This is a genomic window from Streptomyces sp. NPDC014991, assembly GCF_043080665.1.
Lineage (GTDB): Bacteria > Actinomycetota > Actinomycetes > Streptomycetales > Streptomycetaceae > Streptomyces.
This window is the reverse complement of the sequence record NZ_JBIBVY010000012.1, coordinates 1-184,046: the sequence shown is the minus strand read 5'-3', so window position 1 is coordinate 184,046 and position 184,046 is coordinate 1. Positions and strand designations below refer to the sequence as shown.

Here is a 184,046-nt window from a genome sequence, read left to right as displayed (position 1 = left end):
GTTGCGCCACCCCCCGCCTGCGCATCCCGCCTTGTGATCGGTGCGTGCTCCCCCCCGGCTTCTTAGCGCCGGGGGGGGGCCCCGGGCGCCCCCCGCCGGCGGGGCCCACCGCCGTCCCCGTCGGCGGGGGAGCCCCCGTCGTGCGGTCCGGTGGTTTCATGCTGCATGCTGGGCAGTTCAGCAGGACTGACGGTCTTTCGAGAACTACCGAAGGTTACGGAGCGGCGCATGACGAGCACCTTCCCCAACATCTCCATCAGCACGGAGCGGTTGGTGCTGCGCCCCTTCGACGAGGACGACGTCCCCGCCCTGGCCGAGATGATGAACGACGAGCAGGTCGTCGCCTGGACCTCCGTCCCGCACCCCTACACCGAGGCCCACGCCCACGAGTGGATCACCCGCTCGGCCCCCGACGAGCGCACCGTGGGCCGGGGCATCGTCCTCGCCGTCACCGAGTTCCTCACCCAGCGGCTCGTCGGCATCGTGCACCTGAAGAACACGGACCGGCGCATCCGCTCCAGTGAGATCGCCTACGTCATCGCCCCCTGGGCCCGCGGCGAGGGGTACGCCTCCGAAGCCGTGCTCGCCATCGCCGAGTGGCTCTTCCACGACCAGAAGTTCGAACGCCTCGAACTGCGCACCGCCGCCGGCAACACCGCCTCCCAGCAGGTGGCCCAGAGGATCGGCTGCATCAGCGAGGGCGTGCTCCGCAACGCCTGGATAGCACGCGCCAGGACCGGGAACGGTTCCTGGGCCGAGGTGCGCACGGACGTCATCCTCTGGAGCCTGCTGCCGGAGGACCTCGCCGGAGTCGGCGGGCAGCAGGCGGACCCGGGCGGGTTCACGTCGTACCCGGACTGGAACTGAGCCCGCCGGCGCCCGGCCCCCGCACCCCACCGGGTACCCTCACGGAGCCCGCCCCGGGCCCCTTCGGAAGAGCAGCACGACCCACTGGAGACTGACGACGATGGCCGACCGGGTCACGGTGATCGGCTGGGACGGCTCGCCGCTGACCGCCGCGGCACGCGCCGCCCTCGGCGCCGCCACACTGGTGGCCGGTGCCGCCCACCACCTGGAACTCCCCGAGCTGCCCCCCACCGCCGAACGCGTCCGCCTCGGCAGCCTCGCCCTGGCCGCCCGCCGCATCGCGGCCCACCGCGGCACCGCGGTCGTGCTCGCCGACGGCGACCCCGGCTTCTTCGGCGTCGTACGCAGCCTGCGCGCGCCGGAGTTCGGCCTCGAGGTCGAGGTCGTCCCCGCGGTCTCCGCCGTCGCGGCCGCCTTCGCCCGCGCCGGCATGCCCTGGGACGACGCGCAGGTCGTCGTCGCGCACCCGCGCACCCTGCGCCGGGCCGTGAACGTCTGCCGCGCCCACACCAAGGTCGCCGTCCTCACCGCGCCGGGCGCCGGCCCCGCCGAACTCGGGCTCCTGCTGGACGGCGTGCACCGCACCTTCGTCATCTGCGAGGAACTGGGCACCGCACGCGAACAGGTCAGCGTCGTCACCTCCGACAAGGCGGCCGACCACATCTGGCGCGACCCCAACGTCGTCATCGTCATCGGCGGACCGGCCGGCGCGGGGGAGGGCGGCGGCTGGATCGCCGGACGCGATCCGGGCGCCGGCCCGCGCGGCTGGGTGCAGCCCGACGAGACCTACGGCGGCGGACTCGGCGAGGGCGAGACCGAGCTGCTGCGCGCCGCCCAACTCGCCCGGCTCGGGCCCCGGACCGGCGACCTCGTCTGGGACATCGGCTGCGGCGGCGGCGCGTTCGCCACGGAGGCCGCGCTCGCCGGAGCGGCCGTCATCGCCGTCGACCACGACCCGGCGGCCTGTGCCCGCACCGAGGCCGCCGGCCACCGCGGCGGCATCCAGCTCCAGGTCGTCCACGGCAGCGCCCCGCACGTTCTCGAGGACCTGCCCGAACCGGACGTCGTGCGGGTCGGCGGCGGGGGACCGGCCGTCGTCTCCGCGGTCGCCGACCGGCGCCCGCAGCGCATCGTCACGCACGCCGCGACCCGCGACGCCGCCGAACGCGTCGGCCGCGACCTGACCGAGCACGGGTACCGGGTCGAGTGCGCCCTGCTCCAGTCCGTCGAACTCGACACCCGGGCCTGGACGGAGACCGAGCGGAGTGTCGCGTTCCTGCTCAGCGGGGTACTGCCGGATCGCGCCCCGTGATCGGGTTGTCGTACCGCGCGCGGTAGGCTGGCCGATCGTTGTACCGCACCGGTGGCCCGAACTTCGTTCGCCAATGTCCGGAACGCACGCCCGTTTTGGGGTGGGTGTGGTACGGCGGACCGGAGGACGCGCAACGTGGCGCAGTCCACAGCGGACTGTCGCGGATCATGCTGTCGCGACGGCGCGACGGCCGGGACAATGCCACTGAATGGCTTTGTCGCCTTTTCCGGCGGGTCGTTCGTGCCGCTGGGCACGGACGCTCGTTCTTCACTGCGGGGCGGGCGGTGCGCCGTTCCGGGTGAGCGGGTCGTAGGAGCATCAACCGATGGGCGAGGGGTACGCATGACGGACACCGGCCAGGTCCCGGGCGAGGGGCTGCCGGAGAGCGCAGGCATGGTGGAGCAGCCGGGCGTTCCCCCGCACGGTGCGTACACCTACCTCTCCGAGGCTCCCGCCGAGGACGAAGACCTGCTGCTGCCGGGTGCCCAGGGCGCGTGGGGCAACGAAGTGCCACCCCCCGCCCCGGAACCGGTGGTGGAGGCCGTCCACGAGCCGGGCCCGCACGAGACGGCCGGCCGCGACACCGGGTCGGTCGACCTCAACGGTGTCCGCCTGCCCAGCTCGGGTCCGGCGTCGGTGCCACCGTCGCCCATCCTCTCGGCGCCGCACGATCCCGCGTCCGCGCCGCAGCCGCCGCGCCGCCCGCTGCACCTCGGCCCGCCGATCCCGGACGCCTCGGCGAGCCCGGTCCGTTCCCTCGCCGACCGCGGCCCCGCGGGAGCGCCGGTACGGCAGCCCGGAACGGCCGCCGCCGGTCCCGAGTACCTCGACGCACAGCCGCTGCGGGACATGGTTCCCCAGACCGCGGCCCCCTGGGGCGCGGCCCCGGCCCAGGCGCCGGCTGCCGAAACGGTTGACCCGGCCGAGCCGGCCGACGCGGCCCAGGCCGCGATGGCCCGCCTCGCCGGCCAGGCGGCGGCCCAGGCACAGCCGGCCGACGGCCACCGGAGCCCGGGGCAGGCATCTGTCGTGCACGCCCATGACGGCGTGCAGCCGGCCCACGGCCACGACGGCGTGTACACCACGACGGCCGGACAGGACGGCGGGGACACGCAGGCGGTGGCTGGGGCCGAGGACGCGCAGGTGCCCCTGGCGGAGGCTGCCGGTGGTGTCCAGGTGCCGCCGGCGCAGGCCGCAGAGGCGGGCGCCGAAGGTCTTCACGCACCGGTGGCCGAGGCTGCCGAGGATGTCCAGGTCCTGGTGGCACCCGGTGCCCAGGCGCCGGGCGGGCAGGACGGCGCGGTCGCCGAGGCCGCACACCTCCCGGTGGCGCCGGGTGCCGACAGCGTGCAGGTGGCCGAGGACACACAGGCTTCCGTGGCCGGCGAACACCTGCCCGACGGCACCCTCCCGGACGAGGTGTCCCCGGCGGGGCAGGCTGTGCCGGCTGCCGACGATGCCGTGGCCGAGGGTCCGGGGTCCGCGCCGGCCGAGGTCGCCGAGGCGCCGGGCGGCGCACGCGAGCCGGTGCACGCTCAGGGCGCCGAGACGGTCGCCGGGCAGGAAGCCTCCGGCCAGATGCCCCCGGTCGCACAGGCGCCGGTGGCGGACCCGGCCGCGCAGGGCGTTCCGGCCGACGAGGTGCCGGGGCACGCCGTTCCGGCCGAGGGGCCGGCCGGCGCGCAGCCCGCGGAGGCCACCCCGGTTGTCGCGGATGTCTCGGAGGCCGGCCCGGTGACCGCGACGTCGCCGGCCGGGACCCCGGTCGAGGCTGCCGGGACGGTGGCTGCCGAGGCGGCTCGGCCCGTCGTACCGGCCGAGCCGCACGCGGGCACGCAGCCGGACGCCGGTACGGAGCGCACCGACGCCGCGCCCGCCGAGGCCACCGGACACACCGGCGATGCCGCGCGGCCCACCGGCGACGCTGAGCCGACGGACGCCGAGCCCGCCGACGCCGCGCACGGTGCTGACGCCGCGTGGCCCCAGCCTCCCGCCGGCGTCCAGGCGCAAGCCGAGACCCAGGCGCCGCCCGTCGCCGTCGAGGCCGTGGTGGAGCCCGCCGACGAGGCTGGTGCCCCACACGCGGCCCAGGTCCCCGACGCGGTGGCAGCCCCGGACATCGCCCAGGTCCCCGACACGGCTCCCGCACAGGAGGTCGTCGGGGCGGTCGCCCAGGCCGCCGAAGCCGTCGCCCCGCAGGGTGCGGCCGGGCACCCCGGCGAAGCCGCTCCGGCCCGGCCGGGCCCGGCCGGGCCCGGCGTCGCACCGGTGGCCGAGCCCGCCGCGGGTCAGGCACCGGAGTCCGCCGCCCCCGCGCCTGCCGCCGCCCCGGCCCAGGAGGCGCCCCTCGCCGACGCGGCGCAGCCCGCCGTACCTGCCGCCGTCCCGGCCCAGGACGCCGTACCCGCTCAGGCCGTCGGTGACAGCGCCCCCGAGGCCGAGGCCGTGGCCCCGGCCGAGCCGGTGGAGCCTGAGCCGGTGGAGCCCTCCGTGCTCCAGGCGCAGGGTCCGCAGCTCGTCGAGTACGCCCCGCACGGCACCGAGGCCCCGGCCGCCCCCGCCGCCGACCGGCCCGCCGGCCCGCAGCCGCTGCCGCTGCCGCAGGCGCCGGACACGGCCGTACCGGACACCGCCGTACCGGACACGGTCGTACCGGACGCCGCGCACCCCGAGGTGACGGACCCCGCGGTAGCCGCCGCGCACACCCGAAGCCCGGAGCAGCCGCTGCCCTCGGCCATCCCGGAGCAGCCGCTGCCCTCCGCCGCCCCGGAGCAGCCGCACCCGGAGCAGCCGCAGTCCTCCGCCGTCCCGGAGCAGCCGCTGCCGCCCGTCATCCCGGAGGACCCGCACCCGGAGCAGTCGTTCGGGCAGTTCGTGCCGGTGCAGGGACAGGTGCCCACCACCCCGCACCTGGCGCCCACCCCGCCCCATCCCGTCGTCCTGCCCAGGGACGAACAGGTGGGTCTCCAGGGACCGCAGGAGCAGCCGGAGGCGGTGGCCACCGTGCCCGCGCCCCGCGAGGGCGAGCCGGCCGCACCGGAGGGGGAGCCCGAGCCCGCCCCCGATGCCGTACAGCACGCGGAGGACCTGCCGACCAGGGCCGCCGACCAGGAAGAGAGCACGGCCGCAGTGGCGGAACCACGACAGTCCACCGGCCCGGCCGCCCCCGGCTACGCCGACGCCGAGCGCGAGGCCGTCCTGAAGGTGATGCGCGAGCGCCGCGACATCCGCAACGGCTTCCGCAGCGACCCGATCCCGCACGAGGTGCTGCTGCGCGTCCTGGAGGCCGCGCACACCGCGCCCTCCGTGGGGCACTCGCAGCCCTGGGACTTCGTGGTCATCCGGTCCGCCGAGACCCGGCGGACCATGCACGAACTGGCGATGCGCCAGCGCGAGGCGTACGCCAAGTCGCTGCCGAAGGGCCGGGCGAAGCAGTTCAAGGAACTGAAGATCGAGGCCATCCTCGACACCCCGGTCAACATCGTCGTCACCGCCGACCCCACCCGCGGCGGCCGGCACACCCTCGGCCGTCACACCCAGCCGCAGATGGCGCCCTACTCCTCGGCGCTCGCGGTGGAGAACCTCTGGCTCGCCGCCCGCGCCGAAGGCCTCGGCGTCGGCTGGGTCAGCTTCTTCGACGAGCGGGAGATGGTCCGCGCGCTCGGCCTGCCCGAGCACCTGGAGGTCGTCGCCTACCTGTGTGTCGGGTACGTCGACGAGTTCCCGGACGAGCCCGAGCTGATGCAGGCCGGCTGGTCCAAGAGGCGCCCCCTGTCCTGGGTGGTGCACGAGGAGACGTACGGCCGCCGCGCCCTGCCCGGAGAGGACCCCCACGACCTGCTTGCCGAGACCGTCGCACAGATCCGCCCGCTCGACGCCAAGGCGCTCGGCGAGGCGTGGGAGCGTCAGAAGCGCATGACCAAGCCGGCCGGCGCGCTCGGCATGCTGGAGATCATCTCCGCGCAGCTGTCCGGGCTGTCCCGCCAGTGCCCGCCCCCGCTCCCGGAGCCCGCCGCCGTAGCGATCTTCGCGGGCGACCACGGCGTGCACGCCCAGGGCGTCACCCCCTGGCCGCAGGAGGTCACGGCCCAGATGGTGGCCAACTTCCTGGGCGGGGGAGCCGTCTGCAACGCCTTCGCCGCCCAGGTCGGCGCCGAGGTGTGTGTGGTGGACGTGGGCGTCGTCGCCGACCTGCCCGCCACTCCCGGCCTGCTGCCCCGCAAGATCCGCGGTGGCACCTCCGACATGACCACCGGCCCCGCGATGAGCCGCGAGGAGGCCAGGGCGGCGATCGAGGTGGGCATCGAGACCGCCCGCGACCTTGTGGCGGCCGGCAACAAGGCGCTGCTCACCGGCGAGATGGGCATCGCCAACACCACCGCGTCGGCCGCGCTGATCTCCGTCTACACGGGCGCCGATCCGGCGGAGGTGACGGGCCGTGGCACGGGTATCAACGACGAGACCCTGGCCCGCAAGACCGAGGTGGTCCGCCGCGCGCTGGAACTGCACCAGCCGGACCCGGCCGACCCGGTCGGCGTCCTCGCCGCCATCGGCGGTTTCGAGCACGCGGCCATGGTCGGCCTGCTCCTCGGCGGCGCGTCCCTGCGGACGCCGGTGATCCTGGACGGTGTCAGCGCCGGTGCCGCCGCGCTCGTGGCCCGCGCCATCGCCCCCGAGGTGCTGGCGGCCTGCATCGCGGGCCACCGCAGCGCCGAGCCCGGCCACGTCGCCGCGCTGAACAAGCTGGGCCTGCGCCCGCTGGTCGACCTGGACCTCCGTCTCGGCGAGGGCACGGGCGCGCTGCTGGCCCTGCCGCTGGTGCAGAGCACGGCCCGGGCGATGCACGAGGTGGCCACGTTCGACTCGGCGGGAGTCACCGAGAAGTAGACGTCACGGACATCACGGGTGGCCCGGTGTTCCGACTGCCGGACCACCCGTGTCGTCGGCCCTGTCCACACCGTAAAATCCGCACGTCAGGACCGCTCCGCAGTCGCAGCGGGCCCACCGCACCGCCGCAGGAGGAGCCGCCCCTCATGGCTGAACACCCCGCTTACCCCGTAGGCCTGCGTCTCTCCGGCCGCCGCGTACTCGTCCTCGGCGGCGGCCAGGTCGCCCAGCGCCGTCTTCCGGCGCTCCTCGCGGCCGGCGCGGACGTCGTCCTCGTCTCCCCCGAGGCCACCCCGTCGGTGGAGGCGATGGCGGACGCGGGCGAGATCACCTGGCTCCGGCGCGCGTACGAGGACGGGGACCTCGCCGAGGCCTGGTACGCCCTCATCGCCACCAGTGACACCGAGGCCAACGCGCGGGCGTCCGCCGAGGCCGAGCGGCACCGCGTCTGGTGCGTGCGCTCCGACGACGCCGACCGGGCGACGGCGTGGACCCCGGCGACCGGCCACAGCGAGGGTGTCACCGTCGCCGTGCTCACCACCCACGCGCGCGGACGGGACCCCCGGCACACCGCCGCCATCCGGGACGCGGTCGTCGAGGGCCTGCGCGACGGCACCCTCGTCGCCCCGCACCACCGCACCCGCACCGCCGGCGTGGCCCTGGTCGGCGGCGGCCCCGGCGACCCCGACCTGATCACGGTCCGTGGTCGCCGGCTGCTCGCCGAGGCGGACGTCGTCATCGCCGACCGGCTGGGCCCGCGCGACCTGCTGGCCGAACTCCCGCCGCATGTCGAGGTGATCGACGCGGCGAAGATCCCGTACGGCAGGTACATGGCCCAGGAGGCCATCAACAACGCGCTCATCGAGCACGCCAAGCAGGGCAAGGCGGTCGTCCGGCTCAAGGGTGGCGACCCGTACGTCTTCGGCCGCGGCATGGAGGAGGTGCAGGCGCTCGCCGAGGCCGGGATCCCGTGCACGGTGGTCCCGGGTATCTCCAGCTCGATCTCGGTGCCGGGCGCGGCCGGCATTCCGGTCACCCACCGGGGCGTCGCCCACGAGTTCACCGTCGTCAGCGGCCATGTCGCCCCGGACGACGCACGCTCCCTGGTCGACTGGCCGGCGCTGGCCAGGCTCACGGGCACCCTGGTGGTCCTGATGGGCGTCGACAAGATCGGGAAGATCGCCGAGACCCTCGTCGCGCACGGCAAGTCCCCCGAGACGCCGGTCGCCCTGGTCCAGGAGGGGACGACGGCGGCGCAGCGGCGCGTGGACGCGACCCTGGCCACGGTCGCGGAGACGGTACGGACCGAGGACGTCAGGCCCCCGGCGGTCATCGTCATCGGCGAGGTCGTGCGCGCCGGCTCCGGGACCGTGGCATGACCGTGGCCCGATCACACCCATGACCCGCGGTGGTCCCACCCGTTCCCAGTCGTTCCCAGCACATCCAGGACAAGGCAGTATCACCCTGTGGCCGATCTCATCACCCTCGACGATCCCGACGACCCGCGCCTGGCCGACTACACGGGCCTGACCGACGTCGAGCTGCGCCGCAGGCGCGAACCCGCGGAGGGCCTGTTCATCGCCGAGGGCGAGAAGGTCATCCGCCGGGCCAGGGAAGCGGGTTACGAGACGCGCTCGATGCTGCTCTCTGCCAAGTGGGTCGACGTCATGCGCGACGTCATCGACGAACTCCCGGCCCCGGTGTACGCCGTGAGCCCCGACCTCGCCGAACGCGTCACCGGCTACCACGTGCACCGCGGCGCCCTCGCCTCCATGCAGCGCAAGCCGCTGCCGACGGCCGGTGAACTGCTCCGCACCGCCCGCCGGGTCGTCGTCATGGAGTCGGTCAACGACCACACCAACATCGGCGCGATCTTCCGCTCGGCGGCGGCCCTCGGCATGGACGCGGTACTGCTGTCGCCCGACTGCGCCGACCCGCTGTACCGGCGCAGCGTCAAGGTCTCCATGGGTGCGGTGTTCTCGGTGCCGTACGCCCGCCTGGAGACCTGGCCGAAGGGACTGGAGTCGGTCCGCGAGGCCGGCTTCACGCTCCTCGCCCTCACGCCGGACGAGAAGGCCCGCACCCTTGACGAGGCCGCGCCGCACACCAGGGACCGGGTCGCCCTGATGCTCGGCGCCGAGGGCGACGGGCTGTCCGCACGGGCGCTGGCCGCCGCCGACACATGGGTACGCATTCCTATGTCGCACGGCGTCGACTCGCTCAACGTGGGCGCGGCCGCCGCGGTCGCCTTCTACGCGGTGGCGACAGGCCGACCGCATCCCTGACCTCGCCCTGACCCGCCGGGGTCATGATGCGGGCGGACCCGGCCGTCACCCGTCGTACCCGGCCGACCACCTCGACGCCGCTCCCCGGCGGGCTGTCACACTCGGCCGGGCCGGCTGGAAGCCCCTCCCCGTCCGGCCCGTCATGCCTGGCCCGCCGCCTTGGAAGCCCGTGCCCGGGCGGTCCGTCGTGCCGGGCCGCCCGAGGCTTCTCCCCGGCGGTGTCTGCCGTCCGAATGGTCCCGCCCGCGGGGCCGGTGCTCACCTGCCGGCGTCGCGGCTCAACGTCGACACGTACCGGTCGGACATGAGCTTGCCGCTGTCCAGCGGCGGGTAGCTCGGCTGCGCGTCCCGCTGCCGCTGTACGCCCCCGTCACGGCCGTCGCCGCCCAGCCCGCGCGCCGGCCCCTGGCAGCCCTGGGCCACCGCGATCCCGAGCGCCACCAGCAGCGTCACCACCACGAACACGAACAACCGCTGCCGCAGCAGCCGCGGATTGGCCGGCCGCCGCACGCTACCCGACGGACGCTGCCCGGGCCGCCGGGAACCGCTGCGCGGAGCGGACCGGCCGCCGCTGCCGGAGCGCGGGGCACCACCGCGCGGCACCGGCGTGGAGCGTGCCGTACCCGGCCGGGCCGCGGCACCCGAGCCGCGCGCACCGCCGCCCCCGCGCGAGGCCGCCCCGCCGCGGAACGGCACGTCGCTCCGCGAGGACACCCCGCCGCGCGACGGCACACCGCCCCGGGAGGGGGCGCCCCCGCGCGGCAGCGGCGTACCGGAGGAGGTACGCCGCTGGACGCGCTGCTGTTCGGGATAGGTGTCGGCGAGCCGCCCGGTGGGCCGGTCCGCCTCGGCGGCGCGCGGCGCCGGCGGCCGGACGCCGTCCAGGCCCTGCGCCTCCCGCGCGGCGATCTCCTTGAGCCGCAGCGACAGCTGGAGCGTGCTGGGCCGGTCCTCGGGATCCTTGGCCAGGCAGGCCCGGATCAGCGGGGCCAGCGCGTCCGGTACGCCGTACAACTGCGCTTCCTCGTGCACCACCCGGTACAGCATCACCTCGGAACTGCCGTGTCCGAAGGGAGAGTCACCGGTCGAGGCGTACGCCAGGGTCGCGCCGAGGGAGAACACGTCCGTCGCCGGGGTGACCGCCGCGCCGCGGACCTGCTCGGGCGCGAGGAAGCCGGGGGAGCCGACCGCGGTGCCCACATGGGTGAGGGTGGAGGCACCGGTGGCCCAGGCGATGCCGAAGTCGATGATCCGCGGCCCCTTGGGGGACAGCAGAATGTTGGACGGCTTCAGATCCCGGTGGACGACACCCGCCTCGTGCACGGCGACCAGTCCCTCGGAGAGGGCCGCGCCGACCGCCGCGGTGTCCGCCGCGCAGAGCGGGCCCTCGTCGGCGACCTTGTCGTGCAGGGACGGGCCGGGCACGTACTGGGTGGCGAACCAGGGCCGCTCGGCCTCCAGGTCCGCGGCGACCAGCCGGGCCGTGCACCCGCCGCGGATGCGCCGGGCCGCCGACACCTCGCGCGCGAACCGCGACCGGAACTCCTGGTCCTCCGCGAGGTCGGGCCGGATCACCTTCAGCGCGACGCGCTGCCCCTTCTTGTCGGAGCCGAGATAGACCACGCCCATCCCGCCCGCGCCGAGCCGTCGGTGAAGCCTGAACGAGCCGACGACGCGCGGGTCCTCGCGCCTCAGGCGCATCATCGCCATGTTCATCCCCGCTGCCCGGTCCCTGTGACGTGGCACAGCTTACGTTTCCACGGCCGCCTGCGCGCAGAGGCCGCGCTCTCTCGGCCCGGCGGATTGGGTACGCCGTTCGGGGGAGGTGAAACCCGGTCAGGAAAGCCTGGGAGACGGCACCTTGACGGAACGTGTCACACCAACCCACGTGCACGGCAGGGAGGTTGGGTTCACGTGACGGTGCCGGGCGTGGCGCGGTACGGTCGTCGGCGAGGTGCCGCCGACAGCCCGCGCGCCTCACCGCGCACCGGATCACGCTCCACCTCCCGACCCCCTCACAGCCCGGTCGGGGGTGACCGATGTCACTCCGCCGGGCGTGCCGGACGCGTCGGACATGCCCGGACACAGCGGGCGCGCCCCTCCGGGAAGACCCTGAGAACCGGACCCGCGCCTCCACCCAGGGGAGTAGTCCGCAGGTCGTGGCTCATCCTCCGGGAGGCCCGGCAATCGGTACGAGGGCATGACGCCCGGCATCCGCCGCGCGCCTAGATTTGAGGTCAAGCGGCGGGTGCAGCACTCGTCCCCCGAGGTCAGACACCCGCCGCTGCGATGACAACCGAAACGGTCAGGAGAGGGACCATGGCCCACACGGCACCGCGACGCACCGCGTTCGCATCCCGCCGGACGGGTCGTCGCCACCCACTGGTGGCGACGCTCATGGCCCTTCCCCTGGCGGCCCTGATCCTGCTCGTCTTCGACGGCTGGGAGACAGTGGCCACACAGGCGTCGTCCGTGGGTGCGATGCTGGGGCGCTGAGCGGCGCCCCCAGGCCCGGAAGAGCGGTCCGGGCGGGGACATCTATCCATGAAACCCCGTGGGGACGGGGGTGCGGCGGACGGCACAGATGCCGGCGCAGCTGGGGAGCTGCGCCGGCATTAGCCGTGTCCCACGCCCGAACGAGCCGCGCCGGCACCGGCAGTCCCCCTCCGCGAACGACGTACGTCGGCCAAGGCGGACCCCCTCCACGTACGACCCACGCCGCCATGAGCCGACCCCTCCGCGAGCGAGCGGCGCCGGCATCTGCCGGTGCCCCTCCCGGGCACCGCCTCCGCCCAGGGACACTCGGCACCGCCCACCCACGCCCGCCCGGTGCCGGCCGCCACCCGGCCACCCCCGCCCGGTACCCTCGGCCCGAACAGCCCACCCCACCGAGGCAGCCTTGACCGCAGACGCGTCCGCCCCCTCCCTGATGACCGTGCTGACCGCGGAGGCGACAGCCGCGGCGCACCCGTCGTCCCGCGCCCTCACCACCCCCTGCGCCTGCGTCAGCACCCCCCTCGCCGACCGGCAGGACGCCACGGTCGTGCGGCATGCCGGTACCGTCGCCAAGGCTCACGCACCGGACACCGGGCGCACCGCGCTGATCAGGCGCCTCACCACGGCCGCCGATCACCCGGACGTGCTGCTTCCCCCGCTCACCCCCGCCCCGGCCACCCTGTGCGACCGCCTGGTGACCTTCTGGCCGTACGGAGTTCCGGTGGACCCGGACGACCCGGACGCGGCCCCCTGGGAGGCCGCCGCCACCCTCCTGGCGAACCTGCACCGCGCCCCCCTGCCCGCCGGCCTCCCCCCGATGAACGGTCCCGCCAAGGCCGCTCGCGCCCTCGCCCGGCTCCACACGGCCCTCCGTGCCACCACCGCCCCCACCGGTCACCCGGCCGCCCGTCCCGTCCTGGACGCCTGGGCCGGCCTGCCCGCCTGGGCCCGCGCGAAAGCGCCGATGCCCGGTCCGCCGGCCCTGTGCCACGGGGATCTCCACCTCGGCCAGCTGGTCCGGCATCCGGCACCGGACGGCCCCTGGAAGCTGATCGACGTCGACGACCTGGGGGCCGGCGTCCCGGCCTGGGACCTCGCCCGTCCCGCCGCCTGGTACGCCTGCGGACTCCTCCCGCCCGACGAGTGGACCCGCTTCCTGACCGCCTACCGGCACGCCGGCGGCCCGGCCGTACCCGCGGACGGCGACCCCTGGACCGCCCTGGACGTGCCGGCCCGTGCCCTCACCGTGCAGACGGCCGCGCTCGCGCTGACGAAGGCGCTCGCGGCGGACCGCCCGCTGGACGAGGTGGAGCAGGCCCTGATCGACGCGTGCGCGCGGATGCCCTCCGTACCCCCCCGGCCGGCACCCGGTCCGTCGGACTAGGCTGCAACCGCCCGGGGCCGGACGGAGTCTGTCCTGGGGAAACACGAAGCAGGACCGATTGGCGAGGAGTTGAGCCGACCATGCAGTGTCCGAAGTGCCATGCGCCGATGCACACCTACAACCGCAACGGCGTTCAGATCGAGCAGTGCAGCGGCTGCCGCGGCATCTTCCTCGACTACGGCGAGCTGGAGGCGCTGACCCGCCTGGAGACCCAGTGGTCCCAGCCCGCTCCGCCGCCCCCGCCGGCCCCGCAGTCGTACCCGGCCCCGCCCGCGCCCGCCTGGGGCGCCCCGCACGGCGGTCACCACGGTGGTGGCCACGGTCACTACGAGCACCACCGTCACAAGAGCTTCGGCCACATGCTCTTCTCCAGCTGAGCGCACGAAGAAGCCCCCGGCCGTACGAGACGGCCGGGGGCTTCTTGCTGTGTGGACGATACTGGGATTGAACCAGTGACCTCTTCCGTGTCAGGGAAGCGCTCTCCCGCTGAGCTAATCGTCCGCGGGCCGTGACCCATGAGTCACAGGCAGTGCGCGATACTGGGATTGAACCAGTGACCTCTTCCGTGTCAGGGAAGCGCTCTCCCGCTGAGCTAATCGCGCGGGACGGATCATGCCGTACAGACCGGCGGATCCAGTGGACGATACTGGGATTGAACCAGTGACCTCTTCCGTGTCAGGGAAGCGCTCTCCCGCTGAGCTAATCGTCCTTGGAGGTGGAGACGGGATTTGAACCCGTGTAGACGGCTTTGCAGGCCGTTGCCTCGCCTCTCGGCCACTCCACCAGGAGTGTAGGGGATCGGGACGACCCCTTCTTCCTTCGAGCGGACGACGAGGCTCGAACTCGCGACCTCAACCTTGGCAAGGTTGCGCTCTACCAACTGAGCTACGTCCGCCTGTCGTTTCGGTGCGCTTCCGCGCCCCGGCGACGTGTTGAACTCTAGCGGATTCCCGGTCCAGTACAAAAACGCGTTTGCGCAGCGTGCTGCCGTGTCCCCGCCGGAGCGGCCGGTCCCCGCCCCCTCCGGGACATCCCGAGGTCGACTTTCGGACACCCGCCCTAGACTCGACCACGTGCTCCACCACCCTCCTCTGGCCCGCTTCGGCGACCGCGTCGCCACCGGCCTCCTCGACGTCACCAGCGATCCGGCCGCCCTGGACTCCACCGGCTTCTGGGCCGTCTGCGCGGACTTCGAGGGCCGGCTGACCTGCGCCCGCTTCGCGGACGTACGCGAGGAGCCGGTGCCCGCCCCGGTGCCGGGCGCCTGGCGGGGCCCGGCACGGGGGGAGTGGGCCTCCTCCCTGGACCGGGCCGCGTACACGGCGGCCGTCCGCAGGATCCGCGAGCACATCGCGGCCGGCGACGTCTACCAGGCGAACCTCTGCCGGGTGCTCGGCGCGCCCGTCGCCCTCGATGCCGACGTCGACGCCCTGACCGCCCTGCTGGCCCGCGGCAACCCGGCGCCGTACGCGGGCACGGTCCGCCTGCCGGAGCACGGAGTGGAGATCGCCACAGCCTCGCCCGAGCTTTTCCTGCGCCGGGACGGCCGCGTCGTCGAGTCGGGGCCGATCAAGGGCACCGGGCGCACCGAGGCGGACCTCCTGGAGAAGGACTACGCCGAGAACGTGATGATCGTGGACCTCGTCCGCAACGACATCGGACGCGTCTGCGCGACCGGCAGCGTGACCGTTCCCGACCTGTGCGCCGTGGAGAAGCACCCGGGCCTCGTCCACCTCGTCTCCACCGTGCGCGGCGAGCTGCGCGAGGACGCCGGCTGGCCGGAGCTGCTGGCCGCCGCCTTCCCGCCCGGCTCGGTCACCGGCGCGCCGAAGCCGAGCGCCCTGGAGATCATCGCGGCACTGGAGACGGCCCCCCGCGGCCCGTACTGCGGCGGCATCGGCTGGGTCGACGCCGACCGGGGCACCGGCGAGCTGGCCGTGGGCATCCGCACCTTCTGGATCGACCGCGCCGACGGCACCCTGCGCTTCGGCACCGGTGCCGGCATCACCTGGGGCTCCGACCCCGAAGGGGAGTGGCGGGAGACCGAGCTGAAGGCGTCCCGGCTGCTCGCGGTAGCGTCGGGATCGTACGAGGACACGGAAAGGGCGCTCACATGAGGATCTGGCTGGACGGCGGGCTGCGGGACGCGGACGCCGCCAGGGTCTCCGTCTTCGACCACGGGCTGACCGTCGGTGACGGCGTCTTCGAGACCGTGAAGGCGGTCGACGGCAGGCCGTTCGCGCTCACCCGGCACCTCGACCGGCTGACCCGCTCGGCCCGCGGCCTCGGCCTGCCCGATCCCGGCCAGGACGAGATCCGCGAGGCCTGTACGGCCGTGCTCGCGGCCAACCCGATGCCGCTCGGCAGGCTGCGGATCACCTACACCGGCGGCCACGGCCCGCTCGGCTCCGACCGCGGTGCGCACGGCCCGACCCTCGTCGTCGCCGTCGGTGAGGTCATCCGCCGCCCGGACACCACCGCGGTGATCACCGTCCCGTGGACCCGCAACGAGCGCGGCGTCCTCACCGGCCTGAAGACCACCTCGTACGCGGAGAACGTCGTCGCCCTGGCCCGCGCCCACCGGCACGGCGCCTCCGAGGCGCTGTTCGGCAACACGGTCGGGCAGCTCTGCGAGGGCACCGGGTCCAACGTCTTCGTCGTCCTCGACGGCGAGATCCACACCCCACCGGTCGCCTCCGGCTGCCTGCCCGGCATCACCCGCGCCCTGACGGTCGAGTGGACGGGCGCCAGGGAGACGGACCTGCCGCTGGACGTCGTGCGGCGCGCCGACGAGGTGTTCCTGACCTCCACCCTGCGGGACGTGCAGGCCGTGCACCGGGTCGACGGCCGTGAACTGTCCTGCACACCCGGCCCGGTGACCGCGAAGGCCATGCGGATCTTCGACGAGCGGTCCGGGCAGGACCTGGATCCCTGACCCCGGTCGAACAGGCTGACCCGAGGGGGCCGTCGCGGGTAGAACAGCTGTGATGACCACGACCCTGCGGCCGGTCGAGCCGCTCCAGCAGCACCCCGACGGCACTCGTTCCCGCCGATACCAGGTGTGCGTCAACAGCCGTCCCGTCGGTGAGATCCGACTCTGCACCTCGCCGGACCTCGGCGACTCGGTGGCCCGCATCGTCGACCTGTGGATCGCCGAACCCGACCGGCGGCGCGGCCGGGGCACCGTGGCCGCGCTCGCCGCTGAGGAGGTGGCGCGCGGCTGGGGCTGCACCCAGATCGAGACCAGCGTGCCCGCCACGGCGGACGCCGGGCTGCGCCTGCTCGGGGCCCTCGGCTACACCGTGCGCAACCGCCGCATGGAGAAACGCCTCGGCACCAGCCCGCCCGGGCTGCCGCCGGCCGGCCGTGCGCGGCCCATGACCGAGGCCGAGTTCGACGCCTGGCGGGAGACGGAGAGCGAGCGGTACACGCGCACGTGGAGCGAGCGGGGCGTCCCCGAGGCCGCGGCCCGCGCCAAGGCCCGCAACGACCACGGACGGCTGCTGCCGCACGGGCTCGCGACCGACGGCATGCTCTTCAGCGTGCTGGAGCACGAGGGCAGCCGGGTGGGCATCCTGTGGGTGGCCATCCGGGAGAACGAGGCGTTCGTGTTCGACGTCGAGACCGACGCGGCCCACCGCGGCCGGGGACACGGCCGTACGCTCATGCTGCTGGCGGAACGCCAGGCGATCGAGGCCGGCCGGCCGGTCCTCGGCCTCAACGTGTTCACGGGCAACACCCCGGCCGAGCGGCTGTACGCGTCACTGGGCTACGAGCCCGTGGCCCACTCCCTGACCAAGCCCCTGCTGTAGGGGAACCGGCCGGCCCCGCCGGGGAGTCCGGTGAGCTTTCGGAAAAGGTCAGGAATGACCGGAAGGGTCCGGGCGGCCGCGGCGTGCCGGGAGGGGCCGGGGCGCCGGCGCGCCGCTCAGGCCGTCCCGTCGGCCAGCAGCCGGTCCACGATGTCCGCGATGCGTTCGCGCAGCCCCTCCTGGCTCTTGCCGCCGTCGAGGCGTTCACCGCCGACGACGTACGTGGGGGTGCCCGTCACGCCGATCGCCTTGCCCTCGGCCTGGTCGGCGTCGACGACCAGGATGTGCCGTCCGTCGATCAGCGCGGTGTCGAACTCCTCGGCGTCCAGTCCGAGTTCCCGGGCCACCTCGACCAGGAGGGGTTCGCCCCTGCGGTCCAGCTCCTCCACCCGCTCCAGCACGGCCTCCACGTACGCCCAGCCCTTGCCCTGCTCCAGCGCCTCCTCGGCGGCCTGGGCGGCGGCGAAGGCGTGCTGGTGCTTCTCCAGGGGGAAGTGCCGCAGACGCAGTTCCAGCCGGTCGCCGTAGCGTGCGCGCAGGGCGCGGACGTCGTCGAGGGCGCCGCGGCAGTCGGGGCACTGAAGCTCGCACCAGACGTCGAGGACGGGGGTGTCGGTGCGTACGGCTGAGGAGTCGCTCATGCGCCCCAGTCTTCCAGGCGGGACCCGGGCGACCCAATCGGGACACCGGAGCACCGGCCGGGACCGGCACGTGGCTCCGGGGGGGCACGGCCGGCACTCCAGGAGGAGCCGACCCGGAGATGTCCCTGATGTGTGCCCGGAGCATGGCATCGCGGGGACGCGGCGGTGCAGGATGGAAGGGACGAACGAGCCCTGCCAGGAGGACCGGATGATTGCCGAGACCGTCTGCTCCGCCGTGTCCGCGGCGGGCCTGGGCATTGCGGTGGTCACGGCCTACCGCAAGCGGTATCTGGCCGCGGTCCGCCTCGCGGCCTACTCCCTCGTGCCGGTCGCCCTGGTGATGACCGGGATCGTCGGCTGGCTCGCCGGCACCGCCCTGAGCCCCACCGCCTGGGCGGGCTTCGGCCTGCTGGGCGCGGCCTGGCTGCTGCTCGCCGGCACGCGTGCCGTGGAGCGCCGGCGCGCAGGTGCCGGTTCCGCGCGCAAGGCGGCCCGGAAGGCCGGACCGGAGGCGGTGGCCCCGGAGGCCTCGGCGCCCTCCCTCGGCCAGGGGCGGCCCGCGCGCCCGGCGTCCCGACCCGCCGCCGCGCCCCGTCCGGCCGGCCAGGGAGACGACTTCAGCGATATCGAGGCCATCCTCAAGAAGCACGGCATATGACAGTCACATGACTCGCTGAAACGACACAGTGGGTCCGGGGGCGTCCGGAAACGTTCACCACTCGAACGAGACCTCACGGCATTCGGCGAACTCCCGCAAGATCCCTGAGCGGTGATCGCGTAGGGGGTCCCGAGTACGCCATCATCTGCCGCGAGATGCTGGACACACCCCCACAGAGCGAGGCCGCGCCGCCGAAGGACGAGCCGCGCGGATGCCTCTTCGCCCTATCCCAGCCACCGTTGATGATCTTCCTAGCGGTGATCGGGTGTCTGCTCCTCATGGCTGCGCTGCACGACCTGCTGTTGCTGTGAGCCGTACACGTCCGTCCCGGCGCCACCCGCCGGGACCGACGTCGCACCGGACGCCGTACGTCTCCTCCGTCTCCTCCCCCTCAGCCCGTCGCCTCCTTGCGCCGGGCCCGGTAGGCGGCGACATGCAGCCGGTTTCCGCAGGTCCGGCTGTCGCAGTAGCGGCGTGAACGGTTGCGGGAGAGGTCGACGAAGGCGCGCCGGCAGTCCGGTGCCTCACAGCGCCGCAGCCGTTCCTGCTCCCCGGCCACCACGAAGAAGGCGAGCGCCATCCCGCAGTCGGCGGCGAGATGGTCGGCGATCGAGGCGCCCGGCGCGAAGTAGTGGACATGCCAGTCGTAGCCGTCGTGGTCCGTGAGACGGGGGGTGGTTCCCGCCGCGGCCACCAGCTCGTTGATCAGCGTGGCCGCCGACCGGGCATCGGGGGCCGCGAAGACCGACGCGAACCGTCCCCGGATGCGGCGCACCGCGGAGAGGTCGAACTCCGACAGCACGCCGACGTCGCTGATCTGGTGGTTCCGTACGAACTCCGCGAGAGCCCCGAGGTCGGGCAGCCCGTCCGTCGCCGCGTCCTCCTCCGGCGCGGAGTTCACCAGATCCACCACGGTGTCGAGGGCGCACCGGGTGTCGTGGGTGATCAGCACGTTTCGCTCCCTGGCCTGGGGGTCGGGCGGACGCCCGCCGATGCTGGCCGATGGTAGCGACAACCGCGCCCGGCGTACCGTCCACCGCCCGTCCCGGCCGCGGGCGACACCCCTCACCGCCGGCCGGGTGCCCTGCCGGCCGCCCCGCGACAGTCGGCCCGCACAGGCCGGCGCCGTCCCCCGCGATCGCTCACGGTGACGGCGCCGGCCCGTGCCGTATGCGGTTGTCCTGGCCCGAGCCGTCTCCCCGAGTGGACGGCACCGGGCTGCTTCGAGGGGCCGCGACCTAGCTCTCCGCCAGGATGTGCGACAGCTCCTGGTCAAGATCGAAGTGCCGGTGCTCCGTGCCGGGCGGCACGGCGGCGTCGGTTCGCTTCAGGAAGGACTCGAGGGCCCGCGCCGGGGCCTCGAGCAGGGCCTCCCCCTCCGGGGAGCTGAGGGCGATGCACACGACGCCCTGACCATGACTGCGCGATGGCCAGACGCGGACGTCTCCGGTGCCGGTGGGCCGGTGCAGCCCTTCGGCGAGGAGGTCGCGGGCGAACACCCACTCGACGGTCTCCTCGGCTCCGGTGTGGAAGGTGGCGTGCACGGCGTAGGGGTCGGCCGTGTCGTACCGCAGGCCTGCGGGGACAGGCAGGGAGGACTCGCTCGACACAACGAGGCGCAGGTGCAGCTCGCAGCTGACCGTGGTGTTCATAAGCGCCAGGGCCTTTCGCTCAGTGTGCGCTCGGGGATTCGCACGTCGGCGAAATCGACATGCCACCTACGGTGCCGTTGTAAACCCCTCTGAGGGTTTTGCGTGTGTTTACGTAACTCTTCCGGCCGAGAACTCGTACCGGATCCAGGACCATTCCGGTGACTGATTCACTACGGTAGGGTTTGTCTGTATGAATACGGGGAGTGACGATCTTGGCGAGGTCGCGGTGGCGGCGGACGATAAGAAGGCGGACGGGGACGTGGGCGAGGAAGGTGCCGAGCAGGGGCTCGGCTCCCGTGCGCCCGAATACGTCAGGGAGCGCCGGCTCCTGCACCTGAGCTGGCAGGTCGGTGTCTTCGTGATCGGGCTGGCGGTCGTCGCCGCCGGCATCGTCATGCTGCCTCTGCCGGGTCCCGGCTGGGTGGTGATCTTCGGGGGCATGGCGATCTGGGCGACCGAGTTCGTCTGGGCCCAGCTCGTGCTCCGCTGGACCAAACGCAAGGTCACCGAGGCGGCCCACCGGGCCCTCGACCCGAGGGTGCGGCGCCGCAACATCACCCTCACCGTCATCGGGCTCGTGATCATCGGTGTCCTCGCCGGGTTCTACCTGTGGAAGTTCGGCGCCGTCATGCCGTGGAAGATCAAGGACCAGTGACACGGGGGCGGCGCCGACGGTCCCGCCGCCCCGTCCCTGGTTCGGAAGCACCCCCTGACTTGGGGTAATGTTCTTCCTGCGCCCGGGCGATTAGCTCAGTGGGAGAGCGCTTCGTTCACACCGAAGAGGTCACTGGTTCGAACCCAGTATCGCCCACCCGGACCGACGGCCCGCCTGCGACAAGCAGGTGGGCCGTCGACGTGTTCGCCCCCTTCGGGGCAGTGCCGGAACGACCGACGGCAGGCCGGCACCCAGCCCCCGGCACGACCGACGGGCACGGCCGGTCCGGGGCCCCGGACGAGGGGAGCCCGGGGCGCGTACGGAGGGACCCCGGATCGCGCATGAGGGGACGGGTGGGGCGGTCTGCCGGGACGGCCGGGACGGCACGTCAGTGGCCCGAAGCGGTCAGCGGTCGCCCGAACACGCAGGCGTGGGGGAGTGTCCGGCGCCGGCGATCGGTGGCGCCTGAGGTGGTGTCTCGACGTAGGCGGTCGGCCGCGCTCGGACAGCGCTGAGAAGCGCCCGGCGTACGGTGGCCGGCAGAGCCGGGAGCGGCGCTTCGGTGTGGGCCGTCGGTGAGACTCCGAGGACGTTCGAGAGTGTCCGGCGTCCGGTTGGTCGGCCGGGGCCGGAACGGCGCCTCGATGCGGGGTGGCGGCCAGGGACGTGCGGGGTACCCCGGCGTCCGCGACGTCCCGGAGTGGCACGTCAGCGGCGTGAAGCCTGGCGAGCGGCGCAGCCCGGGGCACCGTCCCGCGGTGCCGGCGTCCCGGCGGTCGGCAAGGTCGGCAGCGGCTTCCCGGTGGCTGGGGGTGACGAGCGGTTGGCAGGTCGCCGAGTGATACCGCTGCGCCCTGGGGCGTCCCCGGGTGGCGGCCCAGCGCCACCGGGGCGCGGTGGGCGGCCGCCCGCCCACCGCCCGACTCCCGACCGCTCGACCACCCCCACCCGCCGGCCCCGCGGGCCTCCCGGTCCCTGCGGGCCTCCGGCCTCCCGGCTCCCCGGTCGCCCAGCCCCGGGCCTCCCCGCCTCCGGCTCCCCGCCTCCGGCTCCCCGCCTCCGGCTCCCCGCCTCCGGCTCCCCACCTCCGGTTCCGTGCCCCCGGCTCCCCGCACGCTCGCCCAGCCGGGGGACCGGGCGTGCGGCATGAGGATCGTGGTCGGACTGCCGTGCGTCGGCAGGAGGCCTCGCTTCCGCGCAGGCCGGCCGCCGTACAGCCCGCAGGGACACGCACCTTGCGGGCCTGGGATCGCTCTCCGCACCTGCTCCAGCCAGGGGGGGCACGAGGTCACGAGCCCGTTCGCCACGCGGCCGGCCGACCAGCCAGCCGCCGAGAGTGCCGGCCCCCCGGCTCCACCCCACACCCCGTCGACCCCCACCCCACCAGCGAGAACACCCAACAGACCCGCCGTCACCCCGGCGACCCCAAGGGCGCGCCCCTGCCGTTTCGCCAGAAGATCCTGTGTGAGTCATTGACGCACCCCGGATCCGTCCGTAGCTGTGCCAGCAAGCGCTTGCCCGAAACGATTCATGAACGCTTCCGGGAGGGCCGGCCGTGCGGACTTCCGGGAACGGGACGGTGACGATCCGTTACGCCAGGTGGGGTGCCGAGGAGCGGGCCAAGAAGATCAATCACAGCATCGCGCTGTTCGAGGAGAAGTCTCCGAGGGTCACGGTCAAGACCGATTTTCAGACGTATGAGTCCTTCTGGGAGAAGTTCCGCACCCAGGCCGCGGGCGGAAATCCCCCGGATGTTTTCCAAAGCGCCGTCACTTTCCTGCGGAAGTACGACAAACGCGGAATTCTCCTCGATCCACGGTCGCAGGCGCAGGCCGGAAATCTGAGCCTGGATCAGTTTCGGGAGAACGTCACGAAGGTGGGCGAGGTCGACGGTAAGCAGCTCGGAATTCCCGTCGGTTCGAACACCATGCCCTCGTCGTCGACAAGAAGGCCTTCGGGAAGGCCGGCGTCGCACCACGCCCCGGCTGGACCTGGGACGAGTACTTCAAGGCGCTGAAGACCGTCCACGACAGGACGGGTGTCCCCGGGGACACCGGCTACTTCACCGTCATGTACCTGTACGACCTCTACCTCCGCCGGAACGGCAGGGCGTTCCTCACCGACGGCGGACTCGGTCTCGACAAGGCGGACCTGACGGCGTGGTGGACGGACGGCTGCAACCGGGTCAGGGCCGGCATCGTCACCGACCCCAAGACCGTCGCCCAGGACAAGCCCAAGTCGTCCCTGTCCGCCGGTCACGGCGCCCTGCGAGTTCCCCTGGGGCAACTTCACCGTCCGCTACTCCGCGGGCGGTGCCGTCGCCGGTCCCGCCTGACCCGGACCGGGGAGCGCCGTCGCACGGGCTGCGGCGCTCGTGCCGGGCGTGACCGTCCTCCGATGCGGGCGGCCGCCGCGGGCACACTCACCCCATGGACTGGAACCACTACCGCTTCCGCAGCCTGTGGCCCCTGCCCGCCCCGCCGGCCGCGGTGTACGCGGCGCTGGAGCGCCCCGAGGACTATCCCCGCTGGTGGCCCCAGGTGCGGGAGGTGACCCGGCGGGACGGCCGCACCGGCGTGATCACCGTCCGGTCCGTGCTGCCGTACGGCATCACCCTCGCCGTGCGGGAAACCCGCCGGGACCCGTCCGCCGGCGTCCTGGAGGTCGCGCTCTCCGGCGACATGGAGGGCTGGGCGCGCTGGACGGTCACCGCCGGCGGCCCCGGCGCGCTCGCCCGCTACGACCAGGAGGTCGACGTGCGCAAACCCCTGCTCAGACTGCTCGCCGTACCCGGACGGCCCGTCTTCCGCGCCAACCACCGGCTGATGATGCGTGCCGGACGGCGGGGACTGCGGCGGCACCTGCGAGCGGTTTGAACGAACGGCGCCCGGACCTGTATGGTTCAGTGCGTTCCCGGGCGATTAGCTCAGTGGGAGAGCGCTTCGTTCACACCGAAGAGGTCACTGGTTCGAACCCAGTATCGCCCACCGGGAGAGAGCCGGTCCGCAACAGCGGACCGGCTCTTCGCGCATCCCGGCCCGTCCTGTCCCGCCCGGTGTCTACGCCGCCGCGGGAAGCTCCGGTCTGAGCGGCCAGTCCGTGCACACCGTCTCCTCCGAGCCGCTGCGCGCGAACCACGCCTGCAACCCCCGCGCCTGCGCCGCGTGCCAGTTCGCCTGGAGTGCGTGCAGCTCGGTGGGGGACAGCCGCTCCAGCCGGGCCGCGAAGCGGCGGCCCACCGCCCGTACGACGTCCAGCGCGGCCAGTGCGTCCGCCGCCGCGTCATGCGCGCCCTGAAGCGGCACGTCGTAGTGCGCGCACAGGTCGGTCAGCGTCCGGCGGCCCTTGCGGTACCGGTCCAGGTGCTTGTCCAGCACCCGCGGGTCCAGCACCCGGAGCGGCACCGACTCGAACCAGCGGTCCAGCGACGACGCCCGGTGCCGGCGCAGCTCCCGGTCCAGCAGCGTCAGGTCGAACGGCGCGTTCATCACCACCAGCGGCCGGCCCAGCGCCGCGTGCTCGGCCAGGTGCTCCGCTATCTCGTACATCACCGGCGCCGGCCACCGCCCGTTGCGATGCAGGTGATCCTCCGTCAGCCCGTGCACCGCCGTCGCCGCCTCCGGCACCGGCACACCCGGGTTCACCAGCCAGCGGGACACCCGGGGCCGGGTCCCCGGCGCGTCCTGGACGACGACGGCGGCCGACACGATCCGGTCGGTCTCGACGTCCACGCCCGTCGTCTCCGTGTCGAAGGCGGCCAGCGGCCCCTCGTACCAGGTCGTCATTCCCACCCAACTCCTCGCTCTCCCGCGACAGATGACGTTTCGTCCCCTGTCCGGTTCGGTGATACCCGGGCTGTTTGCGCCGTACGCCGGGAGGAGACAACAGGAGTACGGGTCTTTGCAGTTCAGCGGCCCACCGCAGGAGAACACCGGGCTGGGAGGGCTGTTGGTCATGGCCGTAGCGCAGCCCGAGCGGGGCGGGTTGCTGCCCGACCGTCCGGGCATCCTCCGCGGCACGCTCGCCACCACCGCCTGCATGGAGACGTTGCAGGTCGGCTATCTGCACGCGGTCGCCGCAGCGGCCGGCTGCTCGCTGTCCCAGCCCTTCCCCGACAACGGCATCGACTGGCACGTCAGCCACAGCGCACCCGGGCACACCGTCGACGACGAGGTCACCGTCAAGGTGCAGCTGAAGGCCACCTACCAGGTCGCGCCCGACCCCCCGGGCCCCTTCTTCTCCTTCACCCTCGACAACGCCCACCTGCGCAAACTCGCCCGCACCCCCGTGTCCGTCCACAAGATCCTGGTGGTCATGCTCGTCCCGCGCTCCCCGGACGACTGGCTGCGCGCCGGCCACGAGCGGCTCGAACTCAGACACTGCTGCTACTGGACGAACCTCGCCGGCCACCCCGTCACCGGCCGGCACCGGACCACCGTGCGGATACCGACCTCGCGCATCTTCGACGACCGGGCGCTCTGCGACATCATGGCGCGGGTCGGGACGGGAGGCAGGCCATGAGGAACCGTCCCTCCGACGAGCCGCCGGTACGGCAGGTCCGGCCGGAACCCGACGACATCCCCCGCGACCCCCCGCCGCGGCCCGCCGACGTCGACCCCGCCGTCCTCGGCGCCCTGCTGCACCGGCACGGCTGGCACCGGCGCGGGGGAGCGGCCGGCCGCTACGGCCGCTGGACCCCGCCCGGGCCGGGCGGCGCCACGACCAGCCTGCTCGTGCCGGAGAGCCGCGCCTTCCCGGACAGCGACGACCTGCTCGGCGAGGCCCTCGAAGCCCTCGCGCGCAGCGACACCCCCTCCGCCCGCGAGGTGCTGCTCTGTCTCGCCGTACCCAGCGACGAGATCCGCTGGTGGCGCGACACCCCGGCAGGGCCCGCCGGAGCCGCGCCCTGGACCGCCGACGCACACCTGCGCGGCGCCGCACGCCGGATGCTGCTCGCCGCCGCGCTCGCCACCCGCGCGCCCGCCGGCTACCACGGCGCCCGCCACCGCCGATCCGTCGCCGCCCTCGTCGGGGACGTCCTCGTCGGCCCCGCCGCCGAGGGTCACGCCCTCACCGCCTTCGTCCCCGTCCCCGCGGGACGCGCCCTCTCCGTCCGCCTCCACCAGGCCCTCCACGCCGCCCGCGAGGCGATCGACTACCAGCGGGCGACCGGCGGCATGGACGCCTTCGACGGCGCCGTCGAGGCCGGCGTCAGCCACGAGCTGACCGAGGCGCTCTCCGCGCTCGTGGCCGGTACCGAGGGCGCCCGCGTCGCCGTCGCCTGGGCGCCCGGCACCGGCGTCCCGGACGGCTGCGCCGCCTTCGCCGAACCCGTCGAGTTCTCGCCCGGCGACCTGCCCGTGCTGCGCGAGGCCGCCGCCCGCTACCTCCGCGCGGAGCCGTCCGTCCCGGTCAGCGTCACCGGTGCCGTCGTCCGCATGCGCCGCTCCGGGCCCGGCGGCCAGGGCACCGTACGGCTGCGCGTCCTCGCCGGCGCCGAGGTCCCGCACCTGCGCGTCACCCTGGACGAGGAGGACTACCGCATCGCCGGCCACGCCCACCTCGTCGGACTCCCGGTGCGCGTGCACGGCCGGCTGGAGCGGCGGGGCGGGTTCCGCCGGCTCACCGGCGCCCGCGGTGTCGTCCCCGTACAGGTCGACGACGCCGAGCGCGAGCGGCTGCTGAAGTCCCTCCACGAGAACCTCGACTACTTCGACGCGACCTGCGACGAGCCAGGTGGGGAGGCGTACGGGGAGGAGGACCGCGGATAACCGTTTCGCAGTCGGTGCCGTCGGGTCGGTACGATTCCCTGAGCGCGCGCTCCTCGTACGGCGCCGCACCCACCTTCAGTCAGGAGAGACCGGTGTCAGACGTCCGTGTGATCATCCAACGCGATTCCGAGCGGGAAGAACGCGTGGTGACGACGGGCACTACGGCCGCCGACCTCTTCGCCGGCGAACGCTCCGTCATCGCCGCGAGGGTGGGCGGCGAGCTGAGAGACCTCGCGTGGGAGCTGTCCGACGGTGACGAGGTCGAGGGCGTCGAGATCTCGTCCGAGGACGGCCTGAACATCCTGCGCCACTCCACCGCGCACGTCATGGCGCAGGCCGTGCAGGAGCTGTTCCCCGAGGCCAAGCTGGGCATCGGCCCGCCCGTGAAGGACGGCTTCTACTACGACTTCGACGTCGAGAAGCCGTTCACGCCCGAGGATCTCAAGGCCGTCGAGAAGAAGATGCAGGAGATCCAGAAGCGCGGGCAGAAGTTCGCCCGCCGTGTCGTCACCGACGAGGCGGCCCGCGAGGAGCTGGCCGCCGAGCCGTACAAGCTGGAGCTGATCGGCCTCAAGGGCTCGGCGTCGCACGACGACGGCGCGGACGTCGAGGTCGGCGCCGGCGAGCTGACGATCTACGACAACCTGGACGCCAAGACCGGCGAGCTGTGCTGGAAGGACCTCTGCCGCGGCCCGCACCTGCCCTCGACCCGGCTGATCCCGGCGTTCAAGCTGATGCGCAACGCCGCCGCCTACTGGCGCGGCAGCGAGAAGAACCCGATGCTCCAGCGCATCTACGGCACCGCCTGGCCGTCCAAGGACGAGCTGAAGGCGCACCTGGAGTTCCTCGCCGAGGCCGAGAAGCGCGACCACCGTAAGCTCGGCAGCGAGCTGGACCTCTTCTCCGTCCCCGAGCAGATCGGCTCCGGCCTCGCCGTCTTCCACCCCAGGGGCGGCATCATCCGCCGGGTCATGGAGGACTACTCGCGCCGCCGGCACGAGGAGGAGGGCTACGAGTTCGTCTACACCCCGCATGCGACGAAGGGGAAGCTCTTCGAGACCTCGGGCCACCTGGACTGGTACGCCGACGGCATGTACCCGCCCATGCAGCTCGACGAGGGCGTGGACTACTACCTCAAGCCCATGAACTGCCCGATGCACAACCTGATCTTCGACGCGCGCGGCCGGTCCTACCGTGAACTGCCCCTGCGCCTCTTCGAGTTCGGGACCGTGTACCGGTACGAGAAGTCCGGTGTCGTGCACGGCCTCACCCGGGCCCGCGGCTTCACCCAGGACGACGCGCACATCTACTGCACCCGTGAGCAGATGGCCGGGGAACTGGACGCCACGCTCACCTTCGTGCTGAACCTGCTGCGCGACTACGGCCTGACCGACTTCTACCTGGAGCTGTCCACCAAGGACCCGGAGAAGTTCGTCGGCTCCGACGAGGCCTGGGAGGAGGCGACCGAAACACTGCGTCAGGTCGCCGAGAAGCAGGGCCTGCCCCTCGTGCCCGACCCGGGCGGCGCCGCCTTCTACGGCCCGAAGATCTCCGTCCAGGCCAAGGACGCGATCGGCCGTACCTGGCAGATGTCGACCATCCAGCTCGACTTCAACCTGCCCGAGCGGTTCAACCTGGAGTACACCGGCCCGGACGGCTCCAAGCAGCGTCCGGTCATGATCCACCGGGCTCTGTTCGGCAGCATCGAGCGGTTCTTCGCGGTGCTCCTGGAGCACTACGCGGGCGCCTTCCCGGCCTGGCTGGCCCCCGTCCAGGCGATCGGCATCCCGGTCGGCGACGCGCACGTCGAGTACCTGGAGAAGTTCGCCGCCGCGGCCAGGAAGAAGGGTCTGCGGGTCGAGGTGGACTCCTCCTCCGACCGTATGCAGAAGAAGATCAGGACGGCCCAGAAGCAGAAGGTCCCGTTCATGGTCATCGTCGGTGACGAGGACATGAACGCCGGCACCGTGTCCTTCCGTTACCGGGACGGCTCGCAGGAGAACGGCATTCCGTTCGACGAGGCCATCGCCAAGATCGTGAAGGTCGTGGAGGAGCGGACCCAGGTCTGATCCCACCGCCCCGAAGCATCCCGGGGGATCCCGGGGGCGAGCGTGACCTCGGCCGTCACGACCCGTTGTGGTCGTGACGGCCGACGCCGTTCCGGGGGAGGGGCCCGGTGCCGCCGTACGCCGGCGGCCCCCGAGCGACCGGCCCCTGCGTTGCCGTGACGCACGGTCAGGCACTAGGGTTGCCCAGGTGACTGCCGGGTCGGCCATGGGCCATGCACGAGTGGGGCACCCGGCCTCGGCGTGAGCACGAGGCGGGCAAGAGCTCCGCCGTTTCTCCGCGTCTTCCTTCCCAGCGCCGCACGCGGCGCTCCACAGCGGATCCAGGACCCGGAGACACCCACGCATGACGCATGATCAGCAGCGCCGCCACGACCCCGCATCACCGACCGCCGTCCAGCTGAACCACACCGCCGTCTACGCCAGCGACCGACGCCTGTCGGCCGCGTTCGTGGCGGGGATCCTGGGGTTGGAGGTCGGCGCCCCCTTCGGGCCGTTCCTGCCCGTCGACCTGGGCAACGGCGTCACACTCGACTACTACGAGAAGCGTGACGAGCCCATCCAGTCGCAGCACTACGCGTTCCTCGTGCCCGACGACCGGTTCGACACCATGATCGCCCGCCTGGAGACGGCCGGGGTCACCTATTACGCCGACCCCAGCCACACCGAACCCGGTCGGATCAACCGTCTGTTCGGCGGGCGCGGTGCCTACTTCGACGACCCGGACGGCCACAACATGGAGATCATCACCCGCCCCTACGTACGGCCGTAGCAGCCGTCGAGCGGCGTCGGGTCCCCGACCGATGCCGGCTCTTCCCCAGCAGGCCCGGACGTGTCCCCGGAGATCACCTCCCCGGGGGCCGTTCGTCGCTCTCCCGGGAGAAGATCTGCATCAGCCAGGACGAGAACGAACCCGTCACCGCGCCCAGCAGGCCCAGCCCGCAGGCCATCATCCCGGTCGCGATCACCCGGCCGAGCGGGGTCACCGGGGTGATGTCGCCGTAGCCGACCGTGCTGAGGGTCGAGGCGGCCCACCACACCGCGTCCCCGAAGGTGTGCATGGTGCTGCCGGGCGCCCCGCGTTCCTGCTGGTAGACCGCGAGGGCACCGGAGAGGCCGAGCAGCAGCGTGGACAGGCTCGCGTACGCGATCACACGCGCGTACAGGGACAGCCGGGGCTCGCCCTGCCGGCGTTGGATGACGTCGTACAGCGGGACGATCCGCAGCGGGCGCAGCAACGGCAGCAGCACCACGGCCGTGTGCAGGAGGTGCGTGGTGGCGAAGCGCAGGAAGCGCTGCCCGCCGAGCCGCCAGCGCACCGCGTAGTCGGCGGCGAACACCATCCAGAGGGCGAGCATCGCGAACCCGCACAGATTGCGCCAGCCCCATGGCAGGTTCACGGCCAGGACCCGGGTGGCATAGGCGGCCATGAAGACCAGCGACGCCAGGAACAGGGGGATCTCGGTGCGCTGCTCCCAGCGAGCCACGGGGTTGTCGTCGTCCACCGGCCAAGCTTGGCCTCGGACCGCTGCCGGGGTCCCCCGGCGACACGCCGGGATCGGCCGAAGCCATATGCTGCCTAGCATGACGAGTGAGCCGGAACAGCAGATCGGAGTGGGGACGCAGGACGCGTTCCAGCGCCTGTGGACGCCCCACCGGATGGCCTACATCCAGGGCGAGAACAAGCCGAGCGGTCCGGGGGCCGACGACGGCTGTCCCTTCTGTTCCATCCCGGCGAAGTCGGACGAGGACGGGCTCGTCGTGAGGCGCGGAGAGCACGTGTACGCCGTCCTCAACCTGTATCCCTACACAGGCGGTCACCTCATGACCGTGCCCTACCGGCATGTGGCCGACTACACCGACCTGACCCCGGCGGAGACCGTCGAGCTGGCGGAGCTGACCAAGCAGGCGATGACGGCTCTGCGCACGGCGTCCGGCGCGCACGGGTTCAACATCGGCATGAACCAGGGCGCGGTGGCGGGCGCCGGTATCGCGGCCCATCTGCACCAGCACATCGTCCCGCGCTGGGGCGGCGACACCAACTTCATGCCGGTCGTGGGCCACACCAGGGTGCTGCCGCAGCTGCTGGCCGACACCCGCGGGATGCTGGCGGAGGCGTGGCCGGCCGGCTGACCCGCCGGCGCGGGCCTACGCGTCGTACAGGTCGGCCTTGCGGGGCGTCGGGTCCTGGACGTTGCCGCTGAGGAACGCCGAGCGGGCACCGAACTTCTCCGTGTCCACGCCGTTCTCCCGCAGGACCCTGATCGCGGCCGAGTGCACCACCCGCAGCACCGGTGTCGCCGCGCGCAGGGCGTCGTCGGCCATGAAGCGGTGGCGCCAGGGCTGGTCGGCCCAGGCGTGCCGCAGGCCGAACGGCTCGGGCAGGCCGAGGGAGCCGCCGAGCCAGTTGAGCAGCGGCGGATACCACGTCAGCGGGGCGCGCACGGCGAGACGTACGACCTCGTCGGTGCCGACCAGGGGCAGCTTGACCGTGCGGGTCTCCCAGGGCTTGAAGGACTTGCTGACCTCCTTGGCCGGCGCCTCCGGTTTGGTGGTGAACAGCGGGTTCACCGGTCCCAGCGCATGCCCCGTGACCTCGATGCGCAGGGTCTCGTGCAGCACGGTGACGGTGATCAGCATCGTGATGACCAGCTGTCCGTCCCACAGCGTCCACTGCACGCCCAGATAGTGCCGGTCACCGCTGCCGAACTGCTGCTTGTTGCAGATGTCCTGTATGGCGTGCGGTTTGATCTGGAAGGCCTCGACGTCGGTGCCTTCGGGCCGGGAGACGGCCGTGGCCTTCTCACCGATCGGGGTGACGATCCAGTGCCGTATCGACGGCTTCGGGAAGCCGCCGGTGTTCAGCGGGCCGCGCTCCAGGAGGGCCAGCTGGTCGTGGATCGCGCGTATCACGTCCCAGCTGCGGAACGGGTGGATCTCCCGGGTGGGGTCGGCGGGCACGAGGTCCTCGGCGAGCTGCCAGGAGCCCCAGCGGGTGCCCATGCCGAGTATGCCCTTGGGGCCGGCGTAGAAGACGGAGTTGGACCGCTGTTCCGCCCTGAGCCGGGCCAGGGACTGCCGCAGCTCCTCGGCGGCGGTCTGGCCGGGGGCGCGGGGCACGGCCTCCGGGACCTTGGCGCCGACGCTGCTGCCGGACAGCAGCCCCGCCCAGCGGCCCCGCAGGTCCTGGGCGGTGCGTTCGCAGATCTGCTTGGCCCAGAACCAGCCGAGCACGGGTACGACGACGGATGCGCGTGCGTACCACGCCCAGAAGCCGGAGAACGGCATCTTGATCAGGAACAGCGCGGCGAGTATGCCGACGCCCAGCAGCAGCACGGTGCCCAGCGCCCCGGCCCGCCGGTCGTCACGCCGGACGACGAGACCGCGCAGCTGGAAGACGAGCAGCCAGCAGAGCATCCCCGGCAGGAAGAGCAGGCCGCACACGACGGTGACGACGGTGAGCCGGTTGTCGCGCTCCCGGCGGATGTTGTTGGCGGCCAGGGCGTGTTCCACGACGAACTGGGGCTCGGAGCCGAAGGACTGGATGAGCGGCTTGCGGTCGGGGGCGAGCATCCGGTCGACGACGGCCCGCGAGAACGCCTCACCGAGATTCGGCCGGAACATCTTCATCCTGCCGGCCTTCACGGCCGACTGGTGCCACTCGTTGTCCGCCTTCTTGATCTCCTCCACCGGGCTGTCCCGGTACGCCGCGGACGCCAGCGCGGAGGTCGCCGCCTGCCCCTCGTCGCCCGAGACGGGCACCTGGGGCCCGTCCCACTCCGTTCCAAACGACATTCCCGCCCCCATCGCCGCCGGTGTCGCTCCTGCGGCCTTCCCGACTTCCCTGCCCCGCACACCTGTTGGACCGCTCGTCGTGCCGTGGCCCGACGAATGCCGGACGGCCGCGGCACGACGTGCTCCGGTGATCAGCGTATCCGCCGGCACCGACAGCCCGGGGGCGGACGGCCGAAGCCGCCCGCCCGCACACCGGCGCCGGGACCTCCCCGGTCACCCGGCTACCCGTCGTCCCCCGCCTGTTCACGGATGCGCTCGGCGATCTGCGCCGGCATCGGCTCGTGCCGGGCGTAGCTCCGCTCGAAGCGGGCCGTGCCGTGGGAGAGCGAGCGCAGGTCGACCGCGTACCGGCCGATCTCGAACTCCGGCGCCTCGGCGCGGATCAGCGTCCGCCCCGAACCGACCTGTTCGGTGCCCAGCAGCCGGCCGCGCCGGCCGGACAGGTCGCTCATCACGGCGCCCACGTAGTCGTCGCCGACCAGCACGGTGACCTCGGCGACCGGCTCCAGCAGATGGATCCGCGCCTCGGCCGCGGCCTCCCGCAGGGCCAGCGCGCCCGCCGTCTGGAAGGCGGCGTCGGAGGAGTCCACCGAGTGGGCCTTGCCGTCCACCAGCGTGACCCGCACGTCGACCAGCGGATAACCGGCGGCGACCCCCCTGGCGGCCTGCGCCCGCACGCCCTTCTCGACGGACGGGACGAACTGCCGGGGCACCGCGCCGCCGACGACCTTGTCCACGAACTCGATGCCCGAACCGCCCGGCAGCGGCTCCACCTCGATCTCGCAGATCGCGTACTGACCGTGTCCGCCGGACTGCTTGACGTGCCGGCCGCGCCCGGTGGCCCGGTCCGCGAACGTCTCGCGCAGGGACACCCGGTGCGGTACGACGTCGACCTGGACGCCGTAGCGGCTGCGCAGCCGTTCCAGGGCGACGTCGGCGTGGGCCTCGCCCAGGCACCACAGGACGATCTGACGGGTGTCCTGGTTGTGCTCCAGGCGCATGGTCGGATCCTCGGCGACCAGCCGGGCCAGCCCCTGGGAGAGCTTGTCCTCGTCGGCCTTGCTGTGCGCCTGGATGGCGAGCGGCAGCAGCGGGTCCGGCATCTGCCAGGGCTCCATCAGCAGCGGGTCGTCGTTGGCGGACAGCGTGTCGCCGGTCTCGGCGCGGCCGAGCCTGGCCACGCACACCAGGTCGCCGGCGACGGCATGGGTCACCGGGCGCTGCTGCCGGCCGAAGGGCATGGACAGGGCGCCGGCCTTCTCGTCGACGTCGTGGTCCTCGTGGCCGCGGTCGGCGAGGCCGTGCCCGGAGACGTGCACCGGCTGGTCGGGACGCAGGGTGCCGGAGAAGACGCGGACCAGCGAGATCCGGCCGACGTAGGGGTCGGCGGAGGTCTTGACGACCTCGGCGACCAGCGGGCCGTCCGTGTCGCACGGCTTCAGCTCGCGCGGCGCGCCGTCGACGGTGGTCACGCCGGGCAGGGGGTGTTCGAACGGGGTCGGGAAGCCGCCGGTGATCAGCTGGAACAGCTCGACCGTGCCGAGACCCTGCCGGGCGCCCTCCGTGGCGGGGGCGGCGGCCAGGACGGGGAAGAAGCTGCCGCGGGCGACGGCCCGCTCCAGATCCTCGATCAGTGTCTTGGTGTCGATCTGCTCGCCGCCCAGATAGCGGTCCATGAGGGTCTCGTCCTCGCTCTCCGAGATGATCCCCTCGATGAGCCGGTTGCGGGCCTCCTCGATGTCCGGCAGCTGGTCCTCGCCGGGCTCGGACTCCTTGCGCTCCCCGGACGCGTAGTCGAACAGCTTCTTCGACAGCAGTCCGACCAGCCCGGTCACGGACGCGTGCCCGTCGGGGCTCTCGGTGCCGCGCAGCGGCAGGTACAGGGGCAGCACGGCGTCGGGATCGTCGCCGCCGAACGCCTCCGCGCAGATCCGGGTCATCTCCTCGAAGTCCGCGCGCGCGGCCTCCAGGTGCGTGACCACGATCGCGCGGGGCATGCCGACGGCCGCGCACTCCTCCCACACCATCCGGGTCGTGCCGTCGACGCCGTCCGATGCCGAGACGACGAAGAGGGCCGCGTCCGCGGCGCGCAGACCGGCCCGCAGTTCCCCGACGAAGTCGGCGTATCCGGGGGTGTCCAGCAGGTTGATCTTGATGCCGTCCCAGGCGACCGGCACCAGGGAGAGCTGCACCGAGCGCTGCTGGCGGTGCTCGATGTCGTCGTAGTCGGAGACGGTGCCGCCGTCCTCCACGCGGCCCGCCCGGTTCACCGCCCCCGCGGTCAGCGCGAGGGCCTCCACCAGGGTCGTCTTGCCCGAGCCGGAGTGGCCGACCAGCACCACGTTCCGTACGGACGCGGGCCGGTCGGCCGCCAGAGCCCTGCCGGCGGCCCCGGGGTGGTGTGTCTGTGCCTTGTCGCCCATGATCCTGCCTCCCGTGCACGGTGAGGTCACTGTGGGCGCGGACATGCCGCATCCGCGTGCTGGGGCGGTTCCGGCGACGCCCGCGGTCATTCCGAGCTTTCCACTCCCCTCACGCCGCGTCCATACGAAGGACTACGAAGGGTGCGTACGGGACATCGAACGCGTCACGAACACCCCGCGCGCGGTGGCGTGCACCGCTTCCCGGCGCGGCTGCGGGTGCCCGCCCGCCACGCACCCGCGCGCGTGACTACGATGGGCCAGCCGGTGGTCACCAGGGGCCGCGGCGACACCGACCGTCGGGAAGGCCATGCTGAACAAGTACGCGCGTGCATTCTTCACGCGTGTCCTCACACCGTTCGCCGCGTTTCTCATCCGCCGGGGCGTGAGCCCCGACACGGTCACACTCCTCGGCACGGCCGGTGTGGTCGCGGGCGCGCTGGTCTTCTACCCCCGGGGCGAGTTCTTCTGGGGCACGATCGTCATCACCCTGTTCGTCTTCTCCGACCTGGTCGACGGCAACATGGCCCGCCAGCTGGGCCGTTCCAGCCGCTGGGGCGCCTTCCTGGACTCCACCCTGGACCGGGTCGCCGACGGGGCGATCTTCGGCGGGTTCGCGCTCTGGTACGCCGGACACGGCAATGACGACATGCTGTGCGCGGTGTCGATCTTCTGCCTGGCCAGCGGACAGGTCGTGTCGTACACCAAGGCGCGCGGCGAGTCGATCGGGCTGCCGGTCGCCGTCAACGGACTCGTCGAGCGCGCCGAGCGGCTGGTGATCTCGCTGGTCGCGGCCGGTCTCTCCGGCCTGCACGAGTTCGGTGTGCCGGGCGTCCAGTGGCTGCTGCCGATCGCCCTGTGGGTCGTCGCCGTCGGCAGCCTCGTCACGCTGGTCCAGCGGGTCGTCACCGTGCGCCGCGAGTCCGCCGAGGCGGAGGCGGCGGCTCGGCCGACCGCCGGCGAGGCGGCGCAGTGAGCGGCGCCGACCGGCTCACCGACGCGCTGTACGGCGCCGGCTGGAGCACCGTCAAGAAGCTCCCCGAGCCCGTCGCGGCGCGCCTGGGCCGGACCATCGCCGACCTCGCCTGGAAACGGCGTGGCAAGGGCGTACAGCGCCTGGAGTCCAACTACGCGCGTGTGGTGCCCGACGCGAGCCCCGAGCGGCTCGCCGAACTGTCCCGCGCGGGCATGCGTTCCTACCTGCGCTACTGGATGGAGTCCTTCCGCCTGCCGGCGTGGAGCGCGGAGCGGATCAGGTCGGGCTTCGACGCCAAGGACCTGCACCACCTGACCGACGGCCTGGCCGCCGGCCGGGGCGTGGTCCTCGCGCTGCCCCACCTGGCCAACTGGGACCTGGCCGGCGCCTGGGTCACCACCGCCCTGGAGACGCCGTTCACGACGGTCGCCGAACGACTCAGGCCCGAGTCGCTCTACGACCGCTTCGTCGCCTACCGCGAGGGCCTCGGCATGGAGGTCCTGCCGCACAGCGGCGGCTCCGCCTTCGGCACCCTGGCCCGCAGACTGCGCGACGGCGGCCTGGTCTGCCTGGTCGCCGACCGCGACCTGTCGGCCTCCGGTGTCGAGGTCGACTTCTTCGGCGAGAGGGCCCGCATGCCCGCGGGCCCCGCCCTGCTCGCCCAGCAGACGGGCGCGCTGCTGCTGCCCGTCACCCTCTGGTACGACGACTCGCCCGTCATGCGGGGCCGGGTGCATCCGCCCGTCGAGGTCCCCGCATCCGGCACGCGGACCGAGCGGACGGCCGTCATGACCCAGGCACTGGCCGACGCCTTCGCCGGCGGGATCGCCGACCATCCCGAGGACTGGCACATGCTCCAGCGACTGTGGCTCGCCGACCTCGGCCCCACGAAGGGACCCGCGTGAGAATCGGGATCGTCTGCCCGTACTCCTGGGACGTGCCCGGTGGCGTCCAGTTCCACGTCCGCGACCTCGCCGAGTACTTCCTCCGCCGCGGCCACGAGGTGTCCGTCCTCGCCCCGGCCGACGACGACACCCCGCTGCCGCCCTACGTCGTCTCGGCCGGCCGCGCCGTCCCGGTGCCGTACAACGGCTCGGTGGCCCGGCTGAACTTCGGGTTCCTGTCGGCCGCGCGGGTGCGGCGCTGGCTGCACGACGGCAAGTTCGACGTGGTCCACATCCACGAACCGACCTCGCCCTCGCTCGGCCTGCTGACCTGCTGGGCGGCGTCCGGCCCGATCGTGGCCACCTTCCACACCTCCAACCCGCGCTCGCGCGCGATGATCGCCGCCTACGCGATCCTCCAGGCCGCCCTGGAGAAGATCAGCGCGCGCATCGCGGTGAGCGAGTACGCCCGCCGCACCCTGGTCGAGCACCTGGGCGGGGACGCGGTGGTCATCCCCAACGGCGTCGACGTGGACTTCTTCGCCGAGGCCGAACCCGATCCGCGGTGGCAGGGCGACACCATCGGCTTCATCGGCCGCATCGACGAGCCCCGCAAGGGCCTGCCCGTGCTGATGAAGGCCCTGCCGGACATCGTGGCCGCCCGGCCGGGGACACGGCTGCTGGTGGCGGGCCGGGGCGACGAGGAGGCGGCCGTCGAGGACCTGCCGGAGGAACTGCGCTCGCGCGTGGAGTTCCTCGGCATGATCAGCGACGAGGACAAGGCGCGCCTCCTGCGCAGCGTCGACCTGTACGTCGCGCCCAACACCGGCGGCGAGAGCTTCGGCATCATCCTCGTCGAGGCGCTGTCCGCGGGCGCTCCCGTCCTCGCCTCCGACCTGGACGCCTTCGTACAGGTCCTCGACCGGGGCGAGGCCGGTGAGATCTTCGCGAACGAGAACGCGACCGCGCTGGCGGAGGCGGCCGTACGGCTGCTGGCGGACCCGGCGCGCCGGGCCCTGCTGAGCGAGCGCGGCAGCGCCCACGTACGACGGTTCGACTGGTCCACGGTCGGCGCGGACATCCTCTCGGTCTACGAGACGGTGACGGCCGGCGCGGCGGCGGTCGCCGCCGACGAGCGGACGACGGGCCTGCGGGCCCGCTTCGGCCTGACCCGCGACTGGAGCGGGAACACCCGCGAACAGCCGACGGCACCGGCCGTCCGGGACTGAGGCCGGGGGAGCTTGTAGGGGTGGCCGAACCGCCGCCGGGTCCCGGGTCTCGGGCGGCGCGGTCGTTAGGCGTCGGCAGCCCCCCCCGGGCACCGGAGGGGTGGCCCACGGGAGTGAGGCGGAGGCGTCCCGGGGCAGCCGATAGCCTTCCGCCGTGACCGTAACCCTCATCTGGATCGCCCTCGCGCTCGTCGCCGTCGGCGTGTACCTGAGCTGGACGGCGGGACGGCTCGACCGGCTGCACGTGCGGATGGACGCCACCCGGGCCGCCCTCGACGCCCAGCTGCTGCGGCGAGCCTCCGTGGCGCAGGAACTGGCCACCTCGGGTGTCCTGGACCCGGCCGCCTCGATCGTGCTGTACGAGGCCGCGCACGCCGCCCGGCAGGCCGAGGAGGAGCACCGCGAGGTCGCCGAGAGCGAGCTGAGCCAGGCACTGCGCGCGGTCTTCGCGCACCCGGCCCAGGTGGAGGCCGTACGGGAGGCGCCGGGCGGCGAGGAGGCGGCGCGGGAGCTGGCCGAGGCCGTCCGCCGGGTGCCGATGGCCCGCCGCTTCCACAACGACGCCGTGGGGGCGGCGCGCAGGCTGCGGGAGCACCGCAAGGTGCGCTGGTTCCGGCTGGCCGGCCACGCCCCGTTCCCGCTGGCCGTCGAGATGGACGACGAGCCGCCCGCGGCCCTGGTGGAACGGGTCTCCTGACCGCCGGCCGACGGCCCGGTGCGCCAAAAGGATCCACCGGCTTGTCATTGGCTCTTGCTGTGGACTGGTCGGCTCGCGTTTCCTCTGCGGTGCAGAAGCCTTCTTCCCACCAGTGAGGTCACCCGTGTCCACCATCGACAACCAGGCTCCCGAGACCGGCACCGCCCGCGTGAAGCGCGGCATGGCCGAGCAGCTCAAGGGCGGCGTGATCATGGACGTCGTCACGCCGGAGCAGGCGAAGATCGCCGAGGACGCGGGCGCCGTCGCCGTCATGGCCCTGGAGCGGGTCCCGGCCGACATCCGCAAGGACGGCGGCGTGGCCCGCATGTCCGACCCGGACATGATCGAGGGCATCATCGAGGCCGTCTCGATCCCGGTCATGGCCAAGTCCCGCATCGGCCACTTCGTCGAGGCCCAGGTGCTCCAGTCCCTCGGCGTGGACTACATCGACGAGTCCGAGGTGCTGACCCCGGCCGACGAGGTCAACCACTCCGACAAGTGGTCCTTCACCACCCCCTTCGTGTGCGGCGCGACCAACCTGGGCGAGGCCCTGCGCCGCATCGCCGAGGGCGCCGCGATGATCCGCTCCAAGGGCGAGGCCGGCACCGGCAACGTCGTCGAGGCCGTCCGCCACCTGCGCCAGATCAAGAACGAGATCGCCAGGCTGCGCGGCTACGACAACCACGAGCTGTACGCGGCGGCCAAGGAGCTGCGTGCCCCGTACGAGCTGGTCAAGGAGGTCGCCGAGCTGGGCAAGCTCCCGGTGGTCCTCTTCTCCGCCGGCGGCGTCGCCACCCCGGCCGACGCGGCCCTGATGCGCCAGCTCGGTGCCGAGGGCGTGTTCGTCGGCTCGGGCATCTTCAAGTCGGGCGACCCGGCCAAGCGCGCCGCCGCCATCGTGAAGGCCACCACCTTCTACGACGACCCCAAGATCATCGCGGACGCTTCCCGGAACCTCGGCGAGGCCATGGTCGGCATCAACTGCGACACCCTCCCCGAGACCGAGCGCTACGCGAACCGCGGCTGGTAAGGCACCGGAACACATGAACACCCCCGTCATAGGCGTCCTGGCCCTCCAGGGCGACGTACGGGAGCACCTCATCGCGCTGGCCGCGGCGGACGCCGTGGCCAGGCCGGTGCGGCGCCCCGAGGAACTCGCCGAGGTCGACGGCCTCGTCCTGCCCGGCGGCGAGTCCACCACCATCTCCAAGCTGGCCGTCCTCTTCGGAGTGATGGAGCCGCTGCGCGCACGCGTGCGCGCCGGCCTGCCCGTCTACGGCACCTGCGCCGGCATGATCCTGCTCGCCGACAAGATCCTCGACCCGCGCTCGGGCCAGGAGACCATCGGCGGCATCGACATGATCGTGCGCCGCAACGCCTTCGGGCGGCAGAACGAGTCGTTCGAGGCCGCGGTCGACGTGCGGGGTGTCCCGGGCGATCCCGTGGAGGGCGTCTTCATCCGCGCCCCCTGGGTGGAGTCCGTGGGCGCCGGTGCCGAGGTGCTCGCCGAGCACGAGGGCCACATCGTCGCGGTGCGCCAGGGCAACGTGCTCGCCACCTCCTTCCACCCGGAGCTGACCGGCGACCACCGTGTGCACTCCCTGTTCGTCGACATGGTGCGCACCAACCGGACACCGCAATCCTTGTAGGATCTCTGCCGTTCGTACAGAGATGGGTTACGCGAAGGAGACAGGCAGATGTCCGGCCACTCTAAATGGGCCACGACGAAGCACAAGAAGGCCGTGATCGACGCCAAGCGCGGCAAGCTCTTCGCGAAGCTGATCAAGAACATCGAGGTCGCCTCGCGGACGGGCGGCGCCGACCCGGACGGCAACCCGACGCTGTACGACGCCATCCAGAAGGCGAAGAAGTCGTCGGTCCCGAACAAGAACATCGACTCCGCGGTCAAGCGCGGCGCGGGTCTCGAGGCCGGTGGCGCCGACTACGAGACGATCATGTACGAGGGCTACGGCCCCAACGGTGTCGCGGTGCTCATCGAGTGCCTCACCGACAACCGCAACCGCGCCGCCTCCGAGGTCCGCGTCGCCATGACCCGCAACGGCGGCTCCATGGCGGACCCGGGTTCGGTGTCGTACCTGTTCAACCGCAAGGGCGTGGTGATCGTCCCCAAGGGTGAGCTGTCCGAGGACGACGTGCTCGGCGCCGTGCTCGACGCCGGTGCCGAGGAGGTCAACGACCTCGGCGAGACCTTCGAGGTCATCAGCGAGGCCACCGACATGGTCGCGGTCCGCACCGCCCTCCAGGACGCCGGCATCGACTACGACTCCGCCGAGGCCAACTTCGTCCCGACCATGCAGGTCGAGCTGGACGAGGACGGCGCGAGGAAGATCTTCAAGCTCATCGACGCGCTCGAGGACAGCGACGACGTGCAGAACGTCTTCGCCAACTTCGACGTGAGCGACGAGATCATGGAGAAGGTCGACGCGTAACGCGCACGGCTGCTCACGGGCCGACGGGACATCACCCGTCGGCCCGTCGCGTTGCCGGGCGCCGGCTGCCCGGGCGGTGGGTGCGGGGCGTTGTCGGTGGCACCCGATAGCCTGCACGAACAGGCCGTCGAATGGAGGGGGCGCGGTGCGCGTACTGGGGGTGGACCCCGGGCTGACCCGGTGCGGTGTCGGTGTCGTGGAGGGGGTCGCCGGCCGCCCGCTCACGATGCTCGGCGTCGGCGTCGTACGAACACCCGCGGACGCCGACCTCAGCCACCGGCTGCTCGGTGTCGAGCAGGGCATCGAGCAGTGGCTGGACGAGCACCGGCCCGAGTTCGTCGCCGTGGAACGCGTCTTCAGCCAGCACAACGTACGCACGGTCATGGGCACCGCCCAGGCCAGCGCCGTCGCCATGCTGTGCGCCGCCCGGCGCGGCATCCCCGTCGCCCTGCACACCCCCAGCGAGGTCAAGGCCGCCGTCACCGGCAGCGGACGCGCCGACAAGGCCCAGGTGGGCGCCATGGTCACCCGGCTGCTCCGGCTGTCGGCGCCGCCCAGGCCCGCCGACGCCGCCGACGCCCTCGCGCTCGCCATCTGCCACATCTGGCGCGCTCCCGCGCAGAACCGGCTCCAGCAGGCCGTCGCCCTGCACACCGCCCACGCAACGAAAGGCCGTACGGCATGATCGCCTTCGTCAGCGGCACGGTCGCCGCACTCGCCCCCGACACAGCGGTCGTCGAGGTCGGGGGCGTCGGCATGGCCGTCCAGTGCACGCCGAACACCCTCTCGACGCTCCGCATCGGCCAGCCGGCCAGACTGCACACCTCCCTCGTCGTCCGCGAGGACTCGCTCACCCTCTACGGCTTCGCCGACGACGACGAACGCCAGACCTTCGAGCTGCTCCAGACCGCGAGCGGGGTCGGCCCCCGCCTCGCGCAGGCGATGCTCGCCGTGCACACCCCGGACGCCCTGCGCCGCGCGGTCGCCACCGGCGACGAGAAAGCCCTCACGGCCGTCCCCGGCATCGGCAGGAAGGGCGCCCAGAAACTGCTGCTGGAGCTGAAGGACCGGCTCGGCGAGCCGGTCGGCGCCCCCGCCGTCGGCGCGCCCGCCGGCCAGGGCTGGCGCGACCAGCTGCACGCGGCCCTGCTCGGCCTCGGCTACGCCACCCGCGAGGCCGACGAGGCGGTCGCCGCCGTCGTGCCCCAGGCCGAGGCCGCCGAGGGCACCCCCGAGGTGGGCCGGCTGCTGAAGGCCGCCCTCCAGACGCTGAACCGAGCCCGCTGACCGAGACCGTCGTAAGGCACACACATGAACTGGGACGACCCGACCGGCACCTCCGCCCCCGACCGGCTGGTGGGCCCGGTCGCCGACCGGGAGGACCAGGCCGTCGAGGCCGCCCTGCGCCCCAAGGACCTCGGTGAGTTCATCGGCCAGGAGAAGGTCCGCGAACAGCTCGACCTGGTGCTGCGCGCCGCACGCGCGCGCGGGGCCACCGCCGACCACGTCCTGCTCTCGGGCGCGCCCGGCCTCGGCAAGACCACCCTGTCGATGATCATCGCTGCCGAGATGGGCGCCCCCATCCGCATCACGTCGGGCCCCGCCATCCAGCACGCCGGCGACCTCGCCGCGATCCTGTCCTCCCTCCAGGAGGGCGAGGTGCTCTTCCTCGACGAGATCCACCGCATGTCCCGGCCCGCCGAGGAGATGCTGTACATGGCCATGGAGGACTTCCGCGTCGACGTCATCGTCGGCAAGGGCCCCGGCGCCACCGCGATCCCGCTGGAACTGCCCCCCTTCACGCTGGTCGGCGCCACCACCCGCGCGGGCCTGCTGCCGCCCCCGCTGCGCGACCGCTTCGGCTTCACCGCGCACATGGAGTTCTACGAGCCGCACGAACTGGAGCGCGTCGTGCACCGCTCGGCGAACCTGCTGGAGGTCGAGATCGACCCGGCCGGCGCCGCGGAGATCGCCGGCCGCTCCCGCGGAACGCCCCGCATCGCCAACCGCCTGCTGCGCCGCGTCCGCGACTACGCGCAGGTCAAGGCCGACGGCGTCGTCACCCGCGACATCGCAGCCGCCGCCCTCGCGGTGTACGAGGTCGACGCGCGCGGTCTGGACCGGCTCGACCGCGCCGTCCTGCAGGCCCTGCTGAAGCTGTTCGGCGGCGGCCCGGTCGGTCTGTCGACGCTCGCGGTCGCGGTGGGGGAGGAGCGGGAGACGGTGGAGGAGGTGGCCGAACCGTTCCTGGTCCGGGAGGGCCTGCTCGCCCGGACCCCGCGCGGCCGGGTCGCCACCCCCGCCGCCTGGGCCCACCTCGGCCTCACCCCGCCCCGCTCGGCTCCCGGCGGGGCCGGGGGAAGCGCTCAGCAGAACCTGTTCGGGGCGTGACGGCGGCCTGACGCCCGGCCGGGAGGCGGCCCCTCCGTTGCCGGCCCGCCGGGCCGTCGCCCGCCCGGGGGCGGCCGGGCGCCCGCCCGATGACCACGTGATGCCTCGGTGACGGCAGGGACATTGGCCGCGGCAGGAACCCAGGTGCCATGCTGAGCGTTGTTCCATGCGCGCGGACTCGCTTAGACTCCGCCGATGCCGCCCTTGCGGGTGGCGCCGACCACACCCCCGTCCCAATGGCCGCTGTCCGTCGCGGTCGCGCGAAGGAAACCCCGTCCCGTGAATACCTTGACCCTTCTCCCCTTCATCGTGCTCATCGCGGCCATGTTCCTGATGACCCGCTCGGCCAAGAAGAAGCAGCAGCAGGCCGCCCAGATGCGGAACGAGATGCAGCCCGGCTCCGGTGTCCGCACGATTGGGGGAATCTACGCGACGGTCAAGGAAGTCAACGAGGAGACGGTCCTCCTCGACGCCGGCCCCGGCGTGGACCTGCTGTTCGCGAAGAACGCCATCGGCGCCGTCCTCTCCGACGACGAGTACAACCGCATCGTCCACGGCGTCGAGCACGACCTGAAGTCCGACGCCGCCGTCGTTCCGGACGACGCGTCCTCCCTCACCGAGACCGACGAGACCGACGGGCCCGCCGCTGCCGCCGCCTCCGACGACAAGATCGACCTCGGTAAGAAGGACGCCGCCGAGCGCGGGGACGACGCGATCCGGGCCGCGGAGGACGCGGCCCAGGCCGCCGAGGCCAGGACGGACGACGAGCCGAAGAAGACCGACGGCGACTCCGGCACGAAGTAGTCACGCCCCGGGACGCGCGGCGGGGGCACCACCAGCCCCGCCCCGCTCACCCCGGGCGCGGCTGTCTCGCACGGGAGCCCGACACCATGTCATGGCCGACCGCGCCGACCGGGCGCGGGGCGGCCCGAGAGGGAGTACGAGAAGGTGGCAGCACCTAAGAGGGGCCGGAGCGCGAGCGCCCAGAGCAAGCCAGGGCGCTCGCTGGTCCTCATCCTGATCGCCATCGTGGCGCTCACCGGAGGGATGTTCGCCTCCGGGCACACCACTCCGCGTCTCGGTATCGACCTCGCCGGTGGTACGAGCATCACGCTCAAGGCGAAGGCCGACCAGGGGTCCGCGATCAACAAGGCCAACATGGACACCGCGGTCGACATCATGAACCGCCGTGTCAACGGTCTCGGCGTCTCCGAGGCGGAGGTGCAGACCCAGGGGACCGACAACATCATCGTCAACATCCCCAAGGGCACCAACTCCGCGGAGGCCCAGAAGCAGGTCGGCACCACCGCCAAGCTGTACTTCCGCCCGGTCCTGGCCAGCGAGCCCAGCGGCGCGGCCGCGCAGAGCCCCTCGCCGAGCGCCTCCTCCGGCGGCAGCTCCTCGCCCAAGCCGGGCGCGAGCCCCTCGGGCAGTGCCTCCCCGCAGCAGGCGACGTCCGGCTCCGCGTCCCCCACGGGCACCGCGACCTCCCAGGGCCGCGCCGTCACCGACGCGCTCAAGGCCGGCTCCACCCCCTCGCCGAGCGGCTCCGCCTCCGGCAGCGCCACACCGTCCGCCACTCCCTCGGCCCCGTCGAGCGGCAAGCCCTCCGGCGACACCGCGCTCCAGGCCCGGTACGCCGCGCTGAACTGCGCCAAGCCCGCAGACCGCGCCAACGCCGGCAAGGACGCCAAGCCCGGCAAGCCCACCGTGGCCTGCGGCGAGAACGACGGCAGCTGGTTCAAGTACCTGCTCGGCCCGGCCGCCGTGGACGGCACCGAGGTGAAGAAGGCCCAGGCCGTCTTCGACACCCAGGGCGCCGCCGGCTGGCAGGTCCAGATGACCTTCACCTCCGGCGGGGGCAAGAAGTTCGCGGACATCACCGGTGAGCTGGCCAAGAACCAGTCCCCGCAGAACGAGTTCGGCATCGTCCTGGACGGCCAGGTCGTCTCCAGCCCGTTCGTGCAGCGGGCCATCACCGGCGGCCAGGCGGAGATCTCCGGCAGCTTCAAGCAGGAGGAGGCCCAGAACCTCGCCAACATGCTGTCGTACGGCGCCCTCCCGCTCTCCTTCCGGGAGGAGTCCGTCACCACCGTCACCGCCGCGCTCGGCGGTGAGCAGCTGCACGCCGGTCTGCTCGCCGGCGCCATCGGTCTGGCGCTGGTCGTGATCTACCTGGTGGTGTACTACCGCGGCCTGTCCCTCGTGGCCATGGCCTCCCTGGTGGTCTCCGCGATCCTCACCTACGTGATCATGTCGCTGCTCGGCCCGGCCATCGGCTTCGCGCTGAACCTGCCGGCGGTCTGCGGTGCCATCGTCGCGATCGGTATCACCGCGGACTCGTTCATCGTGTACTTCGAACGCATCCGTGACGAGATCCGCGAGGGCCGCTCGCTGCGCCCCGCCGTGGAGCGGGCCTGGCCGCGCGCCCGGCGCACCATCCTGGTCTCCGACTTCGTGTCCTTCCTCGCCGCCGCGGTGCTGTTCATCGTCACCGTCGGCAAGGTGCAGGGCTTCGCCTTCACGCTCGGCCTGACCACCCTGCTCGACGTGGTCGTCGTCTTCCTCTTCACCAAGCCGCTCATGACGCTGCTCGCCCGCCGCAAGTTCTTCGCGGACGGCCACAAGTGGTCCGGACTCGACCCGAAGGGCCTGGGCGCCAAGCCGCCGCTGCGCCGCACCCGCCGTCCCGCCGGTCCCGCCGGCCACCCTGTCGACCCGAAGGAGGCATGAGCGATGTCGAAACTCGGCAACCTCGGCGCTCGACTGCACCGCGGCGAGATCAGCTACGACTTCGTCGGCAAGCGCAAGATCTGGTACGGCGTCTCGATCCTCATCACCATCACGGCCATCGTCGGCCTGGCGGTGCGCGGCCTGAACATGGGCATCGAGTTCCAGGGCGGCGCGGTCTTCACCACGCCGACCAAGATGAGCACCTCGGTCGCCCAGGCCGAGGGATACGCCAGGGAGGCCTCCGGCCACGAGGCGATCGTGCAGAAGCTCGGCAACGGCAGCCTGCGCATCCAGATCGCCGGCATCGAGACCGACCAGTCCGACCGGATCAAGAAGGATCTGGCGAAGGACCTGAACCTGGACCCCGAGAAGCTCGCCGCCGACCTGGTCGGCCCGAGCTGGGGTGAGCAGATCGCCAACAAGGCCTGGGAGGGCCTGGCGATCTTCATGGTCCTCGTCGTGATCTACCTGGCGATCGCCTTCGAGTGGCGCATGGCCATCGCGGCGCTGGTCGCGCTGATCCACGACATCACCATCACGACCGGTATCTACGCCCTGGTCGGCTTCGAGGTCACGCCCGGCACCGTCATCGGCCTGCTGACCATCCTCGGTTACTCGCTCTACGACACGGTCGTCGTCTTCGACAGCCTCAAGGAGCAGACCAGGGACATCACCAAGCAGACCCGCTGGACCTACAGCGACATCGCCAACCGGTCGATCAACGGCACCCTGGTCCGCTCCATCAACACCACGGTCGTCGCCCTGCTGCCGGTCGCCGGTCTGCTCTTCATCGGCGGCGGCTTCCTCGGCGCGGGCACGCTCAACGACATCTCGCTGTCGCTGTTCGTCGGTCTCGCGGCCGGCGCCTACTCCTCGATCTTCATCGCCACCCCGCTCGTCGCCGACCTCAAGGAGCGCGAGCCGGCGATGAAGGCCCTCACCAAGCGGGTCCTGGCCAAGCGCGCCCAGGCCGCGGCCGGCGGGGACCTCGGGGAGACCCCCGCCACCCCGGGCGACGACGCCGACGACGCCACCCCGGCCGTCGTGGGCCCGCGCAACCAGCCCGCCTCCCGCGGCCGGGGCCGCGGCCGGACCCCGGGGAAGCGCCGATGACCGAGCTCGCGGGCATCTCGACGCTGCTGCTCAGCCGCATCCGTGACGTCGCCGACTACCCGGAGCCGGGTGTGATGTTCAAGGACATCACCCCGCTCCTGGCCGACCCGGCGGCCTTCGCGGCGCTCACCGACGCCCTCGCCGGGATCGCCACCGGCACCGGCGCGACCAAGGTGATCGGGCTGGAGGCCCGGGGCTTCATCCTCGGCGCCCCGGTCGCCGTCCGCGCGGGACTGGGCTTCATCCCGGTCCGCAAGGCCGGCAAGCTCCCTGGAGCCACTCTGCGCCAGGCGTACGACCTGGAGTACGGCTCGGCCGAGATCGAGGTGCACGCCGAGGACCTGGCCTCCGGAGACCGCGTCCTGATCGTGGACGACGTCCTGGCCACCGGCGGCACCGCCGAGGCAGCGGTCCAGCTCGTCCACCGCGCCGGCGCCGAGGTCTGCGGGGTCGCCGTACTGATGGAGCTGGGCTTCCTCGACGGCCGCGCCCGTCTGGAGACGGCCCTGGGCGGCGCGCCGGTGGAGGCGCTCCTGCGGATCTGACCGGCCCGCACGCCGAACGGCCGCCCCGGCGCCACCGGGGCGGCCGTCGCCGTACCGGGCGCCCGGCGTGACACCCCGGGGGCCGCCCGGGGGACGGCCGTGGAATCCACCGGCGGCTCCGTCCGTTGCACGGGTAGACGGTCCTCACAGCGGCCTGGAGGCGATGACCGGGCGCGGGATGGCTACCATGGGATGTCCGGAGCCTGACCGGGGGACCCGGATCGCGCACGAGGAGCCCTCTTGCCAGACGAGGCCCAGCCACTGACCGCTGCCAAGCCCGAGCCCGCCTCGGCACCCGGGGCGAAGCCCGCGCCGGACGCGTCGCAGGTGAAGAACGACGCCCGCGGGCCGGTCGAGCACGCCCAGTCCGCGCCCGTCGAGAAGAGCTCCGAGGCCTCGCGTCCCAAGCCCGCCCCCGCGGAGCGCCCGGCACAGCCGCCGGTGGTGCGCCAGCCCCCGACCCCGTCGGCCCGCACCGGCTCCTCCAATCGTGTCCGGGCCCGCCTGGCCCGCCTCGGCGTCCAGCGCGCGAACCCGTACAACCCGGTTCTCGAGCCGCTGCTGCGGATAGTGCGGAGCAACGACCCCAAGATCGAGAACTCCACGCTCCGCCAGATCGAGCGCGCCTACCAGGTCGCCGAGCGCTGGCACCGCGGCCAGAAGCGCAAGAGCGGCGACCCGTACATCACGCACCCGCTCGCCGTCACCACCATCCTGGCCGAGCTGGGCATGGACCCGGCCACGCTGATGGCCGGGCTGCTGCACGACACCGTCGAGGACACCGAGTACGGCCTCGACCAGCTGCGCCGCGACTTCGGCGACACCGTCGCCCTGCTCGTCGACGGCGTCACCAAGCTGGACAAGGTCAAGTTCGGTGAGGCCGCGCAGGCCGAGACCGTGCGCAAGATGGTCGTCGCCATGGCCAAGGACCCCCGCGTCCTGGTCATCAAGCTCGCCGACCGCCTGCACAACATGCGCACCATGCGTTACCTCAAGCGTGAGAAGCAGGAGAAGAAGGCGCGCGAGACGCTGGAGATCTACGCGCCGCTCGCCCACCGCCTCGGCATGAACACCATCAAGTGGGAGCTGGAGGACCTCGCGTTCGCGATCCTCTACCCCAAGATGTACGACGAGATCGTACGGCTGGTGGCCGAGCGGGCGCCGAAGCGTGACGAGTACCTCGCCATAGTGACCGACGAGGTCCAGGCCGACCTGCGCGCCGCCCGCATCAAGGCGACCGTCACCGGCCGCCCGAAGCACTACTACAGCGTCTACCAGAAGATGATCGTGCGGGGCCGCGACTTCGCCGAGATCTACGACCTGGTCGGCATCCGCGTCCTCGTCGACACGGTCCGCGACTGCTACGCCGCCCTCGGCACCGTCCACGCGCGATGGAACCCGGTCCCCGGCCGGTTCAAGGACTACATCGCGATGCCCAAGTTCAACATGTACCAGTCGCTGCACACGACGGTCATCGGGCCCAACGGCAAGCCGGTCGAACTCCAGATCCGCACGTTCGACATGCACCGCCGCGCCGAGTACGGCATCGCCGCGCACTGGAAGTACAAGCAGGAGGCCGTCGCCGGTGCCTCCAAGGTGCGTTCCGACGCGCCCCGCAGCACCGGCAAGGACGACCACCTCAACGACATGGCGTGGCTGCGACAGCTGCTGGACTGGCAGAAGGAGACCGAGGACCCGGGCGAGTTCCTGGAGTCCCTGCGCTTCGACCTGTCGCGCAACGAGGTCTTCGTCTTCACGCCGAAGGGCGACGTCATCGCCCTCCCGGCGGGCGCCACACCGGTCGACTTCTCCTACGCCGTCCACACCGAGGTCGGCCACCGCACCATAGGAGCGCGGGTCAACGGCCGCCTCGTACCGCTCGAGTCCACCCTGGACAACGGCGACCTGGTGGAGGTCTTCACCTCCAAGGCGGTCGGCGCCGGCCCGTCCCGTGACTGGCTCGGCTTCGTCAAGTCGCCACGGGCACGCAACAAGATCCGCGCCTGGTTCTCCAAGGAACGCCGCGACGAGGCCATCGAGCACGGCAAGGACGCCATCGTGCGGGCCATGCGCAAGCAGAACCTGCCGATCCAGCGCATCCTCACCGGCGACTCCCTCGTCACGCTCGCCCACGAGATGCGGTACTCGGACATCTCCGCGCTGTACGCGGCGATCGGCGAGGGCCATGTCTCCGCGCAGAACATCGTCCAGAAGCTGGTGCAGGCCCTGGGCGGCGAGGAGGCCGCCACCGAGGAGATCGACGAGTCGGTCCCGCCGGCGCGCGGACGCAGCCGCAAACGCCGCTCCAGCGCCGACCCGGGCGTCGTCGTCAAGGGCGTCGACGACGTGTGGGTCAAGCTGGCCCGCTGCTGCACGCCGGTCCCCGGCGACCCGATCATCGGGTTCGTCACGCGCGGCAGCGGTGTCTCGGTGCACCGCAGCGACTGTGTCAACATCGACTCGCTCTCCCGCGAGCCGGAGCGCATCCTCGACGTCGAGTGGGCCCCCACCCAGTCCTCGGTCTTCCTGGTCGCCATCCAGGTCGAGGCGCTGGACCGTTCACGCCTGCTGTCGGACGTCACCCGCGTCCTCTCCGACCAGCACGTCAACATCCTCTCCGCGGCCGTGCAGACCTCCCGTGACCGGGTCGCCACCTCCCGCTTCACCTTCGAGATGGGCGACCCCAAGCACCTCGGTCACGTCCTGAAGGCCGTCCGCGGCGTGGAGGGCGTGTACGACGTGTACCGCGTGACCTCAGGACGCAGCCGGTCGTAGCCACATGCGAAAGGGCCCCGTACGCGCGTACGGGGCCCTTTCGCGCAAGCGGCGGGGGATCAGCCGCCGAACTCCTGCAAGCCCTTCAGGGCCTGCTCCAGCAGGGCCTGGCGGCCTTCCAGCTCACGCTGCAGCTTGTCGGCCCTGGCGTTGTTGCCCTGGGCGCGCGCCTGCTCGATCTGCGCCCCCAGCTTGTCCACGGCGGCCTGGAGCTGACCCGTCAGACCCTCGGCGCGCGCGCGTGCCTCCGGGTTCGTCCGGCGCCACTCGGCCTCCTCGGCCTCCTGGATCGCCCGCTCGACGGCGTGCATCCGCCCCTCGACCTTCGGCCGCGCGTCCCGCGGGACGTGGCCGATGGCCTCCCAGCGTTCGTTGATCGAGCGGAACGCGGCCCGGGTGGCCTTCAGGTCCTGGATCGGCAGGAGCTTCTCGGCCTCCTCGGCCAGCTCCTCCTTCAGTTTCAGGTTCTCCGACTGCTCCGCGTCCCGCTCGGCGAACACCGAGCTGCGGGCCGCGAAGAAGACGTCCTGGGCGCCGCGGAAGCGGTTCCACAGGTCGTCCTCGTGCTCGCGCTGGGCGCGGCCCGCGGCCTTCCACTCCGCCATCAGCTCGCGGTAACGGGCCGCCGTCGGACCCCAGTCCGCCGAACCCGACAGCGCCTCCGCCTCGGCGACCAGCCGCTCCTTGACGCGGCGGGCCTCCTCGCGCTGCGCGTCCAGCTGCGCGAAGTGCGCCTTGCGGCGCTTGGAGAACGCCGACCGGGCGTGCGAGAAGCGGTGCCACAGCTCGTCGTCGGACTTGCGGTCCAGACGCGGCAGGCCCTTCCAGGTGTCCACCAGCGCCCGCAGCCGCTCACCGGCGGCCCGCCACTGGTCGGACTGCGCCAGCTCCTCCGCCTCGGCGACCAGCGCCTCCTTGGCATGGCGGGCCTCGTCGGACTGCTTGGCGCGCTGCGCCTTGCGCTCCTGGCGGCGCGCCTCGACGGTCTCCACCAGCTTGTCCAGCCGCGTGCGCAGTGCGTCCAGGTCGCCGACCGCGTGGTGCGCGTCCACCTGCTCGCGCAGGTGACCGATCGCGGTCTGGGCGTCCTTCGACGACAGGTCGGTGGTCCGCACCCGCTTCTCGAGGAGGCCGATCTCGACAACCAGGCCCTCGTACTTGCGCTCGAAGTAGGCAAGCGCCTCCTCGGGGGAGCCGGCCGCCCAGGAGCCGACGACCTGCTCGCCGTCGGCCGTACGCACGTACACGGTCCCCGTCTCGTCGACGCGTCCCCACGGGTCGCTGCTCACAGCGCCTCCTCCACATGATGCCTGCGGGGGGCCTCAGCACCCCCGGGCATCGTCCACAGTTTCGTCACGGCCAACATAGGCGACCGGCGGGTGACCTGTCCGCATCCAGCGCGACCGAAATTCCGCAGTCGGCCGTCCCGCGCCGCCCCGGCCGTCAGGACTTCGTCACCGTCGCCTTGTCGATCACCACGGTGGCGTTCGGGGCGGTGTTGCCGGTGCTCGGGTCGGCCGGCTGGCTGCCGGCCGCGGCGATCTTCGTGAGCACCTTCATGCCCGATGCGGACACCGTGCCGAACGGGGTGTAGCTGGGCGGCAGCGGGGTGTCCTTGTAGACGAGGAAGAACTGGCTGCCGCCGGTGTGCTTCTGTCCGGTGTTGGCCATCGCGACCGTGCCCGCCGGGTAGGTGCCGCCCTTGAGGACCTTGTCCTTCAGATTCTCGTCCGGGAGGGTGTAGCCCGGCCCGCCCATCCCCGAGCCCTGGGGGTCGCCGCACTGGAGGACGAAGATCTGCTCGGTGGTGAGCCGGTGGCACTTGGTGTGGTCGAAGTAGCCCTTGCCCGCCAGGAAGTCGAACGAGTTCACCGTGTGCGGGGCCGCCGCCGTCTTCAGCGCGATGTCGATGTCACCGCACGTCGTCGCGAGCTTCATCGAGTACTTCGCCGACGTGTCGATCGTCATCGCCGGCTCCTTCTTCCAGCTGAGCTTCTTCACCGAGCCGGCCGCCGGCTTCCCGCACGGGTCGGGCGCCTTGCTGGTGGGCGTCGCGCTCGGCGTGGTGCCGGCGTTCGCGTTCGTCTTCTTGCCGTCGTCCTTCAGGACCCCGGTCGTGTACAGCGCGACACTGCCGATCACGACCACGCCCAGGACCGACGCGATCACGGAGTTGCGCAGACGGGCCTTGCGCCGCGCCTGGGTGCGCCGCTGCTGCTGCCGCAAGAACTTCTCCCGGGCGAGCTGACGCCGCCGCTGCTCCTGGCTGACCACCGGGTTATCTCCTCATGCGTGTCGTGGCGGGCGGTACGCGTGCGTCCTCGTGAGCCGACCGCGGTGTGTAGCCCCGTACCGTATATGGGTTCGCTGAGGAAACGGCAGCGCCGGTAGGCTTCTGACCGCAGCCGAAGCACCCGTGACCGACACAACGAAGGACGATCGTGCTCATTGCCGGGTTCCCCGCCGGGGCCTGGGGGACGAACTGTTATCTCGTCGCCCCCGCCGCCGGTGCGGAGTGCGTGATCATCGACCCCGGCCACCAGGCCGCCGAAGGCGTCGCGGAAGCACTGCGCAAGCATCGGCTCAAGCCCGTCGCCGTCGTCCTCACCCACGGCCACATCGACCACGTGGCCTCCGTCGTCCCCGTCTGCGGGGCGCACGACGTACCGGCCTGGATCCACCCCGAGGACCGGTACATGATGAGCGACCCCGAGAAGGCGCTCGGCCGCTCCATCGGCATGCCGCTGATGGGAGAGCTGACCGTGGGGGAGCCGGACGACGTCAGGGAGCTGAGCGACGGCGCCACCCTCGAACTGGCGGGCCTGGAGTTCTCCGTCGCGCACGCGCCCGGCCATACCAAGGGGTCGGTGACCTTCCGGATGCCCGAGAGCGCCGACATCCCGTCGGTGTTCTTCTCCGGGGACCTGCTGTTCGCCGGCTCCATCGGACGCACCGACCTGCCGGGCGGATCCATGACGGACATGCTCGAGTCGCTGGCCCGCGTGTGCCTGCCGCTCGACGACTCCACCGTGGTGCTGTCCGGACACGGCCCCCAGACGACCATCGGCCAGGAGCGCGCCACCAATCCCCATCTGCGGCAGGTGGCGGCCGGCCAGGGAGCCTCCCCGGCCCCCCGACGAGGAATGTGACGAGAGACCCTCAGTGAGCACCTTCAAGGCCCCCAGGGGCACCTACGACCTGATCCCGCCGGACTCGGCCAGGTACCTGGCCGTCCGCGAGGCGATCGCCGCCCCGCTGCGCACCGCCGGCTACGGCTACATCGAGACGCCCGGGTTCGAGAACGTCGAGCTGTTCGCGCGCGGTGTCGGCGAGTCCACGGACATCGTGACCAAGGAGATGTACGCCTTCGAGACCAAGGGCGGCGACCGGCTCGCCCTGCGCCCCGAGGGCACCGCCTCCGTGCTGCGCGCGGCCCTGGAGGCCGGCCTGCACAAGGCGGGCAACCTCCCCGTCAAGCTCTGGTACTCCGGCTCGTACTACCGCTACGAGCGCCCCCAGAAGGGCCGTTACCGGCACTTCTCCCAGGTGGGTGCCGAGGCGCTCGGCGCGGAGGACCCGGCCGTCGACGCCGAGCTGATCATCCTGGCCGACCAGGCGTACCGCTCGCTGGGCCTGCGTGACTTCCGCATCCTGCTGAACAGCCTGGGCGACAAGGAGTGCCGCCCCGTCTACCGGACCGCGCTGCAGGAGTTCCTGTACGGCCTGGACCTGGACGAGGACACGCGCCGCCGCATCGAGATCAACCCCCTGCGGGTCCTCGACGACAAGCGCGAGTCGGTGCAGAAGCAGCTGACGGGCGCCCCGCTGCTGCGTGACTTCCTGTGCGACGCGTGCAAGGCGTACCACGAGGAGGTCCGCGAGCTGATCACCACCGCGGGCGTCTCCTTCGAGGACGACCCGAAGCTGGTGCGCGGCCTGGACTACTACACGCGCACCACCTTCGAGTTCGTGCATGACGGGCTCGGCTCGCAGTCCGCGGTGGGCGGCGGCGGCCGGTACGACGGCCTGTCCGAGATGATCGGCGGCCCCGCCCTGCCGTCCGTCGGCTGGGCCCTGGGCGTCGACCGCACGGTCCTCGCGCTGGAGGCCGAGGGAGTGCGGCTGGACCTGCCCTCCGCGACCAGCGTCTTCGCGGTCCCGCTCGGCGAGGAGGCCCGCCGGGTGCTGTTCGCCAAGGTCACCGAGTTGCGCAAGGTCGGCATCGCGGCGGACTTCGCGTACGGCGGCAAGGGCCTGAAGGGCGCCATGAAGAACGCCAACCGCTCGGGCGCCCGCTACGCCGTCGTCGCCGGCGAGCGCGACCTCGCCGAGGGCGTCGTCCAGCTGAAGGACATGGAGTCCGGTGAGCAGACGGCGATCGGCGTGAACGAGATCGTGGCCGAACTGGAGTCCCGGCTCGGTTAGGCCCTCTCGTTCGGATCATGCCGGGCTCGCGGGCCCTGGCACCGCGCCTCGCCGCGTTGTCGTCGGTTGCCATGGCTCCGCCATGGCGCCCTCCTCCGCCGTGCGATGCACGGCACCAGGACCCGCTCCCTGGTCCGGCCCGATCCGGACGAAAGACCCTAGCCGCACCCGCGCGCGTGGGCGCCGGACGCTCCTGGCAGGGGGCGTCCGGCGCCTTCGTCGTACCAGCATCCTTATGCGGAGCGAACGGTGCGCACCGCGCGCGTGCGGCACAATGGCCCCTGCCCGAAGCAGGTCCGACTCTCAAGTGACGGAATCGGCGTGATGAGCAAGACGACAGTCAACGACGTCTCCACGGCTCCCGGTCCCGGGCGCGCCGCCGACGCCCCACGCACCGTGGGCGGCAGCCGCGCCCTCGCCCTGCTGCTGGTGATCACCGGCGCGGCCGGACTGCTGGCCGCCTGGGTCATCACGATCGACAAGTTCAAGCTCCTGGAAGCCAAGGTCGAGGGCAAGACCTTTACCCCCGGGTGCAGCCTGAACCCGGTCGTCTCCTGCGGCAGCGTGATGGAGAGCAAGCAGGCCGCCGCGTTCGGCTTCCCCAACCCGATGCTCGGCCTGGTCTGCTACGGCATCGTCGTCTGCGTCGGCATGAGCCTGCTGGCCGGCGCCCGCTTCCCGCGCTGGTACTGGCTGACCCTGAACGCCGGCACGCTCTTCGGCGTGGCCTTCTGCACCTGGCTCCAGTTCCAGTCCCTGTACCGGATCAACGCCCTGTGCCTGTGGTGCTCGCTGGCCTGGGTCGCCACGATCGTCATGTTCTGGTACGTCACCTCGTTCAACGTCCGCAACGGCTTCCTGCCGGCCCCGCGCCCGCTGAAGTCCTTCTTCGGCGAGTTCACCTGGGTGCTGCCGGTCCTGCACGTCGGCATCATCGGCATGCTGGTGCTGACCCGCTGGTGGGACTTCTGGACCAGCTGACGGCGGTTCCCGCGTTGTCAGTGCCGTGTTCTAGGGTTTTGACGTGGAACCCGACCTTTTCACCGCCGCGGCGGAAGAACGCCAGGAGAAGGACCCGGCAGGCAGCCCCCTGGCCGTGCGCATGCGCCCGCGCACGCTGGACGAGGTCGTGGGCCAGCAGCATCTGCTGAAACCCGGCTCGCCGCTGCGCCGGCTGGTGGGCGAGGGCTCCGGCGGCCCCGCCGGGCCCTCCTCGGTGGTCCTGTGGGGCCCGCCCGGCACCGGCAAGACGACCCTGGCCTACGTCGTGTCGAAGGCGACCGACAAGCGGTTCGTGGAGCTGTCCGCGATCACCGCGGGTGTCAAGGAGGTCCGCGCGGTCATCGACGGTGCCCGCCGTGCCGTCGGTGGCTTCGGCAAGGAGACCGTCCTCTTCCTGGACGAGATCCACCGCTTCAGCAAGGCCCAGCAGGACTCGCTCCTGCCGGCCGTGGAGAACCGCTGGGTGACCCTGATCGCGGCCACGACGGAGAACCCGTACTTCTCGGTGATCTCCCCGCTGCTCTCCCGCTCCCTGCTCCTGACGCTGGAACCGCTCACCGACGACGACGTCCGCGGGCTGCTCCGCCGGGCCCTCGCCGACGAGCGCGGCCTGAAGAACGCCGTCGGCCTGCCCGCGGACACCGAGGAGCACCTGCTGCGGATCGCCGGCGGTGACGCCCGCCGCGCCCTGACCGCCCTGGAGGCCGCCGCCGGGGCCGCGCTGGCCCAGGGCGAGAGCGAGATCAGCCTGCGGACGCTGGAGCAGACCGTCGACCGCGCCGCGGTGAAGTACGACCGCGAAGGCGACCAGCACTACGACGTCGCCAGCGCCCTCATCAAGTCCATCCGCGGCTCCGACGTCGACGCGGCCCTGCACTACCTGGCCCGCATGATCGAGGCCGGCGAGGACCCCCGGTTCATCGCCCGCCGGCTGATGATCTCCGCCAGCGAGGACATCGGCCTCGCCGACCCGAACGCGCTGCCCGTCGCCGTCGCCGCCGCCCAGGCCGTCGCCATGATCGGTTTCCCCGAGGCCGCGCTCACCCTCAGCCACGCCACGATCGCCCTGGCCCTCGCCCCCAAGTCCAACAGCGCGACCACCGCGATCGCCGCCGCGAGGGAGGACGTACGCAAGGGTCTGGCCGGCCCGGTCCCGCCCCACCTGCGCGACGGGCACTACAAGGGCGCCGCCGACCTCGGCCACGCGCAGGGGTACGTGTACCCGCACGACCTGCCCGAGGGCATCGCCCGGCAGCAGTACGCCCCGGACGCCCTGCGGGACCGCGCGTACTACACGCCCAGCCGGCACGGCGCCGAGGCCCGGTACGCGGACGCGGTCGAGTGGACCCGCGAACACCTCGGTCGCAAGCGGCCCTGACCACCCTGTAGACTGCTCCGAAGTGCTGACTCCCGTGCCGTCAGAGCGGGAGAGCCAGCCGGAGATCCGGTCCCTCGCGGACCGGCTCCAGGAGCGTCGCGCACCGTCGAACGGTGTCGCGGGCAGCCCACCACCACCCGGAGTTCCGGGACGGTCGGTGGGCCACTCGCGTGCTGCACGTATGTGCCCAGACCAGGGAAGCGGCTGCCCGACAGGTCCCCTGCGGACCCGGCGGGTTCTCCCGGCTGCGGATGCGACCTCCCTAAACGCTGACAAGCCGGAATTTCACGAAAAGAGACACAGACAGTGGCGAACCAGTCCCGCCCCAAGGTCAAGAAGTCGCGTGCCCTCGGCATCGCTCTGACCCCGAAGGCCGTCAAGTACTTCGAGGCCCGCCCCTACCCGCCGGGTGAGCACGGCCGTGGCCGCAAGCAGAACTCGGACTACAAGGTCCGTCTGCTGGAGAAGCAGCGTCTGCGCGCGCAGTACGACGTGTCCGAGCGTCAGCTCGTCCGCGCCTACGAGCGTGCCTCCAAGGTCCAGGGCAAGACCGGTGAGGCCCTGATCATCGAGCTCGAGCGCCGTCTCGACGCGCTGGTCCTGCGTTCGGGCATCGCCCGCACGATCTACCAGGCCCGCCAGATGGTCGTCCACGGCCACATCCAGGTCAACGGCCAGAAGGTCGACAAGCCGTCCTTCCGTGTCCGCCCGGACGACGTCGTGCAGGTCCGCGACCGCTCCAAGGACAAGACGCTCTTCCAGGTCGCCCGTGAGGGTGGCTTCGCCCCCGACGGCGAGACCCCGCGCTACCTTCAGGTGAACCTCCGCGCCCTGGCCTTCCGCCTGGACCGCGAGCCGAACCGCAAGGAGATCCCGGTGATCTGCGACGAGCAGCTCGTCGTCGAGTACTACGCCCGCTGACCCCAGCCCCGGCGTAACTCTCAGCCCGCCGTCTCCCCGCCCTTCCGGGTGGGCGAGGCGGCGGGTTCGCGTTTCCCGGCCTCCCCGCGCCTCCCGTCCGTGCCACCGTCCGTGCCGCCGTCCCCGGGCACCGGCCCGCGCGGCCCCGGCAGGCCGCCCAGCGGCCGTGCCCCGCCGTGTGCCAGCGCCCGGGCCACCGCCGCCTCCCGGTCCAGCCCGGCCCCCTGCCGTACGTACGCCTCGTACCGCGTGTCGCCGAGCGCCTGCCGCGCGGACGCCTCGCACTGCTCGTGCGGGGCGTTGTAGTGCGCCGAGCCGAACAGCGGCAGCCCCACCGACGGCCACAGCCGGCCCGCCGCGCCCTGGAGCACGGCCGCCTCGGCCGCGTCGCCGCCGCTCACCGTCACCAGCGCCAGCAGCTCGATCACCAGGACACAGGCCAGCAGGTCGTGGAAGGCGTGCGCGTGGCCCAGGGAGTCCGCCAGCAGCTCCCGCGCACCGTCGCTGTCCCCGTCGCGCCAGGCGGCGTACGCCAGCACGTAGAGGGCGTACGACCGCGCCCACCGCTCCCCGTGGTCCTCGCACACCCGGCGCACGTCCTCGCACAGGCGCACCGCGTCCGGCAGGTCCCCCTGGAACGCCCGGGTCATCGCCAGTTCCACCTGACCCATCAGCACGTTGCTGTTCAGCTCGCCGATCTCCTCGTAGCGGGCCAGCGCCGACCGCAGCAGCGTCTCCGCGCGGGCCATGTCGTCCGTGACCAGGGCCAGACAGCCGGTGCGGTGCTCCGCGTACGCCAGAGCCGTCGGGTCGGCAGTCCGTTCCGCCTGCTCCCGGCACGTTCGGAGGGCCTTCAGCGCGGGCACGGCGTCGCCCTGGAGGACCGCCACGTAACCGAGCACCCACAGTGCCTTCAGCCGGGACCGCGCGTACCCCGACTCCAGTTCCACGCTGCGCTCCAGCCAGCGCCGCCCCTCCGCGAGCCGCCCGCAGCCCACCCAGCAGAACCACAGCGAGCCCGCCAGGTACTGGCCGAGATGCGCGTCCTGCGGGTCGGCCAGGGAGACGTCCAGCGCGGCCCGCAGATTGGGCAGCTCGACGTCCACCCGCGCGGCCACCTCCCGCTGCCGGGGCGAGAACCAGTCCAGCTCGCACATGGTGGCGAGACCGAGGTACCAGTCGCGGTGCCGCCGCCGCAGCCGCTCCGCGTCCCCGGTCGCCTCCAGCCAGTCGGCGCCGTAGGCGCGGACGGTGTCCAGCATCTCGTAGCGGGGCCCCGCCGGGGTCTCCTCGCGGGAGACGACCGACTGGGTGAGCAGTTCCGACAGCACGTCCAGGACGTCCTCGGCGGCCAGCCCGTCCCCGCTGCACACGTACTCGGCCGCCTCCAGGTCGAAGGTCCCGGCGAACACCGACAGCCGCGCCCACAGCAGCCGCTCGGCGGGCGTGCACAGCTCGTGACTCCAGCCGATCGCCGTGCGCAGCGTCTGGTGCCGGGGGAGCGCGTCGCGGCCGCCGCCGGTCAGCAACCGGAACCGGTCGTCCAGACGCTGGAGCAGCTGCGCGGGGGACAGCGCCCGCAGCCGTCCCGCCGCCAGCTCGAGCGCCAGCGGGATCCCGTCCAGCCGGCGGCACAGCTCCCGCACCTCCGTGCCGTCGGCCACCGTGAGGCCCTGCTCGCGTGCCCGGTCCGTGAACAGCTCCACCGCCTCGTCCTCGCTGAGCGGGGGCAGCGGGAACAGCCGCTCGCCCGTCAGGCCCAGCGGGCGCCGGCCCACGGCCAGCACCCCGAGCCGCGGCAGCTTCCGAAGCAGCTCCGCCACCAGCTCGGCGCTGGCCGGCGCCAGGTGCTCGAACCCGTCCAGCACCAGGAGCATCCGCCGGCCGGCCAGGTGTTCCAGCAGCGTCTCGCAGGGCAGGCGGCTGGTCCGGCCGGTGAGGCCCAGCGCCTCCATGACCGCGTACTCCACGAACTGCGGATCGCGGACGGCCGCCAGGTCCACCCGCGCCCAGCCCGCGCCCCCGGGCGCGGCACCGGCGGCCCAGCGCGCCGCCGCGCGCACAGCCAGCCGCGACTTGCCGATGCCGCCCGTGCCGGTCACGGTCACCAGCCGGGCCTGGCCGAGCGCCGACGTCAGTTCGGCCAGTTCGGCGGAGCGCCCGACGAAGGCGGTGAGTTCGAGGGGCGGATCGCCGTCCGCCCAGGGGACGGGGGCCTGAGCATCTCGCATGGGACACGGAGCGTACTGAAGTGTGTTCACTCCGTACAATCGCTTCCCGTGACTCCACCGTCGGCGCCCGCCGGATGCGGTGCGGAGCCCTGGCCCCGGCGCGATAGGCTCGGGGCACTGCTTTTTCATGGTTCCGATGTTCAGAGCACGTTTCAGGGAGCGGGTGCGCACAGTGTCCGGTGGAGAGGTGGCCGGGATTCTGGTGGCCGTCTTCTGGGCGATCCTGGTCTCCTTCCTCGCCGTGGCACTGGCGAGGCTGGCCCAGACGCTCAAGGCGACCACCAAGCTCGTGGCGGACGTGACCGACCAGGCGGTCCCGCTGCTGGCCGACGCCTCCCAGGCGGTGCGCTCCGCGCAGACGCAGATCGACCGGGTCGACGCGATCGCCTCGGACGTCCAGGAAGTCACGTCCAACGCCTCCGCGCTGTCCACCACCGTCGCCTCCACCTTCGGCGGCCCGCTGGTCAAGGTCGCGGCCTTCGGCTACGGCGTCCGCCGGGCGCTGGGCGGCCGCAAGGAGGACGCGCCCGCCGCGCCGCCCCGGAGTGCCGTCATCGTCGGCCGGACGGTGCCGGCCGCACGGCGGAGCAGGCGGAACCGCGGAAACACCGAAAAGTAGGAGAGCCGGTCAGATGTTCCGCCGTACGTTCTGGTTCACCACGGGTGCCGCCGCCGGTGTGTGGGCCACCACCAAGGTCAACCGCAAGCTCAGGCAGCTGACCCCGGAGAGCCTGGCCGTCACCGCGGCGAACAAGGCTCTGGAGACCGGTCAGCGGCTGAAGGACCGCGCGGTCGGTTTCGCGCTCGACGTGCGCGACAACATGGCGCGGCGCGAGGCCGAACTGGGGGAGGCGCTGGGCATCGACGCGGCCCCCGGACCGGCCGCCCCCCGGCGGTACGCCGCCATCGAGAACGACCGCAGCAACCCGAAGTACATCGAGAACCCGACGTACACGCACAACCGGAATGAGGACTACTGATGGAGTCGGCCGAGATTCGCCGCCGCTGGCTGAGCTTCTTCGAGGAGCGCGGGCACACCGTCGTCCCTTCGGCGTCGCTCATCGCGGACGACCCGACTCTGCTCCTCGTTCCCGCCGGCATGGTCCCCTTCAAGCCCTACTTCCTGGGTGAGGTCAAGCCTCCCTTCAGCCGCGCCACCAGCGTGCAGAAGTGCGTGCGCACGCCGGACATCGAAGAGGTCGGCAAGACCACGCGGCACGGCACGTTCTTCCAGATGTGCGGCAACTTCTCCTTCGGCGACTACTTCAAGGAAGGCGCCATCGAACTCGCCTGGGAGCTGCTCACCAGCTCCCAGGACAAGGGCGGTTACGGCCTCGACCCCGAGCGTCTGTGGATCACCGTCTACCAGGAGGACGACGAGGCCGAGCGCATCTGGCACGAGGTCGTCGGCGTGCCCAAGGAGCGCATCCAGCGCCTGGGCATGAAGGACAACTACTGGTCGATGGGCGTCCCCGGCCCCTGCGGCCCCTGCTCCGAGATCAACTACGACCGCGGCCCCGAGTTCGGCGCCGAGGGCGGCCCCGCCGTCAACGACGAGCGGTACGTGGAGATCTGGAACCTCGTCTTCATGCAGTACGAGCGGGGCGAGGGCATCGGCAAGGACAACTTCGAGATCCTCGGGGACCTGCCGAGCAAGAACATCGACACGGGCCTCGGCCTGGAGCGGCTCGCCATGATCCTCCAGGGCGTGCGGAACATGTACGAGATCGACACGTCGATGGCCGTCATCGAGAAGGCCACCGAGCTGACCGGTGTCCGCTACGGCGACACCCAGGCCTCCGACGTCTCCCTCCGTGTCGTCACCGACCACATGCGCACCGCCACCATGCTCATCGGCGACGGCGTCACGCCGGGCAACGAGGGCCGCGGTTACGTGCTGCGCCGCATCATGCGCCGCGCCATCCGCAACATGCGCCTGCTGGGCGCCACCGGCCCGGTCGTCCACGACCTGATCGACGTCGTGATCCGCATGATGGGTCAGCAGTACCCCGAACTGGTCACCGACCGCGAGCGCATCGAGAAGGTCGCCGTCGCCGAGGAGAACGCCTTCCTCAAGACGCTGAAGGCCGGCACCAACATCCTCGACACCGCCGTCACCGAGACCAGGCAGTCCGGCGGCACGGTCCTCTCCGGCGACAAGGCCTTCCTGCTCCACGACACCTGGGGCTTCCCCATCGACCTCACCCTGGAGATGGCCGCCGAGCAGGGCCTCTCGGTGGACGAGGACGGCTTCCGCCGCCTGATGAAGGAGCAGCGGGAGCGCGCCAAGGCCGACGCCCAGGCCAAGAAGACCGGCCACGCCGACATGGGCGCCTACCGTGAGATCGCCGACTCCGCCGGTGCCACCGACTTCATCGGCTACACCGACACCGAGAGCGAGACCACGATCGTGGGCCTCCTCGTCGACGGCGTCTCCTCGCCGGCCGCCACCGAGGGCGACGAGGTCGAGGTCGTCCTGGACCGCACCCCCTTCTACGCCGAGGGCGGCGGCCAGATCGGTGACACCGGCCGCATCAGGGTCGACTCCGGTGCCGTGATCGAGGTCCGCGACTGCCAGAAGCCGGTCCCCGGCGTGTACGTCCACAAGGGCGTCGTCCTGGTCGGGGAGGTCACCGTCGGCGCCAAGGCCCACGCCTCGATCGACTCGCGCCGCCGCAAGGCCATCGCCCGCGCCCACTCGGCCACCCACCTGACCCACCAGGCGCTGCGGGACGCCCTCGGCCCCACGGCCGCCCAGGCCGGTTCCGAGAACCAGCCCGGCCGTTTCCGCTTCGACTTCGGCTCCCCCTCCGCCGTCCCGACGGCCGTGATGACCGACGTCGAGCAGAAGATCAACGAGGTCCTCGCCCGCGACCTCGACGTGCACGCCGAGGTCATGGGCATCGACGAGGCCAAGAAGCAGGGCGCCATCGCCGAGTTCGGCGAGAAGTACGGCGAGCGGGTCCGCGTGGTGACCATCGGCGACTTCTCCAAGGAGCTGTGCGGCGGCACGCACGTGCACAACACCGCCCAGCTGGGCCTGGTGAAGCTGCTCGGCGAATCCTCCATCGGCTCGGGCGTCCGACGTATCGAGGCCCTCGTCGGTGTGGACGCCTACCACTTCCTCGCCCGCGAGCACACGGTCGTCGCCCAGCTCCAGGAGCTGGTCAAGGGCCGCCCGGAGGAGCTGCCGGAGAAGGTCTCCGCCATGCTCGGCAAGCTGAAGGACGCCGAGAAGGAGATCGAGCGGTTCCGCGCCGAGAAGGTGCTCCAGGCGGCCGCCGGTCTCGCCGAGTCCGCCACGGACGTGCGCGGCGTCGCGGTCGTCACCGGCCGGGTCCCGGACGGCACCACCCCGGACGACCTGCGCAGGCTCGTCCTGGACGTGCGCGGCCGGATCCAGGGCGGTCGGGCCGCCGTGGTCGCCCTGTTCACCGTCAGCAACGGCAAGCCGCTGACGGTCATCGCCACCAACGAGGCCGCCCGCGAGCGCGGCCTGAAGGCCGGTGACCTGGTCCGGACCGCCGCCAAGACCCTCGGCGGCGGCGGTGGCGGCAAGCCGGACGTCGCCCAGGGCGGCGGCCAGAACCCGGCCGCCGTCGGTGAGGCCGTCGAGGCCGTCGAGCGGCTCGTCGCCGAGACCGCCAAGTAGGGAACGGCCATCACGATGCGCAGAGGACGCCGGCTCGCGATCGACGTCGGGGATGCCCGGATCGGGGTCGCCTCGTGCGACCCCGACGGGATCCTCGCCACCCCGGTGGAGACCGTCCCCGGCCGGGACGTCCCCGCCGCCCACCGCCGGTTGCGTCAGCTGGTGGAGGAGTACGAACCGATCGAGGTCGTCGTCGGTCTCCCTCGCTCCCTCAAGGGGGGCGAGGGCCCGGCCGCGGTCAAGGTGCGCGCCTTCGCCCAGGAGCTGGCCGGCGGCATCAGGCCGGTGCCGGTGCGCCTGGTGGATGAGCGGATGACGACCGTGACGGCCAGTCAGGGGCTGCGCGCCTCGGGCGTGAGGTCGAAGAAGGGCCGCGCGGTCATCGACCAGGCGGCCGCGGTCATCATTCTGCAGCAGGCCCTGGAATCCGAACGGGTGTCAGGCAGCGCACCCGGCGAAGGCGTCGAAGTGGTCATCTGATCGCGATACGGTAACGTTCCGCGCGATGCGCCGGTGTTCGAACAGCCGGCGCACAGCAAGAGGCGGAGCGGACACCGGCCCACCAGCCGCGTGACCGCCGGCCTCGCGGCTCTAGGGGATCGATGACTGAGTATGGCCGGGGCCCAGGCTCCGAACCGTGGCATCCGCAGGACCCGTTGTACGGGGACGGCGGATGGGAAGGACAGCAGGCCGAGCAGGGTCAGCAGTCCCCCTACGGCGGCCGGCCGCAGCACCATCCGCAGGAGTCGCGGTACGGCGGCTGGAGCCAGGAACAGCAGCCCGGTCCCGCCGCACAGCAGCACCCGTACGACCAGGGACAGGGCGGCCCCGGCTACGACGAGGACTACGCCGGGCACGCCCAGCAGCCGTTCCAGCAGGGCGGATGGGATGCCGCCGGCACCCACGGCCAGGTGCCGTACGCCGCCGACCCGGGCGACCCGTACGGCCAGCAGCCCATGGCGTACGGCGGGGAACAGCCCGACTTCTACGGCACGGACGAGGCCTATCCGCCGCCGGTGCCGCCCAGCCGCAGACACCCCGAGCCGGAGCCGGAGGCGCCGGCCGAGGCGGAGCACGCCGTCCTCGCGGGCGGCGGCGGTGACGCGGACGACGACGGCGAGGAACACGAGCTGCGGACCCGCCGCGAGCGGCGCGGCAAGAAACCCGTCAAGAGCAAGAAGGGCCGTACCGGCTGCGCCTGCATGGTGGTCGTCCTGGTGTTCGGCGGCGGCCTCGGCGGGGTCGGCTACTTCGGCTACAAGTTCTACCAGAACCGTTTCGGCGCGGCCCCCGACTACGCGGGCAGCGGGAACGGTCACCAGGTCACGGTCGAGATCCCCAAGAACGCCGGCGGCTGGGAGATCGGCCAGAAGCTGAAAGAGGCGGACGTCGTCGAGAGCGCCGCCGCGTTCGTCTCCGCCCTCCAGGCCAACCCGCAGGGCAAGTCGATCCAGGACGGTGTCTACACGCTGCAGAAGCAGATGTCCGCCGCGAGCGCGGTGGAACTGATGCTCAGTCCCAAGAGCCGCAGCAACCTGATCATCGCCGAGGGTCTGCGCAACACGGCCGTCTACGCACTGGTCGACAAGCGTCTCGGAGTGGCGGCCGGCACCACGGCGCGGGTCGCGAAGAAGGAGTACAAGCACCTCGGGCTGCCTGGCTGGGCGCTGAACCACCCGTATCTGAAGGACCCGCTGGAAGGCTTCCTCTACCCCTCCAGCTACGCCGTCACCAAGGGCCAGAAACCCGAGGCCGTCCTGAAGAAGATGGTGTCGCAGGCCACCGCCAAGTTCCAGGAGCTGGGCGTGGAGAGCCGGGCCAGGTCGCTCGGCCTGGACAGCCCGTGGCAGCTGCTGACCGTGGCGAGCCTGGCGCAGGCCGAGGGCACGAGCCACGACGACTTCCGCAAGATGGCCGAGGTCGTCTACAACCGCCTCGAGCCGGACAACCCGCAGACCTACGGCCGGCTGGAGTTCGACTCCACCTACAACTATGTGAAGAACCAGTCGAAGATCGACCTCAGCATCGCCGAGCTGCGTAAGTACGACAACCCCTACAACACGTACTTCTCCAAGGGTCTGCCGCCGGGTCCCATCGACAACCCCGGCGAGGAAGCACTCAGAGGAGCGCTCGATCCGACCGACGACGGCTGGTACTACTTCATCTCGATGGACGGCAAGACCAGCAAGTTCACCAAGACACTCGAGGACCACGAGAAACTCGTCAACGAGTGGAACGCGTCGAGAAAGAAGAACTGACGGCGGGACGGATCTTCCGGGCTCACGCGACGGAGAACGCGGCCCGGGCGGGGGGTGCACACCCCCCACGCGAGGCTCAAGGACAGGTTTTCATGACATCAAGGGCAGTCGACGGCCGCCGGGCCGCCGTGCTCGGTTCGCCCATCGCCCACTCCCTCTCCCCGGTGCTGCACCGCGCCGCCTACGACGCGCTCGGACTCACCGGCTGGTCCTACGACAGCTTCGAGGTCGACGAGGCCGCCCTGCCCGGCTTCCTGGACCGGCTCGGACCGGAGTGGGCCGGGCTGTCGCTGACCATGCCGCTGAAACGGGCGGTCATCGCTCTGGCCGACGAGATCAGCGAGACCGCCGCCGCCGTCGACGCGGTCAACACCCTCGTCCTCACCGAGGACGGCCGCCGGATCGGCGACAACACCGACATCCCGGGCATGGTGGCCGCCCTGCGCGAGCACGGCATCGAGCAGGTCGACTCCGCCGCGATCCTCGGCGCCGGCGCCACCGCGTCCTCCGCGCTCGCCGCGCTGGCCCGCGTCTGCACCGGCGAGGTCGTCGCCTACGTCCGCAGCGCGGCCCGCGCCGCCGAGATGCGGCAGTGGGGCGAGCGGCTGGACGTGGAGGTCCGTACGGCCGACTGGGCGGATGCCGCCGAGGCGCTGCGCGCCCCGCTGGTGATCGCCACCACGCCCGCCGGTACGACCGACGCCCTCGCCGTCGCCGTACCCGAGCGCCCCGCCACCCTCTTCGACGTGCTGTACGAGCCCTGGCCCACCGAGCTGGCGGCCCGCTGGTCCATGTTCGGCGGCGCCGTGGTCAGCGGCCTCGATCTGCTGGTGCACCAGGCCGTCCTCCAGGTCGAGCAGATGACCGGGCGGGCGCCGGCCCCGGTGGGGGCCATGCGCCGCGCCGGCGAGCAGGCGCTCGCCGCCCGCTGAGGCCCCCGCGGACGTCCGTCCTGTGGACCGGAGGCCGCCGCGCCCCCCGGACGTGGGAGGATCGGGGGTGGCGTACCGGAATCGCGCACCCGGTCGCGCCGTCGCCGTACGCGCCTACTCGCGTACGCCGGGCAGTACCGGGCGCGAACACTGAGGAGCATCGTTGAGCAGGCTGCGTTGGCTGACCGCGGGCGAGTCGCACGGTCCCGCACTTGTCGCGACGCTGGAGGGCCTTCCCGCCGGCGTGCCGATCACCACGGAGATGGTGGCGGATCACCTTGCGCGGCGCCGGCTCGGCTATGGCCGCGGTGCGCGGATGAAGTTCGAGCGGGACGAGGTCACCTTCCTGGGCGGGGTCCGGCACGGCCTGACCCTCGGCTCCCCGGTCGCGGTCATGGTGGGCAACACCGAGTGGCCGAAGTGGGAGCAGGTCATGGCGGCCGACCCGGTCGACCCCGAGGTGCTGGGCGGCCTGGCCCGCAACGCACCGCTGACCCGCCCGCGCCCCGGCCACGCCGACCTCGCCGGCATGCAGAAGTACGGCTTCGACGAGGCCCGCCCGATCCTGGAGCGCGCCTCCGCCCGTGAGACCGCCGCCCGGGTGGCACTCGGCGCGGTCGCCCGGTCGTACCTGAAGGAGACGGCCGGCATCGAGATCGTCTCCCACGTCGTGGAACTCGCCGCGGCCAAGGCCCCGTACGGCGTGCACCCCACTCCGGCCGACGTCGAGAAGCTCGACGCCGACCCGGTGCGCTGCCTGGACGCCGACGCCTCGAAGGCGATGGTCGCGGAGATCGACCAGGCCCACAAGGACGGCGACACGCTCGGCGGCGTGGTGGAGGTACTGGCCTACGGCGTGCCGGTCGGCCTCGGCTCGCACGTGCACTGGGACCGGCGCCTGGACGCCCGCCTGGCCGCCGCACTCATGGGCATCCAGGCGATCAAGGGCGTCGAGGTCGGCGACGGCTTCGGGCTGGCCCGGGTGCCCGGCTCCCAGGCGCACGACGAGATCGTCACCACCCCCGAGGGCATCCGCCGCTCCACCGGCCGTTCCGGCGGCACCGAGGGCGGTCTCACCACCGGTGAGCTGCTGCGCGTCCGCGCGGCCATGAAGCCGATCGCGACCGTGCCCCGGGCACTGCGGACGGTGGACGTCGTCACCGGTGAGGCCACCCAGGCCCACCACCAGCGGTCCGACGTCTGCGCGGTCCCGGCCGCCGGCATCGTCGCCGAGGCCATGGTCGCGCTCGTCCTCGCCGACGCGGTCGCCGAGAAGTTCGGTGGCGACTCCGTCCCCGAGACCCGCCGCAACGTGCAGTCCTACCTCGACAACCTCGCGATCCGGTGAGTGCCGTGCCAGCGGTCGTCCTGATCGGACCGATGGGCGTCGGCAAGTCCACCGTCGGCCGTCTCCTCGCCGAGCGCCTCGGGGCCGGATACCGGGACACCGACGAGGACATCGTCGCCGCCGAGGGCCGCGCCATCGCCGAGATCTTCGTGGACGAGGGTGAGGACGCCTTCCGGACGATCGAGAAGCGGGCGGTGCGGACCGCGCTCGCCGAGCACGAGGGCGTCGTCGCGCTCGGCGGCGGTGCCGTCCTCGACCCGGACACCCGCGCGTTGCTCGCCGGGCACCGGGTGATCTACCTCTCGATGGAGGTCGAGGAGGCGGTCAGGCGCACCGGGCTCAACGTGGCCCGCCCGCTGCTCGCGGTCAACCCGCGCAAGCAGTGGCGCGAGCTGATGGAGGCGCGGCGGCACCTGTACGAGGAGGTCGCCACCGCCGTGGTGCCCACGGACGGCCGCACCCCCGAAGAGGTCACGCAAGCAGCGCTGGACGCACTGGAGTTGAAACAAGCATGAGCGAGGCAGTCACCCGGATCCAGGTCGCGGGCACCGCGGGCACCGACCCGTACGAGGTGCTCGTCGGCCGGCAACTGCTGGGCGAGCTGCCCGGGTTGATCGGTGAGCGGGCCAAGAGGGTCGCGGTGATCCACCCGGAGTCGCTGGCCGAGACCGGCGACACCCTCCGCGCCGACCTGGCCGGTCAGGGGTACGAGGCCGTCGCCATCCAGGTGCCCAACGCGGAGGAGGCCAAGACCGCCGAGGTCGCCGCCTACTGCTGGAAGGCGCTCGGCCAGTCCGGCTTCACCCGCACCGACGCCATCGTCGGCGTCGGCGGCGGCTCGACCACGGACCTGGCCGGCTTCGTCGCCGCGACCTGGCTGCGCGGGGTGCGCTGGATCGCCGTCCCGACCACCGTGCTGGCCATGGTGGACGCGGCGGTCGGCGGCAAGACCGGGATCAACACGGCCGAGGGCAAGAACCTGGTCGGCGCCTTCCACCCGCCGGCCGGTGTGCTCTGCGACCTGGCCGCGCTGGACTCCCTCCCGGTCCACGACTACGTCTCCGGACTGGCCGAGGTCATCAAGGCCGGGTTCATCGCCGACCCGGTGATCCTGGACCTGATCGAGGCCGACCCCGAGGCCGCCCGGACCCCGGAGGGCCCGCACACGGCCGAGCTGATCGAGCGGTCGATCCGGGTCAAGGCGGAGGTCGTCTCCTCGGACCTGAAGGAGTCCGGTCCGCGGGAGATCCTGAACTACGGTCACACGCTCGGCCACGCCATCGAGAAGAACGAGCGCTACAAGTGGCGGCACGGCGCCGCGGTCGCCGTCGGCATGCACTTCGCCGCCGAACTCGGCCGCCTGGCGGGCCGCCTGGACGACGCGACGGCCGACCGCCACCGCGCCATCCTGGAATCCGTCGGCCTGCCGCTGCACTACCGCTACGACCAGTGGCCCAAGCTGCTGGAGACGATGAAGGTGGACAAGAAGTCCCGCGGCGACCTGCTGCGCTTCGTCGTGCTGGACGGCCTGGCCCGGCCGACCCTGCTGGAGGGCCCGGACCCCGCCGTCCTGCTCGCCGCCTACGGCGAGGTCGGCCAGTAGGTCCCACACCGCTCCCGGCGCCCTGCGCACTGCGTTCCGGTGCCCGGGCCGGCACGCGCGTTCCGGCGGTGCCCGCTTCTTCCCCGCCGGACCGGGCACTCCGGGCCGCCCCCGGTCGTTTCACCGAACGGCCGGGGACGGTACCGTTCGGTGGCGAGCGGGGGCGCACCCTCGCTGCCGGCGCCGATCACCTGTAGCGAGTGCGCTTCGGGGGCGTGTCGACACCGACTCGGACGCCTCGGCGGCGAACGAGCCAAGACGACGAGACGGAGTGGCAACGGATGCAGCACGCAGTCGGGTCTCCGCTGCCGCCGCCCCACCGGCCGGGGCAGGGACCGCACGCCGGCTGGGCGTCGGCCGCACACCACCCGGGGCCGCCCCCGGGCGCCTCCCAGGGGCCCGCCCCCGTCCCCCCGCCGGGCTTCCCCGTCCCGCCCGGTCCGCCGCCGCAGGCGCCGCAGCCGCCCCCGGCCGGCTCCGCCCCGGTGCCGCCGGCGCCCCCGCCGCACGTGCCCCCTCAGCCCGCTCCCGGGCCGCCGCCGGCCCCCGATACCACCGGGCACGTGCCGCTGCCACCCGGCGGCCCGGTCGGCGTGCCGTCGGCGCCGCCCGCCACGGTCACGGTCCCCGACCCGGCGTCCACCACCCTCGCCGTCCTCCTCATCGGTCCGGCGGGCGCGGGCAAGACCAGCGTCGCCAAGTACTGGGCGGACCACCGCCGCGTCCCCACGGCCCACATCAGCCTGGACGACGTCCGCGAATGGGTCCGCTCCGGCTTCGCCGACCCCCAGTCCGGCTGGAACGACAACTCCGAGGCGCAGTACCGCCTGGCCCGCCGCACCTGCGGCTTCGCCGCCCGGAACTTCCTCGCCAACGGCATCTCCTGCATCCTGGACGACGCCGTGTTCCCGGACCGCCCGGTCGTGGGCCTCGGCGGCTGGAAGCGGCACGTGGGTCCCGGCCTGCTCCCGGTCGTTCTCCTGCCGGGTCTGGACATCGTCCTGGAGCGCAACGCCGAACGCAGCGGCAACCGCCGCCTCACCGACGAGGAGGTGGCCCGCATCCACGGCCGCATGGCCGGCTGGTACGGCTCGGGCCTGCCGATCATCGACAACTCCCAGCTGGACGTCCCCGCGACGGCCCGTGTCCTGGACGAGGTCCTGGCGAGAGCCGTAGCGAGCCCGCCGAGCTGGTGAACGGGGGTGGGGCACCCCCGAGGAGCGCGTAAACCCCGCACGAGCCCCCGGGCCCCCCGGGCACAGCGCCGCGCCGCGGAGGCGAGGGCACGGGACCCCGGGTTACCAGGGCACGGGCCCCCCGGGCACAGCGTCGCGCCGCGGAGGCGAGGGCACGGGACCCCGGGTCACCAGGGCACGGGCCCCCGGGCACAGCGCCGCGCCGCGGAGGCGAGGGCACGGGACCCCGGGTCACCAGGGCACGGGCCCCCCGGGCGCAGCGCCGCACCGCGGAGGCGAGGGCACGGGACCCCGGGTCACCAGGGCACGGGCCCCCCGGGCGCAGCGCCGCGCCGCGGAGGCGAGGGCACGGGACCCCGGGCACCCCGAATCGGGAACCCGGGCACCAGGGGACCGGGCCCCCGGCACCGTCCGCCGGGGCACCAAGGAGCCGCCGCCCCGGGCAACCACAGACCGTTCGTCCCGGGGCCCGACGAAGCCGCGTCGCGTCCCGGTGCCTCACGGAGCCGCACCCCGGGCACCTCGGCACCGCCTCAGGGACCGAACAAAATCGCACCCCGGGGCATCCGCAGCACCGCGTACCCGGCACCGCGGACCCCCGCCACCCACGGCCGCCGTCCCCACTCGGCCCTTGCCAACCGGCACAATCCGGGCAGAACTCCTACGCTCGTCTCATGTCAGAGGTGTACGCGAACCGCCGATCCCGGCTGAGGGACCGCTGTAACGCGGCCGGCGCCCCCGCCGCCCTGGTCAGCCGCCCCGCCAACGTGCGCTATCTGGCGGGGGCCGCCCCCCAGGGCGCCGTCCTCCTGCTGGGCAGGCGCGAGGACCTCCTGGTGTGCGCGGGTCCGCCCGACGAGCGCCCCACCGAAGGCCGGCCGGACGAGAGCCTGCGCCTGCACGTCCTCGCGTCACCCGGCGGCGACCCGGCGGTCGCCGCGGCCGACCTCGCCGTGGGCCAGGCCGCCGACGGCCTCGCCGTGGAGGAGCACCACCTCACCGTCAGCCGGCACAGGGCCATCACCTCCGTCGCCCCCGGGCTCCGCCTGGTCGACCTCGGTGGCGCCGTGGAACAGCTCAGGGTGGTCAAGGACGAGGAGGAGATCTCCTGCCTCCGCATCGGCGCCGAGATCGCCGACCAGGCGCTCGGCGAGCTGCTGGAGTCCATCCTGGTCGGCCGCACCGAACGGCACCTCGCGCTGGAGCTGGAGCGGCGCCTGGTGGACCACGGTGCCGACGGCCCGGCCTTCGCCACCTCCGTGGCCACCGGACCGCACGCCGGCCGCCGCGGCCACCGTCCCACCGACCGGCGTGTGGAGGAGGGTGACTTCCTCTCCGTGTGCCTCGGCGCCACCTATCGCGGCTACCGCTGCGAGATCGGCCGCACCTTCGTCATCGGGACCTCGCCCGCCGACTGGCAGATCGAGCTGTACGACCTCGTCTTCGCCGCTCAGCGGGCCGGGCGTGAGTCCCTGGCACCCGGCACCGCCTACCGTGACGTGGACCGCGCGGCACGGCAGGTACTGGATTCCGCAGGCTATGCGGAGTCCCTGCCACCGCTGACCGGACACGGGGTCGGACTCGAAATCGACGAGGACCCGCAGCTGGCCCCCGCGGCCATGGGTAAACTGGACGCTTGCGTGCCGGTCACCGTCGAACCGGGGGTCCACCTCCCGGGCCGGGGCGGCGTCCGGATCGATGACACGCTCGTCGTGCGCCCCGAGGCGGACGGCGGACCCGAGCTACTCACCATCACGACCAAGGAGCTGCTCGCGCTCTAAGCGACTTCGGGGAATTCCAGGCACACCTGCCCTTCCCGTAAGCCGCTGGGCGCGTGACCCGGGGTCGTACGTCAGTCCAGGAGATTCCGCAACCGTGGCTTCCACGAACGACCTCAAGAACGGCCTGGTGCTCAAGCTCGAAGGCGGCCAGCTCTGGTCCGTCGTCGAGTTCCAGCACGTCAAGCCCGGCAAGGGCCCGGCCTTCGTGCGCACCAAGCTCAAGAACGTGCTCTCCGGCAAGGTCGTCGACAAGACCTTCAACGCCGGTGTCAAGGTCGAGACGGCCACTGTCGACAAGCGCGACATGCAGTTCTCGTACATGGACGGCGAGTACTTCGTCTTCATGGACATGCAGACCTATGACCAGCTCATGGTCGACCGCAAGGCCGTCGGCGACGCCGCCAACTTCCTGATCGAGGGCTTCACGGCCACCGTCGCGCAGCACGAGGGCGAGGTGCTCTTCGTCGAGCTGCCGGCCGCCGTCGAGCTGACCGTCCAGGAGACCGAGCCGGGCGTCCAGGGCGACCGCTCCACCGGCGGTACCAAGCCCGCCGTCCTGGAGACCGGTCACCAGATCCAGGTCCCGCTCTTCATCACCACCGGTGAGAAGATCAAGGTCGACACCCGCACCAGCGACTACCTCGGCCGGGTGAACAGCTAACCGTGGCTGCCCGCAACACGGCCCGCAAACGCGCCTTCCAGATCCTCTTCGAGGGCGACCAGCGCGACGCCGACGTCCTGACGGTGCTCGCGGACTGGATCCGGCTCTCGCGGTCGGACACCCGGCAGCCCCCGGTCAGCGAGTACACGATGCAGCTGGTCGAGGGCTACGCGGAGCACGCGGCGCGGATCGACGAACTGATCTCCCAGTACGCGGTGGGCTGGACGCTCGACCGCATGCCGGTCGTCGACCGCAACGTCCTGCGGCTGGGCGCGTACGAGCTGATCTGGGTGGACGAGACCCCGGACGCCGTCGTCCTGGACGAGATGGTGCAGCTGGCGAAGGAGTTCTCCACCGACGAGTCGCCCTCGTTCGTCAACGGCCTGCTGGGCCGGCTGAAGGAGCTGAAGCCGACGCTGCGCCGCGCCTAGGCCCTCTCGTTCGGATCATGCCGGGCTCGCGGGCCCTGGCACCGCGCCTCGCCGCGTTGTCGTCGGTTGCCATGGCTCCGCCACGGCGCCCTCCTCCGCCTTGCGACGCACGGCACCAGGACCCGCTCCCTGATCCGGCCTGATCCGAACGAAAGACCCTAGCCGCGCTCAGCGGTTCGGCCACGCTCAGCGGCGGCTGCGGGTCGTCCGTGGCCGCTCGTGCCACGCCGCGGGGCCGCATTCCGATGCGGCCCCGCGCCCTTTCGGTGCCACGCGTGCCGCCTGGGCCCCCGCAGGGTGCCGGAACAGGCGTAGACGCCGCCGGGGCGGCCGGAACCGTGGGGTTCCGGCCGCCCCGGCGGCACGTTTCTGCTGAGGCGCGAGAGCGCGGGCTCAGGCCTCGTCGTGGGCGGCCACCGCGCGGCGCGCGTCCGCGTCCAGGACGCCCCAGCTGATCAGCTGCTCGGTGAGGACCGAGGGGGACTGGTCATAGATGACGGCGAGTGTGCGCAGGTCGTCCTGGCGGATCGAGAGCACCTTGCCGTTGTAGTCACCGCGCTGGGACTGGATCGTCGCCGCGTAGCGCTGGAGGGGGCCCGCCTTCTCGGCCGGCACGGTGGCCAGCCGCTCCAGGTCCAGGACGAGCTTCGGCGGCGGCTCGGCGGCGCCGCCCGGCGTGGTGCCCGGCAGCAGCTCCTGCACGGGGACGCCATAGAAATCGGCCAGCTCGGCAAGGCGCTGCACGGTCACGGCACGGTCGCCGCGCTCGTACGAACCGACGACCACGGCCTTCCAGCGCCCCTGTGACTTCTCCTCGACACCGTGGAGGGAAAGGCCCTGCTGGGTGCGGATGGCCCGGAGCTTGGCCCCGAGCTGTTTGGCGTATTCGCTGGACATATAGCTCCCCGGACACTGTGTCGACGCGGCCGGCTGTCTTCCCGCCGCGCCGCTGGTAACTCACTGTGAGGTTACGCAGCGTGACTCTTCTGCGTCAAGCCGAATGGTCCACACCGACTCTTCCGTGGTGGCGGCGGGCGGCTGGGCCGAGGGGGTGACGTCGGGGCCGCTCCGGGCACCTGCTACCGTGGATGGCGCAAATCCGACGTCCTTTAAGGTCCGTCCCGTGAGGCGGAGAAGGAGGTCCGTTTCTTATGGACTCACACGCGAACCCGTCCGCCGATGCGCGGCCCGTCCTCGAGGGCCCCGACATCGCGCGGGTGCTGACCCGCATCGCCCACGAGATCGTCGAGCGCGCCAAGGGCGCCGACGACGTGGTGCTCCTCGGCATTCCGACCCGGGGCGTCTTCCTCGCCCAGCGGCTCGCCGCCAAGCTGGAGCAGATCACCGACCGGACGGTCCCGGTCGGCTCGCTCGACATCACCATGTACCGCGACGACCTGCGGCTGCACCCGCCGCGCGCGCTGGCCCGCACCGAGATCCCCGGTGACGGCATCGACGGCAGGCTCGTCGTCCTCGTCGACGACGTGCTGTTCTCCGGCCGCACCATCCGCGCCGCCCTGGACGCCCTGAACGACATCGGGCGCCCGCGCGCGGTCCAGCTCGCGGTCCTGGTCGACCGCGGCCACCGCGAACTGCCCATCCGCGCCGACTACGTCGGCAAGAACCTCCCCACGTCGCTGCGGGAGACGGTCAAGGTCCAGCTCACCGAGGAGGACGGTCGCGACACCGTGCTGCTCGGTGCCAAGCCGGCCGGCCAGTAGCAAGTCAGGCCCGGCCGCTTCGGCGTGCCCGGGCACACACTGACCTGCCCTGCTTCTCCCCATTTGAACTGCCTTACGGAGCCTGACAGATGCAGCGTCATCTCATCTCGGCCGCCGACCTCACCCGCGACGACGCCGTCCTGATCCTCGACACCGCCGAGGAGATGGCCCGGGTCGCCGACCGGCCGATCAAGAAGCTGCCGACCCTGCGCGGCCGGACGATCGTCAACCTCTTCTTCGAGGACTCCACGCGCACGCGCATCTCCTTCGAAGCCGCCGAGAAGCGGCTGTCCGCGGACGTCATCAACTTCACCGCCAAGGGGTCGTCGGTGTCCAAGGGCGAGTCCCTGAAGGACACCGCCCAGACCCTGGAGGCCATGGGCGTCGACGCCGTGGTCATCCGGCACGGCGCCTCCGGAGCCCCGTACCGCCTGGCCAACTCCGGCTGGATCGACGCCGCCGTCATCAACGCCGGCGACGGCACCCACCAGCACCCCACCCAGGCCCTGCTGGACGCCTTCACCCTGCGCCGCCGGCTGACCGGCCGCGACACCGGGCTCGGCCAGGACCTGTCCGGCAAGCGCGTCACCCTCGTCGGTGACGTCCTGCACAGCCGGGTCGCCCGCTCCAACGTGGACCTGCTGCACACCCTCGGCGCCGAGGTCACCCTCGTCGCCCCGCCCACCCTGGTGCCGATCGGCGTGGAGTCCTGGCCGTGCGCGGTGTCGTACGACCTCGACAGCACGCTGCCCAAGTGCGACGCGGTGATGATGCTCCGCGTCCAGCGTGAGCGCATGAACGCGGCCTTCTTCCCGACCGAGCGGGAGTACGCCCGGCGCTACGGCCTCGACGGCGACCGCATGGCCAGGCTGCCCGGGCACGCCATCGTGATGCACCCCGGACCGATGGTCCGCGGCATGGAGATCACCGCCGAGGTCGCCGACTCCGACCGCTGCACCGCCGTCGAGCAGGTCGCCAACGGCGTCTCCATCCGCATGGCCGTCCTCTACCTGCTGCTCGGCGGCAACGAACCCGCCGTCACCCACGCCCGCCCGGCGGCCTCGCACCACCAGCCCGCCGAAGAGCGCTCCGCCCACACCCCCTTCACGGCCGAGGAGAAGTAAGACCATGAGCAAGATCCTGATCCGTGGCGCCAGGGTGCTCGGTGGTGAGCCGCAGGACGTGCTCATCGACGGCGAGAGCGTCGCCGAGGTCGGCACCGGGCTGTCCGCCGAGGGTGCCGAGGTGGTCGAGGCCGGCGGCAAGGTACTGCTGCCGGGCCTGGTCGATCTGCACACCCACCTGCGCGAGCCGGGCCGCGAGGACTCCGAGACGGTGCTCACCGGCACCCGCGCGGCGGCGAGCGGCGGCTACACGGCCGTGTTCGCCATGGCCAACACCTTCCCGGTCGCCGACACCGCCGGTGTCGTCGAGCAGGTCTGGCGGCTCGGCAGGGAGCACGGCTACTGCGACGTGCAGCCCATCGGCGCCGTCACCGTCGGGCTGGAGGGCAGGAAGCTGGCCGAGCTGGGCGCCATGCACGAGTCCGCCGCCGGCGTCACCGTCTTCTCCGACGACGGCAAGTGTGTGGACGACGCCGTGATCATGCGCCGCGCGCTGGAGTACGTGAAGGCCTTCGGCGGGGTCGTCGCCCAGCACGCGCAGGAGCCGCGCCTGACCGAGGGCGCCCAGATGAACGAGGGCGTCGTCTCCGCCGAGCTGGGCCTGGGCGGCTGGCCGGCCGTCGCCGAGGAATCGGTCATCGCGCGGGACGTGCTGCTCGCCGAGCACGTCGGCTCCCGCGTCCACATCTGCCACCTGTCGACCGCCGGCTCGGTCGAGATCGTCCGCTGGGCCAAGTCCCGCGGCATCCGGGTCACCGCCGAGGTCACCCCGCACCACCTCCTCCTCACCGACGAGCTGGTACGGACGTACAACCCCGTCTACAAGGTCAACCCGCCGCTGCGCACCGAGCGGGACGTCATGGCCCTGCGCGAGGCGCTCGCCGACGGCACGATCGACATCGTCGCCACCGACCACGCCCCGCACCCGCACGAGGACAAGGACTGCGAGTGGGCCGCCGCCGCCATGGGCATGGTCGGCCTGGAGACCGCGTTGTCAGTGGTGCAGGAGACCATGGTCGACACGGGCCTGCTGGACTGGGCCGGCGTCGCCGACCGCATGTCCTTCCGGCCCGCGCAGATCGGACAGGCCACCGGGCACGGCCGTCCCGTCTCGGCTGGTGAGCCCGCCAACCTCACCCTCGTCGACACGGCATACCGTGGCCAGGTGGACCCCGCGGGCTTCGCCTCGCGCAGCCGCAACACCCCCTACCAGGGGCGCGAGCTGCCGGGCCGGGTCACCCACACGTGGCTGCGGGGCAAGGCCACGCTCGTCGACGGGAAGCTCACGTGACACCTGTAATCCTCCTGGCGGAAGCCAGGAAGTCGGCCGACGTCACCGACTGGCCGGCCCGCATCGGCTGGCTCGTCGGGCTCGTCCTGTTCATCGCGCTCGTCTACTGGCTGATGCGCGAGGGCTGGAAGTGGCGCGGCACCCTCCAGGGCGACATCCCGGAGCTGCCCACCGCGCCGGACGAGCCCGGCGAGGCGAGACTGACGATGAGCGGCCGCTACCACGGCTCCACCACCGCCGGGCAGTGGCTGGACCGGATCGTGGCCCACGGCCTCGGCACCCGCAGCCGGGTCCGGCTCACCCTGACCGACGCGGGCCTGGAGGTCGAGCGCCCCGGGGCGGCCGACTTCTTCGTCCCCACCGCCGCGCTGCGGGAAGCGCGCCTGGACAAGGGCATCGCCGGCAAGGTCCTCACCGAGGGGGGACTGCTGGTGGTGACCTGGGCGCACGGCGACAAGCTGATCGACTCCGGGTTCCGCTCCGACCGCGCGGCCGAGCACACCGAATGGGTCGACACCCTGAACCAGATGACCGACAAGACGGAAGGCGCACGATGACGACCTCCACCAGGGGAAGCTCCTCCCAGAGGAACAAGGCGCTTCCCGCCGTACTCGTCCTGGAGGACGGCCGCCTCTTCCGCGGCCGCGCCTACGGGGCCGTGGGGGAGACCTTCGGCGAGGCCGTGTTCTCCACCGGCATGACCGGCTACCAGGAGACACTGACCGACCCGTCGTACGACCGCCAGATCGTCGTCGCGACCGCCCCGCAGATCGGCAACACCGGCTGGAACGACGAGGACGACGAGTCGGGCCGCATCTGGGTCTCCGGCTACGTCGTGCGCGACCCCGCGCGCGTGCCGTCCAACTGGCGGTCCACGCGCTCCCTGGACGACGAACTGGAGCGCCAGGGCGTCGTCGGCATCTCCGGCATCGACACCCGGGCCCTCACCCGCCATCTGCGCGAGCGCGGCTCGATGCGCGCCGGCATCTTCTCGGGCGAGGCGGTCGCCCCCGAGGCCGAGCTGCTGGAGCGCGTGCAGGCCCAGCCGCACATGAAGGGCGCGAGCCTGTACGAGGAGGTCGCGACGAAGCAGGCGTACGTCGTCCCGGCGGTCGGCGAGAAGCGGTTCACCGTCGCCGCCATCGACCTCGGCATCAAGGGCATGACCCCGCACCGCATGGCCGAGCGCGGCATCGAGGTGCACGTCCTGCCCGCGACCGCCACGGCCGACGACGTCTACGCCGTCGACCCGGACGGCGTGTTCTTCTCCAACGGCCCCGGCGACCCGGCCACGGCCGACGGCCCCGTCGCGCTGATGTCGGCCGTCCTGGAGCGCAGGACCCCGCTGTTCGGCATCTGCTTCGGCAACCAGATCCTCGGCCGCGCGCTCGGCTTCGGCACCTACAAGCTGAAGTACGGCCACCGGGGCATCAACCAGCCGGTGCAGGACCGTACGACCGGCAAGGTGGAGGTCACCGCGCACAACCACGGCTTCGCCGTGGACGCGCCGCTCGACAAGGTCAGCGAGACGAAGTTCGGCCGCGCCGAGGTCTCGCACGTCTGCCTCAACGACAACGTCGTGGAGGGACTCCAGCTGCTCGACCAGCCCGCCTTCTCCGTCCAGTACCACCCGGAAGCGGCGGCCGGACCGCACGACGCCGCCTACCTGTTCGACCGTTTCGTCTCCCTGATGGAGGGCCAGCGTGCCTAAGCGCACCGATATCCAGTCCGTCCTGGTCATCGGCTCCGGCCCGATCGTCATCGGCCAGGCCGCCGAGTTCGACTACTCCGGCACCCAGGCGTGCCGGGTGCTCAAGGCCGAGGGTCTGCGCGTCATCCTCGTCAACTCCAATCCGGCGACGATCATGACGGACCCGGAGATCGCCGACGCCACCTACGTCGAGCCGATCACCCCCGAGTTCGTCGAGAAGATCATCGCCAAGGAGCGTCCCGACGCCCTGCTGCCCACCCTGGGCGGCCAGACGGCCCTGAACACCGCCATCTCGCTGCACGAGAACGGCACGCTGGAGAAGTACGGCGTCGAGCTGATCGGCGCCAAGCCCGAGGCCATCCACAAGGGCGAGGACCGCGACCTGTTCAAGGGCGTCGTGGAGGAGGTCCGCCGCAAGATCGGGCACGGCGAGTCCGCCCGCTCGGTCATCTGCCACTCCATGGACGACGTCCTCGACGGTGTCGAGACGCTCGGCGGCTACCCGGTCGTCGTCCGCCCGTCCTTCACCATGGGCGGCGCCGGCTCCGGCTTCGCGCACGACGAGGAGGAGCTGCGCCGCATCGCCGGCCAGGGCCTCACCCTCTCCCCGACCACCGAGGTCCTCCTGGAGGAGTCCATCCTCGGCTGGAAGGAGTACGAGCTGGAGCTGATGCGCGACAAGCACGACAACGTCGTGGTCGTCTGCTCCATCGAGAACTTCGACCCGATGGGCGTGCACACCGGTGACTCCATCACCGTCGCGCCCGCGATGACGCTGACCGACCGCGAGTACCAGATCCTGCGGGACGTCGGCATCGCCGTCATCCGTGAGGTCGGCGTGGACACCGGCGGCTGCAACATCCAGTTCGCGGTGAACCCCGAGGACGGCCGCGTGATCGTCATCGAGATGAACCCGCGCGTGTCGCGTTCCTCCGCCCTCGCCTCCAAGGCGACCGGCTTCCCGATCGCCAAGATCGCCGCCAAGCTCGCCGTCGGCTACACGCTGGACGAGATCCCGAACGACATCACGCGCGAGACCCCGGCCTCCTTCGAGCCCACGCTCGACTACGTGGTCGTCAAGGCCCCGCGGTTCGCCTTCGAGAAGTTCCCGCAGGCCGACTCCACGCTGACCACCACCATGAAGTCGGTCGGCGAGGCCATGGCCATCGGCCGCAACTTCCCCGAGGCCTTCCAGAAGGCGCTGCGCTCGCTGGAGAAGAAGGGCAGCCAGTTCGCCTTCACCGGCGAGCCCGGCGACAAGGAAACCCTGCTGCGCGAGGCCGTACGGCCCACCGACGGCCGGATCAACACCGTCATGCAGGCCATCCGCGCGGGCGCCACACCTGAGGAGGTCTTCGCCTACACGAAGATCGACCCGTGGTTCGTGGACCAGCTCTTCCTGATCAAGGAGATCGCGGACGAGCTGGCGGGCGCGCCGGAGCTGACCGCCGACCTGCTCGCCGAGGCCAAGCGGCACGGCTTCTCCGACCAGCAGATCGGCGAGATCCGCGGCCTTCGCGAGGACGTCGTCCGGGAGGTCCGGCACGCCCTCGGCATCCGCCCGGTCTACAAGACGGTCGACACCTGCGCCGCCGAGTTCGCCGCGAAGACGCCGTACTTCTACTCCTCCTACGACGAGGAGACCGAGGTCGCGCGCCGCGAGAAGCCCGCGGTGATCATCCTCGGCTCGGGCCCCAACCGCATCGGCCAGGGCATCGAGTTCGACTACTCCTGCGTGCACGCCTCCTTCGCGCTGTCCGACGCCGGGTACGAGACCGTGATGGTCAACTGCAACCCGGAGACCGTCTCCACGGACTACGACACCTCCGACCGCCTGTACTTCGAGCCGCTGACGCTCGAGGACGTGCTGGAGATCGTCCACGCCGAGCAGCAGGCCGGCCCGCTCGCGGGCGTCATCGTCCAGCTGGGCGGCCAGACCCCGCTGGGTCTGTCCCAGGCCCTCAAGGACAACGGCGTGCCGGTCGTCGGCACGTCCCCCGAGGCCATCCACGCGGCCGAGGACCGCGGCGCCTTCGGCCGCGTCCTGGCGGAGGCGGGTCTGCCGGCGCCCAAGCACGGCACGGCCACCACCTTCGAGGAGGCCAAGGCCATCGCCGACGAGATCGGCTACCCGGTCCTGGTCCGGCCCTCCTACGTCCTCGGCGGGCGCGGCATGGAGATCGTCTACGACGAGACCCGCCTCGCCTCGTACATCGCCGAGTCGACCGAGATCAGCCCCTCCCGGCCGGTCCTCGTCGACCGTTTCCTCGACGACGCGATCGAGATCGACGTCGACGCCCTCTACGACGGCGAGGAGCTGTACCTCGGCGGTGTCATGGAGCACATCGAGGAGGCCGGTATCCACTCCGGCGACTCGGCGTGCGCCCTGCCCCCGATCACCCTCGGCGGCTTCGACATCAAGCGCCTGCGCGCCTCCACCGAGGCCATCGCCAAGGGTGTCGGCGTGCGCGGCCTGATCAACATCCAGTTCGCGATGGCGGGCGACATCCTCTACGTCCTGGAGGCCAACCCGCGCGCCTCCCGTACGGTCCCCTTCACCTCCAAGGCGACCGCGGTCCCGCTCGCCAAGGCCGCCGCCCGCATCTCGCTGGGCGCGACCATCGCCGAGCTGCGCGCCGAGGGCCTGCTGCCGAGGAACGGCGACGGCGGCGAGCTGCCCCTCGACGCGCCGATCTCCGTCAAGGAGGCCGTCCTGCCCTGGTCCCGCTTCCGGGACTTCCAGGGCCGCGGTGTCGACACCATCCTCGGCCCGGAGATGCGCTCCACCGGCGAGGTCATGGGCATCGACTCCGTCTTCGGCACGGCGTACGCCAAGTCGCAGGCGGGTGCCTACGGCCCGCTGCCCACCAAGGGCCGCGCGTTCATCTCGGTCGCCAACCGCGACAAGCGCTCGATGATCTTCCCGGCGCGCGAGCTGGTCGCCCACGGCTTCGAGCTGCTCGCCACCTCCGGCACCGCCGAGGTCCTCAAGCGCAACGGCATCAATGCCACGGTCGTCCGCAAGCAGTCCGAGGGCACCGGCCCGAACGGCGAGAAGACCATCGTCCAGCTGATCCACGACGGCGAGGTCGACCTCATCGTCAACACCCCGTACGGCACCGGTGGCCGCCTCGACGGCTACGACATCCGTACGGCCGCGGTGGCCCGCTCCGTGCCCTGCCTGACGACCGTCCAGGCGCTCGCGGCGGCCGTCCAGGGCATCGACGCCCTCAACCACGGCGACGTGGGCGTCCGCTCGCTCCAGGAACACGCCGAACACCTGACCGCGGCCCGCGACTAGCAGCCCCGAGGGGGACACCGGAAACGGTGTCCCCCTCTTCATGAGGACACCCACATGTACAAGATCTTCTTCCGCCTGGTCTTCCGGCGGATGGACCCCGAGCGCGCCCACCACCTGGCCTTCCGCTGGATCCGGCTGGCCGCCCGCGTCCCCGTGCTGCGCACCTTCGCCGCCGCCGCCCTCGCGCCCCGTCACAAGGAACTGCGCACCGAGGCCTTCGGGCTGCGGATGCACGGCCCCTTCGGACTCGCCGCCGGCTTCGACAAGAACGCCGTCGCCATCGACGGGATGTCGATGCTGGGCTTCGACCACGTCGAGATCGGCACGGTCACCGGCGAGCCGCAGCCCGGCAACCCGAAGAAGCGGCTGTTCCGGCTGGTCGAGGACCGCGCGCTGATCAACCGCATGGGCTTCAACAACGACGGCTCGCTGGCCGTCGCGGCCCGCCTGGCGACCCGCGAGCCGGTCTTCCGCACCGTCGTCGGCGTCAACATCGGCAAGACCAAGATCGTGCCGGAGGCGGAGGCCGTCGCCGACTACGTGAAGTCCGCCGAGCGCCTCGCGCCGTACGCCGACTACCTCGTCGTCAACGTCTCCTCGCCCAACACGCCCGGACTGCGCGACCTCCAGGCGGTGGACCACCTGCGTCCGCTGCTGACCGCCGTGCGCGAGGCCGCCGACCGCACGGTGGCGAACCGGCGCGTCCCGCTGCTGGTGAAGATCGCCCCGGACCTCGCCGACGAGGACGTCGACGCGGTCGCCGACCTGGCCGTCGAACTGGGCCTGGACGGCATCATCGCCACCAACACCACCATCGCGCGTGCGGGCCTCGGCCTGCGCTCCGCCCCCGGACAGGCCGAGGAGACCGGCGGCCTGTCCGGAGCCCCGCTCAAGGCACGCTCCCTGGAGGTGCTGCGCCGCCTGTACGCGCGCGTGGGCGACCGGATCACCCTGGTGGGCGTCGGCGGCATCGAGAGCGCCGAGGACGCCTGGCAGCGCATCCTGGCCGGTGCCACGCTGGTCCAGGGTTACAGCGCCTTCGTCTACGAGGGCCCCTTTTGGTGCCGCGCCGTCCACAAGGGCCTCGCCGCCCGCCTGCGCACCAGCCCCTACGCCACCCTCGCCGACGCGGTCGGCGCCGACGTGAGGAAGCCCGCATGACACCGTTGGAGCCCTTCGGCGCCCGGCTGCGCCGCGCCATGGACGAGCGCGGCCCGCTGTGCGTCGGCATCGACCCGCACGCCTCCCTGCTCGCCGAGTGGGGCCTGGACGACGACGTCGCCGGGCTGGAACGGTTCAGCCGCACGGTGGTGGAGGCCGTGGCCGACCGGGTGGCCGTCCTGAAGCCGCAGAGCGCCTTCTTCGAGCGGTTCGGCTCGCGGGGCCTCGCGGTCCTGGAGACGTCCGTCAGGGAGGCACGAGCGGCCGGTGCCCTGGTCGTGCTGGACGCCAAGCGCGGTGACATCGGCTCGACCATGGCCGCCTACGCCGAGGCGTTCCTGCGCGAGGGAGCCCCGCTGTTCTCCGACGCCCTGACCGTCTCGCCGTATCTGGGCTACGGCTCGCTCAGCCCGGCCGTCGCGCTGGCCCGGGAGAGCGGTGCCGGCCTCTTCGTGCTGGCGCTGACCTCGAACCCGGAGGGCGGCGAGGTGCAGCACGCGGTGCGTGCCGACGGCCGGACCATCGGGGCGACCATGCTGGCCCATCTGGCGGCCGAGAACGCCGGTGAGGAGCCGCTGGGCTCCTTCGGCGCGGTCGTCGGCGCCACGCTCGGCGACCTGTCCTCGTACGACCTCGACATCAACGGCCCGCTCCTCGCGCCCGGCATCGGCGCCCAGGGCGCGACCCCCGCCGACCTTCCCCGTGTCTTCGGAGCGGCCGCCCGCAACGTGGTGCCCAACGTCAGCCGGGGTGTTCTGCGTCACGGTCCCGACGTCAGCGCGCTGCGCGGGGCGGCCGAGCGGGTCGCGGAGGAGATCCGGGCGGCCGTCGACCGCGTCTGAACCGCCGGCCGCGTGCTCGGCTGAGCGCTGTCGCGTCGACGTGAGTGTGAATACATCTGCAAATCGCGGGCAATATGCCTGAAATGTCCGACCTGACGGAGGCTGACCAGGACTTTTCCGCTGTTCTCGCTGACTCTGGCGGACTTGCCCGCTAGTCTCCGAGCAGTGGGGGCACCTCCAAGGCCCTCAAGGCAGTGGGGGAGAACGGGCGACGCGTGTTGCTCGTAGCTCCCCAGGTGTGGGGCGACTAGGTTCCTCACCGGTCCGTATCCGACAGTTCGACATCCGAGGTGACGTAGGCGTGGCTCTTCCGCCCCTTACCCCTGAACAGCGCGCAGCCGCGCTCGAAAAGGCCGCCGCGGCTCGCCGGGAGCGGGCCGAGGTCAAGAATCGACTCAAGCACTCCGGCGCCTCCCTGCACGAGGTCATCAAGCAGGGCCAGGAGAACGACGTCATCGGCAAGATGAAGGTCTCCGCGCTGCTGGAGTCCCTGCCGGGCGTGGGCAAGGTCCGCGCCAAGCAGATCATGGAGCGTCTGGGAATCTCCGAGAGCCGCCGCGTGCGCGGTCTCGGTTCGAACCAGATCGCCTCCCTGGAGCGTGAGTTCGGCAGCACCGGCTCCTGAGTCCGCCTCCCGACGGACAGGGAGTCCCGGGCACTCCGGGATTGCTGGATAATCGCTGCATGGCAGTAACACTCCGGGGGACGTCCCCCGAACCCCCGGACGCACGTCCGCGGCTGACCGTGCTCTCCGGCCCCTCGGGGGTCGGCAAGAGCACGGTCGTCGCTCATATGCGCAAGGAACACCCCGACGTCTGGCTCTCCGTGTCGGCGACCACCCGCAAGCCGCGCCCCGGCGAGCAGCACGGAGTCCACTACTTCTTCGTCACCGACGACGAGATGGACAAGCTGATCGCCAACGGCGAGCTGCTGGAGTGGGCGGAGTTCGCCGGCAACCGCTACGGCACGCCCCGCGCGGCCGTGCTGGAGAGGCTGGAGAACGGCGAGCCCGTCCTGCTGGAGATCGACCTCCAGGGCGCCCGCCAGGTCCGGGAGTCGCTCTCCGACGCCCAGCTGGTGTTCCTGGCTCCGCCCTCCTGGGAGGAGCTGGTGCGCAGGCTCACCGGCCGGGGAACCGAGCCCCCCGAGGTCATCGAGCGCCGCCTGGAGGCCGCCAGGACCGAGCTGGCGGCCGAGCCGGAGTTCGACGTGACCCTGGTCAACACCTCCGTCGAGGACGTGGCGCGCGAGCTGCTAGCCTTGATGAACATTGTGTGATCGTGACTGTGATCACGATGACTGATTCTTTTCCATCCATCGGAAGGTAGAGCGTGTCCTCTTCCATCACCGCGCCCGAGGGCATCATCAACCCGCCGATCGACGAGCTTCTCGAGGCCACCGACTCGAAGTACAGCCTCGTGATCTACGCGGCGAAGCGTGCTCGCCAGATCAACGCGTACTACTCGCAGCTCGGCGAGGGCCTCCTCGAGTACGTCGGTCCGCTCGTCGACACCCACGTGCACGAGAAGCCGCTCTCGATCGCCCTGCGCGAGATCAACGCCGGTCTCCTGACCTCCGAGGCCATCGAGGGCCCGGCGCAGTAGTTTTTCCGTATTGCGATCGACTTATCCACAGGCCCGGCAGTCACGCTGCCGGGCCTGTGGTGTGTCATGGAGTCGGTCGTTCGTTACTCGAGTCCGGGAGACACGGTGGACAAGCCGAGGGTCGTGCTGGGGGTCAGCGGTGGCATCGCCGCCTACAAGGCCTGTGAGCTGCTGAGAAGGTTCACGGAGTCGGGCCATGACGTCCGCGTGGTGCCCACCGCCTCCGCGCTGCACTTCGTCGGCGCCGCCACCTGGTCGGCCCTGTCCGGCAACCCCGTCTCCCCCGAGGTCTGGGACGACGTGCACGAGGTCCCGCACGTCCGCATCGGCCAGCACGCCGACCTGGTGGTCGTCGCCCCGGCCACCGCGGACATGCTCGCCAAGGCGGCCCACGGCCTCGCCGACGACCTGCTGACCAACACGCTGCTCACCGCCCGCTGTCCGGTCGTCTTCGCCCCGGCCATGCACACCGAGATGTGGGAGCACCCGGCCACCCGGGAGAACGTGGCCACGCTCCGCCGCCGCGGCGCCGTCGTCATCGAACCCGCCGTCGGCCGCCTCACCGGCGTCGACACCGGCAAGGGCCGGCTCCCCGACCCCGCGGAGATCTTCGAGGTCTGCCGCCGGGTGCTGGCCCGGGGCGTCACCGAGCCCGACCTGCGGGGGCGGCACGTCGTCGTCTCCGCCGGCGGCACCCGCGAGCCCCTCGACCCGGTCCGCTTCCTCGGCAACCGCTCCTCCGGCAAGCAGGGCTACGCCCTCGCCCGTACGGCCGCCGCCCGCGGCGCCCGGGTGACACTCGTCGCGGCCAACACCGGGCTGCCCGACCCGGCGGGGGTGGACGTCGTCCCGGTGGGCACGGCCGTCCAGCTGCGCGAGGCCGTCCTCAAGGCCGCGGCGGACGCCGACGCCGTGGTCATGGCCGCCGCCGTCGCCGACTTCCGGCCGGCCGCCTACGCCGCCGGGAAGATCAAGAAGAGGGACGGCCAGGAACCCGATCCGGTCGTGCTGGTGCGAAATCCAGACATTCTCGCGGAGATCTCCGCCGACCGTGCCCGCCCCGCTCAGGTGATCGTCGGTTTCGCCGCCGAGACCGACGACGTCCTCGCCAACGGCCGGACCAAGCTCGCCCGCAAGGGCTGTGACCTGCTCGTGGTCAACGAGGTGGGGGAGCGCAAGACCTTCGGCTCCGAGGAGAACGAAGCCGTCGTCCTGGGTGCCGACGGCAGCGAGACCTCGGTGCCGCACGGACCGAAGGAGGCCCTGGCCGACATCGTCTGGGACCTGGTCGCCCAGCGGCTGGGCTGACCCGCCCGGCGGTCCCGGGGCCGGGCCGCCGCCCGGGTGAAGGGCGTGCGCCACGATGCCGCGGCCGGGTGTGGCGGCTCTGGTCACACCGGCCGTCATTGTGCAGAATGCCTGTGCCGCAGGTCACAACGCCTCCGAGAAGCGAGATGGTGGCCCGTCGGCCGAGTGCGACCGATAAACTGTTGACGGTCGACCGGGCGCAGCCCTGTGTCGACCGCAAATGATCAGCCAGCAGCCGCTGCAACCACAGGGAGCATTGTGTCCCGTCGCCTGTTCACCTCGGAGTCCGTGACCGAGGGTCACCCCGACAAGATCGCTGACCAGATCAGCGACACCATTCTCGACGCGCTTCTGCGCGAGGACCCGACCTCCCGGGTCGCCGTCGAGACGCTGATCACCACCGGCCTGGTCCACGTGGCCGGCGAGGTGACGACCAAGGCCTACGCGGACATCGCGACGCTCGTCCGCGGCAAGATCCTGGACATCGGCTACGACTCCTCCAAGAAGGGCTTCGACGGCGCCTCCTGCGGTGTCTCGGTGTCCATCGGCGCGCAGTCCCCGGACATCGCGCAGGGTGTCGACGCGGCGTACGAGGCACGGGTCGAGGGTGACGAGGACGAGCTGGACCGGCAGGGTGCGGGCGACCAGGGCCTGATGTTCGGCTACGCGTCCGACGAGACGCCGACGCTGATGCCGCTCCCGATCTTCCTGGCGCACCGCCTGTCCAAGCGCCTCTCGGACGTCCGCAAGAACGGCACCATCCCCTACCTCCGCCCCGACGGCAAGACGCAGGTCACCATCGAGTACGACGGCGACAAGGCCGTCCGCCTCGACACGGTGGTCGTCTCCTCCCAGCACGCCTCCGACATCGACCTGGAGTCGCTGCTCGCCCCCGACATCCGCGAGTTCGTCGTGGAGCCGGAGCTGAAGGCGCTCCTGGACGAGGGCATCAAGCTGGACACCGAGGGCTACCGCCTGCTGGTCAACCCGACCGGCCGCTTCGAGATCGGCGGTCCGATGGGCGACGCCGGCCTCACCGGCCGCAAGATCATCATCGACACCTACGGCGGCATGGCCCGCCACGGCGGCGGCGCCTTCTCCGGCAAGGACCCGTCCAAGGTCGACCGCTCGGCCGCCTACGCCATGCGCTGGGTCGCCAAGAACGTCGTGGCGGCCGGCCTGGCCTCCCGCTGCGAGGTCCAGGTCGCCTACGCGATCGGCAAGGCCGAGCCCGTCGGCCTCTTCGTCGAGACCTTCGGCACCAACACGATCGAGACCGAGAAGATCGAGAAGGCTATCGACGAGGTCTTCGACCTCCGCCCGGCCGCGATCATCCGCGACCTCGACCTGCTGCGCCCGATCTACTCCCAGACCGCGGCCTACGGCCACTTCGGCCGCGAGCTGCCCGACTTCACCTGGGAGCGCACGGACCGCGTGGACGCCCTGCGCACCGCCGCGGGCCTGTAACCCCGCAACACCGCTCACCGAGGCCCGGCTCCCCCGCGCGGGGGCCGGGCCTCGGCGTGTGCGCGGGCGGGCCGCGCCGCACGCGGCACTTCGCGCGATGCCGAGCGGCGTGACGGACGCGGGCGGACGTGGCGTGACGGCGGGGACGCCGGGCCCGGTGGCCCGCCCGGACGGCGTTGTCAGTGGCGTTTGGTAAGAATGCAAGCGTGAGCAGCGAGAACGGACCGGGGGACGGCGGGGCCGAGGGGGCGCCGCCGGAACAGCTCGCGCTCATCCGGGAGAGCGTGCGCAAGGCGAAGGTGCCACGGGCGAAGCCGCGGACCTGGCGGGGAGCCGCGCTCGCCGAGCACCTGCCCGTCGCCCGGGTGCTGGTCGACAAGGGCGTGCTGCACCTCGACCGGTACTTCGACTACGCCGTGCCCGCCGACCTGGACGCGCAGGCACAGCCCGGGGTGCGGGTGCGGGTGCGGTTCGGGGCCGGGCGGCACCGGGTGCGCGAGGGGCGCCGGGAGGGCGGTGGGCTCGTCGACGGCTTCCTCGTGGAGCGGCGGGCCGAGTCCGACTACGCCGGACCCCTGGCCGCCCTCGCCCAGGTCGTGTCGCCGGAGCCCGTGCTCGGCGAGGAGCTGCTGGGGCTCGCGCGGGCCGTCGCCGACCGCTACGCGGGCAGCCTCGCCGATGTGCTCCAGCTCGCCGTGCCGCCACGCAACGCACGCGCCGAGCAGCGGCCCTCCCCGGCACCGCTGCCGCCGCCGAAAGCCCCGGACGCCGGCTCCTGGGAGCGGTACGAGCACGGGAGCGCCTTCCTCGGCGCGCTGGCCTCGGGCGGGGCACCCCGGGCCGTGTGGAACGCGCTTCCCGGGCCGCGATGGAGCGAGGAACTGGCCCGGGCCGTCGCCGCCACGCTGGCCTCGGGGCGCGGCGCCCTCGTCGTCGTACCGGACGGGCGGGCCGCCGCCCGCGTGGACGCCGCGCTGACCGCGCTGCTCGGCGCCGGCCGGCACGCGCTGCTCACCGCCGACGCCGGACCGGAGAAGCGGTACGCGCAGTGGCTGGCGGTGCGGCGGGGATCCGTGCGCGCCGTCGTCGGCACCCGGGCGGCGATGTTCGCGCCCGTGCGGGACCTCGGCCTCGTCGCCGTCTGGGACGACGGGGACGACAGCCACAGCGAGCAGCACGCCCCGCAGCCGCACACCCGGGACGTCCTGCTGCTGCGCGCCGCGCTGGACCGGTGCGCGTTCCTGCTGGGGAGCTGGAGCTGCACCGTGGAGGCCGCGCAGCTCGTCGAGAGCGGCTGGGCCCGGCCGCTGGCCGCCGGGCGGGAGGAGGTGCGGCGCGCCGCCCCCCTGGTCCGGACGGTCGGTGACGGCGACCTCGCGCGAGACGAGGCCGCCCGCGCCGCCCGGCTGCCCACCCTCGCCTGGCAGGCGGCCCGCGAGGGGCTGCGGCACGGGCCGGTGCTCGTGCAGGTGCCCCGGCGGGGATACGCACCCCGCATGGCCTGCGACCGGTGCCGGGCGCCCGCCCGGTGCCGGCACTGCTCGGGACCGCTCGAGGGACAGGACGGGGGCGTCCTGCGATGCGGCTGGTGCGGGCGCGAGGAGGGCGCCTGGCACTGCCCCGAGTGCGGCGCCTTCCGGCTCCGCGCCCAGGTCGTGGGCGCGCGGCGCACCGCCGAGGAACTGGGGCGGGCCTTTCCCGCCGTACCGGTGCGCACCTCGGGACGCGAGCAGGTGCTGGACACCGTGCCCGGCACGCCCGCCCTGGTCGTCAGCACACCGGGCGCCGAACCCGTCGCCGAGGGCGGTTACGCGGCGGCTCTGCTGCTGGACGGCTGGACCATGCTCGTACGGCCCGATCTGCGGGCCGGTGAGGACGCGCTGCGCCGGTGGATCGCGGCCGGTGCGCTGGTGCGGCCGCAGGCCGAGGGGGGCACGGTGGTCGTGGTGGCCGAGCCGACCCTGCGCCCCGTACAGGCCCTTGTGCGCTGGGATCCCGTCGGGCATGCCGTGCGGGAGCTGGCCGAGCGGGCCGAGCTGGGGTTCCCGCCGGTGTCCCGGATGGCGGCCGTGTCCGGGTCGCCCGCGGCCGTCACCGAGTTCCTGGCAGCGGCCGGACTGCCGCCGGACGCCGAGGTGCTGGGGCCGGTGCCGCTGCCGCCCGCGCCGCCCGGCCGGCCCCGCAGGCCCGGCGGGCCGCCGCCCGGCGAGCACTGGGAGCGGGCACTCGTCCGCGTACCGCCGGGCAGCGGCGCCGCGCTGGCCACCGCCCTGAAGACCGCGCAGGCCGCCCGCACGGCCCGGGGGAGCGAGGAGCCGGTGCGGGTACGGATCGATCCGCCGGACATCGGGTGACGGGGGTGGACGCAGGCGTACGGGGGCGTCGGGCGGGATGCCTCGGGGGCGTGCCCGGGAGCGCCTGAGCCGGCGCTGCCGTGCCGGCCGCGCCGTGGCATGCGGGGCGACGTCCGGGACCGGGAACCGCGGACCGGGAACCGCGGACCGGGAGAACCGCGGACCGGGGACGGGCCGCGGGTCGGGGCATACCCTCCGCTGCGTCCGCCGCGTCCGCCGCGTCCGTGCGTGCCGTGGCCGGTCGGTGGCATCTGGCGGCCGGCCCGGAACGCGCCGGCCCGCAACGCGTCCGCCGGCAGGTCCGCCCTCCCGGGCGGACTTCCGGGAGGGCGGGGTGCGGGCCCTCGCCGTCAGCCGTTGCGCGGGCTGGGGAAGGCCGTCGCACGGGCGTCGTCGCGCAGCACCGCGCTGCCCGCGGTCGGCTGGGTCGGCATGGAGCGGGCCGCCGGGACCGTCGGCACCGTGGGCAGTCCCGGGTGCGCGTCGAGCGTGCGGGTGCCGGCCGGCTCCGTCGCCCGGTCCGACTCGGTGGCGGCCTGGGCCGCGGCGCGACGGGCGCCGTAGCGGCGGTGCACCGCCTGCTTGGTGACCCCGAGCGCGGAGCCCACCGCGTCCCAGGAGAAGCCCAGTGAGCGGTCGAAGTCCACGGCGGCGGTGACCAGGGTCTCGACGCTGTCCCGCAGTTCCTGGGCGAGGCGCACGGTCGGGGCGGGGGCCCGGCCGTAGACGACGAAGCCCGTGGAGGGGCCGGAGCGGCGCGGGCGGTAGACGTTGCCCAACTGGGCGGTGAGCGTGCGCAGCGCGTCCACCTGCCGGCGGACCCGCTCGATGTCCCGCACCAGCAAGTGCAGGCTGGCCCGGGCCTGGGCGTCGTGGGTTGCGTGGTCGGCCATGAACAAGCCTCTCGAACCGGCGTTGAAAGGAACCGGGCCGCGAACGGGGCCCGATGTGGTCAACTCTGTCTTGACCAACGCGCTGACGCTCCGCTGGTCACGGGCTGGGGGCGCGCGGGCACACGAGTACGCCGCCCGCCCGCCCGTGCGCCGCCCGTGGTCATAGACTGGTGCGCTGCCCGCCAGACCCCCGCCCGAGAGGCCCGATCCCGCCCATGAAGCTCGTCTTCGCCGGTACCCCCGAGGTCGCCGTACCCGCCCTGGACGCTCTGCTCGCCTCCGGGCGGCACGAGGTGGCCGCCGTCGTCACGCGGCCGGACGCGCCGGCCGGACGCGGACGCAGGCTGGTCGCGTCGCCCGTGGCCGAGCGGGCGGAGGAGGCCGGGATCGAGGTGCTCAAGCCGCTCAGGCCCCGGGACCCCGAGTTCCTGGAGCGGCTCAAGGAGATCGCGCCGGACTGCTGCCCGGTCGTCGCCTACGGAGCCCTGCTGCCGAGGGCCGCCCTGGACATCCCGGCCCACGGCTGGGTGAACCTGCACTTCTCGCTGCTGCCCGCCTGGCGCGGGGCGGCGCCGGTGCAGCACGCCGTCATGGCGGGTGACGAGATCACCGGGGCGTCCACCTTCCTCATCGAGGAGGGACTCGACTCCGGGCCCGTCTACGGCACCGTGACCGAGGAGATCCGCCCCACCGACACCAGCGGCGACCTGCTCACCCGGCTCGCCTTCGCGGGCGCCGGACTCCTGGCCGCGACGATGGACGGAGTCGAGGACGGCACCCTGAAGGCCGTACCGCAGCCCGCCGAGGGCATCACCGTCGCGCCGAAGATCACCGTCGAGGACGCCCAGGTGGACTGGGCGGCGCCGGCGCTGCGTGTCGACCGGGTCGTGCGCGGCTGCACCCCGGCGCCCGGCGCCTGGACCACCTTCCGCGGCGAGCGGCTCAAGCTCGTCCAGGTCACGCCCGTGCCCGAGCGGACGGACCTCGCGCCGGGGCGGCTCGCGGCGGGCAAGAACAGCGTGCACGTGGGCACCGGTTCCCACGCCGTCGAGCTGCTGTGGGTGCAGGCCCAGGGCAAGAAGCCCATGCGGGCGGCCGACTGGGCGCGCGGGACGCGCATCGCGGACGGCGAGACGCTCGGCGGCTGACGCCCCGCACGGCGGCGGGGACACGCCGACGTAGGCTGGGATCCGCATCCCCTTCATCACATCCGGAGCACCTTTTTCGTGAGCGAGCAGTCCCGGCGGCCCCGCGGGCCCGCCAAGCCCTATCGCCGTCCCCAGAAGGACCCCGTCCGCATCCTGGCCTTCGAGGCGCTGCGCGCGGTGGACGAGCGGGACGCGTACGCCAACCTCGTGCTGCCCCCGTTGCTGAGGAAGGCGCGCGACAAGGGCGACTTCGACGCCCGGGACGCCGCCCTCGCCACCGAGCTGGTGTACGGCACACTGCGCCGGCAGGGCACGTACGACGCCGTCATCGCCGCCTGCGTCGACCGGCCGCTGCGCGAGGTCGACCCGCCGGTGCTCGACGTCCTCAGTCTGGGCGCGCACCAGCTGCTGGGCACGCGGATCCCGACCCACGCCGCGGTCTCCGCCTCCGTGGAACTGGCCCGGGTCGTCCTCGGGGACGGGCGTGCCAAGTTCGTCAACGCCGTGCTCCGCAAGGTCGCGCAGGACGATCTGCAGGGGTGGATCGAGAAGGTCGCGCCGCCCTACGACGAGGATCCCGAGGACCACCTCGCCGTCGTGCACTCGCACCCCCGCTGGATCGTCTCCGCGCTGTGGGACTCCCTCGGCGGCGGCCGGGCCGGCATCGAGGAGCTTCTGGCGGCGGACAACGAGCGGCCGGAGGTGACGCTCGTCGCGCGGCCCGGGCGCGCGACCACCGGGGAACTGCTGCGGGAGGACGCCGCCGAACCCGGACACTGGTCGCCGTACGCCGTGCGGCTCGCCGAGGGCGGCGAGCCGGGCGCGGTCGAGGCCGTCCGCGAGGGGCGGGCCGGCGTGCAGGACGAGGGCAGCCAGCTGGTCGCCCTCGCGCTGGCGAACGCCCCGCTCGACGGACCCGACGCACGGTGGCTCGACGGATGTGCCGGGCCCGGCGGCAAGGCCGCGCTGCTCGCCGCGCTCGCCGCCGAGCGCGGTGCCACGCTGCTCGCCTCGGAGAAGCAGCCGCACCGGGCGGGGCTCGTGGCCCGGGCGCTGCACGGTAACCCCGGGCCGTACCAGGTCATCGCCGCCGACGGGACCCGGCCGCCGTGGCGGCTGGGCTCGTTCGACCGGGTGCTGGTGGACGTGCCGTGCACCGGGCTGGGCGCGCTGCGCCGGCGTCCGGAGGCGCGCTGGCGCCGGCGCCCCGAGGACCTGGAGAGCTTCGCGCCGCTCCAGCGCGGGCTGCTTCGTACGGCGCTCGACTCGGTCCGCGTCGGCGGGATCGTCGGCTACGCCACCTGTTCCCCGCACCTCGCGGAGACCCGGGCGGTCGTCGCCGACGTACTCAAGCAGCGGCCGGAGACCGAGCTGATCGACGCCCGCCCGCTGCTGCCGGCCCTCCCCGCGCTCGGCGAGGGGCCGGACGTCCAGCTGTGGCCGCATCTGCACGGCACCGACGCGATGTACCTGGCCCTGATCCGGCGTACCGGCTGATCCGGCGTGCCGGCCGACCGCCTCACCGGCCGCGGTGCGGTGCGGTGCGGTGCCGCTGTGTTCGCCGATGTCCACGCAGTCACATGTCGTCGTACCAGTGCGGTGAACGAACCGTCCTGTGGACGGTGGGGAACATCAGTGCCCCGGGCATGGCAGGCTTGGGTCATGGCCGTGCAGATCAATCCCAGCATCCTTTCCGCCGACTTCGCCCGCCTCGCGGAGGAGGCCAAGGCGGTGCAAGGCGCCGACTGGCTCCATGTCGACGTCATGGACAACCACTTCGTCCCGAACCTGACGCTCGGTGTGCCGGTCGTGGAGTCCCTTGCCCGTGCGACGGACACCCCGCTGGACTGCCATCTGATGATCGAGGACCCCGACCGCTGGGCGCCTCGGTACGTCGAGGCGGGCGCCTCCTCCGTCACCTTCCACGTGGAGGCCGCCGCCGCCCCCGTGCGGCTCGCCCGGGAGATCCGGGCCAAGGGCGCCCGGGCGTCCATGGCGCTCAAGCCCGCCACGCCGATCGAGCCGTACGAGGACCTGCTCCCGGAACTCGACATGCTCCTGATCATGACGGTCGAACCGGGCTTCGGCGGCCAGGCGTTCCTCGACATCATGCTGCCGAAGATCCGCCGCACCCGTGAACTGATCGGCAAGCACGGTCTGGAGCTGTGGCTCCAGGTCGACGGCGGGGTCTCGGCCTCCACGATCGAGCGGTGCGCGGACGCGGGAGCGGACGTGTTCGTCGCCGGCTCCGCCGTCTACGGGGCCGAGGACCCGGCAGCGGCCGTACGTGCCCTGCGCACGCAGGCGGAGACGGCCGCCGCCCAGGCGTCCTGGGCATGCGACCACTGAGCCACAGCGAAGTGAACGCTTGAATGAACGCCGCCCATCAGGGCGGATCAGCAGCGCCGGATCTGCAAGGATGAACGGCGAATCCAGAGTGTGAACAGCAGTGAGGAGATCGCCGTGTCGGGTATGTCGGCGGGCCGGTCAGCCATGCGGATGGGACCCGCTGAGCTGGTGCAGGCGGCGGCCATGGCCCGCCGCTTCTACCTCGAGGGCAAATCCAAGATCCAGATCGCGGAGGAGTTCGGCGTCAGCCGCTTCAAGGTGGCCCGGGTCCTGGAGACGGCTCTCGAACGGGATCTCGTGCGCATCGAGATCCGGGTGCCGGCCGAACTGGACGCCGAGCGCTCCGACGCGCTCCGCGCCCGCTACGGCCTCAGGCACGCCGTCGTGGTCGAGTCCCCGGCCGACGCCGACGAGACCCCCGACCCCGAGAACCTCGGGGAGGTCGCCGCCGACCTGCTCGGCGAACTCGTCAACGAGGGGGACGTGCTCGGGCTGGCGTGGGGCCGGTCCACGATCAACATGGCCGCGGCGCTCGACCGGCTGCCGCCGTGCACGGTGGTGCAGCTGACGGGCGTGTACGACGCCGGGACCGCCGAGCGCGGCTCGGTGGAGGCCGTCCGCCGGGCCGCCCAGGTGTCGGGCGGTGACGCGCACCCCATCTACGCGCCGATGCTGCTGCCCGACGCGGCCACCGCGGTCGCGCTGCGCCACCAGACGGGGATCGCCCGGGCGTTCGAGTACTTCGACAAGGTCACGGTCGCCTGCGTCTCCATCGGCTCCTGGGAGCCGGGCATCTCGACCGTGCACGACATGCTCAGCGACGAGGAGCGCGCGCACTACGCCTCGCTCGGAGTCGCCGCCGAGATGTCCGCCCACCTCTTCGATGCCGAGGGGCGCCGGATCGGACGGGATCTGGGGGAGCGGTGCATCACGGTCAAGGCCGACCAGCTGCGCCGCGTCCCGGAGGTCGTGGCGATCGCGGGCGGGCAGCGCAAGGCGGCGGCGATCGACGCGGTGCTCCGCTCCGGGCTGGTCACCAGCCTGGTGACCGACACGTCGGCCGCCGACTACCTGATGACCGCGGGACCCACGCCGAAGTCCGCGCTGAACCGTGCCGACCCCGACGGGCACTGACGGCGGCCGCCGGCAGGGGGTCGCCCCGTCACGGCGGGACGGCCGGGGCGGCTTCAGCGGCGTGCTGCCGCGGCTCGTCCCCCGCGCGCCGACGCGACTGCTCGTCGCGCTGACGGGACTGCTCGCCTGCCTCTCCGTCCTGTTGTCGGGCTGCGCGTCCCCCGAGGGCGCCCCGACGGCTCCCGGCGCGTCCGCCCCGGCCTGGGCCGGGAGCATGGCCACCGTCCGCGAGTCCCGGCTCCCCGCCGAGGCCCGCCGGACACTCGCCCTCATCGACCGGGGCGGCCCCTTCCCGTACGCCAGGGACGGAGCCGTCTTCGGGAACTTCGAGGGACGTCTGCCGCGGCAGCGGCGCGGTCACTACCACGAGTACACCGTGCGCACGCCCGGCTCGCGCGACCGCGGGGCCCGGCGCATCGTCACCGGGCGGGACGGGGAGACGTACTACACCGATGATCACTACGAGTCGTTCCGGGCGGTGCTGAGATGACGGAACACCTGGGCGGCCGGTACCCGGTCACCCTGGACCTGGACGGCGTCACGGACAAGGCGGGCCTGATGGACCGCGTCGCCCGGGCCCTGAGCCTGCCCGACTGGTTCGGGCGGAACTGGGACGCGCTGGCCGACTGCCTCGCCGACGACACCGTGTGGCCCGAGGCAGCCGTCGCACAGGGGCTGCTGATCGTCGTACGGGGCTGGCGGCCGTACGCCGAGACGGATCCGGAGGCGTGGCGGACCGCGCTGGACGTGTTCGCCGACGCGGCCGACGAGACCCCCGCGCTCTCCGTCGTGCTCGCCCTTGGAGGTTCCTCCTAGGCCGCCGCGGCGAGCCTGGACGTTCTGTGAGGGCGGGACGGCAGTGGCGTCATGGGAGAATGAAGTACGTGCTCTTTCCCCCTGGCACACCTGTCCGGGGGCCACCTCTGATCGACTGGGATGTGCAGCACGTGCGTTTCCTCAATGACATCCAGCCCGCGTACGACCTGACGTACGACGACGTGTTCATGGTGCCGAGCCGCTCCGCGGTGGGCTCGCGTCAGGGCGTGGACCTCGCTTCGCCGGACGGCACGGGCACCACCATCCCGCTCGTCGTCGCCAACATGACCGCGATAGCCGGCCGCCGCATGGCCGAGACGATGGCCCGCCGGGGCGGCCTGGTGGTCATCCCGCAGGACATCCCCATCGACGTCGTCACCGACGTCGTCTCCTGGGTGAAGAGCCGCCACCTGGTGCTCGACACCCCGATCGTGCTGGCCCCGCACCAGACCGTCGCCGACGCCCTGTCGCTGCTGCCCAAGCGGGCCCACAACGCCGGTGTCGTCGTGGACGAGAACCACCGGCCCGTCGGTGTCGTCACCGACACGGACCTGTCCGGCGTCGACCGCTTCACCCAGCTCGAAGTGGTCATGTCCAAGGACCTGCTGCTGCTCGACGCGGACATCGACCCGCGCGAGGCCTTCAACCGGCTGGACGCGGCCAACCGCCGCTATGCCCCGGCCGTGGACGCCGACGGCAGGCTCGCCGGCATCCTCACCCGCAAGGGCGCCCTGCGCGCCACCTTGTACACCCCCGCCGTGGACGCGAACGGCAGGCTGCGGATCGCCGCCGCCGTCGGCATCAACGGCGATGTGGCGGGCAAGGCCAAGCAGCTGCTCGACGCGGGCGTGGACACGCTCGTCATCGACACCGCGCACGGCCACCAGGAGTCGATGATCAGCGCCGTCCAGGTGGTGCGCGCGCTCGACCCGCAGGTGCCGATCGTCGCGGGCAACATCGTCTCCGCCGAGGGTGTCAAGGACCTGATCGACGCGGGCGCGGACATCATCAAGGTCGGTGTCGGCCCGGGCGCCATGTGCACCACGCGCATGATGACCGGCGTGGGCCGGCCACAGTTCTCCGCGGTCCTGGAGTGCGCCGCCGAAGCGAAGAAGTACGGCAAGCACGTGTGGGCCGACGGTGGTGTCCGCCACCCGCGCGACGTCGCGATGGCCCTCGCGGCGGGCGCGTCCAACGTGATGGTCGGCTCCTGGTTCGCGGGTACCTACGAGTCCCCGGGCGACCTCCAGCAGGACGCCGACGGCCGCCTGTACAAGGAGTCGTTCGGCATGGCCTCCGCGCGCGCCGTGCTCAACCGCACGTCCGAGGAGTCGGCGTACGACCGCGCCCGCAAGGCACTGTTCGAGGAGGGCATCTCCACCTCCCGCATGTTCCTCGACCCGGCCCGCCCGGGCGTCGAGGACCTGATCGACTCGATCATCGCGGGCGTCCGCTCCTCCTGCACCTACGCCGGCGCCGCCTCGCTGGAGGAGTTCGCCGAGAAGGCCATCGTCGGCATCCAGAGCGCGGCCGGTTACGCCGAGGGCAAGCCGCTGCACGCCAGCTGGAACTGACCCCGCCTCCGTCCCGACGGCCCCCGTTGTTCCCGCTCCCGGGAGGAACGGGGGCCGTCGGCGTTCCCGGCACGGACGACGGTGAGCGGGACGCGCCGGGCCCACGCGCCTCTTCCGGCAGCAGGAGGCCACCTGTTCCGACAAGCGGCCGCCGGTCGGCGGGCAGCGGCCGGCGAGGCGGGGAAGGCGGTCCGCGAGGGCGTTGTGCAACGCTCGGCAACGCGTGCGCAACGAATGGGCATTCCGGGCCGATAGACGCAATGATCATTCGTGGATGCGCAAGGTTGCTGCATTACGCCCGTGAAGGCCCGCCTCGTAGGGTGCTGCGCTAGACGTGGTGTGGCGGGGACCCCGCTCGGTCGGTTCCTGCCCGCGCAGGCTCCCACCGGTCCCCACCCACGAGGGCCGGTGATCATGCCGGCCCGCCTCGCAACCCCCGGCAGCGATAAGGAGCCAACCGCGTGCTCGATCAAGGCGCACCCCCGCAGAACCAGAAACCGGCCGCCCCCGCGTCCCCGGGCGTCGCCGCGCGCCTGATGCGTCGCAAGCCCGTGGAACGCCTGGTCGCGGAGGGCGGCCAGGGTGAGGGAGGGCAGCTGAGGCGCTCCCTCGGGCTGTGGCAGCTGACCATGATCAGCATTGGTGCCACCCTCGGCACCGGAATCTTCGTCGTCCTCGGCGAGGCCGTCCCCAAGGCGGGCCCGGCCGTCACCCTCTCCTTCGTGATCGCCGGCGTCACCGCGCTGTTCTCGGCCCTCTCCTATGCCGAACTGGCCGGCACGATCCCGGTCGCCGGCTCCTCGTACTCGTACGCATACGCAACGATGGGCGAGCTGATCGCCTGGGTGTGCGGCTGGTGTCTGCTCCTGGAGTACGGCGTCTCGGTGGCCGCCGTGGCCGTCGGCTGGGGCGAGTACCTGAACGAGCTGCTGGACGGCGCCTTCGGCGTCACCATCCCGGACGCCCTGGCCAACCCGCCCGGCGTCCACGGCGGTGTGTTCAACCTGCCCGCCCTGATCGTCGTGCTCCTCGCGATGACGTTCCTGCTCGGCGGCGCCAAGGAGTCCGCGCGCGCCAACACCATCATGGTGTGCGTGAAGATCGCCGCGCTGGTGATGTTCTGCGCGATCGGCTTCGTGGGCTTCAAGTCCGGCAACTACTCCCACTTCATGCCGCTCGGCATGGGAGGCGTCAGCGCCGCCGGTGCCACGCTGTTCTTCTCCTACATCGGCTTCGACGCCGCCTCCACCGCAGGCGAGGAGGCCAAGGACGCCCAGCGCGACCTGCCCCGCGCCATCATGCTCTCCCTGGTCATCGTCACGGCCCTGTACGTGCTGGTCGCCGCCGTCGCGGTCGGCGCGAAGCCCTGGCGGACGTTCGAGGACTCCGAGGCAGCGCTCGCCCAGATCATGACGGACGTCACCGGCCAGAGCTTCTGGGGCACCCTGCTGGCCTTCTGCGCGGTCATCGCCATCGCCAGCGTCGTCCTGACCGTGCTGTACGGCCAGACCCGCATCCTTTTCGCGATGTCCCGCGACGGCCTGGTGCCCAAGGTCTTCGCCCGGGTCCACCGCAAGACCGGCGTGCCGCGCGCCAACACGGTCATCGTGGCCCTCTTCTGCGGTGTCCTCGCCGCCGCCATCCCGCTGGGGCAGCTCGCCGACGCCACCAGCATCGGCACGCTGTTCGCCTTCGCTCTGGTCAACATCGCGGTCGTGGTGCTGCGCCGGACCCGTCCGGACATGAAGCGCACGTTCCGTGTCCCGCTGTCGTGGGTGCTGCCCGCGCTGGGCTTCGTCTGCTGCGTGTGGATGATGGGCAGCCTGTCCACCGTCACCTGGACCGTGTTCGGTGTCTGGATGGCTGTCGGGCTCGTGTTCTACTTCCTGTACGGCTACCGCCGTTCCCGTCTCGCGACCGACGAGGACCTCGCGGTGACGGCAGAGAAGTGACCGGACCGAAGAAGTGAACCACCCCCTGTGCTGAACGATCTCGACGAACGCATCGTGCACGCCCTCGCCGAGGACGCCCGCCGTTCCTATGCGGACATCGGGCAGATGGTCGGTCTGTCGGCCCCCGCCGTGAAGCGGCGTGTGGACCGGCTGCGCGCCACCGGAGCCATCACCGGATTCACCGTCCGGGTGGACCCGGCGGCGCTCGGCTGGGAGACCGAGGGGTACATCGAGATCTACTGCCGGAGCAACACCTCTCCGGAGACCATTCAGCGGGGTCTGGAGCGCTACCAGGAGGTCGTGGCCGCGTCGACCGTCACCGGTGACGCGGACGCGATCGCCCAGGTGTTCGCCTCCGACATGCGGCACTTCGAGCGCGTGCTGGAGCGGATCGCCGGCGAGCCCTTCGTGGAGCGCACCAAGTCGGTGCTGGTGCTGTCGCCGCTGCTGCGGCGCTTCTCGTCCGGCGCGCCGGGGTGACCCCGGCGCGTTCCGTCCGGCGGCCGGCCACCGGACGGGACGCGGCGTTCCGACGACCGAGCGGGTCCCGTGCCCCTCACCACCGACCGGCAGGACCGGCCCGGGTCCGCGCGCCACGCGTACGACCCGGGCCGGTCCCGTTCCAGCCACGGGGCGTCCTCTCGCCCGTCTCCCCGCGGCATGCCTCATCCGGTCCTTCTCGCAGGTCGCCGCGAGGTCCTTCCCGCCGGTGGTTCCCGGGGACGGAGGCGTCTGCCGCCCGAGCCACGCAACGAATCGCCGCCCGGCCCGCGCTCGACGCAACGAACCGCGCACCGGCGCGCAACGGCTCCTGCTTGTCCGGCCGAGCGCGCCGACCGTACCGTCTAATTCGGCCCCCAAACCCCCCGTACCGGTGAGGATCCCGCATGCGCACCGCCCTGCTCCAAGGCTCCGGCCGCCCCGGTTCGATCGTCGAGAACCTCAAGGTCCTCGACGAGGCCGCGGGCCGGGCCGCCGCCGCGGGCGCGGGGCTGCTGGCCGCGCCGGAGATGTTCCTCACCGGGTACGCGATCGGCGACGACATCGCCCGCCTCGCCGAGCCCGCCGACGGCGACTCCGCCGACGCGGTCGCGGAGATCGCGAGCCGGCACGGCCTGGCCGTGGCGTACGGCTACCCGGAGCGCGACGGTGAGACCGTGTACAACTCGGCACAGCTGATCTCGGCCGACGGCACCCGGCTCGCGAACTACCGCAAGACCCACCTGTTCGGCTGCTTCGAGCGCGACCATTTCACGCCGGGCGAGCAGCACATCGTCCAGGCCGAGCTGAACGGCCTGACCGTCGGCCTGCTGATCTGCTACGACGTCGAGTTCCCCGAGAACGTCCGCGCCCACGCCCTGGCCGGTACGGACCTCCTCCTCGTCCCGACCGCGCAGATGCACCCGTACCAGTTCGTCGCCGAGTCGATGATCCCGGTGCGCGCCTTCGAGAACCAGATGTACGTCGCCTACGTCAACCGGGTCGGCCGGGAGGGGGAGTTCGAGTTCGTCGGGCTGTCCGTCCTCGCGGGACCCGACGGTGTGGCCCGCGCCCGCGCCGGCCGTGCCGAGCAGCTGGTGTTCGCCGACGCCGACCCCGTCTTCCTGGCCGCCTCCCGCGAGACCAACCCGTACCTGCACGACCGCCGTCCCGGTCTGTACGGGTCCCTCGTCTGAGCCGCCGCACAAGCCTCCCCCCTGTTTCACCTCGCGCAAGGAGTCCGTACCCCATGACGTCCACGGTGCCCAACGCCGTCGAGCACACCGACGAGCAGCAGCCGCCGATCACCATGTTCGGCCCGGACTTCCCCTACGCCTACGACGACTTCCTGACCCACCCGGCGGGCCTCGGCCAGATACCGGCCACCGAGCACGGCACCGAGGTGGCGGTCATCGGCGGCGGCCTGTCCGGCATCGTCGCCGCCTACGAGCTGATGAAGATGGGCCTCAAGCCCGTCGTCTACGAGGCCGACCGGATCGGCGGCCGGCTCCGCACGGTCGGCTTCGAGGGCTGTGACGACTCGCTGACCGCGGAGATGGGCGCCATGCGCTTCCCGCCGTCCTCCACCGCCCTCCAGCACTACATCGACCTGGTCGGTCTGGAGACCCGCCCCTTCCCCAACCCGCTGGCCGAGGCGACCCCCTCGACCGTGGTCGACCTCAAGGGCGAGTCGCACTACGCCGAGACGATCGACGACCTGCCGCAGGTGTACCGGGACGTCGCCGCGGCCTGGGGCAGGTGTCTGGAGGAGGGCGCCGACTTCTCCGACATGAACCGCGCCATGCGCGAGCGGGACGTGCCGCGCATCCGCGAGATCTGGGCGAAGCTGGTCGAGAAGCTCGACAACCAGACCTTCTACGGCTTCCTCTGCGACTCCGACGCCTTCAAATCCTTCCGGCACCGCGAGATCTTCGGCCAGGTCGGCTTCGGCACCGGCGGCTGGGACACCGACTTCCCGAACTCCATCCTGGAGATCCTGCGCGTCGTCTACACCGAGGCCGACGACCACCACCGCGGCATCGTCGGCGGCTCCCAGCAGCTGCCGCTGCGCCTGTGGGAGCGGGAGCCGGAGAAGATCGTCCACTGGCCGTACGGCACCTCGCTGAAATCCCTGCACGTGGACGGTGAGCCGCGCCCGGCCGTGACCCGGCTGCACCGCACCGCGGGCAACCAGATCACCGTGACGGACGCGAACGGCGACATCCGCACCTACCAGGCGGCCATCTTCACCGCCCAGTCCTGGATGCTGCTGTCCAAGATCGCCTGTGACGACTCGCTCTTCCCGATCGACCACTGGACCGCGATCGAGCGCACCCACTACATGGAGTCCTCGAAGCTCTTCGTCCCGGTGGACCGGCCGTTCTGGCTGGACAAGGCCGTCGACGACAACGGGAACCCAACCGGCCGGGACGTCATGTCGATGACGCTCACCGACCGCATGACCCGCGGCACCTATCTGCTGGACGACGGCCCGGACAAGCCCGCGGTGATCTGCCTGTCGTACACCTGGTGCGACGACAGCCTGAAGTGGCTGCCGCTGTCCGCGAACGAGCGGATGGAGGTCATGCTGAAGTCGCTCGGCGAGATCTACCCCCAGGTCGACATCAGGAAGCACATCATCGGCAACCCGGTGACCGTCTCCTGGGAGAACGAGCCCTACTTCATGGGCGCGTTCAAGGCCAACCTGCCCGGCCACTACCGCTACCAGCGCCGCCTGTTCACCCACTTCATGCAGGACCGGCTGCCCGAGGACAAGCGGGGCATCTTCCTCGCCGGCGACGACATCTCCTGGACGGCCGGATGGGCCGAGGGCGCCGTCCAGACCGCGCTGAACGCGGTCTGGGGTGTCATGCGCCACTTCGGCGGCACCACCGACGCCACCAACCCGGGTCCGGGTGACGTCTACGACGAGATCGCGCCCGTGGAACTTCCCGAGGACTGACCGGGAACAGCGACCGAGGCGCGGGCGGGCGGCCTCGGACTCCGGCCGCCCGCGCCTTCTCGAACACCCCGGCGGCGACGTCCTTCGGCTCCCGGAGGCCGAGGAAGATCTCGCCGGACCGACGGGGCGTGTTCCACGAGGCCCGCCGCGATCCGCTCCACGCCGCCCGGGAACGGATCGCGCCCGGCGCCCGCGTACGGCTCGGCCCGGCGGCCGGCGTTCGCCCGCGGCGCCGTCCGGAGCGCGCTACGGCCCGTCTCTCCCCGGCCAGGTCGGGCAGCCGGCGCCACCGGGGCACAGGTCCGCTCGGCGCCGGCTGCCCACGGGCAGCCACCCGTCGGCGTGATCGGCCGGCCGCCGCGTGGCCTCGGGACCGTCGAGATCTGCCGGTGTCGTCCTCGACGGGCGGCGCACGCGGTTCGCCTCCGCCGTGGCCGGACCCGGACCCGCCCGACCGATCCCCGCCCTGCCGGCCGTGGGCACCACGGGTGTCGACGTACGGCCCGGGCCGGGTGGGTCAGTCCGTCAGCGGTGTCAGCAGCATCCGTCCGGCGAAACCCACCGCCGCGTCCAGCCGTTCGGTGAACTCCTCGGCGACGTCGGCGCAGTGCCGCAGCGCCCACAGGGCCCGGGCGGCCGTCCAGGTGGCGTCCCGGGCCCGCTCCAGGCTCCAGGAGCCCAGCAGGTGGGTGAGCGGGTCGGCGATCTGGAGCAGGTCGGGGCCCGGCATCAGGTCCTCGCGGATGCGCTCCTCCAGCGACACGAGGAGATCGCCCACGCGGTCGAACTCGTCCTCCAGTTCCAGAGGTTCGCAGCCGAGCGCGCGGCACGTGTCGACCACCGCCAGCGCCAGGTCGTGCCCGATGTGGGCGTTGATACCCGCCAGCGCGAACTGGAGCGGCCTCACCCCCGGATGGTGGCGGAGCTGGAACAGCGGGCGCCAGCAGGCGGGCGGACGGCGGTCCGCGGCGGCCGTGTCCACCGCCGCCAGATAGCGCTCGGCGAACCGCACGTCCAGCGTGGCCGCCGCGCGCGGGTCCGTGAACTCCCCGGCGTCCAGGCGCCGGCCGACCTCCTCGGTGACCGCGAGGTAGACCCGGTTGAACACGCCGACGCCGTCCCGCTCGGGCAGGACCGCGCCGAGCGCGCGCATCCGCGAGACGACATCGTCGACGGGGGTGGTGAGGTGCTGCAGCTGCGCCATGGAGGAAGGGTCGCAGCCCCGGGCCGGCCGGAACACCGACCGGCCCGGTGCTTCGCCGGAACGGGGGAACGCCGGAACGGGAACGCGCCGGGGCGGGCGGCACGGCCTACGGCTCGGTCCCGCGCTCCGCGTCGTAGGAGGACGTGCCCTCATCCAGCAGCGGCTCCTGCTGCTTCAGGTGGGCCGGTGCGAAGGCCCGCAGGGCGTGGTAGCCGGTGATGACGACCAGGGTGCCGAGCGCGATGCCGCTGAGGCTGAAGGTGTCGGTGAACTTCATGGTGACGTTGCCGACGCCGATGATGATGCCCGCGGCGGCCGGCACCAGGTTCAGCGGGTTGCGCAGATCCACCCTGGCGTTGCTCCAGATCTGGGCCCCGAGCAGGCCGATCATGCCGTACAGGATGACGGTGATGCCGCCCAGGACACCGCCCGGGACGGCGGCGACGACCGCGCCGAACTTGGGGCAGACGCCGAAGAGCAGTGCGAAACCGGCGGCGGCCCAGTAGGCGGCGGTGGAGTAGACGCGGGTCGCGGCCATCACGCCGATGTTCTCGGAGTACGTGGTGTTGGGCGGGCCGCCCACCGCGGTCGACAGGACGGAGGCGACCCCGTCAGCCGAGATCGCCGTACCGAGCTGGTCGTCCAGCGAGTCGCCGGTCATCTCGCCGACCGCCTTGACGTGCCCCGCGTTCTCCGCGACCAGGGCGATGACGACGGGCAGCGCGACCAGGACCGCCGACCACTGGAAGGACGGCCCGTGGAAGGAGGGCAGGCCGATCCAGTCGGCCCGGGAGACGCCGGAGAGGTCGAGCCGCCAGTGGTCGGTGAGCTTGCCGCTCGCGTCCACCGAGTGGATTCTGCCGAGGACCCGGTCGAACGCCCAGGAGATGCCGTACCCGAAGACCAGACCCAGGAAGATCGCGATCCGGGACCAGAAGCCGCGCAGGCAGACCACCGCCAGACCGGTGAACAACATCACCAGCAGGGCCGTCCACTGGTCCTGCGGCCAGTAGGTGGAGGCGGTCACCGGAGCGAGGTTGAAGCCGATCAGCATCACGACCGCGCCGGTGACGACGGGCGGCATGGCCGCGTGGATGATCCGCGCGCCGAAGCGCTGCACGGCGAGTCCCACCAGGAACAGCACGGCACCGACGACGAGGACGGCACCGGTCACGGTCGCGCTCGTACCGCCCTGGGCGCGGATGACCGCGGCCACCCCCACGAACGACAGGGAGCAGCCCAGGTAGCTCGGGACCCGGCCGCGGGTGGCGAGCAGGAAGATCACGGTCGCCACGCCCGACATCATGATCGCGAGGTTCGGGTCCAGGCCCATCAGCACGGGCGCCACGAAGGAGGCGCCGAACATCGCGACCACGTGCTGGGCGCCCAGGCCCACGGTCCGGGGCCAGGAGAGGCGTTCGTCGGGGCGTACCACCGCTCCGGGCGCGGGCGTGCGCCCGTCACCGTGCAGCTTGTATCTGAAAACACACCACATCTGAGCAGCATAAACGCCGCGGCCCCGGCCCCTGTCTTTGCGGAGACGAGGGGGACCGGGGCGCGACTGTCACCTCTCCAGTGTGGGGCACAGGATCGGTGACGGCGTACCGCTCCTGTGCTACCTGGAGCGGAAGGATCATGTCATCTAAGTTGACTCATATTCAATAGGCACTTGCCGTGATCACGCTCTCACAAAGCGTTGGCCATAGCTGGTGAGGGTGCCCGGCGGGACCGAGGGGAGTCGACCGCCGGGCACCCGTTCGACCCGTGCCCGGCGTGTCGGCCCGCCGGGCACGGGAGCTATCGAGGGACCCGCGCCCGAGCCGACGCGATCTCCTCGTCGGCCAGAGCGTCGAGATCAGTGACGGGTGTCACGCCCTTGAGTGTGACGATGAGGCGGGCCGCCAGTACCCAGCGGATGCGTCGCTCGTCCGTGAAGGGGACGTGATGCACGCCGGTGCGGTCGGCCGGCAGCTGGTCGAGGGTCTGCGGGTGGTAGATCGGACCTGCCACGCCCCACACCGGCGCGTACTCGACGAGCGCGGCAGCCCAGCCGCGGCCCAAGGGCGGGCAATACTCCACCGCGAGTCGGGCGCAGACCGCGTGCACCGGCGGTGACGCCGTCTGCTCGCCGTCGGCGATCTGCCGGCCGGCCGGCGCCGCCGCCAGGAACAGCGTCCGCTCGTCACTCCGCCGTGATCCGCACGTCGGCCCCCCACACACCTGGCACAGGAGCCGGCCCATCGCCTGCCGCTGCCGCAGCGCGTGAACGGCCATAAAGTTTGGCCGGCCGCCGCGCGCGGCCGGCATGCGCGGCCACAGAACGCCGTAGTGCCGATCCACGTGACTGATCTCGTTCTGAAAGCCTAGGCCCGTGCCTCCGCGGCCGTGAATGGTGGTCAGTGGCTGCGGCGGAATCCGCTCCCGGGACCATGCGGTGATGAACGGGACGGGCGCGCCGTCCCAGTATTGGACAGGACGGATGCAGCCGGTCGTCGGATTGTTCATCTCGGTCACCATGGCGCGGCCTCCGTGTGCGTGGACGCGAGCGCCGCGGCGTACGCCTCGCACAGCAGGTCGGCGTCGGTGAGCGGCCCGCCGTCCTGCGGCGAGACGATCCAGGAGTGCCCTTGCTGCGTGTGCGGGGCGGTCATCGCGGGGTGCGGCACGGCGATGAACGCCCCCTCGGTGAGCACCTCGGTGTCGGGCAGATCCCATGAGGCTGCCGAGCCGACCGGCACGAGTACCTCGACGCCGTCGGGTGTGTGCTGCGCCGGGCCGACCGGTGTGCCGTGCTGCCGCATCTGCGTGACGGTTCTCCAGCCGAGAGCGCGGGGCATGCGGACGACGTCCCATGCTCGACCGGCCGGCGCCTCGACGAGTTCGCCGTGCTCCCATGCGGCGAGCGCGCCGGTCATGCTCGCGCCGACCTCGCGTAGCCAGTTGAGCGTCATGGACGCATCCAAGCTGCCGGCGGCCATCCGCTCGCCGTCGATGCTCTTGCGTGAATCCTTCGGATCATGGGTGCTGGTCATCGCTGCCCCTCGGTGATGTGTGCCCAAATCTCGGGGGTGCCGGTCGAGTCGCTGCTGCCCCACTGGTCGGCGGTACGCAGTGCGTCGATGACCCGCTGCCACAGGCCGAGGTCACCGCCACCCGGGGCGGGCGCGCAGAGTCGCGCCGTGCCGTCGGCGACGGTCATGCGAACGGGTGTATCGAGCACACGTTCGAGTTCGGCGCGTAACGCGGCGGCGCGCGGAGTGACCTGCACGCGGTTGGCTCCCCTACTCTCGTGCGAGAGTTGCTGTCTCGCATGAGAGTAGACCGAGGCTCAGTAGTGTGTCACGCAAGTCACACGATCGGGAGGCGGACAGTAGTGAGCGAGACGCCGCTGTACCTGCGGGTCGCCGAGGAACTGCGCGCCCGGATCGAGTCGGGTGAGCTGCCGCCCGGCACCCGCCTGCCGTCGGTCGCCGAGATCAGCGGGCAGTACGGGTGCAGCAACAGCGTCGCCTCGGGCGCGTACCGGCTACTCGTCGACGAGGGACTCGTGATCTCACGGCACGGCGCGGGACACTACGTGCGCAGCCGTGAGACACCCGAGCTGCTCGTGCGGCAGCACCGCAGGCGTAGTGAAGACAGCCCGTTCGCGAGGGGCGCCGCCGAGCAAGGCGCGGTCGGATCGTGGCGGCACGAGTCGACGACCGCAGCGGCGAGCGACACCATCGCGGCCCGCCTCGGGATCCCGGCCGGCGCACCGGTCATGCACACCTCGTACGTGTACCTCGCCGACGAACTGCCGGTGCAACTCGCGGAGTCATGGGAACCGCTCGACGTCACCGGACAGAGTCTCGTCGCGTTGCCCGAGGTCGGCCCGTACGCCGGCGTCGGTGTCGCGGCCCGTATGCGCGTGCTCGGGATCGAGGTCGGTACACCGGTCGAGCGGGTACGCGCCCGCATGGCTACGCGTGTCGAGGCGGCCGCGCTCGACATGAACCCGCCCGGTGCGGTGCTCGCCGTCGAGCGCACCTATTTCGACCAGGGCAGCGGCCGCGCCGTCGAAACGGCCGACGTCGTCATGCGGGGCGACAGGTGGGTCGCGGTGTACGGCGAGCAGCCTTCCGCCCGGTGAACGCAAAGAGCGCCCCTGCCCGGCCGTGAGGCCAGACAGGGGCGGGTTCGAGGTGTCGTCAGGATCCGGTGCCGAGGTGCTCACGCACCAGTTCGTGCACGTCCTCGGGAGCCGGCGCGATGTCGGCCCGATCCATGCGGGCGATCAGCCGGTCGACTGTCCACGCGTACGCGCGTACCAGGGTGCGCAGCCCGACGACCTCGGCGCGGATCTCGGTGTTCTCCGCCGCCACCTGCCGCAACGAGGCTTGCAGCACTTCCAGTCCGGCCCGGGTGGCGTCCGGCTCGGCGGCCGCGCGGGCGGCCGCCTCGTTCGCGCGGGCGGTCGCGGCCGCCGCCTGTGACGTCGCCCTCGACACGAACCAGCCGCCCAACACGGTGCCCACGGTGCCCAGCACGGCTACAAGAGCCGCGGCGGTGCTCACATGCCGCCCCCTTCGCGGGGCTTACGCGATCTGCGCGGCCGAGGATCTTCGCGCACTGTCGCCGCCCAACAGATCATCGCGGCGTGGCTGGTTGCGTACCACCCTGCGATGAACCACGCCCGCTCGTAGCCGTCTGCTGCCCCGACCGCGTAGGCGACTCCCCACACCGACGGCGGTACGAGTGCAGCGATGAACCCGACCCTGTCGCGGCCGATCCGGAGCCACGCCGAGCCGAAGGTGATCGAGCCGCCGACGATCCACACCCACGCCCAGCAGTGCATGGGCGCGATGTTGTAGAGCAGCTCAAGGCCGGGTGGGCGCGGGGCCGGGTCGGCGAGCCACCCGATCCCGTAACAGACCTTGCCCGAGCCGAGGATGAGCAGCACGATCCCGCGGCGGCCGAGCGTGCGCACGAGCTGCCGGGCCGCCGCAGTGGGCACTACAGCGTCCCGGTGCCCGTGCTCGGGTCGGTGGCCGGCGTGGTCGATGGGAGCGCCTCGTACTTGGGGTAGGCGGGCGGCCGCGCCCATCCGAGGAACACCCCTGCGAGGTTCTGTAGGAACGTGCCCGGCGCCCGCTTGCCGAGCCATTCGAGCAGCCGGAACACGAGGTAGTACGCGAGCGTGAGCGCGACCGTCACGGCGCTCGTGATGGTTGCCGAGTCGATGCCGACGCCGGCGCGCACGGCGAGGGTGAGCAGCCACCCGGCGACGAGCGGCACGCCTGTGCGCATGAGGCTGATGAACAGACCGGTCATGGGCCGGCCCCCTTCCGTTGGTGGTGGCCCGGCCGCCCGGCGGCGGCCGGGTGGTGGTCAGGCGACGACGTCGAACCCGTGCGCCTTGCCGAGTGCCGTGAGTGTCGTCATGCCGGGGATGCCGTCGGCGTCGTCCCCGGTGAACCCGCGCCGCTCCTGATAGAGCGTGTACGCGCTGCGGGTGGCCGTGCCGGCGTGCCCGTCGGCGTACCGCTTGGCGAGCAGCCGCTCGGCGACGAGGGCGCGCTCGACGACGATCGTCGGCTCGTACGAGACGGGCGTGCCCTTGCGCGGCGCGTCCTTTTTGAATGCGGCGACCAGCTTCGAGAGGGACACCTGCGGACGCGTCGAGGTCGACGAGCCGTCACCCGTCGGCTTCGGCTCGGGCTTGTACTGCGGGCGACCGAATCCGGCAATGTCGTGCACGACGCGCACGCGCCTCGCGCACACGTTCGCGGTGTTGCCCTCGATCGTGTACACGTACTGGTAGTCGCTGCTGACCCCGGTCACGATGCCAACGTGGTCGATCTTGCCGATCTCAGACGAGCCGGCCCAATCGAAGAACACGACGTCGCCGCGCCGGATGCCGCTCGCCTTGATCCCGTTGGTCATGGCGTGCCACTCGCCGTGTTCCTTGAACGCCTGCGCGTGCGCCACGGTGTACGCGTAGTCGGTGCCGTGGCACACCGCCTCGTACTCGCCCGCCTCGACCGCGGCGCGGGTGATCGTGGCGTCGCACCACGGCCAGTTACCCACGTACGCGGCGCCGTTCCTCGCCCGATACCAGGCCTGTATGTCGTTCGGCTCGCCGGTCCCGATCCAGCGCTCGACCGCGCGCACCATCCCTTCGAGGCTCATGCGGACTCGCCCCCCGTCGCGGTGTCGGCGGCCGGGGCGGCGTCGCCCTGGTCGGCCGGCTCGTCGTCCTGGTCGCGGTCCCCGTCCGGGTCGCCGGTGACGGCGAGCCCGTCGGCGAATCCGGGCCCGACGTGGAACCCGGCCATGTCAGCGGCGCCGTACACCTCGGCGAGCAGCCGCTGCTCGTCGTCCACGGTCGGCTCGTTACCGGTGCGCCCGAGGTGCGCCGCCTGTTCGTCCTGGTCGCCGAGCCGCTCGGGGATCGGCCGCTCTGTGTCACCCATGGGTGAGCCCTTCTGTGCGTGCATGAGAAACGCCCCGGCCGGCTCGACTCGGGGCGGTGAACGTGGGGGAGGGGCGGGCTAGCTGACGTAGCCGTACGCCATGATCCCGGCGCCAGTGCCGAACGGGCCGGCGGTGAATCCGGTGCCGCTCGCGGTCGGCGGGGCCGACATGCCGGCGTCGGTGCCGCCGAACCCGGGCGGGGCGGACGCGATCGCGTCGAACACCGACCCTTCGGCGATGATGTTCGGCTGCGTCGTGGCTTTGATCATGAGGCCGAGGTAGTGCAGACCGGTGTACGTCGTCGCGTACGACGTCGCGCTGCCCGCCGTCGTCTGTGCGATCGGCAGCGTCTTGACCGTGTTCGCCCCCCATGCGGCGGTGCCCTGGTCGGCGGTACGCGCGAGCATCTTCCGTGAGCTGTCGTGCAGGCTGAACCACCAGTTGACCGGGCTCGCGGCCGCCGTGCCGCCCGACACGAACGTGATGGTGCTGATGACGGCGCCCTTCGGCAGCCATATCGGCACCAGGTAAAGGGTTCCGCTCGTCGGCGTCGAGGCGGTTCCGCACCTGAGCCTCGACGTCGTCTCGAACCGGCCGGCCGGCCGCATCGCTGCTTCGAGGGCGGGCAGCGGGGTGAGGTCGCCGTCGACGAGGTTCGTCCCGGGCAGGGCCTGCATGCCGCCGGGCCCGGTCGTGGGCGCCGCCGTCGACACCGACAGCGCGGTCGCAGTGTTCCAGCCGTTGCCCGCGAGGTCGTTGGACAGCAGCGCACAGTCGGTCGCCGTGGCGGCGAGGGTGATTCCGTTCGCCGTCCCGCCGCTCCCCTTGCGTACCTTGTTCGCCGTGGCCGTGCCGCGGGCGGAGCCCGTCGAGAATCGGATACCGGCGCTTGCGGCCGCCGTGATGTGGTTGCCGACGACGAGTGCGTCGGTCGAGTTCGTCGCGCCGTCGGCGCCCTGGCCAAGGAAGATCCCGAAGTTGCTCGTCGTCGTGTCGACCGTGTTCGAGGCGACGAGCGCACCGACCGAGCCGGCGACGTTGATCGCGTTAGAGCCCGCGTTGCGGACCGTGTTGGCGGTGACGTTGACGCCGTCGCTGTAGTGCCCGTACAGGCCCGTGCCGGACGTGCTGTCGACCTCGTTCCTGCCGACGTTCGGGGCCGCGCAGTATTCGGTGTGCACCCCGTTGCCGGTGATGCTCCGGACCGTGTTGCCGACGATCGAGACGAGCGGCAGCCGGTACGCGGCCGCGCCGATCACGCGGATCCCACTGTCTGACGCCGCGGCCTCGCAGTGGTTGTCCCGGATCGTGATCCCGAGCGGGCTGATCGGCGTGGTCGCCGGGTCCGGCAGCGCGTACCGGATCGACGAGTTGCCCGTGTTCCGGATCGTGTTGCCGCGGATCAGCGCCCGCGACCATCCGTACGCGTAGATGCCATCCTGCAAGGCGCCGTCGATGGTGCAGTCGAGGATCTTGATGTTGTCGTACACCACACCCGAGGTGAGGGTGTGGGAGCCGACCGCCCGGCCGAAGTTGCCCAGACGCGAGGACGGACCGAACCGGCAGCCCTCGACGCGGATGTTCTTCGAGGGCGTGTTGTCGAACAGGCCGATCGAGCTGCTGCCCGACTTGGCCATGTCGATCTGTACTGCTTCGCTGAACCCGCGGGTGCCGCCGGATGAGTTGTCGCGGAACCCGTAGAACTGGCAATGGATCGCGCGGCCGCCGTCGACGCTGTTGAACTCCAGCGCGTGCGCGGTGCTCGTGTTGAGCACGGTCACGTCGCGCACGGTGATATCAGACCCGTGCACAAAGTTGATCACGTCGGTCTCAGCCGTGACCGAGCCGGTCGTGCCGTCGGCCGCGTTGCCATCGTACGTGCCGCCGAGCAGCGTGATATGCGAGTGCCCGCCGTACCCGGCGAACGTCTCGCTACCACCGAAGTTCCTCAGAATGCCCGAGTTGCCGATCGCCTTGAACGTCGCCCCGTACGCCCACAGCACCGTGTTGTCATAGATCGTGAGGAACGTTGACACCCCGTACGTGCGGCCGGGCGGCACGAACACAACGCCACCGCCTGCCGTGCGCGCCGCGTCGAGCTGCGCCTGTATCGCGGCCCGGTCGTCGGTGCTCCCGTTGCCGGTCGCGTCGGTCACGGCGAACCACCGCACCGCCGACTGGTTGTCGAGGTTCGGTGCGCTGATCGGGGAGGCAAACTCCACGGGCCCGGTGACCGTCTGCGGGTCGGGGTCGGCGAGGTCCAGTTTCCCGCCGGCCTCGGCGAGCGCGGACTGTGCGGCCTCCAGCGCGCCCGCGGCGACCTCCCGGGCCGCCTGATACCAGCGCACCGGGTTGCCGGCGGCGTCGAGGTACTCGAAGTCGATCGCGGTCACGTCGGCCACCCGGAACGGGCGGACCGCGCCGGGCTGCGCCGAGCTCGCCGGGTTCGTGCGCAGCTCGCCGATCGGCGTCGTGCCGTCCATCTCGTACAGGGCGGTGACCAGCTCGCCCGTGCCGGCCCGTCGCACCCGCAGCGGGTAGTCGGGCACGACATCGCCGGTCGCGGTTACGAGGACGTCGGCGGGTGTGCCGCCGTAGGTGTAGAGCGCCACGAGTGGCGGCCCCCCTTCTAGTCGAGCCAGTACGAGCCGCTGATGTCCACCCACGTCACGCCGGTGCCGTCCTGCGAGTACCACAGGACCGAGCCGCGGCCGCCGAGCGCGTTCGAGTCCTGGTCGGGTGAGAACACCTCGACCCTGCCGACGCCCGTCATGGGGTCGCCAGTGATGGAGGCGCCGCCGGCGAACGAGCTGATCTGCTTCGGTATGCAGTCGGCGGGCACGGTGGCGATCTTCACGCCGTTGATGGGGATCACGGTTCCGTCCGTCTTCTCGATCCGGCCGCGCATGTGGACCTGCCGGCCCACGACCCGTATCTCAGGGTCGATCTGCCCGGCGGTGTATCCGGAGGCGAGAGGGAGCGGACGCCAGTCCTCGGGCGGCTCCCAGATCGTGGCCCACGTGTTCGTGCTCGCCGAGGTCTTGAGCCACAGTGACCCGTTCTCAGCCGTGACGGCCGTGTGCAGCGGTGCGTCGCCGTACTGCGCGTCGCGCTCCGCCTTGTCGGTGACGTGCTGGAACAGGTGCAGATCGACGGCGAGAGCGAGAGCGGCGAGCGCGCCGGGTCCGACCGGGGCGTCGCCGCCTCCGGGGATCGGGAGTTGCGCGCGTCCGACGGTTGCCATGCGGCCCCCTAGCTGAATGTGATGGTGATGGTCCCGCCGCTGACACTCATGTAGTCGCGGCTGCCGCTCGCGTAGATCGCGAGCCCCTTCGCGGCACCCGAGGCGAGCTGCGAGCGCCATGACGCTGGAAGCGTCGCCGTGCCGGTCGCACCGGCCGACAGCGACAACGGCTCTTCGGGACCGTCGCCGAGGTCGAGTTGCCCGGACGGTGGCGAGGTGTACCCGTGCAGGTACAGGTGCAGCGGACGCCGGGCGTTGACGCCCGAGCCGCGGCGGCGGCTGAGCTTGACGGTCATCGACGCGACGGCCTTCCCGGCGCACGCGGCCGCGATCGCGCTGCCGTAGAACCAGCCGCCCCGCCGGTTCCCGCGGCCTGTCCAGTCGCCTTGCGTCGGATAGTCGGCGTAGTCGTCCGGGCGGCCGCCGCGCCATGTCCCGTACGCCGTCGGCGTGATCGTGGCCGGCTTCGGTGCCCGGTCCGGCGGGGTGTCCGGCGAGGTGTCACTCTGGCTCGCGAGCTGCCCGTACAACTCGACCTTGCCCTCGGTGTTCTTCCGCAGATACAGGGTCTGCACGGTCTGCCAGCCGGTGCCGGCCGGCGCCGCCGTGCCCCACGTAGCCGCGCGCACGACCTGCTCGTCGAGGGTGACCTCGCGGGCGAGCGACCGGATCGACTCCTCGTCGACGTCGCCGGGATCGGTGCCGAGCCGCCACATCACGACCGGCCGCGAGCCCGGCCGCAGCGCCACCCAGTCACCGGCCCGCCGGTTGCGGTAGGAGTCGACGCACGGCACGTCGAGCAGCAGGGCGCCGCGGTAGTCGAGGTTCACGCCGCGGTCGGTGACGTCGACGACCTGCGCTGACACCGTGCCGGCGGCCGGCCCGCCACCGGCGCGGGCGAGATCCTCGCCGAGTGCGCGTGCTGCCTCGCTGGTCACGTCAGCCTCCGTGTGGTGGTGCGGGTGGTGCAGGACATCGACGCGGCGCCGAGGCTGTACGACAGGCTGTCGACGATGTGGCGCTGCCACTCACCCGGCCGCACCTCGACCTCGACGACGTCGCCCGGCTCCAGGCCCGGGTGACAGACCGCGGTGAACGTGAGGCTCGACTGCACGCCGAGGCTGTCGGCGAGCCGGGCCCGGCCGACGGTGTACGCCTGCGCGGTCGAGGTGATCAGCGGCGACGTGTACCGCTCGACTCGTAGCCGCACCCACGGCATGCCGAGCCGCTGCGGTGCGAGTGGGTCGCCGATCGGGTCCGGGCCGGCGTACGTGAGCGAGTTGGGGTCGTCGTCCCACACGTACACCGGGCCGACCGCGGCCGAGCCGTCACCGCCGTCGCCCGAGATCACCCACACATTGACGAGGCCCTCGGCGCTCTCCTTCTCGGCCGGCTTGACCAGGGCGACGCCGTACGGGATCCGCCACACGATCGGGTCGTCGAGGGTCGGGGCCGGTGCCATCGTGGGCACCCCGCGGGCATCGCAGTACACCTCGCCGGCGATCGCCGCGGCGATGCCGGTCGACGTGCCGCTGCTGTCGGTGCCGCCGGACAGTGCCTGCCACCGGTCGTCGTCGACGACGAACTGCGGCACGGCCGTGCCCGGGTCGGCGCCTGCTCGCCATGAGACACCCGTGCCGGGCAGTGCCTCGGCGACGAGGGGCTCGACCAGGTTCCCGGCTGTGTCCGGGCCGAGCGTGCGCGCGGTCGGCAGCTTCGCGCCTCGGATGACGTCTTCGAGGCCGAGCAGGTCGACCGCAGCGCCGAGCCGGGTGCGTTCGATGCCGTCGACGACGTAGTGTCCGGCCGGGATCCATGCCACATCCATGCGCGGGCCGGCGATGCCCTGCCACAGTCGCACGCGGGTGATGTGCTGATTGACGCCGCTACGCCCGAGCGGCACGCCGAGCAGGTCGGCCGACGCGCTGTACCGGCACTCGGCGCCGCGGTCCGCGCGCACCTCTGCGTCACCCAGCTGCGGCGCCGGCACCCATGTGCGGCCGCCGTCGTTGGACCACTCGGCGCGCCGCGGCCGGCGGGCAGGCCCGAGCACCGCACGGTGTACTGCCTCGGGAACGGGCAGCATCAGGTGACGCCGTTCGTTGACAGTGCCGCCCACGAGCTGTAGCTCGCGGCGACCGCGTCCCATGTGCCGAACTGTTCGGCGAGCGTGTCCCACGACCATGCCGGCAGACGCAGCGGTTGCTCGGCGGTGTCCGGGCGCCCGGTCGGCGTGATCGTCCACCCGAACCGGTACCCCCCGGACGACCCGAGTCGGCCGGTCGGTGTCGGCCCGGTGACGTCACCGGGCACGTGGAATGCGTCAGGGAACAGGTAGCCGGGCCGGGCCTGCGCGAGCAACACCCCGCTACGCAGCAGCTCGCGCATGCGGTCGACCTCCTCGGGTGGCACGTCGACGGTCACCTGATACGCCTCGGCCGACGCCGTGTCGTAGGCGACCGCGATGTACGGCGAGCCGGCGATCTCGGCCGTGTCCTGCCGGGCCGTCGACGAGCCGCCCGACCAGTCGACGACCATCACCCGCATGGACAGCCCCGGCTCGTCCACGCTCTTCAGCCACAAGTCCCGGTCCTCGCCCGGCTCGGGCGCGGGCACCGTGACCGCGAGGGACGACGCCGGGCCGCTCGTGCCGTCGGCGTAGACCGGTACGGCGGTGTACACGACGGCGACGCCGAGGGGCGCCTCGCTGTCGTACGCCGTACCGACGCCCTCGACCGCCCACGCCGGGTCGGCGGACCGGACCGGTACCGGGGCGGCGCCCGGGTCGGTGCGGGTGATCCGCACCTGCATGACGGTCGCCGCGGCGGGCAGCGCCGTGCCGGCGCTGTAGTCCACCGACAGCACGACGCCGGCCCACAGCTCGTCGACGACCGCGGCGAGCCACCCGTCGGGCGAGGTGATCCGGTCCGGCGGCGTCACGTGCGGCGCCGCCGGATCGACGATCATCGGCATGTCATCTCCTCTTCGATCCGGCGCGCGAGCGCGTGCGAACGTCGGCGAGGCCGGCGTCGACCCGCTCGTCGAGGACGGCGACGATCTCGCGCTCGCCGACTCGCAGCACGACCGTGTCGCCGCGCTGCAACCCAGCCGCCTGTGTCTGCGCGGCCACGGCGGCGGCCGGTACGACCGGCGGGATCGCCGCGGTGCCCAGCCGCTCGGCGCCGGCCCGCACCGCGGCGAGCGCCTTGTCGGAACCGACCACGACGCCCGCACCGACCATCGCGCCGACCCGCTCGGTCTCCCGGCTCGGAGAGTGGATCTTCAGCCGGTCCTCGATCGAGTCGACGAGGACGTCGCCGAGTTTCTTCATCTGCTTTTGCAGCTCGGCCTCTTGCGCCTTCAGCCCGGTGAGGAATCCCTTACCGGCCTGCGAGCCCGCGTCGTACATCGCGTCGGCCATGGCGTTGCCGTACGACGTGCTGAGTTTCGCGCCGGACTTGGCGAGCGCGTTGATCTTCTTCACGTCGCCCGCCGACGCCCCCGCGACGAGCTGCGCGAGGTTGCTGTCAGGGCCGGCCGCGACGAGCTGCTGAATGACGGACTGTGACACCCCCTTCTTCTGCGCCGTCTTGATCAGCGACTGAAACCCGGCGAGCGACTGCTGCCGCCCCTGCATGCCCGAGATCAGGCCTCCGACGCTGGTCACGTCGCCCAGGTTGGACAGGGACATGTAGTCGGCCGCGCTCGACTTCTGATCGGCCGCCGCCTGCCGCGCGGTCGCCAACTTCCCGGCAACCGCGTCACGCTGCTTCGCGAGTGACTGCAACCTGCCCGAGGTCCGGCCCACCTGGTCGGCCAGTGCCCGGCCGGCCCGCCCCGTCTTGCGCAGGTCGTCGGCGAGTGACCGCGCCGCCTTCGCGATGTCCGACGCCGAGCCGGTCAGGCTCTTCGTGAATTGGCCCAGGTCGGTACCCACTTGCCTGCGGGCGGCCGCAGCCGCTTTCGTGCCGCTCGTGCCCTTCGCGAACCCGCGCAGCACGAGCCCGGCGGCCATGCCGAGCGAGGTGCGATGGTCGAACACCTCCGTGTCGCCGCCACCGAACCGGATGAGTTCCGGGCCCTGCTCGCCGACCCACGCGACCTCGCCCCGCTTGGGCCGGCCGCCCTTGGCGTATCCGCCGGGGCGGTTGTACGCCGAGGCGAGCGAGCCGTATCGGGACATCGCGTACCGCATCGAGGCATAGATGTTGGCCAACGGATCCCAGATGCCGCGCCCGGCGAGCTTGCCCGCGTACGCCGCGAACGTCGGACCGATCACCTGCATCAGTCCCTTGGACGGCACGCCGTTCTTCGCGTTGACGTCCCAATTGTTGATCGCGTGCGGGTTGCCACCGCTCTCCTGGTTCATCCGGCGCAACACGGTCGGCAGCAGCGATGCGGGCTGCCCGACCATCTTCAGTGCTTGCAGCACCACCGACGACCAGCGCTTGACGCCCGAGCCGCCGATGTCCCCCGACGAGCCGCCGAACATGCCCGTCGCGGCCTTGACCACCTTGTCTTTCAGGCTCGACAGCATCTTGAGCGGCACCTTGCCGATCATCTGCGCGAACCTGTTCTGACCGATCGCCGCGATCTTGCCGCGGACGAACCCGGTCGCCTTGTCCCACAGCCGGCCGGGGTGCGCGAGGAAGTCGGCGCCGTCCATGACGGCCGAGCCGATCGCCTTCGCCTTGTCGCCGATCCACCCCGCGACCTCTCCGACGACACCACCGTCGGCGAACTTCTGCACGGGCCCGGCCGGTAGCTCGCCGGTCCGGTTGATGTACTCCAGCGTCCCGAACCCGACCCGCCGGGCGCTGTCGCGCTTGACGACGAACTCGTCGGCCATCATCAGCGCCGGGATCGAGTCCTTGCCCGGGATGCCGCCACGCGTGCGGCCGCCCTCCTTCAGCAGCTTCGGCGCGGCCGGCAGCTTGCCGAGCCCGACAAACCCGGCCACTTTATCCCAAACGGCTTTTATCCCATGCGAGTACACCTGGTTCAGCACGAAGTTCACGGGCTTTTTCGTGATGGATTCGATCTTGCCGAACGCTTTGCCGATCGCCCGCTGCGCCGAGTCGAACGCGTCGCCGACCAGGTGCACGCCGGACTTGATCGAGTCGAACGCCGGTTTCAGTCCGCGCGTCCACAGCGTCGAGGCGGCCGAGCCGATCCCGTGAAGAGCCGGCGAGATCGCCGACCGGTACAGCCACGTCCCGGCCGCGCCGACGGCGTGCATGCCGGCCGTGAGCAGACCGAACACGGCTCGCACGCCGGACCACGTCCACACCGCGGCCGCGACGATGCCGTGCCACGCGGGCAGCAGCGCGGACCGGTACAGCCACACACCGGCCGCGCCCGCCACCCGCAGCACAGTGACGATCCCGGTCATGGTCGGTTTGATCCCGGCCGTGTACAGCCACACGGCGGCCGCCGCGATCCCGCGGAACGCAGGACTGAGCGCGCTGTTCCACAGCCACATCGCGCCGGCGGCGATCCCGCGGAACGCAGGACTGAGCGCGCTGTTCCACAACCACATCGCGCCGGCGGCGATCCCCTGAAAGGCGGGCTGTAGCGCGGTGGTCCACAGCCACCCGCCGACCGCGCCGACCAGCCGGAATGCCAGCACGAGCGGTGTGACCACCAGCACGGCGATGACGGCGACGAGCACCTTCGCGCCGGTCGCGATCGCCGAGAATGTCGGTGACAACACCGACGTCCACAGCCACGACGCGGCCGCGCCGACCGCTCGCAGCCCGGTCAGGAACCCTGCGAACCCGACTTGCAGGGCGCCCCACAGTGCATCCCAACCGACCTTGATCCCGGCCCAGGTGGCTTGCACGATCCCGCGGAACGTCTCGCTCTTCTTGTACGCGACGAACAGGGCCGTGCCGAGCGCGAGCAGACCGATCACGACGAGCGCGATCGGGTTCAACGCCATCACGGTATTGAGCGCGGCCTGCGCTGCTGTGAACCCGGCCGTCACGGTTTCCGCAACGGTGAGCGCGGTCACGCCGGCCCACGTGGCGGCCGTGCTGATCCCGGACGCGATCGCCGACGCGGTCAGCGCGAGCGTCAGACCACCGACCAGCACGGCGAGCGGGGACAGCCACACACCCCACGTGCGCAGCCACTGCACGCCGGCGGCGAACGCCCCGACGGCGCCCTTCACGGCGGGCACGAGCGTCGAGTCGACCACGCCCCCGACGAGCCGCACGGCGGGGAACACGTCGTCGTTCAGTGCCTGCCCGAACAGCCCGAGGCCGGGCAGCACGTACCGGGTGATGAGGTCGGACACGACGGCGAGCGTGCGCCGTTTGAACACCTCGAACGACGTCATCACCGGGTCGTGCAGCGTCGACGCCATGTCGCTAGCGGCACCACCGACCTTGCCCATAGCCGCCGTTGCCTTGCTCGGGTCGAGAGCCAGCAACGCGCCGCCGAGGTCTTCGGCTTGTGACCCGAACAGGGCGACCGCGGCCTGCGACTGCTTAACAGGGTCCTTGATCCCGCGCAGCCGGTCGAGGGTGAGCTGCAAAACGCCGTTCGCCGTCTTGCCACCCTTGGCGAACTTGCTCGCCATGTGGTCGGCGTCGAGCCCGAGCGCCTTGAACCCGGCCGCGGTCGTGTCCGATCCGTCGATCGCCCGGATCGAGAATTCTTTGATCGCGTCGGCGACGATGTCGCCGTCGCGGGCACCAGCCTGCAACCCCTGATTGATCAGGCCGATCCCGCCCGCAGCCGAGATACCAGCCTTACGCCACTGCGTGCCGTACTCGTTGACCGTGTCGATCAGGTCGCCGGCCTTGTCGGCGCCCGACTGGAACCCGGCCGTGAGCAGGTCGAACCCTTCTTTGCCGTTCTTGACGAGGCCGGTGCGGATCATCTGCCCGACCGCAGACGCCGACTCGTTGACGTCGACACCGAACGCCTCACTGAGCGCGAGGGCATCCTGCGTCAACCCCGCGATCGCCTTACGGGGCCCGTTGATCGAGGCGACGCTGTTCTGCTGCAACGCCTTGATCGCGTCGTTAACCTCGTCGATCGACTCGCCGTAGCCCTTGGCGTACACGCCCCCGGCGATCTTCCCGGCGCGCGCGGACTCCTTGTCGGACAGCCCGAGCCGCGCCGCCAGCAGCCCGGACGCGTTGTTCTTCTCGACCGCGTCGGCGAACCCGGCGGCGAACAGGCCGGCGGCGCCGGCCGCAACCGCGAGCGCGCCACCCTTCAGCACCCCGCCGATCCCGCTGAGGAATCCCTTACCGGCCTCCTCGCCCGAGTCCTGCCCGACGGGCTCGGACTGACCGCGAGTCCCCTCCTGCAACGCCCGGCCGAACCCCCGCGTCTCGGGGACGATGGACACGTACCCGACACCGACCTCGACCGGCATACCAGATCACCCCTTCGCGGGCAGCACCTGAGCGGTGATGTGTTCGTACGCGACGCGGGCCTGCGCCCGGCCCTGCTCGGCCGCCGCCTCGGATTCCTCCGGCAGCGGGTCGCCCGGCCGCCAGCCAGGCTTGGGCCACGGCATCGGCGGTTTCTTGGGGTCACGGTTGGCGTTCACGAACGCCGTGAACAGCAGCGCCAGCAGATCCCTGCTGTCGGCGGCCGCGTAGGTGTCGTGGCTCCACGCGTGACCGCTCACGGCACGCGACAAAGCCCCGCCCGGCGGCAGTCCCTCGACCATGACGCGCAGCCACCGCAGGGTGATCTCGCCTCGCCAGTACGCGGCGAGCGGGCCGCCCGGCCCGTACCCCGGGTAGTGGTGAGCGAGGTCCGCCTCGACGGCCTCGGGGTGCTCGCCGAGGACATCGAGGACGGTGTACGTCACGGACTCGACGACGTCCTCGCCGTCGCCTACCCCCTGGTAGGGCGCACTTTCTGCACCTTGTCCTGCGCCTCAGCACGGATGCCGACGTACAGCAGCGCGACGCCGTTGGCGTCGCCGCCGGCCGCGATGAACGCGTCGTACTGGTCGCCGAGCAGGATGCGGGCGGATGCCTCGTCGCCCTGCGCGGCGTTGAGGTCGCGCTGCATGTCGTCGGGCGTGAAGATCGGGTGCGGGAAGCTGAACACCTGCGGGTCGTCCTCGGGACCGACCTCGAACTCGACGCGCCCGTCGGGGACGTCGAGCGCGTCCTGATACTGCCGCTTCACGGTCTCCAGCCGGTACCGCGCCTTGCCGGGCTTGCTCATGATCGTGCCTTTCTCGGGTGAGCTGCGGGTGAGCATGCGTAAGGGCGGGGGACGGTCGGGGCTCACCCAGAACCGCCGTCCCCCGCCCGCTTGGTGGGGGCCAATCAGGCGGCGAGTGCGCGCCAGCCGGGCCCGTCGATCCACTCTTTTTGCGCGGTCTTCAGCACCGGGTCGCGGTACGCCTGCACCGTGACCGGCCACTGCGTCTCGGTGCTGCGGGCCCACTGCTGGTCGTCCTTGCTGGTGACCCGGGCCTTCGGGTAGTGCCTGACGATGTAGATTTCGCCGCCGTCGGTGCCGTAGTCCAGGCCGATGAAAAGCAGCCTGTAATAGGGCGTCTTGGGCACTGCCGGCCGGGTGATCGACCACGCCTCGCCGAGAGCGGGCAGCGCGTCGGCGCCGGCCAGCGACAGCCCCTTGTACATGCTCACGGCGGCTACGTTCGTCTCCTGCGGCACATACTGCGCGGTGAGCACCTCCGATTCGAGGTCGGACCGGGTCGGCTCGACGGACTGCGACGACGTCGTGTCCGTCATCGACACATCCGTCGTGAACGTCAGCCCGTCGTCGGTGGTGTAGCCGATCGCGGTGTAGCCGGCCGGCAGCGCGGCGAGCGTGCCATCGGCCGAGACGAACGGGGCGGTCACCGCCGGCGCCGTGTAGTCGGCCGCGTAGACCGCCTGCACGAGCTGCTTGCGGATGAGATCGGTCCTGAGCCCGTCGTCGAGGACGGGCGGGGTCGGTGTGCTCATGGTCCCTCCGTGGGAAACGCCCCGGCCGGCGCCCGGCCCGGGGTGCGATGTTCGGTGGCGGGTGAGCCAGTGATCAGGGGGCGAGCCGTGTGCCGCGCAGCGACACCTCGACGGCGAACGCGACCCGCGGCTGCTGACTCTCCGGGTCGGGCAGCGTGTTCGGGCCGCCGACCTCGACGACGTCGTACGCCACGGCACCCCGCCACCCCGGCATCGCGAACAGCAGCGCGCGAACGAGGGCAGCGAGGTCGGCCGCCGACTCTTCCGAGTCGCCCCAGCAGTGCACGTCGAGGCGCGGCCGGTCGGTGACCAGGTCGAGGCGGGTGCCGCCGACCCGCTCCAGGCGCACGAACCGGGCCGGGCGCGGCGACGGCACGCGGGTACCGACCGGCACGTCGGCGCCGCGAGCGACGAGGGCGTCACGCAGGTACGCCCGGACCAGCGCCACCGCGTCCGGGAACCCGACCGGAGCGCCCATCACTCGACCTCGCGGGCGGCGTCCAGGGCACGCAGCAGTGCCACCCGGGACACCTCGGGATCGTTGGTCGAGTAGTCGCCGATGACGGCACCGCGGACGCGCTTGTCGCCCGCCTCGACGTCGACTCGGTACTGCCCGCCGTCGGATGCCGCCGCCTCGGCCGCGGCCCGCGTCTTCCGCTCGATCAGCGCGTGCGTCTCGGGCGACTTGAGGAATCCGGCGATGTTCCGCCGGTTGAGTACGAACCTCGGTCGGGCCATGTGGTCACCCCTCGACGCTCTTGAGCCGGATCTCGTAGTGATGCAGCTCGACCGGCGAGGACGCCGGACCGGGCGGGCCGATCACCTCGAAGTGCAGCCCCTGCCAGTGCACCCGGTCCCCGCCATGCACCGTGAGAGGCTGCCCGGCGGTGTCGAACGGGTTGCAGAGCATGAGCCATTCGCCGATCTGCGCGTCACGCTGGTCGGTGTTCTCGGCCCCGGTGTTTTGCTGCATCCACGCGGCGACCTCGGCGCGGGTCGACGCCGACCAGTCGGCGACCGTGTTGCCGTACCGGTCGGTCGTGCTGCCGGGGTGCTCGACGTCGACGAGGTGCGGCAGCACATCACCGGGGATCACAGCAGCCGCCCGTATCCGACCGGCGACCACCCCGGCAGCCCCTCGTCGGCGAGCCCGACCGTGTACGCCGCGTCGGCGCCCGGATCGGTGACGTCCTCCGGGGTGAGCTGCGCTTTCTCATCGTCGGTGAGGTACAGCCCGCCGTCCTCGCCGAGCGACTCGGAGTATTGGCCGATCGTCCTCTGTCTGTATCCGCCGGGATTTGCCATCACCCGGCGGACGACCGCGACGCAGATCGCGCGCAGCGTGCCCTCGTCGGGGACGTAGCCGGTCGGGATGTGACGGGCCATGAGCGCCGACGCGTCGGCGAGGTACGCCTCGACCTGCGCGCGCCGCGGGCTGCCCTCCGGCAGGGTGACGGCGGCGCGCGCCTCGTAGTCAGCGACCGTCGCGAACGCCGCCACCGCCCTACTCCTCCCGCTCGATCACGCCGGCCGCCTCGCACGCCGCGATGATGTCCTCGCGGCTCGCGTTGGTGTCGTACTCGACGCCGCGCTGCTCGGCGAACTTCCGCCACGCGTCGATGCCCGAGCCGCGGCCCGCGCGGGGCGGGGCCTCGTCGCCGCCGGTGCCCGGGTCGGTGTAGCCGACCGGGCCCGGCTCGCCGTCGTCGCTGCTGTCGGCGTCGGTCTCCCACGCGTGATCGCCGATCCGCTTCGCGGTGTCGGCGGGCACCTCGGTGTCGGGCCCGAACCACTTGCCGTCGACGTGCACGAACCCTCGCAGCCGGCGCGCCATTACAGCACCACCGCCTTGAGCGTCAGGTCGGGCTCGCGGACGACGGGCATCCCGACGGCGGCCGCGTGCGTCCACAGCCTGACCGGATCCTTCGTCTTCCACGTGGCGGCGACGACGCCGGCCCGGCCGGCGACCGACGCGTACTCGGGTTCCATCGACTCGGCGGTCGTGCCGAGCAGGAACCCGCCGAGGTCGGTGGGGCTCGCCGCGTCGGTGGCACCCGGTTGCGGCAGGAACACGACGGCGTCGTCCGGCATGATCCGCTTCGGGGTGCCGTCGACGGACACGCGCGCGTCGTTGAGTTCGATCGGCGGCAGGTCGAGGGACGACAGCACGGTGTTGAGCTGCTCGACCGACACCATCGGCGCCGACCCCGACGGGGCGAGCGGGTAGACCTGCCGGACGACCTGGTCGCACTGGCGGAAGTTCGCGAGCACCGTGCGCGCCATCATCTGCGCGGCGGGCGGCGTGCCGTTCGTGTCGACGTAGGTCTGCACCCACGCCTCAAGGTCGTCGAGGGGGCGGGCGTTCGCGTGATCCGACCACAGCACGGCGGCGATCACTGAGTGCTCGGGCCGGCGGCCGAAGTCGACCGGGGCGAGCTGCACCCGGTTCTCGTTGATCGTGAACCGGGCGTCGGCGAGCGCCTCGCCCTTGCCCAGCTCGAACCGGGCGGCGATGTTCGTCGCGAGCCGGTAGGCGTCGCGGGCGATCGCCTGCCGCATCGGGTCGGCGTTGTCCAGGTTCCGAATCCTGAGCGAGTCGTACTCATTCAGCGGGATCTTTTCGCTGATCGGGGGCAGCTCGCCCATGACCTGCGCGACGCCCTCGCGGCGCCCGATCCGTGACTCGGTGTCCCACGACCGGTAGACGCTCGCCTCGGCGAGCCCGCCCGTGCCGCCCTTGGTGTACTTGAACGTGATGTCGTCGATCGTGACGTTCGGCAGCCACCGCGCGAGACCGAAACTGTTCACCTGCTGCTCGGCGAGCGACAGCCGCACGAGCGCAGTGAGTTCCTGCGGGTCGATGTACTCGGTGTCGAGGACCCATGCCATCTAGGCCACCCCCTTTCAGATGAACCGGATACGGCCGGCGACGTCCGCCTGCCCGGCGGCGTCGACGGCGACGGGCAGTCGGGCGCTGCGCACCTTGCCGTGCACGAACAGCGCGCCGGCGACGTCGACCGTGTTGTCGGCGGGCGCGCGGACGGCGGAATACAGGAACCCGACGAGCGTCTCGCGCCCGTCACCCGCGGCGCCGTCGTACGGGCCGTACTTGCCGGTCGCCGTGATCTGCCCGAGCGGGATACCGCTCTTGAAGTAGCCGGCCGGGTAGTGCGTGCCGGCCGTGAACGTCGACGTGTCGAGGGTGCAGGGCTCGGTCGCCTGCGTGCCGTGCTCGCTACCGAGCCACGACTGATCGTCCACCCCGAACGTCTGAGTCGTCAGACTCAGATCCATGGTGATCTTCTCCTAGGTCAAGGGTTGCTGGTGGTGCGCGGCTTACGCCCGAGCAGGTCCTCGAACAACGCGCTCGCGTCGACCTCGCCGCGCCGTGTCTTGCCGCGGCCGCTGCCATTGCGCGCGCCCTGGTAGCCGCCTCCGGGCCGACGCCGGCGTCGCGTGTCGCGCTCGTCCTGGTCGTCGTCTTCCTCGTCGTCCTTGCCGGACTTGGTCGGGGCGAGCTTGTCGACGAGCTTCGCGATCGCGTCGTCGTCGACCTCGCCGTCGTCGTCGACGTACCGCGCAAGGTTGATGTCCTCGACGACCTCGGCGGGGTCGGTGATGCGTCCCTTCGCTGCGGCGAGGAATGCCGACCGGGCGATACGCTCGCCGCCCTTGCGTCGTTCCTCGGCGCGGGCCGCTGCGACCGCCGCCTCGGTCTCGCTCATGCCCTCACGCCGGAGCCGTTCGAGCTCCTTCGCCGCCGCGGCGTTCTCCTTCGCGCGCCTCTCGTGCTTGCGCGCCTGCGCCTTCCACTTCTCGACCTCGTCGTTCGCGCCGCCGTCGCCGCCCTGGTCGCCGTCGTCGCCGTCGCCCGTGCCGGACCCGTCGCCGTCGCCGCCCTGGTCGCCGCCGTCACCCGCGCCGCCGTCGCCGCCCTGGTCGCCGCCGCCGTCGTCCGGGGCGCCGCCGAGGATCGGCCATATCGGCTGCGGCCCGTCCTCGCCGGGGCGCGGCTTGCGCCACCCGAGGGCGAGCTGTCCGGTACGGGCATGTCGAGGCAGTGTGCGCGCGTGCATGGTGGTGTCTCCCGTGTCGGGGTGGGGTGAGCGTGGGGTGCGCCGTGCCGGCGCGGTGTCACGAGCCGGGGATGTCTTTCGGGCCCGTGAAGTCGTGGCGTGCCACGGCGAGCAGCGGCCCGTATTCGCCGTGCTCGCGCGTGATGATGATCTTCCGATAGTCGGGTGTGCGGCCGCCCGCATCCGAGGCGCCGATCCCCTTAGCGATCGCGTCATGCGCCTCGCGCAGCAGCCGCTCGTCGATGATCTGCCCCGGGTCGCGGTCGCCCTTGATCGGCACCGGTTTGCAGTTACAGCCCGGATGGATCGGCATGAGTTTCTCGACCCGGTACCGCTGCGTCGACGCGATGGTGCACAGCGCGCAGTTACCCGGGCCGCGCAGGTCGCGGCGGAAGAACCTCACCCCGCCCCGCTGCATGGACTGCCGTGCAGCGTGGGTGCGGGCGAGTTGCATGTCGGTCTCGGTGATGGACAGCAGCCGTGTGCGCGCCTCGCCGAGCGCCGCGGCGTACGCCTTGCCCTTACTCAGCGCGGTGTACGCCGTGACGAACGGACGCCGGTACACCTCGGCCGGCTCGACGCCGCGCAGCGCCTCGGGCAGCTCGACGCCCGCCGCCGGCGTCGACACGCCGAGCATGTCGCCGATCATCGCGGACAGGTACGCGTCGGTGATCTGCCCCATGTGCTGCTGCGCGGCGAGCACGGTCGGCAGTACCTGCTCGACGAACGCCTCGGCGTCACGGTCCCGGTAGCCGCCGAGACTGTCGAACGCGTCGAGAACGAACGTGACCACCCTGTCGCGCAGTGACGTCGACAGGGCGTCGTACCGCTCGGTGAGCGCCGCCTGTAGCGCCTCACTGGCCATCGGCCGCCGCCGTCTCGTCGGGCAGGTTGCCCGCGGTCGGCGCCGGGTTCGCCGGCAGCAGCGATGCGGCGAGCAGCTTTGCGGCCGCCGCACCCGAGGTGATCCGGCGTACCTGCTGCGGCGTCTCGCCGAGCCGCTCGGCGATCACGTCGAGCGGATAGCCGATGCTCGACAGCTTCGTCGCGGCGTCCGCCATCACAGCCGGGCTGAAATACTGCGGGTCGGCCCAACGCACAGTCGCCTCGGTGTAGTCGTCGAGTACGCCGGCCTGCGCCGCGGCGAGACTCATCACGTCCTCAAGCCCCTCGCCGAACGCCGCGATGTGCTCGCGCACCTTCGCGACGTGCATCACGTCGAGCGCGGCGATCGCGTCCGCGCTGATGTTGACCAGGTCACTGCCGTAGTAGTACGCGGGTGTCTGACTGATGATCAGCATGTCGCGCACGTCGGCCGCGTGCTCGTCGAGGAACGGCCGCAGGTCGGTCGCGTCCAACTGGCCGAACTGCGCATTCTCGCCCTCGGACGCCCATATGTTGCCCGGGCCGGGCACGAACGGCTGCTCGACCGTGACGAGCCCGGTCGCCGGGTCCGTACGCTTCGCGAACTTGTGCCCCTTGATCCACGCTTGCCGGAACCCGCTGTACCGGCTCGCAGCCATCCGGTTAAGGATCCCGAGATTCAGCCGGTCCTGCCCGTCCATCACGCAAGCGAATTCCGGCTCGGGATCCTCGCCGAGGTCTGGCATACGCGCGAACTCGACGAGCGGCAGCCTGCCGAGGCCGTGCGGCTCGCCCTCGTCGTCGCCGACGTACTCCCATGAGTCCGGGCCCCACGGCAGCCGGCCGGCGGCGCGCTCTTTCGTCCGGTACGGAAACGAGGTGTCGTCGTACAGCACCCGCGCGTACCCGTAGCCGTCGAGATCGGAGTGCCACGCCTTGAGCCCGACGACCGGCTCGCCGGTCTCCGGGTCGTACTCGACGATGCACTCGCTCGGGTGCTCAGCCGTGATCAGCGGGCTCGGGCGGCCGTTGTCCTCGACGCGGGTCGGGTGCGGACCGACGAGCATGTACCCCGTCGACTGCGCCATCGCGCACCGCCACACTTGCTTCTGCCGCGAGTCGAGCCGGTTGAGCTGCCACCACCGCGACGCGTTGTCGTCCGGGGTGCCATCCGGGCCGGTCACGCCGAGGGCGAGCAGCCGGTGAACCGAGGCATTCGCGATGACTGCGCAGAAGTTCGTACGTGCCTTCCGCTGGAACTCCTCGAACGCCTGTTGTGCGTTCTTCGGGAGCTGCGGCATCGGCGGCCGCCCCCGGTAGTACCGCCACCACTCGTCGAGCACACCCTGCCGGCGGCGCAGCCGGCGGCCGAGTCGCAGCAGCATGAAGTCGGGATTGTCGAGATCAGGTGTCTCGTCGAGCACGGGATCCCCTCTCTCAGAACGTCCCGCCGAACATGGACTCTTCCTCGGCCCCGACGCCCTTCGCGATCGCGTCGAGGCGGCACTGCCACGCCAGCACCGCGGCGACCGCGGCGTCGATCTTCTTCGGGCTGTCCGGGTGCGCCTTGCCGATCTGCAACCCGGAGCGGCCCGGCCGGCGGCGGGCATTGACCAGGTGCCGCACGAGCGCCGACGAGCCGTCGTGCGTCAGCTCGCCTTCGGTCAGCGCGGTGTGGAACTGCTCCAGCGCCCGCACGATCAGCACCGACCGGCCGCCGGTCATCCACCATTCGATGGGGTGGGTCCGGGTCGCCTGCACGAGCAGCCGAGGCCCGTATGCCGCCTCCCAATCCGCCACGTGCGACTCCCACTTGGCGGGGTCGGCATAGAGCCCGACGACGTCGTACGTCTCGAACGCCTCAGCGATCGTGGCGAGCACCTCGACGACCGGCACCTGCCACTCGGCCGGCTTGCCGTCCGGGCCGACCGGCATCCGCTCGGGCTGCTCCCACACCCCGATCGTGAACAGGTGCCCGTCGGACAGCCGGCAGCCGATCAGCGCGGTCGCGTCCGTGACGCCCCGCGCCCGCTTCCGCGAGCCGTCGAACCCGAGCACGATCCGGTCGCCCGGCTCGACCCGCTTGCCGAGGTCCGACGACGCGCGCACCTCGGGCTCGGTCAGCCACGCATCCGCGGCGTGCGTGATCTGGTTCAGGAAGTCCGCGCGGAGATCCTGCACGTCGTTCGAGGTGTCGTAGAAGTCGGACGTGATCCGCTCGATCGGCGACCAGCCGGGCGGGCACGGCGGATCGTGCAGCACGCACCCGTCGGGGTGATCGCTGCTGTCGCCGTACGCGTACCGCAGGCCGGCGACGAGCGACCGCTCGTCGGTCATGTCCGTGTCGGGCGGCGCCTCCCGGTGGTCGACGAGGATGCCCCGCGCCCGCGACCGGCCGTCGAGGATCGCCTGATAGTCCGCCGCCGACTGCTCGGCGACGGACCCCTCGCCCGGCGTGAAAGCATTCGGCGTCTCGATCAGGCTGCCGCCGATCTTCGTCGCGTTGAACCGCATGGTCCGGGCGAGCTTGATCCCGCCGTTCGACGCCTTCCACTCCTCGGTCTGATCCAAGCTTGAGAAGCACGCCGGGTCGCCCTTCGCGCTGGTCGCGCTCGACGTGATCGGGCTGATCTCGCCGCGCGGCAGATAGATCACGGTGTCGAGGACGTCGAGCCCGTAGTCGGCCGCGAGCGACCCGCCGCGCGCCATCTCCAGCAGCGGTATCCACGTGTTGTCGGTCTGCTGCTCGGTCACCGCGGCGATACGCACGAGCGGCGTCCGCACCGAGTGCCACGGCCGGCCGACCGGCTCGCCGTCGGCGTCGAACCCGTCGGCGACGACGTCGGCGCACGCCTCGGCGAGCGCGATCGCTCCGACGAACGGGCTCTTCCCCCACCCGCGCGGCCGCGACAGCAGCGCGCGGTGAATGACCCGGCGCCCGGTGACCGGGTGCACCTCGTAGTACCGCAGCAGAAACTCGGCCTGTTCCTGCGTCGGCAGGAACGGCGCGCCATCGTCGCGGCCGGGCTGCGCAAGGTTGGCCATCATCCAGTCGAGGACGTAGTACCCGAGCGTCGGACGCTCGCCCTCGTACTCCGGGCCGCGCCACGGCATGACGCCCCCTCTACGTGCCCTTGCCGGTCTTCCCGCCCGGCAGCGACCGCAGGTTCCCGTAGCGCTCCCGCGCCGACGGCCCGCCCGACCGGCCGCTGCCGCCGTCGGCGCCGTCCGCCTCGGCGAACACCATCCGCAGCCGCGCCCGCGCGCTCGGCGTCGCCCCGAACTCGGCGACGCGCAGCCGCAGCTCGCCGGCGAGCGACAGGTTCCCGGACCAGTACCGGGCGTGGATCAGCGCGGTGTCGAGCAGGTACTGCCAGTCGGACGACCCGAAGTGCTCGGCCTGCGGCGAGTCGATCCACATCTGCCACCACTCGCGGGTGCGCCCCGGCCACACGAACTCGCGCAGTTCGCCGTCGCGTTCGATCTCGAACGTCGGCAGCTCGGGCGGCTCGGCGCGCTCCCATCGCAGCACCGTTTGCGCGACCGTGTCGGCGTTCCTGCGGACCTTGCGCGCCTTCGGGGCCGGCCCGTTGCCTGCCATCACTCGCCCCCCTTCACCGCGCGCACCTCGGCGCACGTCGGCGAGTCTCGGCGCACAGCCCAGTCGAGCCGTTCAATCCCGCAGCGCGAGCAGCGCTGCGGATCCTGATAGTCGACGTGATGGAAGTCGTGTCCGTACTGCTCCCAGTACGCCCGAGCACGCTTAGCGGCCTCGACGATCTCGCCCCAGTCGCGCAGCTGGTCGAGGCCGAGCGCATCGGTGATCTCATCCATGCGATCGACGTCGGCGACGAGTTCGAGCGGCTCGGGCAGCGGCACCTCGTTCGCCGGGATCTCGACAGTCTCGGCCGTGACGATCACTCCCCGCGCGCCGAGCATCTCGGCCGCCTCGCGCCAACGGGTGCTCATCAGTTGGTCGCCGTTCCCGGGTCGGCTCACCCATCGGTCCGCGGCGCACTGGTCGACGACCAGAGCGAACGGCGGCCGCGAGTCGTCGACGCCCTCGGGCAGTTGCAGGATCTGCAGGCGTGCCATGTCAGCACCTCCCCCGGTCGAGGAATGAGCGAATGCCGGCCGCGGTGACCGAGTGGCCGATCGAGCCGTCGTCGTCGCGTATCTGCCACGGCTCGGCGATGACGTCTCGCCACTCGCCGTCGCGCTTCACGGCGACAACGATCACGTTGTCTTCGGTCCGCAGGTCGACGCCGTCGATCCGGACCGGACGGCGAAACCATGCGAGGCGCAAGGCGCGCAGCCAACTGCGGCGCTCGGGTGTATCCGTCATGTGCTGTGCCTCCCGTGTCGGGTGCGCCGCAGCGCGCCCGTGTCGGGCCGCTACAGCAGAGAGTCGATGACGTGCTGCACGTCGCCGAGCCGGCGAGGCGTGTCGCCCCACGACCGGCCCGTGACCGCGATGTACCGGCCGGTGCCGTACACCTCGACCGAGCCCGAGCCGACCGTCATGCGCCGCCCGCTGCCCGGCAACCGACCGCGGCCCCACACGTGGAGTCCAGTGCCGGACTGCGACACCTCGACCCACGTGCCGCCGCCGACCGAGTCGACAATGCGCTGCGCCCACGGCAGCAGCTCGCCGTCGACGAGCGCGTGATCGAGGTCGAGGCACACGATGCCGTCGCCGTCGAGGACGAACCCGAGGCCGACGCCGGCCGTGCTCGCCGCCGCGTACGCGTACCGCGACCAGGTCGCCGGGTCCGTACTGCTCGCCGGCTCGGCGTGCACGGTGAGCGGCACCTTGCGCGCGGTGTGCCGTACCCATCGCGGCCGGCGCGTCAGCTCGGCCGGGATCGTGCGGGTCGCCCGGTGCGCGGCCGCCCGGCACACCGGCCGGCAGAACCGCGCGTGCGACCGGGCCGTGATCGGCATCGGTCCCTCGCAGTGCTCGCAGCAGCGCCTCGTCGTCATACGTCCATGATACCGCCGCGTACGCTTTCAGCGCTCTGACCTGCATGTATCAGGTTCGTACCGATGGGGCGGCAGGCTGAGAGGCGATCTGCGGCACCCCTACCGCCCGCCATCGAATCAGCCTGCCGCACCCCTGCGCGCCCCGCAGCGCGCCGCCCACGCCCCGCAGCGTGGCCGTTTTCCCCAGACCCGTACAGAACCAGCCCCACAGCACCTCCCGAGGCCCAGGCGGGGCGGGGAGGGGAGTCACCCCCCAGGGGGCGTGATCGCCCGGCAGGCGGCCGTACAGAGCCTCGGGGGGTCAGATCAGTCCCGGGTGCCGTTCGGCCGGCCGGCGCATGCGCACCGACCAGCGGGCCGCGTTGCCCTCGCGGCTGCTCTTGAGCGCGTGGTGGTCGCGGCACAGCGCTTGCAGGTTCTCGGGCCGGTGGTCGTTGCCGGGCCTGATGTGGTCGACGTCGGTGGCGGCGCGGCCGCACACGGTGCTGTCCTCGTGCCAGCGGCAGCGGTACTCGTCGCGGGCGAGGACGTAGGCGCGGCGCTCGGGCCAGTCGTCGGGCAGCTCGTGCCGTCGTGTGCTGCCGGCCCATCCGCCGCTCACTGCCTGCCCTCGTCGTCGTCGTACTCGTCGCCGCGGCCGTCGTCGTACGGCTCGGCTCGTTCGGTGGTGGCGTCGAGGCTGATGCCGTCGAGGTCGCGGCCGTAGCCGAATGGTGTCGGCCGGTCCGGTGCGGTCGGCGGTGCGACCGTCTCGTACAGCCGGCGTGCCGTGTCTGCGAGCAGCGCGAGGGATCGGGCGGTGTCGTCCTTCGGGCCGGTGTCTGCCTCGACCTCGACCTCGCGTGTCCCGTCGGACAGGCGTACGCGCATGGGGCGGTGTCCTCCCGTCCGGGGGTGAGGCGTCGATGGGCCGGGGGGTGGTGCCGCGCAGTGCAGGGGGCGCAGCCAGCGACCCGCACTTGATCGTGTGGGTGCCTGCACTGCGCGGGGTGTGGGCGGCGCCGCCTCGGTGTGGGCGGCGCCGTGCCGGTCGAGGGTGGGATGCCCGGCCGGCCGTGTGGGGGAATGACGAGCGCCCCGCGGCGGTGGCCTGCGGGGCGTCGTGTGGTCTGTCGTTCGGTGTCTGGGCACGGCGAACTTGGGCCCCAGAGTGCGACAGGTTCGGCGGGATTGCAAGCGGGGTGGCGGCTGAGAGAGCGGCTCGGCGCGCCTGCTACTACCGGTGGGGTCTCTCTCTACAGCCACCCCCTAGTGGAGGGGAGGGGAGGGGACCACGCGCGCGCGAGGGACCGGGGAGTCCCCGGGGGACAGAACGCGGTGACCTGCGGTGATGCCCGTAGATTGGATTCGTTTCGCACTCAGTCTGGCGTCGAACTGCGTTCAGTTTGGCGTCAGTTCGTGCGGAGAATGCTTGCGGAATGCAGCGATCCGGGGGCGTGGCGGAGGGTGCGGCAGGGGGCTACTGGCCGGTTCGAACCGTTATCAACTCGATATCCATGCGGGGTGGTTGCGGTCCCTGCGAGCACGAGTACGCCCCGCCCGGCAAGGTGCCGAACGGGGCGTCGTGCGAGGTGTCGTGTCGCCTACTCACAGCCGTAGGAGGATCACGGTGCCGGCGACCAGCGATGCGAGTCCGATCGGACCGAACAGGTCCAGCGCGTAACCGGCGCCGGCCTGTGCGCCGCGGAACAGCTCGCCTGCCGTAGCGCGCGCCGAGTGCGCAGCGCGGGTGATCGGGTGCGTCATGGGATCGCTCTCACTGCTCGGGTTCGTCGACGGTCACGACGAGCTGCCGCACCTTGCCGCCGAACGACAGCCGCCCGTGCGGGACGTCGCTGCCCTTCGCACCGGCCGCGTAGGCGTCGGCGACGAATGCGGCGATCTCGTCGAGGGTGAGGAACTTGCCGGCGGGCACGTGCTCGATCTTCTTAGGCACCGGTTGTCCCTTCCGCGTCGCGGGTGGCGCGCAGCATGGCGACGAGGTCGCGCACGCCACGGGCGCCGAGCGGGTGTGTGATGCCGGCCTCGATGAGCGCCTCGTCGACGGCGTCGAGGTCGGCGCGCAGCCGGGTCACCTCGGCGGCGCGCGCCTCGGGGGTGCGTAGTGCGTCGACGAGGCGCACGAACACCTCGACGTTCTCGTCGGCGATGCCGAGCCGGTCGGCGGCCTGCTCGGGCGTCAGATAGGCCATGTGGATCCTCCGTTGGTGTGGCGCGTCCGGATCATCTCGCAGCGGCGCCCCGTACCGCGAGTGTGGCGGTACGGGGCGCAGGTGTGGCGGGGCGTTGCTACTCGGTGTCGCCGCCGGCCCGTTCGACGGCGTCCCGCACGCGTCGATACGTGTCGTCGCTGATCTCGCCCTGCGCGTGCAGCGCGTCGAGTGCGCCGCCGGCGTTGTGCTCCATGGTGCGGCCGTCGACGTCGGACGCTGTGAGGATCCGGGCGATCGTTTCGAGGTCGATCTCGCCGTCGCCGTACATGGTGATCAGCTCGCCGAGCGCGTACCCCGCTGCTGTGGGTACGAGGCGCGGCCGGTATCCGTACGGGCGCCGTGCACGCGGCTGTGTGCCCTGGGGGCCGGTGTGGTCGGTCAAGGATTCCTCCGGTGTTCTGCGGCGCGGGCCGGTAGGGCTGACCCAGCCTGCCAGATGGTCGAGTGTGGCGGGGTGGTGTGGCGCTACTGCTGCGGCCGCTTCGGGGTGCCGGGCACCGGCCGCGGCTCCCTCTTGAACCACCCACCGCGCGAGGCGCTGTAGTCCGTCTCGTGACCCTTGAGGCGCGGGTCGTCCTTGCTGATCGGCTTCGGGAAACCGAGCGGTGCCATGATGGGTGTCTCCTGTCTCGTGAGCGGGATAGGTGACCGGGGGCGGGCCGGTGTCTTGGCGGATGCGGCCCGCCCTCGGGGCATGTGTGGGATCAGCCGTCGAAGTGCTCGGCGGTGACGGGCGCGGTGTCCGGCATCGGGGTGTCGGCCGGCTGCGGCCAGACCGAGCAGCGGCGCGGCCCGTCGTAGTACGAGTGTTCGGCGCGGTTCTGCGCGAGTAGGGCGGCGGCGAGCTTGGCGGTGTCGTCGCCGACGAGCGTGAGCGTTCCGCGGCTCATGCGGCGACCGGTGTCGGTGCGGGTGATCAGGTAGGCGTATCGCGCGGTCAGGGGTCATCCCTTCGTGAGGTAGTGCACGTGGTGCCGGTACGGGTTGTCGACGTCGTCGGTGATCAGCAGGGTGCGCCCGTCGACGGCGAGCGTCGTCGCGTTGTTGTCGTTGTTGTTGGCGGGCTGACCTGGGGTAACAACGGCGTCCAGGGGCCGCCCCGGGGCGGGGAGGGAACCGCCCTTGATGCCGGTCGACGAGCCGCGGCCGCGCATCCGCACGGGCTCGACCACCACGCCGCACCCGTCGAGGGCGGCCCGTACCCGCTCGCTGGTGGTGCCCAGGTACTCGGCCAGGGCGGCGATGTGAGCGTGCGGTGTGCCCACCTCGGCGAGGGCCTCGGCGAGCTGCTCGCGGGTCGGCAGCGGCGGGCCGGCGGGGGTGTGCTCGACGGCGTCCTCGGGCTCGCCCTGGTCGTCGTCCTCGCCGGGGTTGCTGTCGGCCGGTGTCGGCTCGGCGCGCGGCTTCCAGTCCTCGCGGCCGATCCGGTAGGCGATGGCGACCCACACGATCGACGCCGGCCACATCAGCCGGGCCGCGACCGTGTCGGCCCGGTCGAGCAGCCCGTGCGAGACGGCGAGCAGTACGTGCCGGACGATGAGCCCGAGCACGACGAGGCAGCCGGCGCGGAGTAGCCACTCCAGCCCGGACGCCTGCCCGAGCCACCCGGTGACGCTGCTCCCCCATGCGCGGAGCCGTGCGGTGCCGCGGCGGGTGATGCGGCGGGCGAGCAGCAGGGTGAGGCGCCCCGAGCCGCGGCTGATGCGCTGCGCCGCGCTGCGGATCCACTGCATGGTGGTCGGTGCGGTGCTCACGACAGCAGCGACCCATGCACGATGCCATTGACCAGCCATGCGCCGAGTTCGTTCGTGCTGGGCACGACCAGGTCGCCGACCATCGCGAACGTGCCGGTGCCGATCGCGAGCAGCGTGCCGGCCCACACGCCGCGCCACCACTTCCCCTTGAGCGCCTTAGCGAACGTCTTCCGCAGGCTCCACAGCACGAGTACGAGCGCGGTCACGATCCCGGCCCCGTACTGGTCGAGGGCGGGCGCGGAGGCGCTCGCGACGGCGGTCGCGTGCTGGCCGGTCATGGTGGACATGACCCACCCGCCGAGCCCGTTGCCACCCCATCGCAGGACACCGGCGCCGGTGCCGAGCATGCCGGCCGGGCAGGCGACGGCGAGCGTCCCGAAGGTGACGCCGAACCAGAACGGGATCAACACCTTCGGGTCCTTCGCGCCGCCCCCGCCGGGGCCGCCACCGGCCGCGGCCGCGCCCCCACCGCCGCGCCACCATCGCACGTGCTCGACGGCGAGCAGCCCGACGCCGACGGCGAGGCCGGCGGTGCTGAGGGTGCCGGCGGTGAACTGCCCGGCGGCGAGGGTGATCACGAGTGGACTCCTGTAACGATGTGGACGACGGTCATGACGGGCAGTGCGACGGCTGTGCCGATCAGCAGCGCCCACAGCGCCACACGGGATGCGGCGGCCCTGATACGGGGGAGCCACAGGCGCGGCGCGGCGTTCGCCGCGGTGACGGCGTGCACGTTGTCGACGAGGGCGACGACGCCGAGCGGGACGAGCGCGATCACCCATGCGCCAGCGATCCCGGCCTCGGTACGGGCGTCGGCGAGGACGCCGGCCCACAGATGGGCGAGCGGCCATGAGGCGGCGGCGCACGCGAGGTTGTAGCCGATCCGGAACGTCTCCCACCACCGGACGCCGCGCGCCGGCTCGGGCTCGTCGACCGTGGGCAGGCGGATCGAGGCGTGCACGATGATGTCGGGCGCGGACGGGACCACCGGAGCCGGCGGCGGGGGAGGGACGGGGCGGGCCGGCCGGTCCCACCAGTCATCGGGCGGAGCCGGCGGGGCGGGCGGCCGCGGCGGGGTCGGCGGGGGCGGGGCGGCCGGGGCGGGCAGCGGGCCGCCGGCCGGGATGATCCGGGTCGGGGTGATCGGCTCGGGCATGACGGAGATCCCTCAGATCAGGATGGACAGCGCGTACGAGGCGAGCAGCAGCCCGACGGCGACGGCGACGAGCAGGGCGCGGGCGATGCGCCGGTACGGCAGGCGCGGCGCGAGGTAGACGATCGCCAGGACGGTTGCGGCGGCAGCGAGGATGAGCAGCGCGCGCATGACGGGGCCCCTCTCGGGCTGCGGCTCGGTCACAGGTAGGGCCCGGCGGTGTGTCCACGGTCCGCGGCGGGCAGCCCGGCGCCGGCGGCCGGCGGCGCGGCCGGTGGCTTGGCGCGGCCGGTGCGGATCGTCCGCACGTACCCGGCGCCGATCTTCACGCCGCGCCGGGTCTCGATCGCCTCGGCGACCTCACGGGCCTTCAGATGGGGAGCGGCACCGATGACCGCGCGGACCATGTCAGCCTTGTTCAGCCCGTCGCGGTCGAGTGCGGCGTCGATGATGCGGGCGAGCTGCACCGGGTCCTCGACGGGTGCGGCGGCCGGTGCGGCGCCGTACACGTGGCCTGCGGGAACAGGTGTTGCGGCGGGCGCCGCAGGGGGTGCGGCGGGCATTGCGGCGGGCGCCGCCTCAAGCTGCGGCACCGGGCGGTACGGGACGCCGTCGAGCCCGAGCGCGGCCCGCTGCTCGACGAGCTGCGCGCGAGCATGCATGGCGTCTGCCTGGACGTGCAACAGGCCCCGCTCGGCTGCGAGCTGCGCCCGTTCCTGGTCGGCCCATTGCTGCGTCATCGGGTCGAGTGGCGTCGCGTACCGGCGCAACAGCAGCGTCCAGACGGTCTTGACGATCGCGGAGACCACGGCGCCGACAACACCGACCGCGAGGGCGCCCTCGCGGTGGCCGTGCACGCCGACGGCGATCATCTCAAGGGCGAGGAACATCCATCCCGCCCGGCGCGGCCCCTTGGCCTGCTGCGGGTTGTGCCGATCGACCCATTCGAGGCCGAGGCAGATGATCCACGCGACATTGAACGCGGACGCCGCGCCGTACGCGGCCCACGGCGCCACCATGCCGGCGAGCAGGGCGCCGATGTTGGCGGTCGCCCACACGATGACGGCGACGAGCAGCAGCGTGCAGGCGGCGACGATCACGCCGAGCAGAATCCGGTCGAGGCTGCGGGGCAGCGTCGGACGGGGCGGGGCGACCATGTGTGTCTTCCCGCCGATCGAGTACGGCACTTGGGGGCCGGGGTGGTGTCGCTTCACGGTGTCTCTCCGGTGCGGGGCGAGGGGCCGGGCCCGCCATGGGGACGCGGGCCCGGCCGGTACAGGGGCGGTCAGCGGGTGCCGGTGCCGCCGCAGGCGGTGCAGCTCTTCCAGTTCTGCCGGGTGATGCCGTCGGCCGAGGTGTCCTCGACGCGGCCGCCGGCGCCGTTGCAGCCGGTGCAGGTTTGTCCGCTCATCACGCCGCCGCCCGTCGCAGGCGCAGCGCGTACTCGCCGCGGGTCACCGGCTGTTCGAGGCGCGGCATACGGGCGAGCAGCTCGCCGCGCAGCGCGTCGGCGCCGTCGCCGGTCAACTGCCAGGCGAGGGAGAGGCGGTTGCCCTCGGCGAACTCGGCGGTCGGCTCGACCTCGGTGAGCAGCCGGCCGGCGATGCCGATCAGGCGCAGGACCGGGGCGGGGTGCGGCTGGTCCGGGTCCTGTAAGGCGGGGGGTGCGTCGGTACGATTCGTCACGTCTGACTCTCCTGTTCACGGCAGGGCGTTGGGCACGGCCCCGGTCGGGCCTTCACACACCGACCGGGGCCGCTTTGCAGGTGAGCACGGGTAAGGCGCTCAATCCGCCGTACAGCGGACGATGGACACCGTACAGCGCCCGCTGTACGGTGTCCACTGTGAAGCGCGCCCCGACAGGAAGGGGACAGCGTTGACCGACCAGCCGGACGACGAAAGAGAGGTGCAGATCGTGCTCGAAGCGGTTGACTCGCTCGAAGCGCTCGGCGACCCCGCCGAGCGGGCGCGACGCGCGGGCCGACTGCTCGCCGAACTGCCCGACCAGCAAGCGCGACTGCGGCGAATCCGGCAGGCGGCGGTCGCGGACATGCGCGCCCGGAACATCAGCTATCGACAAATCGCGAAGCAACTCGGCGTATCCCTGACCCGGGTGCAACAGATCGAGGCCGGCGAACGCGGGAAGAAAGCGAAGGCTGAACCCGACGCGTAGACCAACAGCGACGCCCCCCTCACCAGCAGCGGTGAGGGGGGCGTCGCGCTGTCCGGGACTACGCCGCGGCGTCGTGTCGGTTACGCGCCGCAGCCCGCTGCCGCGCCCTCGCTTCAGCTCGCTTGCGGCGCCGCGCCGCATCACCCAACGCACGCCGCAGCACGGCGAGCTGCTCGGGCGTCGACCACACCCGCGCCCGCTGGTCGACGTCGAACGGTACGGGGGCGGTGCAGTCGACCAGGCCCGTACCGCAGGTGATACGGACGATCACGCCCGCCTCGGTGTGCGCGACCAGGTCCCCGCCACACCACGGGCACGGCATGCCGGGCAGCACCGCCGCAGCCCGCCGCAGCCCGACGACACGGTCGAGGCGGTCGGCCGCCTCCCGCGCGTACCGGGCGATACGGTCCTGCTCGGCGTCGTGCGTCGGGCAGCACGACTCGGTGCGGAGCCGGCTCATGAGCCACCGGGCCGCGGCCGGGGCGGTGCGCTGCGCCCGGTCCCGGCCGTACCAGTCGGCGGGGTCGAGGGCGTCGCGGGCGGCGAGTTCGTCGGCGAGGGCGCACAGGGCGATCTCGATCGCACGGCTCGCGTCGGCGACGTGCAGACGCAGCGGCACGGGCCGTTCGCCGAGCTGCTCGGGGTTGCGTTCCTCACGGACGGGGTGCGGAATCCCCTCGCCGGTGTGGTCGCAGTGCTGGCACACGTACTGGGGGCGGCCGTGCTCGTCGTGGCGGGTAACGAGGCGCTGCGGGTGGTGGACGGCGTGCGCGATCGCCTCGGCGAGGGACCGCTCGGCGGCGACCTCGGCGGCGTCGTGCTCCTCAAGGGCGCGCATGTATTGGCCGTAGCCGGTGGTGGGCGGCCACGTGCCGTCGGTGGTCTGGCGGGTGTCGAGCAGGGCGCGCAGGTGGTCCCAGTGGTCGACGATGGCTTGCAGGTCATCGCGGGTGCTGCGGGGGCGGGCGGTGTGCTGCATGGTGGTCGCTCCTGTGATGCGGGTGGGGCGTAGGCTGATCACACCGCGAAGGGGTGGCGGGGCGCCCGGGTGCTGGCCGGCATGGGGCGCCCCGCCGTCGTGTCAGCGATGGGTATCGGGCTCGGCGTCGACGCCGAGGATCGTCAGCGGGGTGGTGAGGATCGTCGGGCGCAGTGCGCACCGGTAGGCGTAGGTGTGCTGCTCGGAGCACTCCGGGCCACACTCGGCGCGACGCTTCGCGGCCCACTCGGGGTCGAACCGCAGGGCCGGGCCGCGCGGGGGCGGCGGGTCGTTGCGGTGCCGCCACGCATGCGCGGCCTGCACCGGGTGCGCGAGCAGCCACCCGAGTTCCTCGACCGACAGGATCGTGTACATCACCCACCATCGGGCGGTGTGCCGTGCCGGCCGGCGTCCGGCCGCCTCCCAGTGCGCCCAATCGGAGGTGCGGCGGGCCGGCCGGTACCGGCCGAGCCCGTACCCGAGGGCGAGCAGCGCGGCGCCCGCCGCGGCGAGCAGTGCGGCGCTCATGATGTGGCGCCTCCTTTCCTGCGGCGCGCGCGGGCGAGGGCGCGGCGGGTGGCACGGTTCGGCGGGGCGGGGTCGGGGGCGTCGTCGTCGACGAGGCGCTCGGTGCGGGCGAGTTCCGTCGCCCACGTGATGCCGGGGCGCGGCGTGTGCTCGCCGCGCGGGTTGCTGGACGGTCCGGTCACGGGTTCCTCACAGGGTGTGGACGGGGCGGGTTACAGGGGCGGCAGGTCGACGACGCGTCGGCCGATCGCTCGCGGCTTGCTCGGCCGAGTCACGGGGGTGCTGTAGCCGGTGAGCGGGTTCCGCTCGTACAGGCAGTCGAGGGCGTCGGCGAGTTCGTCGTCGGACAGGGCGGCGAGCTGCTCGACGTCGTCGGCGTCGAGGTCGGCGAGGTCGTCGTGATCGAACGTACTCATGCCGCCTCACCGGTACCGGTGATGAGCCACGGCGCGAGCGCGCCGAGCACGACGTCGACCCGCGCCTCGCCGCGGTCGACGCCGCACCGGCACGGTGACGTGCGCTTGCACTTCGGGCACGGCACGGGCCGGCGCAGGGCGTGGTCGAGGATGCGGCGGACGACCCGCGATACCTCGCCCGCGCCGGCGGTCGTGGTCGCGGGCGGCATGTCGTCCTGGTCGAGCCACACGATCTCGGTCGCCCCGGCGTGCCCGTGGATCTGCTCGACGGACACCCGGCCGCGGTCCCAGTACACGACGCTCGGGTGCTCGCCCCGCCAGCGGACGGCGGCGGTCCCGTCGGGCCACAGCACGCCGTCGGCGACGTCACCGAGCCCGCTGACCCCGGATATGTCCTGGTGGCGTCGGAGTACGAACCGGCGGGGGGCGAGTTGCTGCTCGGGCCGGACCACGGTACGGCCGGTCAGTTCGCGGGTGGCCTCGTCGACGAGGGCCTGCGCGGCGGCGTCGTCGACGTGAGCGCGGGTGAACTGCAGCAGCGCCTCGACGGCGGTCATAGGCTGGTCGGTCATGGGTCAACCTCCAAAGAGTGAGGGGGTGCGGTGCAGTGCGTCGGACCAGCGGAGAACCTTCGGCAGGTTCTTGTCGGGGCCGTACGCGATGAACGTTCCGTCGGCGCTCTTGCAGCCGAACCATTCGGCGATCCGCAGCCGTTCGAGCGAGTTGACGCGCCCCATGTGGACCCACTTGCCGCGCTCATTGGCCTCGCGTGACAGACGCTCGGCGACCGGACCGATCTTCCAGTTCGGCGTACCGCGCCCACAGGATCCGGCGAGGAAAAGCACATCAAAGTCGTCCCACGGGATGCCAAGGGCGTCGCATCCGTCCTGCGCGGCGAACGCGGCCGGTATGCCCAACTCGCGTATGCGGGCGAGGTGCGGCAGCGACTTGCGCAGCGTGCCGTCAGCGTCGAACGGCACGTCGGGAGCGACGGCGAACGCGAACCGGTCGGGCCCGTAGCTGTCGACCCGGCTGTCGAGCCAGTCCAGCCACCGATCATCGCCGGGGTATCCCTTACCGCCCTTAGCGAAGCACCCGTTATCCGCGCCGATCAGGCACCCGTCGGGCACGCGGTTGCCTTGCTTGGGCGTCGTCATGCACCCGAGTTCGCCGGCCTCCATGACGCGCCGCACGTCAGGCGTTGACGGGGTGGCGAAGTACAGAACCATGACGCACCCAGCGGACGGCGAGGACGGCGGCGACCGGTAGCGCGGTCGCCCACGCGAGTTTGCCGACGAGTTGCCCGCCGACGCTCGCCGTGGTGAGCGGGAATCCGGCTATGGACAAGAACACGAGGGTGTCGACGAGGGCGCCGACGCAACCCGAGGCGAGCGCAGCGCGTGCCCAACCTCGCCTGCGCAGTGGGGTGTACACGGCCATGTCGAGCAGCTCGGCGAGTAGGAATGCGACGGTCGACGCGACGGCGAGCGAGGGCGACGTGCACGCGGTCAGCAGCGCGCCGGCCGCGATCCCGACGAACACCCATCGGGCGCCGCACACCTCCTGCACGACGTCGCGCAGCAGCAGCGCCGCACCGGCGGCGTAGGTGCCGGCGGTCACTTTGAGTGCCATGCCGGGCAAGTGGACTTGCCCGAACCGGCTTGTGAGCCAGTTCGCGGCGACGATAGCGAGGACGTACGCCGCGAGCGCCGCGATCTTTCGGCGGGGCATGTGATTTCTCCTTGTTGGGTGGTCAGGCGGCGGGCGGGGCGGGGCGGCGGTAGCGGTTGTTCACGCCGTAGCCGTGTGCTCGGTCGATCTCCCGCACCGCGGCGGCGAGTTCGGCGAGGTGCCGGGCCGCGTCGGGGTCCGGGCCGCGGCGCGGCTCCTCGCCGCGGCGGGGTCGGGCGCCGCCGAACGTGCCGTCGGGTACGGCCTCGGCGAGTAGCGGTCGGGTCCTCACAACGTGCCTCCCTGGGGGTCGGTAGTGCGCTGCGCGTCGTACACGTCGCGGCGTGACGGGTGGGTTCCGGTCATGGTTCGACCGCTGCCGCGCAGCCGACAGGGTCGGCCGGCCGAGGCGCCGCACACCGGGCAGTGCACGGCCCGCTCGGGCGGGCCGGCCGGCTGCTCGCGGCGGGGGTAGTGCTGCGCCTTCACTTCGCGGAACGTTTCGTTCGCGGGCACGAGTTCAGCGGCCCGGCCACCGCCGAGCCGACTGCCGACGGCGGGCAGCAACTCGCGCAGGCCGACCGGCTCGTCTGTGCCGCCGGCGATCGCGCGGCGCTGCGCCCGCAGTGCGGCGACGTACGCGTCGCCCTTGTCGTCGTCCGGGTCGATGTGCGGGTGATCGGTCGGCTCGAATGTGCCCAGCGAACGGCCGAGGCGGTCGCGTACCTGGTCGCGCCACCGTGCGGCGATGTCCCGCGGCATGATCGGCCACGCCGACTCGGCGTAGTGCCGGCCGACCGCCTCACCCGCGAACGCGAGCGGCACGTCGCGCAGCACCGCGGCCCACATCGTGACCTGCGCCCGCTGCTCGGCCTCGTCCACCTTCACGACGCGGTCGTCGACGAGGGCGATCTGCGACAGCAGGTCGATCGTGTCGTCGAGGGTCATGCGCTGTGTCCTCCGTTGCGCAGCCGGTCGAGGCCGGCCCGCTGCTGCTGTGACCTGGTCATGGCGCCCGGCAGGGGCACGACGACGCCGCCGGCCGGCTCGGTGCGCTCGGTCTCCGCCCACTGCCGCCACCGGCCGCCCCACGCGGCCGCCTGCACGCGGTCGTCGGTCATGCGCCGCACGAACTTGCGGGTCACCGCGGCGAGCTGCTGCGGCGTGAGCTGCGGCAGACCGGCATCGGCGCGGGCGAGCTGCACCGCCTGCACGTCCTCGTCGGACGGCTGCCAGTCAGCAGGGATCGGCGCCTCGGGCGCGGCACGCCGCGGCGGGCGACCCGGGGGCGGGGCGTCCCGGCCGGCGTCCTCCCCGGGCCCCGGGTCGGCGTCGTCGAGGGGGAGCTGCCGGCCCGCCGCGCCACCCTCCCGGTACCGGCGCTTCTTATCCGCCTCGCGGGCACGGCGCGCCTCGACCTCGCGTCGGGTCGGGTTGTACGGGGCGAGATAGTCGTGCATGTAGTAGTCGCCCGGCGCCGGCTGCGCGCACCGCGGGTGCGGGCAGGTGTGCCCGTGCTCGTGCCACAGCCCGGCCGCGACCAGCTTCCGCACCTGCGCCGGGGTGCCGCTGCACATGCGGACGACGACGCCGGGCACGATGCCGTCTGTCAGATGCTGCGCCGCGTACGCGCCGCAGCGCAGCCACAGCCCGAGCGCCGCATTACCCGCGGCGGTGAACTTCGGGTGTGCCCATGCGTTGTCGTCAACGGCGAACCATGACATCGGGACTCCTACCTATCCGAGGGTGAGCTGACCCTCGGCGACCGGGGGCTGACGGGTGGTGCGGCGCCGGGGCGGGCCGGCCGGCGGAGCGGTGCACTGGTGGTCGATCACGTGCGGGCGGGGGCAGTCGGCCGGGTGGCTGCGGTCGACCCACGCGAGGTCGGGCCCGTCCTTCCTGGTCCGCACGCACCAGTCGAGGCGGTTCGGTTCCCGCAGCGCGGCGGCCGCTGCGGCGGTCAACGGGCCGGCGTCCGCGGTGACGTCGAGCGCGGCCCGGAGCCCGACGAGCTGCCGCAGGACCGGCCGGCCGCAGCGGCAGCGCACTTGGCGTGCGCCGCCACTGCTGCTCGGGCGCCTGGTCATCCGAACTGCTCGACTCGCGTCCCGCGCCGGCGGCGCTTCATCTCCTGATGCGCCTCGTACTCGGGCTCGGTCGGGTGATGGGCGAGGGCCTCGGCGACCGCGTCCTCGACGACCGTCCCGCCGGGCCCGATCTCGTCGAGGGTGTTGTCCATCTCGCGGCGTCGCCACATCGCGCGCATGACCTCCAGCACTTGCCGGGTCTGCTCGTCGTCGCGTGCTGCCTCGACGAGCGTCATGCGCAGCTTGACTTGCGCCGGCTTGTCCTCGTTCTTCGCGTGCCCGGTGTAGGTGACCGAGGTGAGTTCGGCGATCACGACGACGCACATGCCGGGGTGCTCGAACAGGCCCCGGCGCTGCTCCTCGGTCAACGACGCTTCGAGCATCGCGGCAGCCGAGTCGAGCTTGACCTCGACGGCCGCGTCTTTGTCCAGCTTGGGCATTACTTCCTCCGTCGTTTGCTGAGCGAGTGCTGTAGGGCCGCGTAATGGCGGGCGGCCGCCGTGCGGATCTCGGGGATCGGGCAGTCGTCGCGCTGGTGACGTCCGAACCGGACGACGAGCTGTTGAACCGCGTCGTAGCCGACGGCGTCCTCGGCGCGTCCGCACGGGCACATGTAGTCGGCAGCCGCGAGATCCAGCGCCTTGCTGTCGAACCGGACCCGCAGCCCGTATCCGGGATGCGGGCTGCCGACCGTCGGCCCGAGCCCGGTGGTCATGCCGCGCGCTGCCCCTCGCGGGACCGGGCGAGCAGCATGCGCAGCGCTGCGGCCGCCTGTTGGGGTACGACGCCGTTACCGAGCGCCTTGAGCTGCTGGGTGCGGGTGAGGCCCGGAACGGCGGTGACGTGGCCGGCGTCGAGCCCCATCATCCATTCGACGAACTCGGGGCTCAGTCGACCTCGATCGTCAGTTGCCCAGGGGGCGCGGCGGCCGGTCGCCGCTTCCCACCGTGCGATCGCGGGAGCGAAACGGCCCCACTGAGCGTCGGGTTCCCCCGCGGGTACGTCGGGCTGTTTCGGTCCCCGTCGGCGGCCGTCGGGGTCGGTAGAAGGGACACCGCGTCCACCAGCGTCGCCCCTGCGTTCCTGGTCTCGGTCTTCACGTCGTGGTTCGGGTTGAACCCGCGTGCGGAGTCTGCCGCTGCCGGCGTCGGCAGCAGGGACACCACCGTCCGGAGGTCCGGACCGCCCTCCCCGTGCGCGCCCACCCCGTTCGTGTCCGAGGTGCGGGGCGTCGGCAGCAGTGGCGAGGATGATGAGCCGGCGGCGCTGATGGCACGCGTCGACCTCGTCCGCGCGTACAACGTCCCATTCAACATCGAACCCGAGGTCGGCAAGGTCGCGCAGGACAGTGTCGAAGCCGAGTCGAAGGTGATTCGCGACGTTCTCAAAGACCGCGTAGCGGGGTCGTAGAACCCCAAGGGCACGGGCAATGTGGGGCCAGAGGTGCCGTTCATCATCGGTTCCTTTCAGCTCGCCGGCCAGGGAGAACGGCTGACAGGGGTAGCCGCCGCACACGATGTCGGGGCGGCCGTACGTTTCGACGATCTGCTGATAGTCGGCGACGGTCAGGTCGCCGATGTTCGGCACGTCCGAGTGCCGGTGGGCGAGGATCTTGCACGCGCCCGGGTCGACGTCCGACACCCAGGCGAGGGAGCCACCGAACACTTCCTGCACGGCCTGGTCGAGCCCGCCATACCCGGTACAGAACGAACCGGTCAGCGGCCCGTCGGCGGCGAGCGGTTGTTGCCCGGGGACGGGCGGTACGGGGCGGGCGGTCGCACGGATGATGTCGTCAAGCGTGGGGCGGAGCGGGGCGACGGCCGTTCCGGGGAGCGTGGCGCCGGGCGCGGCGCGGCGACTCATGCTGCGGCCCCCATCACGTACCGCTGCACGTATGCGTCCGGCCAATCCGCTTTGCTCAGCCGGTCGCGCTGCGCCTGCGGCATGTCGAACAGGGGCAGCCCGCACCAGTCGTGCCCGGCCGCGCGCAGCCACCACGCGTCGCACATGTCGCCGCCCTCGCCCTTTGCGTTCAGGTCGCCGGGGAACTCGACGCCAGCCGCGAGGTACGCGGCGTCGGCCATCTCCCGTTTGGTGGCGTTGCCCTTGTCGGCGGCGAACTGCTTGAGCGTCGCCGGCGGCACGTAGGCGTACGGCACTTCGGCGTCGAGCAGCGCGCCCACGACGACGCCGTGCAACTTGCCGATGATCTTCAACGCGGTCGCGTGCATCTTGGTCGGCAGATCCTCTATCACGGCGAGGTGCGGCCGGCACGCCGCGAGGTCGTCGGCGATGTCATCGCGGACGTGCAGCAGCCGGCGGTCTCCATCCTTCGCACGCGTCTTGATCCGGTACGTCGTGGCGTCGGGCAGGCACACGCCCGTCGAGGCGATCGACAGGTCGAGCCCCATCACACGGAACCCGGCGGGGGTGGTGCGGTGGTTGCCGAGGCTGATCCCGCCGGGGGCGAGCAGTCCGGGAATCGTCGTCATGCTGCACCCCCCGACACCGGGATGATCGGCCCGTACAGGGCACGCAGCACGTTGAGCGGCTGAGCCTCGCCGTCCTCGCACCGCAGGATCGGCTCGCCGCCGAGCCCGGCCGTGCCGTGCCACCGCCACGTGCTCCCGGTCTGGTCGAGCCACGTCAGCGTGAGATCCCACGAGTCGCCGCGCGGATCCCGCCACACGCCCCGCTCGCGGTCGAGGCGACCGGCGTACGGGTCCGCCGGCTCATCCTCGGCCGGCCGCCGGGGCTCGGGCTCCGGGGTGCACAGTCCGGGCCCGTGCTCGGCGATCAGCCGGTCGGCGATGCCGCGCAGAAACTCGGCGGCGAGGATCTTGCACACGCCGTCGGTGCGCACGGTGTGCGAGCCGTCGCGCTGCACCACTACGACGATCGCCGGGGCACCATCACGGCCGACGTCGAATCCGATGATGTGCTGCTCGGTCATACGGGCGCCCCCTCGGGCTCGGTGGTCGGCTCGACCCACGGGCGCAGCGGCCACGCGCCGTCGACGACGGCGCCCGGGTCGGTCTTGCGGAAGTGCTTTTGCAGCCCGGCCGCTTGCTCGGCCGCCCACTCGATCTGTGCGGCGTGCAACTCGGCGACCGACAGCCCACAGAAGTCGCCGTACCGCGGCCGGCGGATCTGCCGGATCCGCTCGGGCCACTCAGCACGCGGCATGTGCGCGAGCGCTCCGATCCGGTACGCGACCCGGGCCGCGATCACCGCGTCGTACGACGCGCCGTGCGCCTCGTCGTCGTCCCACGGCAGTTCGTAGACCTGCGCGAGTGTGATGAGCTGCTGCGGCCCCTGCGTCTTGGACGGCCGCTTGCGGAACGTGTCGGCGTGCTTGTCCAGCACGCGGGTGTCGATGACGTGCAGCGGGTGCAATCCGAGCCGCGCGGACAGCGTCGACAGCCCGTAGCGGCGCAGCTCGCGGTCGAGCAGCGTCAGGTCGTACGCGATGTTGTGCCCGACAACGACCGCCCCGGCGCGAACCTGCTTGGCCAGGACACCGGCGATGTGGTCGACGGCGTCCGGCGCGGGCTCGCCCTTCGTGCGCGCTTCCTCGGTGGTGATGCCGTGCACGGCGGTCGCGCCCTCGGGGATCTCGATGCCGGGGTTCAGGAACCAGTCGTGCGGTTCGACCGGCAGGCCACCGCCGAGCCCGTGCACGGCGGCGGTCACGATCCGGTCCGTCTCAACGTCGACGCCGGTCGTCTCCAGGTCGAACGCGGCGAACCTGCTGTGATGCCACATCAGGACGCCTCCCGGTGTTCCACCGGGGCGGCGAGCCCGAGCGCTTCGAGCAGCTCCTGCGCGTCGTCCTCGTCGCGGGCGTTGCGCTTCACGAGCCGGGCCGCCGCCGCGCACTGCTTCTCACTCAGGGCGGTGCCGGTGACCGTGACGCCTCGGTCGCGGAGGTCGCTGAGATTGGTCACGGCCGGCCCCCCGATCCGGGCTGCGCGGCCGCCGGCCACGACACGGACGCCGGGTCCGCGACGGGCGGCTCGTCGTCCTCGACGACCTCGGCCGGGTACGCGCCGTCGTCGTCCGGGCCCGGCTCGTCGTCGTCCTGGTCGCCGATCTCGCCCGTGCGCGGGTCGATGCCCTGCTCGATATCCCGGGCGATCTGCATGAGCGCCTGCGACAGCTCGTCGGACCCGTCCCGGGCGACGTGCCCGGCCCGGTTCGCCCGGTGCCACACCTCGCGGACCTCGGCCGCCGTGCGGCAGGCGCGGGCGTCGGCGAGGTAGTCGGGCACCGCGGCGGGCGCTGCCTCGATCGCCGGCCGATCCAGGCTGCTCGGGTCCAGCGCGGCCGCCGTGCTGATCGGGCCCGAGAGCGCGTGCCTCAACTTCGGCAGCGACGGCACCACCATGACGACCTGAAAGCGCTTCGTCTTGCCCTGACGGACCGCCGTGCGCTGCTCGATCCACATGCGGACCGGCATCATCCCCTTACCGCCGGTTGCTTGCAGCACTGTGTCGAGCCCGCCGGCGAGCGCGTCGGCCGCGTAATACGACTTCGTTTCCAGCCGCCACACGCCGAGGTCGGGCAGGTCGGGCAACATCACGTTGATACGGGACGTCGGGCGGCACACCTGGTCGGCCGGTCGCTCGTGCCAGTCCTCGCCGAACCGTGCGAGGCAGATGCACGGCTCCCGCCGGATCCGCTCGAACTCGCCGTCGCAGCGCCGCGAGCATCCGCCGCCCGACCACATCTCGTAAGACTGGTCGAGCGGGTCGCCGGCGGGCAGGATCGCCCGCAACTCGCGTGCCTCGGTGATCACACGCCACTGCGCGACGTCCTGTCCCTGTGGCGTCCACTGCTCGACCGTGCCGCCGTACAGATCGGCGGCCGCAGCGACGTAATCGCGCGAGTGGCTGCTGAGAATGAACGTCTGAGACTTGACCGGCACCCGCTTCTTTTTCGGGTCCTGATGGGGCCGGCTGCTGCCGGTGCGGATACGGCCGAGTTCGGCCGCCTGCCGCTTCATGGTCATGATGCGCGATCCCACGGGTCACGCTGCCTTTCGCTCGGAGGCGCCCGGCGCCCACGGCGGTACGACCGCCGGGTACGCGCTCGGCGCGCGGTGCAGGTATCGGGCGGTGCGCACGGCACCGAGGAACGCCCGGAACTGCTCACGGCCGGACGGCACTTCGATCAGCCGGTGACCACGCGGCCGCAGGTTCAGCAGCGCCGTACGGTGCACCCGAGGCGCCGGCTCGGTCGTGTCGTCCGGCAGCAGCCACTCGGGCGCGTGCCGCAGCGCGGCGAGCTGCAACGGCTGTTCGTCGTACACCGTGTCGTCCGGTTTCACCGTGCCGTCGGGCTTCACCCCGCTTGTCTTGTAGTCGACGAGCCACAGCTGCCGCCGCCGGAACCGGCCGGTCGGCAGCCACACCCACAGGTCACCGGTGCCGGCGTAGCCGTAGCGGCGGTGCATGACGGTCGTCTCGACCGCCTCGACGTCCTCGGTGAGGTCGAGGCGCCACAGCCGGAACCATCGGGCGAGCTGCTGCGCGAACGGCTCGACCTCGGGGTCGGCCGGGTACGGCACGCCGAGCACCATGGCTTGCGCCCGGTTGTGGACGCGGCTGCCCAGGTGCTGCGCCCGCTCGGTGGCCAGCCGGTGCACGGCCACAAGGTCTTTCCGCAGTGCGGCCGGCTCGGTCCGGGCCCGGCGCGCGATCGTGATCGGGTCGGCGATGACGGCGTCGGCGGTGATGCCGGCCGCCCACGGGGTAAGTGCGGGTTTCGCGATGCTGCTCAGCACGTTGGTGACACTGATCAGGTCCGGGCCCCCGGCGGGGTCGGTGTAGTACCGGCCCCGCTCGGTTGCCTTCGCCCATTTCGGGTCGGTCACTGCGCGCCGCCCGCCTGCGCCGGCTCGTGAGTGGCATCGGCCGCGGCGCGGCTGCTCTTCCCACTAACCTCGGTGTCGGCGTTCAGCAGCTCGACGAGGTACGCGGCGAGGACCGTTGAGTACGTCTCGACGACGGGGTCGGGACAACACCCGTAGACACCCTCGACGTCCCGCATCGGCCGCCCGATGTGGTCGAACTTCGCGTGCTCGTCGTTGTCGCCCGTCGCCGTGCACACCGGGGCGATCCCGGTCGGCGACTCGCTGTCGGTGATGACGACCCGCCACATCGGACGACGCTCGCCGGCCTCCGACTCGAACAGGTCTGCGGCCGCCTCGCGTGCCTTCAGGAGCGTCTCGTTTACCGGGCGTCCCGCGGCGTACGCGACTGCCGCGGCCTCGACTCGGTCGAGCAGCCGGTCGGCGCCGGGCACCCCGTATCCAGCCCGTCTCAGGGCGGCGTGTACCTCGTCGCGTGCGCTCATGACGGCTCACCCGCCTCGCGGTCGTCGTTGAGCAGCGCGACCAGGTACTCGGCGAGCAGCCGGTCGCCGACCTCGACGACCGGGCCGGGGCAGCACTCGTACACGCTCGCGTCGACCCGCTCGTGCCCCTCGTCGGGGCAGACAGGGGCGATGCACTGCGGCTCGGTCCGGCCGGTGTAGTCGTCGGCGGCGAGCCGCCACTCGGGCAGCCCGTCGAGGTCGTACTCGCGCAGCGCCTCTGCGGCCGCGCGGCGGGCGTTGTGCAGGGCGCTCACGCGGTCTCACCCGCCTCGACGACCCCGGGCACTACCTCGGCAGGCCAGAGCGGGTGTTCCGGGCGGTCCGGGCCCACGCCGCGCGTGCCGACCTCCAGCCCGCACCGCAGGCACGACCATCGGGACGGGTCGCCGCCGAGGTGCCGCGCCATGCACTGATGCGTGCAGGCGCCCGGCGTCATGTCGGGCACGATGTTCGAGCCAGCCAGCGGCGGGATACCCCGCTCGGCCCGGAACTCGGCGATCGCCCTGTCGCAGCACACCGGCTCGCCCTCGACGCTGCGTTCGTCCTGCCAACACGCGGGGTCGGCCGCCTCGTCGGCGGTCAGCACTTCCCACCGCAGTCGGCAGTGCGAGCACGTGTGCGTCTCGGTGCACGTCACGGTGACCTCGGCGACCTGCGGGCGCTGCCGCAGCTCGGCCGCGATGTCCTCGCAGCGGCGCCGGTAGTCGCCCTCGATGTCCCGGCTCATCATGCTGTCGGGCACGGACATCCCGGCCGCGAGCTTGCCGAGTCGGCGAGGCAGCACGGCGACCGTGATGGGTCCGCTCGGGGCGACGACCTCGGCGAGGTCGTCGAGCCCGGTCAGCCCGAGGTCGGCGGGACGGCGCGGCGTGAGGGTGACCAGCACCCGCCACTCGTCGCGGTACGTCTGCTTCATGCGGCGGCACCGCCCTCGGCGGCGCGCAGCCCGGCCACGGCCGGCGCGGCGAGCTGCTCGATCCGGGCAGCGAGGCGCAGCGCCTGCATGCCGTACACCGGCATCCGCGTCGACACCTCGGCGACCAGGTCGGCGACCAGCGACTCGAACGGCAGATCGCTCGACCGTTCGATCAGGTGCGGGTCACGCGGCCGCTGCTCGTGCAGCGCGTCGAGCCGGTCGGCGTACCGGTCGGTGAGCAGCGTCTCGACGACGCCGGACACCACGTGAGCGACGAACGCCTCGACGTCGAGGGTCACGCCGGCCGGGATCGGCTCGACGGTGATACGGAACGGCCCGTCAACGGGCGTGTTCGGGGGCGTCGTCATCGGGTGCCCCCCGGACGCATGCCGGTGAGGACGTCGTCGCCGTCAACGACGGTGGCGTGCACGCGGATCGAGACCGTCGAGCCGTCGCCTCGCGGCGGCGTCGTGGTGTGCAGCGTCCACAGCGCGACGCCGGCGGTGCCACCGCTCTGCTCGATACGGCCGCCGAGGTCGTACATCCACCGCGACAGGTCGTTCGCGCTCGTCACCGTGATGTGCACGGTGTCGGGGCGCGGCGTCAGGGTCGCAGCGGGAAGGGGCAGGTAGTCGAGCATCGACCGCACGGCGAGTTCGTTGACCGCCGTCAGGTCGGAGCCCGTGAGGGTGTGCGGGTGTTCGGTAGGCTGAACGCTCACGGCGTCGGCCTCACTTTCTCTCGCGGGATGGATGGGGCTCGGCGCCCCGGGGTCGTTCCGCTGCTTGGCCGTTGCGGGACGGCCCCCTTTGTCGTGTGGCTACGCCGCCGGCCGCTGCTCGCCGGCCTCGGCGGCGCGGCGGCGGATGATCTCGGCCTCGATCGCCTCGACCGAGCCGAGCGGGTGACCGGGGTAGTACGCAGCCTCGGCCGCTGCGCGGGGGGTGCGGGCGGCGCGCTCGGCGACCGCGTCGACCAGCGCCTGTGCGGCGGCGCGGATGGCGCGGGCCCGGATCAGCGACGGCGTGTCGGCGCTCATGCGGCCGGCTCCTTCACCCGCCGAGCCGTGGCCGTGTCGAACGCGAACACGTCGTCGAACGCGACGTCGTACGTCGTGCAGATGCGGGCGATCGCGGTCGGGCTGGCGGGTCCGCCGTTGCGGAGTCGGTGCAGGGTGCCCATGCCGAGCCGAGTCGCCGCCGCCTGCTGCTCGTAGGTGGCGTGCCCGCGGGCGCCGGCCACGGTCAGGAAGTCCGCGACCTTGAGGACGATGGTGTCCATCGACTGCCTTCCAGTAGTGGAAGTTCGATTGATGGAAGGAAGCTAGCACGTTCCTTCCATCACTGGAAGTTCCACTACTGGAAGTGGGGAAGATTTTTTTCCGGCCCCGGACGGCGTACATGCGTTCGAGTGCGGAAGCGACGTGCAGCGACGGCCGAAGGTTGTACACAGAACTACTTGACGTGTACTTCCACTAGTGGAAAGTTGGCTTCCCCGCCTTCCGGTGGCGGTAGCCTGCGCGCATGCGGAGACGAGATCATGATCAAGAGAGCACAGAGGGCCGGCCCGAGTGGCTTGCCTGGCTTACAGGCGTACTGACCGACCAGGGCTATGACCTCTCCGAACGCGGCGGCGGCCGGGCCAAGCTCGCCCGCGACACGGGACTGAGCGCGGGCATCGTGACGCGCCTACTGACTGGTCAGCCCGTGTCGTACGAGACGCTCCTGAGCCTCGCGCGAGGAACCGGTATCTCAGTGCAAGAGCTACTGATCCGGGCGGGCAAAGCCGCCCCCGGCGACTTCTTGTTTCCACCGCCGGAAATCGGTCAGACTGAGGTATCGTCCGGAAAGCGATTGACACCCGAAGAGGTGGCAGTCGCAGCAGGGGTGCCCGAAGAGGATCGGGCCTGGTTTGTGACCATGCTTAGGCGTTGGCGTAAAAACGGCACAAGCGGCGGCGACAGCTCGGCGGGGGGTGTTGCCGCGGAGGGGTAAACGCAATGCGGGAGCGCAGAGTAATCGTTCTGGCCAGAGCTTGCGCGATTGTGGGGATCGTGCTGGCCCTGCACGGAATCATCGCGGACCGGGCTGCCACGTTCAGGGTAGGCACCCTGGCCCTGATCAGCTCCGCCGCCCTACACCTGCACATGACCTCCCGACTCAACACGCACGCCGTCATGGCACATCAGGCGACCCTCGCCCGCATGAGCATGCGCGAGCGGCAGCAGTACGCAGAGATGGGCTACAAGGCTCGCTGTTTCGAAGCGCTAACGGAAGACGCCCCGGAGACGACGGGAGCCGCCGACATTGTGCGGCTACCCGTCGCCCGCCACGCCCCCCAGATGCGCCGAAATGGGAGCGCATAAAGTAGGGGGTTTAATGCCAGCTTCGCGGGGAACTCTAATCATTCCTGCGGCGCGGTCGGTCGTAAAAGCGCCGGACCTAATTCCCGTTATCGGGTACGCCCGCGTTTCCACGTGGCGCGAAGAAATGATCAGCGTCGACATTCAGCAGAGCGTCGTCGAGGAAGCGGCCGCCCGACGCGGCCGGTACGTGGCTCAGTGGATCGTCGACCCGGACGCGACCGGCCGCAACTTCAAGCGCCGCGTGATGCGCGCGATCGAGATCATCGAGGACCCCGGCCGGCCCGAGCGCGAGCTATGGAGCTGGAAGTTCAGCCGCTTCGGCCGCAACCGGCACGGCGTCGCGATCAACCTCGCGCGGATCGAGGACGCCGGCGGCGAACTCATCAGCGCCACCGAGGAAGTCGACGCACGCACAGCCGTCGGCGGGTTCACCAGAGACATGCTGTTCGCTGTCTCGACCTTCGAGAGCAACAGGGCCGGCGAGCAGTGGAAGGAGACACACGAGCTGCGCCGCCGGCTCGGGCTGCCGTCGTCCGGCGGCCGCCGCTTCGGCTACACCTGGCACCCGCGGCGCCTACCCGACGGACACGGCGGGTGGATCCTCCAGGAAGAGCGGTACGAGGTACTGCCCGACGAGGCCGAGCTGTTGTACGACGCGTACCACGACTACGTGCGGGGGACAGTCGGGTTCCGACCGATCGCGGCCCGACTGAACGACCTAGGTGTACGCAACGCCCGGGGATCACGCTGGTCGGACCAGACCGTACGCCTGTACCTCGACAGTGGTTTCGCGGCCGGGCTGCTGCACATCCACAACCCCGAGGCGGTGTGCGGCGACCCGACCACCTGCCGGAAGCCGGCCCACTACGTGCACATCGCCGCCGAGCATCAGGCGATCATCGACGGCGATGTCTGGGACAAGTACCGGGAGATGCGCGAGACTCGGCGATCCCTACCGCGGCGGTCCCTCTCCCCGGTCTACCCCCTGTCGGGGCTCATCTGGTGTGGGCTGTGCGGCAGCAAGGCGCACGTCTCGGGCAGCGCGCAGCGACCCGCCAAGGGGTATCGCTGCCTCGCACGGGCCCGCGCCGCGATCAAGCACGAGTCGGTGTGGCACACGCGCAGCGTCCTCGAAGATCGCGTGCACGAGTGGCTGCTCGACACGCGCGCCGAGATCGACGCGATCGTCGCCGGGCAGGTCGTCGAGCCGGCGCCGCAGCGCGAGCCCGACCGGGAGGCGACCAGGAAGCGCCTACAGAAGGAAGTCGAGCGGGCGACCAGTGCGATCGAGCGTGGGTTCGAGGCGTACACCGAGGGCGATGTCGACCGCGACACGTACCTGCGGACGCGGGCCAAGCACCAGCGGCGGCGAGACGAGGCGCAGCAGCAGCTCGACGACCTCGGTCAAGAGGATGAGCGACCCACGTCCCCGGTGCCGTTCCGCGAGACGATCGCGGGTCTCATCGGGGAGTGGGACACGATCAGCGTCACGTCTAAGCGGGTGCTGCTCGGGACGCTGATCGCCCGGATCGAGCTGCGTCCGGCCGGCGTCGCGGACATCGTGCCGGTGTGGTCGCCTGCCGCTGCTGACACGCCTCGCTGGTCGGTGCGAACCACCGAGTGATCCTCATGGTGGGTTATTGGGTACTAGGCGTGCAGTTTCCAGCGCACGCCGAGGTCCATGGTGGGGTTTCGCTTTCTCAAGTACGTCCAGAGGGTTCGCACCATTGTCGGGGGACCGGACGGTTGCCCGCGCACACGGGCCTGTGCGTAGGGCGTCGGGGGCGCCGGCCTGCTGACCAGGGGGTTCCCCGCCGAGGACGCTGAGCGGTCGCTTAGTATGAAAGAAGTCCCGGAGTGTCCGGGACCGTCCCCGTCAGCGTCGCTCAGGAGCCCCACCCGTGACCGCACCGGCCCCGACCGCCCCCGCCGTCTCCCACGGCCGGCTGGTCCCCGTCACCGTCCACTTCGACGACCTCGACGCGCTCGGGCTGCTGCACAACGCCCGCTACCCGCTGATGGTCGAGCGGGCCTGGACCGAGCTGTGGAACGAGCACGGCATCCGTTTCGACGGTGACTGGACGGCGGCCGGGGACGCCTGCAACGCGGTCAAGGAACTGCGGATCACCTACGAGGCCCCGGTGACCCGCCCCGGCCCGTACGCCGTCCACCTGTGGCTGGAACGGCTCGGCACCACCGGCCTCACCTACGGCTTCCGGTTCTGCTCGGCGGACGGCACCGGGACCTACGCCCACGGCACCCGGGTGCTCGTCCGGCTGGACGCCACGACCATGCGCCCCGCGCCCTGGAGCGAGACCTTCAGGGCCGCGGCTCGGGCACTGCTGCGGCCTGCGGACTGACCCCCGTGCGACCCCCGCGCTCGGCCGTGCGCAGCACACCCGCGAACACCGCGAGCCCGGACGCCAGCACCGTCACCACGCAGAACGACACCATCAGGCTGGTCGCCTGGGCCACCCCGCCGATCAGACCCGGCGCGATCAGCCCCGACGTGTAGGTGATGGTCGCCACGCCCGCGATGGCCTGGCTCGGGTTCGGCCCGGCGTGCCCGGCCGCCGCGAAGCACAGCGGTACGACCACCGCGATGCCGAGCCCCATCAGCGCGAACCCGCCCATCGCCACCGCGGGATGCCCGGCGAGGACGACGAGCACACCGCCCAGCACCGCCAGCATCCCGCCGGCGCGGACCGTGCGCACCGCACCGAACCGGTTCACCACCGCGTCCCCGGCCACCCGGGCCACGGCCATGGTCAGCATGAACGCGGTCGTCGAGGCGGCCGCCAGACCGGCCGAGCTGTCCAGCCGGTCCCGCAGGAACACCGCCGACCAGTCCAGGCTCGCGCCCTCCGCGAACACCGCGCAGAAGCCGACCGCGCCGATCAGGAGGGCCGAGCGGGGCGGCAGGGCGAACCGTGGCGGCGGCTCCTCGTCCTCCTCGGCCTGCAGGTCCAGCACCCTGGAGCAGGCCGCCAGGCCGAGCACCGTCAGCAGGGCCGACGCCAGGACGAAGTGCAGGCGCGCGTCCGCGCCGAGATGCGCGGCGAGGGTGCCGGCCGCCGAGCCGACCAGGGCGCCCGCGCTCCACATACCGTGCAGCCCCGACATGATCGACTTCCCGAGCAGTCGCTCGACCTCGACGCCTAGCGCGTTCATGGCCACGTCGGCCATGCCCGCGGTGGCGCCGTAGGTGAACATCGCCAGACACAGGGTGACCAGGTTCGGCGCGAAGGACGGCAGCACGAGGGACAGCGTCCACAGCGTCAGCAGCCCGCGCAGGGCCGTACGGCTGCCGAAGCGGTGGCTGATCCGGCCCGCCAGCGGCATGGCGCAGGACGCGCCGAACGCCGTGAAGGCCAGCGCGAAGCCCAGCTGACCGGCGCCGACCGAGGTGTGGTCCTGGACCCACGGCACGCGCGTCGCGAAGGAACCGGTCACGGCGCCGTGCACGGCGAAGACGGCCGCCACGGCGTACCGGGCGCGCCCGACCTCGTCACGCGCGTGGCCCACGTCGCTCATCGCTCCACCCCTCCCCGGGAGTTCCCCGCCCCGCTCGGCTGTACGCGCCGTAAACTATCAGGGACCCTGCCTGATAGATAGCGGACCTCCGCGTCCGGCATCGGGCGGCCGGTCCACGCCCATCTGGGAGGATGCCCGTCATGCCCGCCACACCGAGCACCGCCCGGGCCATCAACGACCGGCTGGCCCTGGGGCTGTTGCAGCAGGAAGGCCCGCTCACCGCGGGACGGCTGAAGCAGCTGACCGGACTGTCCCGGCCGACGGTCGCCGACCTCGTCGACCGGCTCACCGCAGCCGGGCTGATCACGGTGGTCGGCGAGTCCGGAGAGCAGCGCCGGGGCCCCAACGCCCGGCTCTACGGCATCGTCGCCGGCCGCGCCCACCTCGCCGCCCTCGACGTCCGTACCGGAGGCGTCGTCGTCCTGGTTTCCGACCTCCTCGGGCAGGTGCTCGCCGAGGAGTCCGTGCCGATCGGCGGGGACGCCGGTACCGGGACCGCCGTGGAGCAGGCCGTGGCCGCGGTGGAGCGGACCGCCAAGGAGGCGGGAGCGGACCGTCTGCACACCGTCGGCATCGGCGCCCCCGGCCTGATCGACCCGGTCACCGGCGAACTCCGCGACTCCGCCGGCCTGCCCGCCTGGCACCGCAGCCTCGCCACCGCCCTCCAGGAACGGCTGCCCGGCGCCCGTGTCACCGTCGAGAACGAGACCAACCTGGCCGCCGTGGCCGAACAGCGCGAGGGTGCCGCCCGCGACCGCGACACCTTCGTCCTGCTCTGGCTCGGCCACGGCGTCGGCGCCGCGGTCGTCCTGGACGGCACCCTGCGCCGCGGCGCCTCCGGCGGCACCGGCGAGATCGGCTTCCTGCCGGTCCCGGGCACGGACTCCCTGCCGTCCGCCCGGGACTGCGACGGCGGCTTCCACGCCCTGACGGGGGCGGCGGCCCTCACGTCACTCGCGATCCGGTGCGGACTGCCGGCACCGCCGGCGACGGACGGAGCGGGGGCCGCGGCGGTCGTACGGGGGGCGGTGGCCGAGGTGACGGGCGAGGCGGGGACGGCGGACACGGGGAGGACCGCGGCGGTGGGGGCGCCGGAGGGGCCGTGCGGGCCGACGGCTTCCCCCCGTGCGGGGGCGCCGGGGCCGGCTGGGGCGGTGGCTTCTCCGGGGGCGGGCGCGGGCTCTGCGGGGGCTGGGCCGGCGGGCGCGGCAGCGGCCGGTACTCCGGCCGGGGGCGCGGGTGCGGTGGCCGGTGACGGGACGGCCGCTCAGCGGCTCGCTGATACCGGGAGTCCCTCGCTTCGCTTCCTGCGTCTCCTGGCCGACCGGGTCGCCGTCGGCGTCGCCTCTGTCGTGGCCGTGCTGGACCCCGGGTGTGTGGTGCTCGGCGGGGAGGTCGGCCAAGCCGGGGGAGCGGTGCTCGCCGGGCTGGTGGAGGAGCGGCTGCGAGCCCTGTCCCCACTGCGCACCGAGGTACGGGCGAGCAGCCTGGGCGGCGCGGCCGTGCTGCGCGGTGCGCTGCTCACCGCCCGGGACCGAGCGCAGGACGAACTGTTCGCACCGCCCGAACGCCCGGCCCCGTGACGGCGCACCTGGACGCCTTCGCGCGGCTCTCCGGACGGTCACGGAACCCGGCGCCCCGTGCTGGCACGTCGGCATCTGCGAGGTCTACCGGAGCACCGCCCGGCCGCCCGGGGCACGGGCGGGCCCCGGCGGCAGCCGCCTCCGGCCGTCCGCTGGCGGCACCACCGGGGCCGCGGACCCGACGGCGGACACGTCGCTCGGGCCCGACCCGGCGCCGGAGGCGCCGGCCCGGGTCGACCCCGCGGTACGGATCCGGTGACGCGTCCTGGCACGAGCCCACCCGAGGAACGTTCACGCACCGCCGGCCGCCACCAGCCAGACCTACCGGCTCTTGCCTGACCTGCCGGTCCGTCCGCTCCGTCCCCCGCTCGACAGCTTGACGACCGGTGACGCCCTGCGGGCGACTGCGCCGACCGGACTGCCCCGGCCGGGCGACCCGCCCGAGCGGGGCAACGCCGTCGGCCGTCCCCGCGGCGCACACCGGCGGACGGCACCCGGGAGACCCGGCGACACCGAGCGCCGCCCGCGGAACCCGGCCCTCTCCCGCGCCGCCCGCGCGGTCGTCCCGCCGCCCCTCAGCGCGCGGCCTGCCCGAACCGCCGGGCCAGGTACTCCTCGAAGGTGACCTTGCCGTCCGCCCGGTCCGGGGCCAGGTGGCCGCCCGCGCGGAAAGCGCCGTACGACTTCCCGAACAGCGGTACGCGCGTCACGGCCCGGCGCCGGCCGGTGGCCCGCAGGTAGGCACGGGCGAGGGACTCGAGCGTACGGACCTCGGGGCCGCCGAGGTCCGGTACCCGTCCGGCCGGCGCGCCGAGCGCCAGCGCGGCCAGTCGGCCGGCCACCTCGGCGACTTCGACCGGCTGGTCCGACACGCCCGCCGGGACCACCAGCACCGGCGGCTTCGCGAGGCCCTGGAAGAGCGTGACCAGCAGGTCGTGGAACTGTGTCGCGCGCAGCACGGTCCAGCCGAGCCCCGACTCCTCGATCTGCCGCTCCACCGCGAGCTTGCTCCGGTAGTAGCCGAACGGCACCCGGTCGACGCCGACGATGGAGATGAACGCGAGATGGCCGACCCCGGCCCGCCGGGCCGCCGTGATCAGGTTCCGGGCGGCCTGCTCGTCGCCGCCCCGGGGCGAACTGGCGCAGTGCACGACCGTCCGCACGCCTTCCAGGGCCGCGTCCAGCCCGGCACCGCCTTCGCGCAGGTCGACGGCGTGCGGCTGGGTGTGCCGGCTGAGCACCCGTACCTCGTGCCCGTCCGCCCGCAGCCGCTCCGTGACCAGCCGGCCGAGCGTTCCGGTTCCACCGGTCACCAGGATCGTGGTCATGCTGTTTCCGTCCCTCCGGACACCGGGGCGCTCCCGGCCGGAGCGCCCTTCGTCAGGTGGACGGAACAGCCCCCCGGAAACGTGACATGGGTTTCTGGGGGGCCCGGCGGCGGGCAAGGGCCGTCGTCACCGCCGCCGGGCCCGCCCGCACCATAAGAGGACTAGACCAGCTGGGTCAATGGTCCGGACCAACCCGAACGCCCTAGGGGAAGCGGCCGGTTGGTGGAGTGCCTACGTGGCGCGAAATCCGCTGTACACACTGTGAGCGAGCCCACACCGTGCACCTGTCAGGGTGACTGCCGGGCGTGGCACACTGGCCCTGTACCAGAAGCAGCGCACTCCGGGGTCGGTGAAAGTCCGAACCGGCGGTTACAGTCCGCGACCCGGTCGCTTCCAGCGGCCGGTTGACCAGGTGGAATTCCTGGACCGACGGTTAAAGTCCGGATGGGAGGCAGTGCGCGGCGGGCGGGCACGCTTTCCGTGTGCGCGCCGCCGTACCGGGCATGTCCGTCCGCGGACGCGTCCCCGTCGGCGACGCCCCCGGTGTGCTCACCCGTAGATTCTGTCGCTCATCGACAGGCCCCGGAGTCCGTGCCCGAAGAGGCAGGAGGACCCGGGAAGTGTTCACCGGAATCGTCGAAGAGCTGGGTGAGGTCACCGCCGTCGAGAATCTCGGCGACGCGTCCCGCTTCCGGCTCCGCGGCCCCGTCGTTACCGAGGGCGCGCAGCACGGCGACTCCATCGCCGTGAACGGAGTCTGTCTCACGGTCGTCGAGCACGAGGGCGACGAGTTCACCGCCGACGTCATGGCGGAGACCCTGAACCGCTCCAGCCTGGGCGCGCTCACCGCGGGCTCCCGCGTCAACCTCGAACGGCCCACCGCCGTCGGCGCCCGCCTCGGCGGGCACATCGTGCAGGGCCACGTGGACGGCACCGGCGAGATCCTGGCCCGGCAGCCCTCCGACAACTGGGAGATCGTGAAGATCTCCCTCCCCGCGGACCTCTCCCGGTACGTCGTGGAGAAGGGCTCCATCACCGTCGACGGCATCAGCCTCACGGTCGTGGACGCCGGCCCCGACCACTTCACCGTGAGCCTCATCCCGACCACCCTCGCCCTGACCACGCTCGGCGTGAAGCAGCCGGGCGACCCGGTCAACCTCGAAGTGGACGTCATCGCCAAGTACGTGGAGCGGCTGCTCGCGGCCGGACAGGGGGCCGGCAAGTGAACTGGATGAACTCCGAGGCGTTCACCCTCTTCGGCCAGCACATCATCTGGTCGGACATGGCCGGCAACATCCTCGGCCTGATCACCCTCGCCCTCGGCTGGCGCCGCTCTCTGTGGACCTGGCCCGTGCAGTTCCTGTCCGGACTCGTCCTCTTCGCCGCCTTCTACGGCCACCTGACCGGCAGCGCCGGCAAGCAGGTCGTCGTCATGGCCGTCGCGCTGTACGGCTGGTGGCAGTGGCAGCGCAGCAAGGACCGGTCCGGGGACGGTCACATCGCACCCCGCTTCGCCACCTGGCGCGAGCGCGCGGCGATGCTCGCCACTGCCGCCGCCGGCACGGTCGCGGTCGCCCTGCTCTTCAAGGCCTACCCCGACCTGTCCTGGGACCCGTGGCCCGACGCCTACATCTTCGTCGGCACCGTCGTCGCCATGTACGCCCAGGCCAAGGGCATGGTCGAGTTCTGGTTCGCCTGGCTGCTCGTCGACCTCGTCGGCGTGCCCCTCAACTTCGCCAACGGCTACGCCTTCTCCGGCTTCGTCTACGTCATCTACGGCGCACTCGTCCTGTGGGGCATGCGCGACTGGTGGCTGCGCTCCCGCAAGGGCCCGCAGCCCGTCCTGGAAGGAGCGCCGGCATGATCTCCGCACCACCGCTGTACGGCACCGAGCCGATCGAGGACTTCACGCTCGACCCGGTCGAGCAGGCCATCGCCGACATCGCCGCCGGCCGCCCGGTGGTCGTCGTGGACGACGAGGACCGCGAGAACGAGGGCGACCTCGTCATCGCCGCCGAGAAGGCCACCCCCGAGATCGTCGCGTTCATGATGAGCGAGTGCCGGGGCCTGATCTGCGCGCCCATGGAAGGCGAGGAACTGGACCGGCTGCGGCTGCCGCAGATGGTCGAGGACAACACCGAGTCGATGAAGACCGCGTTCACGGTCTCCGTGGACGCCTCCGCCGCGCACGGTGTGAGCACCGGCATCTCGGCCGCCGACCGCGCCACCACGCTCCAGCTCCTCGCCGGCGGAACCGCGCAGCCCTCCGACTTCGTCCGCCCCGGCCACGTCTTCCCGCTACGCGCCAGGCCCGGCGGCGTCCTGGTCCGCGACGGCCACACCGAGGCCGCCGTCGACCTCGCCCGGCTCGCCGGGCTGCGCCCGGCCGGCGCCATCGTCGAGATCGCCGGCGAGGACGGCCGCATGCTCCGGCTGCCCGAGCTGATCCCGTTCGCCCGCAAGCACGGCCTGACGATCATCTCCATCGCGGACCTGATCGCCTACCGGCGCGGCAGCGAGCCCAGCGTCCGCCGCGAGGCCGAGACCGTCCTGCCCACCCGGCACGGCACCTTCACCGCCTACGGCTACCGGTCCACCGTGGACGGCGTCGAGCACGTCGCCCTGGTGCACGGCGATCCGGGCGACGGCGAGGACGTCCTGGTCCGCGTCCACTCCGAATGCCTCACCGGCGACGTCTTCGGCTCCCTGCGCTGCGACTGCGGCCCCCAGCTGGACACCGCCCTGCAACGCATCCAGGACGAGGGCCGGGGCATCGTCGTCTACCTGCGCGGACACGAGGGGCGCGGCATCGGCCTGCTGTCCAAGCTGCGTGCCTACGCGCTCCAGGAACAGGGCCACGACACCCTCGACGCCAACCTGGAACTCGGCCTGCCCGCCGACGCCCGCGACTACGGTGCCGGCGCGCGGATCCTCGCCGACCTCGGCGTACGCAGCGTCCGGCTGATGACCAACAACCCCGACAAGACCGAGGCACTGCTGCGCCACGGCCTGAGGGTCACCGGCCGCGAGCCGATGCCCGTCCAGGCCGGCGAGCACAACCTCCGCTACCTGCGCACCAAGCGGGACCGGATGGGGCACGACCTGCCCTGGCTGGACACGCCCGCCGTGGCCGCCTCCGCGGCCACCTGTGGCAACCAGTAAGCAAGAAAGCACTGAGGAGAGACGTGAGCGGCAAGGGCGCACCGGAACTGTCCGTACGCAACGTGAGCGACCTGCGGGTCGCCGTCATCGCGGCGCAGTGGCACGAGAAGGTGATGGACGGTCTGGTGAACGGCGCGCTGCGCGCCCTGCACGACCTGGGCATCGACGAGCCGACCCTGATCCGGGTCCCCGGCAGCTTCGAACTGCCGGTGGCCGCCAAGGTCCTCGCGGGCCGCGGCTACGACGCCGTGGTCGCCCTGGGCGTCGTCATCCGAGGCGGTACCCCCCACTTCGACTACGTGTGCCAGGGCGTCACCCTGGGCCTCACCCAGGTCTCCGTCGAGACCGGCGTCCCCGTCGGCTTCGGCGTGCTCACCTGCGACACCGAGGAACAGGCCCTGGACCGGGCCGGTATCGAGGGCTCGAACGAGGACAAGGGGCACGAGGCGGTGACGGCCGCGGTGGCGACGGCGGCCACACTCCGCTCGGTATCCGAACCCTGGCACTGAGGCACCGCCCGGACCACGTAGGGTGGGGCCACCATGTCCAAGAAGACGTTCGAGCAGCTCTTCACCGAGTTGCAGCACAAGGCCGCCCACGGCGATCCCGCCACCTCCCGCACCGCCGAGCTGGTCGGCAAGGGCGTCCATGCCATCGGCAAGAAGGTCGTCGAGGAGGCAGCCGAGGTCTGGATGGCCGCCGAGTACGAGGGTACGGAGGCGGCCGCCGAGGAGATCTCGCAGCTGCTGTACCACGTCCAGGTGATGATGGTCGCCCGGGGGATCTCCCTGGACGACGTCTACGCCCACCTCTGAGCCGTACCGCACCGCACCCGTAGAGAACGAGCAAAGGAAGCCGACCTCATGCTGCGCATCGCCGTCCCCAACAAGGGTTCCCTGTCCGGCCCTGCGGCGGAGATGCTGCATGAGGCCGGCTACCAGCAGCGCCGCGAGTCCAAGGAACTGCGCATCGTCGACCCGGTGAACGAGGTCGAGTTCTTCTACCTCCGCCCCCGCGACATCGCGATCTACGTCTCCTCCGGCCGCCTCGACATCGGCATCACCGGCCGCGACCTGCTGGTCGACTCCGGCGCCGACGCCGAGGAGATCCTCCCCCTCGGCTTCGCCCGCTCCACCTTCCGGTTCGCCGCCAAGCCCGGCACCGCGGCCGGTATCGAGGACCTCAAGGGCCGCACGGTGGCCACCTCCTACGAGGGCATCGTCGCCCGGCACCTCACCGACAGCGGCATCGACGCCTCCGTCGTCCACCTGGACGGCGCCGTCGAGACCGCCGTCGAGCTGGGCGTCGCCGAGGTCATCGCCGACGTCGTCGAGACCGGCACCAGCCTGCGCAACGCGGGCCTGGAGGTCTTCGGCGAGCCGATCATGAAGTCGGAGGCGATCGTCGTGCGCCGTACCGGCGCCGACAGCGAGGAACCGAAGGTTCAGCAGTTCTTGCGCCGCCTCCAGGGCGTCCTGGTCGCCCGGACCTACGTGATGATGGACTACGACTGCCGGGTCGAGCAGCTGGAGAAGGCCGTGGCGCTCACCCCCGGCCTGGAGTCTCCGACCGTCTCCCCGCTGCACAACGAGGGCTGGGTCGCGGTGCGCGCCATGGTCCCCGCCAAGGAGGCGCAGCGGATCATGGACGACCTCTACGGCATCGGCGCCCGCGCTATCCTGACCACGGCCATTCACGCCTGCCGCCTGTAGGGGTAAACGCACCGAGATGTCCGACCTCCCCGCCCTTCCCGTCACCTTCCGGCCGGGCCACACCCGGGCCATCCTGCTCAGCGCCGGTGTCCTGATCTTCCTTGTGCTCTCCGCGATCGCCATGCTCCTGGAGCACATCGGCCCCGGTTCGCGGCTCAGTTTCGTCGTCACCGGGGCGCTGATCTTCTGGGCCCTGGCCCAGCTCGCCCGGATCCGGGTCGTCGCCGACGAGTCCGGCGTCACCGTCGTCAACATCGCGAGCAAGCGGCGCCTGGCGTGGGCGGAGATCCTCCGGGTGAACCTCCGCCCGGGTGACGCCTGGGTGTTCCTCGACCTCAGCGACGGCACCAGCCTGCCCGCGCTCGGCATCCAGCCCGGTATCGCCCGGCAGCGGGCCATCGCCGACGCGCGCACCCTCCGTGCCCTGGTCGAGGCCCACGCCACGGCCCGGGCGGCGGAGGGTCAGGGCTGACTCGGGGCGGGATCAGGGTCCGCTCCGGGGCGCCCGCCCTGCCGCACCCGCCCATATCTTGATTAATCTGGTGACGGAGGCCTTTCCGCCGCGCCTCCGCCCCTGCGCGCCGCCCGGCACCCAGGGGTTCCTGCTACCCGAGGAGTGACTCCCTCCAGCGATGGACGGATCGTCCTGTAGTACCTGCGCCGCCCCGACCCGACACAGCGGGAAGGCGGTGGCAGCGTGACCATCCCCCTGCTGCTCCTCGGAGCGGCGTTCCTGCTGATTCTGGCCAACGGCTTCTTCGTGGCGGCCGAGTTCGGTCTGGTGACCGTCGAGCGCCCCGAAGCCGAGAAGGCCGCCGCCGACGGCGACAGACGCGCCCGTACGGTCGTGGAGTCGCTGAAGGAACTGTCCTTCCAGCTCTCCGGCACCCAGCTCGGCATCACCATCACCTCTCTGGTGGTCGGCATGCTCGCCGAACCGGCCCTGGCCGAGCTGCTGCGCGGCCCGTTCGCCGCGATCGGCGTCCCCGGGGGCGCCGTCTCCGGTGTCGCCGTGGTCGTCGGCATGCTGCTGGCCTCGGCGATCCAGATGGTGATCGGCGAACTCGTGCCCAAGAACTGGGCCGTGTCCCGGCCGTTGCAGGTCGCCCGCTTCGTCGCCGGCCCCCAGCACCGCTTCGCCCTCCTGTTCCGCCCGGTGATCTCCGCGCTGAACACGGTCGCCAACCGGCTGGTCCGCGCCCTCGGCGTCGAACCCGCCGACGAACTGGCCTCGGCCCGTACCCCCGGGGAGCTCGTCTCGCTGGCCCGGCACTCCGCGCGGGCCGGCGCCCTGGAGCAGGACACGGCCGACCTGTTCGTGCGCACCCTGTCCCTGGGCGAGCTGACCGCGCAGCACGTCATGACCCCCCGCGTGCGGGTCAGCGCCCTCCAGGACTCGGCCACCGCCGAGGACGTCGTCAACCTCACCCGCGCCACCGGCCTGTCCCGCTTCCCCGTCTACCGGGAGAGGATCGACGAGGTCGTCGGCATGGCCCACCTCAAGGACGCCCTCGCGGTCCCGGCGTCCGACCGTCTGCGCACCCCGGTCGGCCGCATCGCCCGCAAGGCGCTCCTCGTCCCCGAGACCCTGCCAGTCCAGCCCCTCCTCGCCCGGCTGCGCAGCGAGCAGCCCATCGCCGTCGTGGTCGACGAGTACGGCGGTACGGCCGGTGTGGTCACGCTGGAGGACATCGTCGAGGAACTGGTCGGCGAGGTCCGTGACGAGCACGACGGCCAGGACGTGCCCGAGCTGGCTCCCGCCCCGCCCGAGGACGGCAGGGCGGCCTGGGACGTCGACGGCAGCTGCCGGGTCGACATGCTCCAGCGCATAGGCCTGGAGGTGCCCGAGGGGCCGTACGAGACCGTCGCCGGCCTGGTCGCCGACCTGCTCGGCCGCATCCCGGCCCCCGGTGACCGGGCCGAACTGCCCGGCTGGCGGCTCGCCGTCCGCCAGGTCGGTCACTACCGCGCCGAACGGGTCCGGGTGGTCAGGACGGCCCCGGCGGTCAACGTGATGGAGGCCGCCCGATGAGCGTCCTGCAACTGCTCTTCGCCGCGCTGCTCGTGCTCGCCAACGGTTTCTTCGTCGGCGCCGAGTTCGCGCTGGTCTCCGTCCGCCGCAGCCAGATCGAGCCGCTCGGCACGGCCCGCGCCCGCCAGGTGCTGTACGGCCTGGAGCGCCTGCCCCAGATGATGGCCGCCGCCCAGTTCGGCATCACCGTCTGCTCGCTGACGCTCGGCGCGGTCGCCGAGCCCACGGTGGCGCACCTGCTGGAACCGGCGTTCGAGGGGATCCACCTCCCTGACGGCATGATCCACCCCCTCGGTTACGTCATAGCCCTGGCCGCCGTGGTCTTCTTCCACCTGGTCATCGGCGAGATGGTGCCGAAGAACCTCGCGATGGCCGCGCCCGAGAAGGCGGCCCTCTGGCTCAGCCCGGGCCTGGTCTACTTCGCCCGTCTCTGCAAGCCGATCACCGTGGCCCTCGGCGCCTGCGCCCGGGGCATCCTGCGGCTGTTCCGGGTCGAGCCCAGGGACGAGGTGGCGGCGGTCGTCACCACCGAGCAGCTCAACCGCCTGCTGGAGGACTCCGGCCAGGCGGGCCTCCTCGACCCCGAGGAGCAGGAGCGCCTGGAGGACGCCCTGGAGCTGGGCTCCCGCCCGGTGACGGACGTCCTGCTGCGCCGCGAGTCCCTGGTCACGGTGACCCCGGCGGTCACCCCGGGCCAGATCGTGGAGCTGACCGCCCGCACGGGCTACTCCCGCTTCCCGGTCGCGGCGGCCGAGAAGGGACCCTTCATGGGTTATGTGCACGTCAAGGACGTGCTCGACCTGGAGGACTCGGACCGGGCGGTCCCGCAGCACGTGTGGCGCCCGATGGCCACCCTCCGCGCCGAACTGCCGCTCGACGACGCCCTCACGGTGATGCGCCGGGCGGCCACCCACCTGGCCCAGGTGGCGGACGCCTCCGGCAAGGTGCTGGGCCTCGTCGCCCTGGAGGACGTGCTGGAACTGCTGGTGGGGGAGGTCAACGACCCGGCGCACCGGGAGCCGGCCGGCATCCGGCTGACCGAACCCAGGGTGAGCGGAGCGCCGGGGGGAGTGCTGACGACGTAGGCCGTCGTCGCGCCGGGGCGGGGGGCTGGTCACGCAGCCCCCCGCGCCCCCGGTGAGGCCTACGGGGCCGACGGGTCCTGCGGCCCCCGCCCCGACAGCACCTCTCCGTACGCCTGCATCAGATCGGGCAGCCGCAGCGTCGCCAGGTCCTGGCGGGACAGGCCACCCGGGCAGACGGACAGCCGCAGATCCCGGTAGGCGCAGCTCTTCTCGTACAGGGTCCGCAGGAAGCGGCCGTTCCCCAGCTCGTCGATCCACCCCTGGCCGACCACGTGCCCGGCGATCGACCGCAGTTCCTCCAGCGCCTCCTCGTCCCACAGGTCCCCGTTCTCCGCCGCCAGCACCTTGCCGATCTCGGTGAGTTCCTGCGGCCGGTAGGAGGGGAAGTCGACCCGGGTGGTGAAGCGGGAGGAGAGCCCGGGGTTGGCGGCGAGCAGACGGTCCATGCCCTCCGGATAGCCGGCCAGGATCACCACCAGGTGGTCCCGGTTGTCCTCGGCCCGCTTCAGCAGTACCTGGAGGGCCTCGTCGCCGTACGCGTCCCCCTTGCCGTAGCCCGAGTTGGACAGCGAGTACGCCTCGTCCACGAACAGCACCCCGCCGATCGCGGAGTCGATCAGCTCGTTGGCCTTCACGGCCGTCTGCCCGAGGTACTCGCCGACCAGGTCGGCCCGCTGCGCCTCCACCAGGTGGTCGCCACCGAGCAGGCCCAGCGCGTAGAAGACCCGGCCCAGGATGCGGGCGACGGTGGTCTTGCCCGTGCCGGACGGGCCGGAGAAGACGAAGTGCCGTTTCGGCGGCTGCACGGGCAGCCCCTGCCCGGCCCGCAGCCGGGCCATGTTCAGCTGCGCCGACAACGCTTTGACCTGGCGCTTGACCGGTTCGAGCCCGACCATGCGCTCCAGTTCGGCGAGCGCCTCCTCCAGTAACGCGGGGTCGGTCGGACCGGGCGGAACCGGCGAGCCGGACACCCCGCTCTTCACCCGCACGGAGGGGTCGGCCACCGACGGCAGCGGCCCGGTCGGCAGGTCGGGCTCCGGCAGCCGAAGGTCCCGGCCCTCCGCGCCGAACAGCGGATCGAATCCGTCCGGCCCGTCCACCGTGTCCAGTCCCGCGCCGGTCAGCGTGATCGCGGCGAGGTCGGACGTGTCGTCGTACCCGTCGCCCTCGGCTATCGCGGCGAGCCGGGCGGAGGTGTCCATGAAAGCGGGGTCGGCCCGGTGCACCGCCCGGTACAGGGGGAGCGCGGCGGCGCTGCGGCCGGTGCCCTCGTGGGCGCGCGCCAGCCAGTACCGCAGCTCCTTGCGCTGCGGCTGCTCGCTGCGGCAGCGCATCAACGCCGCCGACAGCAGCGGTTCGGCCTGGCCGTACATCTCCAGCCGGACCCGGGCCATGCCGCCGAACAGACCGGCCTCGATGCCGAGCAGGGCGTCGTCCAGCAGCGGGTCGGTGTGCCGTATCAGCTGCTCCCAGTCCTTGACCAGATAGGCGCGACAGGCGTGCAGGAAGCGGACCTGGGCGTCGGTGTCGACCGGGGGCAGCCCGGCGAGGGCCCGGTCCAGCTCGGGCACGTGCCGTCCGTCCAGCCAGTGGGAGGCGTGCGCCAGCAGCAGATCGCGCGGTCTCTCCAGCACCGGCTGCACCCACCAGCCCAACCAGTACCAGGAGTTCAGGGACCGGCGGTGCCGGGTGCGCTGTTCCCCGAAGCGTTCGCGGTGCCGGAACATGCGCAGCAGCGCGGTCGTCGTGTCGACCCGGAGGGCGTGCAGGCCCAGCCAGGCGTCGGCCATGCCCGGGTCCATCCGCACCGCGGTGCGGAACTCCTCCTCCGCCTGCGGATAGGCGCCCATCGTGTAGGCGTCCACGCCCCGCAGCCAGGCAAGGTCGGCCGGGGCCTCGGGGCCCCGCGTGCCGAAGTCCATCACGTCCCCCCACAGACCATGCCCCAGTGGTTCACCACCGGGCAGTCGCCCGACGGCCGCCGCGGTCGAACCGCTGGGCCGCGGACCGGAGTTGCAGGTGCGCCAGACAGACGCGAAGGTCGCACCGAAGGCATCGTACCCGCGCGGCGACCGCGCGCCGTAGGGTGCCGCACCAGGCGTTCCGCGAGGTGGGAGCAGACGGGGCGCGCACGGTTTCGTGACCGAGCGTGAGCGGATGGGTGCGCGCGGCGGCCGGAGAGCGGGCCACGGGCAGAACGAAGCCCCCGGTCACGGGGGAACAACCGGGGGCTTCGCGTCGGCGGGCGACTCCGGAGGGCCGCACATTGAGAACGTAAGACCTGTACGACCCATGGGTCAAGCAGAGTTGAGGCACTCGCGGTAGTTGTCCGGCCGGGCCCTCCACCACTTCACCACATCGCAGACGGACCTTCACGCTCCGTCACGACTCGGGTCTGCCGGTGGGGCTGCCCCGGGTCCCGGCAGCACCTCGTACCCCTCCTGTCTCCGCAGCACCAGCAGATCGGCATGGGGGCGTGAGGGGTCGGCGGCGAAGTGCGCGCGCTCCGCCGCGACCCAGCCGTCCCAGAACTCCCGTTGCTCCGGGCCGTCCCGCAGCCGGCCGAGCCGCCAGGCCTCCGTCGGGGGCAGCTCCATCCACAGCAGCCTCGCCAGGTGCGGGCGCAGCGCCCGGCGGCCGGCGCCGACGCCCTCGACGAGGACCACGGGTGCGGGCGGCAGCGGGCACGGGGCGCCGAAGCCGCGGGCCCGCCAGTCGTAGGGGGTGTAGTACGCGCTCTCGCCGCGGCCGAGGGGCTCGATCACCTGGTCCGTGAGCCGGTCCGTCCAGGCGAAGAGCCGCTCGTGGCTGGCGATGTCGTCGAGGTGGAGCACCGGAGCCCCGCCCAGCGCGCGGGCCAGCCGCGCGGTGAAGGTGGACTTGCCGGAGCCGGCGTGTCCGTCGACGCCGATCAACCGGACCGGTCCGAGGGACGGGGGGAGCCCGCGCAGCCGGGCGGCGAGGTCGTGAATGGCGTTTCCCGGGGTGTGGGGCGATGCGGGGGCGTTTTCCGCGAAACAGTGTAGTCGCGTTTTGAACCATCGGCTGCCGGCCAGTCAATGGCGCCGATAAACGTCCCGAATCCCCTGACCGATATGTCGAAATCGGCGTTCCGGGTGTGCCCGACGCTGAGTAAGGTGCCTCCTGCGCAACGTGATGCGACGTACGGGGACCGGCAGGGGGGACATGGCCGCGGAGTTATTCGAAGGGCACTACGTATGGCATCCGGCGGCCGACGACCGGGTCCTGGCGAGCGTATGCGTCGATGTGCGCGCCGGACGTTATCGATACGCGCACGAGGCCCTCGCCGAGACGCGTTCCGACTTCGCCCTGCGGGCCCACCGCTCGCTGGTGCTCGCCTCCGAGGCGGCCGGCACGGACCTGGTCGAGCGCTGGCTCGCCGAGGAGCCCACGCCCGAGGCGGCGCTGATGTGGGCCCGGGTGGCGGTGCAGCGCGCGCTGCGGGCCGCCGACGCACGGGACGACCGCGCCGAGAGACTGGAGCGCATCGCGCTGACCGCCTGCGACCGGGCCGCCGCCGAGGCCCCCCGGGACCCCACCCCCTGGGTCGCCAGGCTCTCCATGGCCCGGCTGCACCGGCTGCGCGACCCGGCCCCGCAGGGCCTGCTCACCGCACCGCCCGGCCCCTGGCGGCTGTTCGCGCACATCCTGTCCCTCGACCCCTGGCACCGCGAGGCGCACCACCGCTTCCTGTCCTTCTTCTTCACGCGCCACGGCGGCTCGGTCAACGGGGCCTGGGACGTGGCCGCCTTCCTCAGCCAGCGGGCGCCCGCCGACTCCGCGCTCCGGCTGCTGCCGCTGGTGGCCCTCGTGGAGAGCTACAACCCCACCCGGCTGCTCGCCGACCGGATCTGGGAAGAACCGCAGTGGCGCTCCACCGCCCTCGCGATCTACCGGAACTGGCTGCCCACGCTGGCCGGTTACCGCTTCACCCCGGTGCTCGACCTGGCCTACCTCGCGCACGCGCTGGTGATGGCCCAGTGCGAGTTCGAGGCCCGGGCGGTGTTCACGGCCATGGGTCCGTACGCCTCACGCATGCCCTGGAGCGCCTTCGGAGACCCCGCCGAGCAGCTCTCCCGGGCCCGGCGCGCCTGCGGCCTGCCCGTCCCGGCGCCCGCCTGACCCGGCTCGCCCCCCCCTTGTCCCCTCGCCCCATCGAGAGAAAGGCCGATCTGTGTCGGAACGTATGTCGACGCCCCGGGCGCGTACGCGCGCGGTGGACTCCGTCGTGCTCGACGACGACGCGACCCTGCACGCGATGGGTTATCCGCGGAAACTCACCCGGCGCTTCCAGGCGTTCGACAACTTCGCGATCTCCTTCACCATCATCAATATCCTCTCGGGTATTTTCTCGTCCTTCGGATTCGGTATGAACGCGGGTGGACCGCGTATTCTCGTGTTCGGCTGGATCGGTGTGTCCGTCATGGTGCTGCTCATCGGCGCGGCCATGGCGGAAGTCGCCTCGGCCTTTCCGACGAGCGGTGCCCTGTATTTCTCGGCGGGAAAACTCGCCAAGCGGCACAAGGGTGCCTGGTCCTGGTTCACGGGCTGGCTGAACTTCGTGGGCCAGATCGGCGGCACCGCCGCCACCGGCTATGCGGCCGCCACCTTCATCCAGGTCTTCGTGCAGCTTCAGTGGCCCTCCTACCGGCCGACCGCGCACCAGACGGTGCTGATCACGGCACTCGTGATCGTCCTCCAGGGGCTGGCCAACACCTACACCGTCCAGCTCGTCGCCCTGCTGAACCGTATTTCCGTGTGGTGGCTCCTGGTCGGACTCGTCGTGATCGTGAGCGCACTCATCGTGATGCCCGATCGGCACCAGCCCGCGTCCTTCGTGACGCATTTCGAGAACAACACCGGGTTCACGAGCGGGCTTTACGGCGGCATGCTCGGTCTGCTGGTCACCAGTTGGACCTTCACCGGGTTCGACGGCAGCTTCCACATGTCCGAGGAAACGGTCCGCGCGACGGTGAGCGCCCCCAAGGGGATCACCCGCGCCATCGCCTTTTCCGCGATCACCGGCCTGGTTCTGATGCTGGCACTGGTCTACAGCATCGGTGACTACGACAGGGTGGCCGGTTCGGCCGCGCCGCCCGTCCAGATCCTCATCGACGGCCTCGGTCTCGGCGCCGCCAAGGTGATGCTCCTCATCGTCATCGGCGCCATGCTCTTCTGCGGTCTCGCCAACCTGACCAGCAACACCCGGCAGATCTTCGCCTTCTCGCGGGACGGCGCCATGCCCGGCTCCCGCTGGTGGCACTCGGTCTCGCCGCGCACCCGCACACCGGTGAAAGCCGTGTGGTTCGCGGTGGGCTGCTCGCTGGCCCTGGTGGTACCGGGCTGGTGGTCGCACACGGCGTTCACCGCGATCGTCAGCGTCAACGTGGTCGGGCTCTTCCTCGCCTACGCGGTGCCGATCTTCCTGCGGCTGCGGCTCGGGGACGCCTTCCAGCCCGGGCCCTGGCACCTGGGCCGCTGGGGCAGGCCCATCGGCTGGCTGGCGGTGGTCTGGATCCTGCTCAGCAGCGTCCTGTTCATGCTGCCGCAGGCCTCGCCGATCACCGTCGACTCCTTCAACTACGCACCGATCGCGCTCGCCGTCGTCCTGCTGGTGGCCACGGTGTGGTGGTTCGCCACCGCCCGCCGCCGCTTCCAGGGCCCGGTCAGTTACGGCCGCCCCGACGAGGTCGCCGCGATGGACCTGGTCTGACCCGGCCTGCCGTACCGCCCCGGCGCACCGCCCGCCCCGGCGCACCGCCCGCGCCGGGGCCGGCCCGCGCCCGCCGTGACCTCTTTCGGCGGACCAGACCAATATTCGTGCCGCGGCATGCGCGCAAGTGCTGGCCGGGCGATGCGGCCTGCTCCATAGTTGGCGCACAACCCTGCACCGGACCAGCCCGACTCGGACACCTGGGGGTCGTCGCGCCCATGAGCCAAGCCCAACAGCCGTCCCGCAGAACCGTCCTGGCCGCCGCCGTCGCCGCGGCGGTCACCGGCACGGCGGCCCCCGCGGCCGTCGCCGCGCCGGCAGCCGCCGCCGGCACGCCCGGCCGGGCGCAGCCCCGCCCGATCGACTACCGCGCCTGGACCACGTACGCCGACTGGCGCTCCGGCACCGCCGAGGGCACCCGGGCCGTCTCCGGGCGGCGCCCCGGCGTGGTGATCGGCGCCCCCGCCGGCCGCACCGACTACACCGACCCGCACACCGGCACCACCGCCACCTGGGAGTACGCCACCTGGACCTCCCCGGTCCACCGCCTCACCACGCCCGCGACCGAGGCCGTCGCCTCCTGGAACGCCCACACCCCCGACGGCACCTGGCTCCAGGCCGAGCTGCAGGGCACGTACTCCGACGGCACCGGCACGCCCTGGTACGTGATGGGGCGCTGGGCGGCCGGCGACCAGGACATCAAGCGGACGTCGGTGGACGGCCAGACCGACGGCAGGAGCAGCGTCTGGACCGACACGTTCGCCGTCGACGACGCGAGCACCGGGCTGCGCCTGGCGTCGTACCGGCTGCGGCTCACCCTCTACCGCCGGCCCGGCACGCGCCTCACCCCGACCGTCTGGCGGCTCGGCGCGATGGGCTCCGACATCCCCGACCGTTTCACCGTCCCGGCCTCCACCCCCGGTCTCGCCCAGGAGCTGGCCGTCCCGCGCTACTCGCAGGAGATCCACAAGGGTCAGTACCCGGAGTACGACAACGGCGGCGAGGCCTGGTGCAGCCCCACCTCCTCGCAGATGATCATCGAGTACTGGGGCGGCCGGCTCACCCCGGAGCAGCTGTCCTGGGTCGATCCGTCCTACGCCGACCCACAGGTGGACCACGCGGCCCGCTCCACCTACGACCACCAGTACCAGGGCTGCGGCAACTGGCCCTTCAACGCCGCCTACGCAGCGACCTTCGAGGGCATCCAGGGCGTGGTCACCCGCCTCGCCTCCCTCACCGACCTGGAGACGCTGATCGCGGCCGGCATCCCGGCCATAACGTCCCAGTCCTTCCTGAAGACCGAGCTGACCGGCGCCGGGTACGGCACCTCGGGGCACCTGATGACGGTGATCGGCTTCACGGCCGACGGGGACGTGATCGCCAACGACCCGGCCTCCCCGGGCGACGAGGCGGTACGGCGGGTCTATCTGCGCCGGGAGTTCGAGAACATCTGGCTGCGCACCAAGCGGTACAACGCCTCCGGCAAGGTCGTCTCCGGCACCGGAGGGGTCTGTTACCTGTACTTCCCGGCCCATCCGACCTCCCACCAGCGCAGGGCCCTCGCCGCGGTGGGCGTGCACTGAGACGTGTGACCAAGTTCATGGCCGCAAATCCCGACACGGGTGGCATGGTGGACGCAGGGACGGGGAAGTCTCGCCCCTTACGTCCGACCTCTGCGAGTAATCACCATGACCGCATACCTGGCCACCGCCACCCGTGCCGCCACCGGCGGCCCCAAGGAAGACGGCCCGAAGATCGTCGAGCACGTCATGGGCTGGGTCCTGGTCGTGGTGTTCGCGATGCTCGTCACCCAGCTCGGCCTGCTCTGACCGAACGGTCACACGTACGGCATGTTCTGACATACTGCGGGAGTCCCGTCGGCCGTCTGAACCAGGGGCGACCTTGAACCTGCCGCACCAGCGTGCCGCCACACCGGTGCGCGGCACCGCGCGTTCCGTGACGCGTCGCGCCGAACTCATCGCCATCGGGCGGAAGTTGTTCGCCGACACGTCCTACGACGCGCTGTCCATGGACGACATCGCCCAGCAGGCGCAGGTCGCCAAGGGGCTCATCTACTACTACTTCCGGTCCAAGCGCGGCTATTACCTGGCGATCGTCCAGGACTCCGTCGCCGCTCTGGTGACGTCCGCCGCCGACGGCGCCCAACTGCCCGCCGTGGACCGCGTGCACCGCACCGTCGACGGCTATCTGCGCTACGCCGAGAGTCACCAGGCCGCCTACCGGACCATCGTCAGCGGCGGCGTCGGCTTCGACACCGAGGTGCACGCGATCCGGGACGGCGTGCGCGGGGCCATCGTCACCACCATCGCCGAAGGCGCCTACGGCCGCGGCGACATCCCCCCGGTGGCCCGGATGGGCCTGCTCGGCTGGGTGTGCAGCGTGGAGGGCGCCACCCTGGAGTGGATCGACCGCCCCGGGCTGCCCCGGGACACGATGCGCGAGCTGCTGGTGCGGACGCTCGGCGGGACCCTGCGCGCCATCGAGGAGCTGGACCCCGCCTGCCCGGCCCCGCCGCCCGCCCGCCGGGACGGCTGACCCGGAAAGACCCGGGAAACGGGACGGGAGCGGAGGCTCGTGGTCCTCCGCTCCCGCCTCCCCCCGGTGAGGGGCTAGTTGATGGCCTTGATCAGCTCACCGTTGGCGGTGTCGCCGCTCAGCTCCCAGAAGAAGGTGCCGCCGAGCCCCTGCTGGTTCTTGTACGTCATCTTCGTGGCGATGGTCGACGGGGTGTCGTAACTCCACCAGTCGCTCCCGCACTTGGCGTACGCCGTGCCGGCCACCGTGCCGGTCGCGGGGCACTTGGCCTTGAGCACCTTGTAGTCGTCGATGCCCTGCTCGTACGTTCCGGCCGCCGGGCCCGTGGCCGTACCGCCGGGTGCCGCCTGGGTGACCCCGGTCCAGCCGCGCCCGTAGAAGCCGATGCCGAGCAGCAGCTTCGAGGCCGGGACGCCGAGGCCCTTGAGCTTGGCGACGGTCGCCGAGGTGTAGTAACCCGCCTTCGGGATGCCGGAGTAGGAGTTCAGCGGGGAGTGCGGGGCGGTCGGACCCTTCGCGTCCCAGGCGCCGAAGTAGTCGTACGTCATCGGGTTGTACCAGTCGACGTACTGGGCGGCGCCCCCGTAGTCCGCGGCGTCGATCTTGCCGCCGCTGGTGGCGTCCGCGGTGATCGCGGCGGTGACCAGGCCGCCGGAGCCGAACTTCGACCGCAGGGCGGCCATCACGTTCCTGAACGCGTCCCGGCCGCTGGTGTCGCAGGTGTTGCCGCAGGCGTTCGGGTACTCCCAGTCGATGTCGATGCCGTCGAAGACGCCCGCCCACTTGGAGTTCTTCACCAGGTCGTAGCAGGACTGGGCGAAGGCGGCCGGGTTCTTCGCGGCCTCTCCGAACCCGCCGGACCAGGTCCAGCCGCCGAAGGACCACAAAACCTTCAGGCCCGGGTGCTTCTTCTTGAGCTTCAGCAGCTGGTTGAAGTTGCCGCGCAGCGGCTGGTCCCACGTGTCGGCGACGCCGTCGACGGACTCGGCGGCGGTGTAGGCGCGGTCGGTGGCCGCGTAGGAGTCGCCCATCGCGCACTTGCCGCCGGTGACGTTGCCGAAGGCGTAGTTGATGTGGGTGAGCTTCGCCGCGGAACCGGAGGTCTCGACGTTCTTGACGTAGTACTTGCGGTCGTAGGTGCCCCATTCGGTGAAGTAGCCGACGACCTTGGAGCCGGCCGTGGCCTGCGGGGCGTCCGGGGCCGCCGCGGTCGCCGTGCCCGAGCCGGCCAGCAGGCCGGCACCGAGGGCGGCGGTACACGCGGCCGAGACCAGTGCCCGCAGGACGGAGCGGTGGGGAGTGTGCATCGGGTGTCTCCTCGTGGGGGAAGAGGGGATCGCGCGCCGATTGGCATGAACGCGGTAAAGCGTTGGTCATGCACAGTAGGAGGACTAGACCAGTCGGGTCAATGGTTCGGACCAATTTCCGGCCCGGGGAGTTCCCCCGGGAGGCGGGCTCGAGTAAGCGGTCGTTAACTGGTGACGGGAGGTCGCCGATCGGGCATACTCACAGCGCATGCCGCTGGTCAGCAGCTTCCGAGACCCGGGAGCGGGCACCACCGGCCAGCGACGAACAGGCGGAGCCGCCCCCACCCCCGGGCCGGACCGCCGGTGCCCGAACAGGGAGGAGCCCGACGCCATGTCCGACCGCGACCCGCAGCCGGTGGAGCGTCAACTGCCCACGGAAGAGGCGAGGGATCTGCTCGCCCTCGTCCGGGACATCGCCCGGCGTGAGATCGCCCCGCAGGCCGCACAGGAGGAGGATGCGGGCCGCTTCCCGCGCGAGACCTTCACCCTGCTCTCCGAGTCCGGCCTGCTGGGCCTGCCGTACGCCTCCGAGTACGGCGGCGGAGACCAGCCCTACGAGGTCTACCTCCAGGTCCTGGAGGAACTGGCCGCGGCCCGGCTCACCGTCGGCCTCGGCGTCAGCGTCCACACCCTCGCCTCCTATGCCCTCGCGGCGTACGGCGCCAAGCAGCAGCAGGTCGAGCACCTGCCCGCGATGCTCGGCGGCGGCCTGCTCGGTGCGTACTGCCTCTCCGAGCCGTCCTCCGGCTCCGACGCGGCCTCCCTGCGCACCAGGGCCGTCCGGGAGGGCGACAGCTGGGTGATCGACGGCACCAAGGCCTGGATCACGCACGGCGGCATCGCCGACTTCTACACCGTGATGGCTCGCACCGGCGAGGACGGCCCCCGCGGCATCACCGCCTTTCTCGTGCCCGGTGACGCTCCCGGCCTGAGCGGCGCCACGCCCGAGAAGAAGATGGGCATGAAGGGCTCGCCCACCGCCCAGGTCCACTTCGACGGCGTACGGGTCCCCGACGACCGGCGGATCGGCGAGGAGGGCCAGGGCTTCGCCATCGCCCTGGCCGCCCTCGACTCCGGCCGGCTCGGCATCGCGGCCTGCGCGATCGGCCTCGCCCAGGCCGCACTGGACGAGGCGGTCGGCTACGCCACGCAGCGCCGGCAGTTCGGCCGGCCCATCGCCGACTTCCAGGGCCTGCGCTTCATGCTCGCCGACATGGCCACCCAAATCGAGGCCGGCCGCGCCCTCTACCTGGCCGCGGCCCGCCTGCGCGACGCGGGCCGGCCGTTCGCCAAGCAGGCCGCCATGGCCAAGCTGCACTGCACGGACACGGCCATGAAGGTCACCACGGACGCCGTGCAGATCCTCGGGGGATACGGCTACACCGCCGACTTCCCGGCCGAGCGCTATATGCGCGAGGCCAAGGTCCTCCAGATCGTCGAGGGCACCAACCAGATCCAGCGCATGGTCATCGCCCGTCACGTGGCGGGACCCGAGGGTCGCTGAACTGCCCCCGCAGGACCGTCGGGGCCGCCAGCCTGGCCCACTCCGGGTCATGGCGGCCCGGCAGGGTCCGGCCCCGGTCGGCCCAGGTCCGCAGGAGATCACGGTAGATGGGCGGGTCCTGCGGCACCGACGGCGGAACCGATTCTGCGGGGCGCGGGACGAACATGCGGCGCTGATACCCGGTCGCCGAGTCCATGAGGCTCATACCCGGGCAACGCGGCGGCGGCCGGACAGGTCACCGCCCGGCGGATTCGGGCGTCAGTTCACGCACGTCCGGTTCCCCGTCCCGCCGCACGCGACAGGGGTGACCGTGGCCGACGACCGGCGCCCCGCCGGGAAGACGGTGCCGCACAGGGGCGTTCACGTCTCCGCGCCGCCCCGCGGCACGGAGCCGTAGGGCCTTTCTTTCGGATCAGGCCGGCCGGGATCGCGGGCGCCGCATGGCCTACCCCGCGACCCCGGCAAGATCCGAAAGAAAGGCCCTAGGTGTGCTGTCCCGGCACGTTGGTGACACGCGGGCTGGGTGCTTGAACAGGTGAGGGCCTTCTGGGTTCGGTGTGGATTGCGACATCTGCACCAACGCTCAGGAGGCCCTC

At 72.1% G+C, this 184,046-nt stretch carries 194 protein-coding genes, 7 tRNA genes, 1 pseudogene and 1 riboswitch; of the genes and pseudogenes, 103 read left to right on the top strand and 99 right to left on the bottom strand.

Annotated elements, in window-relative coordinates:
- The first annotated feature begins 228 nt into the window (after nucleotides 1-228).
- From ACF1BE_RS20505 to ACF1BE_RS20485, 5 genes are all read left to right on the top strand, one after another.
- Nucleotides 229-867, top strand: a complete 639-nt coding sequence (locus ACF1BE_RS20505) for a GNAT family N-acetyltransferase (protein WP_392200464.1) — start codon at nucleotides 229-231, stop codon at nucleotides 865-867.
- Between the two features lie 100 nt (nucleotides 868-967).
- Nucleotides 968-2,179, top strand: coding sequence for a precorrin-6y C5,15-methyltransferase (decarboxylating) subunit CbiE (cbiE, locus tag ACF1BE_RS20500; RefSeq protein WP_392200463.1), 1,212 nt, complete (start codon nucleotides 968-970; stop codon nucleotides 2,177-2,179).
- 342 nt (nucleotides 2,180-2,521) lie between these two features.
- Complete coding sequence (cobT, locus tag ACF1BE_RS20495) at nucleotides 2,522-7,066, top strand: nicotinate-nucleotide--dimethylbenzimidazole phosphoribosyltransferase (RefSeq protein WP_392200462.1); 4,545 nt, start codon at nucleotides 2,522-2,524, stop codon at nucleotides 7,064-7,066.
- A 146-nt stretch (nucleotides 7,067-7,212) separates the two neighbouring features.
- Nucleotides 7,213-8,445, top strand: coding sequence for a uroporphyrinogen-III C-methyltransferase (gene cobA, locus ACF1BE_RS20490; protein WP_392200461.1), 1,233 nt, complete (start codon nucleotides 7,213-7,215; stop codon nucleotides 8,443-8,445).
- An 87-nt stretch (nucleotides 8,446-8,532) separates the two neighbouring features.
- Nucleotides 8,533-9,351, top strand: a complete 819-nt coding sequence (locus tag ACF1BE_RS20485; protein ID WP_392200460.1) for a TrmH family RNA methyltransferase — start codon at nucleotides 8,533-8,535, stop codon at nucleotides 9,349-9,351.
- Between the two features lie 258 nt (nucleotides 9,352-9,609).
- Here ACF1BE_RS20485 and ACF1BE_RS20480 read toward each other — a convergent pair whose 3' ends face one another.
- Nucleotides 9,610-11,067 carry a serine/threonine-protein kinase gene (locus ACF1BE_RS20480; RefSeq protein WP_392200459.1) on the bottom strand — a complete coding sequence of 486 codons (1,458 nt, stop codon included), beginning with the start codon at nucleotides 11,065-11,067 and terminating at the stop codon, nucleotides 9,610-9,612.
- A 603-nt stretch (nucleotides 11,068-11,670) separates the two neighbouring features.
- On the opposite strand from ACF1BE_RS20480, the gene ACF1BE_RS20475 reads away from it, so the two are divergent.
- The 3 genes from ACF1BE_RS20475 (at nucleotide 11,671) to ACF1BE_RS20465 (ending at nucleotide 13,608) form a co-directional block, all read left to right on the top strand.
- Nucleotides 11,671-11,847: a hypothetical protein gene (locus tag ACF1BE_RS20475; RefSeq protein WP_392200458.1), complete on the top strand. Its 177-nt coding sequence runs from the start codon at nucleotides 11,671-11,673 to the stop codon at nucleotides 11,845-11,847.
- Nucleotides 11,848-12,250: 403 nt separating this feature from the next.
- The gene (locus ACF1BE_RS20470) at nucleotides 12,251-13,231 is read left to right on the top strand and encodes a phosphotransferase family protein (protein WP_392200457.1); all 981 of its coding nucleotides are present in this window, start codon (nucleotides 12,251-12,253) and stop codon (nucleotides 13,229-13,231) included.
- Between the two features lie 80 nt (nucleotides 13,232-13,311).
- Nucleotides 13,312-13,608 carry a zf-TFIIB domain-containing protein gene (locus ACF1BE_RS20465; protein ID WP_392200456.1) on the top strand — a complete coding sequence of 99 codons (297 nt, stop codon included), beginning with the start codon at nucleotides 13,312-13,314 and terminating at the stop codon, nucleotides 13,606-13,608.
- Between the two features lie 52 nt (nucleotides 13,609-13,660).
- Here ACF1BE_RS20465 and ACF1BE_RS20460 read toward each other — a convergent pair.
- From ACF1BE_RS20460 to ACF1BE_RS20440, 5 genes are all read right to left on the bottom strand, one after another.
- A tRNA-Val gene (locus ACF1BE_RS20460) sits at nucleotides 13,661-13,732 on the bottom strand.
- 29 nt (nucleotides 13,733-13,761) lie between these two features.
- A tRNA-Val gene (locus ACF1BE_RS20455) sits at nucleotides 13,762-13,833 on the bottom strand.
- 35 nt (nucleotides 13,834-13,868) lie between these two features.
- Nucleotides 13,869-13,940: transfer RNA gene (locus ACF1BE_RS20450), tRNA-Val, on the bottom strand.
- Nucleotide 13,941: 1 nt separating this feature from the next.
- A tRNA-Cys gene (locus ACF1BE_RS20445) sits at nucleotides 13,942-14,015 on the bottom strand.
- 38 nt (nucleotides 14,016-14,053) lie between these two features.
- Nucleotides 14,054-14,126 (bottom strand) — tRNA-Gly (locus tag ACF1BE_RS20440).
- A 178-nt stretch (nucleotides 14,127-14,304) separates the two neighbouring features.
- Between ACF1BE_RS20440 and ACF1BE_RS20435 the strand changes: the two genes are divergently transcribed.
- From ACF1BE_RS20435 to ACF1BE_RS20425, 3 genes are read left to right on the top strand one after another with little or no spacing between them, the layout of a single operon-like run.
- Nucleotides 14,305-15,348, top strand: a complete 1,044-nt coding sequence (locus tag ACF1BE_RS20435; RefSeq protein ID WP_392200455.1) for a chorismate-binding protein — start codon at nucleotides 14,305-14,307, stop codon at nucleotides 15,346-15,348.
- On the top strand, nucleotides 15,345-16,166 hold the full coding sequence (locus tag ACF1BE_RS20430; protein ID WP_392200454.1) for an aminotransferase class IV: 822 nt from the start codon (nucleotides 15,345-15,347) through the stop codon (nucleotides 16,164-16,166). The genes ACF1BE_RS20435 and ACF1BE_RS20430 overlap by 4 nt, the downstream gene beginning before the upstream one ends.
- A gap of 52 nt (nucleotides 16,167-16,218) precedes the next feature.
- Nucleotides 16,219-17,043 (top strand): GNAT family N-acetyltransferase, encoded by an 825-nt coding sequence (locus ACF1BE_RS20425; RefSeq protein ID WP_392200453.1) that lies wholly within the window; start codon nucleotides 16,219-16,221, stop codon nucleotides 17,041-17,043.
- Nucleotides 17,044-17,159: 116 nt separating this feature from the next.
- Here the strand turns inward: ACF1BE_RS20425 and ACF1BE_RS20420 are convergent, their stop codons facing one another.
- Nucleotides 17,160-17,684, bottom strand: coding sequence for a DsbA family protein (locus ACF1BE_RS20420; RefSeq protein WP_392200452.1), 525 nt, complete (start codon nucleotides 17,682-17,684; stop codon nucleotides 17,160-17,162).
- Between the two features lie 208 nt (nucleotides 17,685-17,892).
- On the opposite strand from ACF1BE_RS20420, the gene ACF1BE_RS20415 reads away from it, so the two are divergent.
- Both ACF1BE_RS20415 and ACF1BE_RS20410 read left to right on the top strand, forming a co-directional pair.
- Nucleotides 17,893-18,342, top strand: a complete 450-nt coding sequence (locus ACF1BE_RS20415) for a hypothetical protein (RefSeq protein ID WP_392200451.1) — start codon at nucleotides 17,893-17,895, stop codon at nucleotides 18,340-18,342.
- 155 nt (nucleotides 18,343-18,497) lie between these two features.
- Complete coding sequence (locus ACF1BE_RS20410) at nucleotides 18,498-18,653, top strand: hypothetical protein (RefSeq protein ID WP_392200450.1); 156 nt, start codon at nucleotides 18,498-18,500, stop codon at nucleotides 18,651-18,653.
- An 80-nt stretch (nucleotides 18,654-18,733) separates the two neighbouring features.
- Here ACF1BE_RS20410 and ACF1BE_RS20405 read toward each other — a convergent pair whose 3' ends face one another.
- Together ACF1BE_RS20405 and ACF1BE_RS20400 are read right to left on the bottom strand one after the other, a co-directional pair.
- Nucleotides 18,734-19,294 (bottom strand): CGNR zinc finger domain-containing protein, encoded by a 561-nt coding sequence (locus ACF1BE_RS20405; protein ID WP_392200449.1) that lies wholly within the window; start codon nucleotides 19,292-19,294, stop codon nucleotides 18,734-18,736.
- A 286-nt stretch (nucleotides 19,295-19,580) separates the two neighbouring features.
- Entirely contained in the window at nucleotides 19,581-19,994 is a 414-nt protein-coding gene (locus ACF1BE_RS20400) for an SsgA family sporulation/cell division regulator (RefSeq protein WP_004002642.1), read from the bottom strand.
- A 190-nt stretch (nucleotides 19,995-20,184) separates the two neighbouring features.
- Between ACF1BE_RS20400 and ACF1BE_RS20395 the strand changes: the two genes are divergently transcribed.
- The 5 genes and pseudogenes from ACF1BE_RS20395 to ACF1BE_RS20375 all read left to right on the top strand — a co-directional run bounded on the left by ACF1BE_RS20395 (nucleotide 20,185) and on the right by ACF1BE_RS20375 (nucleotide 23,636).
- The gene (locus tag ACF1BE_RS20395) at nucleotides 20,185-20,649 is read left to right on the top strand and encodes a TIGR02611 family protein (protein WP_392200448.1); all 465 of its coding nucleotides are present in this window, start codon (nucleotides 20,185-20,187) and stop codon (nucleotides 20,647-20,649) included.
- Nucleotides 20,650-20,733: 84 nt separating this feature from the next.
- Nucleotides 20,734-20,805, top strand: a tRNA-Val gene (locus tag ACF1BE_RS20390).
- A 1,408-nt stretch (nucleotides 20,806-22,213) separates the two neighbouring features.
- Nucleotides 22,214-22,963: pseudogene (locus ACF1BE_RS20385) on the top strand (ABC transporter substrate-binding protein); the annotation flags it as partial.
- Nucleotides 22,964-23,078: 115 nt separating this feature from the next.
- Nucleotides 23,079-23,525 (top strand): SRPBCC family protein, encoded by a 447-nt coding sequence (locus ACF1BE_RS20380; RefSeq protein ID WP_392200447.1) that lies wholly within the window; start codon nucleotides 23,079-23,081, stop codon nucleotides 23,523-23,525.
- Between the two features lie 39 nt (nucleotides 23,526-23,564).
- Nucleotides 23,565-23,636 (top strand) — tRNA-Val (locus ACF1BE_RS20375).
- 72 nt (nucleotides 23,637-23,708) lie between these two features.
- On the opposite strand, the gene ACF1BE_RS20370 is transcribed toward ACF1BE_RS20375, so the two are convergent.
- Nucleotides 23,709-24,434, bottom strand: coding sequence for a 3'-5' exonuclease (locus ACF1BE_RS20370; RefSeq protein ID WP_392200446.1), 726 nt, complete (start codon nucleotides 24,432-24,434; stop codon nucleotides 23,709-23,711).
- A gap of 169 nt (nucleotides 24,435-24,603) precedes the next feature.
- Between ACF1BE_RS20370 and ACF1BE_RS20365 the strand changes: the two genes are divergently transcribed.
- From ACF1BE_RS20365 to ACF1BE_RS20350, 4 genes are all read left to right on the top strand, one after another.
- Nucleotides 24,604-25,170 (top strand): DUF4365 domain-containing protein, encoded by a 567-nt coding sequence (locus ACF1BE_RS20365; protein WP_392200445.1) that lies wholly within the window; start codon nucleotides 24,604-24,606, stop codon nucleotides 25,168-25,170.
- Entirely contained in the window at nucleotides 25,167-26,420 is a 1,254-nt protein-coding gene (locus ACF1BE_RS20360; RefSeq protein WP_392200444.1) for a hypothetical protein, read from the top strand. The genes ACF1BE_RS20365 and ACF1BE_RS20360 overlap by 4 nt, the downstream gene beginning before the upstream one ends.
- A 92-nt stretch (nucleotides 26,421-26,512) precedes the next feature.
- Nucleotides 26,513-28,489: a threonine--tRNA ligase gene (gene thrS / locus ACF1BE_RS20355; protein ID WP_392200443.1), complete on the top strand. Its 1,977-nt coding sequence runs from the start codon at nucleotides 26,513-26,515 to the stop codon at nucleotides 28,487-28,489.
- Between the two features lie 343 nt (nucleotides 28,490-28,832).
- Entirely contained in the window at nucleotides 28,833-29,258 is a 426-nt protein-coding gene (locus ACF1BE_RS20350; protein WP_392200442.1) for a VOC family protein, read from the top strand.
- A gap of 73 nt (nucleotides 29,259-29,331) precedes the next feature.
- Here ACF1BE_RS20350 and ACF1BE_RS20345 read toward each other — a convergent pair whose 3' ends face one another.
- On the bottom strand, nucleotides 29,332-29,991 hold the full coding sequence (locus ACF1BE_RS20345; RefSeq protein ID WP_392200441.1) for a potassium channel family protein: 660 nt from the start codon (nucleotides 29,989-29,991) through the stop codon (nucleotides 29,332-29,334).
- Between the two features lie 67 nt (nucleotides 29,992-30,058).
- On the opposite strand from ACF1BE_RS20345, the gene ACF1BE_RS20340 reads away from it, so the two are divergent.
- Nucleotides 30,059-30,619, top strand: a complete 561-nt coding sequence (locus ACF1BE_RS20340; RefSeq protein WP_392200440.1) for an HIT family protein — start codon at nucleotides 30,059-30,061, stop codon at nucleotides 30,617-30,619.
- Between the two features lie 15 nt (nucleotides 30,620-30,634).
- Here ACF1BE_RS20340 and ACF1BE_RS20335 read toward each other — a convergent pair whose 3' ends face one another.
- Both ACF1BE_RS20335 and ACF1BE_RS20330 read right to left on the bottom strand, forming a co-directional pair.
- Nucleotides 30,635-32,281 (bottom strand): hypothetical protein, encoded by a 1,647-nt coding sequence (locus tag ACF1BE_RS20335; protein WP_392200439.1) that lies wholly within the window; start codon nucleotides 32,279-32,281, stop codon nucleotides 30,635-30,637.
- 221 nt (nucleotides 32,282-32,502) lie between these two features.
- On the bottom strand, nucleotides 32,503-34,704 hold the full coding sequence (locus ACF1BE_RS20330) for an elongation factor G-like protein EF-G2 (protein ID WP_392200438.1): 2,202 nt from the start codon (nucleotides 34,702-34,704) through the stop codon (nucleotides 32,503-32,505).
- Between the two features lie 307 nt (nucleotides 34,705-35,011).
- Here ACF1BE_RS20330 and pgsA point away from each other — a divergent pair, with 307 nt between their 5' ends.
- The 15 genes from pgsA to ACF1BE_RS20255 all read left to right on the top strand — a co-directional run bounded on the left by pgsA (nucleotide 35,012) and on the right by ACF1BE_RS20255 (nucleotide 50,494).
- Nucleotides 35,012-35,677 (top strand): phosphatidylinositol phosphate synthase, encoded by a 666-nt coding sequence (gene pgsA / locus ACF1BE_RS20325; protein WP_392200437.1) that lies wholly within the window; start codon nucleotides 35,012-35,014, stop codon nucleotides 35,675-35,677.
- On the top strand, nucleotides 35,674-36,582 hold the full coding sequence (locus tag ACF1BE_RS20320) for a phosphatidylinositol mannoside acyltransferase (protein ID WP_392200436.1): 909 nt from the start codon (nucleotides 35,674-35,676) through the stop codon (nucleotides 36,580-36,582). The genes pgsA and ACF1BE_RS20320 overlap by 4 nt, the downstream gene beginning before the upstream one ends.
- Nucleotides 36,579-37,790, top strand: coding sequence for a glycosyltransferase family 4 protein (locus tag ACF1BE_RS20315; protein ID WP_392200435.1), 1,212 nt, complete (start codon nucleotides 36,579-36,581; stop codon nucleotides 37,788-37,790). The genes ACF1BE_RS20320 and ACF1BE_RS20315 overlap by 4 nt, the downstream gene beginning before the upstream one ends.
- A 154-nt stretch (nucleotides 37,791-37,944) precedes the next feature.
- Nucleotides 37,945-38,487: a hypothetical protein gene (locus ACF1BE_RS20310; protein WP_392200434.1), complete on the top strand. Its 543-nt coding sequence runs from the start codon at nucleotides 37,945-37,947 to the stop codon at nucleotides 38,485-38,487.
- A gap of 124 nt (nucleotides 38,488-38,611) precedes the next feature.
- Entirely contained in the window at nucleotides 38,612-39,517 is a 906-nt protein-coding gene (pdxS, locus tag ACF1BE_RS20305; RefSeq protein WP_356824621.1) for a pyridoxal 5'-phosphate synthase lyase subunit PdxS, read from the top strand.
- A gap of 13 nt (nucleotides 39,518-39,530) precedes the next feature.
- Entirely contained in the window at nucleotides 39,531-40,136 is a 606-nt protein-coding gene (gene pdxT, locus ACF1BE_RS20300; protein ID WP_392200433.1) for a pyridoxal 5'-phosphate synthase glutaminase subunit PdxT, read from the top strand.
- Nucleotides 40,137-40,184: 48 nt separating this feature from the next.
- Nucleotides 40,185-40,937 carry a YebC/PmpR family DNA-binding transcriptional regulator gene (locus ACF1BE_RS20295; protein ID WP_392200432.1) on the top strand — a complete coding sequence of 251 codons (753 nt, stop codon included), beginning with the start codon at nucleotides 40,185-40,187 and terminating at the stop codon, nucleotides 40,935-40,937.
- 145 nt (nucleotides 40,938-41,082) lie between these two features.
- The gene (gene ruvC, locus ACF1BE_RS20290; RefSeq protein WP_361987723.1) at nucleotides 41,083-41,622 is read left to right on the top strand and encodes a crossover junction endodeoxyribonuclease RuvC; all 540 of its coding nucleotides are present in this window, start codon (nucleotides 41,083-41,085) and stop codon (nucleotides 41,620-41,622) included.
- On the top strand, nucleotides 41,619-42,224 hold the full coding sequence (ruvA, locus tag ACF1BE_RS20285; RefSeq protein WP_392200431.1) for a Holliday junction branch migration protein RuvA: 606 nt from the start codon (nucleotides 41,619-41,621) through the stop codon (nucleotides 42,222-42,224). Before ruvC ends, ruvA begins: the two co-directional genes overlap by 4 nt.
- Nucleotides 42,225-42,248: 24 nt before the next feature.
- Nucleotides 42,249-43,328: a Holliday junction branch migration DNA helicase RuvB gene (gene ruvB / locus ACF1BE_RS20280; protein WP_392200430.1), complete on the top strand. Its 1,080-nt coding sequence runs from the start codon at nucleotides 42,249-42,251 to the stop codon at nucleotides 43,326-43,328.
- A 279-nt stretch (nucleotides 43,329-43,607) separates the two neighbouring features.
- Nucleotides 43,608-44,132 (top strand): preprotein translocase subunit YajC, encoded by a 525-nt coding sequence (gene yajC, locus ACF1BE_RS20275; protein WP_392200429.1) that lies wholly within the window; start codon nucleotides 43,608-43,610, stop codon nucleotides 44,130-44,132.
- A gap of 144 nt (nucleotides 44,133-44,276) precedes the next feature.
- The gene (gene secD / locus ACF1BE_RS20270; RefSeq protein WP_392200428.1) at nucleotides 44,277-46,061 is read left to right on the top strand and encodes a protein translocase subunit SecD; all 1,785 of its coding nucleotides are present in this window, start codon (nucleotides 44,277-44,279) and stop codon (nucleotides 46,059-46,061) included.
- A gap of 3 nt (nucleotides 46,062-46,064) precedes the next feature.
- Entirely contained in the window at nucleotides 46,065-47,174 is a 1,110-nt protein-coding gene (secF, locus tag ACF1BE_RS20265) for a protein translocase subunit SecF (protein WP_392200427.1), read from the top strand.
- Entirely contained in the window at nucleotides 47,171-47,719 is a 549-nt protein-coding gene (locus ACF1BE_RS20260; RefSeq protein ID WP_392200426.1) for an adenine phosphoribosyltransferase, read from the top strand. Before secF ends, ACF1BE_RS20260 begins: the two co-directional genes overlap by 4 nt.
- A gap of 240 nt (nucleotides 47,720-47,959) precedes the next feature.
- Nucleotides 47,960-50,494 (top strand): RelA/SpoT family protein, encoded by a 2,535-nt coding sequence (locus ACF1BE_RS20255; RefSeq protein ID WP_392200425.1) that lies wholly within the window; start codon nucleotides 47,960-47,962, stop codon nucleotides 50,492-50,494.
- Between the two features lie 59 nt (nucleotides 50,495-50,553).
- Here ACF1BE_RS20255 and ACF1BE_RS20250 read toward each other — a convergent pair whose 3' ends face one another.
- Both ACF1BE_RS20250 and ACF1BE_RS20245 read right to left on the bottom strand, forming a co-directional pair.
- Complete coding sequence (locus ACF1BE_RS20250) at nucleotides 50,554-51,783, bottom strand: DUF349 domain-containing protein (RefSeq protein WP_392200424.1); 1,230 nt, start codon at nucleotides 51,781-51,783, stop codon at nucleotides 50,554-50,556.
- Nucleotides 51,784-51,937: 154 nt separating this feature from the next.
- Nucleotides 51,938-52,768 carry a peptidylprolyl isomerase gene (locus tag ACF1BE_RS20245; protein ID WP_392200423.1) on the bottom strand — a complete coding sequence of 277 codons (831 nt, stop codon included), beginning with the start codon at nucleotides 52,766-52,768 and terminating at the stop codon, nucleotides 51,938-51,940.
- A 167-nt stretch (nucleotides 52,769-52,935) separates the two neighbouring features.
- Between ACF1BE_RS20245 and ACF1BE_RS20240 the strand changes: the two genes are divergently transcribed.
- From ACF1BE_RS20240 to rpsD, 5 genes are all read left to right on the top strand, one after another.
- Nucleotides 52,936-53,643, top strand: a complete 708-nt coding sequence (locus ACF1BE_RS20240; protein WP_356944229.1) for an MBL fold metallo-hydrolase — start codon at nucleotides 52,936-52,938, stop codon at nucleotides 53,641-53,643.
- A 13-nt stretch (nucleotides 53,644-53,656) separates the two neighbouring features.
- Nucleotides 53,657-54,919, top strand: a complete 1,263-nt coding sequence (hisS, locus tag ACF1BE_RS20235; RefSeq protein ID WP_392200422.1) for a histidine--tRNA ligase — start codon at nucleotides 53,657-53,659, stop codon at nucleotides 54,917-54,919.
- A 324-nt stretch (nucleotides 54,920-55,243) separates the two neighbouring features.
- The gene (locus tag ACF1BE_RS20230) at nucleotides 55,244-55,900 is read left to right on the top strand and encodes a vitamin K epoxide reductase family protein (protein WP_392200421.1); all 657 of its coding nucleotides are present in this window, start codon (nucleotides 55,244-55,246) and stop codon (nucleotides 55,898-55,900) included.
- Nucleotides 55,901-55,943: 43 nt separating this feature from the next.
- Nucleotides 55,944-57,299 carry a replication-associated recombination protein A gene (locus tag ACF1BE_RS20225; protein WP_392200420.1) on the top strand — a complete coding sequence of 452 codons (1,356 nt, stop codon included), beginning with the start codon at nucleotides 55,944-55,946 and terminating at the stop codon, nucleotides 57,297-57,299.
- Nucleotides 57,300-57,605: 306 nt separating this feature from the next.
- Entirely contained in the window at nucleotides 57,606-58,220 is a 615-nt protein-coding gene (gene rpsD / locus ACF1BE_RS20220; protein ID WP_121789752.1) for a 30S ribosomal protein S4, read from the top strand.
- A gap of 20 nt (nucleotides 58,221-58,240) precedes the next feature.
- Here rpsD and ACF1BE_RS20215 read toward each other — a convergent pair whose 3' ends face one another.
- Entirely contained in the window at nucleotides 58,241-60,451 is a 2,211-nt protein-coding gene (locus ACF1BE_RS20215) for an ATP-binding protein (protein WP_392200419.1), read from the bottom strand.
- Nucleotides 60,452-60,587: 136 nt separating this feature from the next.
- On the opposite strand from ACF1BE_RS20215, the gene ACF1BE_RS20210 reads away from it, so the two are divergent.
- The 13 genes from ACF1BE_RS20210 to nusB all read left to right on the top strand — a co-directional run bounded on the left by ACF1BE_RS20210 (nucleotide 60,588) and on the right by nusB (nucleotide 74,313).
- Nucleotides 60,588-61,070, top strand: a complete 483-nt coding sequence (locus ACF1BE_RS20210) for a DUF948 domain-containing protein (protein WP_392200418.1) — start codon at nucleotides 60,588-60,590, stop codon at nucleotides 61,068-61,070.
- A gap of 13 nt (nucleotides 61,071-61,083) precedes the next feature.
- Nucleotides 61,084-61,431: a hypothetical protein gene (locus ACF1BE_RS20205; protein WP_392200417.1), complete on the top strand. Its 348-nt coding sequence runs from the start codon at nucleotides 61,084-61,086 to the stop codon at nucleotides 61,429-61,431.
- Complete coding sequence (gene alaS, locus ACF1BE_RS20200; protein ID WP_392200416.1) at nucleotides 61,431-64,103, top strand: alanine--tRNA ligase; 2,673 nt, start codon at nucleotides 61,431-61,433, stop codon at nucleotides 64,101-64,103. The genes ACF1BE_RS20205 and alaS overlap by 1 nt, the downstream gene beginning before the upstream one ends.
- Nucleotides 64,104-64,118: 15 nt before the next feature.
- Nucleotides 64,119-64,583 carry a Holliday junction resolvase RuvX gene (gene ruvX, locus ACF1BE_RS20195; RefSeq protein ID WP_392200415.1) on the top strand — a complete coding sequence of 155 codons (465 nt, stop codon included), beginning with the start codon at nucleotides 64,119-64,121 and terminating at the stop codon, nucleotides 64,581-64,583.
- A gap of 122 nt (nucleotides 64,584-64,705) precedes the next feature.
- Nucleotides 64,706-66,361, top strand: coding sequence for an endolytic transglycosylase MltG (gene mltG, locus ACF1BE_RS20190; RefSeq protein WP_392200414.1), 1,656 nt, complete (start codon nucleotides 64,706-64,708; stop codon nucleotides 66,359-66,361).
- Between the two features lie 92 nt (nucleotides 66,362-66,453).
- On the top strand, nucleotides 66,454-67,293 hold the full coding sequence (locus ACF1BE_RS20185) for a shikimate dehydrogenase (protein ID WP_392200413.1): 840 nt from the start codon (nucleotides 66,454-66,456) through the stop codon (nucleotides 67,291-67,293).
- 163 nt (nucleotides 67,294-67,456) lie between these two features.
- On the top strand, nucleotides 67,457-68,641 hold the full coding sequence (gene aroC, locus ACF1BE_RS20180) for a chorismate synthase (RefSeq protein WP_392200412.1): 1,185 nt from the start codon (nucleotides 67,457-67,459) through the stop codon (nucleotides 68,639-68,641).
- Nucleotides 68,642-68,673: 32 nt separating this feature from the next.
- Nucleotides 68,674-69,156: a shikimate kinase gene (locus ACF1BE_RS20175; protein ID WP_392200512.1), complete on the top strand. Its 483-nt coding sequence runs from the start codon at nucleotides 68,674-68,676 to the stop codon at nucleotides 69,154-69,156.
- Nucleotides 69,153-70,244, top strand: a complete 1,092-nt coding sequence (gene aroB, locus ACF1BE_RS20170; RefSeq protein WP_392200411.1) for a 3-dehydroquinate synthase — start codon at nucleotides 69,153-69,155, stop codon at nucleotides 70,242-70,244. The genes ACF1BE_RS20175 and aroB overlap by 4 nt, the downstream gene beginning before the upstream one ends.
- A gap of 281 nt (nucleotides 70,245-70,525) precedes the next feature.
- On the top strand, nucleotides 70,526-71,440 hold the full coding sequence (locus ACF1BE_RS20165; RefSeq protein ID WP_392200410.1) for a Pro-rich N-terminal domain-containing protein: 915 nt from the start codon (nucleotides 70,526-70,528) through the stop codon (nucleotides 71,438-71,440).
- Nucleotides 71,441-72,114: 674 nt separating this feature from the next.
- Entirely contained in the window at nucleotides 72,115-73,221 is a 1,107-nt protein-coding gene (locus tag ACF1BE_RS20160; RefSeq protein ID WP_392200409.1) for an aminopeptidase P family protein, read from the top strand.
- 94 nt (nucleotides 73,222-73,315) lie between these two features.
- The gene (gene efp / locus ACF1BE_RS20155) at nucleotides 73,316-73,882 is read left to right on the top strand and encodes an elongation factor P (RefSeq protein WP_392200408.1); all 567 of its coding nucleotides are present in this window, start codon (nucleotides 73,316-73,318) and stop codon (nucleotides 73,880-73,882) included.
- Nucleotides 73,883-73,884: 2 nt separating this feature from the next.
- On the top strand, nucleotides 73,885-74,313 hold the full coding sequence (gene nusB, locus ACF1BE_RS20150) for a transcription antitermination factor NusB (RefSeq protein ID WP_392200407.1): 429 nt from the start codon (nucleotides 73,885-73,887) through the stop codon (nucleotides 74,311-74,313).
- 393 nt (nucleotides 74,314-74,706) lie between these two features.
- Here the strand turns inward: nusB and bldD are convergent, their stop codons facing one another.
- Entirely contained in the window at nucleotides 74,707-75,210 is a 504-nt protein-coding gene (gene bldD / locus ACF1BE_RS20145; RefSeq protein ID WP_121789767.1) for a transcriptional regulator BldD, read from the bottom strand.
- 254 nt (nucleotides 75,211-75,464) lie between these two features.
- On the opposite strand from bldD, the gene pyrR reads away from it, so the two are divergent.
- From pyrR to ACF1BE_RS20075, 14 genes are all read left to right on the top strand, one after another.
- A complete protein-coding gene (pyrR, locus tag ACF1BE_RS20140) occupies nucleotides 75,465-76,034 on the top strand; it encodes a bifunctional pyr operon transcriptional regulator/uracil phosphoribosyltransferase PyrR (protein WP_373913021.1) in 570 nt (189 codons plus the stop codon).
- 89 nt (nucleotides 76,035-76,123) lie between these two features.
- Nucleotides 76,124-77,158, top strand: a complete 1,035-nt coding sequence (locus ACF1BE_RS20135) for an aspartate carbamoyltransferase catalytic subunit (RefSeq protein WP_392200406.1) — start codon at nucleotides 76,124-76,126, stop codon at nucleotides 77,156-77,158.
- A 4-nt stretch (nucleotides 77,159-77,162) separates the two neighbouring features.
- On the top strand, nucleotides 77,163-78,449 hold the full coding sequence (locus tag ACF1BE_RS20130; RefSeq protein ID WP_392200405.1) for a dihydroorotase: 1,287 nt from the start codon (nucleotides 77,163-77,165) through the stop codon (nucleotides 78,447-78,449).
- The gene (locus tag ACF1BE_RS20125; protein ID WP_392200404.1) at nucleotides 78,446-79,006 is read left to right on the top strand and encodes a hypothetical protein; all 561 of its coding nucleotides are present in this window, start codon (nucleotides 78,446-78,448) and stop codon (nucleotides 79,004-79,006) included. The genes ACF1BE_RS20130 and ACF1BE_RS20125 overlap by 4 nt, the downstream gene beginning before the upstream one ends.
- Complete coding sequence (gene carA, locus ACF1BE_RS20120) at nucleotides 79,003-80,160, top strand: glutamine-hydrolyzing carbamoyl-phosphate synthase small subunit (protein WP_392200403.1); 1,158 nt, start codon at nucleotides 79,003-79,005, stop codon at nucleotides 80,158-80,160. Before ACF1BE_RS20125 ends, carA begins: the two co-directional genes overlap by 4 nt.
- Complete coding sequence (gene carB, locus ACF1BE_RS20115; protein ID WP_392200402.1) at nucleotides 80,153-83,461, top strand: carbamoyl-phosphate synthase large subunit; 3,309 nt, start codon at nucleotides 80,153-80,155, stop codon at nucleotides 83,459-83,461. The genes carA and carB overlap by 8 nt, the downstream gene beginning before the upstream one ends.
- Before the next feature lie 54 nt (nucleotides 83,462-83,515).
- A complete protein-coding gene (locus tag ACF1BE_RS20110) occupies nucleotides 83,516-84,622 on the top strand; it encodes a quinone-dependent dihydroorotate dehydrogenase (protein ID WP_392200401.1) in 1,107 nt (368 codons plus the stop codon).
- The gene (gene pyrF, locus ACF1BE_RS20105; protein ID WP_392200400.1) at nucleotides 84,619-85,464 is read left to right on the top strand and encodes an orotidine-5'-phosphate decarboxylase; all 846 of its coding nucleotides are present in this window, start codon (nucleotides 84,619-84,621) and stop codon (nucleotides 85,462-85,464) included. The genes ACF1BE_RS20110 and pyrF overlap by 4 nt, the downstream gene beginning before the upstream one ends.
- 301 nt (nucleotides 85,465-85,765) lie before the next feature.
- A complete protein-coding gene (locus ACF1BE_RS20100) occupies nucleotides 85,766-86,089 on the top strand; it encodes an integration host factor (RefSeq protein WP_003977346.1) in 324 nt (107 codons plus the stop codon).
- Nucleotides 86,090-86,148: 59 nt separating this feature from the next.
- Entirely contained in the window at nucleotides 86,149-86,742 is a 594-nt protein-coding gene (gene gmk, locus ACF1BE_RS20095; protein ID WP_392200399.1) for a guanylate kinase, read from the top strand.
- Nucleotides 86,743-86,795: 53 nt separating this feature from the next.
- A complete protein-coding gene (rpoZ, locus tag ACF1BE_RS20090; RefSeq protein WP_005319902.1) occupies nucleotides 86,796-87,068 on the top strand; it encodes a DNA-directed RNA polymerase subunit omega in 273 nt (90 codons plus the stop codon).
- A 105-nt stretch (nucleotides 87,069-87,173) separates the two neighbouring features.
- Complete coding sequence (gene coaBC, locus ACF1BE_RS20085; protein ID WP_392200398.1) at nucleotides 87,174-88,376, top strand: bifunctional phosphopantothenoylcysteine decarboxylase/phosphopantothenate--cysteine ligase CoaBC; 1,203 nt, start codon at nucleotides 87,174-87,176, stop codon at nucleotides 88,374-88,376.
- Nucleotides 88,377-88,634: 258 nt separating this feature from the next.
- Nucleotides 88,635-89,843: a methionine adenosyltransferase gene (gene metK / locus ACF1BE_RS20080; RefSeq protein WP_392200397.1), complete on the top strand. Its 1,209-nt coding sequence runs from the start codon at nucleotides 88,635-88,637 to the stop codon at nucleotides 89,841-89,843.
- A gap of 206 nt (nucleotides 89,844-90,049) precedes the next feature.
- Nucleotides 90,050-92,197, top strand: coding sequence for a primosomal protein N' (locus ACF1BE_RS20075; RefSeq protein ID WP_392200396.1), 2,148 nt, complete (start codon nucleotides 90,050-90,052; stop codon nucleotides 92,195-92,197).
- Between the two features lie 350 nt (nucleotides 92,198-92,547).
- Here the strand turns inward: ACF1BE_RS20075 and ACF1BE_RS20070 are convergent, their stop codons facing one another.
- Nucleotides 92,548-93,090 carry a hypothetical protein gene (locus ACF1BE_RS20070; protein ID WP_392200395.1) on the bottom strand — a complete coding sequence of 181 codons (543 nt, stop codon included), beginning with the start codon at nucleotides 93,088-93,090 and terminating at the stop codon, nucleotides 92,548-92,550.
- 215 nt (nucleotides 93,091-93,305) lie between these two features.
- On the opposite strand from ACF1BE_RS20070, the gene fmt reads away from it, so the two are divergent.
- From fmt to ACF1BE_RS20015, 11 genes are all read left to right on the top strand, one after another.
- Nucleotides 93,306-94,238, top strand: a complete 933-nt coding sequence (gene fmt / locus ACF1BE_RS20065) for a methionyl-tRNA formyltransferase (protein ID WP_392200394.1) — start codon at nucleotides 93,306-93,308, stop codon at nucleotides 94,236-94,238.
- A gap of 78 nt (nucleotides 94,239-94,316) precedes the next feature.
- The gene (locus ACF1BE_RS20060) at nucleotides 94,317-95,735 is read left to right on the top strand and encodes an RsmB/NOP family class I SAM-dependent RNA methyltransferase (protein ID WP_392200393.1); all 1,419 of its coding nucleotides are present in this window, start codon (nucleotides 94,317-94,319) and stop codon (nucleotides 95,733-95,735) included.
- A gap of 165 nt (nucleotides 95,736-95,900) precedes the next feature.
- On the top strand, nucleotides 95,901-96,587 hold the full coding sequence (gene rpe, locus ACF1BE_RS20055) for a ribulose-phosphate 3-epimerase (protein WP_392200392.1): 687 nt from the start codon (nucleotides 95,901-95,903) through the stop codon (nucleotides 96,585-96,587).
- A gap of 90 nt (nucleotides 96,588-96,677) precedes the next feature.
- Nucleotides 96,678-97,721, top strand: coding sequence for a sugar-binding transcriptional regulator (locus ACF1BE_RS20050; RefSeq protein ID WP_392200391.1), 1,044 nt, complete (start codon nucleotides 96,678-96,680; stop codon nucleotides 97,719-97,721).
- Between the two features lie 61 nt (nucleotides 97,722-97,782).
- Nucleotides 97,783-98,211 (top strand): ribonuclease domain-containing protein, encoded by a 429-nt coding sequence (locus tag ACF1BE_RS20045; protein ID WP_392200511.1) that lies wholly within the window; start codon nucleotides 97,783-97,785, stop codon nucleotides 98,209-98,211.
- On the top strand, nucleotides 98,208-98,537 hold the full coding sequence (locus tag ACF1BE_RS20040) for a barstar family protein (protein ID WP_392200390.1): 330 nt from the start codon (nucleotides 98,208-98,210) through the stop codon (nucleotides 98,535-98,537). Before ACF1BE_RS20045 ends, ACF1BE_RS20040 begins: the two co-directional genes overlap by 4 nt.
- A gap of 131 nt (nucleotides 98,538-98,668) precedes the next feature.
- Nucleotides 98,669-100,111, top strand: a complete 1,443-nt coding sequence (locus ACF1BE_RS20035) for a GuaB1 family IMP dehydrogenase-related protein (protein ID WP_392200389.1) — start codon at nucleotides 98,669-98,671, stop codon at nucleotides 100,109-100,111.
- A gap of 461 nt (nucleotides 100,112-100,572) precedes the next feature.
- Nucleotides 100,573-102,063 carry an amino acid permease gene (locus ACF1BE_RS20030; protein ID WP_392200388.1) on the top strand — a complete coding sequence of 497 codons (1,491 nt, stop codon included), beginning with the start codon at nucleotides 100,573-100,575 and terminating at the stop codon, nucleotides 102,061-102,063.
- 27 nt (nucleotides 102,064-102,090) lie between these two features.
- Nucleotides 102,091-102,543, top strand: coding sequence for an Lrp/AsnC family transcriptional regulator (locus tag ACF1BE_RS20025; RefSeq protein WP_121789788.1), 453 nt, complete (start codon nucleotides 102,091-102,093; stop codon nucleotides 102,541-102,543).
- A 407-nt stretch (nucleotides 102,544-102,950) separates the two neighbouring features.
- A complete protein-coding gene (locus tag ACF1BE_RS20020) occupies nucleotides 102,951-103,739 on the top strand; it encodes a carbon-nitrogen hydrolase family protein (protein WP_392200387.1) in 789 nt (262 codons plus the stop codon).
- 53 nt (nucleotides 103,740-103,792) lie between these two features.
- Nucleotides 103,793-105,505 carry a flavin monoamine oxidase family protein gene (locus ACF1BE_RS20015; RefSeq protein ID WP_392200386.1) on the top strand — a complete coding sequence of 571 codons (1,713 nt, stop codon included), beginning with the start codon at nucleotides 103,793-103,795 and terminating at the stop codon, nucleotides 105,503-105,505.
- Nucleotides 105,506-106,022: 517 nt separating this feature from the next.
- Here the strand turns inward: ACF1BE_RS20015 and ACF1BE_RS20010 are convergent.
- The 5 genes from ACF1BE_RS20010 to ACF1BE_RS19990 all read right to left on the bottom strand — a co-directional run bounded on the left by ACF1BE_RS20010 (nucleotide 106,023) and on the right by ACF1BE_RS19990 (nucleotide 109,908).
- A complete protein-coding gene (locus ACF1BE_RS20010) occupies nucleotides 106,023-106,709 on the bottom strand; it encodes a DUF5995 family protein (RefSeq protein WP_392200385.1) in 687 nt (228 codons plus the stop codon).
- 106 nt (nucleotides 106,710-106,815) lie between these two features.
- Nucleotides 106,816-108,204: a uracil-xanthine permease family protein gene (locus tag ACF1BE_RS20005; protein WP_392200384.1), complete on the bottom strand. Its 1,389-nt coding sequence runs from the start codon at nucleotides 108,202-108,204 to the stop codon at nucleotides 106,816-106,818.
- 302 nt (nucleotides 108,205-108,506) lie between these two features.
- The gene (locus ACF1BE_RS20000) at nucleotides 108,507-109,226 is read right to left on the bottom strand and encodes a hypothetical protein (RefSeq protein WP_392200383.1); all 720 of its coding nucleotides are present in this window, start codon (nucleotides 109,224-109,226) and stop codon (nucleotides 108,507-108,509) included.
- Nucleotides 109,220-109,741 (bottom strand): hypothetical protein, encoded by a 522-nt coding sequence (locus ACF1BE_RS19995; protein ID WP_392200382.1) that lies wholly within the window; start codon nucleotides 109,739-109,741, stop codon nucleotides 109,220-109,222. Before ACF1BE_RS19995 ends, ACF1BE_RS20000 begins: the two co-directional genes overlap by 7 nt.
- On the bottom strand, nucleotides 109,738-109,908 hold the full coding sequence (locus ACF1BE_RS19990) for a hypothetical protein (RefSeq protein WP_392200381.1): 171 nt from the start codon (nucleotides 109,906-109,908) through the stop codon (nucleotides 109,738-109,740). Before ACF1BE_RS19990 ends, ACF1BE_RS19995 begins: the two co-directional genes overlap by 4 nt.
- Before the next feature lie 174 nt (nucleotides 109,909-110,082).
- On the opposite strand from ACF1BE_RS19990, the gene ACF1BE_RS19985 reads away from it, so the two are divergent.
- Nucleotides 110,083-110,838 (top strand): GntR family transcriptional regulator, encoded by a 756-nt coding sequence (locus ACF1BE_RS19985; RefSeq protein WP_392200380.1) that lies wholly within the window; start codon nucleotides 110,083-110,085, stop codon nucleotides 110,836-110,838.
- 58 nt (nucleotides 110,839-110,896) lie between these two features.
- Here the strand turns inward: ACF1BE_RS19985 and ACF1BE_RS19980 are convergent, their stop codons facing one another.
- The 44 genes from ACF1BE_RS19980 to ACF1BE_RS19765 form a co-directional block, all read right to left on the bottom strand.
- Nucleotides 110,897-111,262 carry a hypothetical protein gene (locus ACF1BE_RS19980; protein ID WP_392200379.1) on the bottom strand — a complete coding sequence of 122 codons (366 nt, stop codon included), beginning with the start codon at nucleotides 111,260-111,262 and terminating at the stop codon, nucleotides 110,897-110,899.
- Nucleotides 111,259-111,702: a hypothetical protein gene (locus ACF1BE_RS19975; RefSeq protein WP_392200378.1), complete on the bottom strand. Its 444-nt coding sequence runs from the start codon at nucleotides 111,700-111,702 to the stop codon at nucleotides 111,259-111,261. The genes ACF1BE_RS19980 and ACF1BE_RS19975 overlap by 4 nt, the downstream gene beginning before the upstream one ends.
- On the bottom strand, nucleotides 111,702-112,019 hold the full coding sequence (locus tag ACF1BE_RS19970) for a hypothetical protein (RefSeq protein ID WP_392200377.1): 318 nt from the start codon (nucleotides 112,017-112,019) through the stop codon (nucleotides 111,702-111,704). The genes ACF1BE_RS19975 and ACF1BE_RS19970 overlap by 1 nt, the downstream gene beginning before the upstream one ends.
- A 57-nt stretch (nucleotides 112,020-112,076) precedes the next feature.
- Nucleotides 112,077-112,862: a CHAP domain-containing protein gene (locus ACF1BE_RS19965; RefSeq protein ID WP_392200376.1), complete on the bottom strand. Its 786-nt coding sequence runs from the start codon at nucleotides 112,860-112,862 to the stop codon at nucleotides 112,077-112,079.
- 11 nt (nucleotides 112,863-112,873) lie between these two features.
- Entirely contained in the window at nucleotides 112,874-113,161 is a 288-nt protein-coding gene (locus ACF1BE_RS19960) for a hypothetical protein (protein WP_392200375.1), read from the bottom strand.
- Between the two features lie 78 nt (nucleotides 113,162-113,239).
- Entirely contained in the window at nucleotides 113,240-115,774 is a 2,535-nt protein-coding gene (locus tag ACF1BE_RS19955) for a right-handed parallel beta-helix repeat-containing protein (protein WP_392200374.1), read from the bottom strand.
- Between the two features lie 17 nt (nucleotides 115,775-115,791).
- Nucleotides 115,792-116,406, bottom strand: coding sequence for a hypothetical protein (locus ACF1BE_RS19950; protein WP_392200373.1), 615 nt, complete (start codon nucleotides 116,404-116,406; stop codon nucleotides 115,792-115,794).
- Between the two features lie 8 nt (nucleotides 116,407-116,414).
- Entirely contained in the window at nucleotides 116,415-117,344 is a 930-nt protein-coding gene (locus ACF1BE_RS19945; RefSeq protein WP_392200372.1) for a hypothetical protein, read from the bottom strand.
- On the bottom strand, nucleotides 117,341-118,555 hold the full coding sequence (locus ACF1BE_RS19940) for a phage tail protein (protein WP_392200371.1): 1,215 nt from the start codon (nucleotides 118,553-118,555) through the stop codon (nucleotides 117,341-117,343). Before ACF1BE_RS19940 ends, ACF1BE_RS19945 begins: the two co-directional genes overlap by 4 nt.
- Nucleotides 118,492-119,379: a hypothetical protein gene (locus ACF1BE_RS19935; RefSeq protein ID WP_392200370.1), complete on the bottom strand. Its 888-nt coding sequence runs from the start codon at nucleotides 119,377-119,379 to the stop codon at nucleotides 118,492-118,494. The genes ACF1BE_RS19940 and ACF1BE_RS19935 overlap by 64 nt, the downstream gene beginning before the upstream one ends.
- 1 nt (nucleotide 119,380) lies before the next feature.
- Entirely contained in the window at nucleotides 119,381-123,796 is a 4,416-nt protein-coding gene (locus tag ACF1BE_RS19930) for a phage tail tape measure protein (protein ID WP_392200369.1), read from the bottom strand.
- Nucleotides 123,797-123,802: 6 nt separating this feature from the next.
- On the bottom strand, nucleotides 123,803-124,240 hold the full coding sequence (locus ACF1BE_RS19925; RefSeq protein ID WP_392200368.1) for a hypothetical protein: 438 nt from the start codon (nucleotides 124,238-124,240) through the stop codon (nucleotides 123,803-123,805).
- Nucleotides 124,241-124,266: 26 nt separating this feature from the next.
- Nucleotides 124,267-124,605 carry a hypothetical protein gene (locus ACF1BE_RS19920; protein ID WP_392200367.1) on the bottom strand — a complete coding sequence of 113 codons (339 nt, stop codon included), beginning with the start codon at nucleotides 124,603-124,605 and terminating at the stop codon, nucleotides 124,267-124,269.
- 104 nt (nucleotides 124,606-124,709) lie between these two features.
- The gene (locus ACF1BE_RS19915; protein ID WP_392200366.1) at nucleotides 124,710-125,357 is read right to left on the bottom strand and encodes a phage tail protein; all 648 of its coding nucleotides are present in this window, start codon (nucleotides 125,355-125,357) and stop codon (nucleotides 124,710-124,712) included.
- 73 nt (nucleotides 125,358-125,430) lie between these two features.
- Nucleotides 125,431-125,835, bottom strand: a complete 405-nt coding sequence (locus tag ACF1BE_RS19910) for a hypothetical protein (RefSeq protein WP_392200365.1) — start codon at nucleotides 125,833-125,835, stop codon at nucleotides 125,431-125,433.
- Entirely contained in the window at nucleotides 125,835-126,095 is a 261-nt protein-coding gene (locus ACF1BE_RS19905; protein ID WP_392200364.1) for a hypothetical protein, read from the bottom strand. The genes ACF1BE_RS19910 and ACF1BE_RS19905 overlap by 1 nt, the downstream gene beginning before the upstream one ends.
- Before the next feature lie 4 nt (nucleotides 126,096-126,099).
- Entirely contained in the window at nucleotides 126,100-126,453 is a 354-nt protein-coding gene (locus ACF1BE_RS19900; protein WP_392200363.1) for a hypothetical protein, read from the bottom strand.
- Entirely contained in the window at nucleotides 126,450-126,857 is a 408-nt protein-coding gene (locus ACF1BE_RS19895) for a hypothetical protein (RefSeq protein ID WP_392200362.1), read from the bottom strand. The genes ACF1BE_RS19900 and ACF1BE_RS19895 overlap by 4 nt, the downstream gene beginning before the upstream one ends.
- 4 nt (nucleotides 126,858-126,861) lie before the next feature.
- Nucleotides 126,862-127,191 (bottom strand): hypothetical protein, encoded by a 330-nt coding sequence (locus ACF1BE_RS19890; protein ID WP_392200361.1) that lies wholly within the window; start codon nucleotides 127,189-127,191, stop codon nucleotides 126,862-126,864.
- Entirely contained in the window at nucleotides 127,191-128,246 is a 1,056-nt protein-coding gene (locus ACF1BE_RS19885; protein WP_392200360.1) for a major capsid protein, read from the bottom strand. Before ACF1BE_RS19885 ends, ACF1BE_RS19890 begins: the two co-directional genes overlap by 1 nt.
- A gap of 15 nt (nucleotides 128,247-128,261) precedes the next feature.
- Nucleotides 128,262-128,651 carry a head decoration protein gene (locus ACF1BE_RS19880; protein ID WP_392200359.1) on the bottom strand — a complete coding sequence of 130 codons (390 nt, stop codon included), beginning with the start codon at nucleotides 128,649-128,651 and terminating at the stop codon, nucleotides 128,262-128,264.
- A gap of 17 nt (nucleotides 128,652-128,668) precedes the next feature.
- Nucleotides 128,669-129,433 carry a hypothetical protein gene (locus ACF1BE_RS19875; protein WP_392200358.1) on the bottom strand — a complete coding sequence of 255 codons (765 nt, stop codon included), beginning with the start codon at nucleotides 129,431-129,433 and terminating at the stop codon, nucleotides 128,669-128,671.
- Nucleotides 129,434-129,491: 58 nt separating this feature from the next.
- A complete protein-coding gene (locus ACF1BE_RS19870; protein WP_392200357.1) occupies nucleotides 129,492-130,298 on the bottom strand; it encodes a hypothetical protein in 807 nt (268 codons plus the stop codon).
- A complete protein-coding gene (locus tag ACF1BE_RS19865; RefSeq protein WP_392200356.1) occupies nucleotides 130,288-131,721 on the bottom strand; it encodes a phage portal protein in 1,434 nt (477 codons plus the stop codon). The genes ACF1BE_RS19870 and ACF1BE_RS19865 overlap by 11 nt, the downstream gene beginning before the upstream one ends.
- 13 nt (nucleotides 131,722-131,734) lie before the next feature.
- Entirely contained in the window at nucleotides 131,735-133,411 is a 1,677-nt protein-coding gene (locus ACF1BE_RS19860; RefSeq protein ID WP_392200355.1) for a terminase, read from the bottom strand.
- 10 nt (nucleotides 133,412-133,421) lie between these two features.
- A complete protein-coding gene (locus ACF1BE_RS19855) occupies nucleotides 133,422-133,898 on the bottom strand; it encodes a hypothetical protein (protein ID WP_392200354.1) in 477 nt (158 codons plus the stop codon).
- The gene (locus tag ACF1BE_RS19850) at nucleotides 133,898-134,392 is read right to left on the bottom strand and encodes a hypothetical protein (protein ID WP_392200353.1); all 495 of its coding nucleotides are present in this window, start codon (nucleotides 134,390-134,392) and stop codon (nucleotides 133,898-133,900) included. The genes ACF1BE_RS19855 and ACF1BE_RS19850 overlap by 1 nt, the downstream gene beginning before the upstream one ends.
- 1 nt (nucleotide 134,393) lies before the next feature.
- The gene (locus ACF1BE_RS19845) at nucleotides 134,394-134,642 is read right to left on the bottom strand and encodes a hypothetical protein (RefSeq protein WP_392200352.1); all 249 of its coding nucleotides are present in this window, start codon (nucleotides 134,640-134,642) and stop codon (nucleotides 134,394-134,396) included.
- Nucleotides 134,643-134,692: 50 nt separating this feature from the next.
- Nucleotides 134,693-135,280: a DNA primase gene (locus tag ACF1BE_RS19840; protein WP_392200351.1), complete on the bottom strand. Its 588-nt coding sequence runs from the start codon at nucleotides 135,278-135,280 to the stop codon at nucleotides 134,693-134,695.
- A gap of 301 nt (nucleotides 135,281-135,581) precedes the next feature.
- Nucleotides 135,582-135,881, bottom strand: a complete 300-nt coding sequence (locus ACF1BE_RS19835; protein WP_392200350.1) for an HNH endonuclease — start codon at nucleotides 135,879-135,881, stop codon at nucleotides 135,582-135,584.
- Nucleotides 135,878-136,150 carry a hypothetical protein gene (locus ACF1BE_RS19830; protein ID WP_392200349.1) on the bottom strand — a complete coding sequence of 91 codons (273 nt, stop codon included), beginning with the start codon at nucleotides 136,148-136,150 and terminating at the stop codon, nucleotides 135,878-135,880. Before ACF1BE_RS19830 ends, ACF1BE_RS19835 begins: the two co-directional genes overlap by 4 nt.
- A gap of 717 nt (nucleotides 136,151-136,867) precedes the next feature.
- On the bottom strand, nucleotides 136,868-137,026 hold the full coding sequence (locus tag ACF1BE_RS19825) for a hypothetical protein (RefSeq protein ID WP_392200348.1): 159 nt from the start codon (nucleotides 137,024-137,026) through the stop codon (nucleotides 136,868-136,870).
- A 10-nt stretch (nucleotides 137,027-137,036) separates the two neighbouring features.
- The gene (locus ACF1BE_RS19820; protein ID WP_392200347.1) at nucleotides 137,037-137,216 is read right to left on the bottom strand and encodes a hypothetical protein; all 180 of its coding nucleotides are present in this window, start codon (nucleotides 137,214-137,216) and stop codon (nucleotides 137,037-137,039) included.
- A complete protein-coding gene (locus ACF1BE_RS19815; RefSeq protein ID WP_392200346.1) occupies nucleotides 137,209-137,472 on the bottom strand; it encodes a hypothetical protein in 264 nt (87 codons plus the stop codon). The genes ACF1BE_RS19820 and ACF1BE_RS19815 overlap by 8 nt, the downstream gene beginning before the upstream one ends.
- Nucleotides 137,473-137,569: 97 nt before the next feature.
- Entirely contained in the window at nucleotides 137,570-137,875 is a 306-nt protein-coding gene (locus ACF1BE_RS19810) for a hypothetical protein (RefSeq protein ID WP_392200345.1), read from the bottom strand.
- A gap of 83 nt (nucleotides 137,876-137,958) precedes the next feature.
- Entirely contained in the window at nucleotides 137,959-138,105 is a 147-nt protein-coding gene (locus ACF1BE_RS19805) for a hypothetical protein (protein ID WP_392200344.1), read from the bottom strand.
- A 92-nt stretch (nucleotides 138,106-138,197) separates the two neighbouring features.
- Nucleotides 138,198-138,383: a hypothetical protein gene (locus ACF1BE_RS19800; RefSeq protein ID WP_392200343.1), complete on the bottom strand. Its 186-nt coding sequence runs from the start codon at nucleotides 138,381-138,383 to the stop codon at nucleotides 138,198-138,200.
- A gap of 54 nt (nucleotides 138,384-138,437) precedes the next feature.
- Complete coding sequence (locus ACF1BE_RS19795) at nucleotides 138,438-139,247, bottom strand: hypothetical protein (protein WP_392200342.1); 810 nt, start codon at nucleotides 139,245-139,247, stop codon at nucleotides 138,438-138,440.
- Nucleotides 139,244-139,825: a hypothetical protein gene (locus ACF1BE_RS19790; protein WP_392200341.1), complete on the bottom strand. Its 582-nt coding sequence runs from the start codon at nucleotides 139,823-139,825 to the stop codon at nucleotides 139,244-139,246. Before ACF1BE_RS19790 ends, ACF1BE_RS19795 begins: the two co-directional genes overlap by 4 nt.
- Nucleotides 139,822-140,403, bottom strand: a complete 582-nt coding sequence (locus ACF1BE_RS19785) for a hypothetical protein (RefSeq protein WP_392200340.1) — start codon at nucleotides 140,401-140,403, stop codon at nucleotides 139,822-139,824. The genes ACF1BE_RS19790 and ACF1BE_RS19785 overlap by 4 nt, the downstream gene beginning before the upstream one ends.
- Before the next feature lie 12 nt (nucleotides 140,404-140,415).
- Nucleotides 140,416-140,571: a hypothetical protein gene (locus ACF1BE_RS19780; RefSeq protein ID WP_392200339.1), complete on the bottom strand. Its 156-nt coding sequence runs from the start codon at nucleotides 140,569-140,571 to the stop codon at nucleotides 140,416-140,418.
- Nucleotides 140,572-140,600: 29 nt separating this feature from the next.
- Entirely contained in the window at nucleotides 140,601-141,614 is a 1,014-nt protein-coding gene (locus ACF1BE_RS19775; protein ID WP_392200338.1) for a hypothetical protein, read from the bottom strand.
- 71 nt (nucleotides 141,615-141,685) lie between these two features.
- Nucleotides 141,686-141,811: a hypothetical protein gene (locus ACF1BE_RS19770; RefSeq protein ID WP_392200337.1), complete on the bottom strand. Its 126-nt coding sequence runs from the start codon at nucleotides 141,809-141,811 to the stop codon at nucleotides 141,686-141,688.
- Nucleotides 141,811-142,086, bottom strand: coding sequence for a hypothetical protein (locus ACF1BE_RS19765; protein ID WP_392200336.1), 276 nt, complete (start codon nucleotides 142,084-142,086; stop codon nucleotides 141,811-141,813). Before ACF1BE_RS19765 ends, ACF1BE_RS19770 begins: the two co-directional genes overlap by 1 nt.
- Before the next feature lie 190 nt (nucleotides 142,087-142,276).
- On the opposite strand from ACF1BE_RS19765, the gene ACF1BE_RS19760 reads away from it, so the two are divergent.
- Nucleotides 142,277-142,573 (top strand): helix-turn-helix domain-containing protein, encoded by a 297-nt coding sequence (locus tag ACF1BE_RS19760; protein ID WP_392200335.1) that lies wholly within the window; start codon nucleotides 142,277-142,279, stop codon nucleotides 142,571-142,573.
- 58 nt (nucleotides 142,574-142,631) lie between these two features.
- Here the strand turns inward: ACF1BE_RS19760 and ACF1BE_RS19755 are convergent, their stop codons facing one another.
- From ACF1BE_RS19755 to ACF1BE_RS19625, 27 genes are all read right to left on the bottom strand, one after another.
- Nucleotides 142,632-143,552, bottom strand: a complete 921-nt coding sequence (locus tag ACF1BE_RS19755; protein WP_392200334.1) for a hypothetical protein — start codon at nucleotides 143,550-143,552, stop codon at nucleotides 142,632-142,634.
- 102 nt (nucleotides 143,553-143,654) lie between these two features.
- Nucleotides 143,655-144,080: a hypothetical protein gene (locus tag ACF1BE_RS19750; RefSeq protein ID WP_392200333.1), complete on the bottom strand. Its 426-nt coding sequence runs from the start codon at nucleotides 144,078-144,080 to the stop codon at nucleotides 143,655-143,657.
- The gene (locus tag ACF1BE_RS19745; RefSeq protein WP_392200332.1) at nucleotides 144,077-144,262 is read right to left on the bottom strand and encodes a hypothetical protein; all 186 of its coding nucleotides are present in this window, start codon (nucleotides 144,260-144,262) and stop codon (nucleotides 144,077-144,079) included. Before ACF1BE_RS19745 ends, ACF1BE_RS19750 begins: the two co-directional genes overlap by 4 nt.
- Nucleotides 144,263-144,292: 30 nt before the next feature.
- Complete coding sequence (locus ACF1BE_RS19740) at nucleotides 144,293-144,496, bottom strand: hypothetical protein (protein ID WP_392200331.1); 204 nt, start codon at nucleotides 144,494-144,496, stop codon at nucleotides 144,293-144,295.
- Nucleotides 144,493-145,068 (bottom strand): hypothetical protein, encoded by a 576-nt coding sequence (locus ACF1BE_RS19735; protein WP_392200330.1) that lies wholly within the window; start codon nucleotides 145,066-145,068, stop codon nucleotides 144,493-144,495. The genes ACF1BE_RS19740 and ACF1BE_RS19735 overlap by 4 nt, the downstream gene beginning before the upstream one ends.
- A 3-nt stretch (nucleotides 145,069-145,071) precedes the next feature.
- The gene (locus ACF1BE_RS19730) at nucleotides 145,072-145,725 is read right to left on the bottom strand and encodes a hypothetical protein (protein ID WP_392200329.1); all 654 of its coding nucleotides are present in this window, start codon (nucleotides 145,723-145,725) and stop codon (nucleotides 145,072-145,074) included.
- The gene (locus tag ACF1BE_RS19725) at nucleotides 145,691-146,227 is read right to left on the bottom strand and encodes a VUT family protein (protein ID WP_392200328.1); all 537 of its coding nucleotides are present in this window, start codon (nucleotides 146,225-146,227) and stop codon (nucleotides 145,691-145,693) included. Before ACF1BE_RS19725 ends, ACF1BE_RS19730 begins: the two co-directional genes overlap by 35 nt.
- A 22-nt stretch (nucleotides 146,228-146,249) precedes the next feature.
- Nucleotides 146,250-146,459, bottom strand: coding sequence for a hypothetical protein (locus ACF1BE_RS19720; protein ID WP_392200327.1), 210 nt, complete (start codon nucleotides 146,457-146,459; stop codon nucleotides 146,250-146,252).
- Entirely contained in the window at nucleotides 146,456-147,115 is a 660-nt protein-coding gene (locus tag ACF1BE_RS19715) for a hypothetical protein (RefSeq protein ID WP_392200326.1), read from the bottom strand. Before ACF1BE_RS19715 ends, ACF1BE_RS19720 begins: the two co-directional genes overlap by 4 nt.
- Nucleotides 147,112-147,891, bottom strand: coding sequence for a hypothetical protein (locus tag ACF1BE_RS19710; RefSeq protein WP_392200325.1), 780 nt, complete (start codon nucleotides 147,889-147,891; stop codon nucleotides 147,112-147,114). Before ACF1BE_RS19710 ends, ACF1BE_RS19715 begins: the two co-directional genes overlap by 4 nt.
- A 12-nt stretch (nucleotides 147,892-147,903) precedes the next feature.
- Nucleotides 147,904-148,254 (bottom strand): hypothetical protein, encoded by a 351-nt coding sequence (locus tag ACF1BE_RS19705; RefSeq protein WP_392200324.1) that lies wholly within the window; start codon nucleotides 148,252-148,254, stop codon nucleotides 147,904-147,906.
- The gene (locus ACF1BE_RS19700; protein ID WP_392200323.1) at nucleotides 148,251-148,694 is read right to left on the bottom strand and encodes a hypothetical protein; all 444 of its coding nucleotides are present in this window, start codon (nucleotides 148,692-148,694) and stop codon (nucleotides 148,251-148,253) included. The genes ACF1BE_RS19705 and ACF1BE_RS19700 overlap by 4 nt, the downstream gene beginning before the upstream one ends.
- On the bottom strand, nucleotides 148,694-148,969 hold the full coding sequence (locus ACF1BE_RS19695) for a hypothetical protein (RefSeq protein WP_392200322.1): 276 nt from the start codon (nucleotides 148,967-148,969) through the stop codon (nucleotides 148,694-148,696). Before ACF1BE_RS19695 ends, ACF1BE_RS19700 begins: the two co-directional genes overlap by 1 nt.
- On the bottom strand, nucleotides 148,966-150,117 hold the full coding sequence (locus tag ACF1BE_RS19690) for a DNA cytosine methyltransferase (protein WP_392200321.1): 1,152 nt from the start codon (nucleotides 150,115-150,117) through the stop codon (nucleotides 148,966-148,968). The genes ACF1BE_RS19695 and ACF1BE_RS19690 overlap by 4 nt, the downstream gene beginning before the upstream one ends.
- A complete protein-coding gene (locus ACF1BE_RS19685; RefSeq protein WP_392200320.1) occupies nucleotides 150,114-150,746 on the bottom strand; it encodes a hypothetical protein in 633 nt (210 codons plus the stop codon). Before ACF1BE_RS19685 ends, ACF1BE_RS19690 begins: the two co-directional genes overlap by 4 nt.
- The gene (locus ACF1BE_RS19680; protein WP_392200319.1) at nucleotides 150,743-151,207 is read right to left on the bottom strand and encodes a phiSA1p31-related protein; all 465 of its coding nucleotides are present in this window, start codon (nucleotides 151,205-151,207) and stop codon (nucleotides 150,743-150,745) included. Before ACF1BE_RS19680 ends, ACF1BE_RS19685 begins: the two co-directional genes overlap by 4 nt.
- Nucleotides 151,204-152,019, bottom strand: coding sequence for an exonuclease domain-containing protein (locus tag ACF1BE_RS19675; RefSeq protein ID WP_392200318.1), 816 nt, complete (start codon nucleotides 152,017-152,019; stop codon nucleotides 151,204-151,206). Before ACF1BE_RS19675 ends, ACF1BE_RS19680 begins: the two co-directional genes overlap by 4 nt.
- A complete protein-coding gene (locus tag ACF1BE_RS19670; RefSeq protein ID WP_392200317.1) occupies nucleotides 152,019-152,201 on the bottom strand; it encodes a hypothetical protein in 183 nt (60 codons plus the stop codon). The genes ACF1BE_RS19675 and ACF1BE_RS19670 overlap by 1 nt, the downstream gene beginning before the upstream one ends.
- Nucleotides 152,198-153,265: a hypothetical protein gene (locus tag ACF1BE_RS19665; RefSeq protein ID WP_392200316.1), complete on the bottom strand. Its 1,068-nt coding sequence runs from the start codon at nucleotides 153,263-153,265 to the stop codon at nucleotides 152,198-152,200. The genes ACF1BE_RS19670 and ACF1BE_RS19665 overlap by 4 nt, the downstream gene beginning before the upstream one ends.
- Before the next feature lie 18 nt (nucleotides 153,266-153,283).
- Nucleotides 153,284-154,129: a hypothetical protein gene (locus tag ACF1BE_RS19660; RefSeq protein WP_392200315.1), complete on the bottom strand. Its 846-nt coding sequence runs from the start codon at nucleotides 154,127-154,129 to the stop codon at nucleotides 153,284-153,286.
- Nucleotides 154,126-154,611, bottom strand: coding sequence for a hypothetical protein (locus ACF1BE_RS19655; RefSeq protein ID WP_392200314.1), 486 nt, complete (start codon nucleotides 154,609-154,611; stop codon nucleotides 154,126-154,128). Before ACF1BE_RS19655 ends, ACF1BE_RS19660 begins: the two co-directional genes overlap by 4 nt.
- Nucleotides 154,608-154,886 carry a hypothetical protein gene (locus ACF1BE_RS19650; protein WP_392200313.1) on the bottom strand — a complete coding sequence of 93 codons (279 nt, stop codon included), beginning with the start codon at nucleotides 154,884-154,886 and terminating at the stop codon, nucleotides 154,608-154,610. Before ACF1BE_RS19650 ends, ACF1BE_RS19655 begins: the two co-directional genes overlap by 4 nt.
- Nucleotides 154,883-155,548, bottom strand: coding sequence for a hypothetical protein (locus ACF1BE_RS19645; RefSeq protein WP_392200312.1), 666 nt, complete (start codon nucleotides 155,546-155,548; stop codon nucleotides 154,883-154,885). Before ACF1BE_RS19645 ends, ACF1BE_RS19650 begins: the two co-directional genes overlap by 4 nt.
- Entirely contained in the window at nucleotides 155,545-155,916 is a 372-nt protein-coding gene (locus tag ACF1BE_RS19640; RefSeq protein ID WP_392200311.1) for a hypothetical protein, read from the bottom strand. Before ACF1BE_RS19640 ends, ACF1BE_RS19645 begins: the two co-directional genes overlap by 4 nt.
- The gene (locus tag ACF1BE_RS19635) at nucleotides 155,913-156,269 is read right to left on the bottom strand and encodes a hypothetical protein (protein WP_392200310.1); all 357 of its coding nucleotides are present in this window, start codon (nucleotides 156,267-156,269) and stop codon (nucleotides 155,913-155,915) included. The genes ACF1BE_RS19640 and ACF1BE_RS19635 overlap by 4 nt, the downstream gene beginning before the upstream one ends.
- Nucleotides 156,270-156,368: 99 nt before the next feature.
- Complete coding sequence (locus tag ACF1BE_RS19630) at nucleotides 156,369-156,587, bottom strand: hypothetical protein (protein WP_392200309.1); 219 nt, start codon at nucleotides 156,585-156,587, stop codon at nucleotides 156,369-156,371.
- Nucleotides 156,584-156,829, bottom strand: a complete 246-nt coding sequence (locus tag ACF1BE_RS19625; RefSeq protein WP_392200308.1) for a hypothetical protein — start codon at nucleotides 156,827-156,829, stop codon at nucleotides 156,584-156,586. Before ACF1BE_RS19625 ends, ACF1BE_RS19630 begins: the two co-directional genes overlap by 4 nt.
- 242 nt (nucleotides 156,830-157,071) lie before the next feature.
- Between ACF1BE_RS19625 and ACF1BE_RS19620 the strand changes: the two genes are divergently transcribed.
- The 4 genes from ACF1BE_RS19620 (at nucleotide 157,072) to ACF1BE_RS19605 (ending at nucleotide 160,273) form a co-directional block, all read left to right on the top strand.
- Nucleotides 157,072-157,542, top strand: a complete 471-nt coding sequence (locus tag ACF1BE_RS19620) for a helix-turn-helix domain-containing protein (protein WP_392200307.1) — start codon at nucleotides 157,072-157,074, stop codon at nucleotides 157,540-157,542.
- Nucleotides 157,543-157,601: 59 nt separating this feature from the next.
- Complete coding sequence (locus ACF1BE_RS19615) at nucleotides 157,602-157,913, top strand: hypothetical protein (protein WP_392200306.1); 312 nt, start codon at nucleotides 157,602-157,604, stop codon at nucleotides 157,911-157,913.
- Nucleotides 157,914-157,926: 13 nt separating this feature from the next.
- The gene (locus tag ACF1BE_RS19610) at nucleotides 157,927-159,537 is read left to right on the top strand and encodes a recombinase family protein (RefSeq protein WP_392200305.1); all 1,611 of its coding nucleotides are present in this window, start codon (nucleotides 157,927-157,929) and stop codon (nucleotides 159,535-159,537) included.
- A gap of 277 nt (nucleotides 159,538-159,814) precedes the next feature.
- Nucleotides 159,815-160,273: an acyl-CoA thioesterase gene (locus ACF1BE_RS19605; protein ID WP_392200304.1), complete on the top strand. Its 459-nt coding sequence runs from the start codon at nucleotides 159,815-159,817 to the stop codon at nucleotides 160,271-160,273.
- On the opposite strand, the gene ACF1BE_RS19600 is transcribed toward ACF1BE_RS19605, so the two are convergent.
- Nucleotides 160,233-161,447, bottom strand: a complete 1,215-nt coding sequence (locus ACF1BE_RS19600) for an MFS transporter (protein WP_392200303.1) — start codon at nucleotides 161,445-161,447, stop codon at nucleotides 160,233-160,235. The two genes, ACF1BE_RS19605 and ACF1BE_RS19600, sit on opposite strands and share 41 nt — an antisense overlap.
- A gap of 140 nt (nucleotides 161,448-161,587) precedes the next feature.
- Here ACF1BE_RS19600 and ACF1BE_RS19595 point away from each other — a divergent pair, with 140 nt between their 5' ends.
- The gene (locus ACF1BE_RS19595; RefSeq protein ID WP_392200302.1) at nucleotides 161,588-163,030 is read left to right on the top strand and encodes an ROK family transcriptional regulator; all 1,443 of its coding nucleotides are present in this window, start codon (nucleotides 161,588-161,590) and stop codon (nucleotides 163,028-163,030) included.
- Between the two features lie 575 nt (nucleotides 163,031-163,605).
- Here ACF1BE_RS19595 and ACF1BE_RS19590 read toward each other — a convergent pair.
- Nucleotides 163,606-164,358: an SDR family oxidoreductase gene (locus tag ACF1BE_RS19590; RefSeq protein ID WP_392200301.1), complete on the bottom strand. Its 753-nt coding sequence runs from the start codon at nucleotides 164,356-164,358 to the stop codon at nucleotides 163,606-163,608.
- A gap of 331 nt (nucleotides 164,359-164,689) precedes the next feature.
- Nucleotides 164,690-164,820, top strand: a riboswitch (FMN riboswitch).
- A gap of 158 nt (nucleotides 164,821-164,978) precedes the next feature.
- On the opposite strand from ACF1BE_RS19590, the gene ACF1BE_RS19585 reads away from it, so the two are divergent.
- The 9 genes from ACF1BE_RS19585 to ACF1BE_RS19545 all read left to right on the top strand — a co-directional run bounded on the left by ACF1BE_RS19585 (nucleotide 164,979) and on the right by ACF1BE_RS19545 (nucleotide 172,349).
- Nucleotides 164,979-165,584 carry a riboflavin synthase gene (locus ACF1BE_RS19585; protein WP_392200300.1) on the top strand — a complete coding sequence of 202 codons (606 nt, stop codon included), beginning with the start codon at nucleotides 164,979-164,981 and terminating at the stop codon, nucleotides 165,582-165,584.
- Nucleotides 165,581-166,222: a nicotinamide riboside transporter PnuC gene (locus ACF1BE_RS19580; protein ID WP_392200299.1), complete on the top strand. Its 642-nt coding sequence runs from the start codon at nucleotides 165,581-165,583 to the stop codon at nucleotides 166,220-166,222. The genes ACF1BE_RS19585 and ACF1BE_RS19580 overlap by 4 nt, the downstream gene beginning before the upstream one ends.
- Nucleotides 166,219-167,520, top strand: a complete 1,302-nt coding sequence (locus ACF1BE_RS19575) for a bifunctional 3,4-dihydroxy-2-butanone-4-phosphate synthase/GTP cyclohydrolase II (protein ID WP_392200298.1) — start codon at nucleotides 166,219-166,221, stop codon at nucleotides 167,518-167,520. Before ACF1BE_RS19580 ends, ACF1BE_RS19575 begins: the two co-directional genes overlap by 4 nt.
- A gap of 23 nt (nucleotides 167,521-167,543) precedes the next feature.
- The gene (gene ribH / locus ACF1BE_RS19570; protein WP_392200297.1) at nucleotides 167,544-168,029 is read left to right on the top strand and encodes a 6,7-dimethyl-8-ribityllumazine synthase; all 486 of its coding nucleotides are present in this window, start codon (nucleotides 167,544-167,546) and stop codon (nucleotides 168,027-168,029) included.
- Nucleotides 168,030-168,062: 33 nt separating this feature from the next.
- Entirely contained in the window at nucleotides 168,063-168,335 is a 273-nt protein-coding gene (locus ACF1BE_RS19565) for a phosphoribosyl-ATP diphosphatase (protein WP_392200296.1), read from the top strand.
- Between the two features lie 48 nt (nucleotides 168,336-168,383).
- The gene (hisG, locus tag ACF1BE_RS19560; RefSeq protein ID WP_373912989.1) at nucleotides 168,384-169,232 is read left to right on the top strand and encodes an ATP phosphoribosyltransferase; all 849 of its coding nucleotides are present in this window, start codon (nucleotides 168,384-168,386) and stop codon (nucleotides 169,230-169,232) included.
- Between the two features lie 16 nt (nucleotides 169,233-169,248).
- Nucleotides 169,249-169,704, top strand: a complete 456-nt coding sequence (locus ACF1BE_RS19555; protein WP_392200295.1) for a PH domain-containing protein — start codon at nucleotides 169,249-169,251, stop codon at nucleotides 169,702-169,704.
- A gap of 225 nt (nucleotides 169,705-169,929) precedes the next feature.
- Nucleotides 169,930-171,264: a hemolysin family protein gene (locus ACF1BE_RS19550; RefSeq protein WP_392200294.1), complete on the top strand. Its 1,335-nt coding sequence runs from the start codon at nucleotides 169,930-169,932 to the stop codon at nucleotides 171,262-171,264.
- Nucleotides 171,261-172,349, top strand: a complete 1,089-nt coding sequence (locus tag ACF1BE_RS19545) for a hemolysin family protein (protein ID WP_392200293.1) — start codon at nucleotides 171,261-171,263, stop codon at nucleotides 172,347-172,349. Before ACF1BE_RS19550 ends, ACF1BE_RS19545 begins: the two co-directional genes overlap by 4 nt.
- Nucleotides 172,350-172,408: 59 nt before the next feature.
- On the opposite strand, the gene ACF1BE_RS19540 is transcribed toward ACF1BE_RS19545, so the two are convergent.
- Both ACF1BE_RS19540 and ACF1BE_RS19535 read right to left on the bottom strand, forming a co-directional pair.
- The gene (locus ACF1BE_RS19540; protein WP_392200292.1) at nucleotides 172,409-174,271 is read right to left on the bottom strand and encodes an AAA family ATPase; all 1,863 of its coding nucleotides are present in this window, start codon (nucleotides 174,269-174,271) and stop codon (nucleotides 172,409-172,411) included.
- Nucleotides 174,272-174,721: 450 nt separating this feature from the next.
- Nucleotides 174,722-175,264 carry a uridine kinase gene (locus ACF1BE_RS19535; RefSeq protein ID WP_392200291.1) on the bottom strand — a complete coding sequence of 181 codons (543 nt, stop codon included), beginning with the start codon at nucleotides 175,262-175,264 and terminating at the stop codon, nucleotides 174,722-174,724.
- A gap of 271 nt (nucleotides 175,265-175,535) precedes the next feature.
- Here ACF1BE_RS19535 and ACF1BE_RS19530 point away from each other — a divergent pair, with 271 nt between their 5' ends.
- The 5 genes from ACF1BE_RS19530 (at nucleotide 175,536) to ACF1BE_RS19510 (ending at nucleotide 180,639) form a co-directional block, all read left to right on the top strand.
- Complete coding sequence (locus tag ACF1BE_RS19530) at nucleotides 175,536-176,492, top strand: hypothetical protein (protein WP_392200290.1); 957 nt, start codon at nucleotides 175,536-175,538, stop codon at nucleotides 176,490-176,492.
- Nucleotides 176,493-176,544: 52 nt separating this feature from the next.
- The gene (locus tag ACF1BE_RS19525) at nucleotides 176,545-178,083 is read left to right on the top strand and encodes an amino acid permease (protein WP_392200289.1); all 1,539 of its coding nucleotides are present in this window, start codon (nucleotides 176,545-176,547) and stop codon (nucleotides 178,081-178,083) included.
- Nucleotides 178,084-178,301: 218 nt separating this feature from the next.
- Nucleotides 178,302-179,666, top strand: a complete 1,365-nt coding sequence (locus tag ACF1BE_RS19520) for a peptidase C39 family protein (RefSeq protein WP_392200288.1) — start codon at nucleotides 178,302-178,304, stop codon at nucleotides 179,664-179,666.
- A 105-nt stretch (nucleotides 179,667-179,771) separates the two neighbouring features.
- Nucleotides 179,772-179,912, top strand: coding sequence for an SCO1431 family membrane protein (locus ACF1BE_RS19515; protein ID WP_392200287.1), 141 nt, complete (start codon nucleotides 179,772-179,774; stop codon nucleotides 179,910-179,912).
- Between the two features lie 79 nt (nucleotides 179,913-179,991).
- Nucleotides 179,992-180,639 carry a TetR/AcrR family transcriptional regulator gene (locus ACF1BE_RS19510; RefSeq protein WP_392200510.1) on the top strand — a complete coding sequence of 216 codons (648 nt, stop codon included), beginning with the start codon at nucleotides 179,992-179,994 and terminating at the stop codon, nucleotides 180,637-180,639.
- A gap of 74 nt (nucleotides 180,640-180,713) precedes the next feature.
- Here ACF1BE_RS19510 and ACF1BE_RS19505 read toward each other — a convergent pair whose 3' ends face one another.
- Complete coding sequence (locus ACF1BE_RS19505; protein ID WP_392200286.1) at nucleotides 180,714-181,946, bottom strand: glycoside hydrolase family 18 protein; 1,233 nt, start codon at nucleotides 181,944-181,946, stop codon at nucleotides 180,714-180,716.
- Between the two features lie 331 nt (nucleotides 181,947-182,277).
- On the opposite strand from ACF1BE_RS19505, the gene ACF1BE_RS19500 reads away from it, so the two are divergent.
- A complete protein-coding gene (locus tag ACF1BE_RS19500) occupies nucleotides 182,278-183,450 on the top strand; it encodes an acyl-CoA dehydrogenase family protein (RefSeq protein ID WP_392200285.1) in 1,173 nt (390 codons plus the stop codon).
- The last annotated feature ends 596 nt before the right edge of the window (nucleotides 183,451-184,046 follow it).

What these genes read in the sequence shown, in the direction of transcription:
- ACF1BE_RS20505 (WP_392200464.1), top strand. Translation starts at nt 229, where the DNA reads ATGACGAGCACCTTCCCCAACATCTCCATCAGCACGGAGCGGTTGGTG.
- cbiE (WP_392200463.1), top strand. Translation starts at nt 968, where the DNA reads ATGGCCGACCGGGTCACGGTGATCGGCTGGGACGGCTCGCCGCTGACC.
- cobT (WP_392200462.1), top strand. Translation starts at nt 2,522, where the DNA reads ATGACGGACACCGGCCAGGTCCCGGGCGAGGGGCTGCCGGAGAGCGCA.
- cobA (WP_392200461.1), top strand. Translation starts at nt 7,213, where the DNA reads ATGGCTGAACACCCCGCTTACCCCGTAGGCCTGCGTCTCTCCGGCCGC.
- ACF1BE_RS20480 (WP_392200459.1), bottom strand. Translation starts at nt 11,067, where the DNA reads ATGAACATGGCGATGATGCGCCTGAGGCGCGAGGACCCGCGCGTCGTC.
- ACF1BE_RS20475 (WP_392200458.1), top strand. Translation starts at nt 11,671, where the DNA reads ATGGCCCACACGGCACCGCGACGCACCGCGTTCGCATCCCGCCGGACG.
- ACF1BE_RS20465 (WP_392200456.1), top strand. Translation starts at nt 13,312, where the DNA reads ATGCAGTGTCCGAAGTGCCATGCGCCGATGCACACCTACAACCGCAAC.
- ACF1BE_RS20430 (WP_392200454.1), top strand. Translation starts at nt 15,345, where the DNA reads ATGAGGATCTGGCTGGACGGCGGGCTGCGGGACGCGGACGCCGCCAGG.
- ACF1BE_RS20425 (WP_392200453.1), top strand. Translation starts at nt 16,219, where the DNA reads ATGACCACGACCCTGCGGCCGGTCGAGCCGCTCCAGCAGCACCCCGAC.
- ACF1BE_RS20420 (WP_392200452.1), bottom strand. Translation starts at nt 17,684, where the DNA reads ATGAGCGACTCCTCAGCCGTACGCACCGACACCCCCGTCCTCGACGTC.
- ACF1BE_RS20415 (WP_392200451.1), top strand. Translation starts at nt 17,893, where the DNA reads ATGATTGCCGAGACCGTCTGCTCCGCCGTGTCCGCGGCGGGCCTGGGC.
- ACF1BE_RS20410 (WP_392200450.1), top strand. Translation starts at nt 18,498, where the DNA reads ATGCTGGACACACCCCCACAGAGCGAGGCCGCGCCGCCGAAGGACGAG.
- ACF1BE_RS20400 (WP_004002642.1), bottom strand. Translation starts at nt 19,994, where the DNA reads ATGAACACCACGGTCAGCTGCGAGCTGCACCTGCGCCTCGTTGTGTCG.
- ACF1BE_RS20395 (WP_392200448.1), top strand. Translation starts at nt 20,185, where the DNA reads ATGAATACGGGGAGTGACGATCTTGGCGAGGTCGCGGTGGCGGCGGAC.
- ACF1BE_RS20380 (WP_392200447.1), top strand. Translation starts at nt 23,079, where the DNA reads ATGGACTGGAACCACTACCGCTTCCGCAGCCTGTGGCCCCTGCCCGCC.
- ACF1BE_RS20370 (WP_392200446.1), bottom strand. Translation starts at nt 24,434, where the DNA reads ATGACGACCTGGTACGAGGGGCCGCTGGCCGCCTTCGACACGGAGACG.
- ACF1BE_RS20365 (WP_392200445.1), top strand. Translation starts at nt 24,604, where the DNA reads ATGGCCGTAGCGCAGCCCGAGCGGGGCGGGTTGCTGCCCGACCGTCCG.
- ACF1BE_RS20360 (WP_392200444.1), top strand. Translation starts at nt 25,167, where the DNA reads ATGAGGAACCGTCCCTCCGACGAGCCGCCGGTACGGCAGGTCCGGCCG.
- ACF1BE_RS20350 (WP_392200442.1), top strand. Translation starts at nt 28,833, where the DNA reads ATGACGCATGATCAGCAGCGCCGCCACGACCCCGCATCACCGACCGCC.
- ACF1BE_RS20340 (WP_392200440.1), top strand. Translation starts at nt 30,059, where the DNA reads ATGCTGCCTAGCATGACGAGTGAGCCGGAACAGCAGATCGGAGTGGGG.
- ACF1BE_RS20335 (WP_392200439.1), bottom strand. Translation starts at nt 32,281, where the DNA reads ATGTCGTTTGGAACGGAGTGGGACGGGCCCCAGGTGCCCGTCTCGGGC.
- ACF1BE_RS20330 (WP_392200438.1), bottom strand. Translation starts at nt 34,704, where the DNA reads ATGGGCGACAAGGCACAGACACACCACCCCGGGGCCGCCGGCAGGGCT.
- pgsA (WP_392200437.1), top strand. Translation starts at nt 35,012, where the DNA reads ATGCTGAACAAGTACGCGCGTGCATTCTTCACGCGTGTCCTCACACCG.
- pdxT (WP_392200433.1), top strand. Translation starts at nt 39,531, where the DNA reads ATGAACACCCCCGTCATAGGCGTCCTGGCCCTCCAGGGCGACGTACGG.
- ACF1BE_RS20295 (WP_392200432.1), top strand. Translation starts at nt 40,185, where the DNA reads ATGTCCGGCCACTCTAAATGGGCCACGACGAAGCACAAGAAGGCCGTG.
- ruvA (WP_392200431.1), top strand. Translation starts at nt 41,619, where the DNA reads ATGATCGCCTTCGTCAGCGGCACGGTCGCCGCACTCGCCCCCGACACA.
- ruvB (WP_392200430.1), top strand. Translation starts at nt 42,249, where the DNA reads ATGAACTGGGACGACCCGACCGGCACCTCCGCCCCCGACCGGCTGGTG.
- secF (WP_392200427.1), top strand. Translation starts at nt 46,065, where the DNA reads ATGTCGAAACTCGGCAACCTCGGCGCTCGACTGCACCGCGGCGAGATC.
- ACF1BE_RS20260 (WP_392200426.1), top strand. Translation starts at nt 47,171, where the DNA reads ATGACCGAGCTCGCGGGCATCTCGACGCTGCTGCTCAGCCGCATCCGT.
- ACF1BE_RS20230 (WP_392200421.1), top strand. Translation starts at nt 55,244, where the DNA reads ATGAGCAAGACGACAGTCAACGACGTCTCCACGGCTCCCGGTCCCGGG.
- ACF1BE_RS20215 (WP_392200419.1), bottom strand. Translation starts at nt 60,451, where the DNA reads ATGCGAGATGCTCAGGCCCCCGTCCCCTGGGCGGACGGCGATCCGCCC.
- ACF1BE_RS20210 (WP_392200418.1), top strand. Translation starts at nt 60,588, where the DNA reads ATGTTCAGAGCACGTTTCAGGGAGCGGGTGCGCACAGTGTCCGGTGGA.
- ACF1BE_RS20205 (WP_392200417.1), top strand. Translation starts at nt 61,084, where the DNA reads ATGTTCCGCCGTACGTTCTGGTTCACCACGGGTGCCGCCGCCGGTGTG.
- alaS (WP_392200416.1), top strand. Translation starts at nt 61,431, where the DNA reads ATGGAGTCGGCCGAGATTCGCCGCCGCTGGCTGAGCTTCTTCGAGGAG.
- ruvX (WP_392200415.1), top strand. Translation starts at nt 64,119, where the DNA reads ATGCGCAGAGGACGCCGGCTCGCGATCGACGTCGGGGATGCCCGGATC.
- mltG (WP_392200414.1), top strand. Translation starts at nt 64,706, where the DNA reads ATGACTGAGTATGGCCGGGGCCCAGGCTCCGAACCGTGGCATCCGCAG.
- ACF1BE_RS20185 (WP_392200413.1), top strand. Translation starts at nt 66,454, where the DNA reads ATGACATCAAGGGCAGTCGACGGCCGCCGGGCCGCCGTGCTCGGTTCG.
- ACF1BE_RS20175 (WP_392200512.1), top strand. Translation starts at nt 68,674, where the DNA reads ATGGGCGTCGGCAAGTCCACCGTCGGCCGTCTCCTCGCCGAGCGCCTC.
- aroB (WP_392200411.1), top strand. Translation starts at nt 69,153, where the DNA reads ATGAGCGAGGCAGTCACCCGGATCCAGGTCGCGGGCACCGCGGGCACC.
- ACF1BE_RS20165 (WP_392200410.1), top strand. Translation starts at nt 70,526, where the DNA reads ATGCAGCACGCAGTCGGGTCTCCGCTGCCGCCGCCCCACCGGCCGGGG.
- ACF1BE_RS20160 (WP_392200409.1), top strand. Translation starts at nt 72,115, where the DNA reads ATGTCAGAGGTGTACGCGAACCGCCGATCCCGGCTGAGGGACCGCTGT.
- bldD (WP_121789767.1), bottom strand. Translation starts at nt 75,210, where the DNA reads ATGTCCAGCGAATACGCCAAACAGCTCGGGGCCAAGCTCCGGGCCATC.
- pyrR (WP_373913021.1), top strand. Translation starts at nt 75,465, where the DNA reads ATGGACTCACACGCGAACCCGTCCGCCGATGCGCGGCCCGTCCTCGAG.
- ACF1BE_RS20135 (WP_392200406.1), top strand. Translation starts at nt 76,124, where the DNA reads ATGCAGCGTCATCTCATCTCGGCCGCCGACCTCACCCGCGACGACGCC.
- ACF1BE_RS20130 (WP_392200405.1), top strand. Translation starts at nt 77,163, where the DNA reads ATGAGCAAGATCCTGATCCGTGGCGCCAGGGTGCTCGGTGGTGAGCCG.
- carA (WP_392200403.1), top strand. Translation starts at nt 79,003, where the DNA reads ATGACGACCTCCACCAGGGGAAGCTCCTCCCAGAGGAACAAGGCGCTT.
- ACF1BE_RS20110 (WP_392200401.1), top strand. Translation starts at nt 83,516, where the DNA reads ATGTACAAGATCTTCTTCCGCCTGGTCTTCCGGCGGATGGACCCCGAG.
- pyrF (WP_392200400.1), top strand. Translation starts at nt 84,619, where the DNA reads ATGACACCGTTGGAGCCCTTCGGCGCCCGGCTGCGCCGCGCCATGGAC.
- gmk (WP_392200399.1), top strand. Translation starts at nt 86,149, where the DNA reads ATGGCAGTAACACTCCGGGGGACGTCCCCCGAACCCCCGGACGCACGT.
- ACF1BE_RS20070 (WP_392200395.1), bottom strand. Translation starts at nt 93,090, where the DNA reads ATGGCCGACCACGCAACCCACGACGCCCAGGCCCGGGCCAGCCTGCAC.
- fmt (WP_392200394.1), top strand. Translation starts at nt 93,306, where the DNA reads ATGAAGCTCGTCTTCGCCGGTACCCCCGAGGTCGCCGTACCCGCCCTG.
- rpe (WP_392200392.1), top strand. Translation starts at nt 95,901, where the DNA reads ATGGCCGTGCAGATCAATCCCAGCATCCTTTCCGCCGACTTCGCCCGC.
- ACF1BE_RS20040 (WP_392200390.1), top strand. Translation starts at nt 98,208, where the DNA reads ATGACGGAACACCTGGGCGGCCGGTACCCGGTCACCCTGGACCTGGAC.
- ACF1BE_RS20020 (WP_392200387.1), top strand. Translation starts at nt 102,951, where the DNA reads ATGCGCACCGCCCTGCTCCAAGGCTCCGGCCGCCCCGGTTCGATCGTC.
- ACF1BE_RS20015 (WP_392200386.1), top strand. Translation starts at nt 103,793, where the DNA reads ATGACGTCCACGGTGCCCAACGCCGTCGAGCACACCGACGAGCAGCAG.
- ACF1BE_RS20010 (WP_392200385.1), bottom strand. Translation starts at nt 106,709, where the DNA reads ATGGCGCAGCTGCAGCACCTCACCACCCCCGTCGACGATGTCGTCTCG.
- ACF1BE_RS20005 (WP_392200384.1), bottom strand. Translation starts at nt 108,204, where the DNA reads ATGTGGTGTGTTTTCAGATACAAGCTGCACGGTGACGGGCGCACGCCC.
- ACF1BE_RS20000 (WP_392200383.1), bottom strand. Translation starts at nt 109,226, where the DNA reads ATGGTGACCGAGATGAACAATCCGACGACCGGCTGCATCCGTCCTGTC.
- ACF1BE_RS19995 (WP_392200382.1), bottom strand. Translation starts at nt 109,741, where the DNA reads ATGACCAGCACCCATGATCCGAAGGATTCACGCAAGAGCATCGACGGC.
- ACF1BE_RS19990 (WP_392200381.1), bottom strand. Translation starts at nt 109,908, where the DNA reads ATGACCGTCGCCGACGGCACGGCGCGACTCTGCGCGCCCGCCCCGGGT.
- ACF1BE_RS19970 (WP_392200377.1), bottom strand. Translation starts at nt 112,019, where the DNA reads ATGACCGGTCTGTTCATCAGCCTCATGCGCACAGGCGTGCCGCTCGTC.
- ACF1BE_RS19965 (WP_392200376.1), bottom strand. Translation starts at nt 112,862, where the DNA reads ATGGTGCGCGCGGTCGAGCGCTGGATCGGGACCGGCGAGCCGAACGAC.
- ACF1BE_RS19960 (WP_392200375.1), bottom strand. Translation starts at nt 113,161, where the DNA reads ATGGGTGACACAGAGCGGCCGATCCCCGAGCGGCTCGGCGACCAGGAC.
- ACF1BE_RS19950 (WP_392200373.1), bottom strand. Translation starts at nt 116,406, where the DNA reads ATGGCAACCGTCGGACGCGCGCAACTCCCGATCCCCGGAGGCGGCGAC.
- ACF1BE_RS19940 (WP_392200371.1), bottom strand. Translation starts at nt 118,555, where the DNA reads ATGGGACGCGGTCGCCGCGAGCTACAGCTCGTGGGCGGCACTGTCAAC.
- ACF1BE_RS19935 (WP_392200370.1), bottom strand. Translation starts at nt 119,379, where the DNA reads ATGCCGATGATCGTCGATCCGGCGGCGCCGCACGTGACGCCGCCGGAC.
- ACF1BE_RS19930 (WP_392200369.1), bottom strand. Translation starts at nt 123,796, where the DNA reads ATGCCGGTCGAGGTCGGTGTCGGGTACGTGTCCATCGTCCCCGAGACG.
- ACF1BE_RS19920 (WP_392200367.1), bottom strand. Translation starts at nt 124,605, where the DNA reads ATGAGCAAGCCCGGCAAGGCGCGGTACCGGCTGGAGACCGTGAAGCGG.
- ACF1BE_RS19915 (WP_392200366.1), bottom strand. Translation starts at nt 125,357, where the DNA reads ATGAGCACACCGACCCCGCCCGTCCTCGACGACGGGCTCAGGACCGAT.
- ACF1BE_RS19910 (WP_392200365.1), bottom strand. Translation starts at nt 125,835, where the DNA reads ATGGGCGCTCCGGTCGGGTTCCCGGACGCGGTGGCGCTGGTCCGGGCG.
- ACF1BE_RS19905 (WP_392200364.1), bottom strand. Translation starts at nt 126,095, where the DNA reads ATGGCCCGACCGAGGTTCGTACTCAACCGGCGGAACATCGCCGGATTC.
- ACF1BE_RS19890 (WP_392200361.1), bottom strand. Translation starts at nt 127,191, where the DNA reads ATGGCGCGCCGGCTGCGAGGGTTCGTGCACGTCGACGGCAAGTGGTTC.
- ACF1BE_RS19885 (WP_392200360.1), bottom strand. Translation starts at nt 128,246, where the DNA reads ATGGCATGGGTCCTCGACACCGAGTACATCGACCCGCAGGAACTCACT.
- ACF1BE_RS19880 (WP_392200359.1), bottom strand. Translation starts at nt 128,651, where the DNA reads ATGGATCTGAGTCTGACGACTCAGACGTTCGGGGTGGACGATCAGTCG.
- ACF1BE_RS19875 (WP_392200358.1), bottom strand. Translation starts at nt 129,433, where the DNA reads ATGCACGCGCGCACACTGCCTCGACATGCCCGTACCGGACAGCTCGCC.
- ACF1BE_RS19870 (WP_392200357.1), bottom strand. Translation starts at nt 130,298, where the DNA reads ATGGCCAGTGAGGCGCTACAGGCGGCGCTCACCGAGCGGTACGACGCC.
- ACF1BE_RS19860 (WP_392200355.1), bottom strand. Translation starts at nt 133,411, where the DNA reads ATGCCGTGGCGCGGCCCGGAGTACGAGGGCGAGCGTCCGACGCTCGGG.
- ACF1BE_RS19855 (WP_392200354.1), bottom strand. Translation starts at nt 133,898, where the DNA reads ATGGCAGGCAACGGGCCGGCCCCGAAGGCGCGCAAGGTCCGCAGGAAC.
- ACF1BE_RS19850 (WP_392200353.1), bottom strand. Translation starts at nt 134,392, where the DNA reads ATGGCACGCCTGCAGATCCTGCAACTGCCCGAGGGCGTCGACGACTCG.
- ACF1BE_RS19845 (WP_392200352.1), bottom strand. Translation starts at nt 134,642, where the DNA reads ATGACGGATACACCCGAGCGCCGCAGTTGGCTGCGCGCCTTGCGCCTC.
- ACF1BE_RS19840 (WP_392200351.1), bottom strand. Translation starts at nt 135,280, where the DNA reads ATGACGACGAGGCGCTGCTGCGAGCACTGCGAGGGACCGATGCCGATC.
- ACF1BE_RS19830 (WP_392200349.1), bottom strand. Translation starts at nt 136,150, where the DNA reads ATGCGCGTACGCCTGTCCGACGGGACACGCGAGGTCGAGGTCGAGGCA.
- ACF1BE_RS19825 (WP_392200348.1), bottom strand. Translation starts at nt 137,026, where the DNA reads ATGACGCACCCGATCACCCGCGCTGCGCACTCGGCGCGCGCTACGGCA.
- ACF1BE_RS19815 (WP_392200346.1), bottom strand. Translation starts at nt 137,472, where the DNA reads ATGGCCTATCTGACGCCCGAGCAGGCCGCCGACCGGCTCGGCATCGCC.
- ACF1BE_RS19805 (WP_392200344.1), bottom strand. Translation starts at nt 138,105, where the DNA reads ATGGCACCGCTCGGTTTCCCGAAGCCGATCAGCAAGGACGACCCGCGC.
- ACF1BE_RS19800 (WP_392200343.1), bottom strand. Translation starts at nt 138,383, where the DNA reads ATGAGCCGCGGAACGCTCACGCTCGTCGGCGACGACACCGCCAAGCTC.
- ACF1BE_RS19785 (WP_392200340.1), bottom strand. Translation starts at nt 140,403, where the DNA reads ATGCCCGAGCCGATCACCCCGACCCGGATCATCCCGGCCGGCGGCCCG.
- ACF1BE_RS19780 (WP_392200339.1), bottom strand. Translation starts at nt 140,571, where the DNA reads ATGCGCGCGCTGCTCATCCTCGCTGCCGCCGCAACCGTCCTGGCGATC.
- ACF1BE_RS19770 (WP_392200337.1), bottom strand. Translation starts at nt 141,811, where the DNA reads ATGAGCGGACAAACCTGCACCGGCTGCAACGGCGCCGGCGGCCGCGTC.
- ACF1BE_RS19755 (WP_392200334.1), bottom strand. Translation starts at nt 143,552, where the DNA reads ATGCAGCACACCGCCCGCCCCCGCAGCACCCGCGATGACCTGCAAGCC.
- ACF1BE_RS19750 (WP_392200333.1), bottom strand. Translation starts at nt 144,080, where the DNA reads ATGAGCGCCGCACTGCTCGCCGCGGCGGGCGCCGCGCTGCTCGCCCTC.
- ACF1BE_RS19740 (WP_392200331.1), bottom strand. Translation starts at nt 144,496, where the DNA reads ATGAGTACGTTCGATCACGACGACCTCGCCGACCTCGACGCCGACGAC.
- ACF1BE_RS19735 (WP_392200330.1), bottom strand. Translation starts at nt 145,068, where the DNA reads ATGACCGACCAGCCTATGACCGCCGTCGAGGCGCTGCTGCAGTTCACC.
- ACF1BE_RS19730 (WP_392200329.1), bottom strand. Translation starts at nt 145,725, where the DNA reads ATGGTTCTGTACTTCGCCACCCCGTCAACGCCTGACGTGCGGCGCGTC.
- ACF1BE_RS19725 (WP_392200328.1), bottom strand. Translation starts at nt 146,227, where the DNA reads ATGCCCCGCCGAAAGATCGCGGCGCTCGCGGCGTACGTCCTCGCTATC.
- ACF1BE_RS19715 (WP_392200326.1), bottom strand. Translation starts at nt 147,115, where the DNA reads ATGACCCTCGACGACACGATCGACCTGCTGTCGCAGATCGCCCTCGTC.
- ACF1BE_RS19710 (WP_392200325.1), bottom strand. Translation starts at nt 147,891, where the DNA reads ATGTCATGGTTCGCCGTTGACGACAACGCATGGGCACACCCGAAGTTC.
- ACF1BE_RS19705 (WP_392200324.1), bottom strand. Translation starts at nt 148,254, where the DNA reads ATGACCAGGCGCCCGAGCAGCAGTGGCGGCGCACGCCAAGTGCGCTGC.
- ACF1BE_RS19700 (WP_392200323.1), bottom strand. Translation starts at nt 148,694, where the DNA reads ATGCCCAAGCTGGACAAAGACGCGGCCGTCGAGGTCAAGCTCGACTCG.
- ACF1BE_RS19695 (WP_392200322.1), bottom strand. Translation starts at nt 148,969, where the DNA reads ATGACCACCGGGCTCGGGCCGACGGTCGGCAGCCCGCATCCCGGATAC.
- ACF1BE_RS19690 (WP_392200321.1), bottom strand. Translation starts at nt 150,117, where the DNA reads ATGAGTCGCCGCGCCGCGCCCGGCGCCACGCTCCCCGGAACGGCCGTC.
- ACF1BE_RS19685 (WP_392200320.1), bottom strand. Translation starts at nt 150,746, where the DNA reads ATGACGACGATTCCCGGACTGCTCGCCCCCGGCGGGATCAGCCTCGGC.
- ACF1BE_RS19680 (WP_392200319.1), bottom strand. Translation starts at nt 151,207, where the DNA reads ATGACCGAGCAGCACATCATCGGATTCGACGTCGGCCGTGATGGTGCC.
- ACF1BE_RS19675 (WP_392200318.1), bottom strand. Translation starts at nt 152,019, where the DNA reads ATGTGGCATCACAGCAGGTTCGCCGCGTTCGACCTGGAGACGACCGGC.
- ACF1BE_RS19665 (WP_392200316.1), bottom strand. Translation starts at nt 153,265, where the DNA reads ATGACCATGAAGCGGCAGGCGGCCGAACTCGGCCGTATCCGCACCGGC.
- ACF1BE_RS19655 (WP_392200314.1), bottom strand. Translation starts at nt 154,611, where the DNA reads ATGAGCGCACGCGACGAGGTACACGCCGCCCTGAGACGGGCTGGATAC.
- ACF1BE_RS19645 (WP_392200312.1), bottom strand. Translation starts at nt 155,548, where the DNA reads ATGAAGCAGACGTACCGCGACGAGTGGCGGGTGCTGGTCACCCTCACG.
- ACF1BE_RS19640 (WP_392200311.1), bottom strand. Translation starts at nt 155,916, where the DNA reads ATGACGACGCCCCCGAACACGCCCGTTGACGGGCCGTTCCGTATCACC.
- ACF1BE_RS19630 (WP_392200309.1), bottom strand. Translation starts at nt 156,587, where the DNA reads ATGAGCGCCGACACGCCGTCGCTGATCCGGGCCCGCGCCATCCGCGCC.
- ACF1BE_RS19625 (WP_392200308.1), bottom strand. Translation starts at nt 156,829, where the DNA reads ATGGACACCATCGTCCTCAAGGTCGCGGACTTCCTGACCGTGGCCGGC.
- ACF1BE_RS19620 (WP_392200307.1), top strand. Translation starts at nt 157,072, where the DNA reads ATGCGGAGACGAGATCATGATCAAGAGAGCACAGAGGGCCGGCCCGAG.
- ACF1BE_RS19610 (WP_392200305.1), top strand. Translation starts at nt 157,927, where the DNA reads ATGCCAGCTTCGCGGGGAACTCTAATCATTCCTGCGGCGCGGTCGGTC.
- ACF1BE_RS19600 (WP_392200303.1), bottom strand. Translation starts at nt 161,447, where the DNA reads ATGAGCGACGTGGGCCACGCGCGTGACGAGGTCGGGCGCGCCCGGTAC.
- ACF1BE_RS19595 (WP_392200302.1), top strand. Translation starts at nt 161,588, where the DNA reads ATGCCCGCCACACCGAGCACCGCCCGGGCCATCAACGACCGGCTGGCC.
- ACF1BE_RS19590 (WP_392200301.1), bottom strand. Translation starts at nt 164,358, where the DNA reads ATGACCACGATCCTGGTGACCGGTGGAACCGGAACGCTCGGCCGGCTG.
- ACF1BE_RS19575 (WP_392200298.1), top strand. Translation starts at nt 166,219, where the DNA reads ATGATCTCCGCACCACCGCTGTACGGCACCGAGCCGATCGAGGACTTC.
- ACF1BE_RS19565 (WP_392200296.1), top strand. Translation starts at nt 168,063, where the DNA reads ATGTCCAAGAAGACGTTCGAGCAGCTCTTCACCGAGTTGCAGCACAAG.
- hisG (WP_373912989.1), top strand. Translation starts at nt 168,384, where the DNA reads ATGCTGCGCATCGCCGTCCCCAACAAGGGTTCCCTGTCCGGCCCTGCG.
- ACF1BE_RS19555 (WP_392200295.1), top strand. Translation starts at nt 169,249, where the DNA reads ATGTCCGACCTCCCCGCCCTTCCCGTCACCTTCCGGCCGGGCCACACC.
- ACF1BE_RS19545 (WP_392200293.1), top strand. Translation starts at nt 171,261, where the DNA reads ATGAGCGTCCTGCAACTGCTCTTCGCCGCGCTGCTCGTGCTCGCCAAC.
- ACF1BE_RS19540 (WP_392200292.1), bottom strand. Translation starts at nt 174,271, where the DNA reads ATGGACTTCGGCACGCGGGGCCCCGAGGCCCCGGCCGACCTTGCCTGG.
- ACF1BE_RS19530 (WP_392200290.1), top strand. Translation starts at nt 175,536, where the DNA reads ATGGCCGCGGAGTTATTCGAAGGGCACTACGTATGGCATCCGGCGGCC.
- ACF1BE_RS19520 (WP_392200288.1), top strand. Translation starts at nt 178,302, where the DNA reads ATGAGCCAAGCCCAACAGCCGTCCCGCAGAACCGTCCTGGCCGCCGCC.
- ACF1BE_RS19515 (WP_392200287.1), top strand. Translation starts at nt 179,772, where the DNA reads ATGACCGCATACCTGGCCACCGCCACCCGTGCCGCCACCGGCGGCCCC.
- ACF1BE_RS19505 (WP_392200286.1), bottom strand. Translation starts at nt 181,946, where the DNA reads ATGCACACTCCCCACCGCTCCGTCCTGCGGGCACTGGTCTCGGCCGCG.
- ACF1BE_RS19500 (WP_392200285.1), top strand. Translation starts at nt 182,278, where the DNA reads ATGTCCGACCGCGACCCGCAGCCGGTGGAGCGTCAACTGCCCACGGAA.